Below are 224,494 nucleotides of genomic sequence, written 5' to 3' on the forward strand. Positions count from 1 at the left end.
CTCGCCGGCGCGCACAAACGTAACGCGACTTATTCGTCGCGTTGTGCGCCTCGCTGCGGCCTTGCCCGGGAAGGGGCGCGTCTTGGCGCCCCCGGGGCGGGCGGGTGAAATGGACGGCCTTTTTGAACATCCTGGGTATTCTTTCTGTTCATGTTGCACCGTGAAGCATTGTTGCTTCCGGTGTCACCCCGTGGTTTTTCAACATCCCGCCAAATCCGACCTTGACATTGCTCGCCGGCGGGGACGATGATCGACTAACGCCTCGGTGACGAGGCACGACAGCTTCAGGCTCAGGCTTTCGGGGGTTGGCGATGGACCATTCACCCAGAACCGGCGGCCTGCAGAAAAAGTTCTTTATCGCCCTCCTGATCGCCGGCATCGTCCCGGGGATCGTCGCTCTCGTTGCGACCTACCTGTTCAGCACGGACAGCCTCAAGCATACGATCGGCAGCAGCTTTCAGGAAATCGCCCGCTCGACCGCCATCCGCATTTCCTCGGCAGTCGACATGGAAATCGATCGCGCCGTCCAGTTGGCGGCCGCGCCCCTCCTCACCCGGCAGAACATCGAAGCCTCCAATCGGCGCTACGACGGCAAGTCCGATTCTGAGATCGAAGCCCTCGTCAACGCCGATCAGGGCCAGCGCGAGCGCAGCCGGGTCGACGCGGGAGGACTGTCGCAATCCGAGACCATCACCTACCTGCAGGAGTGGGCGAACAAGGAGCGCCATTACGTTCGCGTGATCGTCGCCGACAAACATGGCGTGCTCGTCGCCTCGAACGATCCGCAAGCCCCGGCCTACCATGCGCATGAAATCTGGTGGCAGGAAGCGATGGACAACCCGCTGGGAACGGCGTACGTGGGGAGTCTGCGCTTCGATCCGGCGTTGAACGACTATGTCTTTCCGCTCTCGGTCCCGGTACCCGGCCGCGACCGCGATGAACCGATCGGCGCCGTCGGGCTCCTCATCCGCCGCGATGTGTTGATGGACACGATCCTGCCCATTCGGGTCGGCCACACCGGGCATGGCATGCTGTTGGATACGGCGGGCACGCCGCTCGTCTGCCCGGTGTTGCCTCCGACCGAGCACTTGATCCAGCAAGTCTTGATCGACCAGCTCGCGCAAGATCGTCCGTCCTGGCTCGTGGTGGACGACGATGCACACGGCGGGCACGATTCGATCATCGGTGTCGCGCCCGTGAAGTTCTCGCACCGGCTGAGCCCGTTGAGCCTCGGCGGCGAGAAGTGGTTCGCGTTCGTCCGTCAACAGCCGGAAGAAACCTACGCGCCGCTCTACTCGCTGCTGCTCACGGTCGGTCTGGTCGGGTTCGGTCTTGTGGTCGTGCTCGCGTCGCTGGGATTCGTGATGGGGAGAAAGATCGTGAGCCCGATTCTTTCCCTCCAGCATCAGGCCGATCGCTTGCGCCGGGACATGATCGCGATGTCGTCCTCCGGCGCGCAGTCCGTCGAGCGGTTGGGAACGGCCGTCGACATTCGGACCGGCGATGAGATCGAGGACCTGGGCACGACGTTCAACGAGATGCGGAGGACGTTGGAGGACAGCCTCTACACGATTCGTCGGCAACACGACGAACTTGTGCGCAAGGAAAAGCTGGCGTCGGTCGGTCAACTCCTGGCGGCCCTGGCCCATGATTTGCGCAATCCACTCGCCGTCATCCGAAGCTCGGCGCAACTCGTCTTGGAGGAGGACCAGCCGGAGGAGATCAAACGCGAAGTGACGCGCTACATCATCGACGAAGTCGACAAGCTCACACATCGCATCAATGACTTCCTCCGGTACGCGCGCCAGAAGCCGCCGGAGCCGAAATCCATTGCGCCCGCCGCGCTGATCCACTCGGCGCTCTGGCAATGGAAGGCCCAGGGCGGGCACGAACGCATCACCGTCTCGGTCACGGTCGATCCCGATATGCCCGCCCTGTATCTGGATCCCGAGCAGGTGAAGGAAGCGCTCGTGAACCTGCTCGTCAATGCGCGCGAGGCGATGCCCGGAGGCGGCACGCTCACGGTGAGCGCGCGGCGGGCCGATGACGATCGGATTGCGATCAGCGTGGCCGACACCGGCTGTGGCATGTCGTCCGCACACCTGAAGCGAATCTTCGAGCCGTTTTTTACGACGAAAGATTACGGGACGGGCTTGGGGCTCACCAATGTCAAACGTCTCGTGGAGCACAACGGAGGGTCGATCGAGGTGGAAAGCGAGCAGGGCAAAGGCAGCCGCTTCACGATACGGTTTCCGGCGGCCGCTCACGGAGTCGGCGCGGGCCGCCCGCTTGAGTTGGATCAACAAGCACGGTAAGATGCCGCGTTTCGCCTTTCGCCTACACCATTTACAAGCGGGAGTAACACGTGTTTTGGGAATCACGGCAGAACAAGGACCGGCGTGATCGCCAGTGCTCCTTTTGCGGCAAGCGCGAAAACGTGGTGAAAAGCCTGATCGAGAGTCCTGCCCCCTACCATTGTCAGACCTGTCAAACCGGCTCCAATCTGCTGATCTGTAACGAGTGCGTCCGGCTCTGCACGACGTTCCTGTCCGAGGGATCGGGCGCGGCTGCCGCGACCGGGATGCCGACCAACATCCAACTCCCCAAGCCCACGGAGATGAAAAAGATCCTCGATCAGTACGTCGTGGGCCAGGAGCGGGCGAAAAAAGTCCTCTCGGTCGCCGTACACAACCATTACAAGCGGATCATGAGCCGGCAGCGACTGCGTGAAGTGGAGCTGCAGAAGGGCAATATTCTCATGATCGGCTCCACGGGCACCGGCAAGACGCTGCTTTCGCAAACGCTCGCCAAAATTCTGCACCTCCCGTTCGCGATCGCGGATGCGACCACGTTGACCGAAGCCGGCTACGTCGGCGAGGACGTCGAAAACGTCGTCCTCAAACTCCTGCAGGCGGCGGAGTTCGACGTGAAGCGGGCGGAGACGGGCATCATCTATATCGATGAGATCGACAAGATCAGCCGAAAGTCTGAAAGCGCGTCGATCACGCGTGACGTCAGCGGCGAAGGCGTCCAGCAGGCGTTGCTCAAGCTCGTCGAAGGCACCATTTGCAACGTGCCGCCGAAGGGCGGGCGCAAACATCCGGAGCAGGACTACATCCGAGTCGATACCACGAACATCCTGTTCATCTGCGGCGGCGCCTTCGTCGGCCTGGATCAGATCATCGGCCAACGCACGACGCAGCGGCGCATCGGGTTCGGCGCGGGCACCACCACGCGCGAGGCGACCAACGGCAACAATATCCTCGAAGCGGCCCAGCCGGAGGACTTGCTCAAGTACGGGCTCATTCCGGAATTCGTCGGACGCTTTCCGGTGATCACGACGCTGTCCGATCTCGATGAAGCGGCGTTGATCCGCGTCTTGACCGAACCGAAGAACGCGCTCCTGAAGCAGTACCAGGCCTTGTTCGAGTTGGAACACGTCAAGCTCGAGTTCACCTCCGACGCCGTGAAGGCGATCGCGCATCGCGCCGCCCCCATGAAGACCGGCGCGCGCGCCTTGCGCGCCATCTTGGAAGAAGTGATGCTCGACCTCATGTACGAAGTCCCGGCATTGCAAGACGTGAAATCGATCGTCATTACCGACGAAGTGATCAATGGAACCGGACAGCCGCAAATTGTGAACTAGTGCGTGTGAGCTCGCTTGGTTCGTCGCGTCCGGATCGAGGCGCGGCGCGATGAACGAAGAACGGACCGACCCTCTCCACCCTATGCCGCCCAAGATCCTCGTCGTTGACGACGAAGCGCACCTCCGGCGCGTGGTGTCTTTATATCTGCGCGGCCGCCACTACGAAGTCGAAACCGCCGAGAACGGGATCGAAGCGATCGACAAGGTCGCGCAGAACCGACCGGACGTGATCATCGCGGACATCGGCATGCCGGGGATGGACGGCTACGAGCTCTGCAGTCGCCTGCGCCGCGATCCGACGACCCGCACGATTCCTTTCATTTTCCTCACCGCCAAGGATCACGACACCGACCGGATCAAGGCCCGCAAGATCGGTTCGGACGACTATTTGACGAAACCCTGTCCGCTGGATCAGCTCGCCGAGCACGTCGATACGATGATCGATCGGATCGAGCAGGCGAAGCGGCTTCCGCTCGATCGCATCGGATTGAGCGGCCGTTTGGACGAGGTCGACGTCCTCGACCTCGTGCAGATGCTGGAGATGAGCCAAAAGACCGGCGCGCTCGTCTTGAGCCACGGCGAACGGACCGCGACACTGTATTTTAAGGAAGGCGCCATCGTCGATGCCGACATCCGGTCGCCCAAACGGGAGCAGCCGCTCTTTGTGCTGTTGGGTTGGAAGGCGGGTCGCTATCTGTTTCTTCCAGATGCCGTCCCCGAACGCATGCCGATTACAGCCAGTCTCGCGCATCTGCTGTTCGAAGACCTCAGGAAACTGGAGCAGCACGACGACAGCGAGCGACTCACCCCGGCGACCGTTCCGGCCGGTGCCGATCGCGTCGGTCAAGCATCGGCGAAGGTCGAGGCGATTGCCGCCAGGCTCCGGACGACCGGGCGAATCGGAGCCGACCACCTGACCCTTCGCTTGCTCGTCGTCGGGACGATGGGAGCGGGAAAGAGCGAGCTCATTCAGTGCCTGGTCCGCGATCTTTCGCCGTCACATTGGGCCGCAGTCGGTGTCGATGAACCGGAGCTTGAGCGGCGGACCGATTTCGGCCTCGTTCGACTCTCTGCCGAGACGCTGCTGCAACTCGTGTCGATCCGCGCCGAGAAGCGATTCCGGTCGATCTGGGAACAGGCGCTGCCGTCCGCGATCGGCGCCATCGTCCTCGTCAACCCGTCAGCGGAGAATGAGCTCTCGCACATTCACACGTTCCTGCGTGCCCGTCAGCATCTCGCCCCGTCCCTGCCGCTGCACATCATCGTGCTGAAACCCGGCCCGCTGTCCGCGTTTCCGGGTGTCGATCCGGCTGCGGTCTCGGTGGGATCATTTGAAGATCCACCGCTCCGCCTGTCCGTCCTCAATCGACTCCTCGACGACGTGATGACGCGTGGACGAGTTGAGCGCTGATCGTCATTGAGCGACGCGGTCCGACTATCGTTTCTCCCGGCCGGCCGACTCCTCGGGAGCGTAGAGACGCTTCCAAAGCCGTTGGAGATCAATCATGACCCGGAATCCATACGTCGGACCGGAATCGGTTCGTCCAAGCATGTCTTTCCACGTCTCCGCCACCCCGTAGGGAAATCGTATGGCGACCGTTCCGAAGCGGCGCTCGATGCCGTGACCCGACGGCGTGACGAAGAGCCCGGAGTCGATCATCGCGCCCAATTCCAGCTCCCATCGCGGCGGGCGTCTCGCGTCCCGATAGTCGGCGATGCTCACCGAGCCTTGCGCAATCCACGATTGATTCGCCAGCACCGACCCATCATACGCCGCTCCGCTCCAGACGCGTCCGTACCGGCCCATGGCCGAGAACCGTACATAGCGGGAGACCATGTCCACCGGCTCTGAGCGAAGACCGAACTGATCGCCCAGATCGGCCAGCGACAGCCGCCGCACGCCCACCCGCCCGTACAATTCCTGATACAAGGAGCCGACATCCAGCCCCAATCCACCGAAGACGGTCTCGCGATTCGAGAATGTGAACCATCGCGTCACCGTCCCGCCAATCATGAAATCCGCCACCCCAGTGCGACATTGATCGACGGGAACAGGATTGATGCCGAGCAGGCGATGCACGAAGTCGTTCTGCAAATTCTCAGACGGCTCGCGCCCGGTCGGGCCTGCGCCGACCGTGACATTGGCCATCCATCCCGGTCCTGCCCACGCCGGCACGCGCGTCACCGGAGTGGTCCACGTCACGGTCGCGAAATTGAACCCGGCGGACTGATTGATCGCGTTGAACCGGGCGCCGTTCCCGTTAAACTCGGTGAACCGGTTGACGGTGAACCCCGACATGAGGGTCGGATATTGATCCGGGTACGAGAGCGCACCCCAGTGGACGCTGGGGGCCGGCGTCTCGGCAGACGCGGGAGCCGTCACGGCGAGCGTGATGAGAAGAACCCGGACAGCGGTGCTGGCGATCGCCGGGGATGACAGGGCCATCGCCAGATGGAAACACGGCGCAGAAGCGCCCGGCCAGGCGCACGATGAGCAACGCCACGATCGCCGCGCCTGACCAACGATGTCAGAAGATGTGCCCCTTCGTTGTGCGAGGTCGATGCCGGTCGCAACTGTCGCATCAGACTGCGAGGGGATCGCGGAGATGTTGCCTCTTGGCCTCTCGCAACAATTTAATGAGATTCACGTCCCTCGCCCGGGTGGACTGTGCATACAGGCCTTCGGCGCGCATGCGTTCGATAATCTGCTCTTGGCGCACCCAATGGGCCGATGACATTTGCGCGATCGTCGCGGGAAAATCCTGCCACAACTCGCGATGCCGCAGCAGCCATTCCACCCGTCGCTGCCGTGCACTGGTCGTCTCCATGTGGTCTCCTCACGTTCCAAGGCTCAACCTGATGGCGGCTCTCCCTCCGTGAGCCTGGCAGACCCATCACAGATGGTCCCGCCCATCGAGAGCACCGGACACAACTGCCAATCGCTGAAAATCAGCGTGTCGAGGGAATCAGGCGACACCCACCGGAGGGGCACGGAAACGAGCCGCGTCGCTGACGGTCACAACCCCGGCGAAATGCCCGGGGACGCGACAAGGAGAGGAAGAGTCGAACGGTGCGCAATACGGACAGTCGGTGCTCGTGAGCGGAGAATGGCTGCTCTTGACGGGCTTCCGATGATCGGAGCCGCCAAGCGTCGAGAGATACAGTTCGCCCTTGTCGACGGTGGTCAGGCTCGTAACAACCGTGGCACGAACAGGGGGACGATGAGCCGGAGCCCGAAATTCGTTCGGGACATCCTTAGAGAAGACGGTATGCGGAATTTCGGTAAAGTGACTGGCGCCAAGATCTCTCTCGTCGGGAACTTGAGTGAGGTGAACATGAATGAGCGGAATGAGGCTGATCCACGCGACCAGCCATGCAACGATCACTGGGCGTCCCAGGTTGAAGACCCTCTCCATCGCCGGCAAGTAACAGGATTGATCGATGCCGCTGACGATTCGGCTGGGGGGAATATTCATACGCACTCGCATCCGCTCGATCTTACTCCGATCGCAGCCCCAGTCGTGTGCCGGAAGCGGTAAATCTCCCTCGGTCGGCCGGCAGCGCTGCTGTCTCCCTTAATCTTACGTATATCTCTTCCGCTGATGCGGCCTGAGCTCAGATTGCTATGGGGCCGCCGGGATCAATGATACGACGGAAAAGTTGACGGTGGCCTCCCGTTGGAAGAAGTCCTTCTCCTAACCTTCCTCGGCATCACCTGCAGGCTTGCGGCAGTGGCATTGCTTCTCGGGAGACTCTACGTAGGTTACGACAATGAACGAAGCTCTGACGCAGCTGCTCCGATGCCCGTTCTGCCATAGCTCGTTCCAGGCAAGCGGTGATGGTCCGACGATTCAGTTTGGCCTGTTGACGTGCCGCTGTCGGCGCTATCCGGTGGTCGGCGGCATTCCCATCATCCGGACCGGGACCCTCGGGAGTTGTGGGGAGTCCGTCGACGACGTGGTTCGGTGGATCGAGCGGCGCCGCTATCGGGAAGCCTTGCTTGCCGCTCTCATGCCGCCGCCACCTCAACCTCCCGCGCTTGCACCCCGTTGGCTGCGCAACGCCCCACCCTTCAAAGGCTGGTGGCGCATCACCCATTTCCTTCATGCACGGCGCGTTTCCGCGTGGCGCCGCGAAATGGCCGCGGCCCTTCTCCAGATCGATCCGGCCCACACCACGGCGCAATATTGTTTCGATCTGTACTTTCGCCGGTCCGGCAATCGCCAAGAAGGCTACAACTACTTCCTCTTTCGTCACGGCATGCCGCGGCATCTCGTCGCGCTCTCGATGATGACGCTCGTACCGCAACGGCGCGGCCCTGTGCTCGATCTGGCGTGCGGCTTCGGCCATCTCACGCGAAGCTTGGCGCAGCGTAATCCGGGTGGTGTCACCGTTGGTGTCGATCGGGTCTTCTTCTGTCTGTATGTCGCCGCCAGCCTCATCGGACGCAATGCGTGTTACGTCTGCGTCGATTTGGAGCAGCCGATGCCCTTCGCCCCGTCGTCCTTCTCCACGATTTTTTGCTCCGACGCGTTCCACTACGTTGAAGCCAAAGCGAGTCTCCTGCGGACGCTGACCCACTTGCTCGATCACACCGGTCTCCTGCTCATCGTCAGCATGCGTAACAGCCTCGTCCCGCAATACCATTCGTGCCTCTCGATGTCTCCGCGCGACTATGCCGCACTCGTTCCCTCTGTGCCGTACCGCCTTGTCTCAGATCAGGCAATTCTCGAGCGCTACCTGCAAGGGTTGGGGCCGCCGCTGGCACAAAACGAATCCTGGGAGACGCTGAACGGTCGCGACCTCGTCTCGCTCGTCATGACCCGCGATACGAAGGTATTTCGCGATCACGGTCCATTTGAGGCGTGGCCGCACGCGTCCGGCCGACTCCATCTCAACCCGCTCTATCAACCTGAGCGGGCGAACGGGAACATCCGCCTTCGCCGCATGTTTCCCTCCGAGCACTACGAGAAAGAAAACGATGAGTGCAAGACGTATCTCCCGGAATCGCTCACGGTGGCGCCGGCGCTTCTGGATGCGCTCCGCGCAGGGGTCCCGACCGACAGCATTGAGGAATTAGTCAAGTGCTGTGTGGCGCTCGACATGCCCGACGCGTATCTCACGGCCGATCACTGAGGATCATGTTCCGGACGCTCAAACGGTATTGCGAACGCAGCAAATGGTTTCTGCTCGCGAGCGATGTTCGCTGGTCCGTCCGGCGATGCCTCTTGGACTTTCAGCAATGCCGGGAAGCGCACGCCGTTGTCACGGTGGCACCGCCTGGTCCGGTCAAAGGTTCGGCATTGCTGTCGTACATGGTCCGTGGTTTTCTTTCTCCCGACGATCCCGTCTTGCGCAAGCACACGAACTATTGGCAATCCATCCAGATGGGGCGCACCCTCTTGACGCTCGGCTATCGGCTCGATGTGATCAGCTTCAAGAATCGATCGTTCTGGCCGGACCGTCCCTACGATATCGTGTTGGACGTTCGGCACAATCTTGGTCGTCTGGCCCCGTCCCTACCCGCCGATTGTCTGAAATGGTTTCATATCGACTCAGCGGACATCCTGTTTCACAACCTTGCCGAGGATCGCCGGCTCCTGGCGTTGCAGCAGCGCCGCGGCGTCACGTTGCCGCCACGTCGTTACGAGCGTCCGAACGACGGCATCCGGCACGCGGATGTGGTCACGACGTCCGGCAACGCCTTCACGATCGATACCTTTGGGTATGCCGGCAAGGTGATTCATCGCCTGCCGATCCCCGCGATCGTGTCCTACCCAGAGCCGCCGGAAAAAGACTGGGAACGATGCCGACGCCGGTTCCTGTGGTTCTCCAGTTGGGGCTTGGTGCACAAAGGGCTCGACTTGGCGCTGGAAGCGTTCGCGACGATGCCGCAGTATGAGCTCCTAGTGTGCGCGCCACTCGATCGCGAACCGGACTTCTGCGCGGCCTACCGAAAGGAATTGTTCGAAACGCCGAACATCCGGCCGATTGGCTGGGTCGATGTCGAAAGCCAGGCCTTCCACGGGGCGGCCGCGTCCTGCGCGGCCGTGCTGTCGCTCTCCTGTTCCGAAGGCGGCAACGCCGCGGTAATCAATTGTCTCAACGCCGGCCTTATTCCCATCGTCACCCGAGAGACCGGGGTGGACGTGCTCGATTTCGGCGTCGAGGTCGCCTCCGAACAGCTCTCGGCGATACAAACCGCAGTCACGAGGATTGGCGAGCTGTCGCCATCCGCCGTCCGCGAGCGAGCTCATAGAGCCTGGCAGTATGCGCGCCTGACACACACGCGTGAACGATTTACGGAAGCGTTTGATACCCTGATGCGCGACGCACTCTCCAGTCGCGCATCCAGACCGCGCGACGCGGTGCCATCCGAAGGACTGGCATCGGCCGCTTCACCACCTGAACGTCCCAGGCTCCGCCCGTCGTCCATCTAGCGTCGGAGCGGCATTGTCAGACACGCGCGGACGCCATGCACACGGCATCACGGACTAGGCTTGGCATGCCGGCTCGGCCAAGATATCTCTCTTGAACTCTTGAGCACTGGAGGATGCCATGAAACGAAACGGTTCGGCAGAATGGCGAGGCGACTTGAAGACGGGAAAAGGCACCGTCTCGACGGATAGTGGTGTCTTGTCCCAGACGCAATATTCCTTTGGCACCCGATTCGAAAACGGAAAGGGCACCAATCCCGAAGAACTCGTGGCCGCTGCGCACGCCGGCTGCTTTACCATGGCCCTCTCGGCCCAGCTCGGCAATGCGGGACTGGTGCCCGAGCAATTGAACACGACCGCCACGGTGACGTTTGAGAAACTCGAAGCAGGGTGGACGGTGACGCAGATTCATCTCGACGTGAAAGGGAAGGTACCGAAGGCCGATCAAAGCGCGTGGGAGAAGGCGACCGCGGCGGCGAAAACCGGCTGTCCGATCTCACGATTGCTGAACACGACGATCACGATGGACGCAAAGCTGGAAGCCTGAACACACTCGGCACTTATAACTCAGCACTCAGCACTGAATTAGGGCACGTCCGCCGCGCAGCGAAAGCCGACGCTCGGGCCCCAGTACGTCATCTCGTCCCAGGCGCGATAGCTCGCACGGAGCTCCAGCGGCCCCTGCGTCCAATCGCCGCCACGGAGTACGCGGAATGTCCCGCGCAGCGGGCCCTGCGGGTCTTGCGGCGGCATCATGCGGTAGTAGTCTTCGGCATACCAATCCCGCACCCACTCCCACACATTGCCGACAAGATCATACACGCCATAGGGAGACGCCGTATCCGGCACACTCCCGACCGGCATCGTCCCATTCGTGCCGACGGCACGTTCTTTCACCTTCGCCGTAATCGGCTCCTCGCTGTTGCCCCATGGATATCGGCGTGCATCGATGCCACGGGCGGCCTTCTCCCATTCCGCTTCAGTAGGAAGGCGTGCCTCACGCCACTGACAATAGGAATGCGCCTGTTTCCACGTGACGTTGGTCACCGGGTAGTCGAGGTGGGCCGGATCCTCATAGGCGCGCCGATCCTTGGGCGGCGTGCACACGCCCGCGGTGACGCAGCGCTGATACTGCCGGTTGGTGACTTCGTACCGATCGATCCAATAGGAACTGAGCGTGACGCGGTGCATCGGCCGGCTGTCGGGAAGCCCGCTGTCGGTTCCCATCCAAAATTCACCGGCAGGGATCAGCACCATGCCGTCGGGTGGCTGGGTGCCTTTTTCGGCCAACGCCTGCAGTTCCTGCTGTTGGGTCGCCGCGAGTTGGTCGCGCACCTTGATCAGCGCTTCCCCGTCATCCTTCCCGTTGCTTCCTGGATCGGACGACACAGACAGCGGCGGTTTGGGAGCCGGCCGGCCGGGGGCCGGTCTGGCAACACCGGGCGGACCATCAGACGATCCTGACGATGTGACCGGCGATTCTCCGCCACGGACCGCATCAATCCGCACGGTGGTCCGTGCGATCATTTGAACCGCGGTGGCCTCGCCTGTTCGTTTGCGCGTCTTGGATTTGGCCTCGATCCGCGCTTTCCCGATCGACGTGAAGTCGAAGTCCGGAATGTTGGCCAGCAGCGGGAGCGCATAACTGATCGGAACCGCGAAGCCCATGCCTTCCGGCACAATCCCGGACGGGTGGCTGAACTTCGTCGTGACCAGTGCCACCACTTCTCCCTCGCGGTTGAACACCGGTCCTCCGCTGTTGCCGGGATTGATCGCCGCGTCGATTTGAAAGACGCGTTTGACGCCCTTGCTTCGCACCGCCGACACCCGGCCGTGCGAGATCGAAATTTCCCGCAAGCCGAACGGGAATCCCGCCACGATCACTTCTTGATCCAACGACACGGCCCCCGCGTAGCCGATCGGCGCCGTCGATAAGCCCACCGTGTCGATCTTGAGCAGCGCCAAATCATGCTCCGGGTCTGACGCGATCAAGACGGCGGGCGCCTTGAAATCACCCGGCGTGACGACACTGAGGCGGCGCGCGTTCATCACGACGTGGTGCGCCGTCAACACGTACCCATCGCCATGGACGATCACGCCGGTGCCGGCCGGCTTCTCGAGCAAGCCCTGGCCGTGCGCCGGCATGGCGAGCCCCATGCCGCTCACCAGCATGACGACGAGCACGAAGGACGGCACCTTCATTTTGATAGCGGAATCACGACACTGATCGCCCCGGCGTTCTGGCCCAATTGTAACCCTTCCCGGGGGTGCCCCGTCTTGTCTGGTTCGCCTCTAGGTTCTCCATGGCAGGCCAGGCACTGACGGGTCGTGTACAGCGGGTACATCAACCGCAACGCACGGGTCTTGGTGGTCACCTCGGTGATCGCCTGCTCGCGCGGATGAGCCGGATCACCGAAGAGTTTGAGTGTCGCCCGTTCAAAGGGGTCGGGCGCATTGGAGGGGTTTCTGGGCGTAAGCGACGTCTGCTTGAGCCGTACGCCCGTGAGCTCAGTAAAGCGTCCGGCAACCCGTGAACCGAACACCGCGGGAATCAGGTCCGGCGTCGGTCTAGCCGGTCCTTTCGGACTCGGCTCATACTCGCTCATGATCTGCTTGCTGACGGTAACCATGACGGTGAGCCATCGCTTGGCCTTATCGGGGATTCGGCTTTCATGGAGCGCACGCAGATCGAGCCCGGTCCGCGTTCGGAACTCCTCGATGAGCAGACGCTCGAACAGCGCCGCGGTCATCGGGCGCTCGGCCGCTCCTTCCGCCGTATCCCGATGCTCATTGATCACCGCGCGCCCGGAATCGAGAAGCACGGCGAGTAGCTGAGCCGACGTTTCCAGCTCCAACAGTGTCTGGAAAGGAGGGCCGGTATCGGAAGCGACCTCGTGCGAGAGCGCTGGGTTGATGAGCAATACCATCATCGCGCCGAGCAGGAGGAGCACCGCGCACGATGACGTGAAAGGTAGGACCCATGGACCGCCCGTGTTTCTACGGCGGCGGTCGCCGTCTAGAGTGGTCCCGCTCCCAACTGACTCAAGGTCATGAATATCGCCCCGGCCCTCCATAATCATCGACGTGAGTCCGGTCCTCGATCCATCGCTCACCGCGAGCGATGAATGTCGATCATCATGTTGTCTTCATCCAACTCGAGGACGACGGACGCCCCTTCGCCGATCATCGACAGCTTGTTCCCGGCCAATGAATCGACATCGAAGCGCTCTTCCCCGTCAGGCGTCGCAAGCTTCACTTCACTCCAAAACGTATCCGCATAGGCCAACTGCCCGCTCACCAGCCGATGTCCATGGCCCGGCCGGCCCGCTTTGTGCGCATCAAGCAACACATTGCCGCTGTCCACGGCCAGCACCACTGTATCGCCAGGGTGCAGATCGAAGAGCCCGAGCCGGTCGGCCTTTGCGGGACCGATGGCTCGCGGACGCAACCCCGTCGTCGGCTCCACGAAAATGAAGCCCGAACTGATTTTGCTGACGGTCCCACTGATTTCATGATGCTTCCCGGTTATCCCCGCCGAGTCCTGCGCATCGCCGAATGCGGGCACGGCCAGACAGGACATCGCCAGGCCCACAATAATCGCTGATGCACGCACCATAGACTCCTCCCTTCCTGCTGATCCTTCACCGTGGACAACACAATGGGTGCTGACCGCCGGGTTACGCAGCGTCTCTCGTCTGCATACCATCCGAAAGGGACGTCCACAGGACTCGATCGTCATCAAAGCCGACATGACTGTGATGACGGAGCTGGGACTCGCTTTCGTTTGCCATTGAGGCGGCCAACACCCAATGCATCGCCACAACCGTTACGATTCCGATCAGCTCGACCATACCGCCCTCGCTTCCTCTTTGCTCTTTTCCCTCATACGCCCGGATCGATCGTCACGCCCCGCGACTGCTCCTGCTCCTCGGGCTCCGGAAGAGGAAAGAGGACCTCCAACAGGACGAAGAGCAGGATCAGAAAGGCCGCGACACTCGTCACAATCGTCCACTCATAGGCCGTCATGATGACCTCGCCCAGGCCGTGCGCCTATTACCTAACTCGGAGAATCCTCCTCCCTCCATGCCCTGACCGGTCGATTTGATCTCACCTGTTCGGGTGAGATGACCATCGCGCATCACCGGGCGGGCCCTTGGAGTTCCACCTCATCGCATCCGGCCTCGTGGCAACTCAGGCCCCGCTCGGACGGCGCGCGCTCGGGGACCGACAAGCCCATCAATCGGTCCGCTTCGGTCGGACGTTCGATCGAAGACGTCGCGAGATCCACGCCGAGGGGATGAGCGGCGACGGCCACACGATAGAGGTTTCGCGCCGCGGGATCGGGAATGCCGTACGCATGCGCGCGCAGCATCGTGAGCAGTTCCTCCATCGCGACCATGACGATCTGATCGTCGGCGCGGTCGACACCGTTCTTTGCCCGATCCAACACATCGACGTACGGCTGCCAATTTCCCTCGGGATAGATCGTTTGGTAGAAGACGAGGGAGTCAGCCACGTCGTAGATCCAGAGGTGTTCGGCGTTGGCCGCGATCGCCGCGGTCAGCCATAGAACGGTCGCGGCGCATACCGTCACGGTCCACCGTTGACGACCGATGCGCTGCATACATCCTCCTTACGTCTCACGGTCCACACGGGCGTACGTTACACCGTCGACGGGCATCAGGCGACTCCCCGCAGGATGGATTTCCACTCGCCCGATCGGGCGACCGTTGCACGTCGAGACACTGCTGCCGAGCATTCGCTCCTTTCCCTACTTCGCCGTCAGATACAGGAGCACCGCCTCGACGCGACCAGTCACACCGAGCTTGCGATAGATGTGGTGAAGATGGGTTTTCACGGTATCGGATGAGACACAGAGCTGATCGGCGATTTCCTTGTTGCCGCGGCCACCCGCGGCACAGGCGAGAATTTCCCGTTCACGATCGGTCAGGGCCGCGAGGCCGCCCGCCTGTTGGTCGCTGGCCTGCATGACGGATTGATAGGCGTTACGCGCGAGGCGGTCGGGCAGGTACGGCGACGTCACGACCTGGCCCTCGTAGGTACCGCGAATGATCCGGAGAAATTCGGCGTGATCGGCATCCTTCAAGATGTAGCCGCTCGCCCCAGCCTGTACCGCGGCCACGATCCGATTGTCGTCGTCGTGCACGGACAGCATCAACACCTTCACGTCGGGCTGGCAGCCTTGGATCAGCCGAGTCGCCGTCACCCCGTCGAGCTTCGGCATGTCGACGTCCATCAGCACCATGTGAGGTTTGAGCTCCATGACGAGGTTGAAGGCCTCGCGACCATCCGTCGCTTCCCCGACCACGACGAGATCCGGCTCACGCTCCAGCAAGCACCGGAGGCTTTGTCGAAAGAGGCGCTGGTCTTCCGCTATGACAAGTCTGATGGGCATGACGCGTCGCCGGACATCGGCAAGGCGACGGAAAACTGCGCGCCGCCGATCGACCGATTCGCGGCCCAGATTCGACCATGATGGGCCTCGACGACCAACCGGCAGAAATGGAGCCCGAGCCCGCGGCCGATCCGGAGGTCGTGTCCGTCCTTCTTGCGGAAAAACATCTCGAACAAATACGGCAGGTCCTCGGGTTGAATCCCCGGCCCCTCATCCTCGACCCGTAGGATCAGCACCGGATCGCCGGGGATCCCCATGCCGACCGGCAGCGCCCCTTCTCGGCCCTGTTTGATCGAAATCGTAATGACGCCATTCGGCGGCGAATACTTCAGCGCGTTATGGATCAAGTTGATCCCGACCCGCAGCAATCGCCGGCGATCGCCTCGGATCGGGATCGCTTCCTCCGGACAGTCGAGGTGAAAGCTCACGCCCTTGGCCTCCGCCTCGGGGCGGAAGAGATGAACGGCTTCCAGGAACAGGGCCCGCGCAGAAAACGTCGACACGATCAACGGCAGGCCGGCGTAGCTTTCCTGGTAGACGTCGAGCATGTCGTTGATCATGCCGAGGAGCAGATCGGTCGTGAGCTGCAGATCGGCAAACCAGCGCGACAGCGGCGCCGCCTGCAATTCCTGACGCCGGGACAGCAGTTCCAACGTCTTTTTGATGCCGGCCAAGGGATTGCGGATGTCATGCGCAAACATCGAGGCAAACTGGCTCAGGGACGCCAGCCGCTCGGACCGCACCAGTTGCTGCTCCAACTGGCGACGTTCAGTCATGTCGGTCAGTTGCAGCAGCACCTCGGTCATGCCTTTCGCGTCTTCGATCGGCACGATGTCGAGATCCACGGTCAGCACGACGCCGCTTTCCGTCGGCACGCGGAGGCCCGGCGCCGACAACTGCCGTCCGCTTCCCACCACCTGGGCGAGCAGCCTCTGGACGCGCGACCGATCATGCTCGAGAAACACCTTGATGGCGGGCAGACCGACCAGTTGGTCAGTGCGGCTTCCGAGCTTCGCCTCCGTCCGGCGGTTGACGTCCCGGATGACGCCGAACGCGTCGACGATCAACTCGGCATCAACGGCATGATTCCAGAGCGTGCGGTAGTATTCTTCGCACTTCTGCACCGCTCGCATCGCCTGGCCGTGTGCCGTCTCGCTCATCCGTGTCTCCAACCTCCACTGGTGGGCGTTGACCGGCCTGTCTCTTCGACATCCGGCCCTTGGACACACGCACCCGCCGTTCCGTGTTGAGCCGCCCTATCGCTCGACGCCGCGGCCGAGCGGCCCTTACGCCGCATGCCGCGAACGAGAGGTCGCGTCCGCCTCGCCACCGGTTGGCGGCGTCTGCTTCTCGACATCGGGTGGCGCTTCGACGCCGCCGTAGAAGAGATCGAGCGAAAAAAAGAACAACGTCACCAGGGTGAGCAGTCCGGTGACGATCCCCCAATATCCCCAAGACATATGCGCTCCTTGCAGAGCGAGGTTAAGGTCGAGGTGAAGGTGAACACCCTCAGCCTCAACCTTAACCTCAACCCGCTCTTGCGACTTAGGCCGTCTTCCTGTAGGTGAACCTGGCTTCCTCTTCGCTGACCACCGGCTCCGGCCGGCCCATCGGGATGAACAGGCCGACGACGAAGAGACCGATCAGCGCAAGCGAACCGATCGTCAGCCAACCCATCGGTGTCTCCGGCCACGTGCGCTCCCTCGCCGCCGACGCGCCCATTGCCCCCTCAGCCATCGCCAACGTGCCGAAGCGGTCCGCCACTTCCTCCCCGTGCAAGGACGCCAGCGCGACGAGGGCGAGCTGCGTTTGGGCCGTCCCCTTTGCCTCGATCGCCCGATCTTGCGCCGAGAGGACGTCGAGTGCGGCCATGGCGAGACGCGGCTGCATCCGCTCGACGGCTGCCACTGCCTCACGTGCCGTTTCCACGATCGTCCAGCCGATGCGCGACTCACGGCCGAAGATGTGGTCCTGCTCCATCCGGTTCCCCATCGACTCGGCGGTTTGAATCAGATGCCGGTTGTACGCGGTAGTCGTCCCATCGGCATCCACCAGTCCCGCTCGAACCCCGCGTGACGTGCCTTCGGTGATCGCGCGTCCGAGCACGTACTGCACCCGGGCCGCATGATCGGAATCCAGACGCGTCATGTTCGCGATCGCGTCATCGACCGCCGTCCGGCTGGCCTCTTCGGTGTACTCCGCGGTGATGAGGGTCCGGTTCAACGTCATCACCGCCTCGCGGAGCGCCGCGTTCTGGGAGCGCTCGATCAAGGCGTTATCGACGATGGCCTGGCCCAACGCCGGCTGCACCCATTGCATGGGGCCACTGCTCTCAACGAACGCAACTTGCTCCGTCCCGTTGGCGGGTGTCAGGCCTTCGATCGCGCCATCTGCAGACATGAACATGAAATAGCCGCCGATCACGGTGGCGAACACACCGATTGCGACCACGAGGTCGATTGGTTCAAGTGGGCGTCTCATTTGATCCTCCTTGATGGCTGGCAAATCCTAAACGTTCAGATTTTTCGCAAGGCCAGTGCCATGGGGTAAGTCCTTGATGTCGCGCGGATATGAGAAGCGGGAAGCAGCCGAAATCAGGGTGAATGGTGGTGGCTTTCAACCACCGATTGAGGAAAAGCACCAGCTTTGAGAGGAGAGCGTGATTGCGCTATTGCGCACATCGAGGAAGCAACGCGAAGCGGACGATCTTCTCACTGGGCCGTGACGAGCTTCAGCCTACCGGAGTTCGACGATCGTCACGCCGTCGCCACCCTCCGCGCGCTCGCCGGGCCGGAACGCCGCCACATAGGGAGAACCTTTGAGATAGTCGCGGAGAGAAGCTTTGAGCCGCCCGGTTCCATGGCCATGAATCAGCCGCACGATCGGTGTGCCGGCAAGCACCGCATGGTCGAGCGCCGCAATGGTCGCATCCAGCGCCTCATCGGCGGTCTTCCCGCGGAGGTCCAGCACCTCGGAGGTCGCCTCCAAGCCGTGACGTCTGCCGCCCGGTTTCAATGCCTGGCTCTGTTGGGCGGGGGGAGGCGGCTGGTCGGTGGACGGCTGAAGCGATCGGATGTCGACCGACATGTCCCGATCGCCGACTCGCACCCGCACCCGCTTCTTGCCCCTCGGCGACTCGAGGAGAGTGGCCGTGGTATGGAGCCCGACGATCTCAACGGCGCTCCCGGCCGTCAACTGCTCCGGCGACACCTGATCGGTGGGCACCATCATCCTCGCCATGCGCTCGTTTAATTCGGCCAGTCTCCGCTTGGCCTCACGTGCCCGCTCGATGCTCTGCTCCTTCTTGAGGTCCTCGAGAACGGCCTGAATTTGCGCGCGCGCCTCGGCGACGTCCTCGGCCCACTTCTTCTTCAGCCGCTTTCGCTCCTCCCGCTCGCCGGCCGCGAGCCGATCCGCGACCTCTTGAGCCTGCCGCGCGGATTGCTCCGTTTGCTTCCGCAACGCGACGACCTTCGCTTGATCCTCCTCGAGTCGGCGCTGCCTCTCTTGAAGATCACCGAGCATCTGCTCGATCGCGCGGTCCTCGCGCCGCAACAGTTGCAAGGCTTTATCCAAAATCGTCTCATCCATGCCGAGGCGCCCCGCGATGTCGATGGCCGCCGAGCCGCCCGGTACGCCCAGGATCAACCGGTACGTGGGCGAAAGGGTCGCGACATCAAAGCCGACGCTGGCATTCACAAAGCCGGGCGTCGTTTGAGCGAGCGCCTTGAGCGAGTTGTAATGCGTCGTCACCACCACTTTCATACCGAGGCCTGCCAGTCGCAGCAGCAGGGCTTCGGCCAATGCCGCCCCTTCGGCAGGGTCCGTCGACGTCACCGGCTCATCGAGCAGGACGAGCGCTTGGGTTCCCGCGTCACGCCCCACCGCGGAGGCGCGCTCGAGCAGTTCGATCATTTGTGTCATGTGGGCCGAGAAGCTCGAGAGACTCTTCGTCAGGTCCTGCGCGTCCCCGATGTTCGCAAAGACCTCCGGGAAAAACCCCATCTCGGAATCGGCACTGCACGATGGCTGGAGGCCTGCGCGAACCATCAGCGCGAACAGCCCGAGAATTTTGAGCGTGACCGTTTTGCCGCCGGTATTCGGCCCGGAGATAATCAGCACGCGCACGGATTCATCCATGACGATGTCGTTCGGCACCACGCGTTCTTTCGTCACGACCAAGAGCGGGTGACGCGCCTGCCACAGCGCGATGCGACCGTTCGGGGCGAGCGAGACGGTGTGTCCACCGATCCGTTCGCTGAGCGCCGCCTTCGCCGCCACACAATCCAGCTCACCGAGCGCCTCAACGGCTCGGCTCATCGTCTCGGCATGGTTCGCCACCTCTGAGGAGAGAACCTGAAGGATGCGCCGGACCTCGCGGTCCACTTCGAGTTCGGCGACCTTGATCGCATTGTTCAACTCCACCAGCTCGCGCGGCTCGAGGAAGACGGTGGCGCCGCTGGCGGACACATCATGCACGATGCCGGGGATCTTCCCCCGCATGTCGGCTTTGATCGGGAGGACATACCGACCCTCTCGTTGCGCAAAGTAGCGCTCTTGGAGCACGTCGGCATAGCGACTGGAAGCAAGGATCGTTTCCAACCGTCGCCTCATCGTCTGCTTCAGGTCGTGCGCCTCGCTGCTGAGCCGGCGCAACTCCGCGGTCGCCGATTCCTTGATATGGCCGTCCTCGTCGATGCAGCGATCGATCTGGCGCTTTATCCCTTCCAGCCGCTCGATGTCCGCAAGCGGGTCAGCGAGATCGGCAAGCGTCGGCGCCTGCACACGGTAACGCTTCATATATCGCTCTACTTCAAGCGCGACGCCGAGCAGGACCGAAAGATCGCGCAGCTCGTGCGGCTCGAGCACCGCCCCCTTCCCGACGCGACTCAGAACTTGGCGCACATCTGGGCAGGCGACCGAAGGAAACGGGTTGGAGGACTGCTGCAAGGCCACCATTTCGGCGGTCTCTCGTAGACGAGCCCGGGCACGCTCCAAGTCGGTCTCCGGCTGGAGCCGCCGGCAGCGCTCCACTCCGACAGTCGACCGGGCGGAGGCGGCGAGCAGCTCGAGCACACGATCCCATTCGAGCACGGAGGCCGTTTGTGTCGACAACGACGATTCCATACGAATGACTGTACCGAAATCCAAAAGGGACGGGCAACATCGTCACCCGGCGGCCCAATTGCAATCGCTTGGGGCTTCGCCTAGCATGGGCTATCGTGATGATTCATCCGCTGCCCTTTGCGAATGCGCTGGCTGCCACCACCGCCGTCCTGGCCGTCCTGCTGATCGCACTGCGTGTGGCGGCGCCCACGGCATTTCAATTCGTCTTCAACGCTCAGTTCTTCGGCGCCGACGTGGCAGCGCTACTGCCCGCCCAGATGGATCCCACGAAAATACTGGGCGAGATTGTCGCGTTCGTCGGCGGAGCCTGGGGCTTCGGGCTCCTCGGCGCTGTCATCTATAATCGGCTCATCGCCGGCCGACACCGTTGACGGCCATGCCGCTGTCCGCGCGCCTGCTCGAGGCTGTCATCAGAGAGATGACGCCGCCCATTACGGGCGGCTGGATTCAAAAAGTCTTTCAGCCGTCCCCGCGAACCCTGGTATTCGAGATCCGAACACCAGGCCGGACGCATCTCCTCTTGCTTTCGGCCGATCCTGACACCGCCCGCCTACACTTCGTTGACCATCGCCCCCCCAACCCGCCGAGCCCGCCGCCCTTCTGTCAGTACTTGCGCGCGCATGTTCAGGGTGCGCGGATCGACAGTGTCGAGCAGGTCAACGGCGACCGAATTGCCCGCCTGCGGCTCACCACCCGCCACGGCCCCTTGTCGCTGATCGCTGAATTGACGGGCCGGTCCTCGAACCTGCTGCTGCTCGACGCCGACGATAACATTCTCATTGCTTTGGATCGTGAGCGGGTGAAGGTCGGCGAACCGTACCAACCGCCGGCGAAGCCGCCGCACACGGCTCTCGGTAGCGAGAACGAGGCGATGCAGCTGAATTCCACCGCGCCGTTCCCATACTCGGCATGGCTGGAACGCACGTATCACGGCCGCGAGCAGGCGGCAGCCCGTGACCGATGGCTTCAACAGCACCGCGCTGCGATCGCGAAACAGATCAAGAAAACGACACGCCGAATTGAGGCGCTACGCGGCGATTGGGAGAAGGCCCAGCGCTACGAGTGCTACGCGCGCTATGGCGAACTCCTGAAAGGCCAGCTTCACGCGATTGCCAAAGGACAGGACCAGATCGTCGTCGTCGATTACTTCGATCCGCAATTGCCGGAGCTCGTCCTGCCACTCGATCCCGCCAAAAGCGCGCAAGGCAATTTGGATGACTACTTCAAGAAGCATCGCAAATACGTGACCGCCGCCCGCGAACTGACCCCACGGATCGCCGACACGGAAGCGCAGTTGGCCGCGTTGCGCGCCGAGCAGGCGGCGCTCAACCGCGGTGAGGTCCGTGAAACATCCGGGGCGGCTCCGGCCGCAGGAAGTCACATGACTCGGCGTTCGGCTTCTCACGAGACCGAGCAGCGCCGCGGCCCGTTCCGCCGGTTCGTCTCGACCGATGGTTGTCCCATCTACGTCGGCCGGAATGCAGGAGAGAACGAGAGGTTGACGTTTGGGGAGGCGAGACCCGACGATCTCTGGTTGCATGCGCGGGGCGTCCCCGGCTCGCACGTCGTCGTCCGGCTGGACAAGGGAGCCGATCCTCCGCCTGAGACGCTCAAGGAGGCGGCGATGCTCGCGGTGCTCTACAGCGATTTCAAGAAAAGCGGGAAGGGGGAAGTGATCTACACACGTCGCAAGTACGTGCGGAAGGCGAAAGGAAAGCCGCCGGGAACCGTGGTCGTCACACAGGAGAAATCAGTCTTCGCCGCGGTGGACCGGCGCCGCCTCGACGCGTTGAAAGCGCGGCAAGCGGCGCCGTAACGACTACTTGGAGGGGGCCGCCGCCTGCTTCTCAACCTTCAAGATGTTGACGTCGAACACCAAGGCCTTTCCTGCCAATGGATGATTGAGATCGACCACCACACTGTCGGGTTGCACGGCCACGACCGTTGCTTCCATGCCGTTCGACGCCCGTAGGCGCGTCCCGACCTTCGCCTCGGCCGGCACTTGGTTCTTCGCCACCGTGACTTTTTTCTTCTCGTCATACTGACCGAACGCCTCTTCCGCCGGCACGAGCACATGTTTCTTGTCGCCGGCCTTCAACCCGATCAGTGCTTTTTCGAGTCCCGGGAGAATTTCCTGATTCCCTTGCACATAGGAAATCGGCGTCTTGCCCACGTTGCTTTCGATCACCGTCTTGTCGGGAAACGCGAGCGTATATTCGAGCGTGACTTTCATGCCATCGGCGACGACTGGGCGACTCTCAGCGGCATAGCCGCTGGCGTAGACGACAAAACAAAGGAGTGCCGCGGTAATCAGTATGCTTGGGGAAGATCCCGTGTGTTTCATGACAACCTCCTTTCATTCATGTTCCGGATGCCGGCAGAAAGAACACGTCGATTTTTTAGTTGGTTCCGCGTATGCTCCCTCAGTCAACCCGGGAAACAAGGACGCGTTTTAGTATGTGGGCCGATGAGCCGATTGGATAGACAGGAGGCCAAGTATGCCGGACGTCAAGAACGCTCCGCCATCCCACACGGTCCTCGTGGTCGACGACGACCCTTCCATTGTACGGCTGTGCGTAGAGACGCTTCGCGCCCGAGGGTTTACGGTCCTTGAAGCATCGGGCAGCCCCGAGGCGCTGAAGCTGTGCTCGCAGCATCCCGCCCCGATCCATCTCCTCATTGCCGATCTCTTCTTGCCACCCCCCGCGCTTCAACTCGCGGGCGGCAAGAGCCAGTTTGCACGGGTCCATGGGCACGAGCTTGTCCATCACATCATTGCCGCGAAGCCGGAGACGCGTGTCCTGTTGATGTCCGCTTACTCCACCGACGAGCTCAAGGAACACGGGATTGTCGCCGACTCACTGCCATTCCTTCGCAAGCCTTTTACACCCGACGCGCTCGCTCAGGCGGTCGAACAGGCGCTGAACGGACCTCCCGTCAAAGTCGAGACAAAGGGGAAGTCCCAATCCGGAGAGGGAAAGGACGTGGAGTGGTTCGACTGAGGAAGGTGCAGCGGGCCGCGACGCAGCCCGCTGCCGAAATTTACTTACCAGCGATCGCGCTTGCCGCCACGGCCGCCAAAGCCGCCGCGGCCGCGCCCCGCGTCGCCGCCTGTGCGGGCTTCCTGCGGTCGCGCTTCATTCACGGTCAAGGTCCGGCCGCCGAATTGCGATCCGTTCAACGCGGAAATCGCCGCCGACGCCTCTTCGCCGGATGACATCTCGACGAAACCGAATCCCCGGGATTGGCCGGTGAACTTATCGGTGATCACGCGAGCCGATTCCACGGTGCCGTGTGATGCAAACAGATCGTTGAGTTCCTGGTCGGTCGCCGAATAGGGCAAGCCACCGACATAAATCTTTGAACCCATCTGGGTTCCTCCTTTCAAAAAAATGATATTGTCTTGGACTCGACGACGACGGGAAGGGACCGGCTGAAGACGCGAGGAACAAGCGGCTTAGCTGCGACTCCCGATGACAGTCTCGGGCAAAACAACATCGGTGAAGGGCCTCTTATCACGACTTCACCGCAAAGGCCCATGCGCTGAAGTGAGGCTATCGTACCACGGGGCGATACCGACAACAAGAAGATTCCCAAAAAATCTTTTTCCGCTGTCTCCAGCAATAGACACGCACGGACGACGCGATACTATTGATGGGGCCGGTGTCCGGATAGGATGCGTTCGTGATGAATAGCACAGTGGAGAGCAGTCGCTCGGGAGCGAGAGAGACCGCGCTGGCGTGGGCTCACGGCGTCACACGGTATCAATGGCTGGTCTTACTCGTCGCATGGATGGGCTGGGTCTTCGATTCGATGGATGCGACGATCTACGCCCTGGTGCTCCATCCCGCGCTGGACGAACTGCTACAACGGACGGCCGGCGGTCATGCCTCAACGGAACTCGTCGGCTGGTACGGCGGCATCATCTTTTCGATCTTCCTCATCGGGTGGGCGGTGGGCGGCGTCCTCTTCGGGCTCATTGCCGACTGCATCGGCCGCACGAAGACGCTGATTGTCACGATCCTCATTTACGCCACCTTCACCGGCCTCGCCGCGCTGTCTCAGGATTGGTGGCATCTAGCGGTGTATCGGTTTTTAACTGCGATCGGCATCGGGGGGGAGTGGGCGGCCGGCGCAGCTATCATTGCCGAGACGTGGCCGGAGGACAAGCGCGCAAAAGCGGCCGGCGTGCTCCAATCGGCGTGGGCGGTCGGCTTCTTCTTGGCGGCGGCCTTTAATCTGATGCTCCGCGGCTATGGCTGGCGGGCCCTATTCCTCGTCGGGATCGCGCCGGCACTCGTCGCCCTCCTCGTTCGACTATGGGTGAAGGAACCCGAGCGATGGGTCGAGGCGCACGAACAGGAACGCCGGTGCGGCGCACAGCGGCTCAAGAAATTACCCGCGCTGTTCCACGGCCGCTTGGCGCGCTCGACATGGGTCGGCTCGACACTCGCGTTCGTTGCGGTCTTCGGTCTCTGGGGCGCGACGAATTGGACGCCGGGCTTGATCCGGTCCTTGCCGGAGATGCGGGAGCTGGCCGGCCCGGCTGTCACCGCTTCGGTCAGCTACGCCATCATGCTGCTGAACGTTGGGGCCGTGATCGGCTACCTCAGCTTCGGCCCGCTGGCCGATCGCTTCGGTCGGCGCGCAGTCTTTGCCGTGATGTGCGCGGGCAGCTTCATCATGCTGCCCGTTATCTTTTACGCGCCGTCGAACTACTCTCACGTGCTGGCCCTGCTCCCCATTCTCGGCTTCTTCAACAACGGCATCTTCAGCGGCTTCCCGATTTACCTACCGGAACTGTATCCCACGGCGCTGCGCGCAACGGGCGCCGGCTTTTGCTTCAACGCGGGACGCATCCTCGCCTCCGTCGGACCATTCGTCACCGGCACGCTGGTCGCAACGCTCGGAAGTATCGGCGCCGCGGCGAGCGCGGTCGCCCTGATCTATCTCGTGGGGCTTGCCGTCCTCCCCTTTGCGCCGGAGACCAAAGGACGACCATTGCCGGATTAACCAACAAAGAGGTACACATGGAATCATCGCGTTTTCCCGTTTGGGCGGTTCTCTCAGCACTCAGCACTCGGCACTCAGCACTTCTTTATGCAGTCGCCCTGCTGTTGCTCACACCACCAACCGCGCTCTCACAAACATCGATCGCCAGCGTGAAAGACTACGGCGCGTCGTCCAACCTCCAAGGCGTCACGCTCGAAGGCATCGTCCATCTGAAGTCCCGCGGCCGCGATACCAAAGGCTGCGGCTCCTACGCGATGACGCTCGAAGACGACACCGGCACCATCGACATCAGCGTCCGCCGAGCCCGACGCCTCCCGCTGCTCGTCGAAGGCGAGCGCGTCCAAGTCTTCGCCCAAATCCAAGTTGTGAGACAAGGCCAAGGCTATCCGTCAAAAGTCTGCGTGCAGGCCAGGGAGATCAAGCGACTGGAAAACAGATGAGAGCCGGCGGCTTGACCTGATGCGGACGAAGGCAATGCACCATACCGGTTCCCTGAAGTTGAGGACAAGCCGTTAGCTTTAGGATTTAATGAAGCCGACCAACGCTTCGAACTCAGGTCCGATTCAGGAGCCGACACGTCAGAGAGCTAAAACGTAGGACTGCCTAGTCAACCGATGATGCCGTCTCCAAATTTACACGACGCATATTTGTCAGGCTTGATCGTAGACAAAGAGGGACGCGCAACTATTCTCTTTCGTGATATCAGCGGTCGAAAGCATGAGCTACACCTTAAGGGTGTAGAACACTTGTTGGCTAATGACTTTCGACAGGGAAACATCGTTTTAGATGTGGAGATCTTCGAAGAATGCGCTGTTGATAGAGCACTTCTCATCGAACTGTTCGGTCAAAGCCATTTGGATGCAAGGCCCGATTTTGAATCAGAGATAAGAAGCAGGATTAAGCGCGGTGACTTGAAGCTTGTCTCAGTTGACCCTTCATACGGCTGCTTTCTTGTTTGCCTTTGTAAGGAATACTCTTGGCGGCCTGAATCATAAAGGGATTTTCGCTGTTCTTACTCTCCATCACTTTTTTCTTCTCTCAGATCGCCTGGGCTGGACACGTTGGACGCCAAGGCTTCCACGATAGCGGGGCCTCCCCGCCGAGCAGCCAAAACATGGCCGACTGCGCCGGCATTGCAGTCATCCCGCAGCCATCGATCGTTACAGCGAGAACAACGCCGGCGAATATGCAATGCGTCGTCACAACTGCGCCGCTCCGTGCCTGCAAGCCAAATCCACCACATTATTTGAGCCCCTGCCGTAAAGCCAATACTCGCCTCTGCCAAAGCCTCAAAGACCAAAGCTTGAATAATTCAGTACCGATCAGGAAGCTCACCTTGGCCACGACGGCAATGTTGGTGGGTGCGGAAGGGAGCAGCCACGGGATGAAAAACAGTGACGGCACACCGAGAACCAGCCGAAACGGGAACTGGGCATACGCCAGCACTATTCCAGAGCGTTTTCTCCGGAGAAATAAAGCCGCAGAGAGGGGGATCGAAATGTATAAAATGGTGGCAAGGACTGCGACTGTTAAAGGCAAGAGACTACCCAGCGATGTTGTCGTTTCCCAAGCCCTGTTCAGGTCGGAGTTGATTGGGACACGGTGTGCCCAAAACCTTCCGATTACGTACCACCCAAAGAAAGCAAGATCCACTATTCCCCAAAAAACTGGAACCCTATCCAACACAAAGGACCTCGATCAAACTGAGCTGTTCTTTCGGTGTCTGCCTGCAGGTAAAGTATAGTTTCTGAAGTCGCTCGGTTTCATGGATCGCCAGAATTTCTCTCAAGGCCTTTAACAGAATTCAAGCTGTCGCTAAACTCTAGCGGACTATTTTTGGGGCCGGCTTTCATCGAGAGCCTGCTATCTTTCGATCCTTCCTTAACTGACACCACCTGTTTCTTTTCCCACCCCTATCGCCTCGGCTGGACGGGATGGACACGGAGGCTTTCGCGATAGCGGGGAACTACCTGACGAGTGTGGCAAAAGATTGCCGACGCGCCGGCATTGCGGCCTCGCGCCGCAGCTTCAAAGGCGCATCGGCGAAAAATGAAAGATCGTAGTGGCGGCCCCTCGCCGACGAATAATCGCGACACCGGAACCCGCACCCGTCGTCAGCCGAGGCCCGTACGGAACCTAATCGCGTTGATTTGTGGTTGGGCTCCAAAACGCCTGGCTAATCAGTGGCGAGGCGTTCAGTCGCTTCACAACCGCATCCAGTTCACCTCGATCCAGAGCCGTCGCGGCGAGGGTCGCTTCCATCTCTACTTCCTCCTCACCGAAAGCATGTATCTTCAGATCATGTGTCGGATAGTTGCTGCGCCGCAATTCGTCTTCAAGGAACCTCAGCGCCTGCTTCTGATTGTTTCTTTGAGCAATGACGTAGACGGTGTTCGTCACCTCAACGGACGCGGTATCCAACGGTTCCCGGTTAATCGCATGAACGACCGGCCGCAGCAGCGTGTTCGCAGCCAAGACGAAGGCTGTTCCCGATATGGCCTCCAAGATCAAATCCGCCCCGGCGCACGCGCCAACGGCGGCCGAAGCCCAAAGCGTGGCGGCCGTATTTAGTCCCCGCACATTGCCTTCCTCCCTCATGATCACACCCGCCCCAAGGAATCCAATACCGCTCACGACATATCCGATGACATGAACGGCGCCGTCATGACCCTGCAAGCGGTTCGCCATATCGACGAATACCGCGGCACCCACTGCGACGAGGACATTCGTCCGCAACCCGGCGGTGCGCTGCCTGTATTGGCGCTCAACACCTATGAGTCCCCCGAGCATGAAAGCCGTGACGAGGCTCAACAGCGTATCGATGAGCGATATGACGTTGACGTTCTGAATAGCTTGCATCGATCTGCTCGTTACCGCCACGCGTCGATGAGCACCCACGTACCAATGGCAACAAACCCGACGCCGGCGACGAGTTTCAGGGCGCGAGGTGGAATGTACGCCGAGAGTTGTGAGCCAACAAGTACCGCAATCAAGCTGGACAGCACGAGGGCACCTGCCGACGCTGCAAACACTCCTACCTTGCTCGCACGTTCATCCGCTGCAAAGAGAAGAGTCGCGAGTTGTGTCTTGTCGCCCAGTTCGGCGAAAAACACCGTGACAAAAATGGGCCACAGCTTCATCATTGATTTTCCCTTTCGCCAATCAGATGGTCTCCTCTTTTGTAGATGGTATCCTCTCGACTGTATATTACGTTTGCATGCTTCTGACAGCAGAATGCGGCTTCGCATACTATCGCTCGTTCTCCTGACAATTCAGTTACCCGAGTCCGCGAGTGAATTTCCGAAGACTTCCTTCGCGTGAGAGACCGGAGGGACGCTTAGGGAGGTGCGGAGCGATGATTGTGGCTGGACGGGATGGACGCGGAGGCTTCTACGATAGCGGGAACTGCCGAAGGAGTGACCAAGAGACGGCTGACTGCGCCGGCATTGCGGCCATGCCGCAGCCTTAAAGGCGCAGCAGCGAGAGCAGCAGGACATCACTGCCGTCGGTCGTCATCGCATGATCGCGAAGCCGGAGCTGTCCGCCCGTCGTCAGCCGAGGGCACCTTTATTCCCCTACTCGTACGAGCGACCCCTTCTCCTTACACACGTTGAACGTATGGTGAAACCACAACACCATTGCGGTGAGATAGAAGAGGTTCAAGCCGGCCGCCCAGCTCAGATGCATGCCGGACAACGTCCCGCTCGCGATCACCCCGCGCATGCCCTCGAAGACGTGAGCCGCCGGGTTCATCCAGGCGACGGGCTGCAGCCACTGGGGTAGGACATCCATCGGATAGAAGACGCAAGAGACCGGCTGAAACAGGAACACCATGCCCCAGGCGAGCACTTCCGCCTCCTGCCCGAACCGCATGATCAGCGAGGTCGTGAAGACGCCGATCGTCCACCCGGCCACGAGTAGGTTCAGGACGAAGGGGATGAGAGAGAGACCGATCTTGAAGATGTTGTAGTCATAGAAGAAGAACGCGGCCACCACCATGACGATGGAGACTGCCGTGACCTTGAACACGCTGATCGCCATCGTCGCCGTCAGAAACTCGCTCGGCTTGAGCGGACTGGCGAAGAGGTTCATCAGGTTGCGCGCCCAAATCTCTTCGAGAAACGAGATCGTGATGCCCTGCTGCGCTCGGAACAGCACGTCCCACAGAATCAAGGCGCCCAAGAAGAAGGTGACGACGCCGGGAATCTGCCCCTGGAACTTCATCAGATAGAGCGTGATGAAGCCCCACACGACGAGATCGAGAAACGGCCAGTAGAAGATTTCCATCAACCGCGGCAGACTGCGCCGGTAGAGATACAGATGGCGAGCGATCAATGCGCTGATACGGTGCAGCTTCATAGGAATGGTGGTATGGCGGTAGAGTGGTAAGGTAGTACGGCGGCTTTACTTACCCCTCTACCACTTTACCTCCCTACCACCTGTTTTACTCTTCCCGTGCCAGTTTCAAAAAGACTTCTTCCAGGTCCTGTTGCCCGAAGCGTGCGATGATCTCCTCCGCCGTGCCTTGGGCCACGATCTTCCCGCGCTGAAGAAAGATAATGCGATCGGACATCTCTTCCATCTCTCGCATGTTGTGGGAGGTGTAGAGGACGCTCAGCCCGGTCGATTGCCGGACCTCCTTGAGCAGCGAGCGAATCTTGTGTGCGATGTCCGGATCGAGGCTGGCCGTGGGCTCGTCGAGAAACAGAATCTTCGGCTCGGTCAAGATGGCCTTCGCGAGCGCCAAACGCGTCATCTGACCCGAGGAGAGCTTGCGCGTCACCTTCGTGCGGAACTCTTCCATCTCGAGAATCTTGATCACGTCGTTGATGCGCCGACCGATGTCGTTGATGCCGTACAGCTTCGCAATCACCCGCAGGTTCTCCTCGACGGTCAACGAATACGGCATCGAGATGTACGTCGAAGAGAAATTGACTTGGCTCAGGATCGTCTCGCGATGCCCGGCCAAGTCGAGCCCGAACATCCGGATCGAGCCGGCCGTCGGCGTGATCAGGCCGAGCATCATTTGAATGGTCGTCGTCTTCCCCGCGCCGTTCGGGCCGAGCAGCCCGAGAATTTCACCCTGCCGGATGTCGAAGGAAATCCCATCGACCGCAGTGAACGGGCCAAACCGCTTGGTCAGATTTTCGACTTGAACGATCGGTACAGGCATAACCATTCGGCGACCGTCGCCGTGGCGAGTGCGACAGCGGCGACGACGGCCGGCGGATGAACTCAGTTGAACAAGAAGTTTCCTATTTTATCAGGAAGGTGGCAGGTCTCACACTTGTTGCTGAGGACCTTGCCCTCGTATTGCGTCTTTCCGTCGTGACACCGAAAGCAATCGGCGAGCGCCGCTCGACGGAGCTTGCTCCCCTCGGGATGGGTGGGATAATGGGGCTCGCTGTCCTCGGACACGTGACCGCGGGGAATCACGATCGGATAGCCCTTGATCGGCGTGCCATGCACGACGCGCGAGTGGCACGTGGTGCAGCCTTCGCCCTGTCCCCGTTTCGTGAACGCGTCCATGTGTGTGCGGTGGCTCATCACCAGTCCGACGTCTTTCACCGGCGGAGGCAAGTCCCGAGGCGCGACTTCGGACACGCGCAGGATCGCTTGATGGCAACCGAGACAGACGGTCGAGTCCACCTTGGCCTCCAGATTATCGGCATCGGTCGGCGTCCCGAACAGATAGATGGCGAGGTCCTTCGTGCCGTTCCACGCCTTGTCCTGTAGCCAGTGCTCGAAGCCCGGCCGCACATGGCAGGCCACACACGTCACCTCTTTGTGCGTCGACACTTTCCACGTGTCGTAGGACGGCTTGATGTTATGGCAGCTCGCGCAAAAGTCGGGGTGATTCGTGAGCGGGACGCCGATGCCGCCTATGGCCAACGCGCCGACCACGAGGCCCATCATCACATAGGCGGTCTGCTTGCGGATCATTGTTTCGGAAAATGACGCACCAGCAGGTCGCAGAGGCCCTTGATGTCGTCGGGATGATAGGTCGGCACCGACACATCGACAGGGGTATTGGAGACAACGGCGAGGAGCCCTTCGGGTGAGACTTGAACTTCCCCCATGTGATCTCGGACGACCACGATCTTCGGAAAGCCCTCGCTCTTCCAGCCTTCTGCAATGATCAGATCGAGGTCCTTCTCGAGAAACCGTTCGCGCAGTTCTTCGACCCGCACCTCGCTGGAGACATCGGCGAACATCGCCAAGCTGCCTTTGGACACGACGATCACCGTGCTCGCGCCGGCCCGCTTATGCCGCCAGCTGTCCTTGCCTTCCGTGTCGAGATCGAACCCGTGGCCGGCGTGCTTGATGGTCGCCACACGATAGCCGGCGAGCACGAGCTCGGGAATGAGCCGCTCGATCAACGTCGTCTTTCCGCTATTCGAGCGGCCGACGAAACTCACGATTGGAACAGACATCCTTACACCTTCTTCAACAACAGCCTGACGCCTGCGTATGCACAGCAGGAGTATCGGCCCCGTCGGTCCAAATCTGCGGCGTCAGGACCTGTACGTCCACGACATCCCCGGGATTGACCCGCTCGACATGTTCGGGGACATCAATCAGGCAGTTGGCCTTCACCATCGAAGTCAGGATGCCGGAGCCTTGATCGCCGGTGGTGCGGACTTTCAGCACGCCGTCCTCCCGCGTCAGCACTCCGCGGAGGAAATGCCGGCGGTCGTTCCGCTTCGAAAATTTTTCCTGAAAGACCGCTTGGACCACAGGCCGTCCATACGTGCGGTGTCCCGACATCTTCAAGATCGCGGGACGGACCAGCTGCTCGAACGTGACCATTGAGGACACGGGATTGCCGGGCAGCCCGAACGCGAGCTTGCCCTGAATCTTCCCGAACGCCAGCGGCTGTCCCGGACGGATGGCGAGCTTCCAGAAATTCATCTCCGCGCCAAGCTCCTTGAACACCGCCTTCGTGAAGTCATAATCCCCCATCGACACGCCGCCCGACAGCACGAGGATATCCGCCGTCAACCCCTGCGCGATCTTTTCTTTCAACGCGACCGGATCGTCTTTCGCAATGCCCAGCAAAACCGGGATGGCCCCCGCTTCTTGAACGGCCGCGGCGATCCCGTAGCTGTTCGAATTGATGATCTTGTCCTCGTTGAACCGCTCGTCCAGATCGGCCAGTTCATCACCGGTGGACAGAATCGCCACCCGCGGCCGCTGATAGACGAGCACGAACGGCTTCGCGAGAATCGCCAGCATGCCGACTTCGGCCGACCGGATTTGCGTGCCTTTGGGAATGATGCACTCGCCCTTCCTCACATCTTCCCCTTGAGGACGAATATTCGCGCGCAGCTCGACCGGCTTGAAGATCCTGACCGAGTCGGCAGACGGCTCCGTATCTTCGACCTTCACCACCGCCGTCGCGCCCTTGGGGATCGGCGCCCCCGTCATGATGCGGATGGCCTGTCCGGGACCGACCACGTTTGTCGCCACTTTCCCCGCCGGCACTTCCTCGATCACTTTCAGAACCACGGGCTTGCCGATCGCGTGCTCCTGCTTCAAGTCCTCCCAGCGCACCGCGAAGCCGTCCATCGCCGAGTTATCCCACGGCGGGTTGTCGCGCGCGGCCACGATGTCTTCCGCGAGGACACGCCCGACGGCCTCGAGTAAAGAGATTTTCTCCATACCAAGGACGGGGGCCGCGGCAAGGGTAATCTTTTGCGCCTCGTGCAGAGGCGTCAGGTCAGATTGCTTCAGGTCCATGGCTTAGAAGTGCTGAGTAGCGAGTGCTGAGTGCTGAGTCGGAAGAAAGCCCGATTCTACTCAGAATTCAGCACTCATTACTCAGCACTATTTTTTCTCCCTTAGTGTTGGTGCGACGACTTGATGCGTAGCAGCGAGCCGCTTTTTTTACAAAACGCATCGACCTTGTTCGCGATATCGTGATACGCCTCGGCCGTCGGCGTATCGGAATAGAACATGGCGAACGGCTCGCCCGCATCGCATTGCGTGACGACCTCCGGGTCCAACGGGATGCGCCCAAGAAACGGCACGCCCATATCGAGCGCCGACGCCTCGCCACCGCCCCTTCGAAAGACCTCGATGTGCTTCCCGCAGTGCGGGCAATCGAGCCCGCTCATGTTTTCCACGATTCCGATGATCGGCACTTCGCTGTCTTTACAGAAGGTCACCGACTTGCGTGAGTCGAGCAGCGCGACCTCTTGCGGCGTCGTCACGATCACCGCGCCGCTGACGGTGCCGAGCAGATCGATCGTCGTCACCGACTCGTTGCCGGTGCCAGGCGGAAGGTCGATCAGCAGGAAATTCAGATCCTGCCATTCGACGCCGCCCAGCAACTGATTGATGAACTCGTACTTGTAGGCATCGCGCCAGATGATCGGGTCGTCGGAATTCTGGAGTAGGAAGGACATCGATGCGATCTTGAGGTTATAGGCCTGCCAGGGAATGATGCCGCCCGTGGTGCTGACCTTCAGCTTCTGGCCCTCGGCGCCGAGCATCTTGGGGATGTTCGGCCCGTGGATATCCATGTCGCAAATCCCAACCTCATGCCCCTTTAGCGCCAAGCTGACCGCGAGGTTCGTCGTGACGGTGCTCTTACCTACACCGCCCTTGTTGCTCATCACGAGCACCTTGTGCTCGATGCGTTCCATGCGCTTGGCGACGAGCCATCGGCTGTGCCCTTCCTTGTCCTTCTGGCACGTCTCGTTCTCATCGCAGATCGCGCACGCCCACATGTAGGTGCAGACGTCGCTGTTGCTTGGTCCCGACGGTTGGATGATCTTCAGTTCTTTTGGCATCGTGGCTCCTGGACTCTATCGTTCGGTCCGTGACTCGACCGTCACCTTCGTATCTTCTCCACCGTGTGCTCAAGGACCGGCAGCAACACGGCCAGATTTTCCTTCGCGCCTTTAGGGCTGCCCGGCAAATTCACAATGAGCGTCCGCTTTCGGATTCCCGCGATCCCCCGCGACAGCATCGCGGTCCGGACCTTCCGCAAGCTCTCCTGCCGCATGGCCTCCGCGACTCCGGGAATTTCTTTCTCGATGACATCACGCGTCGCTTCCGGCGCCCAGTCCGTCGGCCGCACTCCCGTGCCGCCGATCGTCAGGAGCGCATCCGGATCCAGGTCATCGCACAAGCGCACCAGCTCGTCGCGAATCCATTTGCGGTCATCCGGCACCGTGTCATACGCGATGATCGTTCCCGGAATCTCCCGCACCATCTGCTCCAAGGCATCACGCCCGCCGTCCGGCTGCTCGCCCGACACGATCTTGCTGCTGATCACCAGGACGGCGACGCGGACGACGCGCGGTTCAGCGGCGCCCGCTGGAATCGGGGACGGACACATAGTCGCCGGTGGTCGCCATGGCAGGTTTGGGGATCGGCCTCGCGGGCACGGTGGGCCCGGTCGGCTTCTCCGTCTCAGCCGTGGGCTTCTTCCCGAAAATGCCGGCGCTGATGATCCCGACCTCGTAGAACACGTACATCGGCACCGCCATCAAGCACTGATTGAACGGATCCGGGGTCGGGGTCAGGATCGCCGCGACGAGGAAGGCACCGAGGAAGGCCCACTTGCGATACCGCTTCAAGAACGGTGCATTCACCCAACCGAGTTTCGCCATCAGCGTGATGGCGAGCGGCACTTCGAAAATCAACCCGAACACCAACAGGAACCACAACGCGAATCCCACGTACTGCGCAATCGAGAGCTGTGGAATGAACCCCGCATTGACGCCGTAGGAGATCAAAAAATTCAGCGCAAACGGCAAGACAAAAAAGAACGAGAACACCAGCCCCGAATAGAAGGCCATCGTGCTGATCAGAACGAAGGGTCCGACGAAGCGCCGTTCATGACTGTGCAGGCCGGGGACGACGAACTGCCAAATCTCCCACAAGATGTAGGGCGTGGCCAAAACGATCGCGAACAGGCCGGCGACCTTGACGTTCTGCCAAAGGGCCTCGGCGGGGGCCAAGAAGACGAAGGGAATCGTCGGCAAATCCGTCGGCACCCATTCGAGGCTGCCGGGGACGAACATGTTTTGGAGCGGCACCCGCAGCCACTGGACGAGGCTGTCGGCAAAGAAGAAGGTCCCCACGAAGACGAGGCCGACGACGACGACCGTGCGCGTGAGCCGGACCTGGAGCTCCACCAGGTGCTCCATGACCGGCATCTTTTTATCTTCGAGGGGCGCGAAGACCGAGTCCTGCAGCCACTTCCCGAAACGCCTGAAATCCACCTCAGTCCTCGGCTCCCGCTGCCGCTACTTCGGATTCACGGCCACGAAGAGATTGTTCCCCTGCCGGCTCAAGAGGAGGACGGCCATTTCGTCCTTCTTGATCTTGGCCGCCGCCTTCTGATAGTCGTCGAGCGACTTGATCGGCTCGTGATTGATCTCCTGGATCACGTCGCCGCGCTGCAGCCCCGCCTGCTCAGCCTGGCTTCCCGACTCGACATTGTTGATCACCACGCCGGTCGTCTTGCTCGGCAGGTTGAGCTGACTCATCGTCGCCGCATCCAGCGTTTGCACGCGCAACGCCGCGAGCACGTTGTCCGGGGGCTTGACGGTCTCTTGCGGCGGCGCAGCCGGCTCCTTCCGCGCCAACATTTCATCGGAGGGCCGCTCACCCACCTTCACGGTGAGGATCTGCTCTTTTCCATCGCGCAGGATCTTGAGCTTGGCCTGCCGACCGACCAAGGTCCGCGCCACCATGTTCCGCAACTGACTGACGTTCTTGATCTCCTTGTCGTCGAAGCCGATGATGACGTCGCCGCGCTTCAACCCGGCGTTCGCCGACGGTCCATCTTCGTTGACATCACTGATCAGCACGCCGCTGCGGCGCTGCTCCGGCAGCTTGAACGACTTGGCCAACGCCGGAGTGATCTCCTGAATGGCGATGCCGAGCCAACCGCGCACGACCTTGCCGGTCTTCATTAACGATTCGGTGACATCCATCGCGATCGTGCTCGGGATGGCGAAGCCGATGCCTTCGGAGCCTCCGGTTCGTGAAAAAATGGCGGTGTTGATGCCGATCAACTCGCCGTTCATATTGACGAGCGCGCCGCCCGAATTCCCCGGGTTGATCGCCGCATCGGTTTGGATGAAGTCTTCGTAATCCGCGATGCCGACATTGCCACGCCCCAACGCACTGATGATCCCAAATGTCACCGACGAATTCAGACCGAACGGGCTGCCGATCGCGAGGACAAAATCACCCACCTGCAGCTTGTCATAGTCCGCCCACTTGAGATAGGGCAGATTGTCGGCCTCGATCTTGATGACCGCGAGATCGGTCTTCGGATCCGCGCCCACCACCTTGGCCTTGAACTCCCGGCTGTCGTGGAGCGTGACGGTGATCTCCGTCGCGTTATCCACCACGTGATTGTTGGTCAAGATATGACCACGTGGATCGATGATGACGCCCGACCCGGCGCTCTGCTCGGGTCGGCCATGCGGACCGGGCGGGAATGGCGGGGCCGGAGGCTCCATGCCGGGCGGCTCTTCCCCCGGAGGACCACCAGGAGGCCCACCGGGAGGGCCACCACCGGGAGGGCCGAACGGCCCGGGGGGCAGCGGCCGGCGTCCTTCCCGACGCCCTTCCCCTCCACCGACGACGGCGACATTCACGACGGCCGGCGTCACCTTCTTCACGATTTCAGCAAAGCTCTGCATCCCGCCCGGCGGAACAGCGCCGCTTGCCTCGGGCGTCGCGACCGGCGCGCCGCTCATCGTCCATGCGGCACTTACCGTGAGCACGGCGATCACGGCATACAATCGGATTCGCTGAATCATCGTACGGCCTGTTTTTTCGGAACACGTCGCAATCGTTTCCATATCCCTCGTCCCTTGGCGTCGTTGGCAGATGGTGGTGGAATATTGGATGAAACGCGTTGATTCTACACTAAGCGCGGGCGTTCGTTCAAAGACAAAAACCTACGCGGGTTGCGCGGTGGCAAGCAGGAAAGTCAGGCTTGCTCGCCGGATGGGCATCGTCAACCGGCCCGACGGTCTGCCGACAACTCTGTGTCTCGCTTCTCGATCCAGGCGTCCTGCAAATTGTGGATCATGCGCTCGGCGGCATCGTTCATCGAGACGACGCGCAGGGTATTCGGCGCGGCCGCGTACGACGGTGGCCAGACATGGCGAACAGGATCCTGGGGCCTCAGCCAGATCACCGGGTACCACTGATTGATCCCAGGGGCCGTCGGCCAATCGAGGGTTGCCCATCCTCGTCCTTCGGCTCGGACCACTGGCACGCCGGTGTTCAGATCGACCAGCGCCACTTCCAGCAATGACCAGTTGTCTCGGCGCCACCCTGGCTGCGCGTGCGTCACCCAGCCTAAAAACAGCGTCACCGGGTATTCTTGCTCGGTGCTCGATGCGACGACCAGCACGAGATAGTCGAGGCCGTATTGGCGCTTGAGATCGCGAAACTGACTGGGGTCCCGATTATGCTGAAGTGCCGAGGCCGGGAGAATCTTGTCGATCGAAATCAACGTCATCTCGGTGATCTGCTGCTGGAGCTGTTCGGCCAGTCGCATCAGCGCGCCTTCCGGCGGAGCGGGAGCAGCATCAGCCGCCGATGTGTCGGCGAGAACGAGAAGACCGGCGTGAATCGGCCGAGGCGGAAGCGACGCCTGTTGCGACTCCGCCATGGCAACCGGCCCGAAAAATGTATCGAGCCGGCTCGGCGGAACGCCCGACGCACAGCCCGGCATCGCGACGAGGACGAGAACGACTGCAAGCCACATGGGTGTTTATCCCATTATCCGCTACCCCTGAGCTTCTTCTATACGTTCACCCGTGGCCGGCGGCTCTGTCAAGGTGTGCTTGCAATTTTTGGGGATTCCGACTAGGCTCGGCGCTGGCTCATGGCTCAAGCGCCATCGGGCCGTGAGAAGGCTCCGATGCTCTCACTCATCCTCCCCGCTTATAACGAAGCTCATCGCATCCGCCCGTATTTGAGCGAAATCCAACAATACTGCCAACGGCACCCCCTGGCCTTCGAGGTGATCGTGGTCGACGATGGCAGTACCGATGGGACGGCGGCACAGGTGCAACATTACTCCGCCGACTTTCCCGCGCTACGACTGCTCCGGCTCACGCGGAATACGGGGAAGGGAGCTGCGGTCCGGGCGGGCATGCTCGCCGCCAAGGGGGATCTGCGGTTGATGGCCGACGCCGACGGCGCCACGCCGGTAAAGGAATGGGAGCGGCTCGAGAGAGCGGTCCGTCTCGGCGCTGACGTGGCGATTGGATCGCGGTTTCTTGGCTCACGTGATCCGCTCTATCGCGTGGAGGCACGATGGCATCGGACCGTATTGGGCAATCTGTTCAATGCGCTCGTTCGCCGTCTGGCCGTCTCCCACGTCCATGACACGCAATGCGGCTTCAAATTGTTCACGAAGGTCGCCGCGCTCGATCTGTTTTCCGTCAGCCGGATCGATGGCTATGGATTCGACCTGGAAGTACTGTTCGTCGCCGGCCGTCGGGGTTATCGCATTGCCGAAGTCCCGATCAACTGGTCCGACCAGCCCGGCTCCAAGGTCAGCGTCCTGCGTGACGGATTCCGGATGCTTCGTGAACTGCTGAGGATTCGGCGCAACGACGCGGAGGGCCTTTACGAGCGACGCCACGAACCCGCGGCTCCGCCGGCCTTCACCGAGGCCTTCCACTCCGTCATCCCCTGACAAATATGGCGGCCTTCTGATCTTGATAGACGCACCGCCACGCTGGCTCTCGGCGCAGCGCCGTATCCAAGACACCGTGACGCTCCGTCAGCACCCAGTCGACGGCATACTTGTCGAGGACCTGCAACATCGGCGGATCCCAATGCACCAACGCCAGATAGTCGTAGAAGATCCACCGGTCCCCGATTCGCCACGCCGGCATCCGGCCGTCGATAAAAATCTTCTCCCCGGGTAGCCACCACAAAAGAAAGCCGCCGAAGCCGTAGTCGTTATAGAGGCGCGTCCCGATCTCGGCCCGATGCGCCTTCACCCAGTCGATGGCCTCGATCGGATACTCCGTCTGCTTGAAGTACTCGCGTGGATTGGTGCCGCATAGGACGATCCGTTCGAGGTGATCACTCCCCAATCCAATGAGAAGCGCCGCGGCCGCACAGGAGAATCCGAAGGACCAGAGACGGAGATGGCTTCCCACGGCCGGTATGGACCGTGCCAGCGCCGCACCGGCCGCCGCAAGCATCTCAGCAGCCAACGGCACACTGACGATGAGAAACAGCGGGACATTCCGCCAGTGCCGAAGCGCCAAGACCAGCAGCGTCAGGACGACGATCCAGCGGACCGGCTCCACTCGTCGATAGAACATCGCTCCGGCCACGAGCAAACCGCCGACGTAGACGGCTACCGCGCGACCTGCTTGGTCCCGTATCGAGAGCGGCTGCCATTCGCGCAGTGTATCGACCATCAATCGATCGCTCAACGACTGCGCGATTTCGTCATACAGCCGCCATCCGTAAGGATTGATCAAGGTCACGAGCATGCAAAGCACGAACACGATCGCCACGAGCCCAAGGTCCGACCACGGAAGGACGGGTTCATCGAGCGACGTTGCGATTTGAGGATACCGATCGACGATCACGCGTACGATGCCTGAGACGATGAGGATCAGCACCAAGACGAACAGGCCCGCCGTGAATCCTCCATGGAGGTTCGCCCACAAGAGAAAGAGCGCAGGCATGAGCCACAGCACGCGGCGTTGGCCATCTGTAAACCGCTGCCAGAGGAGCAGCAGCACCGAGACCGCGAGCAGCGTGACCATCTGGATGCGGGCACCCAAAAATGGGAGCGCGATCCATCCGGCCAGCGCCATTGCCGCGAGCCGCGCGGTGCGTGGTGCTCGCGCCGTGGAGCCCGCGAACCAGAACGCCGCCGTGATCACCGCGCCGAACAGCAGAATCACCGCCAAGGGTCCGACCGTGCCGAAGGCGCTAAAGACGAGCGCGAGGAGCCCGTCACTCAGCCAGGCATGCTCGACCCATGGCCAATCCGGCATCGTATGCGAATATGGGTCCGTCACCGGCATCTGCCAGCCGTGCTGAAGAAGATCGAGCCCCGTGCGCAGGTGCCAGCCGAAGTCGGGCTCGACCAAGGGTTGCAGCGCGAGGTTCAGGAAGAAGAGAAACAGCAGCGCATCGAGCGCGAAATTTTCGTAAGACGCTCGGCGTTGCTCGGGCATCGGTCCGGCGGCGGGTAGAGAGTTTCGGCTGCCGATCAACCAGTCACGATTCACGGATCCCGAGCCACTGGTCGCGCGACGAACAGATTCCCGAGCACGAGCCACTCCACCTTGGTGCGCAGAAAGGCCGCCACGGCATCATCTGGGGTGCAGACGATCGGCTCCTGGACGTTGAACGAGGTGTTCAACAGGACGGGAATCCCGGTCGTTCGATCGAAGGCTTCAAGGAGCCGCCGGTAACGCGGATTGGAGGTTCGATCGACCGTGTGGACGCGCGCCGTGCCATCCACGTGTGTGACGGCTGGGATGAGGCCCTTTGCCGAGGGGCGAACGGCGGCGGTCAGCAGCATGAAGGGAGAGGGAGCGGACAGCTCGAACAACTCGGCCGCTCGCTCCTCCAGCACGGAGGGAGCAAACGGGCGAAACGGTTCGCGCAGCTTGACCTTCGCATTGATCAACTCCCGCATGTCCTCGCGTCGGGGATCGGCGAGGAGGCTGCGATTGCCGAGCGCCCGGGGCCCCCATTCCATCCGCCCTTGGAACCAGCAGACCAAGCGCCCGCTCGCAAGTTCCCCGGCCACGCGCGCGCACAACTCCTCCTCGGAAAGGCTCTCATACGAGAGCCCGGCGCGGTCGAGCGCTGCACGACAGGCCGCGTCACCGAACGAAGGGCCAAGATAGGCGTCCCGCAGCACGGGGCGGTCTTGCAAGTCCCGCCGACGCTCGGCCAGCCAGAGCGCAGCGCCAAGCGACGTCCCTGCATCTCCGGGAGCCGGCGGGATAAAGATCCGTTCAAAGCCGGCGTCGGTGAACAGCCGGCGGTTGGCGACACAATTGTGCGCGACCCCGCCCGCCAGACAGAGGTCGGTCGCGCGCGTCACGCGCTTGAGGTGACGGGCCATGTGCAGCAGGGTCTCTTCGAGCACGCGCTGTACGCTGGCGGCGATGTCTCGATGCCGCGCGGTGATCTCCTCGTCGGGCCTGCGTGCGGACCCGAGCAGCGTCAATAGGGTCCGACTGAAGATTCCGACTCGGGCGAGATGAAAATCGAGCACGGCCGTGTTCAATCGAAAGCCGCCGTCGCGATCGAGAGAGAGCACGTGCTCCCGAATCGCCGCCGCGAAACGAGGCTCGCCGTAGGCGGCCAAGCCCATCACGATGTATTCGTCACAGTCAGGCTGAAAGCCTAGGAAGGCCGTCATGGCCGCATAGAACTGTCCTAAGGAATGAGGCAGCGGCACGCGGCCGAGTACATGGATGTGATGCGCCTCACCCAAGGCATACAGTGCCGTGTGCGCCTCGGAGGCGCCATCGACGACGAGAATCGCCGCGCGATCGAAGGGTGAGACGAGGTAGGTGCTGGCGGCATGAGACACATGGTGATCAAGAAACGTCGGCGGAACGGCGAACGCGCCGACGTGCCGGGCCAACCGGCGACCCAGGAACGCGAGCTCCGCCCATTCGTGGCGAAGCCGCTCGGCGCTCCGCCGACCTTTCACGTTGAACAAAGCGGGTGAGCGGAACATCGCGGAAAGCGCCAGTCGCGCCCGCCGGCCAAGAACCCAATACTTCCACGGTACGGCGATGGCATCGATGTCCGCCGGAACGGCCCCCGCGTGTTGAAGACAAAACCCGATCGCGCGCACCGGCAAACCGGACACGTGCTTGATGCGCACGAACCGCTCCTCCTCCGCCGCGGCCACGATACGACCATCATGGATCAGCGCGGCGGACGCGTCGCGCATGTTGGAAAGTCCGAGGATCAGCATTCCGTTCTTTATCGGCCGGTAGCATAGAGAACCAAGCGGACGGTGACAATACCGTGACGGCCTCGTCCAAGTTGCATTCGCACGGCATTTTCGGTAGGGTGTCCCCGGTTCGCCGCTATGCGTCACCTCTACCTCGTCCTCGTGCTGGCCGCAGTCCTCTTCAGCGCCGGGTGTCAGCGGGTCGGCTCGGTCTTCCAGCGAACGCCGCTGCCTGACATGGGGCCTCCTCTACCCGCGTCCATTCGCGTCGACTTCGATCCGGCGCTGACGGAAGCGGTGGCCAGCTATGCCGACGCCTGCAATCATCCCAACGAGCTGCGGATCGGCGAGGAAGTTGAGTCCGTTCTCCTTGATGCCGCACATCAAACCTTCAAAGCCGTGCAGATTCCCGGGCAGCCGGCCTCCGCCCCGCCCGACGTGACGGCCCGTTTCACGCTTCAGCAATCGGGGCTCACGATCCAGACCGACAACGTCTATGATCGGCTCCCGGCCGAGCTCACGCTGGAATCGACGGTCGTGTTTCGTGACCGGAACGGCAACATGCTGGGCGAACGCACGTTGAAAGCAACGCGCCGCGACAAGATTATCTTGGAGCCGACACAGCGGCGATGTGCCTATGCGTCGATCGACGGATTCCTGCACGATGCCGCAGTGGTCCTCGCGTCACAATTTATGCGGGAAGCGCGAAGTCTGCTCGATCCCCTTCAAGCGCAAGGCTCTGTCCCACAGCCAGCCACACCGATCGAAACAACGAAGACAAAAGCATCGCTCCCTGAAGGTCCCAAGCCGACCCCCACCGTCGCGGCACCGCCGTCGTCGGTGCCGACCGCACCGGCCGTCGAATCCGTGGATCGGACGCCGGCGGTGTCGACCTTGTCCCAGCCGCACATTTTCGTGCTGGCCGTCGGCATCGGCACGCATCGCGATCCGCAGATGCCGGGGCGAAAGTACGCCACCTTGGATGCCGAGATGGTCGCCAAGTCCTTTCAAACAGCCGCGGGCGTCCCTCCCGCCAACATTCGGGTGCTGTTGGATATGAAGGCCTTGCGGCCCGATATCGAAGAGGCTGTGCTGGATTGGCTCCCGAACCATGTCACGGCTGACTCGATCGTCATCGTCTACTTCTCAGGGCAAGCGAAAGTATCCCCGTCGGGAGAAGTGTTCCTGGTCCCTTACGAGGGAGGACTGTCGACGAATCGCCTGTACCCACTGAAAGATCTGCAGCTCGGTCTAAGCCGGTTGAAAGCACGACAGGCCGTTGTCATCTTTGACGGGGCGGTCTCGCGGCTGACCGGCGATCAAAAAGGGCGTAGCAAAGACCCGCAATGGGATCTCGGCGGGAGCAACGTCGTAAGCCTCGTCGGGGTCACGGGCGTGAAGGAAGGCCTGGAGTCGGATAAGCTACACCACGGCCTCTTCACCTACTATCTGTTGAGAGGATTGAAAGGGGAAGCTGATGACAATCTCGATGGAGAGGTGACACTCGCGGAGTTGAGTGCGTTTCTGATGCGATCAGTCCCTGCCGGCGCAAAAAGCGCGTTCAATCAAGAGCAGCGCCCTTTGGTCCAGCCGATGCCCCAGACCAACAAAGCGGCATCGATCCGCCTCAGCAAGGTCGTCGACTCCTCTCATTAGGACCAACGGCTGCTGGCTCTTGTCATCGTTTTCTTCTGCCCCAAAAAAAAGCGGAGGGCCGAAGCCCTCCGCTCAATAGTCCCGCAGTCGTTTATTCGTGACCTTCTTTACAGAAGCTGCGCTCGTAGTTGATGATCGTCCAAGCTTCTTCTTCGGTGATCGCGGCCGGAATCAGCGGCACCATCCCGGTTCCCGGGCTCCCGTTCTTGATCACCCAGAACAACTCCCCGTCCTTCCGCTTCTTGTGGAACTTGCAGTTCGTGAAGTTCCGAGGACTCGGGTTCAGAATCTGCCCGGCCGGCCCATCGCCCTTGCCTTCCTTGCCATGGCAATTGAAACAGGTGCCCTTGCCTTCAAACAGCGCCTTCCCCTTGGCGATATTCTCCGGCGTCGCAGGAACAGGATTTTTCATGGCTTTCGCATCAGCGATTTGATCGGCCGGCACGCGGGGCTTCAAGGGATCCCGCTCCTCCGCCATGGCAGCGGTGGCCGCGACCAACATGAAGGCGGACAAAAGACCCACGGACTTGGCAAAGTACCCCATCACGGCTCCTCCTTTGTGTAATGCCTGATGTAAGGACGTTGATAAAAAGGGCTGGCAGACTCGCTCGCCAAAAGCGGCGGCACTATAGCAACGCCTCCTAATCGTTGTCAAGCAAATGGCGCCTCTCGTCTACGACCCGACGACCACCATCCCTGTGATTACGACCCAAAAACAAAGTCCATGCCATGGCGGTCCAAGTGAGAACCGGCCATGAAGGCGTGTTGACAGTGGTTTTATTTAGGGATGGCTTTGAGTCAGGAGAGCGGTCAATCGGAGGGATCAGCGATTCTGCCTCATCCTGCGCACATCCGCCTCAGTCCCGGCCTTAGCGCTTCAGCACAATGTCGCGGATGACTTTTCCGCTCGCGCCGAACGGACCTTGCTCTTTCCCGTTCAGCTCGACCCGGACGCCACCCGCGTTTCCAAGGGTCAGCGTGAAATGATCGTTGCCTTTCCACTCAACGCGCTCGCCCGGACGCAACAGCGCTTCCTCCGGACTGCCGCCATCGACCTGCACGACCACCCAGGTCAATTCGAGCGCTTCGACGCCCAGGATCAACGGGACGTCAGACGCCACACTTCCCAAAACATCGTCACGATGCACACTCGTCGTCAGCGTCTCCTCCTTGTGGGGAGGCGCCACCGGGGGAACGACGGCAAACGCGGCCGGCGGTGCCGGCTCCGACGTGGACACGGAGACAGGCTTGTCTCGCTCAGCCGGTCCCGACACATCGACAGTCGGCGAGGTCTGCGGGGGATGCGCCGGTTTCGTGCTGGATGCCTCCACCTCGGCCGGACGGGGCACCGGCGCGTTGAGGCTCCGCTCGCGCGACATCAGGAGCACGATCCCAAGCAAGGCCACGGCGAGCGCGGCGAGGACGACCTTGCGATTCGTCTTTTTCCGCCGCTCATCTTGGACCTGCTTGACCCTCAGCAACTCGCGTTCGGCTTGTTTCTCGTAAAAGGCGCCGGCGGAGCCCTCGAACCGGCGCATGGCATCTTCTTCATCCAGCCCGAGCGACCGCGCGTAGGACCGCACGAAGCCCTTCGCAAAGACTTGATCGGGCAGCTTCGTGAAATTTCCTTCTTCCAGCGCGATCAGGAAGTCGGGATGGATGCGGGTCTTCAACGCCACGTCGTCGAGGGTCAACCCCTTCGTCTCACGGACCTGTCGAAAAAATTCGCCGATCGATTCCATAGTGCTACGGTTTCAGCCGCTCCATGAGTTTTCCGGCCTCCGCCGCGTAGGGGCCTCCTTTATCCAAGGTCTTCACGCGCGCCAACATTTCTTTCGCCTTCGTGTCATACCCCAACTTCCCGTAAACTCGGGCGAGCTCGAGATTGATGGCGGCGGGCGGCACGGACGCGGGCGTAATCAACAGCGCATCTTCGAATGCTTGGGCGGCACCTTCGAGATCCCCTTCGTGGACGAGCGCACGACCCAAATTGAACCAGGCCAGATCCGGCGTGCCGTAGAGAGGATTGATCAAGGCGCGGCGGTATTCGCGGACGGCCTCGTCCCAGTGGTTTTGCCGCTCCAGGACCTGCCCAAGATAGTTGTGCGCCTCGGCATAGTCGGGGTCCACCTGCAACGCCGCGCGGAACTCTTCCTCGGCTTGGGGATACTTCCCCTGCAACGCATAGAGGTGGCCCAAGGAGTAATGGGATTCCTTGTGCTTGGGATTGACCTGGAGGGCTTTTTGAAATGAGACGAAGGCCTGCTGCCGGTCCGTGTCGATATTCGCCAACCCTTCCTGGTAGTAGCCCTTGGCCTTCTGGAGCTTCTCTTCGCTGGCACAGCCGGCGACCACTGGAAGCACGGTGGCCAGAAGCGCCGCGAGACAGCCGAACCCGCGTCGCCGTAAGCACGTCCAGGTCGCCATCATGCCAAGTCCTCAAAATGAGTCAAGCGCTTAAACTCCCGGAACCGCCCCTCGATTTCTTTGTAGTCGAGAACACGCAGGCGGTCAAGACTAAACGCTTCGACGGTAAAGGACGCCATGACGCTGCCGAAGATAATCGCCTGTCGGATCGCAGAGTCCGAGAAATTCCCGGTGGCGGACAGATAGCCCATGAACCCGCCCGCAAACGTATCGCCGGCGCCTGTGGGGTCCTTCACCTCTTCCAATGGAAACGCCGGAGCGCCGAAGACCTGTTGTTGGTTGAACAGCAGAACGCCATACTCGCCGCGTTTAATGATGAGATACTTCGGCCCCCGCGCCAAGACTTGCTTGGCGACCTTGACGAGGTTGGAGTCCTGCCCGAGCAACCGCGCCTCGCCATCGTTGATGATCAACACATCCACGTGCTCGAGCACCCGCCACAGCGCGTCCCGCTTGCCTTGAATCCAAAAGTTCATCGTGTCGCAAGCGACCAGCGACGGCCGTTGGACCTGCATCAACACGTCCAATTGGAGTTCCGGATCGATGTTCCCGAGAAACAGCATGCCGGGCGACCGATAGGCCGGCGGGATCTTCGGGCGAAACGTTTCGAAGACGTTCAGCCGCGTATCGAGCGTGTGGGCCTCGTTGAGCTGATAGGTATACTCACCTTTCCATCGGAAGGTTTGGCCTGACCGGCGTTCCAGCCCCGCCAGGTCGATCTTTCGGCTTTTGAGGAACGTGAGATGCTGTTCGGGGAAATCCTCGCCGATCACCGCAATCAATTCCACTTGCGTGAAGTAGCTCGCGGCGACGGAAAAATACGTGGCTGACCCGCCTAGCACTTCACTGGCCTCGCCGAACGGCGTGCGAACGGTATCGAGCGCGACCGAGCCGACGACCAGGAGCCGTCCCATCAGCGGCCTCCCTTTGCTTTGGCGAGATACGGACGAATGAAGAGATCGAGTTGCGCCTTGGTGGTCTTCGGGATCGCTCCCGGGGCGGTGATGATTGCATGCTCCAACGCCCGGCCGCAGCCGCACGTGCGTGGCTCGCGTAGCAGATCCACCGCGCCGCGGATCACCCGCTTGGCCAACTCGACGTTCTTATGGAGGATCGCCAGGATCATCTCCACAGTGACCGGCTCTTCGCAGTCGTGCCAGCAGTCGTAATCGGTCACTAGCGCCATCGTCGCGTAGCACAACTCCGCTTCGCGCGCGAGCTTGGCCTCCGGCATGTTCGTCATCCCGATCACGTCCACGTCCCATTGTCGGTAGACACGCGATTCGGCCTTGGTACTGAATTGCGGGCCTTCGATGCACACGTACGTCCCGCCCTCGTGCGCGGTCGCGCCGATTGACCGCGCCGAAGAGGCCAGTGCCCTCATGACGGACGCACAGACCGGATCGCTGAAGGCGACGTGGGCGACGATGCCGTGCATGAAAAACGAGCTGACCCGTTGCTTCGTCAGATCGATAAATTGGGTGGGGAACAGCAGATCCCCCGGCTTCACGGTCTCTTTCATGCTGCCGACGGCGCTCACTGAGATGACCCTCGTCACGCCGATCGATTTCAACGCATAGATGTTCGCGCGGTAGTTGATCTCGGTCGGAGAGAACCGGTGCCCGCGGCCGTGCCGCGCCAAGAAAGCCACGGAAACACCGTCGAGCGTCCCGAGCATCAACGCATCGGACGGCGCGCCGAAAGGCGTCTTCACGCGGACCTCATGGACGTCCTCTAAGCCTTCCATGCCATAGAGCCCGCTTCCGCCGATGATGCCGATGTCTGCGTGTTGCCTGCCGCGTCCGCTTGCCACTCTGCCTCCTACCAGGATGTTGAAAAAGGCCGCCAGCTTCGTTCTCGCATCAGTCGGAGGCTCAACGTACAGACAAGAGTACGCCTCGCCTCCTCCTTCGCTGCCGCCTTGGCCGGGAAGGGGCGCGTCTTGGCGCGCCCGGGGCGGGCGGGTGAAATGGACGGCCTTTTTGAACATCCTGCAGCGTTGTCTCTACTCATGTTGCACCTTGAAGTATTGTGGCCTCTGAAGTCCTGGAAATCGTTTTTCAACATCCTCCTACGCCGATGCAGGGAGCCGCATGTTATCCGCGGCTGGCGTTAAGGTCCCGAGAAACGTGTCGATGAGGCCGACGATTCGATTCGCCACCGAGTCGGTCGATTCGTCCTCGTCAATGTGCAGCCACACAAGGCCCGGCTCCTTTCGGAACCAGGTGAGTTGACGTTTTGCGAAATGGCGAGTATCCCGTTTCAACCGACGCACCGCTTCCTCACAGGAACATTCGCCGGCCAGATACGCGGAGAGCTGCCGGTAGCCCAATCCCTTCATCGAGGCCAACTGACGGCCATAGCCGTGCGCCAACAGACCTCGTGTTTCGTCCAGCAGGCCGCGGGCCAGTTGGTCCTCCACGCGCGCGTCGACCCGCTGGTACAACGCGTCTCGATCTCGGTTCAAGCCGATGATCAATGCCGAAAAGGACGGCTCCATCCCGGCATGTTCTCGATGAAGATCCGAGAGTCGACGGCCGGTCATGCGAAATGCTTCCAGCCCGCGAATGATCTTCACCTCGTCGTGGGGGTGAAGGGTTCGCGCTAAGGCCGGATCGATCTCCGCCAGGCGCCGATGCAACTCTCCCGGACCTCGCTCGCGGGCGATCTTAGTCAACTCCTCCCGGTACGTCCAATCGGCCGGCGGGCCGTCCCACAATCCCCTGATGACGGCGCGCACGTACAACCCCGTTCCACCCACCATCAGCGGAACGCGGCCCTCGGCATGCAAGCGCTCTATTTCCGTGATGGCCAGGCGGCGGTACTCCCCGACATTGAACCGCTGATCCGGCTCGACTAGATCGATCAGGCGATGCGGGATCCCGCCCCGGTCGTCGACCGTCGGTTTGTCCATGCCGATATCCATCCCGCGATAGACCTGACGTGAATCGGCTGTGAGAATCTCGGTACCGAGCGCCTGTGCGACGGAAATCGCAATCCGGCTCTTGCCGACGGCAGTTGGGCCGACCAGGGCAATCAGAGGCTTCGTGGTAACGAAGTGTCGAGTGCTGAGTGCTGAGTGCTGAGTAAAAGCCATAAGGAAGCCAAAGACTCACACTGACGAAATCATCGGTCACCGTCCGAACATCTTCTCCAATTCGTGGATCGGCAGCCGGAGCACCGTGCGTCGGCCGTGGGGACACGTCGTCGGCAAGCCTTCGTCTACCCAGTCTTCGATCAGCGTCTTGATCTCGGGCAAGCTCATGGGGCGTCCGGCACGGACAGCCGTGTGACAGGCGAGTGATGCAACAAGCGGGCGACGGCGTTCGTCGAAGGATGTTGCGGAGCCACATTCAATGATGTCCTCCAGCACATGACGCAGGAGCGGCATCACGTCCCCGCCGGCGATCAACGCCGGAACCGCCCTGACGACAAAGGCGTTCGGGCCGAAAGATTCGATGTCGAACCCGAGGCCCGCGAGCGCGGGTAGGACCTCCTCCATCACCACTGCCAAGTGCGGTGCCAACTCGAGCGACTGCGGGATCAACAGACATTGGGACGCCGGGCTCTGACGAGCGGCGGTTCGCCAGAACCGTTCGAAGAGCACCCGCTCGTGCGCCGTGTGTTGGTCCACGACCTGCAATTCGTCGCCAACCTGCGCAACGAGAAACGTCCCTCCAATCTGGCCGAACGGCGTGACCGGCGCCCGGTGGTGAACAAGATAAGCTGACGAACTCTCCCGAACTGCACTGCCGGGACCAACCATGGCGAGGCTCGACGACCCCACTTCGCGTTCGCCATCACGGAGGCTAAGGTGTTCGACGGGATCGAATCGTTGGACCAGGGATCGTTGTTCCGACGATGGGGTACTGAGTCCCCCCGACGATGACGGCATCGTTATGGCCCGAGAAGGAGGAACTCCGAGCGCCGATCTGACCGCACGCCGTACGGCTTGATGGACCCACTCTTGATCCGCAAACCGAACTTCCCGCTTGGTCGGATGGACATTCACATCCAGCCGCGCCGGATCGGCCTCGAGGAAGAGCACGAACAGCGGATGGTATCCCTTTGTAATCGCGCCGCCATACGCATCGTACACGGCATGGGAAACAGTGGCATTGCGCACCGAACGGCGGTTCACGAAGAGATCTTGTGGAGAACGACCGGCCCGCGCGTGCACCGCCTGTACCACGACGCCGTGCACCTGGATACCGGGATCTTCGCCGCCGACCGGCACCATCTTATCGAGCACAGCCACGCCATACACCTGTCGCAGCCGATCGTTCACGGATCCCGCACAGGGATAATTGAGAACGGCTTGCCCGTTGTGGCTCAACCGGAAATGGATCGCGGGCCACGAGACGGCGGCCTGCTGGACCGCGTGACAGATGTGTGAGAACTCGGTTCCGGTCGACTTCAAGAATTTTTTCCGAGCCGGGGTGTTGAAGAACAGGTCGGCGATTTCGATTTGTGTGCCCGCCGGCGAGGCGGTCTCCTCGAACCGCCTCCGCACGCCGCCGACGGATTCGAATCGCGTCCCCGTCATCTCGCCCCGACGTGTCGTCACCAGTGTCACATGCGAGACGGCCGCGATGCTGGCCAACGCTTCACCACGGAACCCCATCGTTCGTACACAGGCCAGGTCGGCTTCGCTCTGCAGTTTGCTGGTCGCATGCCGCTCGAAGGCCAACGGCACATCGATGGGACTCATGCCTTCGCCGTCGTCGATGACCTTGATCGATGTCCGGCCTCCGTCGACCACTTCAACGGTGATGGTCGTACTGCCGGCATCAATACTGTTCTCGATGAGCTCTTTGACGACGGCGGCCGGGCGCTCGATGATCTCCCCGGCGGCAATTCGGCAGACGACATCGGCGGGAAGAATCCGAATTGTTCCTGCTGTCGCGCCGGCAATCATCGTGGGGTGATCCGGGTTTCCGAGCAGGGGCAGACCGTAGAGGAGGTGAACTGTGCCGCAGAGCGGCCGCGCCCAATTCGCCGCGGGACCGCGCTGCCGGCGTTCATCGGAGCTCCGCTAACTTGTTCTTGGCCAGCTTGGCTTCGTCGGACGTCGAATACTCTTCGATCACACGCCGAAAATAGCCGCGGGCTTTCGGCAGGTCTCCCGCTTCGGCCGCCACGACGCCAAGCTTGAACAGCGCGGGCGGGACCTTTTCGTTCCGGGGATATTCGTTGACGACTTTTTGGAAGGCTTGCAGTGCGCGCGAATAGTCTTTCAGGCTGAAATAGGACTCGCCGATCCAATAGTACGCGTTCGGCGCCAACGAGGTCGAGGGAAAATCTTTGAGGAAGCGTTGGAACCCGCTGATCGCGAGTTCGTACCGACCGGTGAGATAATCATTATATGCGAGATTGAACGCAGAGGTCGGAGAGATGCTTGGCGTCCCTGGGAGGGGCGGCACCGTGGGGGTCGGCGGCTCCATCGCGTCAGCGGGCTTTGCGGCTTTAGGCGCCGGCTCCTCGGGCTTCACGCCCGTGGTTGCCTGATTGTCCTCCAGCCGATTCAGACGATTCTCGAGATCTTTCAACCGGACCGCCAGATCCTGAAGCCGCTGCTGCGAAACCTCCGGTGGTTTTCCGCCTTCGTCGGCCGGTCGTCCCGTCGTCTCCAGCGCTTGCAGCCGCCGCTGGATTGCTTCCTGCCGCTTCATGAGCTGATCTTGGCTCTTGCTCAAGTTTCCAACATCCTCACGCAACTCGAGATAGTCGGCGTGCTTGGCGCAGCCCGACAGCAAAAGGCCCACAACGAGGCCAACTCCGATGAGGGAACCACACTGCGGCGTCGCGACCCGGCTTGTTTTCTTTTCCGTCACGCTCATCTCCGCATGATCATCGAATTTGCTTCAACTGCGCAAGCTTTTCCATCGCCTTTCCGGCCTCGGGGCTATTTGGATAGCCGTCGACGACTTGGCGCCACACTGAGGAGGCGCGATTGCGGTCCTTCAGCGCGAGGTAGGCGAATCCTTTCTTCAAAAGCGCGGCCGGCACCTTTTCACTCGTCGGATAGGCGGTCTTCACACGGTCGAAGGCTTCGATCGCACGCGCGTAGTCCTTCTTGCCGTAATAACATTCACCCATCCAATATTGAGCGTTGGCTGCCAGTTCCGAATGCGGGTAATCCTGCAGAAACTGCGTGAAGCCCTGCAGCGCGGCGTCGAAATTCCCTTGTTTGAAGGTGGTAATGTACCGGTCGTACACCTCTCGCGCCTCGCGGGCCGACGTGTCGCGCGTCGCCGTTTCTCGCGCCGCTGCGGGGGGCGCCGGAGGCGCAGGAGCGGGCGCAGGCGGCGGCACCTCGTGCGGCGGTGCCGGCTGCGGGGATTCTTCGGCGGCACGCGGAGCCGACGTTTCTCGCACGGTCCGCAACTGCCCAACGGTCTGATTCAAGCTCGCGATTTGCGTATCCAACGCGTGGAGGTTCTTGACCAGCTCATCGAGCCGCCGATCCTGCTCCTCCACCCGACCGATCAGTTGTGCGCTCACGGTTTCCAGCGCCTTTGCGACGGTCGCGACGCTCTTGTTGACCTCGTTGAGATGCGCCGTCGTGGTTTTCGAGTCGTTTTCGACCTTGGTCGTCAGTGCGTCCGCTCGACCGGACACCTTCGTGCTCAGCTCAGCCGTCCGTTGCTCTTCCTGAACCAGCTTCTCTCCCAAGCCTGCCAGCGCCTTCTTATAGTCGGCGAGCGCTTTCCCATATTGGGCAGCTTGCTCGGTCAAGGTCCGGCTCTGGGCATCTACTTGTTGCAATCGCCCTTCGAGCGTCGCAAGTGTCTTCCCGTGCTCATCCACCCGCCCCGCCACCGGCTTCACGATCGATTCGACGGTTGCCGGGATCGATTCAAGCCGAGCGTTCACCGCATCCAATCGCCCGCTGATCTTGCCCAGCTCCTCGTGCAGACGCTCGCGCTCTGCCTTCGCGGCGGCTGCCTGGTCGGCCTGCGCCTTTTCGACGGCACCGAACCGGCGAGTGAGCTGATGCTCTACATCGTCCATCCGGCTCCGGAGCGTCGTCACCTGGTGGCCTTCTTTGTCCAGCCCCCCGCGCAATGCCGGGAGTTCCTCCTCGCGCAGCGCCGAGATTTCCTGGCTGAGCCGCGCACGCGTCTCGCTCACCAGCTTGTCGATATCGACCTTCGCCTGTTTGACGGTCTGCTGCAGCTCCTTGTCACGCTTGTCGAGCTGAGTGATCTGCTTACTCAAATCGCCTTTGACCTGATTCAGCTCGGCCTGTTGTGCAAGACAGCCCGAAAGCAAGACGAGCAGGACGCCGACGATCAGCGCGTGGGGACCGCCGCTCCGGCGGCCCAAGCCGTCGCCACAGGACCGCGACACGCTATTGCGCCCGAACGACAAGATGGCCGCGCCGGTTCTGCTGGTAGCAGGATTCGTCATGCTCGCTGCAAAAGGGCCGTTCCTTGCCATACGACACGACGTTCAATTGCTTGGGATTGACGCCCAGCTCGACGAGATACTTCTGCACGGCCTTCGCCCGCTTCTCGCCGAGCACGAGATTGTACGCCAAGGTACCACGCTCGTCGCAGTGCCCTTCGATGGTGACGCTCTTCGTCGGGTTGGCCTTCAACCACTCCGCGTCCAAGAGCAACGTCTGCTTGCCTTCATTCGTAATCTGCCAGCTATCGAAGGCGAAAAAGACGTCCTCCAAGCCTGACGCGGCCGTCGCAATCTGTTCACGCTGCATTTCCTCTACACGGCGTCGGCTCGCCTCGGCCGGCTCGACTTTCGCGACGACGATCTCATTCGGGACCCGCGCTTCCTCCGATCGTCTGGAGGCCAACGGCTGAGTCGACGGCGCCGGCTCGGTATTCGAGAGCGACGGCACGGACGTTGGAGCCGAATCGAGACCACTGGGCTCGAGCGGCATCGGTTCCGAGGGGGACTGACGCGCGAACTCGGATGGCCGGCTCGTGACCGCCGAACTGCTCGGCGTCGTTGTGCCCGTCTTTGGCGCGGTAGCTTCTCGCTTGGCGCCCGGCTCAAACGACTTGGAGCCCGAGTTGGCTTGGATGGATTTGGTGCACGCCGAGGCCGTCAAAAGAAGGAACCCCGCCACTCCGGCAACCAACAGACGATCACATGTGCGCATACGCTGCTCCTTATAGGGTGGACCGACTACTCGCCTCGCTCCCAAGGCGAACCTCTTACAGCGGCGACCAGGCAGGACTTGTATGAGAAGTTCCTCCAGATGTCAATCGTTCCGGCTCGGTGCCGTCACTATTAATCATGTAAATGTGACTCTTTCCCTCCGCGGTCGAGCTGAAGACGAGGTGCCGGCCATCCGGCGACCACGAGGGTGAGTCGTCCACCCCGCCCCCGGCGGTGATGCGTACGCGCTTCTGCCCGTCCGGGGTGATCACACACAACTTGTACTGGTGCTGTTCGGTTCGACAGACGTAGGCGATCCATGTCCCCCGAGGCGACCATGCCGGCGCGGCGTTGTAATCACCCTCGAAGGTCAAGCGCCGCACGTTGGAGCCATCGGCGCTCATGATGTAGAGTTGCGGCCCACCCCCCCGATCACTCGCAAAGACCAGCTCTCGGCCGTTCGGCGACCAGGAAGGAGACAGATCGCCGGCGGCGTGGAAGGTCAGTCGCTGGAGGCTTTTCGTATTCGTATCCATCTTATAGATCTCGGAATTCCCGTCCTGGCTCGTCGCAAAGGCAAGCGAGTTGCCGTCGGGCGAAAGGGCCGGCGTGATGTTCAATCCCGGCAAGGCGACCAAGGTCCAGCGGCGGCCCGTCGCCAATTCCACCATGTCGATGTACTGCTTCGTACGCTCACGATATGACGTAAAGATCAAATAGCGGCGGTCCAGCGACCAACGGGGCATCAAATTCAGGAACCCGTCAGCCGTGACCTGTCGCGGGCCATAGCCGTCGTAATCCATGACGTAGAGTTCCCGGCTTCCGTTGTGTTCCGATACAAACGCGATCTTGGTCCGAGCGATGCCCTGCTCGCCGGTGTACCGGAAGACCAATTCGTCGGCGAGCCGGTGTGTCATCTGCCGCCAGACGGCCGGCGAGCCGATATACCGACGATCGGCGACGACATCGCTGCTGCCCGCATCGAAGACGAATCCGTCGAGCAGCAGATCGGCTTCCCGCGTGGCGACCTTTCCCCACACCAGGACCGAAATGCCTTGTTCGGCCGCTTGTCGGAAAATTTTCTTGTCGACGGCATCCTTGCCGCCGTCCTTGCCATTCCCATTTAACTTAATGCCGAGCTTCGCCAGATCGGCGACCGAGAACACCAGGGAGCGCTTTAAGTCCGCGCGGAGCACATCGGCGGCGCGCTCGCCCGTCGTGTCTTGCTCTCCGCCATCATGAAAACCCAGCACGCCGATGGGAATTTTTTGAAAATCCGGGCGCGTCGCCTCCATGTAGACATCCTCGGCGCCCGATTCCAAAATCCCGATCAGCGCGCTGGCACACGCGAAGTACAACACAACCCACAAGGTACGCATGGTCAACTCACCGGCTCTCCAACAGAAAAACTAAAATGCGCGTCCAAATAAGGCAGCGTGAGATCTTGCGGAAAAGGGGGAAGCGGGTTCGCGGCCACCACGGCACGCTTCGCCGCCAAGTCGTAGTACTCGTTGCCCGATGACTGTTCGATGGCAATCCCGCTCACGTTCCCGGTCCTATCCAATCGGAATTTGATGATCACCTGAAGCGGCGTCCCGCTCACGTCGACCGGCGGCGCGATCCATTGACTGCTGATCCGCTTTTGGATTGCCGCCAAATAGGGGTTCCCCTGACTCAAACCCGGCAGCTGCAGGGTCGTCACGGGCGTCTTCATGGCCGGAGGTTTCGCAGCGACGACCGGCTCCGTCCGCTGCGTGGGCCGAGGTTGCGGAGGCGGCGGAGGGGGAATCGCCGCCTGTTGCTTGAGCTTCTGAAGTTGCGACGTCAACTCGTCACTCACGGCCGGGGCAGCCGGCTGCTTCGGTGGATCAACGGCTCGGGGCCGTTCAACGGACGGCTCGGGCACCTGAAGATTCTTCAACAGCTTTTGGACTTCTTCCTCCGTCTGCCGCGTGGTCTCCTTGGCAGGCGCTGCTGGCGGCGGTTTCACCTCCGCGAGTTTTGGAACCTCGGGCAGACTGAATCCCTTGAGCACCTCCCGGTTCAGCGACGGGCGAGGAGGCGGCGCGGGAGGAGGCGGCGTTGGAGGAGCAGTGGGCGCGGGCGCGTCCATGCGGGGTTTGGGAGATGAAACAGCACGAGCCGGTTGCTCCAACTTGGATGGTGCGGGCGGCGTGAGGGGTCGCGGAGTCGGCCGAGCCTGGGGCGGCGGCGGAAGATGGACGGGCTCGACCTTTTCGTGTTTCACCGGTGACGTTGGCTTCTGCGGCGGCGTTTCAACCGGCTTGGTCTCCATCGGCTCTGCGGGTTTCGTTGATGTCGCCGACGCCTCCGGCTGCGGAGTCGGTAGGGTCACCAACGACACCTCGTACGAGGCGAGCGGCCGCTCAACCTTCGAAATCCGCAAGCCGGCCAAGAGCATGACCAGGCCGACGTGCAGCAACAACGAGAGCCCGAGCATCCAACGGATTCGGGCCTTCGCGCTCTCGACGTCCCCGAACAAATCGGCCGCCAGCCCTGGATACACCCCGGCGCTCACGGCAGTCCTCGCCTTTCTGAACGATCTTCCACGCGTTCGCGCTCCGGTGGATCGGTCACCATGCCAAGCTTCTCGATCCCCGCCCGCTTGACGCCGTCCATCACTTGCACCACCACGCCGTACGGCACGTCGCGATCCGCACGGAGGTACACCGACACCTCCGCATTGCGCGCCTTCGCCGACTTGAGTCTTGGCTCAAGCTGGGCCAACGGCACGGCGTCCTTGTCGACGTAGACCTTCTGATCGCGCTCGACGGTGACCACGATGCGCTCTTCCGGCTTGATCGTATTCGTCGACGAGCTGGGGAGATTGATATCCATGCCGCGGTACAACATCGGCGCCGTGACCATGAAAATGATCAGCAGCACCAGCACGATATCGACGAGCGGGATGACGTTGATCTCGGCGAGAAAGCGGCGACGCCGGCTTTCGATGATCATCCGCGAACCCCGACCTGCTTCAACCGGGTCTGCACGTAGTTGAGCAGCTCGATAGTAAACGCTTCGACCCGGAACGCGGATTTCCGGATACGGGCTAGATAGTAATTATAGGCAATGACGGCCGGAATTGCCGTAAAGAGTCCGGCGGCTGTGGCGATCAATGCTTCGGCGACACCAGGGGCAACCGCCGCGATGCTCGCTGTGCCTTGTTTTCCAATCTCACGGAATGAATCGATGATACCAAGCACCGTGCCCAGCAAGCCGATGAACGGCGTGATGTTACCCGTCGTCGCGAGAAACGGCAGGTACGCCTCTTCGCGCGAGATCTGGTCCTGCATGACATGCGAGACGACCCGTTCGAGATATTGGCGATCGGGCGGGTCAGCCTCGAGCGCCGAAAACGTCTCGGCTCCGTCCCGCTCGGGCGCCACGCGATCCATCACCGAGAGAAAGACCGCGGCGCTGGGACTGTTCGGACACTGCCGGGCTTGGCGTCGAAGTTCGTCCTTCTCTTGCGCTTTGGCATAGGCTTGCAAGAAGCGGCGATCGTCCTTATCGACGGCGCGGAAGATGCGCCACTTGTAGAGGATGATCGCCCAGGAGACGACGGAAAAAAGAAACAGCGCGAGAAGAACGATTTTCGACACGGCTCCAAGTGAACCGACCAGTGCCATCGGACCGGCTTGGAACGTCATATGCGGCTAGTGCAACTCCTCCTGTCGGATGTGGCCGTGACTGCAACTGCGTGCGGAATGGAAAGGAAAGTGGCGGGGCCGACGGGATTTGAACCCGCGACCTCCAGATTGACAATCTGGCGTCCTAACCAAGCTGAACGACGGCCCCCCGCTGCAATTGGCAAGGAATGTTCCGAGTGGAGCGTTCGGTGTTCGTCCCGGCCGCTACAAGACCCCGCGGCTGGTAGGCGGAACAGGGATCGAACCTGTGACCTCTGCCTTGTAAGGGCAGCGCTCTCCCAACTGAGCTATCCGCCTAAAAAATCTCACGATTGCTCAGTAGGTTGCGGATAGTATCAAGTCCGCCCCCCCTTGTCAACGTCCGTTGAGATTTGTTGGGGACGAAGCGATTTGGTCGAGGTCCGGTGATGTCCGCGCTCCTTCCGGGGGAAGAATTGCGTGTGCAATTGCTTTAACCGGGTGCGCTCGACCTGTGTGTAAATTTGTGTCGTCGAAAGTTTGCTGTGCCCCAACATCGCTTGCACGACTCGCAAATCGGCCCCGTGCTCGAGCAGATGTGTCGCAAAGGAATGGCGTAGCATATGCGGCGTGATCGCTTTCGCGATGCCACATTCCCGCGCTCGCGCGCGCATCGTGAGCCAAAACGCTTGGCGTGTCATTTTGCGTCCCCGCCGCGTCACAAACAGATGCGGCGAGGACCGTTGCTTGATCAGTGTGCGGCGGGCTGTTTCCAAATAGGATTCAAGTTTGGCCTTCGCCACATCGCCGATCGGCACGACCCGTTGCTTCCCGCCCTTTCCGTTTGAGAGGAGGTAGCCGACGGGCAAATTGACTTGCGTGATTTCAAGATTTACGAGTTCAGAGACCCGCAGGCCGGTGGCATACAACAATTCGAGCATCGCCGCGTCGCGAATCCGTTCGGGCTTGGCGCCGGCCGGGTGATCGAGGAGCTTGGTCACTTCCTGCTCGCTCAACGTTTTCGGCAACCGCAACCATCGACGCGGCGTGTCGATCGCTACCATGGGGTCTTCCGCCAACATGCCCTCTCTCAGAAGAAAGCGGCAGAACCGGCGGAGCGCCGCTAGCCCGCGCGCCAGAGAGGCCGGCGCGAGACCCGCCCGCTTCATGTCCTCCAAAACGGCTCTGATGGTTTGCCGCGTGAGCGCATCCGGACCGGCCAAGCTCCGCGTGAGGAGATAGGTTTGTAGCTTAAGGAGGTCGCGTCGGTAGGCCTCCAGCGTATTGGCCGCCAGGCCGCCCTCGATGCGCAATTCCGACAGGAACCGCTCGACAAGATCGTCCAGCGGAAGCCGCAGATCCTGAGTCGGTGGCGGGAGGCGCGTCGCAACCATCTACAAATCCCAGCCGCGCGGTGTGCTGCGGACTATAGCACGATGGACGACGAGTAGCGCACCGGGCGTCCTTGACACTCTAAAGACCCGTCTCCTATAGTGATTCATTCATGCTGTTTCGCCACCCGCCTCGGTCCGCACAGCGACGCGACAGTAGCCCCATCGATTCTTTCCAGCGACCTTCACGCCCACGATTTAGACTGAAGAGCCTGATCGCGCTGCTCGGCATGGCGTTCGTGCTCGTGTCTTCCCTCGCGTCCGTGGCTGGCACATCCTCTGCCCCGCCCTCGAAATCACCGCCGGCCCCGATACGGCCGACACTCGAGCAGGCGAAGATGCTGATCGAGACCCGTCAGGAGGGTGCGGCGATTGCCACGCTGAAAAAGTTCCTCGCCTCCTCGCCGCGTGCCGACGACATGGATGACGCCTATCTCCTGATGGCTGCCGCGTACGTCAGTAAGAAGGAGCACGAGGAGGCGATCGGTTACTTGAACCAACTGCTTGCGGAATTTCCGTCGTCCGAACTCGCGGGGCGCGCTCGGCTGATGCTTGGCGCCGCATTACTCGCATCCGGAAAATCTGATGCCGCCTTGTCTGCCCTCGTCGAGGCAAAGACGACGGTCGATGAGCCGGAGGTCAAGCGGCAGGCCTCACGGATGATCGCCGAGCTGTACGCGCAGAAGTCCGACTGGCAGCGCGCCATTCAGGCCTGGGTCGATGAACTGAACGCCTCGCCGCCGGAGCAACGCAACGAAACGCGGAATCGCGTGAAAGACGTGATCTTCGAGAAACTCGACAAGAAAGCCTTGGTGCGGCTCCGCGATATGTATCCCACGGAGTTCCCCGGCGATCTTGCGCTCATCCGTCTGATCGAGATGCAGAGCGCCCAGGGAGCCGATGCGCTCGCCGAACGGAACATTCGCGTGTTTCTCGGTCGCTTCCCGAATCATGAGTACGCGCCGATCGCCATCGACATGCTCAAGTCGTTTCAAGCCAAGCTCAAGGGCAGTCAGTACCGCCTGGCAGCGGTCCTCCCGCTCTCCGGGCGCTTGCAGGCGTTCGGGCTCGAAGCCCTCAATGGAATCGAGATCGCCATTGAAAAGGGGCGCGACCACCTTGGGATGAATGCGGTCGGCCTGCAAGTGCTCGACAGCGAAACGGACAAAGCCGCGTTGAAATTGGAGTTGACCGACCTCTTGCAAGAGGATCGGCCGCTGGCCGTCATCGGGCCGTTGCTGTCGCGCGATCTCCCGCTGGTCGCGCCGCTCGCCGAACTCTACGTGACGCCCTTCGTCACGCCCTCGGCCAACGTCGCGGACGTTCGTCACCTCGGAGCTTTTCTGTTCAGCACCGCGCTGACGCAACCGTTGCTCGCGCAACGGCTCGCCGAGCATGCCGTGGTCACGTTGGGGTACAAACGATTCTGCATGCTGTATCCCGACACGCCGCACGGTCATGAATTGGCCGCGCTGTTCGCCACTGAGGTCAAAAAGCGCGGGGGAGAGCTGATTGCCGCCGAGTCGTACAAGGAGAACGAGACGGACTTCGGGCAGCCGATCAAGCGCCTGAAGGAAGCCGATCTCAAGAAATATGGACAGGCGACCACGGCCAAGGCGGTCAAAAACGGCAAGAACATCACGCGCACGATTTACACGCCGGGATTCGACGCGTTGTTCGTGCCGGCCGATGTCACGCACGTCCCTCTCGTCGCCTCGCAGCTTGCCTTTTATGACGTCAAGGTGCCGTTGCTCGGGACGAATGACTGGAACGTCCCGACGCTCCCCAAGCTGGGCGAGCGTTATGTCGAAGGGAGTACCTTTGTCGACGGATTCTTCCTCGACAGCCCCGATCAAGCCGTGCGAGAATTCGTCGATCGGTACCGCCGAAAATATCAAACGGACCCGTCGCCGTTCGCCGCGCAAGCGTATGATGCCGCGCGCATTGTGATCGAGGCCATTCGACGTGGGGCGACGAGCAGCAAAGGGGTCTACGAGCAGCTGGTCGAGACCCAGGATTTTTTGACGCTCACTGGTCCGGCCGCCTTTGCCTCGAACGGCGTCTTGAACCGGCGCTTGTATATCATTCACGTGAAAAACGGCCGCTTGGTTCAATTGAACTAGCAGCAGTCCACGATGGAATCCCTCTCCCAGATTCTCTACACGGTGTCGTATTTGGCCTTGCCGCTCATGCTCGCGATGGTCTTGCACGAGTATGCGCACGGCTGGGTGGCGAACCGCCTCGGCGATCCGACCGCCCGACTGCAAGGGCGACTGACCATGAACCCCAAGGCCCACATCGATCCGTTCGGGACGATCATCTTCCCGCTGCTGTGCTTGATCCTCCCCGGCGGCTTCTTTCTCGGATGGGCGAAGCCGGTACCGATCGATCCGAGCAAACTTCGTGATCCCCGCCGCGGCATGGCCTTGGTCGCCGCCGCCGGGCCGGCCATGAACCTGATCTTGGCGATCGGAAGCGCGCTCTTTTACGCCGCCCTGCTTTCCCTCGATCCAAGCTTGCCGGCGTACTGGCCGCCTCAACCCGACGTGAATCCCCGGCGCGACCTCCTCGGGATGCTGCTGGTCCCGCTCGCGGCTATGGCCTTGTATTCGGTCCTGATCAATACCGTGCTCATGGTCTTTAATTTAATTCCCATTCCGCCGCTCGACGGTGGGCGGATCTTGACGAGCCTCTTGCCGGTCCGTTCCGCCATCGCGCTCAGCAGGCTGGAGCCGTATGGCATGTTGATCATCGTCGGGCTGATCATGCTGGATCCGCAGATCCACGTCATCCATACGATCACCGGCACGTTGGTCGATGCGATGGCGGGCACGATTTTGTCCAGCGTCTTGGAGTAGCGTCCGACCATGGCGAAGAAACGAGTCTTGAGCGGGATGCAGCCGAGCGGCCGGCTCCACCTCGGTAACCTTCTCGGCGCATTGGAGAACTGGAAAACGCTGCAAGAGCAGTATGAGTGTTTTTTCTTCGTGGCCGATTGGCATGCCCTCTCCACGAATTATGCCGATACCAGCCACGTGCGCGAGTACATTCGTGAGATGGTGATCGATTGGCTTGCCGCCGGCATCGATCCCAACCGATCGACGATTTTCATCCAGTCGTCCAACCCCGATCATGCGGTGCTGCATCTGCTCTTGTCGATGATCACGCCCATTCCCTGGCTCGAACGCAACCCGACGTACAAGGAGAAGCAGGAACAGATCACAGAGCGAGACCTCTCGACCTACGGATTCCTGGGCTACCCGGTGCTGCAGGCCGCCGACATCCTTGTGTACAAAGCGGAGTACGTCCCGGTAGGCAAGGACCAACTCCCGCACCTTGAACTCACCCGTGAGATCGCCCGGCGTTTCAACAGCCTCTATAAGGCCGTCTTCCCGGAGCCACAGGAACAACTCACGAACTATCCCAAGGTCCTTGGCACGGACGGCCGGAAAATGAGCAAGAGCTACGGCAATACCATCAATCTCTCCGACCCCGAGCCGGTCGTTCGGCAAAAGCTGAAGACCATGGTGACGGACCCGGCACGCGTCCGGCGTACCGACCCCGGCAATCCGGAGATCTGTCCCGTCTACGACTTTCACAAGATCTACTCCTCACCGGCCGTCATCGAGCGGGTGAACCGCGAATGCCGCACCGCGGAGATCGGCTGCATCGACTGTAAGAAGCTCGTGGCCGACGCGATGGTGGCGAAGATGTCGCCGATCTGGGAGGCCCGCCAACAATACAGCAGCAACCTCAAGCGCGTGGAGGACATCGTCGCGTCCGGCGCCGAACGCGCGAAGACGGTCTCCCACCAGACGCTGGAAGAAGTTAAAGACGCCATGAAGATTTGAAGAGGGGCGGGTAGAGTCTTCCGCTCCTTAACGCCTCCCGGAAGGGCTTGGCGAACCCTTCCTTCCGGCGAATTCCGCTCCCGGCCCTACCCGCCCCTCTTCCATGGAATAGAAAGTACGGGTGTGGCGGCCCGCCCTTGCAGCCTTCTGCAAGGGCAAAGTCGATACTGTTTCAGCGAAGCGAGTTTATCGGCTTGGCCACCACGACTTCCCACAACGGGGGCGGGACGAGGTGCCCGTAACTGCGCCCATCCAACGAGCACATTTTGATCGTGCGCGTTGTGCGAACAACTAGGGCACCTCGTCCCGCCCCGCCAACGCCCCTTCCTTTTTATCGTCTTGACATCCCTCCCCTCGCTCGCTACGATCCGTCCGGTTGCCGGTCGCATGTCTCGGCCGGCTTTTTTATTTCTAGCCAAGCACACTTCGACACGCAGTTCGGGGAGGACTAAGAAGGGGAATCCGGGCAATGGCTATTCGAATTGGCATCAACGGGTTCGGGCGAATTGGACGCAATGTCTTGCGCGCGTCGCTTGGCGATCCCGAACTGGAATTCGTCGCGGTCAACGATCTGACCGATGCAAAGACACTCGCGCACCTACTGAAGTACGACTCCATCCATGGCACGCTCAGTGTCCCGGTTGAAGCCCGAGAGGATGAGATTCTCATCAACGGGAAGTCGATCAAGGTCTTGGCCAAGAAGGATCCCAAGGAACTCCCCTGGAAGGATCTCGGTGTCGATCTCGTCATCGAATCGACGGGCCGGTTCACCGACCGGGAAGGAGCCAGCAAACACCTGTCAGCGGGCGCCAAGCGGGTCATCATTTCGGCACCCGCCAAGGATCCGGACGTGACGATCGTGCTGGGTGTCAACGATGACATGTACGATTCGAAATCGCATCACGTAATTTCGAACGCATCCTGCACGACCAACTGTCTCGCTCCGGTGGCCAAGGTGCTCATGGAGACCGTCGGAATCCGGCACGGCATCATGACGACGATCCACTCGTATACCAACGATCAGAACCTGCTCGACTTGCCGCACAAAGATCTGCGGCGGGCCCGTGCGGCCGCCCTATCCATGGTGCCGACCTCCACGGGAGCCGCGAAGGCGATCCATCTGGTCCTCCCGCTGTTGAAAGGCAAACTCGATGGAAGCGCGATCCGCGTGCCGACCCCCAATGTCTCGCTGGTCGATCTGACCATCGAAGCCGAAAAGGACTGCGACGTTCCATCCGTGAATGCCGCTTTTCGCCGAGCCGCTGAAGGACGGTTGAAGGGCATTCTGAAATATTGCGAGGAGCCGATCGTCTCGTCCGATGAAAACGGCGATTCACATTCGGCGGTGCTCGACTCGCTCCTGACCACCGTGCTGGATAAACGCATGGTGAAAGTCATGGCCTGGTACGACAACGAATGGGGATATTCCTGCCGTGTCCGGGACCTGGCAAAATTCATCGCCGCCAAGTCGTAAGCTCGTTCTCCCGCGCCGATCGTCCGCCGTCCATTCGGACACGCGCCGGGTTCCTGAGAGGGATCAGATGAACCTGAACAAGATGACGATCGACGCGCTCGACCTGCGCAACAAACGCGTCATCATCCGGGTGGACTTCAACGTGCCGCTCGACGACGCGCATCAAATCACCGACGACACCCGCATTCGCTCCGCGCTCCCCACGATCAATCACGCCGTCGACGAAGGCGCTAAAGTCATCCTCTGCTCACACCTCGGCCGGCCGAAGGGCAAGCCCGATCCGCGGTACAGCCTCGCTCCCGTCGCGAAACGCTTACAGCGCTTGCTCGGCAAGGAAGTCACCTTCGCGCCCGACTGTATCGGGCGAGAGGTCGAAGCCCTGGTGGACAAGATGAAGCCGGGGGATGTCCTGCTGCTCGAAAACCTCCGCTTCCATCCGGGCGAGGAAAAGAACGACGAAGCGTTCTCAAAAGCGCTCGCGTCACTGGCCGACGTCTACATCAACGACGCGTTCGGCACGGCGCACCGCTCGCATGCCTCCACTGTCGGCATCCCGAAATTCGTCCCCCTGTCCGCCGCCGGCTACTTGATGAAAAAGGAAATCGAGTACATGGAGGGCGCGGTCGCCAATCCCATGCGACCGTTCGTCGCGATCCTGGGCGGCGGTAAGGTATCGGGGAAGATCGGCGTGATCGAAAATCTCGGCAAGAAAGTGGACAAGGTCATTATCGGCGGCGGCATGGCGTTCACGTTCATCAAAGCGCTGGGCCTGGAGATCGGTAATTCACTCGTCGAGGACGAGATGCTGGACTTTGCGAAGGGGGTGCAGGAGCATGCGTTTTCCCGAGGCGTGAAATTTTATCTTCCCGTGGATTGCGTGGTGGCCGCGAGCCCAGAACCTGGGTCGGAAACGAAAATCGTGCCCGTGCAGGAAATTCCCAAAGGTTGGTATGGGATGGATATCGGTCCGGCCTCGGTGAAGTTGTTCAGCGAGGCGATCCAAAACGCCAAGACCATCTTGTGGAACGGCCCGATGGGGGTCTTTGAAAACGATGCCTATTCGCGCGGGACCATGTCGATCGCCCATGCCGTATCCAACGCGTATGCCCTCACCATCGTCGGTGGCGGCGATACCGCGCTCGCCGTGCACCGCGCCGGGGAGTCCGAAAACATGTCATTTATCTCGACCGGCGGCGGTGCGACCTTGCAGTTGCTCGAAGGCAAAGAATTGCCGGGCCTCGCTACCCTCCCCAACCGTCCTCAGTAACCCCTCTGGCCTCCGATCCGCGATCGACCGCCATGCGTCGTCCTCTGATCGTCGCAAATTGGAAGATGAACAAGACGACGGGCGAGGCGGCCGCGTACATGCGGCGGCTGGGCGAACTGCTCCATGCCCCCTCCGTCGAAATCGTGGTGGCACCACCGTTCACGGCGCTTCATGCGGCGCGGTTGGCATGTGAGAACCGGGCGATCAACCTCGCCGCTCAAGATGTCTTTTGGGAAGACAAAGGCGCATTCACCGGTGAAGTCGCTCCGCCGATGCTGGCGGATCTCGGGTGCCGGTTCGTCATCATCGGCCACTCCGAGCGGCGTCAATGGTTCGGCGAAACTGACCTGACCGTCAACAAGAAGGTCCGAGCGGCGCTCCATCATGGGGTGCAGCCCATCGTGTGCGTCGGGGAGAGCCTCGCCGAACGTGAGGGCGGCACCATGCAGGCTGTCGTCTCACGGCAGCTCGAGCAAGGATTGGTCGGATGCTCCCAGGACCAGGTCGGACGAATCGCCCTTGCGTATGAGCCGGTCTGGGCCATCGGCACCGGCCGAGCCGCAACACCGGCGCAAGCTGAGGAGGTTCACGCTCTCCTTCGCCGGCTGGTCTCAGGGACATGGGGAGCGCCGGCAGGAGCATCGATTCGTATCCTGTATGGAGGCAGTGTGACGACGGCGAATGCCGAACAATTCTTGTCATCACCTGAGGTCGATGGCGTGCTCGTTGGAGGGGCTTGTCTCGATCCGGATGCCTTTGCTACAATCGCACGCTCAGCCGAACGAGTCCTCGCCAGAGAAGGATAAGTCCATGTACACGCTCGCGGTCGTCATCCACGTCATCGTCTGTTTCCTCATGATTGCCTCAATCCTGCTGCAGGCGGGCAAAGGGGCGGAAATGGGCGCGGCGTTCGGCGGGTCCAGTCAAACGGTGTTCGGCAGCCGGGGGCCGGGCACGTTTCTGAGCAAGGTGACGATTGCGGCGGCCGTCATTTTCATGCTCACGTCGCTTGGGCTGGCGATCCTGTCGAAGGAGCGGACTTTTTCGTCTACCGTCATCGACCTGAACAAAAAAGAGACCGCGCCGGCCCCTGCGGCGCAGCCCGAGAGCTCAAAAGAAGCGCCTTCTGCGCCGACATCTCCAAATCAACCTGCTCCCGCGACGCCGTAACGACCGCTTCCGCGCTTCGCGTCTTTATTTTCTTGTCAGTGGAGTCAGCTTATACCGGCGTGAGCCACGCCGCGTGCCGCTGATCCTCACCTTTCACGACGGCGAAAAACGCTTCTTGGAGTTGTTTCGTGATGGGACCTGCGGTCCCTGATCCGATGCGCCGATTGTCGATCTCGCGAACCGGCGTCAACTCCGCCGCCGTCCCGGTCAGAAACACCTCGTCGGCGACATACAAATCATCCCGGGTGAAGCGTTCCTCAACCACCGGAATCTGACGCTCTTTGGCGAGTTGCATGACCGAGTCCCGCGTGATCCCTTCGAGGATCGAGGTCAACGGTGTGGTCTTCAATTGACCACGGCGCACCAGGAAAACGTTTTCCCCGGTCCCCTCCGCAACATACCCATCCGGGTCGAGGAGGATCGCTTCGTCGTAGCCCAACGCCTTCACGTCCCGCTTCGCCAAGATCGAGTTGACGTATTGCCCGGCAATCTTCGCCCGCGTCATTGAGATATTGACATGATGGCGCGTGAAGGAGGAGATGCGGGCCCGGATGCCCTTGCTCAGCGCGTCTTCTCCCAGATACGTTCCCCATTTCCACGCCGCAATGGCGACCCGAATCGGGTTGTCCCCGGGATACAGCCCCATCATGCCGTAGCCAATGTAGACGAGCGGCCGAATGTAGCAGGCCTCGAGCCGGTTCACCCGCACGGTCTCGACGATCGCCTCGATGACCTGCTTCTTGTCATACGGGATCGCCAGCAGGCCGATATGGGCAGATTCGAACAAGCGGTCGACGTGCTCGGCCAACCGAAAAATCGCCGATCCGGTCCGCCCCTTGTAGCAGCGAATTCCCTCAAAGGCCGCCAATCCATAATGCAGCGAATGCGTCAACACATGAACGGTCGCGTCATTCCAATCCACGAACCGTCCGTCCATCCAAATTTTTTGGCTCGGCTCAAGCATACGGCGTGTTCCTTACTCCTTTAGCGATGAGCGGACTATAGCAGCGGCCGAAAAGGAGCGTCAAGCAACGCGGGATGAGCGCTTCATGTCCTCTCGCGTCAGTCGCGTGCATGGTCCTGCGTCGGAAAAACTCGCATGACGACAAAGTTGACGCGCGCGCATGGCGATCTCCTCGGGATTTGCGAATGAGAGCGGCTCAGGCCCTAGTATTTGACGCCCTTTCAGTGTCCGGGCGCACTGAAGGAAGTCGATGGCGAGCGCCTGCTTTCTTGACAGTCTAATGACTTCCCTCAGGAACGTATACCTGGAGATGCTTGCTGATCAAGGCGTTCGCCCTCGGCGGCGCGGTGGCACACGATCTGCTTTTTTAACGGCCATCACCTAGGAAGGTTGCATCGAACGCCTTAAGCAAGGAGCTGTCAATGTCCGACGCACGCCGCTCGTCACTGGGTTGCTTTCGAATGACACACTGGACTGGACGCAGAGGCTTGATCCGATTCATCGGATTTACCGGCTTCATCGTTGTGTTGAGCTGCGGAACCATAGCCAGGGCCGCGTGGGACTTTTCCATATCGGGGTTTGGCGGCTACTCTGTCCCGTTTAAGACCGATATTCAGCAAACCGGACCGGGTACAAACTTCACTGGGAAAGACGGCAAGCTGGAAAACTCTGCTTCATACGGAGGCAAAATCACCGCGTGGACGACCGCGCCCCGTCGACGGTTCGGCCTGGACTTCGGTACGGAAATCGACGTCACGCACTTTAACCCCAATGTGAAATCGCAGACGCTGACGACAACTGGAACGCTCCTTGGGATTCCTTTCGGCAGCCCCGTGCTCCCGTCAAATGCCAAATACGGGCCTATCGACGTTAGCGCCACGACCATAGCCGTCAACTTTTTGGTTCGCAAGCCATTCGGCGTCACAAAGGACTTACCGATGGGACGATGGTATCCCTACGTCGGGATCGGGGGAGGAGCTCAAATCGCGCATGCAAGCGGGAACGGGCTCGACACCACTGATACGTCTGGTGCGATTCAGGTCCCTGCGGGCTTCAGTGTCTTCATTACGCGCCACATTGCGTTCTTCGGCGAATACAAATACATCCATGCTTCCCACACCTTTAAGTCCAATTCGTTCTCCAATGAACTGACCATTGCGAACAACAACTTCCTTGCCGGCCTGGCGGTCCACTTCTAGATCGGCGCTATGCCGCGCTCCTTGCCTTGACAGGCCTCGAATGGCCGTGTTAGAAGGGTTGGCTCTGTCGAGGAGACGGCGATGTACGCGATTGTCGAGACTGGGGGAAAGCAGTATCGGGTGGAGCCGGGAGCGGTGCTTCGCGTGGAGCGTCTAGCCGGTGAGGTCGGCGCCACCGTGGAGCTCTCGCAGATCCATGTCGTTCAAGATTCGGGAAACACCGTCCAGATCGGCCGTCCGTGGGTCGGTCAGGCACGTGTCACCGCCGAAATCGTCCGCCAGGGCCGCACTCGATCCATCCGCGTCTTTAAAAAGAAGCGGCGAAAGAATTATCGCCGGACGAAGGGGCATCGCCAAGCCTTCACTGAACTTCGCATCACCGATATCCTGACAGCATAGGGATTGAGCTCAGAAGGCAGAAGGATTGATCCATGGCAACGAATAAAGGCGGCGGATCTTCTCGAAACGGTCGCGACAGTAATCCACAGTATCGCGGCATCAAGGCGTACGGCGGCGAGCAGGTTCGGGCGGGCAGCATCATTGTCCGTCAGCGCGGCACACAGTTCCATCCGGGGTTCAACGTCGGACAGGGCCGCGACTACACGCTGTTCGCGCTGATCAACGGCGTCGTCAAATTCGAAGGCACCCGCGCGCGGCGAAAGGTCAGCGTCTACCCGACCGCCTGACCGTCACCATCCCAATCTCTCACGTCCCACCCGATCGCGGCTGAATCATCCTCGTTCCGACCCGGAGCGGCGGCATGTTCGTTGATCAAGTTCGAATCTTTGTGAAAGCCGGGCGCGGCGGCGACGGCGTCTGCAGCTTCCGACGGGAGAAATACGTTCCGCACGGCGGTCCGGACGGAGGCGACGGCGGCCACGGCGGCAACGTCGTCCTCGTGGCGTCCAAGCAGCTCAGCACCCTGCTCGATCTTCGCTACCAACAACAGTACATGGCGAAACCAGGCGGACCGGGCGAAGGCTCGAATCGCCATGGCAAGACCGCTCCGGATGTCGTGATCCGAGTGCCCGTCGGCACAATCGTGTATGACGACGACACGGAGGACATCCTCGCCGACCTGACGGAGGACGGCCAAACATTTATCGCGGCGCGTGGCGGCCGCGGCGGGCGCGGCAATTCGCACTTTGCAAGTTCAACGAACCGCGTCCCGACTCATTGTGAACACGGGACAGCCGGAGAGGAACGGTGGCTCCGACTCGAGTTGAAGTTGATCGCCGATGTCGGCCTCGTCGGGTTCCCCAACGCCGGCAAATCGACGTTGATCGCCGCCATTTCAGCCGCACATCCCAAGATCGCCGGCTACCCGTTCACCACTCTGACCCCCAACTTGGGGGTGGTCTCATGGAGCGAGGATCAGAGTTTCGTGGTCGCCGATATCCCGGGCTTGATCGAAGGGGCCCACGAGGGCAAGGGACTGGGATTTCAGTTTTTGCGCCACGTCGAGCGCACGCTCTTCCTTCTGCATTTAGTCGATATCTCGGAATGGGCGCCCGATGATCCCATCACCAGCTTCGAAGTGATGCGGCAAGAACTGGCCGCCTATAACGATGCTCTGGTGGCAAAGCCGTTTGCTGTCGTAGCCACAAAACTCGACATTCAAGGCAACGGGGAGCGACTGACGCAATTGCACGGCTACTGCCGCGCCCAGGGCTTTCGGTTCTTCGCCGTTTCCGCTGCGACGCGAGAGGGGCTGACACCGTTGCTCCAATTCGTCGGGCGGGAAGTGGTCGGATTGAAGAAGTCATGCGCGACCAAATCCTGACGTCCGCCCGGCGACTCGTCATCAAAGTCGGCAGCAGCCTCATCGCGTCGCATGACGCAGGGCTCAAACCCGAGCGGATCGACGCGCTGGCCGAGGATATTGCAACATTGCGCCGCTCGGAGCGGGAGGTGGTCCTCGTCTCATCCGGCGCCATCGTCTCCGGCATTCCCACCCTCGGACTCACGACCTATCCGAAAAGCCTGCCCCTCAAGCAGGCGGCGGCCGCCGTGGGCCAGAGCCGGCTGATGTGGGCGTACCAGAAAGCGTTTGAGCGGTTGGCCTTCAATGTCGCGCAAGTTTTGCTGACGCATCAGGACCTCGCCGACCGGCGGAGATTTTTGAATGCCCGCCATACACTCACGGCCTTACTGAGCTTCGGCGTGATCCCGATCGTCAACGAGAACGATACCGTCTCCGTCGACGAGATTCGCTTCGGCGACAACGATACGCTTGCCGCCGAAGTCGCGCACCTCGTCGATGCCGATCTGCTCGTGATCCTCTCCGACGTCGACGGTGTGTTCACCGCCGATCCTCGACGCGATCCGTCCGCCACGCTGATTCCTCTGATCACCGAAGTCACCCGGGACATCGAACGGACGGCGGGGGGCGCGAGCACCCTCGAAGGCACAGGCGGCATGGCGACCAAGATTCAAGCCGCGAAAAAGGTCTCCGCCTTCGGCGTGCCGACCCTCATTATGAAAGGCGGAACGCCAGGCCTGCTACCTGAGGTATTAAAGGGAAGAGAAGCCGGAACGCTGATTCTCCCCGGCGACCGGCGGCTTCCGAGCCGCAAGCATTGGATCGCTCACACCTTGCGACCCAAGGGACACCTGTCGCTCGACGACGGTGCGGTTGAGGCGCTGGTCCGGCGCGGCAAGAGCTTGTTGCCGTCCGGGATCGTGACCGTCAGCGGCGAATTCAACGTCGGCGATGCCGTGGTGTGCATGGATCCGCACGGGAAGGAATTCGCGAAGGGACTGGTCAATTATTCCTCTGTGGTCCTCGACCGAATCAAAGGCATGAAGACCGCCGACATCAAACGGCTCGTGGGCGAACACGAATACGAAGAAGCCATTCATCGCGACAATCTCGTCTTGCTGTAAAACGACTGGTTATGCGGCGCCTGTCTTATTTTTCGATCGACTTTTCGCAACTCGCGACTCAGCACTCAGCACTCAGCACTCTCAATGCACCATGAGAGTCGGGCTCTTTGGCGGGACGTTCAATCCGGTCCATCGGTGTCATCTGGAAGCCGCCGAGTACACCCGATCCCGGCTTCGGCTGGATCGGATCCTTTTTATCCCGGCCGGTGACCCGCCCCATAAGCCGACCGCGAGCCTCGCGCCTGCAGCACATCGCCTCCACATGGTCCAACTCGCGATCGATAAGATGCCGGGCCTTGGCCTCACGGATATCGAAGTCCGCAGGACGGCGAAATCCTACAGCATCGATACAATTCATGAACTCCAGAAATCGTACGGGCCGGAAGCGGAACTGTTCTCCCTGATCGGCCTCGATGCCTTTCTCGAATTGCCGACGTGGAAGCAAGCGCATGAGCTGTTGCGCATCTGTCATTTCGTCGTGCTCTCCCGTCCGGGGGCCACATTCACCTCCTTGATGAAGATGCCGTTGCTCCCCGCCATCGATCGCGCGCCATTGGCCGCGCTCGATACCAATCGGGCGCTTCAAGTCGACGTGTCGTTGCCCGGCGGCCGGCGCCTGATTCTGCTTGCCATCCCGCCTTGTCTGGTGTCCGCGTCCGACATTCGTCGGCGGGTCAAAGCCGGATTGAGCGTGGCGGAGCTGTTGCCCAAGGCCGTTGAATCTTATATAATCGACCACAATTTATATCGCTAGGAGGAGGCCGATCGTTTCGGAATCCAAAGCGAAAGCCCTCGCCATCGCTCAGGCATCCCTCGCGAAAAAGGCCACCGACGTTCTCGTTCTCTACGTCGCGCCGCTCACCTCGATCGCCGATTACCTCGTCATCTGCTCGGCCGACTCCGACCGGCAAGTGCGGGCCATCACCGATCATATCGACGAGTCGATGGCCGAATGGAAGATGAAGCCGCTTAGCATCGAAGGCCTCTCCAGCTCCCAATGGGTGGTCATCGACGTGGCCGATGTCGTGGTGCATATTTTCCGGCGTGACGTGCGTGAGCATTATGCGCTGGAAAAGTTGTGGGGGGATGCCAAGCGGCTGACGATCCCGGAACAGCCGGTCACACTCCTCCCCGCTCCGTCACAGCCCAAGAAAAGGGTCATCCGCCGTGCGAGCAAGGGGCGCTAGATGCTGCGGTTGCTGCTCACGCTCTTCCTCATCGTTGTCGCGACCCTTATCTACGGATATTTCCGTGAGCTGAACCCTGGTACGATCACCATACGCCTGAGTCCCACCGCCGTCTTCGATCTCAGCCCCGTTTCGCTGATGCTGATTTCGATGGCGATCGGGGCGCTGATCGTGATCCTCCTCGTCGGCGTTCGCGAGACCCGGCACGCGATTCTGACCTGGCGATCCGCCCGACAGAGCCGCCGCAAGGAAAAGGTGGACGCGCTCCATCGGGAGGCGGTGCAAGCGGTCATGTCGAAGCGGACCGGGGAAGCGCTCGCCCTGTTCCAACGCGCGTTGGCACTGGACCCCAATCACATCGACTCGCTCTTGTGGCTCGGCAACGTCTATCGGTCGGAACAAAACTACGCCGAAGCCATCCGACTGCACCGCAAGGCGCGCAGTGTCGATGAAAACCATCTGGAAGTCCTGTTCGCCCTTGCGAAGGACTTGGAAGGTGCCAAGCGGTTCGAGGAAGCGTTACAGGTCCTCAAGGACATCCTGCGCATTGATCCGTCGAATCTCACCGCCTTGATGCGGAAACGAGAACTGTACATTCGCCTGGAGCAGTGGCCCGAGGCGCTCGAAATCCAACACCGGCTCCTCAAATCCCATCTGCCCGAGCAGGACCTGCGAGCGGAGACGACCGTCCTTGTCGGCTTGATGTACGAAGTGGGCCGCCAACTGTTGGAACGCGGGCACCCCGAGAAAGCGCGACGGTACTTCCGAGGGGCGATCAAACGCGACAAGCAGTTCTTGCCGGCCTATATCGGTCTCGGCGAAATCCTGATCCACGAAGGCAAGACGAAGAACGCGGCCGAGATTCTGGAAAAGGTCTACGCCAAAACCGGCAACATCATCCTGCTGCATCGCCTTGAAGAGTTGTACCTCGAACTTGGTGAGCCGTCCGAAATCATCCGTGTCTACCAAGAAGCCGCCCAGCGCCACCCCGAGGACCAGGCGATCAAGTTTTATTTGGGAAAACTGTACTACCGGCTCGAAATGGTCGACGAAGCATTCGACATGCTCTCCACGCTGGAACCCCCGCCGGACCAAACGTCGGACTTCCACAAGATCATGGCCAACCTCCACCTTCGTAAGCACCACATGGAGGAGGCCGTGGACGAATTGAAGAAGGCGTTAGGCTTCCGCAAGCGGGTCGTCGTTCCGTACGTCTGCACTCATTGTCGGCATGAAACGACTGAATGGTCGGGCCGTTGTGCCGGGTGCGGGCTGTGGAATACGGCGGTCGCACGCCCCTGGGTGGATGCCAGCGAATCGCGAGAGACGGCCCGGTTGGCGCAAGAGCGCGCGATTCCCTATCAGGGCATCGCGTCCCCGTTCGAAACCGTCTAACCCGACAGCCGACTCACGAGGCATAAAGATGCATGAGAGCTTGCCGATGATCGATTTTCAGGAGATCGCCGAGAAGGCGCTACGCGATGAAGTGTTGACGAGGCCGGAGTGTCATGCCGTTCTGACGACCCCGGATGCCCGCGTTCTTGACTTGCTGCAGGCCGCCTTTCGCGTCCGGGAACGCTATTTTGGCCGCACGGTTCGTCTGCAGATGCTCTTGAACGCGAAAAGCGGCGCCTGTCAGGAAGACTGCCACTACTGCTCCCAGTCCGCCGTCTCTGACGCCGAGATCGAGCAGTACGGGTTGCTCCCGAAACAGCAACTGATCGACGGCGCCCGACGAGCGGCGGCCGCCAAGGCGCAGCGGTACTGCATCGTGATCAGCGGCCGCAGTCCGCTCGAGCGCGAGGTCGAGCAGATTTCTCAAGCCGTCCAGGCGATTAAACAAGAAGTGCCGATTCAGGTCTGCTGCTCCCTCGGCCTCTTAACCGAGGCACAAGCCCGTCGTTTGAAGGCCGCGGGCGTCGACCGCATCAACCATAACCTGAACACCGGGAAGGACTATCACAGCGAGATCTGTACGACGCACACGTATCACGACCGCCTGCACACGATCATGAACGCGCGTGCGGCCGGCTTGGAGATTTGCTCGGGAGGCATTATCGGGATGGGTGAGCGTGACGATGATCTCATTGACCTGGCTCTCGCGTTGCGCGACGTCAAACCTCACTCGATTCCTGTGAACATGCTCCATCCCGTGCCCGGCACGCCGTTAGAAGACTGCCGGAGCCTGACCCCGCAACGCTGCCTCAAGGCCTTGTGCCTGTTTCGTTTTCTTCACCCGAGGACGGAGATCCGCGTGGCCGGCGGCCGTGAGTTCAATTTACGAAGCTTGCAGCCGCTCGCGCTCTACGCCGCCGACTCATTGTTCGTCGACGGCTATCTCACCACGCCTGGCCAACCAGCGCGCGACGCCTGGAAGATGATCGAAGACCTGGGCTTTGAGATCGAAGTCGATGACCAGGTGAGCGATCAACAAGCGGCCGTATCCTCGTCTCCCATTAAGATGCTGGATCCATAGTTTGGTAGCGATTCGCCCTCATGCGGCAATGAAATTTCTTTTTCTTTTTTCCCCTCAAAGGGGGCTGCGGAGGTGGAGGCCCAACTGCGCGCATCGAGCGAGCACCTTCTTATCGTGCGCGCTCTGCGCGCACGGGGCCTCTGCCCCCGCAGCCCCCGCCTCTTCTATTCATAGCGCAAGCCGTCGGCAATCGGCTGGTGGGCCGCCCAGCGGGCGGGGAAGTAACCGGCCAGCATGGCGGCGGCTATGCCGATGATCACCGACTGCATCAGGATCGCGGGCTGCATCGAAAACTGAATCGTCCAACCGAAGGACTGCTTGTTGATGACGTGAATCAACAGCAACGACAACAATAAGCCGCCGACCACACCAAAGACAGCGCCGAGGCCGGCGAGATACGCGGACTCCCACAGCATCAACCGCCGGACATGCGCGGAGGTCGTCCCCATCGAGCGAAGCAGCGCGAACTCTCGCCGCCGCTGGAGGACCGAGGTCACGAGCGTGTTGATGATCCCCAAGACGGCAATGATGATCGCGATCACTTCGATCGCATACGTCACCGTAAAGGTGCGGTCGAAAATCGCCATCACCTCACGCTTGACTTCATGATTCGCGATGACGACCGGCGGAATGGAATCATCATCCGTCCTTGCGAGCCCACTGAGGTGCTGCTCGATCGCGTGACGCACGGACCCGGCGTCGGCACGGTGCTTTAGATACACCGCGACAACGGTCACCCCATCGTCCCGCCAGAGCCGTCGGTACAACGTCCGATCCATCACAATCTTGCCGCCGTCGGTCGCGTAATCATAGAAGATTCCCACCAGAGGAAATGAGTGAAGGCCCGTGGGCGTCGCTAACGAGACCGAGTCGCCGACGCGAAGATGAAAGGTGCGGGCAAGGACCTCGGACACGATCACACCGTGGTCCCGGACGGTGTTCTTCAACAGCTCGGAGGAATCGCCGCTCGTGAACAGGTAGCGGCTACGTTCGGCATGCAATCGGAGATCGCGGGATACGAGCGCGACCCGCCGACCTTGTAGCTCGATGTTCACATCGCGATAGGTATCGACCGCCGCGACTCCGGGCACACCGGCAAGTTCGTCAGCAACCAGCGGGGACAGGCCCTTGTCACCTTGACCGACCTCACGACCCTGCAGCCAATTTGTCGGAGCGACAACGAAATCAGCCATAATCGTCTGGTCGATCCACACCTGAACGGTATCGCGGAAGCTGCCGACCATCGTCCCAACTCCCACCATAATGGCCATGCCGACCATCATGGCCGAAATCGTCACGGCATTGCGACCTGGCGCGCGGCCGATCTGCTCGGCGGCAAGCCGCGCCCACAGCGGGATCCACCGGGTACGTGTGCGGCGGCTCGTGCCCTCCGCATGCAGAATCCCGAGACTGAACATCTTCAAGGCCAGCGGCACAACGCAGGAGAGACCAAGGAGCAAGCAGAGCGCCGACGCATAGCCGAAGATCGGAAGGCCATAGACGGGACCGGGGAGGGCGAACGCGGCCGCCGTCAGTAAGCAGACGATGCCAATGGCGGCGGCCACGCCCGCTCGCCCGCTTTGAACCACTTCGTAGTCACCGGGAGCCAGCACCTGCGCGGCGGGCGTTCTCGCTGCATCGCCGCTGGGCACAAGGGCGCCAAGGACCGAAATGGCCATGCCGAGTACAATGCCTTCGGTCCACCATTCAACAGGCGCCTGCAGGAGGAACTGAAGGAGCCCCGGTGTCGGCGCGAGCGATTCCACAGGTACGTACAACTCACTGATCGTGCGGGCCAGGCGATGAACGAGGCTCCTCGCCAAGAGCAGCCCGCCCGCGGTACCCAAAATGCCACCCGCAATACCGACGACCGCGGCCTCCGTGATGAACGCCGCGGCCACGCCACGCCGTGACAATCCCATCGCCGACAAAATTCCGATTTCGCGCCGTCGCTGAACCACGGCAAACGAGGCGGCGTTGTAGACGAGGAACAGCCCGACCAGCAGACTGACACTGCTCAGAACACTCAGGTTCAATTGGAAGGCGCGCACCATGCGTTCGACCTGCTGACCTCGGCTGGCGGGTCGTCCGACCCGGACGTCGGCCGGTAGCCGTGCCTGTAGCGCGTCCCGAATCTCTTCGACTGGCGCGTTGGGGGCCGTCGTAATATCGATGTGATCGAGCCGGCCGACCAGCCCAAACAGCCACTGGGCGGCCGCAATGTCCATCACTCCGACGCCATCCCAGCTCGCCCCGGTTGCCTCCTCGGGTTCCGTATATCCCGCCACCGTGAGTCGATAGCGCCGTCCATTGACGACGACCTCCAGGGGCGAACCGATGTCGACCCCGCACTCAGCCGCGAGTCGATGGCTCAGGAACACCGCGTTGGGTTTGAGGATCGTCTCAACCGTTTCCCGCGTGGATTCGGTCCGCAAGCGCATCCGTTTGGTTTCGATCTCGAAGAGATCCAGCGCGATGAGCGTCAATGGACGGCGATGGCCGGACGCGGTCACGACATAGCCGGCTCGCTCGAGCATTGGGGTAGCCGAGACGACAGCCGGATGAGCGCGAATTGTAGCAATCAGGGTCTCATCGAACCCCGCCTCATCGGCACTGACTTGAAGCGTGGCTGAGCCGGCGACGGCCAACACGCTTTCTTCAAACGAGCGCAGGACATCGGCATTCGCCGCGTGGATCGCGATCGCGACGGCGACCCCAAGGGCGATGCCGATTACCGTCAACGCCGTCCGGCTCGGCCGCGCGAGCAAATGACGCGGGATCAGGTGATACAGCAGCGTCATCGACTGGCATACCCCCTAACCCTGACCGCCGCGGCACAGACAGGTCGACGCACTGCACTGTGACGGTCAGGGGTGGGAGGAATCAGTGTTGGAGGGTTTACACGGACAAGTGGGTTTGTTAGACTGGGGCCTGTATCGTGCACGAGAACGATGCCGAAACCGACGACCGCCAATAAAATCGAGAAGAGTGGTCTCTCGTCACCGAGGGCGAACTCAACGCATGCGTTGACGCCGCGCCAAAAAGAGATCTTGCGGCTCGTCGCTCAGGGCCTCACGAATCGGGAGATTGCGGGACATCTGGATATCAGCGTGCGGACCGTTGAAGTGCACCGCTTCAATTTGATGCGCCGGTTGCGCGTTCGCAATGTCGCGCAATTGCTCCGACAGGCGCTGCTCATGCGCCTCCTGCCCAAGAACTTCTCCAAGTAATCACAGCTCCTTCAATTTCCCCCGGCACGCTTCGATCGACCGATACCCTTTACTCTCCAGCACCGCGACCAGTTCCTGCTCCAACCGATCGAAGGCGGGCAATCCTTCCTCCATCAACACCGTGCCGACCTGGACGGCAGAGGCACCACAGAGGAGATGCTCGAACACATCCGTGCCCGCGACGATGCCGCCGACACCGATGATCGGGATACGACCGGAGAACAGCTTCCAGAACGCCCGCACATTGGCGAGCGCGACCGGCTTGATCAACGCCCCTCCCAGCCCGCCGAACCCGCCTTTCGGCTTGATGACGACCGTTTCCGAACCGGGGTCAACGACCAATCCGTTGCCGACGGAATTGATCAAGGATAAGAACTGCACCTCGGCCCGTTCAATGACGCGGGCCATCGCCTCATGGTGCGCCGGATCGAGATACGGCGGGAGTTTGATTCCCATCGGAACGGACACGACATCGCGCACCTTTTGCAACAGGCGAGCCGATGCCTCGGTGTCATACCCGATTTGTGGCTTCCCTGGAATATTTGGACACGAGAGGTTGACTTCAATGAGGTCCGGCCGGCTGTCGTTGATCCGCTTGGCAATGGTGATGAAATCCGCTTCGCACAAGCCGGCCACGCTGGCAATCACCGGCTTGCCAAACTGGCGAAGCCGGGGGATGAGCTCGGCATAGGCTTCATACCCGAGATTCGGCAGCCCCATCGAATTGATGGAGCCGATCGGAAAGCCGTAGTATCGCGGTTCCGGGTTCCCCGTCCGCGCCTCGAGCGTCATGCTTTTTGTGACGATCGCGCCGGCGCGCGACCGGCCCAAGGCCCGCAGCTCCTGTTCGGTGACACATCGGGCCCCGGCCGCATTCATTAGGCAAGTGGGAAAGCGGACACCGGCAATCGTGGTCGAGAGGTCAACGCCCATGCGTCACCTATATCATACCGATCAATGCGTCACAACACGACGGCGAGGCTTGACAGCTTTTTCACGCCTCTCGTACAACTGATCCCGGCTGCTCCATGATGCTGCCCATGCGCGACCTACTACGACGAATCAGCTACGCGCTCCTGCCGTGTGCCTGTGCAGCCTGCGGCGAGGCACTGGATGACGACCCTGTGCCTTTCTTCTGTCGTCGATGCTGGTCGGAAATTCAACCACTGCGCGGTCCCGGCTGTCCGCGCTGCGGTCGCACGTTCGCCTCCCCTCACGCGCTGGCGTTCAGTCCACAGCACCGGTGCACCGCGTGCCGGCGCCGGCCGCCCGCCTTTACCCGTGCCTGGTCCCTCTATCGATATGAGGGACCGCTGGAGGCAGCGATCAAACTCTTTAAGTATCGGAAGAAGGTCGAACTGGATCGTACCTTGGGCCACTTGTTCACTGAAGAATGCCGTCGTCAGCTTCCTGCCGTCGACCTCGTCATGCCCGTGCCCTTGCACGTCAATCGATTGAGGGAGCGCGAGTACAATCAATCGCTGCTGCTGGCGCGACGTCTCGCTCGTACGCTCGGCCTACCGCTGTCCTATGATCAGCTCGTGCGCATCCGCGAAACCCTGCCGCAGACCGGCTTGGCCCGCCGCGCTCGGCTTCAGAACCTGCGCCGCGCCTTTGCCGTGTCCCGACCCGCCGATCTCGCGGGTAAACGCATTCTTTTGGTCGATGACGTCTTCACAACCGGCACGACGGTCAACGAATGTGCGAAGACACTTCGCAAGGCCGGCACGTCCGATGTCTTCGTCGCCACACTGGCGAGAACCTGTTGAGACGAGAACTTGTTGAGAAAGGTGGAGCCTATGCCGATCTTTGAATATCGCTGTGAGGAGTGTCGAAAACGGTCGAGCATCCTCATCTTGAGTGCGACGCAATCCGCGCCGGTGTGCACGCACTGCGGCAGTTTCCGCCTTGAGCGGTTGATGTCGCGCTTTGCCGCGCCGAAATCAGAAGAAGCGCGACTCGAGGCGCTGGCCGATCCCAGCAATCTTGGCGGTCTCGATGAGAACGATCCGGAGAGCATGAAGCGTTTCATGAAAAAGATGGGCCGAGAGCTGGGTGAGGACCTGGGCGACGACTTCGATGAAGCGCTCGAGGGCGCCGAGGACGATCTCGCGGGGTCCGACGTCGGTGAGACGGAGTGAATCAGCCGACACTAGTGCTTGACATTTCTTTGCCTTTTGATACGATGCGGCCTTGTGGGCGTTTTCCCTAGGCAGACAGTCGCTTCTAATAGCTACAAACGAGACCCACAGGGACGTACTGCAGGATGTTCAAAAAGGTCGTCCAGCAAGGCCGCAGCGAATGAGGAGGCGACGCGTACTCTTGGCTGTACGTTGAGCCTCCGAGTGATGCGAGAACGAGGCGGGCGGGCTTTTTCAACATCCTGATAGGAGCACTGACCATGTTTGCAGGTGAGTATCTCTGCAAGGTGGATGAAAAAGGTCGGTTCATTGTTCCTTCCCCGATCCGCGAGCGGTTGGAGCAGGAGGGCAACAACGTCGTCTTTCTCAAGGGCGCGGAGCAGTCGCTCTGGATGTACTCGTCGGCCGAGTGGGAAAAGGTCCTCGAACGGACGCAGAGCAAGCTCGACGAGGATCAGAGCCGCTTGTTCATGCATTTCGTCGTCTCAGAAGCTGGAACGTCCGATGTCGACAAGACCGGCCGCGTGCTCATTCCCGGACGCCTACGAAAGCACGTGCCCATGGATGAGGACCAAGAGATCATCCTGGTCGGCCTGTATCATCGTCTGGAAGTCTGGAATCCGGCCGAGTGGCGCCGCTACATCAGCCGGACGGAAGACAAGTACGAACAGAACCTCAATAAGATTCTCAACCTCCTGTAACCGAGTGTCCCAAGCGCCCCGTAAGCCGCCACATCCTGTTCCGCTTCGCCTCATCTCCTATCGTTCCTCAGATCACGGGGCCCCATCCATCAGGTCGGCCGAGACGATCGACGCCATCCCGACAAGGCGCCCGCGACGACGCCGCAGTTCGGCGATGCTCCTCGTTCCGTCAGCCTCGCTGCCCGCCCTGATCACTGACAGTAGCCTCACCATGCACCTTCCCATTCCGCCGAGCATCAACCATCAATATGCAACTGTGAACGGCCGTCGTATTCTCTCGGCGGCCGGACGCCGGTACAAGACGGGGGTCGCCCGACAACTCTTGATCATGCTGTCCCAATCGCCCTCTCGGGGGAAGCTCATGAAGCTGCTCCAGACGAAATTCCTGTCGATCACGCTGCGCTGCCACTTCGGCTCGCCGCTCCGGCGCGACGTGGACGGGGGATTGAAGATTACTCAGGACGCAATCTGTGAAGCCCTGGGCGTCAATGACAATCGGGTCTTCGAGGTCCATCTCTACAAGGACTTCAGTGGCACAGTGCCCTCGTTGGAACTGACGCTCGAGCCCGCCGCTATTTCCGATCCGCCGCGCTAATAGCTCCTTCAATCCCTTCAAGCCCGGTCGGCATCGTCCGATACCCAATCGCTGGCGTGCGCGGCGGACAGCAAACCTCTACGACGCTCAAGACAATCTCTCTGGACTCACTTCGCGTGGGATGCATGTCGCCGCGCTCGACATTCCACGGTATCGATCACCGTTCCTTCGTTATCGGTTTGTCGTCCGCGTGCCGCGTCAGATCAAGAAACTTCGCCGGTGTCGACTGAGTGCAGTCACGATCGACACTCGAAAGGGGACATGTTCGGTGGAACGGCGATCGGCGACCCGCCCTCACCTCGATAAGCAGGAACGGGAGTTGTTTGCCTGGGCTGGCGAGGACTTGCTTGGATCGCTGCCACATGCGGCAGCCGAAGCGTACCCGGCGGCGAACAGTCGGTAACGTCACCTTGGTTACGTGCTATTCGTGCCGAAGCGCTTCGATGGGATTGAGGTGGGCAGCTTTATTCGCCGGATAGAGTCCGAAAAACAGGCCGACGGCGAGCGAGAACAGAAAGGCCACGACGACGGAATTCGGGGTGATGATGGTGGGCCAGCCCGCGAGTACCGTCGTGGCCCGCGCACTGGCGACCCCGAACAGAATCCCGATCATGCCACCGATGAGACCCAGCGTCATGGCTTCGATCAGGAACTGCAAAAGAATATGGCGCCGCTTGGCGCCTACGGCCATGCGCACCCCGATCTCACGCGTTCGCTCGGTGACCGAGACGAGCAAAATGTTCATGATCCCGATACCGCCGACGAGCAGCGAAATCGATGCGATCGCGAACATCATGAACGTGAGCGTTTCACTCGCGCCTTCCTGCACCTTTCCGATATCGACCTGAGTCCGAACGGTAAAGTCGTCCAACTGATCCGCTTGAAGGCGATGTCGCGCTCGCAAGACTTCCCGAATCTGCTCGACCGCTTCCTGGAGCTGATCGGCTCGGGCCGTCGAGCCGAAAATCGCGCCCACCATGCCGAGAAATTGTGTCCCGAGCACCTTCCGCTCGGCGGTCGTAAAGGGGATGAAGACGACGTCGTCCTGATCCGAGCCTTGCGCCGATTGCCCCTTCGGACTCAGCACGCCAATGACGCGGAACGGGACATTCTTGATTCGAATCGTCGAGCCGACCGGCTCTTCCCCCGGCTCGAAGAGGTTGTCGACGATCGTCTGCCCGATCACCGCCACACGGGCCGCGGAGTCCATATCCGCCTGGGTGATCGGACCGCCGCTCGTAAAGCTCCAGTCGCGGATCGTCAAGTAGCTTGGTGAGATTCCGTTGATGGGTCCGTTCCAGTTTCGATTCCCGTTGATGATTTGAATGACGTCCCGCTTCGCCCACCCCACGTCGATCAGCAACGGGACGCGTTTCTTCAGCTCGAGCGCGTCGTTCACCGTCAACGTCACCGCCCCGCCGGCCGCGCCGCGCACCCCGCCGACCGTCGTGGCGCCGGGAAAGATCACGATGACGTTCGTGCCCATGCTGGCCACTTGCGCACGAACCGCTTCCCTCGCGCCTTGTCCGATTGCCACCATGGCAATCACCGCGCCGACGCCGATCACGATCCCGAGCATCGTCAGGCCTGCCCGCATGCGGTTCCGGCTGAGGACGCGGAATGCCGTCATCATGGTCATCGAAATGAACGGAATCATCGCCGTGAGTCGGACAGCGCCCGAGCGAGCGGGCGCCGACGGTCGAGGACCAGTTGGCCATCCTTGACGACCAACTCGCGACAGGCATAGGCCGCGATATCGGGCTCATGGGTGACCACGAGCAACGTCAAACCTTCCTTCTCGTTCAAGCCGGTCAGGATCTCCATGATCTCCCGGCTCGATTCGGTGTCGAGGTTGCCGGTCGGCTCATCGGCCAAGAGGATGGAGGGCGAGGACACGAGCGCCCGGGCAATCGCCACGCGCTGCTGCTGCCCCCCAGACAGCTGTGAGGGATAGTGGTCTTCGCGCCCGCTCAAGCCCACTCGCCGCAAGGCTTCGGCGGCGAGCGCGCGCTGCTCCCTCAGCGGCACGCCTCGATAGAGCAGCGGGAGCTGCACGTTCTCAAGCGCGCTGGTCCTCGGAATCAAATTGAAGTTTTGGAAGACGAAGCCGATTTGACGATTTCGAATCTCCGCCAATTCATCGGCCGACGCGGTCGCCAATTCACGGCCCTCGAGCCAGTAGTGTCCCTTCGTCGGCGTATCGAGACAGCCGATAATGTTCATCAGGGTCGACTTCCCCGAGCCGGAGGCGCCCATAATCGCGACGAACTCTCCTCCGTCGACACTCACCGTCACGCCACGGAGCGCCTGCACCTCCACATCACCGACCCGGTAAATTTTCCAGAGGTCCTGACAGAGGATCACAGGACGGTTGGCAACAGCGTTCGAAGTTCGAGGTTCGAGGTTCGAGGGTTGGAGTTCAGAAGCGTGCTGCATCAGAAAACTTCAACGAACAACTTCGAACCTCGAACCTCGACCGTCGAACATGTCTTACATTCCCCGGTCCCGTGAGCTGCGCCGTTGGCCCGAGCCAAAGCCCGGAGGCAGGTTGTCGGGTCGTCGTGCGCCTCGAACCGTTTCAATGCCGATGATGACTTGGTCGCCATCCGTCAGGTCCTCACCGATCACCTCGGTAAAGCTGCCGTCCGAAATGCCGACCTGCACGGGAACCGGCTCCGGCTCTCCGGACGCTGCAAGCTTCCAGACGCGCTTCGCACCGTTCGCGTCGGCTGCCCGCGTCTGGGCCGCCGGCATGGCTTGCACCGGCGCGACGTCCACGCGCTCGGAGCGCGGGGAAAAGCGCAGCGCGGCGTTCGGCACCTTCACGGCATTCTCCCGCTGCGCGACGATGATCGAGACGTTGGCCGTCATCCCTGGCTTCAGGTGTAAATCTTTGTTCTCCACGCCGATGACCACATCGTACGTGACGACGTTCTGCACGCTCACCGGGGCGTTGCGGACCTGCCGCACGTGCCCGTGGAACTCGATTCCTGGATAGGCATCGACCGTAAAGATCGCGTCCTTGCCGACCGTCATTCCGCCAATGTCTGATTCACTGACATTCGTATCGACCTGCATCTGCGTCAGGTCCTCGGCGATCAAGAACAACGTCGGGATCGAAAAGTTTGCGGAGAGCCGCTGGCCGACTTCGACCTGACGCGAGATCACCGTACCGTCGACGGGAGAACGAATCACCGTGTAGGTCAGATCAAGCTCGGCCGCCTCCAACTGCGCTTGCGCCTGTTTCACCGCCGCTTCCGCCACCGCCAGCTGGGCTATCGCCCCTTCGTGGGCGGTGAGTGCAGTGTCGACGTCGGCTTGCGAGACGAATTGCTGCTTGAGCAGTACCTGCACGCGATCCAACTCGCGCTTGCGTTGCGCCAGATCGACCTTCGCTTTGATCAGAGCCGCCTTGGCATTCGCCAGATTGGCCGCGGCTTGATCACGCCGTGCCCGATAGGGGAATGGATCGATCCGGGCCACCACCTGTCCCTTTTTCACCTGTGAGTTGAAGTCGGCATGGAGGCTCTCGATCATGCCCGATACTTGACTGCCCACCTGCACGGTAGTGACCGGATTGATCGTGCCCGTCGCCGTCACAGTCGAGACGATCAACCCGCGCTCGACTTGGGCGGTTCGATACCGAATCGGAGGCTTGCGCTCACCGCTAAAGATGACGTACCCGCCGATCGCGACCGCGACGGCCAGGACGCTGATAATCCAAATGGCCTTGCGCATGGTCATCATTCTACGTGGTTTGCGACTGACCGAGCAAGCAAGGACCAGGAATGGGAAGTGACGAATCCGACGCACGACGATGGAGAGACGAGCGGCTCGTGCGAACGCCGGAGGGTACTGGAACAGCTGGACGTGTGGTGGAGGTTATTGCGTGACGCTGATGCGGTCCTTGAGTAGGTCGAACGTGGCCTTGGGCATCACGTTCCTGGCCACCAGCTCGCCCTTTACTTTATAGGGTCGGTTGGCGATCACGCGATCGGCCATGTCTTTGGTCAGACCGAGGAAGAGCACCATGTCGCTGGCCGAAGCGGTATTGATGTTCACCGCCGACATGCCCGGCGGCGAAGGCGGTTGCGGGACGGCTTGGCTGGGACCGGGAGCCGGCGCGGCGGCTTCCGGAGCAGGCATCGGCTGCTGAGGCGGGGCCGGCGATTTCGGCAAGGTCGGCGGCGTCGGCAACGCAATCGCCCGTTCACGCTCCTTCAATTCCTTTTGATAGCGCGCGACCGTGGCCTTGAGCGTTTCGTTGTGCTTCTTCACGTCTTCATACTCTTGCCGGATCATCCGGTACTGGGCCGTCAAATCCTTGACCTTCTGTTCCAGCTCCTTGGTCCGCGTGTCGATGCTCGACCGCTCCTTGTCCCGGCTCTCTTTGATGCGCTGGAGCTCGGCCGACGTAAACTCCGCATCCGCCGTCAACTTCGAGTTGGCGTCCTTCAGGCTCTTGACCTGCTGCTCGAGCGCGCTCTTCTGCGCGCGGACCTTTTCGAGATCGGCTTTGACGGCGTCGGACTCAGCAATCGCGCCCATGTACTTGTCCTTGCTCACGCACCCGATCGGTGCCGCGATCATCAGTGCGATGCCGAACGCCAGAACCCGATTCATGTCGCCTCCCGCCTGATCATGATCAACATAATAGCGAAATCGCAAAATAGCGAAATCGATTGATGTGTAGTTCATGATTGGTGTTTTGTCAATAGCGCCTCGCTCAGCTCCGTGCTGCGCGATCCTTGACTGGCTCAGCCAACTCTGTGATCATGCCGCCGCTCATCCAGGGACTCTACATGGCGGATCGTGACGGGACGTGGGGACTGGAACTCGCGGCGATTCTCGGCGTCATCGAGGGATTGACCGAGTTCCTCCCCGTCTCTTCCACGGGCCATCTCATCATCGCCGGTCATCTCTTGGGCTTTACGGGCGCGGTCGCCGACAGCTTCGAAGTCGCCATCCAGCTCGGCTCCATTCTCGCCATTGTCGTGTACGAGTGGCAGAAGATCGCCATGCTGCTCTCGCAGGCGATCAAGGATCAGGCATCACTGTTCGAATTGGTGCGCGGGCATCGGAGGAGCCGCAACCGGAATTGGGCAGAACTTGTGGACTATTCGATGCGGCAACACCGGAGCTTGTGGTTCTTGGTCGGTCTTGGCGTGGCCTTTCTCCCCGCGGCGCTCGTGGGGTTCGTCGCTCACGATTGGATTGAAGCGTCCTTGTTCAACCCGGCCACCGTCGCCCTCGCCTTGATTGTCGGGGGAATCATCATCCTCTGGGTGGAAATGAGGCCGCGATCGCCCGAGGTCACCGACGTCACACAGACAAACTTGCGGAAAGCCCTCTCGGTTGGCGTCGCGCAATGCTGCTCGTTGTTTCCCGGCGTGTCGCGATCCGGCGCGACGATCATCGGCGGTCTGTTGGTGGGCATGGACCGACGGACGGCAACCGAGTATTCGTTCTTTCTCGCGCTCCCCACCATGATCGTCGCGACCGTCTACAAGCTGCTCAAGTCGCTCGCCCTCTTCGGCGATCAGGATATGATGGCGCTGGCCGTGGGCTTGGTCGTTTCGTTTCTCGTCGCCTGGGCGGTGATCGCCGCCTTTCTCACGTTCGTCAAGCGACACACACTCCGCGGCTTCGCCTACTATCGAATTGCCTTGGGCGCGCTCGTGCTCTTTATGGTTCGTTGAGTTCGCAGGATCAATCGCGAAGAGGACAGCATGACCGATACCGTGAAAGTCTTCGACACCTGGGTCACCGGCACGCAAGGCACGCTGCACTTCGATGTGATGACGACCGATGAGGAGACTGCACTCCGGCTCGCGAAGGAGTATTTGAAGAGCATCGGGGAAGACGCTGCCGTGGTGACGGCCAAGGAATGCCAATTCTGCCACAGCGAGCCGCTGGTCTTCTTCTCGGCCGAGCAGCAGCGGCAGTTCAAGGAGCAGGGCGGGTTTATCGTGAAGCTGCCGGCGTGAACGCGTGGCCGTCAATTGCAATCGTACTCGGATTAACGATTGACGTCTTGCTGCAACACCGGCTCGGCGCGGGACTCTTTCTTCTCGAGAGCAAAGCGGAGGATGAGGAAGAAGACGCCGACACTGATGGCGGCATCGGCGACGTTGAATGCCGGCCAGTGGTAGCCGCCGATGTAGAAGTCCAGGAAGTCGATCACTTCGCCGAACCGCAGCCGGTCCAACAAGTTCCCGATCGCGCCGCCGAGGATCCCGGCGATGCTCAATTGCCCCACCCAGTCGTCCTCGCGCAGCCGAAAGAAAATCATGCCGAGCAGGCCGAGCGCGAACACGGAGGTCAGCCCGAAGAAGATCAGTCGAAATGCCTGACCGCTCGACGCCAGCAGGCCGAAGGCCGCTCCGGGATTTCGAATGTAGGTCAAGCTAAAGAAGTCCGGGATGATCGGAATGGACTCGTGCAGGCGCATCGCCGTCATCACCTGCACTTTGCTGAGTTGATCGATTACGACCGTTGAGACCGTGACGAGTGCGAGGATGAGATAACGACTCTTTCCATTCCTCATCGAATCGCCTCGAGGCACCGATCACACAAGGTGAGATGGTCCGTGTCGATCCCGACCGATTCGCGGTAATTCCAGCATCGTTCGCATTTCCGGCCTTGTGCGGGAGTCACCTCGACGCTCAGGCCTCCCTCTCCACCGCTGTCCAGTTCCACCTGTGAGACGATGAACACCCCCGGCAAGTCGGTCCGATACGATTGTAGCAGCCGATGGGTCTGTTCGTCTGCCCGCAGCCGAACCCGTGCTTCCAAGCTCGACCCGATCGTCTTGTCACGCCGCTTCGCCTCGAGCGCATTCTGCACGGCTTCTCTGACCGCGAGCAACTGTTGCCACCGTTGGTCGAGCGTGGGGTCGCGCCACTGCGGCTGCGACTGAGGCCACGAGGCGAGGTGGACGCTGGCCTTCCCCGACTTTGCCTGCTCCGGCAGCATCCGCCAAATCTCTTCAGCAGTAAAGCTCAAGATCGGTGCCATGAGTCTCGTGAGTGCGACAAGAATCTCGAGCAGCACTGTTTGCGAGCCGCGGCGGAGCGGCGAGTCCCGGCGGAACGTATACAGCCGATCCTTGAGGATATCCAGGTACACCGCGCTCATGTCGACCGCGCAAAAATTATTGAGCGCGTGGAAGATCGTGTGAAACTCGAACGCCTCGTAGGCTTTGGTCACGCGTGGGATCAACTCGCCAAGCCGCAGGAGCGCCCAGCGATCCAATTCAGGCAATCGCTCGTACGGCACCGTATGCAACGCCGGATCGAAGTCATAGAGGTTGCTCAAGAGGAACCGGCAGGTATTGCGAATCTTGCGATATGCTTCGATCAGGTGATTCAGGATCTCTTGTGAGATCCGCAAGTCTTCGCGATAGTCCTGCGCCGCAACCCACAGTCGAAGGATCTCCGCGCCCGATTGCTTGATCACGTCCTGCGGCGCAACGACGTTGCCCGCCGACTTTGACATCTTCTTGCCCTGGCCATCGACGACGAAGCCGTGGGTCAAGACAGCGTCGTACGGCGCGCGGCCGTCGGTCACCACCCCGGCGAGCAAGGCGCTGTGAAACCACCCGCGATGCTGATCCGACCCTTCGAGGTACAAACTCGCCGGCCACCACCCGCGCGGCTTCAAGACCGCCGCGAAGCTCACGCCGGATTCGAACCACACGTCGAGAATGTCGCGCTCTTTTTCAAAGGTGGAAGCCCCGCATTGACACGTCGTACCGGCCGGCAAGAGATCCGCCGCCGAACGTTGGAACCATACATCCGCCCCGGACGCTTCGACGAGATCCGCCACATGGCGGATCACCGCCGGATCGGCGAGCACCGATCGGCATGCCGTGCAGGTGAATCCGGGGATCGGCACCCCCCAGACCCGTTGTCGCGAGAGGCACCAGTCGGGCCGATTGGCGATCATGCCCCCGATCCGGTCTTTCCCCCAGCTCGGGATCCAACGTACTTTGTGCTCGATCTGATCGAGCGCACGGCGTCGGAGATCGTTCGTCTCCATCGCGACGAACCATTGCTCGGTCGCGCGGAAGATCACGGGATTTTTGCAGCGCCAGCAGTGCGGGTAGGAGTGCGCGAGGCTGAGATTGTCTTTGTTGACCAGCAGGCCCTTTTCCCTGAGCCGCTCGATGATCTTGGGATTCGCCTTGAAGACATGCTGCCCGGCGAACTCGGGCACCTCGGTCGTGAACCTCCCCTGATCGTCCACGGGCGCGAGAATCTTGAGGCGCTCCGCTTCCGGCAGCGACGGGTTGTTGGCCATCGCGAGGAGATAGTCCTCCTGCCCGTGGCCGGGCGCGATGTGCACGCACCCGGTCCCTTGCTCGAGTGTCACGAAGTCACCCAGCAGAATCGGGGAAAGGCCGTCAGACAGCGGGCGCCGGCAGAGCAGCTTCGTGTCGGAGCGAGAGAGGGCCGCGCCCTTGAGCTTGCCCTGACCGACAAGGCTGTATTGAAATCCGCACTCTTTCGCGACGGTCGGCAAGAGCAGCTCGGCGATGATGAACACTTCATTCCCCACCTGCGCCAACGCGTAGTCGTAGTCCGGATGGACAGCAATCGCTTGATTCGCAGGCAACGTCCACGGCGTGGTCGTCCAAATGACGATCGACACCCGTTCGATCCCTTGGTCCGTCGGCAATCCGATCCCGTATCGCTCAAATTCCGGCAACGATGCCTGCACCGGGAACTTCACATAGATCGAGGGCGAGGTATGGTCGTCGTACTCGACCTCGGCTTCGGCCAGTGCGGTCTGATCGTAGGTACACCACAGCACCGGCTTGAGGCCCTTGTAGACATCGCCTGCCTCGACGAATTTGCCGAACTCGCGGACGATGGTAGCCTCATACTGGCGATCCATCGTGAGATAGGGATGCGCCCAGTCACCCAACACGCCCAGTCGTCGGAACTCGTCGCGCTGGATCTGCATGTACTTCTCGGCATACTGCGCGCACAGTTTCCGAATCGCGATCGTATCAAGCTGGGCCTTCTTCTCGCCCAGCTCCTTCATCACCTGATGCTCGATCGGCAGACCATGGCAGTCCCAACCGGGCACGTACGGCGCATGATAGCCCGCCATGGTCTTCGACTTGACGATGATGTCCTTCAGGATCTTGTTCAGCGCGTGGCCGATGTGGATGCGGCCGTTGGCGTACGGCGGGCCGTCGTGCAGCACGTAGCGGGGCCGGGATTCTTTCTGCCCTAGCTCTTGAATGCGCTCATAGAGGCGCTGCTCCTCCCACCAGTCCAGCATCTCCGGCTCCCGTTGCGGCAGATTGGCCTTCATCGGGAAGTCGGTGCGCGGCAGATTGAGCGTCGATTTGTAATCCATCATTCAGAAGTGCTGAGTGCTGAGTCGTGAGCATAATAATGGAAGTGGGAGAGCGATTGAATCGTCCCCAACTCAGCACTCAGCATTGAAAAGTGACAGTTAGCTGATCGCCATCATGCGGTCAAGGGCAATCTTCGCCCAGGCCTTCTCATCGTCCGGCACCGTGATGTGGTTGACCACGTGCCCTTCGGCCAGGTTCTCCATTGCCCAGCAGAGGTGGGGAGCGTCGATGCGGAACATCGTCGCGCACTGGCAGACCATTGAAGAGAGGAAGAACACCTTCTTGTCCGGCTGGTCGCGCTTCAACCGGTTGACGAGGTTCAGCTCCGTCCCGACCGCCCAGATCGAGCCGGCCGGCGCCTGGCTCACCGTGCGGATGATGAACTCGGTCGAGCCTACGAGATCGGCCTTGTTCACGACGTTCTCATGGCACTCCGGATGGACGATGACCTTGCCCTCCGGGTACTGCTTTCGAAAGTGATCGACGTGGGTCGGCTGGAACATTTGGTGGACGCTGCAGTGGCCTTTCCACAGAATCAGCCGCGCGCGCTTGATCGCGTCCTTTGTATTTCCGCCGTTCGGCATGTACGGATCCCAGACGATCATCTCCTCGCGCGGGATGCCCATTTTGTTCGCCGTATTGCGGCCCAAATGTTCGTCCGGGAAGAACAAAATCTTCTCGCGCCGCCCCCAACACCACTCCATCACGGCGCGGGCGTTGGAAGACGTGCAGGTAATGCCGCCATGCTCGCCGCAAAAGGCCTTGAGGACCGCTGCCGAGTTCACATAGACCGCCGGCATCACCGTCTCTTCAACCGGCAGCACACGGCCGAGCTGCTCCCAGCATTGCTCGACCTGCTCGATCGCGGCCATGTCAGCCATCGAGCAGCCCGCGGCCAAATCGGGCAGAATGACGGTTTGGTTCGACCGGCTGAGGATGTCGGCCGTCTCGGCCATAAAGTGCACACCGCAGAAGACGATGTACGGGCGATCAGCGTGCTGGGCGGCCAACTTCGCCAGCATCAGGGAGTCGCCACGGAACTCCGCATGCTCGATCACTTCATCGCGCTGGTAATTGTGACCCAGGATGAGCACGCGGTCGCCGAGTGAGCGTTTTGCGGCGACAATGCGGGCAAACAGCTCGTGCGCCGACAAGTGCTGATAGTCGGTAATTGGTAGTTGAAGCGGTGCGACTGTACTCACGGTCACCATACGTAGTTGTCGCAGTGAAACATAGATGCCACATTGTACGTCACAGGGATCGGACAATCAATCAACCGAACGGCTCATTCCCCATTGGACCCAGCACTCAGAGGGCCGGAATGGCAATTGACTTTGGAAAAAACAGAAGTGTACGATCCGTCTAGCTAGGGGAGCGTTGTCGTTGGCCGTGCACCGTTATTCGAAGAACGAATAACGAGAGACGATTAACGGCAAGATGCTGAGAGTCCTTGAGGACAACCCTCAGAACCTGACCTGGGTAATGCCAGCGTAGGGAAGCGGACAGCGAGTGGATCACGACTCAAGCCGCGCCCGCCCCAGGTGCGGCTTTTTTGTTTGCAGATTCGGAGGATACCATGAGCGATTCGGAACCCAGAGACAACGGCCACAGTCATGATGGGGCCAACGGCACCGTTCACGACCACTCGCGTGCCGCATCCGTCACCACCACCCCGTTCCCCGCTTCGCGCAAGATCTATGTCGAGGGCCGTTTGCCGGGGGTCCGCGTCGCCATGCGAGAAATCGCGCTCTCGCCAACCCGTCATGCCAACGGTGGACCGCCGTCACTCAACGACCCGATCATCATCTACGACACGTCCGGTCCATACACCGACCCGGATGCACATATCGACCTTCGTGCCGGGCTTCCGCCGTTTCGTGCCCGGTGGATCATCAGCCGCGCCGATTCGGAAGAGCTCGCCCAAGTCAGCAGCGAGTATGGCCGGATGCGTGCGGCCGATCCCCAGCTTGCGTCCCTTCGGTTCCAGCACATCCGCAAACCACTGCGCGCGAAACCCGGTCGCAACGTCACCCAGATGCACTACGCGCGCAAGGGCATCATCACGCCCGAGATGGAATACATCGCAATTCGTGAAAACCAACGCCGCGAGGTCGCCCGCGACTTGATGCAGTCCGGCAACGGTCACGGTGGCGGGGTTCGGGAGCATCCGGGGCAGGCGTGGGGCGCGAGTATCCCGGCGGTCATTACCCCGGAGTTCGTGCGGGATGAGGTGGCGCGCGGCCGGGCGATCATCCCGGCAAACATCAATCATCCCGAGTCCGAGCCGATGATCATCGGCCGAAACTTCCTCGTCAAGATCAATGCGAACATCGGCAATTCCGCCATCGCGTCCTCGATCGAAGAGGAAGTCGAGAAGATGATCTGGGCGATCCGCTGGGGCGCCGATACGGTGATGGATCTCTCCACCGGCAAGAACATTCACGAGACGCGCGAGTGGATCATCCGCAACGCCCCCGTGCCGATCGGCACCGTACCCATCTACCAAGCGTTGGAAAAAATCGGCGGGAAGGCCGAAGAGCTGACGTGGGAAATTTATCGGGATACGCTGATCGAGCAGGCCGAGCAGGGGGTGGATTACTTTACAATTCACGCCGGCGTGCGGCTCCAATACATCCCGCTCACGGCCAATCGCATGACCGGCATCGTTTCTCGCGGCGGCTCGATTCACGCGAAATGGTGTCTGGCGCATCACCAGGAGAATTTCGCCTACACCCACTTCGAAGAGATTTGCGAGATCATGAAAGCCTACGACGTCTCATTCAGCCTCGGGGACGGCCTGCGGCCCGGCTCGATTGCCGATGCGAACGATGCCGCGCAGTTCGCCGAGCTCGAGACGTTGGGCGAGCTGACACGAATTGCTTGGAAGCACGACGTCCAAGTGATGATCGAGGGGCCTGGGCACGTGCCGATGCACCTCATCCAGGTCAACATGGAGAAGCAACTCAAGGAGTGTCACGAGGCGCCCTTCTACACGCTCGGGCCGCTCACGACCGACATCGCGCCCGGCTACGATCACATCACGTCCGGGATCGGCGCGGCGATGATCGGCTGGTACGGGTGCGCGATGCTCTGCTACGTCACGCCGAAAGAACACCTCGGGCTCCCCAACAAGGAAGATGTCAAGGCGGGGGTGATCGCCTATAAGATTGCCGCGCATGCGGCCGACTTGGCGAAGGGCCACCCGGGCGCGCAGGCGCGGGATAATGCGATGTCGAAAGCACGCTTCGAATTTCGCTGGGAGGATCAATTCAATCTCTCGCTCGACCCCGACACCGCCCGGGCCTACCACGACGCGACGCTGCCCGACAACGCCGCGAAGGTCGCGCATTTCTGCTCAATGTGCGGCCCGCATTTCTGCTCGATGAAGATCACCCAGGACGTACGCGACTACGCGACCCAAAAGCACCTCGACGAGCAGCGGGCGCTCGAAGTCGGCATGAAAGAGAAGTCGGAAGAGTTCAAAAAGGCCGGCGCTGAAATCTATCTCTGAGGTCGACCATGGCGAAGCCCCAACCTGCTCCCTTGCGAGAACGTGACATTACACGCCAGATCGCGCGCGAGTACTACAAGGAGTTCGATCAGCTCATCGAGAGCGATGTGATCATCGTGGGGGCGGGTCCATCGGGGCTGATCTGCGCCCGCGACCTTGCCTCAATGGGCTTTCGCACGCTGGTCGTGGAGCAATCGCTGGCCTTGGGCGGCGGCTTCTGGTCGGGCGGCTATTTGATGAACAAGGCGACGATTTGCGCGCCGGCGAACGAGATTCTCGAAGAGCTGGGCGTGCCGTGCAAGCAGGTCAAAGACTGCGACGGCATGTACATCGTCGATCCGCCGCACGCGACCGGCGCCTTGATCGCAGGCGCCTATCAAGCCGGGGCCAAAGTCATGAACCTGACCAAGGTCGTGGACCTTGTGCTTCGGCAAGATGGCGTGCTCGAGGGCGTCGTCGTGAATAATTCAACCGCCGAGACGGCGGGCCATGACGTCATCCATGTCGATCCGATCGCGCTGGAGAGCAAGATCGTCGTGGATGCGACCGGCCATGACGCCGTGATCGTCGACCTGCTGCACCGGCGCAATCTGTATAAGGCGGTGCCGGGCAATGGCGCCATGTGGGTCTCGCGCTCGGAAGAAAACATCATGGACTACACCGGCGAGGTGTATCCGAACTGTTTCGTCATCGGCCTCGCTGTCGCGGCGGTGTACGGCACACCGCGGATGGGTCCGGCATTCGGCTCCATGTTGCTCTCCGGCCGCTACGGCGCCGAACTCATCAAGAAGAAGCTGAAGCAGGAATGATCGCGGGTCCCGTCGCCGAGCAGCCCAGAGGTGCTCACTCCCCGGCCGCCTCACCATCTCGGCGGCGCGCACAAGCATGGCGCTCTTTATTCATCGCGCCGTGCGCCCCATCTCCAGTGGGGCCCTTTCGTTGCGCTAACCGGAAAAGGAGGGGCGTCCAACGGGAAAGAGTTGGTCTTGGCCAGCTCCGGGTTGGGCGGGTGAGATAGACGCCTGGGGCGGGTGGGTGAGAATGACAGCCTGCTCGACGCCAACGGCGATCGTGAGATAAATGAGATAAAAAAAGGCAGAATGGATCTTCAAGATTTCTTGCTCCAGGGCGAAGGTAGTGAGGAGGCCAAGCGGGAGGCCTGGAACTACTTCCAGAAAGCCTATGAAGTGCAAATGAAGGGCGATCTGGAAGAAGCGGTGGAGTTGTACAAGCGTTCCATCGAGGCACATCCCACCGCGGAAGCGCACACGTTCCTCGGGTGGACGTATAGCTTCATGGGGAAATTGGATGACGCGATCGACGAATGCCATCGCGCGATCGCGATCGATCCGGAGTTCGGCAATCCGTACAATGATATCGGTGCGTATCTGATCGAGAAGGGCGAGTTCGACGACGCGATCCTGTGGTTCGAGAAAGCGATGCAAGCCAGGCGCTATGAGAGTCCGGCGTTCCCGCACTTGAACTTGGGACGGGTCTATGAGCGCAAAGGACGCTGGGATGATGCGCTGGAGTGCTACAAGCGGGCGCTCACGCTCAATCCCCACTATGCGCTCGCGAAGAAAGCCCTCGCGCGGCTCATCAGCATGCTCAATTAAGAGGATGGGTGAGCGAGAGGAAAAGGAGTTCGCTGGTGAAGGGATCAGAAGAACCGATAACGATTCTCGCTGCGGTCAACGATGTCTTTTTCTACACGAAGATTCGTGATGCGTTCCGAGATCGGTATGCGGTCGAGCGAGCGAAGAGCCAATCGGACATGAGCGAGAAAGTGAGCGGGCTCGTCCCCGCTGCAGTGATCCTCAATATGAACGATGATAAGATCGATGCCTTTCAGGCCCTTGCTGACTTGAAACGCGTGGCGGACGGGCGCATCCCTGTCCTTGCATTCGCGAATCACGAGGAAGTCGAGACGTGGCGGCGGGCGAAGGAGCTGGGCGTGACCAAGATCGTCTCGCGGAACGAGTTCTCGGTCAGGATGCGCGCCTTGGTCGATGACGTCCTTGCCAACGGCTCCGCCGCTCACCATCTCGATGCCACCATGAGGAAACCCTCGGTCAACGAACCATGACACAACTTCGTCTGCATCATCAGCACGTCAAGCAAGGCGCGATCTTTCACGGCGTCGCCGGCTGGCAGGTGCCGGCGCATTACGGTGATCCGATCGCCGAGCACCAGGCCGTCCGAGAGACGGTGGGAATTGCGGACCTCTCTCATCGGGGCAAGGCACGGGTGACCGGCGATGACCGCGTGAAGTGGCTCCAAAGCGTCATCAGTAACGATATTCTGCCGCTCACGCCGGGCAAAGGCGTCTGCTCGAGCTTTCTCAGTCACAAAGGGAAGATCCTCTCCCACTTTCGCGTCTATTTACTCTCCGACGCGCTCATGCTCGAGGATGCCGGAGAGGTCGGCGATGTAACCTATCAGGCGCTCCGCAAGTTCCTGCTCTACGGCACGAAAGCGAAATTGGAGAACTGCACCGAGTCGTGGGGGCTCTTGCTCGTGAGCGGGCCCCGCGCGTCCGACCTGATCAAGGCAGCCTTCGACGTCGATGCGACCACGCTGTCCCACTTGTCCTTCACGATCCACCGCATCGGCCATCATGACGCGCTCCTGATTCGGACTGAGGAGACCGGTGAAATGGACATCGAAGTCCTGCTGCCCGCGGACGGCATCACGGCGGCATGGGAGAGGCTCTGGTCCGTCGGTGCGCCGATGGGATTAAAGGCCGTTGGGGCGGAAGCGCGTGAGATGCTGCGGCTCGAAGCGGGACTCCCACGACTGGGGGCCGAACTGACGGAGGAGATTGTCCCACCTGAAGCCAACCTGGAGGGAAATTCGTTCAGCCTGACCAAAGGCTGCTACCCGGGACAGGAAGTCGTCGCACGGATGGACACCTATGGCAGCGTCCGTCGCCGCCTGGTTGCGCTCGTCCTGCATGATCCCGTCGTCCCGTCTAAGGGCGCCAAATTGTTCAGCGGCGAGCGAGAGATCGGGTGGGTCAGCAGCGCCGCCCACTCCCCCTCGTTCGGCTGCACGATCGCGCTCGGCTTTCCGCTCCGCGACTTTACCAGCCCCGGCACGAACATCTCCGTGGAGGTCGACGGCCAACGCCACGAGGCCACCGTTCGCCCACTCCCGCTCTATAGCCGCAGCTAGCATTGCTCATCCCACACTTATCGTTCGGGATTGCGTGCCGACGTGACCGCTTTCGCAAACGCGAGCACACTCCTTCGCTCCTCCTCGTCGAGAGCCAGCAAAAGATGGGCCTCCTCGCCGTGCATCAGTCGTAGGCTCAAGAATGGCTCCTCGCGGCGCTTCTCGCGGTTCTCCCACACGCCGTCGATCACCTGCACTTTGTCGAGGTGACCGACGGACACGATGTCGTAGCGAAAATAGGCATCGCCGATGACCATATCGAAGAGCACGTTTCCGACCGTGAGGACGAGCACGTTGAACCGACCTTGATCCTCGTACCCTTCCGGTAAGTAGCGGTTGGCATGCAGATAGGCGATCTTGCGGTCGCCAACGGCCGCGTGGATCTTCTCGCGCAACGCGGGGTAATCGATTTGCAGCGGCCGCTCGTCAGGACCCGTCGCGGCAGCCGCCGCCGCTTCGATTCGCGAAAAGAGATCCCCTGCCGTCATCAATCCAGCCATAATCACTCCTTCTCGTTCGCTCGATTGCTATAAGTTCTTCAGCTCAGCGCCCGCCGGCCGGGGCGCCGGTCATTTTCATGCGGACGGCCCGGATGATGCCCACGGCGGCGAGAGCCATCCACGTGAATTCCAACAACACGAACCCGATCTGGCGCTCGAGAATCGCGACCACCCCGAGCAGTAACGAGCCGATGATGTTCAGGGCGAGGTACCCGGCGTCCAATTCTCGCCAGAACCCGATCTGGATCATCGCATACGCACCAAGCACCATGAGTGCGCCAAGAACGGAAATGGATTGAACGATCATTGCGCGGTTCTCAGAACCCACGGGATGTTCAAACGGCCGCCCTTTGTACCACCCGGCCCACGCCAAGACGGGCCTCCTTCGGGAGGCCGAATGCGAGCACGAAGCGGGCGGTTTTTATCAGCATCCCTTCAAAACGGCCCCTGAACGTACGGCATGGCGCGGGCCGAATGCAAGGGCTTACTGAGCGGGCGATGCATGCATCGTGTGGGTGAAGCGGGCGGCGCCGGTCTCATCGCGAAGCGTCACGGTCAACGAGCCGTCGTCGACGCTGACCACGCCGAAATTCGAAAAGCCGCCATCCGAATAGAGCGTCGTCGGATTCAAATCGGGATTCGGCGGCAGGGGACGACCGGGAGCGGCCGACAGTGGTCCACAAATCAACTCATAAAAGTCGGTGGTCCCGTCACGATCCGCATCGTAGCGGTTGACCTGCGCATAGTGGACGTCGCCCGCGAGCCACACCACATTGCGAATACGGTGGCTGATGATGTGCTGAACGATCGTCTGCAGCTCGGTCAAGAAGCCGGTCCCATCCGTTGCCCTCGCCCAACTGTCGTTGCCCGGTACCGTCATCGTCCCGCCTTTGGGATTGGAGAGCGGCACGCTTGTCGCAAGTACTTTCCACGTGGCCGTCGATCGAGTCAGCCCATCAAGGAGCCATTGACGTTGTGCGCTGCCCAGCATCGTCTTCTGCGGCCCATCCTTCTCGCTGTTGGCACTCCGGTATTGGCGCGTATCCAGTAGGAAGAGTTCGAGATCCTTCCCCCATCGCACCGAACGGTAGAGGCGCGTCGGGTCATCGGACGCCGTGGTGATCGGCCAGTATTCGAGCAGCGCTTGCCGGCCCGCCGGCATCCACGGGTCTTGCGGGCCGGCGAAATTATTCCGAACTTCGTGGTCATCCCACATCACGAAGACCGGCACGACCCGGAGAAACCGCTGCAGCGCGGCCGCCTCGCGCTGATAGCGATGCTTGGCGCGATACTGATCCAACGTCGACGCGGTGAAGTCACTGCCGGGCTCATTGGGCGGCGAAGGGCAGCGATCGTCGGCATAGATGCTGTCCCCAAGCAGGATGGCAAATACCGGCGCGGCTTTGAGGATTTCAGTAAAAATGGGATAACCGTCTCCTCCCCGTCGACAACGTTGTTGGCCACCGAGATCACCACTCCACGCGAACGTCACGGGACGGCTCTGATCCGGCGACTCCGCCGTTCGAAACGACCCGCCCGCATCACCGGATGCCCGGAGCTCGTCCTCGCGGCCTTCCGGCTTCCCGGTCAAGACCGCGTATCGATACATCTGTCCCGCTTTGAGGCCCGTGAGGAGAACCTTCGCCGTATAGTCCTGCTCGAACGTCGTGTCGACCAACGAGGAGCGGCCCGTCGCTCCGTCGTCCGCCCTCCATTCCACGACAGCCTTAGCCGGGCCATTGGTCCTAAACCACACGAGCGCGGAGTGAGCCGAGACGTCACCGACGGCAACACCTTGAGGAACAGGTCCGGTTCCGGGTTGGGGATGTTCGGCAAAGGGACTGCCGGGCGGTAGTCCCGGAATCGCATCCGCTCCACAGCCCGCCGTAACACAGAGGAGACCGGCTGCAAGCAACGGCCACAGAAAGCATCTTCGATTCTCTTTCACTCTATTTCCCTCGGATTTTAGTGCGTCGATCGATCGTGGACCACGGAGAAGCGAGACGAGAACAAGCGGGCGAGAGCTGCCCCTTGCGGTCCTCGTCGTGCCTCCGGCATACTGACAGGGCGATTCAACGAGAGGTTATGAGGCATGAATGAGGAACGTTGCATGATTCAAGGATGTTCTGCCCGCGTCTATGCACCCGGCGGCACCAGCTCCTTGTGCAAAGAGCACTTCGTCAATTTCGTCAACTGGCGCCGGCGCCGTGGTCCGGCGATGTTCACGAAGTACGCCGCCATGACGATGGAAGAACGTGATGCGGTGGTCGCCGAATGGAGCAAGACGGTGAAGGCCATTGAATGAGACGCAAAAACGTTCGAGGCTCGAAGTTCGACGTTCCAGGTTGAAGAAGGGCCGGTTACCCCGCTAATCCCAGTTCCAGCCTTGCTCCTATTTCTGAATCTCGACTCCGACTCCGCTTACGGCTCCTGTTCGGTTAGCCTCGAACTTGCAACGTCGAAGGCTTTTTCGAATTACATCACCGGCGACCCGTGGTGATGGATCATCAACCACTGGTCGCCGACTCGCTCATAGAGATTGGTCGCCAATACCTGACTCTCCTGCACGCTCTCGCCTTGCCGGCTGGTGATCTGCTCGGTGCAAATGACCCACCCCAGGTCGCCGGCCACTTGGACCAAAATCTCCGTCAAGTCGAACTTCATCGAAAACGTATTATTGAAAATCAAGACCCAGGAATCCCGAACTTCCGGCCACCCGACTCGCTGCGTCCAACCCGGGTGAATACATGTCACGTAGTCCTGCTTAGCCCACACCACATCCATTCGCGCGATATCGAGACTCTCGAACGCCTCGTAGAACGCGCGATTGGCGTGACTCAATTCTTCGATGCGTTGCTGAATCATCTCAGCCTCGGCAGTGGAGGCGTATCATAGCGGAATCAGCCTCGTCCTTTCATCGCCTTTTTAAGGACTTGGTCCACGGCATTGCCTCAAGGCCGTCTCTGCGTGGTATAACGACCGACATGACCGACGCTCATCCGCGCCACCCGTTCCATCCACATCCGCTGCTCACACACCCCGACTTGATGACGCTGATTCCGCGATACTGGCCGCGGCGGCATTTGCTCCGCGACGTCCCGAGCGAGTCTCGTTTCTTCACCGTCCAGCCCGGCAGTCGGATCCTGGGCTTCTGCCATTGGCATGCCGAGCGGCTGCGCCACCCCACACTGATCCTGATTCATGGTCTCGAAGGATGCAGCGAGTCCCACTATATGCGCGCCATCGCCACCAAGGCATGGCGTGCCGGATTCAACGTCATCCGTTTGAATCAACGAAACTGCGGCGGGACGGAACATGAGACGCCGACGCTCTATCACAATGGCTTGAGTGGAGATCTACTGGCCGTCGCGACCGAGCTGACCGAACGGGACCGACTCCCGGCCCTCTGGCTCGCCGGCTACTCCATGGGCGGCAATCTCGTCCTTCGGATGGCAGGCGAGGTCGGCGGCGGGTTTCCGCCGCTGAAAGGAGTGGCGACCGTCTGCCCGAACATTGATCCCGCCGCATGCATCGAGGCATTGGAGCAACGTCGCAACTGGTTCTACCATCGGTTCTTCCTGCGGAGCTTGCAGGCACGGCTTCGGCGAAAGGCGCAACTCTTCCCCGGGAGATTCGACCTCACCGGTCTCCAAGCAGTGTGCAGCATGCGCGAGTTCGATGATCGCTACACGGCCCGCGATGGCGGATTTCGCGATGTGGACGATTACTACGACCGCAGCGGCGCCCGGCACGTCTTGGCAAACATCGCCGTCCCAACCTTGATTCTGACCTCCGAAGATGACCCGTTCATTCCGCCACAGATGTTCCGCATCCCGGCCATTACCGGCAACCGTGCGATCCGGCTGATCATGCCGCGCCATGGCGGGCACTGCGGGTTTTTTCAGCGTCCGCGCCCGGATGAGGACTGTTATTGGGGGGAAAACCGGCTGATCGACTTTATTTCAGCGGGGGCCGAAACGTGGAAGGAGTTCGGGCGGCCTCTGGTTACAGATACGGAAAGGGATCACCCGCACGCCGACGGCCATGCGGGTAGGAGGCCAGCAGTTTCTTTCGCTGGTCGGGCTTCAGGATCGCTTCGGCGGCCCGCAAGGTTTTGAACCCTTCCAACCGTACGGCGGTTTGCGCCTGGTCCGACTTCCGCAAGGCCGCTTCGATCTCCTCGAACGAAGACTTGTCGTCCTGGACCAAGGTTTGGACATGCAGTTCAGCGACCATGAACTCCGCCTCGGCGGCGAGTCTTGCTTCCTCGTAGCTGACGATCAACGATTCGAATTGTGCGGCTTGGTCGCGTGAGAGTTGATACTCTTTTTTCTGCGCGACGAGGGCTTGCAACATCTTGAGCACAAAGTCGTCGTTGTCACCGGCGGCCGGGACGTGGGCCGCATCGAGTACCTCGCGGATTTTGGGGAGTAATGTTTCCGGACTCAGCGGCTTTTGAAGGAAGGAGGCACTCTCTTCGAGAATGTTCTCACGGAACAGCATATCTTTCGGGTAGCCCGAGATGTAGAGCGTCTTCGTGTCCGGCCGGAGTGCCTCCAACCGCCTCGCCAATTCCCTCCCATTGATCCCGGGCATCATCACATCCGCGACCATCAGATGGATGGGGCCACGATGCCGCGCCGAAACCATCAAAGCGCCGCTGTTGAACTGCGCGTCGAGAACCGAGTAGCCCTTCATTTTGAGCGTTTCGCGAATGAGTGCCCGGACCGTGTTGTCGTCGTCCACGACCAGCACTGTCTCTTTTCCGCCAGGAAGTTGATCAAATGAGATACTCACGCGTCGCCTTCCGTCCTATGGATAAGTCCCGTATGAGTATAAACGATCTTTCGTGTTTCGCTACAAAAATCTGCTAGTTGAGTTCCTCTATGCCTCGGCCGTTCTTCCGGTTTCACCGAAGGTTTGAGTCTCGCACGATATTTGCTGATCACCGTTAGGACACCTAAATGGTCGTTACGCCGTTCACTGCTTGGCCGCGAAGGATCCCAGATGACCCAGCAGAAGCCCGACGCCACGACTCGATTGGAAACCATCCTGCTCGTTGACGATCACGTCTCCGTCCGCAAGCTCGTCGGGACAGTCCTCAGCGGCCGGGGGTATCGGGTTCTCGACGCTTCGGATGGCGATGAGGCAATCCGCATTGGAACCGAGTACGAGGGGCCGATTCACTTGCTCCTGACTGACGTGGTGATGCCGAGGATCAGTGGACCCGACGTGGCGGAGCGCCTCCTCGCCCTTCGTCCCGCAGTCCGCATTGTCTACATGTCGGGCTATATGGGAGAAACGCTGTTGAAACGGCTGAACGTCACGCACTGCGATGGATTCGTGCAAAAGCCGTTCGGGCTTGATGAATTGCTGAGAAGCGTTCGCGCCGCGCTCGATCACGCCGAGTTCTCATCCTAATCAGCGGAGCGAGGGGACACCACGATTTCGACACGGCGATTTTTCTGCCGTCCCACGTCGGTACCGTTGCTCGCGACCGGCCGTGTTTCAGCATAGCCCACCGCGGACAGCCGGTCGGCCGAGACGCCCCCGGCCTCCAACGCACGCAACGCGTTCGCGGCCCGCGCGCGTGAGAGTTCGAGATTGGTGCGATATTGCCGGGCCAGCTTGCCGCCGATAGGGATATTGTCGGTATGCCCGCCGATTTTGATCAGCCGGTCTGGAACGGATTTCAGCACATCCCCGACGAGTTTGAGGACTTCAATCCCCGCAGGCTTCAGCCTCGCCTCACCGGACTCGAATAGCAGATCGTCTGCTAGATTGATGACCCACTGCTCCCCCTTGCGGTGAACGGTCATCGTGCCCTTGGCGATTTCCGGCTGCAGCACTGTGGCCAATTCTTCGTACGTCTGGATGATGCGTCCCTCTTCTTCGGCCGCTCCTCTTCCACGGGCCCGCTCCTCCGCGAGCTGCCCTTCTAGGTCGCGCACCCGCTTTTCCAGCGCAGCCAGCCGCGCCTCCTCCGCCGCCCGCTGCTCCGCGCCGACCGACTCCTGGCGGCTGTCATCCCCGATCTTCTGAAGCATCTGGCATCCGATCAGAACGACCGGAGCAATGGCCAGCAGTGTCGCGAACAGGAGGCGCATCAGGCAATGAGAATGAGATTGGAGTGGCAATCGATTCCCGCGTCTCTCCGGTAAGTATAGACGGATTTCGGGAATACGCCGGCCGATCGTGTGCAGGAGGCATCAGCCGGCCCCGAACGAAAGAAGATGGCCGTTAGGCAGCTTTGACATCGGCCGTGCAGGCCCGACAGCGGGTCGCTTTGAGCGGGATATCGGACAGGCAGTAGGGACATGGTTTGGTCGTCGGGACCTCGGACGCCGGCTCCGGCTTTCGTGTCCAGCGATTAACTTGCCGCACGAGCATGAAAATCACGAAGGCCACGATCAGGAAGTCCAGCGTCGACTGGAGAAACACGCCATAATTGATCGTCGGCGCCCCGGCCTCTTTAGCCTTTGCAAGCGATTCAAACGGCTGTGATGCAAGATTGACAAACAGGTTGGAGAAATCCACGCGCCCGACGATCATGCCCATCGGCGGCATGAGAATGTCATTGACCAAGGAGGTCACGATCTTGCTAAAGGCTGCTCCGATAATGATGCCCACCGCCATATCAAGAACATTGCCGCGCATGGCAAAGTCTTTGAACTCTTTGAGCATGGTCGCCTCCTTGCCTAGGTGGAACGACAGTCTGCTCTCTGCTCCTATCAAATGCGTAGCCCGTTGTCCATATGGAAGAGGCGCCGTGCGCAGAAGAGTCACCCGTCACCGATGCTCGATCTGGATCATTTCTACTGAGATTGGCGGTCAAAATACGTGACGCAGGTCAAGCGTCGGGGGAAGGGGTGAGCAGCAGACCGAGGTCGGTCAACCGCCGGTAGAAGGTCGCCCGGCTCATCCCGAGCAGCCGAGCGGCCAGCGTGCGGTTGCCATGGGCCCGTTCAAGCGCTTCGCGAATTCGATCGGCTTCGTCCTTGGGATCCGCCGATCTTTTGACGTGCGGACTTGGCGTGAGCAATTCGCCCCGGACGATTTCGGGCGGTAGGTCATCGGCCTGAATGACGTCGCTTCGACAAGTGAGGACGGCCGCTTCAATGGCGCTCTTAAGCTCTCGAACGTTCCCGGGCCATGGATAACACGTCAAAATCTTCATCGCTGCCACACTGACCTCACGGACCGCCTTCCCCATCGCGGCGGCGCACTGCACGAGAAACGAGGTGACGAGGAGCGGGATGTCTTCGGGACGTTCCCTCAAGGCGGGTAAATGAATGCGGGCGACACGAATTCGATAGAGCAAGTCGGCGCGAAACGAGCCCTGACTCACGTCCTCAGCGAGGCGATGGTGGGTGGCAGCCAGAATCCGGACATCCACGGTCCGCGGTTTCGATTCCCCCACCCGCGTGATCGTCTTGTCCTGCAGCACGCGGAGCAGGCTTTTCTGCACCGCCGGCGACACATCCCCGATTTCGTCAAGGAACAGCGTGCCGCCGTTGGCCGCTTCGAAGAACCCCTGTTGGTGATCGAGCGCCCCGGTGAACGCTCCTTTCTTATGTCCAAAGAGCTGACTGGCGAGCAAACTTTCGCTGAGCGCCGCACAATTCACCGCAACGAAGGGGCCGTCCTTCCTGGTGCTCAACACGTGGATCGCGCGGGCCACCATCTCCTTGCCGGTCCCGGTCTCGCCTTCGATCAGCACCGTCGTCTCGGCCGGTGCAAAGGCCTGCACCTGTTCATACACATGCCGCATCGCTGGGCTCGTGCCGATGAGGTCGTGAAAACGGCTTTTTTCTTCCAATTGGCGGGCAAGCCGCTGAACCGTTGCTTCAGCCTGATGCCGTTGCTCGATGTTTCGGGCCCATTGCTCCGCGACCCGGAGACGAACATGGAGAAGATCGAGCCCCACGGGCTTCGCCATATAGTCGTTGGCGCCAGCCTCCAGGACTTCATTCAGATCCCCCACCTGGTCGCACGCGGTGATCATGACGATGATGCTCCGGTCACCGGTTGGATGCGACCGGATCAGACGACACAGCTCGAGCCCGTCCATGCCGGGGAGCCGCCAATCGAGCACGACAAGCGGATAGCGCTCGCGTTGATACGCCGTCCAGGCATGTTCGGCATCCCCGCATGCCTCGACGTGATGGCCTCGACTTACGAGCACCTTTTCGATGAGCCGACGCATGTCCTCGTCGTCCTCGACGACGAGGACGTTCAGGCCGCTCGTGCTCCGGCGGTGGGCCGGGGCCCGCGGAGGCGCGACACCGCCATCATTCATAGACCACCTCGAGCCGGTCCAAATACCGGGTCAGCTCCTCAACGGCGGTGGTGACATCTTCGATATTCCGGTCGGTGGCCGCTCGTTCGATGGCATGGCCGATCGATGAGATGCCGTCGAAGCCGTACCCCCCGCCGTCCCCTCTCATGCGATGGCCCAATGTCCGCATCGTCTCAAAATCGAGGCTGGCCAATGCTCCGTGCAGGCGCCGCACGTCGTTCCGGCGATTCTCCAAGAAGCCGGGGATCAGCTCTTTCAGGTCCGAGTCAATCGCCACGCGGATCGGTTCCTTCATCACCATGTACTCCTCCATCAGATCGTCTTTCGGCCATACTCGTTGATCGCCGACAGCAGCGTCGCTTTTCGAATCGGCTTGGTCAGATGGGCGGTGCAGCCCGCCGCAAAGCTCTTTTGCTCTTCTTCCTTCATGCCAAACGCCGTCAGCGCCAGGATCGGAACGGGCGGCCGGCTGTGCTCTTGCTCCCAGCGGCGAATCATCGTGGTGGCCGTGTAGCCGTCCATGATCGGCATATGCATGTCCATCAGCACGAGGTCATACCGCCCGGCTTGAAAGAGCTCGACCGCCATCTTGCCGTTCTCGGCGTAATCGATCGTGCAGTTGGCCTGCTTGAAATACGACTGGATCAGCATGCGATTGTCTGGTGAGTCCTCCACCAAGAGGATATGGAGCGGATGATCCGTCTGCGACGGCGGCACGGTGACCACGGCGGGTGCCGTCCCGAGACCATTCGGACGGTTCAGCGCGATGGTGATCGCCCGTCTGAGATCCGATCGACGGATCGGCTTCACCAGATAGCCGCCGAGTCCCAATCGATACGAGTGCGCGATATCGTCGCTGCGATTCCCGGAGGTCAGCACCATGAACGTGGTCCCCGGCACGGTGCCCCGCGCGAGGAACTGCTGCACGACCTCGAAGCCCGACAAGCCCGGCATCCGACAATCGAGGAGGACGAGGCGATAGGGAGTCTCGTGTCTAGCGGCTTCCAACGCCGCGAGAGCCGCCGATCCGTCGGCCGTTTCATGCACGAGCGCGCCCCACGAGCCCAGCGCTTCCCGAAGGATCAACCGATTGGTGGCGTTGTCGTCCGCGATCAGCACCCGGACGCCGGCGAGGTCGAGTTCCGCGGCCGGCGCCGAATCGGTTCGCGACTGAAGCTGGAAGCAGACGGTAAAGGAAAAGGTGCTGCCTTTCCCCTCCTCACTTTCCACCCACATGCGTCCGTTCATTAACTCGACCAGCCGCTTGGAAATGGTCAGTCCGAGGCCCGTTCCGCCGTGCCTGCGCGTCGTCGAGGAATCGGCCTGGGTGAACCGCTCGAAGATCATGCCGAGCTTGTCGCGGGGGATTCCGATGCCGGTATCACGAATGGTGAAACGGATGACGGAGGGATCGGCACTCCCCGGCTCCCGCTCGACTCGAAGCGTCACCTCCCCGGCCTCGGTAAATTTAATGGCGTTGCCGATCAAATTGAGCAGCACTTGTCGCAAGCGGTTGGGATCGCCGACGAGGCCCACGGGCACATCGGGCGCCACGGAACACGCGAGTTCGAGATTCTTCTCGCTCGCGCGCAATCCCATCATCTCCGCCGTCTTGTCGACGATTTCGCGCAAATCGAAATCGATCCGCTCCAGATCCAGATAGCCCGCCTCTACTTTGGAGAGGTCTAGAATGTCATTGAGGAGGTTCAGTAAACTGATGCTCGCACGCCGGAAGATCCCGACGTATTCCTGTTGCTCGGGACTCAATGTCGTTTCCCACAGTAAGTCCGCCATGCCAATGATGGCGTTCATCGGCGTCCTGATCTCATGGCTCATGCTCGCCAAAAATTCACTCTTCGCTTGGTTGGCCGATTCGGCCGCCTCCTTGGCCTTCTTCAGTTCCTCTAGGGCGCGTTTCTGCTCGCTAATATCGCGCAGCACCCCCATTACGCCAACGATCCACCCATCGGCCTGACGAAGGACCGAGGCCGAGAACAGTCCGTGAAACAAGGTGCCGTCCTTTCGGCGACTCACCACTTCCCGCACATGCCGCCCCTGCTGCATGGTGACGGCGGTGATGTCCTCGCCGATCCTCGGTTCGTTGAACAAGAGGTCCACCGGCCGCCCAAGCACATCGTGCGCCGAATAGCCGAAGCATTCTTGAGCCGCCGGATTGAATTCGATGAGGCGGCGCTCCGGATCGACCACCATGATCATGTCCAATGAACTCGCCACGATGTTGTTGGCAAACGTGCGAGAGGCGATCAGTTCGGCTTCCGCCCGCTTTCGGTCGCCGATGTCCCGGCACGTGCACAACATCATGGTCGGCACATCATCGCCTCCGTCGAGGCGACGGAGTGAAACCTCCACTTGCACGGCCTCCTGTGTCTTCTTTCGAGCCACCAACTCCCCATGCCACTGCCCATCCCGCTCGAGCAGCGGCAGCACCGCCCGCTGAATGTCTGCCAGCTGAAGGGGGCTGTGAAGTACCGTCCACGACCGGCCGATCAACTCCGCGATGTCGTAGCCGTAAATCTCGGCATGCGCCTGGTTCATGTAGGTGAACCGGCCATCAGCATCGAGCAACGCCACGCCTTCCATCCCGTGATCGATCGCATATTGCAGCACCACGCGAGCCTGCTCGGTGCGTTTGCGGTCGGTGATGTCTTCCGAGATGCCCAATAAATACTGCGGCTGACCATCCTCCCCGACGATCGGCACTTTTTTCGTCCTGAGCACGCGTTCCCCGTGCTTGGTCTGAATCGTCTCCTCCGGGATCTCGAGCAGACGGCCGCTCTGCAACACTTCGCGGTCCTTGTCGGTAAAGAAATCGGCTTCCGCCCTGGGGAAAAAGTCGTAATCGCTCTTTCCGAGCAGCATGTCGCGGGAGTAGCCGAGCAGTTCCTCACCGGCCCGGTTGAAGCGCACGAACGTGAGGTCCTTGGCATCCTTCACAAAAATCATCGCCGGGATGTGCTCCACGATACCGTTCAGGAGAGAATGGGCCCGCTGCATCTCTTCCAGCACCCGCTTTCGGTCCAGTTGCTCGTAGAGCAAAGTCACCAGATTCGACAGCGCCACCGCGAACATCTGCTCGTCGCGAAACCACCGGCGGGGCGGCCCCACGTGCTCGCAGGAGAGCATGCCGAGACGATCTCCATACAAGTAGACCGGCACGACGATCACCGACGAACAATTCGCGCCCCAATCTGATCCGCGCGAGGCGCGTCGATCGCTCAGATCGTCCACCGTGACGGGGCCATTCACATGGAGGGCCTCGAACAACACCGGATTTTGAGCGCATGTGAGCACGTCGCCAGGCCGATGGTGGCCGGACTCGACATCGTAGATATCGACCGACTGAGCCGCTGATCGGTCGGCCTCGCACAACCACACCGACACCCGGTGGACGTGGAGCGCCTGCGCCGCCGTCTCGGTCAATTGCCGGAGGGCCGCCTCGACACCGCGGCGCTCTAACAGCGTTTCACGGGTGAGCCCGATCAGTGCCGCCTGTTGCGTGGCCACTCGCTCAGACTCGCTTCGTAACGTGTCTTCGACTCGCCGCCGGCCGGCGATGCGCCGTCCCAGGCCGACACCAACGAGCGTGAGCGCGATCGCGACTGTGCCGCTGAGCCAGAGGGCCCCCCAGTCACCTATACTCACGCGGCGCCTCCGTGTTCGAGCAAACCCGGAAAGTGGTTCTTCGCACAGTCCTGGCAAACCCCATGCGTAAACTCCGCTTCGGAATGATCTCGGATATACAACTCGATCTGCTGCCAATTTCCTTCGTCGTTTTGAATCTTCTTACAGAACGAGCAAATCCTGATCAGTCCCCGCAGCACCTGAATCTCCCGCATGGCCTGCTGCAGCTGGACGTTCTTGGCCATCAAATCCTCTTCCCGCGACTTTCTGGCATCGATTTCCCGCTTCAATGACAGCGCCGATCGCACCCGAGCGAGCAGCTCGATTTTGCGGACCGGCTTGGTCATGTAGTCGACCGCTCCCGCCTCGAATGCCTGGGACAGCAGGTGGGGCCGGTCGTCCGCCGTCACCATGATCACCGGCGTATCGGCGAGCCAGGGATCGGCTCGCAGACGCCGGCACACCTCAATCCCGTCGATCGCGCCGAGATTGATATCGAGCAACACGAGATCGATGTCCCGCTGTCGCGTCGCCCCAGAATCGGCGAGCATGGAAAAGACCTCGGCAGCGGAGGCGGCCTCGATCACCTCGGTATAGCCGGCCGAGGACAATAACGCAGCCAGCAACTGCCGCGACTCGCCGCAGTCGTCGACCAGCAGAATCCGCATCGGATCGGGGTTCGTCGTCCCCTCCTTCTTACTTACCGGGACTGCCATGACGCCACGCGGGTCATCTCACCCCAGGTGGCCTTCGTGCCCGACAGCCAGCGAATCAGTCCGATGAGCCGCCACACGGCATTCAACTGGCGGTATCCGAAATTCTCGATCACCGCGACGGAAAAGAGTGTCAGCACCTGAACTGGTCGCGGATACATGTGAAACGAGAGTTCCTCGAGCAGCAGCGCGGTGACGGACAGCAGCATGCCAAGACCGACTTCGACGACGAGAAACGCCAGGGCCGCCTGAGCCGACACGACACCGGCCATCCAGCACCAGGCAGTCAGCACGTAGCCCGCCACGACAACGAGGGGGCTGAAAAATTCGAACAAGAGGATGAAGGGGAAGGCCATCCATCCGACCGTTCCCCCCTTCGGATGCGCGCACAGCTCGCGATTCAACGAGAGGCTCTCGCACAACCCGCGCTGCCATCGGATGCGCTGATTGCGGAGCGTCCGTAGATCCTCCGGCGCCTCCGTCCAACAGATCGGATCAGGCACGAAGGTAATACGATACGGGATGCCCGACAGACGGCAGTGCCGGTGCAACCGAACCACCAGCTCCATATCCTCGCCGATCGTCTGCGTCCGGTATCCCCCCACGGCGATGACCATCCTCTTATCGAACACGCCGAACGCGCCGGAGATGATCAGCATGCCATTCAGTGGCGACCATCCCAAGCGGCCGAATAGGAATGCGCGGATGTACTCCACGATCTGGAACAAGGCCAACAGATTCCTCGGCAGCCCGATCTTCATCAGGAACCCGCCGCTGACCTCGCAGCCGTTCGCGATCCGTACCGTGCCGCCCGCCGCGATGGTGCGCGGCTCCTCGAGAAACGGCTGGATGATCCGCTGCAGGCTGTCGCGCTGGAGAATCGAATCCGCGTCCAAGCTGCAGAAAAACGAATACCGGGACACATTGACCCCGGCATTCAAGGCATCGGCCTTGCCGCCGTTGTCCTTGTCGATCACACGGAGATTGGGATAGCTCTTCGACCGATAAATCCGGCGAACCGGCTTCGTGCTGATTTTCGTCTGATACACTTCCGGGAACGGCATGAGGGCAAATTCGTCGATCAAGACATCGAGCGTTCGGTCTTTGGAGCCGTCGTTGATGACGATGATTTCGTATTCGGCATACGTTAGCTGGAGAAGAGAGCGGACCGAGCTCACGATCGTCGCCTCTTCGTTGTATGCCGGTGCCAAGATGCTAATTGGCGGCTCGAATCCAGTATAGCTTTCGGGCAGACGATCAAGAGCATGTTCGGGCATGTATCGGCTGAGGGTGATCAACGAAATGGCATCGAGAAGCAAATACCCCACGGCCATTCCAATGAAATACAGCAGGAAGAGCCACTGGCCGAATTCTATTGCACGATCGATGGGGGACACGTTTCCCCTTACTAGACCACCGCGTATTTGAAACAGTGTACGTGAAATCAGTTATTTGGGCCATTCGCCCAGCCGCGCGAGAGACCAATCAGGGCAGTCCCTCGCGATCGCGAGCAGCCGTGCCGGCGGTTGTGTACGTCGTGTCCATGCTTCTCCTCCGCGTCGCCACGTCTGTCGCGGCTGAAGAAATTCCTCTCCACGCGCCCATCCCCGACGACGTGCAAGAGATTGAAATCACGTACAGTGAGGCCAATCGGCCTGTCGTCGCCTTCAATTCGAATCCACAGCGATCGTCTCGCCCACGCCTCCGTCCGCCACACGCCTCCTTCGATCTTCTTTCCGTACTCGCCGACCCCGTCGCCGGCTCGGCATGTCGCCGGGAGGCATCCACCGGACCCGGCCTAACGGTCAACGTGCCGCCATCGACAGGGCCGGCGGCCTGCGTAATCCCTTTCAAACAACACGCACTGCTTGATCTTTTGTCGTATGACACGCTCCTCATCGAGGGTCGCGCGTCGGGTTCGGTCACCCTGACCTTCAGTGGCGAGGGCCCTGACCCGAGCCGCCCGTTGACCGAGCTGGTTCCCCTGAGCGGGACCTTTGATCTTGAGCAGCCCTTAAGGCGGGTCTTCAGCGGTTTGGACCCGCGACACATTGGCCACCTCGTCCTGCTCAGTGACGGTCAGCCCGCTCAAGTCCAGATTGCGACCCTCACGGTCGACCAACGATCAAGTCGGAAGCCGCATCGGAGTTCCCGTGGCATATGGGTCTGGGAATACCGCGACGTGCTCGCGAATCCGGAGCGGATCCTCCTCGACTGCCGCCGATTCGCTGTATCCCGCGTCCTCCTTCAGCTTCCCGATCTGAGAGACGGGGAGGACGTCTGGGAAGCGTATGGACGTTTTGTCGCTCACGCCGCCGCGGCAGGCCTCGAGGCAATCGCCCTCGACGGCGATCCTCGGGCCATTTATGATCCCGGGCCCCTGATCGAAAAGGTGCAGCGCCTTGTCTCGCTGCTCCCACCAGAGCGACCGGTGTCGATCCAACTCGACATTGAGCCCTATCTGTTGCCTGAGTTCTCACCGCCCACGGATTACCGGCGATACATCGAGGCGTTGGATCGCGTGAAGCAGGCGCTCAACGACCGCGGTCGTCTCTCGGTCGTCATGCCGTTCTGGTTGACCGAGAAATTTCTCGACGGGCGTCCCGTGGCGTTTACGGTGATGGACCGGGTCGATGAGGTCGCAGTGATGAGCTATCGGACCGATATGGATGAGGTTCGGGCGATCGCCGACGATTGGTTACGTTACGGCGACCTCGCGGCAAAGCCGGTGTGGCTCGCGTTGGAGACCCGGCCGCTGCCTGTTGAACGGCGGCTGACGCTGATCCGAGAGCAACGGGAGAAATTCGTGGAAGCCTATCTCGACCGACCCGGGCATCGCCTCATTCTGAACCCAGCCGATGCACGCGAGCCGAGACCGGGGTGGGAAGGATTTCGGGTGGCGCACCGCATCACCGTCCGTCCGGAGCGCTTGACGTTCGCGGGGCGGCAGCGGCGAGAGGTTGAGGCGGCGCTCGCCGTCCTCGATCGACTTCCCTTTGCAAGTTCAGCCGGCATCCTCATCCACGATTACACCGGCTGGCTTTCGCTTGCTCCATGACGATGCGTGTCCCATTGATCGTCATCACCGTGCGGATGCAGATCTTGATGCTCGTTGCCGCTTGGGCCTTGCTTCTTCCCGGTCTCTCACCGGCAGCCGATGCGCCACCCGACATCACGCTGGTCGAATCACCCCGGCAATGGCTCGCGCAAGCGCATGAACAGGAGGAGAAGAAGGACTTCGAAGCGGCGGCCGCGCTCTATCGTCGTTACTTGGACCTCAAGCCCGAGGACGACGAAGTGAGAGCGTTCCTGGCGCGCGTGCTGTCGTGGCGGGGTCAGTACGCTGAAGCCGAGGCGCTGTATCGAGACATCTTGACGCGGCACCCCATCGACCTCGACGTCCGGCTCGCGCTGGCCCGGGTCATATCCTGGCAGCGACGCCTGGAGGAGGCCCGGGCGCTCTACGAAGCAGTGTTGGAGGACGATCCCGACAACCTTGAAGCCGTCCGGGGTCTGGCCGACGTGCTGTTGTGGAGTGGGCAACGCACTGAGGCGCTGCGGCGGTATCAAGCGCTCTACGCCCGGATTCAGGACCCCGAGGTCGCTCGGCGGATCGATTCACTGAAAGCAGAGCTTGACTCCTTGACGCCCAACCAGGCCCAACGCGCGCCAGTCGGCGTCGCGCAGCGCACACCGGTGATCCCGTTCCGCGATTATTATAAGCTCGGCTACAGCCACTTCACGTATACGAACAAGGTGCCCCAGGAGCATGACGGTCGCATCGAAGTGGGAAAGGCGATCGGTGCTCAGACTATTGTGGGCCGCCTCGATCAGATGAACCGCTTTGGGTTCAACGACACGCAGCTGTCGACAGAGGTGTACAGTCCATTATGGCGGATGGCGTGGGGCTACGTGGCGGGCTCGACCGCATTCAATCCGGATTTCCTACCCACCTGGAGCGCGGGCGGGGAGCTGTTCCAGGGGCTCGGAGCGATCCATCGCGCCATCAGTATGTTCGAGCCTTCGATTGGGGTTCGGCACATGGCCTTTCGCACGGCCAAGGTCGATATCCTAACCCCGGGCTTGACCGTGTATTTGCCCTATGACCTTTGGATCACGGAAAAACTGTTCTACGTCCCCGACACCGGCTCGATCACGCTGGCATCCCAATTGACCTGGCAACCGAGCGAACGTGTCCAGGTCTTCGGATCATATGGGTTCGGAACAGCCGGCGAGCGGATTACGGCGACGGTCGACTTTACCCGGGTCTCAAGCAAGATCGTCCAAGGGGGTGTGACGTTTCCGCTCGCGCGATTCCTTTCAGCCGAAACGTCGGTCTACTATGAAGACCGCAGCATCCTCTACGTCCGGCGCGGCGGCACCTTTAACTTGATCTTTCACTGGTAAATCCCCCAGGCTTTCCTTCTTCCGGCCTCCGCTCAAGGAACGGCGCCAACATCTCTCGCGCAAGGGGCGGGCAGCGTTCGTGAATCCGTACGAGGTCTTCGGCTGAGAGAGAGGGAAGGCGGGCCAGTGCGTCCGCAGCACGGTGGCGCACCTCCCAGTCGGAATCGCCGAGCAGGGCGACGAGAGACGCCTCGTCTCCCTCCGCACCCATTTTGCCCAATCCGCTCGCCGCCGAAGCGCGCACAATCGGCGATGCATCACGGCACGCCTGTCGCAGCAACTCGAGGTCCTGTGGATCTTCACATTGCGCGATAAAAGCCACGCAGGCGGCCTTCACCGCCGGCGCGTCGCTCTGTCTCGCCAGGCAGCGAATGATCGGGAGTCCCGGCAATCCTTTGATCGCGCAGAGGTACTGAATGAGACGAACCGCGGCGTCTGGCGGCGAAGAGGCCGCGGCCTGCGCCAACCGGCCGGCACTCGCGAGGGGGCCGGCTTCACTGAGGAGACCGGCGACTTTCGCGGGGGACCAGTCCGTCCGGGAGGCGATCATCGGAAGGAGGACATTGAGCGCGCGCTCCGCATGGATCTGCACCAGGGCCCGTGCCGCTGCTAACGAGACGGCCGGATCCTTAGATTTTGCGAGCCGCACGAACTCGTCCCACATCGACTGATCGCGCAAATGGCCGAGCGTCGTAATCGCGAGCAGCCGCTTGCGGATGTTGCGATGCTTCAGCAATTGTTTTGCGGCCGTATCCATGCCGGCTCTTCTCGCCAGGTCATTGAGGCCCGCCATCTTGTCTTCACCAAGCAAGGACTGATGGAAGTAGTTCCAGAAGTACAGAAAGGCCGGCACCTCCCGGCGAGCGACCGGTGGAACCTCCTGAGGGCCTTCAACGAGACTTTGCACCATCAGAGGTCGCCAGCGGTCGTGAAATTGTTGACGAAGGCGAAGCTGCCGGACCTTTGAGAGATGCAGGCCGAGCACCGCGAGAAAAATCACGCCCACGAGCACGATCTCCGCGACCCCGACTCTCAGCACCAACGCCGCCAGCGTTTCATTCGATGCGGTCATGCTCGCCAGGTTACCGAGGGTGTTTGAGAAACCGCCGCAATCGCGCCATCAATTCTTTCGGGTTGAACGGCTTCACGACGTAGTCGTTTGCGCCGGCATCGAGCGCCCGGACGATGTCGCGTTCGGCGGAGTCGGCCGTCAGCATCACGATGGGAACCTCCTGCCACGCCTGCTTCGACCGAATCAGCGTGACCAGCTCGAACCCGCTTTGGAAGGGCAGCATGATATCGAGCAGAACCAACCGCGGAGCGGCCATCGTGTCGATGAGTGTGTGAGCGGCACGGCCATCCGGCGCAAGAATCGCCTGATACCCTTCGCGTTCAACGAGGAATCGGAGGAGGGTGAGCATGTCTTGGTCGTCATCGACGATGAGAATGGTCGGCTTCGCGCCGGCGGTCTCCGGTCCCGTCACGTCGTCGCCTCCTCAAGTGTGACGCGACTCTGCCGATGCACGAGCCAGACGCCGGCGAAGATCAAGGCAATGCCCAGCACCTCTCGGAGACCGATTTCATCGTGAAGGATCACCGCCGACAACAACAGCGCCGAGACCGGGATCAGATTCACAAAGATTCCGGCCCGCGAAGGCCCCACACCCCGCACGCCATACAGCCACGCTTGTTGGCCCACCGCCGTGGCGAAGACGATGAGATAGAGTAGTGCCGCCCACGCAGCGCCCGAGACGTCGGCCAGACCGCGCGCCAAGACGTGTTGATCCATCGCCAACAGCGGAATCTGGAGCACGATCGAGATCAGGAGCGTCGTCCAATTAACGGTCAGCGGCGACAAGCGCTCCATGATCTGTCGGCTTCCAATCGTGTAGACGGCCCAACTGACCAGACCCAACACGACTAGTGTACCGCCAATCACGGGCCGGTCTCCGGTGACGGTCGCCCCGCGCCCGATCCCTGAGACTAGGGCGACCCCGACAAACGACACCATGCAGCCCAGCCATACCGCCCGAAACGGCACGTCTCGGGTCAGGAGCGACGACAAGAACGCGGTGATCGTAGGACTCGCACCGATGATGACGCCGGCGGCCGCGGCGCCGATATACCGAAGACCGAAAAGGGTCAGGAGGTGATTGCCGAGGACGGCCAGCCCGAGCGCCGTCAGGGTGAGCACATCACCTGGCGACCATCGCGCCTGCCCACGCTCCTGCCACCACCACAACGGGACCAACAGGCACAGCGCACCGACGCCGCGGAAGACGGACACTTCGACGGCAGAAAACGACCCGAGCGAGATTTTTTGGCCGACGATGGATCCGCCCCAGACAAGGGCCGCGGTCGTGAGTGCCGCGTAGGACATGAGCACGGATGGCGACATCGACATCACATAAAAAAAGGTCCTTCAGATCCAGACGATCGGAAGGACCTCTCACCAGTACGTCGATGTGGAGACGAGCGAGCGTCTCGCATTTCGGCGGCTTATAGCAGTGCCGCGCCGAGCAGTCAAGGAGGTTTATCCGGTTTCAGAACCGCTACGAGGTCGACACGGTCGCCTTGCGAACCATCAGGATGCCGTCTCGAACGGTCAGCAAGACGGCCTGCACGCGCGGATCGGCGGCAATGCGCCGATTCAACGCCTGAATCACCTCCGTCGATTCGTCCGGCGGCGGGGAGGAAAGGACGTCGCCGGACCATAGGACGTTGTCGATGAGAATGAGGCCGCGAGGCGCGAGGAGATCGAGCGCGCGTTCGTAGTAGCGCCCGTAGTTGATCTTATCGGCATCAATGAAAATGAGATCGAACGGACCGGAGAGTCGCGCCATCGTGTCGAGGGCGGGCCCAAGCTTGACCTCGATCTTGCCTCCATGCGGGCTTCGGGCAAAGTAGCGCTTCGCCACCGCTACCGACTCCTCGTCGAGATCACAGGTGACGACGCGCCCATCCGAGGGAAGCGCCTCGGCGAAACACAGCGCGCTATAGCCGGTAAACGTGCCGATCTCCAGCACACGGCGCGCTCCGATCACTGTCGTCATCATTTTCAAGAAGGCGCCTTCGAGCGGCCCCACCAGCATCTGCGGCGACTCCATCATGCGGTGCGTCTCTTCCCGGAGCGCGCGGCAGAGGGGCGATTCCGGCCAGGAATGCGCCGCAGCGTAGATTTCGATATCGGGCAGCACCAACGGCTTCATGGCTTCTCTCCGACAGCTGTGCGGTACGATTCACCCCGGCTAGGCGGGAATCGACAATCGTGCCGCTATTCCGTACACTGCATCTTCATTCAACGATCGGGTATTTGGCAAGGAGGATGGATGAGGACGCTCGCCACGCTTGCCGCGCTCACGGCACATCTCACGGAAATCCAACACCTCACGAGTGCCGCGTCGGTGTTGTCGTGGGATCAGGAAACCTACATGCCGGCTGGAGGGGGTGAAGCGCGCGCCCAGCAGATTGCGACACTTCAGACGTTGGCGCACGATCGCTTGGTGGCGCCGGAGATCGAGCGGCTGCTGAGCCAATGGGTCGACCCAACCACCGGCCACGCGATTGAGACTCCACCCGATGCCTGGGATGAGGCTTCGCGCTCGCTGCTCCGCGAGGTGTGGCGCGACTTCAGCCGGGCGAAGAAACTCCCGTCCGATTTCGTCAATCGGCTGGCGAAGGAAGCATCGATCGCCCAGCAAGTATGGACACAGGCGAGAAAAAAGAACGACTTTCCGATGTTCCTCCCACACCTCACGACTCTCGTCGCGCTCAAGCGCGAAGAAGCCGAGTACTTGGGCTATGCCGAGGCGCCGTATGACGCCTTGCTCGATACGTATGAGCCCCGAATGACCGTCGCCCGCCTGACCCCGATCTTTGCCGAATTGAAACCGCGCCTCGTTGCGCTGCTCAAGCGGGTGATGCACGCGTCCGTGAAGATCGACGACTCGATTCTGTACCAGGCGTACGATACGGCGAAACAGCTTGAATTCGGCCGTCTGGTACTCACCGCGATGGGATATGACTTCGAGCGGGGTCGCCTGGATCTCTCCGCCCACCCGTTCACCACCTCATTTCATCCGACGGATGTACGGGTCACCACACGGGTCTACGAAAAAGAGCTGCCGGCCTGTCTCTTCAGTTGCATTCATGAAGGCGGGCACGGTCTGTACGATCAAGGGCTCGACCCCGCGCGGTACGGCACCCCGCTTGGAGAACCGTTGTCGCTCGGCATTCATGAAAGCCAGTCGCGGCTGTGGGAAAACTGCGTCAGTCGCAGTCGTGCCTTCTGGCGCTGCTTCTATCCGCTGCTCCAGCAGACGTTTCCCGAGCCGCTCGCGCGCGTGTCGCTCGATCAGTTCTATGCCGCCATCAATCGGGTCAAGCCGTCGTTGATCCGCGTCGAAGCCGATGAGCTGACGTACAACCTTCATATCATGCTGCGGTTCGAGATCGAGCAAGCCGTGCTGGCCGATCAGGTGCGCCTTGACGAGCTGCCCGAGCTCTGGAACGCCAAGATGCAGGAGTATCTCGGCATCACTCCGCCCAGCGATACCGACGGCGTGCTGCAGGACGTGCATTGGTCGTTCGGCGCCTTCGGTTATTTTCCGACCTACACGCTTGGGAATCTGTACGCCGCGCAGTTCTACAATCAGGCGCGCCGCGAGATTGCAAACCTCGAACACGAAATCGCCGCCGGCCGCCTGACGGTCCTGACCAAGTGGCTCAACCAAAAGATCCACCGGTGGGGACGGATGTTCACCGCCGAGCATCTCCTCGAGCGCGTCACGGGTCAGTCACTGACTCCGCAGCCGTTTATCGAGTACCTGGAACTGAAATATGGCGAGCTGTACGCGCTGTCCTGACAGGCGGCGTGTGTTCGGCCGCCGAGCCCCGCCGAACGCCACAAGGATGAGCTGTGGGCGCTGAGAGACGGCAAGCCTTCCGCCTCACCATTACAATGCCGGTGGGCATTGCCTTCGCCGCATCAGCGGAGGAGTTGGTGATCAGCGCGCAAACCGTCAACATCAGTGCGGGCGGCATCGGATTTGTGACAAGCGCGGCGTACGATGTGGGCGATCTGCTGGCCCTCATCCTCGACCTCGGCGAAGACCCACGATTGCGCCTACAGGCTCGCGTGCTCCATGTGGACCCGCTTCCCCGTCAGCGAGATCGCCGTCGCATCGGCGCCCGCTTCACCGAACTGGCGCGTCATGATGAAGACCGGCTGGTGCGTTGGATTCTTCGCCGCCAAGCCGAGCGTCTGAAAGATCACTACAGCGTGTAAGGGGTGGTGCGGCGGCAAAGATGCACGCGGCTGCGACAGCCGGTTTCTTTGCCGATCAACAAAGGAGGTTGCTGGATGAATATGCTAGTAACGTCGGTGCTCGGCGCCATCGCGGTCGTCGTGGCACTGGCAAGCCCTGCGAAGGCTGAAGGGTTGCCTGATGTGCTCGGCATTCAGCTCGGCATGCCGGCGCGCGAGGCCCATGCCAAGCTGCAGGCCGCCTTGCCCAAGTACAAGATCCAGGTGGGATCGATCAATCTGCCGACGATCGACAAACCGGTGATCCTCTCGTTTTCGTCAGGGACACACAATGTGCCGGAAGGAATGGAAGGCGACGAAGTCATCGTCGATGTGACGCTGCCGCCGAACAAGCAGGTCGTTTGGCGGGTCTATCGGGTGCATTTTTTCCCGGACAAGGGCATTCTCAAGACGACATTGCTGGCATCGTTGCGTGAGAAGTACGGGAAAGAAACGCGTGCCGAGAACCAACAGGGCAAACCCACGACGGATGACACCCACATCACACGGATGCTCTGGCTCATGGACGAACAGGGCCGCCCGACTCCGCCCCCTCCGCTGAACGGGATGGTCGATCCGATTTCGTCGTGCCCCGCGCGAGTCGCGAATAGCCAAATCGTCGAAACGCCGGCGCCCAATTACGGCAACAAAGATCTCGCCTGGTGCATGTCGTCCTATACCGCGGTGAATGTCGAATTCACGCCGAGTCCGGCCGTCCCTGAGCTGTACACCCGGCTGTACGTGACCGCCGTGAGCCTGCCCATGGGCGCACGCGCAGGAGAGACCACGAAAAAGTGGAAGGACGAGATCGCCCAAGGTCAGCACAGACAGGACATCGAGAAGGCGAAGCAGCAGGAGAAACCGAAGTTGTAAAAGCCTGGCGTTTCATCACACTTTGGGAAAAGGATCCCGCCTACGCGCCGGAGCCAGCTGCTTCTTATCTACCCATCGTTCATCGTTGAAGGTCGGACAGCCTTCGCCAATGTGGGGCAACTTTTCCGATGCCCACCGAACGATCGGCCCTCCTTCCGCGTCGTGGGTCGGAAATAGAGGGAGCTAAGACCGTCGCCCCGCCCCCGGATTCAGAGAACTAACACGCGCGTCACCGTACCAATGCCTGGAGACGAACGGCACAACCTCCCTCTACGCCCTACTATTTCAGGCGAGATTGTTCGCTCGGTCGCGGCTCGGGGACGAGTCCCGGCTCTGAGGGACAAGGCGCCCGCACGATGCTCGGAAAATTTGCCAACATCTTTCTCTGTTGTTGCTCGAGTTTGTCATAGTATGCCTGAGCATCCGCTAATGACTTAAACGACGGATCGCCTGTCGATGCGGGTGGCGTCGTCGCACACGAGCACAGCATGAGCAGAGCAGCCCCTGTCCACGTGTAGTACCGCATAGTCTCCTCCTGCTTTATATTAAGTCGACCTTTCCTACCTTCTTCATCGTAGGCAACACGGCAAAGTGGACGCCGTCAGTCGCTTAGGAAGTTCCATCTCTAGGCTGGAGGAACGATACGTAGGTAGGCTTGGTCTGTTCTACGTGATAAGGAGGACGTCGCGTTAATAGCCAAGACTCGCATTCACGCGCGCCAGCACGGCGGGAGGGAGCGTCAGTTCGTTCTTGACCTCGATCCGGCTGGGGACGAGCAGCGTGGTGTGAAAGGAGACGTCCCGGATCGCGATTTTGAATTCGGGTTGCGCCGGCGTGCTGATTTCCACCGCTTCTACGGCCTTCATCACGGCATCGGTCTCCTGCGGACCGTAATGCTCGATGACGGCGCGGAGAATCTCGATCACCTGCTTGTTCGCCTCGGCCTGCTCCTCTTTGTCGGCCTTCTCAATGGAGTCCAGAAATAAGGCGAGCGCCGGGTCCGCCGCCTCCGCCACGCTGAAATTCTCGACCCGCTCCTTTCTGCGCAACGACATGAGGTCGTTGTCGAGATCCTTGCTGAATACGCCATACGCGTACCGAAAGAACTCGAAATGAAACCCCTTGACGCCCTTGTTGAACATTTGCAGCTCGGAGAGGAACGCGAGTTGTTGCAGCTTGACGTCGTTCAATAATCCGAACGGCTCCGCGAGCTTGAGCAGGTACAGCAGCAGGATGCGATCGACGGTGATCTGATTCGGCTTACGCATGCAAAAGCAGGCCGAGGGTTAAGGTAACGTTAAAATCAGAAGACGAGCGTTCCCCATGAGGTCACAATTCTTGCCCTGAACCTCAGCCTCAACCTTCTCATTTAATCTCCGCGGTCAGGCCCTGCGCCATGACGATCTTCGTATCGAGGTTGTACGTGATCGCTTTCGGATGGGTGAGCACGGGCAGCAGGCCGGCGGCGGACGGAATGAGATTGCCCGATTGCTTCACGCCCCCGAACGGCATCCGGACGCCCGCGCCGATACAGGGCAAGTTCCAATAGAAGATGCCGCAGCGAAGATGCTCTTCCGCGTATTTCGCCTTGCGATAATCCTCGGTGATGATGGCGGCCGAGAGGCCGAATTTCGTATCGTTGTACACGTCGACGGCCTCTTCGATTCCGCGGACCGGCACGATGGCGACATGCGGGCTAAAGGCCTCTTCGGTCAAGCACACGCTGTCGGAGCGCCACGGGCCTCGGTAGACGAACGGTTTGAGCCAATAGCCGTTCGGCGTCGGCGGCGGCTCCGAGTTGCGGTCCAGCAAGACCTCGAAGCCCTCCTTGCGCGCGGTCTCGTTGAACCGCCGACCTTTCTCGACACCCTGCTGGTTGATCATCGTGCCGTAGAACACGTCCTCATCGAGCGGATTGCCGACCGTTACGCGCTTGGCGGCGCCGACGAAGCGCTCGCTGAACTGGTCCGCGATCCGCTCATCCACCAGTAACCGTCCGGCCGTCACGCAGCGTTGCCCCGCCGTCTTGAATGCTGACAGCACGCCGGCGGACACCGCCATGTCGACGTTCGCGTCGTCCATGACCAGCACCGCGTTCTTGCCGCCGGTCTCGATCGTGCAGACCTTGTCCGCGTGCTTGGCGACTTCCTGCTTGATCCAGCGTCCGACGTCGTAACTGCCGGTAAACAGCACCACCTGCGTCTGCGGATGCGAGACGAGCGGGGCGCCCACCGCTTCCCCTGTGCCGTGCAGAACTTGGAACACCCCGGGTGGCACACCGGCCTTCTCGAAGTAGCCGGCGATCTTCGCCCCGCACATCGGCGTGTACTCGCTCGGCTTGAGGATCACGCAATTGCCGACCACGAGCGAGAGGCCGGTCAACCAAAACGGGAGCGCGATGGGAAAATTCCACGGCGTGATGGCGACGACCACGCCGCGCGGCTCCAAGACATCGAAGCAGCGCTTGCTCGGCACTTCATCCGCCAAAACCTTCCCGTATTGCCCGATATGGCCGTACGAGAAGGCATACTGCGCCGTATGAATCGCTTCGACGACGTCGGCGCGCGCTTCATTGATTTGTTTGCCTGCCTCTCGGGCTACGGTGTGCGCGAGCGCTTCACGGTCCGCGTCCATCACCTCGGCGACACGCAACAGGTATTCGGCCCGCTTCACCATACCCAGCTCGCGCCAGGCTTTGAACGCGCGTTCCGCCGCCGAGACCGCCATCTCGATGTCGTCGCCGCTCGATTCGGGAAAGGTGCCGATCACCTCGTCCCGATTCGCCGGGTTCCGGCTCTCGAACCACTGATCGCCGGGCGCGCTCATCCACCGTCCATCGATGAAGTTGTGCATCTTGGTGGCCGTCATCGAGCACCTCGCGTGTCAACGTCCTGACGAAACTATACGGCCCGGTGGGGGAGGGGGTCAACGCGGGTGTTCAGCGGATTGAATGCCGGCATGGCACCGAATCCATGGCGGATCTGGTAGCGAATGAGAAATTGCGGGAGCGGTTTATTGTTGATGGCTGGACCCAGGCCGGCCTCGCCACCCGGGTGGCACTGATAGCAGTTCCGCATGAACACGACTTGCCCGTGCCGCGCCGTTTCGGTCGTCAACACGATCGGGCCTGCGATCGGCTCACCGCGCCTGGCGGAGCCACACGCCGCCATCGTCGTGCAGAGTAAGACGAAGAAGATGGCGAGGCCGCGTGTCATCGGGTCTCTCGTGCAATCCGCCACAGCACCCCCGTCCCTCGGCGAGGTTCCGTGGGTTCATACGATTCGGTGTACGGGCCCCGAAGCTTCTTACCCTGCCCGACCGTCATCACGCCGAAGTCGACCACATACAGGATGCTCCCGCTCCGGTCGAATCGGGCCGCAATGGGCCGCTCCAAGCCCCCGCCGCCGATCCGCGACGCGGGTCCATTCTTACGGCCCTTGTTGACCGCAAATTCTTCGATGCGGCCGGTCTCGACATCGACGCGTACGACCTTGAACCCGACCGGGTTCACGACCTTGCCCGACGTCGGTGACTGATCGCCGAAGAGCGCAATGAACGCCTCGCCGGGGTAGCCGAACGCGGCGTTACGCGAGAAGTCAAAGCCGGTGGCCGACGCATGAACGTCGAGAATGGCGGCCGGGGGCGGCGGAAGATTCGGTGGCTCGAGCAATAGACGCGGGGGACGACGCTTGCCGGGTGGAACGAAGTGGTCGCCGAGATCAAGCGGGCGCTGCCCGTGAAAGTCCGGCCAGCCATGCCAAGTATCCGGTTTGACCCGCCACAGCAGGTCGCCGGTCCCGTGCACGGGCCGACTGCCGTGTTTGCGATTGTCATAGCTGTTGTCGGTGACAAAGAGCGAGCCATCCGGCGAGAACGCGAGCCCGAACGGATTGCGAAAGCCCCACGCGACCAACTCCAGCTTCCGTGAGTCAGGCGCGAGGCGAAAGACGGCGCCATTGCAGGGAAGGCGTCCCTCGATGACTTGGCCCTTCACCGTGGATGTCCCAAACGGCACAAAGGCACCGGTCGTCGCCGTGTCGTTGTCCTCCGGAGTCAGCGGATTCCCGGACGTAAAGTTTTCCCCCGTCAGCCGGATCGTGCGGCAGGGCGTGTCGTGGGCGTGCGGAAATCTCCGCAGCCAGCCGAACTGCGCTTCATCTTCGCCGATCACACCGGCGTTCGACAGCGTCCCGACGCTAAAGTAGATCGCGCCGTCTCGTCCGATCACCGGGCCGTTCGTATGATGGGCGCCCACACTCGGCAAACCGGAGATCACGCGCTCGATGCCCCCGTCCGGACTGATCTGCAAGATCCCGCCACCCCGCAGCACGCCGCCTTCGGCGACATAAAACTTGCCCCGATGGTACGCCACGCCCGTCCACGGCCCATTGTTGTCACCGGACGCGATCACGACCGGCCGGCCGTCCGCCTCGATTCGCAGTAGTCTCGGCGTGTCCCATGCTTCGCCGTACGAGTAGCCGGCTTCCACGACGTACACCCGGCCCTCGTCGTCGAAGTCCACCCCGGTGGGAAATGTGAGGCCGGTCGCCACCACCTCGAGCCGATAGCCCGATGGCAAGGCGACGTCGGCGGGATTGACGGAACGGGGAGGCGTAAACGTGGCCTGGCTGCCACCCGACGGACTGCGCCACTCGTAGCACTGAGCGAGCAGGAAAGCGCAGATCAGCACGCCGGTGATACTCAGTGCAATGCGGTGTAAGTATCCCTGCTTCATGCGCCTCTCACTGTATCTCCGTCTTTCGTCACCCACTGTCGGCAGAGGGAGCCTTTTTCTGTCACGCCGTCTGTGCCCCCATCCCTGCCGCACTGAAGAGCCACCGGCGCTCTTCGAACTGACAGACGTTTACCGACAGAGTAGCGTGACGCGTGCTGCTTCTCGATTTTCGTCTCTCGGCGTACCTATGACCGGCGAGTCATGAGAACTGCACTGAAGATCCATCGCTCCTCTCCCTCTTCGACGTTCTTCGTCTTCAAGACCGTTCTCGAAGAACGATTAACGATCGACGGCGCACGATGGTTGGACGAATCATCTACCGCCCTGAACGATAACCACGATGCGGAGCACTTCTGCCGACTGTTCTCGTTGGCCGCACGACAGGTCGGGAGAAGCGAGATCGTGCTGAACCCCGGTGAGTGGGCACGCCTCGAGGCCGTCGGCCTTTCCTGGGAACTGTCGTCCCGCGTGGATGAATGGACGCGCGTGCTGCTCCTCCTGATCGGCTACGAATCCGGAGTGTACGAGATGCCGCAGATCGTCGAGAGCCTGTTCTTGAACGGTGATCTTCACGAGCGGCGCGCGGTGCTGCGGAGCCTCCCGCTGCTCCCCGATCGAGAAGCGTTCGTCCCGCTCGCCCAAGAAGCGTGCCGCACCAACATCGAACCGCTGTTCACGGCGATCAGTTGCGAGAATCCCTACCCCGCGGCGTATTTTCACGATGCCGCCTTCCACCAGATGGTCTTGAAGGCGCTGTATCTCGGCATCCCGGTGAAACGTATCATCGGGCTCGAGGAACGCCGTTCGCCCGAGTTGCGGCGCATGGCGCTCGACCTCGTCAGTGAACGGCGGGCGGCGGGCCGCAGCATCCCCGGAGATCTTTGCGACGTGCTCGACGCCGGTGTGCACCGAGACGGGACATGACGTGAAATTCTTCGATCCGCATATCCACATGAGCGCCCGGACGACCGATGATTATCAGGCGATGGCGTCGGCTGGGATCGCGGCCGTCATCGAGCCGGCGTTTTGGGTCGGCGAGCCGAGGACGCACGTCGGGACATTCGAAGATTATTTTCGGTCCTTGTTAGGGTGGGAGCCGTTTCGGGCCAGCCAGTTCGGCATCACGCATTATTGCACCTTGTCGCTCAATCCCAAGGAAGCGAACAACCCGAAAGTCGCCTCCGGCGTGATCGACCTGCTACGGCGCTATCTCGTCAAGGATCGGGTCGTCGCAGTCGGCGAGGTCGGCTTTGACGAGATGACGGCGGACGAGGAGACCTATTTCGCGCTTCAGCTCGAGCTGGCCAAGGAGTTCGACTTGCCAGTCCTCGTCCATACGCCGCATCGCGACAAGAAGCGCGGCACGGAGCGGAGTCTTGCGCTGATTCGCGAACTCAGCTTTCCGGAAGAGCGCGTGCTGATCGACCACAACACCGAAGAGACGCTCCCGCTCGTGCTTCAGACCGGCTGCTGGGCCGGCCACTCGATCTATCCGAAGACCAAGATGGACGAGCCGAGGATGGTCGCACTCGTGAAGCGCTACGGCGCCGATCGCATCCTCATCAACAGCGCGGCCGATTGGGGCATCAGCGATCCCTTGAAGGTGCCGAAGACCGCTCGCCTGATGCTGAAGAGCGGGATCGCCGAAGACGAGGTCGAGCAGATCGTTTGGCACAACCCCGTTCGGTTCTTCAGCCAGAGCGGCAAACTCAACGACGGCCTTTTGAACGGCACCGTCATCGATCAGACCCAACTCTGGGAAGGCAACAGCGTTCTGCGCGGTCAGGCGGCGCGTCACGCCTAGGTTTTGGCGCGACAGAGACCACCGGGTGAACAACCTTCCGGCCGTGGCGCGCCAGAGTTTCCGACAGGCAGTGGCGACGAGCACCGAAAAGGGTGTCGCTGCGCGATCACGATCTCAGGCCGTGGCGCGACAGAGACCACGGGATGAACCACCCGCCGGCCGTGGCGCGCCAGAGACCAACCGGTCGTGGCATCTGAGCGCTGGAAATGGTGTCGCTGCGCGGCTCACGTCTTGGCGCGAAGAGGCCCGGGATGAATTACCGGCCGGTCGCGGCGCGCCAGAGTTTCTAGCCGGCAGCGCCGACGAACACCGTCATGAGGTGGCATGTATCGGACGCTCGTGCTTGACGTCGTGGGGCTCACGCCATCCTTGCTCGGTCCTTCCACTCCCCATCTCTCTCGGCTGGCTCGCGACGGTGCCATGCGGCCGCTCACGACGATCCTGCCGGCCGTCACCTGCTCCGTTCAATCGACGTTCACCACCGGCCTGCTGCCGTCGGATCACGGCTGTGTCGCGAACGGCTGGTACGATCGTGAGCTGGCGGAGGTGCTCTTTTGGCGGCAGTCGAACCACCTCGTCCAAGGTGAGAAGGTCTGGGAGGCGGCGGCCCGGCTCGACTCCAGCTTCACCTGTGCGAAGCTGTTCTGGTGGTACAACATGTACAGCACGGCGACCTATTCCGTCACGCCTCGCCCCGTCTATCCGGCGGACGGCCGCAAGATTCCCGACCTCTACACGCAGCCGGCCGCGCTGCGCGAAGAACTCGCTGATCACCTGGGGCCCTTTCCCCTCTTTCATTTCTGGGGGCCGGCGGCCGGTCGCCGATCGAGCGAATGGATCGCCCGGTGCGCCGCGTATGTGGACGAGACGCGGCGACCGACACTGACGCTCGTCTACCTGCCGCATCTCGATTACAACCTCCAACGCCTCGGCCCGCAGGACGTGCGTATGGCGACAGATCTCGAGGCGATCGATGAGCTGTGCGGCGTGCTGATCGATCGCGCGCGCCGGCAAGGCATGCGAACCGTCGTGCTGTCCGAATATGGCGTGACGGCGGTCGCTGGACCGGTGCACGTGAATCGCGCGCTGCGGGAAGCGGGCTGGCTCGCGGTGAGAGTCGAGCAGGGAGAGGAAAAGTTGGATGCCGGGGCATCGGACGCATTTGCCGTCGCCGATCATCAAGTCGCGCACATCTACATCCGACGCGCTGACCTCGTGCCGGCCGTCAGGTCGCTCATCGAAAACCTCCCTGGCGTCGAGCGAGTGCTCGATGAGGAGGGCAAGCGCGAGGCGGGGCTGAACCATCGACGGTCGGGGGATTTGGTGGCGGTGGCTCGGCCCGATTGCTGGTTCACGTATTATTTTTGGCTCGATGATGATCGTGCGCCCGACTACGCCCGCACCGTGGACATTCATCGAAAGCCAGGGTACGACCCGGTCGAGCTGTTTCTCGATCCGGCCCTTCGGATGCCGTCGGTCAAGGTCGGGTGGACCTTATTGAAACGATCCCTCGGCTTCCGAACGCTCATGGACGTGATTCCTCTCGACGCCTCGCTCGTCAAAGGCTCCCATGGTCGCCCGACGGACAAGCCCGAGGACGGCCCGCTCGTGATCTCCAGCGAACCCGACCTCCTTCCTGAAGGACCGCTCCATGCTGCGGACGTCAAGTCGTTCATCCTCGCGCACGTCTTCAAATCGACGTGATCAGATCTAGCAGGATGTTCAAAAAGGTCTTCCAGCAAGGCCGCAGCGAATGAGGAGGCGAGGCGTACTCTCAGCTGTACGTTGAACCTCCGAGTGATGCGAGGTGTGCGAGGCGAGGAATAACTCGCCTCACGTTTGCGCACGGGCGCGAGTTGGTGAGCGCCCAGTGTCTTCGAAGCTGGAGGCCTTTTTCAACATCCTGCTCACGTCCCACGGATCCAGCGCTGAGAGAGCACGGTCAATGGAAATCCCAGGGCAGTGAGGGCCGCCATCGCCGGATGTCCTTGCGAAAGGACCAGCAGCGCATCCAGAAGCGCAATGCCGGCGATGAGGGTCGCGACGACACGATGAGAGCCGGGCGAGCGCTTGGCTACAAATGACAAGGCCGCGACATAGACTGTGATCAGGAGCGCCCCGACCAGGAGCGGGCTGCGAACGCCGTTCACAACAGTCAGTGCGACCGTCAGGTACACGAGGCCGCGACAAGCGCCCATGATGAAGGGGGCCAAAGCATGGCGGTGCGATGCGTCGTACAGGACGATCGCGACGAACAGGGCGAGTGCGGCCTGAGCGCCATGCAGATGCTCCGTACCGCCACGGAGCGTGACGATGGCCCAGCCCAGGAAGAGCAACAGGAACCCGACGGCGAATACTTCACGAGGGCTGATGAGCCCGGCGGGAATCGGTCGATCCGGCCGAGCCCGCAGGTCGAACTCGCGATCGAAGGCATCGTTTAAGAACATGCCGCCGATGTAGAAGCATGAGATTGCGAGCAGCAGGGGCAGGACCGATGAGGCGTCGAGGCGCTCACCCGAGAGGACGATCGCCGCGATCACGTTCGTCCACACCGTGGGAAGATTGGACACTCGTCCCAATCGAAGATAGACGCTCGCCTTCGACGAGGGGACGGCAAGCTCATACATAGGATGAGGTCGCATTCCCAATTGAAGCGCCGGCAGACGGGACGTGCGTGAGGCGGTCGCGGACCCACATCAGCTCGCGCGCAATCGACTCCTCGACCTGCTCGGTCCGATACGCCTCGGGCAGCATCTCCCACGTGTACGTTTCCACCTCGAGATGCTGCGCCACCGGCTGAGCCGACAGCACGTCGAACAGGCCGTGCAGAAACGGCTGGGTGTTGAAGAACGCGCCGAGCCGTTCGAGAACAATCGGCACGTGGAAGTGAATCCGGCATTCCTGCCAGTCGGCCTGCGCCGTTGGAAGCGTCTGGAGCAGCTCGGGCAGATCCATGTATCGTGCGATCGTACCGTCCTGGCTTCTGACCACCGCCTGGTGCAAGTAGACGGCATCCGCAAATTGACCGAGCGGCCGGAGGAGATCGTGATTCGAGCCATCGCGCACGACACGCAATCCCGTGCTGACTTGCACCTTGTGGATCGGGATACCCGCGGCGCTCAATTGCCGGACAGCATCGGCGGGCTCGATGAATTGCAGGGCCAGGTGACACGCATCGAAACAGATGCCGAGATGGCGGCGAAGGGCGCTCTCGCTGTCGGTGAGCGAAAGGCCGGTGAGGTGCGCCAGTTGCCGAACCGCCGATCGACTGAACACCATCTGATCAAAGAAGCGCACCGCATCGACCGCGCTCTCGAGCACACAGCCCGGCTCGGGCTCCAACGCGAGCGCGATCGTCTTGCCGGTGCGTTCTCTGATCGCGATCAGCCGAGCCACATGCGAGAGGAGGCGCTCCACGCAGCGCGCTATGCCTTCCGTCCCCACGCCCGGTGCATAGGCTAACGGGACGGTACTGATCGTTCCAATTTGATCTGAGCCGTCTGACGGGAGAAGGTCGGCCAGCAGTTCGGCAAGGAGATTCGTGTAGTGGAGTCGTGCGTCTTCCCGCCAATCCGGTCGGTAGACGTCGGCTTTCACCGGCTGGCCGTGGAAGGGCCCGTAGGGAAAGCCGTTGATCGTTAAGATGTAGAGGCCGACTGATCGCAGGAAGTCCTTGAAGCGTGCCAGCTCGTCCCGGCGTGCCAGTTCCTCAGCCGCGCGTGCCGACAGCCTGAGGCCCACGCCGAACCGCGCATTCGGCACAACGCGTGCCTTCACGGCGACGACATGGCGAGCGATCGTCGCCCGAACCTCTGGCCAGCTTTCGCCCCGGTGGATGTTGGTGCAATAGGTGAGGTGCGGAGAGCCCGGGAGATCGAGAGTCATCGCTCTAGTCCGACCGTCTCTGGCCGCATTCGCGCGCTCCGGGTGTCACTGAACCTTCGCAGGTCATCGAGCGCCGCCCTCATCAGGTCTCGTTCGATCTGATGGCTTTCGAAGCCACGACCGATCCCAGCCAGCAAGGTGATCGAGAGGTCGCCGCCCAAATGCTCCTGAAACTCCTGCAAGCCGTCGAGCACCGCGTCATCGGCCAATACGTCGTGCCGGAGCGGAAGCCCGAGGCGGTGGAGGAGCATGAGGATCGCATCGGCGGCTCTCTGATCCAAGAAGCCGGCACGCGATGAATAAAGGCTGTCCAACGCGACGCCGAGCGCCACGGCCTCGCCATGGCGCACCGCGTAGCCGCTCAGCGTTTCAATCTTATGAGCGGCCCAGTGGCCGAAGTCGAGGGGTCGCGCACTTCCCTGCTCGAACGGATCACCCGATCGGGCGATGTGATCGAGATGCAGCCTCGCTGAGCGGCGAATCAGGACGGCAAGCTGGTCCATCTGCCCCTCGCGCAAGGCATCGACGTGGCGCTCGATCCAGCCGTACAGTCCCGCATCCCGAATCAACGCCGCCTTGACGGCCTCCGACAGACCCGCGATTCGCTCTCGCTCTGGGAGCGACGCAAGAAACCCAACGTCATTGATCACCGCAAACGGCGACGCAAAGGTCCCGAAATAGTTTTTCCGGCCGTACCCATTGATCCCGTTTTTCACACTCACACCCGAATCGTCCTGGCTCAACACGGTCGTCGGCAGCCGGACGACCCGTAGTCCGCGGTGCGCGATCGCCGCCGCATAGCCTGCCATGTCGAGCACGGCGCCTCCACCGACGATCATCACGACCGAGTGCCGGTCCAATGCGAGCGCCGCGAGGTGGTCCTGGACCATCTGCAACGCGAGCGGATCGTTCTTGGCCGCCTCGCCACCGGGCACGACGAGGGGCGGTCCGGCCATGACGAGGTGATCCGAATGCGCCACGAAGTAGCCATTGACCGCCTGGGTCACCGCCGGTGCCGCGTGCACAACGCCGCGATCGAGGACGAGGCAGATGCGATGTCTTCGACCACCTTCTCGTCGTCGAATTGCCGACTCGAGACACGCGTTCTTCGGATTAAACACGTCGGTGGTGAAATAAACCGGATAACGAAACTCCACCGTCAGGCTTTGCTCATGCCGGTCGCCGGCCTTCGTGCCGTTTATCGTTTTTGAATGCTGTTCGCCCATGCGTTGCTAGACACGCCAGCCCGGCGTGGAGATGTGACTGCCCTCTGGGACTCCACCCTTCCCGCTTTTAGCGGCGTTATAGTGCGTGGCGTATCAGGAGAAGGATGATTGCGGTGTAGTCAGCTTTGGAGGCAGCGTGCATGCGAGCCTTCGCTGTTTTGCAGATCGAGTTCGGCCGTCACGGCCGAGGCGACGCCTCAGCCGCGATTTCGAATCCGGCCTATTATGAGAAGAGGAGCGACATGGGTGAGGCGGTCTTGATCCGCGTTTTTAACCACGCCCGCTGCCGGTCGTTCTGCCATACCGAGATCACGCCCGATTCGTCAATGGCCGCGACCGCAGCCCATACCCAAATCACTAGCTCGCCGCGATGCAGCACATTGGAGTCGGCAAGCACGGTAAAGCCGGCGTAACGAATGAGCACTGTGGCCGTGCCGATAAACACGACCGATCCGCGCGAAAGGTCATATCTCAAAATCATCTACATCGGGAGAGAGCAGTCGGAGCGGGGGCAGTGGCTCCGCGTGAAGACAGGGCGGCCTGGACTGCTTGGACGCTCGGCGACGGCTGGGGGCGCCTGAACTTGGTGCGTCCGTGCTGTGCTGAACGCACCTTCGGACAGCAGGCGCCACCAGGACGCCGTCGCCTCGCTGAGCGGGTCGCCGCGCCGCTCTGATGGCGCTCCGCCGCTGCCCCCGTTCCGACTGCGGGAAAGGTGATTTTGAGTAGGTTCTAGTCTGCTGGATCGCCTCCGCGACGATATGGAATGGATGCCAACCGTGATTGTCGCGTCCATTGCCGGACGCGACTTTTCCTCACCGGCATCGCACCGTCCCAACGGAAGCTCTTTCCGTCCATGCTCTCTTGTGGCTTTTCCCCGCTTGACCGTCCCCCGCTGTTCCTTGTTTAATACTGCCCCGGTGGTGCAAGTCGTGCGGAAGCATACAAAGGAAATTTCGGCACTCAAGGACCATCTCGCCAAGCATCAACTCAAGCTCACGCGACAACGCGAGCAAATCCTCGACGTGTTTTTGAAGAATGAGCACATCACCGCGGAACAGATGTACCGCCAATTGGCGAAGAAGGATCCGCACATCGGCCTCGCCACGATCTACCGCACCTTGAACCTCTTCTGCGAAGCAGGGCTCGCGCAAGCGCGACACTTCGGCACCCAGACCCAATACGACAATGTGACGCACAAAGGCCATCACGATCATCTCATCTGCACCTCATGCGGGAAGATCGTCGAGTTCGAGAATTGCGACATCGAGCGCCTCCAGGAAGAAGTCGCCCGCCGCAACGGCTTCACCATCACCACCCACAAGCTCGAACTCTACGGTCTCTGCGCGGGGTGCCGCCATTGAGGTTCCGGCTTTTTTTTGATATCCTTATTGAGACCATGAATCAATTTCATCTCTGTCACCTGACCATGCGGGCCCGTCGCCCTCCTCTTCGCTGATGCTCCTCCGACGTTGCCAGATTGTTCTCATCGCCCTGTTGATCGGCTTCGCATCTGCCCCCTCTCCGCCGATCGCAACGGCAGCCGACCATCTAGTTGTCTACTCGGGGCGGGCCGAACGGCTGATCAAGCCCGTGCTCGATGCGTTTCAGGCCAAGTCCGGAATTCACATCGACCTGCTGTCCTCCGGCACGACGGAACTCGTCAATCGCCTGGAAGCGGAGGGGCCGCGTACGGCGGCCGACGTGTTCATCACGAATGATGTGGGTAGTCTCGAGCGGGCGCGGGAGCTGAAGCTGCTGTTGCCATTGGGCAGCCAGGCGTATGACGGGAAGATTCCGGCCGAGTATCGTGCGCCGGACAATAGCTGGATCGGCATCTCGGGACGCTTTTGGATCGTCGTGTACAACACCACGATGGTGAAGCCCGGTGACCTCACCTCGATCCTCGATTTGGCCGAGCCTCGCTGGAAGGGCAAGATCGCGATTCCCAACGCCGGCAGCGAATATTTGCAGGCCGGCGTCTCGGTCATCAAAGCGGTGTACGGGGATCAGCGAACCGAGCAGTTCTTACAGGGACTGAAAGCGAATGCCGGGACGCAGGTGTATGGGAAAAGCTCCCAGATCGTCGAGGCGGTGGCGAAGGGGCAGGCGGCCGTCGGTATCGTCAACCACTACTACATTTATCGACATCTCGAGACGCAACCGAACGCACCGATCGCACCGCTGATGCCCGATCAGCAACCTGGCGGCATGGGCGCGATCGTCAATGCGGCGGGTGCCGGCATCGTCGCATCCAGCCGGCATACCGATCTCGCAAAGCGCCTGATCGATTTTCTGATCTCACCCGAAGGCCAAAAGATGTTTGCGGACTTGAACAAGGAATATCCTCTCAACCCGGAGATTCAGCCGGACCCGGCGCTTCCTGCCCGCCAGAACTTCCGGGCGGCGGCTGTGCCGTTGACACGTCTCGGCGATCTGCGAGAGCCGGCCATGGCGTTGATCGAGAAGGCCGGACTTCGCTGATCGGCACCTAGGATGACGGCCTCACTCCGCCACGTGTTTCCCACCTCATTGTCGTTTCTCGGAATCTCCGTGGCGGTGTTCGTGTTTCTCCCGTTGGTGTACGTGACGGGACTGGCGCTCACGGCACAGCCGTCCCTGTGGGCCCGTTTGTGGCACACCCGCATCCCCGAGCTCCTGGCCAACACGGCGTGGCTTGCGCTCGGCGTCTCCATCGGCACGTTGGTGCTCGGTGTCTCGTTGGCCTGGCTGATCGTCCGCTACGATTTTTGGGGCCGGCGTGTCTGGGAGTGGGGTCTGGTGCTCCCGCTCACGATGCCGACGTACGTGCTCGCATACATCTACACGTACCTCCTCGGGATGGGCGGCCCTGTTGAGCAGATCTGGCAACTGGTGGCGGGGCCGGGGGCCCGGATCTTTCCGCCTCAGAGCCTTGCCGGCGCGGTCCTCGTGATGACGCTGGACACGTTTCCGTTCGTCTACCTGCTCACTCGCGCCGCATTGCTTACCTTCAACGTGTCGTTCGAGGAGGTCGCGCGCGCGTGCGGGGTGGACCGGCTTGGCATTCTCCGGCGCGTCACATTGCCGCTGCTCCGGCCGGCCATCGTCGCCGGCCTGTCGCTGGTGATTTTGTATGTCGTCTCGGACTTCGGCGCCGTCTCATTGCTGCGCTATCAAACCTTCACGTACGCGGTCTACCAGCAGATGACCGGCCGATACGACCATGCGGCGGCGGCCGTGCTGAGCGTGCTGCTTGTCGCTTTTGCCTTGCTGTTCCTGGTGGCCGAACGCTGGTTCCGTCAACAAAGCCGCTTTTACCAAACGACCGGCCGGTATCGGATTGCGCCTCGCACCCAGCTCGGTCTGTTGGGCAATATTTTGGCAGCGGGTTACTGTGCATTCGTCCTCGGGGCGTCCTTTCTGGTTCCCGCCGGGTTGTTGATCCAGTGGACGTTCCTCAGCACGACGGAGGGCACCGTCGACGCGCGGTTCTTGGGTTTCATCTGGAACAGCGCGCTGCTCTCCGGCATCGCGGCAACCGCGACGATCCTCCTCGGCACGCCGTTGGCCTATCTGGCGACACGACGCTCGTCCCGTTTCCATCTGTGGTGCTTACAGGCCGCGTATGCCGGCTATGTGCTTCCCGGCCCCGTCGGCGCCTTGGCCGTCCTGATGCTGTTTTCGCATCTCGCGCCGTTCTGGTATGGCTCGATTCTCGTCCTCATCGTGGCTTACGTCGTGCACTTTCTCCCGGCCGGTTTGCAAACGATGGAGCCGGCGCTGCAGCAGGTGACGCCGAACCTGGAAGAGGCGGCCAGGAGTCTCGGGTCGACGCCGTTCGATTCGCTGCGCCGCGTGACGTTGCCTTTGGTGCGCGGAGGATTCATCGTCGCCTGGGTCCTCGTCTTTCTGCAGTGCATGAAGGAGCTCCCCGCGACCTTGCTCCTTCGACCGGTAGGGTTCGATACGCTGGCGGTGCGAGTGTGGCTTGAAGCCAGTGAAGAATATTTTCGATTGGCCGCCCCGGCCGCCTTGTTGATCGTGCTCATGACCCTGCCCGCGTTGGTGTTGCTCGTCAAGAGAGACTGGCGAGCTGCGTAAGGAGGCTCGTGTCCGCGCTGACTCGGGATATCGGAACGCAGAGGAAGCCCGGCCTCCAGGTAAACGGCACAGCTCGGCCGACCGTGCTGGAACTGCGCAAGGTGACCTGTGCCTATCAAGTAGGCCGGCCGGCGATCGCCGATATGTCGCTCACGGCACAAGAAGGGGACATCGTCTGCTTGCTGGGACCCTCGGGCTGCGGGAAGACGACGACGCTCCGGGCGATCGCCGGGTTCGAGCCGGTGGTCTCCGGCGAGATCCTTCTGCAAGGCCGACTGGTCTCTGCGCCGCACGTGGCGATCCCGACCGAGGAACGGCGTGTGGGAATGGTGTTTCAGGAATACGCCTTGTTCCCTCACTTGCGGGTCGCCGACAATGTCGCGTTCGGCTTGCGCCATCTGACCGCCGAAGAACGCGCGGCTCAGGTCGAGACGATGCTCGCCATGGTTGGCTTGACGGGCATGGAACGCCGGTACCCGCATCAACTCTCGGGGGGCCAGCAACAGCGCGTTGCGTTGGCGCGGGCGCTCGCGCCGAAGCCGGTCGTCCTGCTCCTGGATGAACCCTTCAGTAACCTCGATCCGGACATGACGGGCAAGATGCGCGAAGACCTCCTGCAGCTCTTGCGTCAAACGAGAACGACCGCCGTCCTCGTCACGCACGACCACGAGGAAGCGTTCGCCATGGCGGATCAGATCGCCGTGCTGAACAACGGACGGCTCGAGCAGCTCGACACGCCCGAAGCCATTTATCATATGCCTGCGTCTCCCTTCGTTGCCGATTTTGTCGGTCAAGCCGATTTCATTCCCGGCAAGGTCGAGGACGACAAGGTCATCACCGAGCTGGGCGATTTTCCAAACGAGCGCCTGTTCCCTACCGGCACCTCCGTCGTCGTGATGATCCGGCCGGACGACGTGCACATTACACCCTCGGATGACGCCAAGGCCCGCATCCTCTCCCGTCAGTTTCGTGGTTCGGAAAATTTGTATACGATCGCCTTGCCATCGGGTCACCTCGTCCACAGCACCGAATCGTCCACGTACGTCTATCCCACCGGCACAGCGGTGGAACTCCAAATCATTGCCACTCACACCGTCCTCTTTGCCGCCCCAACAGCCGGCCCGTCGACGACTCCCTGTTGACCAGCCGCTCTCCGGTTGACACGATCCGGCTGTTCTGGCATCGTCGTATGTTTATGTTCCCCGTAAGCGAGGTCAATCATGGATGCCCTCAAGAACGTCGTGGATTACGGTGTGATCGGCCTACTCATCGCGCTCAGCATCTGGGCCGTCGCCGTCGCAATCGAACGTTGGTTGTTCTACCGCCGCGTGGACATTGCTCAATTCCCCACACACCAGCTCTGTGAAATTGCGTTGACCCGCCGCCTGGTCGTCATCGGGACCATCGCCGCGAACGCCCCGTACATCGGCTTGCTGGGCACGGTTCTCGGCATCATGCTGACGTTTCAGACGATGGGGACGGCCGGAACGATGGCGGTCAGTACGATCATGATCGGCCTCAGCTTGGCCTTGAAGGCCACCGCAATGGGGTTGCTCGTGGCGATCCCCTGTGTCGTCATGAACAACGTCCTTCGCCGCCGCGTGACCGAGTTGGTCATGCTGTACAAGAGCCAACATGGATCGTGAACTCGATCAGATCAACGTCATTCCGCTCGTCGATGTCATGCTGGTGCTCTTGGTGATCGTCCTGACGACGGCGACGTTCATTTCCACCGGCCAAATTCCCGTCGACCTGGCGAAAGCGAAAGAGGCCGGGGACCGCCATGACACTCCACTCGTGATCACATTGATTGCCGACGGCAGCCTCTTCCTCAATGATCAGCCGGTGTCGGAAGACGGCTTGAAGACCGCGTTGCTGACCCATCCCCGCGAATCGCTCGTCGTCGTCCGCGCCGATCGCGTCACATTGCTGGAGCGGTTCGTCAAACTCGTCGATGACGTCCGGGGCCTGGGATTCCAGCAGGTCAGCCTGGAGGTCGTGCGCTCATGACGGCGACCGCGCCCCGCTATGCCGCCGGCTGGCTGTTATCCGTCGTCATGCACGTCTCACTGATCGCGGCCGCGATGATAGCCCTGTCGGACCTCCACCTCGCCCCTCAGCCGGAGCCGTTCCGTTGGGACGTCGCGCTGCTCGGCGCTGCCCCTTCCACATCGACCGATCATGCCTCCGGCGTTCAAGGTACCGCTCCTTCGGACACCGTGGCTGCCGATGTATCGCCTTCCGCTGCGTCCCCTCCTCCCGCCGTGCCGGCGCGCGCCGAGCCGGTCGAGGCCGGATTAACGCATGCAAGGGCCGACGCTCGCCGCGCTCCAGCGCCCCGGCGGGAACGGTCAACGTCGCAGTCTTCTTCGGGCGATCAGACACCACAGGCCTTCCCACCCACCCCCGCTCAGCACTCGCCGAAACCCGAACCGACCGCCGTAGCGAATGCCACCACGGCGCGCGCCCCTGAGGCTGGTATCACTGCTCATGAGCGGGTGGCGAAGAGGGAACAATCAGAAACACCATCAGATTCGGAGAGAACGCCACAGGCCACTCAGCTGTCGACACCCGCTCAGCGTGACGCGGCCGTGACTCAACCGGCAAGCGAGACGCGGGAGGACGTGAGGCACGAGCCGGTGCAGCAGTCGGCTGCTCCTCCATCAATTAGACGCCCCGAACCGGCGAGCAGTCACCCTGGAACATCTGCTGAACAACCGGCGACGGCTCAGCACGACATGGTGGAAGCCAAAGCCCATCTGGCCTCACAAGGAAAGCCGGACTACGGTTGGCTGGGGCAGATGCTGGCCAGCCAATTCCAGGCCGCGTTCAAATACCCGCCCGATGCGCGGCTGTTACGGTTAGAGGGTCGGGTCGTTCTTCGAGTGACGGTGAAGGAGACAGGCGAATTGATCGTGGAGGTCCAGGAAAGCTCGGGGCATCAGACACTCGATCAAGCAGCCATCGAAGCGTATCGTCGACTCTCGCCGATCAAGCTCGATCATCCTCTCGGCCGATCACACGTCCGTCTCCTCCAACGCGCCAAGCTTACGGTGGATGACCAGGCGACCACCGGCCGGTAAGCCCGGACGACACCCGCACGCCGCCTGCATCGTCGACGATCACCGCCTCGACATTCGGCAGCCGCTCGACCAATTGCATCCCGCGCTCCGGTCCCAGCACGAAGATCGCCGTGTCCAGCCCGTCAGCCATCACACCGTCCTTCGCGACGACCGTGACACTTTGGCAACCGCGGGCGGGCTTGAGCGTCACCGGATCGAGAATGTGGTGATAGCGCACGCCGTCTCGTTCAAAGAACCGCTCATAGTCGCCGGCCGTTGAAATCGCTTCATCCTGTAAGGTGACCGTACCCAGCAGCGCGTGCTCCTCACGGGGGTGCTGAACGCCAAACCGTGATCCGACACTCGTCGGCACAGAGCCAAACGTCTTGATGTCCCCGGAGAGTGCCACGATGCCGGCCGTCGCCCCCGCCCGCTTCATTACTGCGGCAGCGTAGTCGGCCGCGAGCCCTTTGCCGATGCCGCCGATGTCGAGCTGCATGCCGGCCTTCCTCAAAAAGACCGTCCGCGCTCGCTCGTCCACCTGAACAGCGGTCAAGTCCACGAGCGGCCGGAGCCGCGCGAGCTCTTCATCCGTCGGAATCCGCTGCTGCTCGTTCACGTCCCAGGCAGAGACGGCGGGCCCGATTGCGATGTTGAACGCGCCGTCGGTGAGCCGACCGATCTCTTGCGACTGCGTGATGAGGTCGATCGTCTCGGCGCTGACCGACACCGGTTGGCGTCCGGCGGCCGCATTGATCCGTGAGAGATCGCTCGTGGGAATCCACGTGCTCCAGAGGCCTTCGAGGCGCTTGATTTCCGCTAACGCGGCCGCGGCGGCGGCCGCCGCCGCGGGCTCATCCGGCGCGACCGCGGTGACGAAGACCAGCGTCCCCATCAGCAGTTGACTGCGCTTCTCGATTGCGGTGGAGCCGGCAGGCTGAGGCGAGCGGCAACTGATCAGGACGAGCACAAGGGGAAGCAAGAGCGTGAGCACTCGGACTACGGGGAAGGTCACGCCGGCACCGTTACCACCAGTGCCGCCGAAAATAACGGGGGTTACGGGGGTAGGGCGCGACCTCATACAGTCGCGTCTCCAGGACCGCTGGTTCCGGCAAGCTGCTCGTCACCGTTTGTCCCTCCCAATCGGGATGCTCCTCCAGAAACTTTTGCACGGATTCCCGCGCGCTCTCCGGATCTTCGATGATCGAGACGACGACCTTTCGTCCATACTGCGGCGTCTCGATCCCGAACCGCCACGTGCCGACCGAGACGAGTCCGGTATCGGCCACGGTGAACACGGCCTGCAGATCAGCCATCGACATGAACGGACCTTCACTGATTTGCACCCGGCTTAACTCATAGGGTCCGGGCGGGACTTCAATCGCAAACCGGCGGTCCTCCGCTTCCAGCAACACCTGATAGCGCTCATGGGTGTCGCGGTTGACGAGCTCGACAAAGCGAACGGCAGGCAGATACCAGCGCGTCGTGGGCCCGAGTAACACCGAGACGGCGCGGCCCAACACCACCGGCTTGTTGGGGGGCAGGTCTTCTGCTACCGCGGGCAGCCGAGTGGTGCAGCCGGGAGAGGTTGCGATCAGGATCATGCCGATGGTCAAGCCGACGCTCGCTCTTCGGTAAACGGGAACACGGTGGATCATCTGACAGCCCAGAAGGCGGAATGCCACGGCGCATTATATCGGAATTCCTCGCCCAACCGCCTCGCAATCAACGCCTGCGAGCCCAATCGGCTTTGCGCCTTCACAGAGGGCCGATCGCCAATACAGTTTTCCCTTGACAGCGTTCGGCGCCATGAGATATTAAGAATCGTTCTCAATTTCAACTAGGCGTCATGCCAATGACATCTTCATCGGACAGCGCCCGCGCCAAGACCCGTCCTCGCGACAGCGAAGCACGGTGCGAGTGCGGGCAATTGATGGCGAAGCTGCTCGGCCACGGCATCGAACTGAAGTGCAAGCGTTGCCGCCGCCTCGTCATTATCCCATTCAGCGGCATCGAAGGATGGCCGCAGGCGCCGCCATGAGTCACCGAAAGGACTGACACAGCCGATTCGATCTCAGAAGGTCAGAGACCGTCGAGTCCCGAGCCAAGCCCAACGACAGCCTAGAGGAGGAATGCCATGGGCAGGTGGTTCAGACTCACGGTCATCATCGTGTGTGCTGCGGTCGCTTCACCGGCGATCGCCCAAGACCGGACGCTGGAAGAACGACTCCAACGTTTGGAAAAAGGTTTTCAGGAACTCGAAGAGAAAGAAAAGCGGGAACGAGAAGGGACGAGGCCAGACGTGGTGAGGCCGGAAATTCTGCGACCGACGGAAGAGCCCGCCGAACCGGGCATTGGCTCGCTACCGGACGTCGCAAAGGATCTTCGCCGCGAGCAGCAGGCGCCATTGTCGTTCGGGTCCACCGGCTCCGGTCGTCTCGTCTATGCCAAGCCGTTCGTCGCGGCGCCCAAGGCGATTCTCGGCGGCTATATGGACATCTTCTACCAGAACAGTCGCAAGCCGAGCATCGACAACGGCACGAGCGGCATTACGGGGCAAGGCGTGAGCAGCAGCTTCGATCAGCAGCGGTTCGTCCCGTTCATCTATGCGGACATTACCGAGCACGTGAAAATGGCCGCGGAACTCGAGATCGAGCATGGTATTCGTGAGACATCCGAGAACGAATTGGAGTTCGGCCTCGAGTTCGCGACGATCGACTATCTGGTCCGCGAACAAGTGAACCTGCGCGCCGGCATCATTCTCTTGCCGGTCGGCAAATTCAACCTGCTGCATGACTCGCCGTTGAACGATCTGCCCGCGCGGCCGCTGGTGGATCAATTCATCATCCCCACGACGATGTCGGAAACGGGGGCCGGGTTTTATGGCACGTTTTACCCGTCGCGCCTGTCGAAACTGGATTATGAGTTCTACGTGACGACCGGCCCATGCGGCACGACATCGAACGGCACGCCGTCCGCGAACGAAATCAACGGGACACGCGGCACGCGCCAACGGAAGTGCTTCACGTCAGATGGGCTCGACATCAACAACGGAAAAGCCATTGTCGGCCGTCTCGCATTCAGTCCATTTCTCGGCGTCGAAGTGGCCGGCTCGGGCTACCACGGGTCATATGATCCGTGGAGCAAGCGCCCGATGAGCATTTGGGCTGTTGATTGGACGCTGCAACGCGGACCCTGGGAGCTCATCGGCGAAGCGGCGTGGGTCTACATCCAAGATAATTCTCGGGCGATTCCCGGCAATTCGATCAACGGCGGTGTGCAGCCGGGTTCTCTGCTGACCGGGATCGGCGGCAACAGCGGGCTCGGCATCCCCCCGCAGCGAATGAGCGGCTACTACATTCAAGGCAACTACCACTTCATGCCGGAATTCCTCGCGCGCTGGGCGCCAAAGCGATTCGGCGAGGGCTCGACGTTCACGGCCGTCGTCCGTTGGGATCAGGTCAACACCAACCAGGATAATCCCGGAGGATTCGGCGACCTGCAGCGGTTGACGCTGGGGCTGAACTTTCGGCCCGTCGAGGACACGGTGTTCAAGTTCGGCTACTTTTTCGACATGAAGGCGACGAATCAAGCAAACGACCAACGGATTCACGACAACGGCGTCATGTTGATGGCGGCGACGTACTTCTAACGGAGAGCGTGGATGGGCCATGCCCATCCACGCCGCATCGAGGGCCCCTGTGAATCGCATCGTCTTCTTTAGCGTGGTCATCGCGGTCCTGAATGGGTGCGCCAGCCTGGAACAGCAGCGAACCTTCACGTGCACGTATGACACGGTGTGGGACGCGACGCTCGATGCGATGAAAGGGTTTCCTGTTACCAATCGGGACAAGGCCGCCGGCGTCATTGAAACCGGATGGGTTGAAATGGCGGCCAAAGAGCGAGGCTTCGGCGCCTTTCAACGGGATGCGTTCGACAACAAAGAGCGGGCCCGAATGACCGTGACGGTGGATCGAACACGAGATGGCTCGGCATCGGTCACCGTGAGCGAGCAACGCCAGCGGTGGCATCTCCGTGGCGGCGTGACGCAACTGGCGACGAAATGGACTCCGGTGGACCCATCGGAAGAAGCCATGAACGGCGTGCTCAACCAAGTCAACAACAAATTGAAGGATCGAGGATGTTCGTCCACATGACACCGTGGTTCATCTTGTTCGCGCTCCTGTTCGTGACGCCGGGCCACGTTCGCGCCGAGCGGATCTGGGACGACGAGCTCAAGCGCTATTTGACCGAGCAGGAAATGAGTCATGCCGAGGTCTTCATGACCGAGGAAGACGCGGTCAACATGATTTTTGCCAAGTCGGATAGCGTGCGAAAAGAACGGCTCGACCTCTCGCCTGAACAAAAAGCGCGCGTCGAATCGCGCATCGGGTGGAGGTTCCCGGAAACGAGTTTCGAAATCTACGTCGGTGAGAAGGGCGGCAAAGTCGACGGCTATGCGATGGTGCAGAACACGATCGGCAAGCACAAGCCGATGACGTACATGGTGGGCGTCGATGCCCGCGGCCGCGTGTCCTGTGTCGAGTTGCTCGTATTTCGAGAAGCACGGGGCAGCGAGGTCGGCAAGAAGCGCTTCAGCTATCAGTACGAAGGCAAGACGGTCTTGGATCCGGTGCGGATCAATCGGGACATCATCAACATCAGCGGCGCCACCATGTCGGTCCGTTCGATGAGCGCGGGGGTCAAACGCGTGCTCGTCCTCGTCGATGAGTTCTATCTGAAACCGATCGGCCTCGGCAGTGACACGGCGGAAGGGCGCCGGGCACAAAAGGGATTTTTCGGCATGCTGTTCGGGAACTGACATGACCGTCGATGCGTAATTTCAACGCCCGGTTTCGCCTTCGCGACAGCGATCGGCACATTCGGCTCGTCTACACACTGTTTCTCTTGTTGATGCTCGCCGGATTCGCCTTTAGTTTTTTTTGGGCGCACAGCATGACGGGCTTGAGTCCACAGGGGATTGCCGACCACTACCGAGGATCGGACGCGACATTCGGCGAGCCGATGTCGTTCCGCGAGCTCGCGGAGATCACCCATTTTCACTTGTTCACAATGCCGGTCGTGTTCATGATCTTGGTACACGTGCTGTATCTCACAACCGCAAGCCCGGGCATCAAACTCTCGATGACGTGGCTTGCGTTCGGCGGCGTGATCATTGATCTCGTGTCGCCATGGCTCATCAGCTATGTGTCACCGATCTTTGTGTTGACCATGCTCACGGGCGACATGGCGATGCTCGTCAGTTTCTTGGTGATGTTTGCCATCCCGCTCCATGAGATGTGGGTAAAGAAACGCCCGCTGATGGCGCACGCGAAGGAATAATTCCGGTCGACATAGCGCAGGCCCGCGACGTCAGTCCAGAGCCCAAGCCCGTTGTACGGACTTGGGCTCTGTTTTTTAGGTGGAGGCTTCATCATGAATCAGGGCGGTTCCAGCACCATCACGAGAACGCGGGACAGCGCTTCAATCGTGTTACCGACACTGCTCATGCTGCTCAAGCAAATGTGGGCGGCGAGCCCGTCTCTCGTGGAACATGGGATACGAACGGCACACTATGCCGGCTCGCTCGGTCGACGGCTCAGCCTGCCGGCCGCCTCACTGCTCGATCTTGTGCATGCGGCGCTCCTGCACGATATCGGAAAAGTGACGTTGCCAAAAGAATTGCTGGAAAAAGAAGGGCCATTGTCGACGGAAGAATACGTCCTGATGCAGTCGCATCCACGCGCCGGCGCCCGGTTGCTCCTGCCCTACCCGTCTCTCCACCGCGCGGCCGTCCTGATCGCTCACCATCATGAGCGGTGGGACGGATCCGGCTATCCGTATGGAATCCGTGGCGAGTGGATTCCGCTGGGCTCACGCATTCTCGCCGTCGCCGATACGTTTGATGCCGTCTTCTCCGACACTGGCAGATGTAGACGAGATGCGGTGCCCTTCGCCATCGGTCTCCTTCGCCTCGTGGCCGGCTCTCAACTCGACCCCGCGTTGATGGAACCGTTCGCTGCCTGCGTCCTGAACGGCGACGAGGCGATAACGAGTCGTGATTGCTCAGGGCAGGATGTGCCACCTGCCCTCCATGGCGAAGGCCTCGGTTCCTCCGGGCCTTCGCCCTTCCTCTATTCGGCGCGATTCGAGCCCAATGACTCGGGTGGTGTTCACGAACGGCGGGAGTCGCGGAATGCGCGTCGGTTCAATTCGGCAGATCGGGAGAATCAGCCATGACCGTGCTCGATTGTCCCCGCTGCCGGCAGCGCTCGCTCTGTTCAACCGGAGCCTTCTGGCAATGCCACCGCTGTACGTACGCGATCACACTGGCGGCACTTCAAGCCGAAGGCCGCGCTCATCGGAAGCGACACGGTACGCTTTCGAGCCGGCAGTCATTCGAACCGGCTTCGTGGATACAAAAGGAGTGCCGAGAACGAGAACGGAGCGGCTGAAGAGGATTATGGGCTGGAGTGGGGCAGCGCTGATGAAATTACTGGCTCGCCGAGCGACGTCGCTCACCCATCCTTGATCTACTCATCCTTAATCTGTTCGGCGAGGTAGTTCTCCAAGCCAACCTGTTTGATCGTTCGGAGCTGGCGCTCGAGCCAGTCGATGTGCTCCTCCGACTCACTGACCATCTCTTCCAGCTTGTGCCGTGACGTGTAGTCGCCGACTTGCGCACAATGGGTGATCGCTTCACGCAGGAGCGTCACATCTTCCTCTTCGAGCCGAAGGTCGGCGGTGAGGAGGTCCGGGACCGATTGACCGCCGGTCACTGTCCCAAGACGCTGTAAATCAGGCGCTCCTTCTAGATACACAATATGGTGAATGAGTCCGCCGACGTGATCCACTTCTTCCTTTGCCCGCCCGCTCAACTCGTGATGCAACCGTTCGTAGCCCCAGTTGTCACAGAGCTCCGCATGGAGAAGATATTGATGGATGGCCGTCAATTCGGCCGTCAAGACCTTGTTCAATCGATCGAGAACCCCGTCTTTGGCTTTCATCGATGGCTCCTATGGGAAATAGAGAGGTGAGGCTCGGCGCATCGTTTCACGGGCAGGATCGCTTGGCAAGCGGGAAATACGATGCGGGCTGTCAGCGCAATGGCAACGCGTACAATCGGTCTACGCGCTCTCTTTGTACCCGCACTCTTCGTTCCGGCACTGCACGCTCGTGCCGGCCTGCTTACTGTACTTCTCGATCAGAAACGGCGCCTGGCAGTTCGGGCACGGTTTGTTGACCGGCCGATCCCACATCGCAAACTCGCATTTCGGATAGTTGCTGCACGCATAAAACGTGCGCCCCTTCTTGGTCCGCTTTTGCGTGAGATCGCCGCCGTCCTGTGGACATTTGACGCCCAGCGGAATCGGCTTCGTGGTTTTACAGGCCGGGTAGGCCGAGCAGGCGATAAACTTGCCAAAGCGTCCCGTCTTGATGACCATTGGCGAGCCGCACTTCTCACACTTCTCGTCAGTCGTCTGCTCCTGCTTGGCCACGATCTTGATCGTGCCATCGGGTAGCCGCTCGAAGTTCTGCGTGTTCTTACACGGCGGATCTTCTTTGTAGCCGGGGCATGCGAGGAATTTCCCGTTCCGGCCCCACTTGATCTCCATCATCCGGCCGCATTTTTCACAGGGAATGTTCGTCGGCGGCTCAACGATCTCCTTCGGCCCCAAGATCTTCTCGGCCTTGGCCATATCTTTGGTAAACGGTTCGTAGAACTCGCGAACCGCGTGCACCCAGGGCTTCTCGCCCTCCTCGACCTCGTCCAATTCTTTTTCCATTTGCGATGTGAACTCGACGTCGAGAATATCCGGGAAGCCCTTCACGATGAAGTCGTTGACCGTTCGGCCGGTCTCGGTCGGGACGAACCGTCCTTCCACTTTCTCCACGTACTTGCGTTCCTGGATGGTGGAGATGATCGTCGCGTAGGTGGACGGGCGGCCGATCCCCTTTTCTTCCAACTCCCGGATGAGCAGGGCTTCGTTGTACCGCGGAGGCGGTTGCGTGAAGTGCTGCTTCGGCAGCAAACCGGGCACGGGCTGCCCGTCCTGCGCCACCAACCGCAAGCGCTCGCCTTCGGTCAGCATCGGGAGCTGGCGCTCGCTCTCCTCGTCCGCCTCTTGCGCGCCATTCGCCGTCGTCGTGCCGCCTTCCGTATCCGTCCCCTCACGGTACACGATCGTATGACCGGGAAACTTGACGATCGTCCCGGTCGCGCGGAAGACATATGTCTCGGGCGTGCCCTGCGGCACACAGTCCACTCGGGTGACGTCGAGGACCGCCGGCGTCATTTGGGACGCCACGAATCGGTTCCAGATCAATTTGTAGAGTTGGTAATGGTCCCGGTCGAGATACTGCTTGATCGACTCGGGGTCGCGGCTCACGGAGGTCGGCCGGATGGCTTCGTGGGCTTCTTGCGCGGCCTTCTGCGTCTTGTACACGTTGGGACTCGTCGGCAAATAGTCGCGACCGAAGCGCGCGTCAATCAACTGCCGGACCTCGTCCATCGCCTCACTGGAAATGCGTGTCGAGTCGGTGCGCATGTACGTGATCAAGCCGACCGGGCCTTCGGCGCCGATCTCCATACCCTCGTACAGTTGCTGGGCGAGCGTCATCGTTTTCTTCGGCGTGAACCGCAGCTTTCTGGCCGCCTCTTGCTGGAGACGGCTGGTAATGAACGGCGCGACGGGGTTCCGCTTCTTCTCTTTCCGTTCGATCGATTGAACGACGAACTCTCGGCCCTGCACCGCTGCAACGATCCGGTCGGCCACTTCGGCGTTCGGAATACGGGCATCCTGCCCGTTGATGCTGTGCAATTTTGCGGCGAACGGCGGAGGGTTCTTGCCGGCCAGTGTCGCGGTAATCGACCAGTACTCTTCAGGTCGGAACGCTTCGCGCTCACGCTCGCGATCGCAGATCAGCTTGACCGCCACCGACTGGACACGGCCCATGCTCAGTCCGCGACGGACCTTCTTCCACAATAACTGACTCCCCTGATACCCGACGATCCGATCAAGCACCCGTCGCGCCTGTTGCGCATTCACCAAGCGCATATCGATTTGGCCCGGCGATTGGAGCGCGCGCTTGATGGCGGACTCCGTAATCTCGTTGAAGCGCACCCGAAAGATCCTGCTGTCCTTGCTTTTCCCCTTGCCGTTGATCTCTTCGGCAATATGCCAGGCAATGGCCTCCCCTTCACGATCCGGGTCCGGCGCAAGATACACCTTGTCGACTTCCTTCGCCTTCTTCTTGATATCCGAGAGGACCTGCGACTTCCCCTTGATCGTGACGTAGTGCGGGGTGAAATCGTTCTCCAAATCGACGCCGAGCTTGCTGGTCGGCAGATCCTTCACATGACCGACCGAGGCCATGACGGTGTAGCCGCGCCCCAGATACTTCGTGATGGTCCGCGCTTTCGCGGGCGACTCTACGATGATCAGTGACTTCGCCATTGCAACTCCATGTCCGACTCGCTGTTCAAGTGTTCTGCTCGCTGTGACGAACCGTTTCTACCCTACCATTATAGCCGAACGTAAGAATGTCCCGGTAACTGTCGAAGTAAGCCTTTCAATTCCAGGGAAAGCAATAGGCTGGATACATCAGCCGGCGCGAGTCCCGACCGTTCGATCAGTTCATCAATGTGAACGGCATCCCATGTGAGCAGGTCGTAGACGCGCGCCTCTCGATCGTCGGGCTTTGCGGGAGCGGCGGGTGACGACGGCTGAGTGCGGAGGCTGATCCGCGCTTGCAGCTCAGGGTCGAATTGCGGGAGCAGGGCTTCGATCACATCCTCGACCCGTTCGATCAGCGCCGCGCCTTGCTTGATGAGCGAGTTTGGTCCTCGACTGGTCTCGGCCTTCACGAATCCCGGCACGGCAAAAACTTCGCGTCCTTGGTCGGCAGCCAAGCGAGCGGTAATCAACGATCCGCTCTCCAGCGTCGCTTCCGTCACGATCACGCCAAGGCTCATCCCGCTGATGATGCGGTTGCGCCGGGGGAAATGATACCCATGGGGCTGAGCCCCGAGCGGCAGCTCGCTGACGACCGCACCATGCTCTTCCACCTCAGCACGCAGCGCCTGATGATCGGGCGGATAGGTGCGATCGATGCCACAGCCGAGCACGGCCACCGTACGGCCCCCGGCGGACACCGCCCCTCGATGGGCTGCCGCGTCGATGCCACGCGCCAAGCCGCTGACCACCGTCAGGCCGAGCTCGGCCAGCTCCCGACTGAGTTGCTCGGTGAAGATGCGCCCCGCCGGCGTCGCTTTTCGCGAGCCGACAATCGCAACCGAGTGGCGATCCTCCGGTTTCAATCGACCAGTGACATAGAGGATCGGAGGCGGATCCGGTATCGTTCGGAGCCGGGCAGGATAATCGGCATCGGTGAATACGACGACGGCCGCCTTGATGCGATCAAGGGCCCGAAGTTCGTCCTCGACGGTCTTGCCTGCCGACTCCGACACGCCGCTGTGCAGCGCCTCGATCGTAGCACGCCCCGCACCCGCCGCCCTCAGTTTTTCTGATGAAGCGGCGAAGACGCGCTCAGGCGCGCCGAAGGCCTGAACCAGCCGGCAATAGGTCGCATCGCCCAGGCCCGGGATGGCACGCAAGAGCAGCCACGACTGGAGGGAGCCAGGAGACGGCACGGGGTGATCAGGACACCGGAGATGATTGCCGGGGGAGTAGCCGCAGGCGCGGTGATCGGTGGTGTGTCATAGCAGGACCAAATCGTACTGTTCGAGGTGCAGCATCGGATCGGCCTTTACGACGACCTTGGTTTTCCATTCCCGCTCAAGCTCTTCCACGCCCTCATGCTCCTCGTCGAGGAGCAGACCGGCGACGGCCGGATGCGCGCCTACCACGATTTTTCGATCGAGTGCTTCTTGGCCGATCCGTCGAATATCACGAAACACCTCATACGCGATGGAGGTGGGCGATTTCGTGTACCCGCGCCCGTCGCAGTAGTGGCAGGGTTCCGACAACGTCCGCAAAATGTCTTCGCGTACCCGCTCGCGCGACAGCTCGATGAGGCCCAGGTCTGAGATGCGCGAGATGCGAATCCTCGCCTTGTCGCTCGCCATGGCGTCGACGAACGCCTGGTAGACTTTTTCGCGATTCTTCTCGCGTTCCATGTCGATGAAGTCGATAATGATGATCCCGCCGATCCCGCGCAGGCGTATCTGATACGCGATTTCCTTCGCCGCTTCGAGATTGTTCTTGAGGATCGTTTCTTCTTGATCGCGCTTCCCGACAAAGCGACCGGTGTTGACGTCGATGACCGTCATCGCCTCGGTATGGTCGATGACGATGTATCCGCCCGATTTCAACCACACCTTCCGGTTCAGCGCGCGGGAGATCTCCATTTCGATGCCGAGATGGTCGAACAGGCTTTCGTCCTTGTCCCAGTAATGCACTCGGGAGGCCTGCTCGGGCAGGAAGCGGCGCACGAAGTCCTTGATCGCCTCATATTCTTCGCGGGAATCCACCCACAGCCGTTCGACCTTCGTGGTAAAGAGGTCGCGGACCACGCGAAAGGCCAAGCTGAGATCGGTATGGAGCAAGCTCGGGGCCGGCAGATGGTCGCGCTTCTTCAAGATTTCCTGCCAGAGCACGCTGAGGAATTCGACATCGGAGCGAAGGTCCTCTTCCTTGACGCCCTCGCTCACCGTACGCACGATGTACCCATGCCCCGGTTGGCGGAGCCGCTTCATGATCTCTTTCAGCCGCGCGCGCTCCTCATCTTTGGGGATGCGGCGGGAGACGCCGATGTGCTCGACGTTCGGCATGAAGACGAGGTAGCGGCCCGGCAGCGAGACGTAGGTTGTCACACGCGGGCCTTTCGTCCCGATGGGTCCCTTGGAGATCTGGACCATCAGCTCCTGGCCCTCATGCAGGAGCTCCTCGATGGGCTTGCTCGTCTGGCGTCGCGGGCGCGGCATCTCCGCGCTCTTGTCGTCGTCCTCGGTCTCGAGCAGTGTGTCCCCCGGCTCGCTGTCGATGGCCAGATCGGACACATGCATGAACGCCGCTTTCTCCAGCCCGATGTCGATGAACGTGGCCTGCATTCCAGGCAGGACCTTGATCACCTTCCCTTTGTAGACGTTCCCGACGAAATCCTTGTGCTTCGCCCGATCAACATAGAGCTCACTGACCTGATTGTTGTCCAACACGGCCACCCGCGTTTCCTCGCGGGTGGCGTTGATCGCTATATCTCTCCCCATAACTGTCCTCCGCAATTCGCCGGAGCCGGACTCGCGTCGTGACGCGGGACCAGCCGTAATGGAGCACCGAAGCCCGGCCTCCGGGCGAATTGCTCATAACATGACCATTCATCACAAGTCGAAGTCAAATCTTTTCAACGGCGGCACTCGGGGTTCGTCAATAAAACAGCGTGAGACGGCGCCGTTTCACGTTCAAGAGAAGCCCCAACGCCGCGAGTGTCATCACGGTGGCGCTTCCCCCGTAACTCATCAAGGGCAGCGGGATACCGACGATAGGGACGATTCCCGCCGTCATGCCGATATTCACGACCGCACAGAACCCGATCATCGCGGTAATGCCTGCCGCCAACAGGGCCCCGAGGACATCCTTCGCCTTCAACGCGATCTCCAGCGCCATGACGATCAAACAAATGAACAGCACGAGCAGCACCACGACACCCAAGAATCCCCACTCTTCGGCGTAGACGGCAAAGACGAAGTCGGTGTGCCCCTCCGGCAAGAACTTTAATTGGCTTTGCGTCCCACCGTACAGACCCTTGCCCGTCAATTCACCCGCGCCGATCGCGATCCTCGACTGCAGCGCGTGATAGCCCCTTCCACCCGTATCGTAATCGGGATTGACGAAGGTCATGATCCGTTCCCGTTGGTAATTATGGAGCGATCCCCACACCATTTCCCACGCGAACGGGAACAGCATCAGCGAAAACAGAAACAGGATACCGACGGCTTTCGATCGAATGCCGACGACCAGCAACATCGCCGCGTACACGGCCATGAAACTCAGCCCACTGCCCAAATCCGGCTGCTTCACGATGAGCAGGAGACCTGGCATCATCAGGAGGCCGGGCAGGACGACCCGCTGAAGCCACCCTTCGCGGGCCGTCTTCGAGTAGTAGTAGGCGAGCACGAGGATGAGCACCAATTTGGCGAACTCGGACGGTTGAAAGGCAAACGGCCCGATTGGAATCCACCGCTGAGCGCCGCGGCTGGACTTCCCCAAGACTAACACGACGGCCAAGAGCACGAGCACGACGCCGTAGAGGGGGTACGCGAGGCGTGCCAACGTATGGTAATCGATCGCCAGCATCACGACGAACGCCGCGGCACCGACGGCGATCCAGACGAGCTGTTTGCCCCACAGTGGAAGCCCCATGGTGGGTTGATTGTACGTCGCGCTGTAAATCGACACGACACCGAGCGCCAGAATCGCGACGATGACCGCCAAGAAACGCCACTCGAAGTGGTCGGGCCTGCGGCTATCGATGACGCGGTCGATCATTAGGCGCCTTGACGGTCGACGGGTGACGGGCGAGCGCCGGGGAACGGAATGGTCTCGGCGGGTGCCGGAGCAAGCGGCTGCAGCTTCACGAACTCCTCGATCAACTGTTTGGCCAGCGGCGCGGCCGCCGACCCGCCATGTCCCATATGTTCGACCAACACCGCAACAGCGATGCGCGGCGCGTCGGCGGGGGCATAGGAGACAAACCAGGCGTGGTCCCGAAACTTCTTGGGAATCTCCGACTCGGGTCCAGTGCGTAGCGCCGCCGTCTGGGCGGTCCCGGTCTTCCCTGCGATCGTGATGAGCGTCGATTTCGCCCGTGTGGCCGTCCCTTCCGTAACCACTCCGGCGAGGCCGTCTTTGATGACTGCCAAGGTCCCACGGTCCACGGTCAACTGTCCTTCGAAAATGGGGGTGCTCTCTTCGAGGTCCCCGCTGGTCCGATGCATCACCGCTCGTACCAAGCGCGGCCGAAACAATCGGCCGTCGTTCCCGACCGTGCCGACAAGATGAGCCATCTGAAGGGGCGTCACCGTCACATACCCCTGACCAATCGCCGCTGAAATCGTCTCACCGGGGAACCACGGTTCGTGACGCACCTTCTCCTTCCAGGAGGTCGACGGGACGATCCCGGCTCGCTCGGACGGCAATTCCACACCGGTTTCCTTCCCCAAGCCGAACTGATTGGCGTACGACGCGATCGTGTCGATGCCCATGCGTTGTCCGACGGTGTAGAAGTACACGTCACAGGAGTGGATGATCGCTTGCTTCAGATCCATCGGCCCATGCCCGCCGGTCTTCCAATCGCGGAATATCCGCTTACCGAATTGATAGCCCCCGGCACACCGGATCTTCGTGGAGGGCTGGACCGTGTCGGTCTCGAGTGCAGCGGCGGCCATGACGATTTTGAACGTCGAGCCGGGCGGATATTGGCCCTGCGTCGCGCGATTCGTCAGCGGCCGGCGCTCGTCCTGAACGATTTCCTCCCACTGTTTCCCCGTCAACTCCCGCGACAGCACGTTGGGGTCGAATCCCGGCCGGCTGGCCATGGCGAGGATTTCTCCGGTCGTCGGATCCAGCGCTACGATTGCGCCGGCCTCTTCACCCAACAGGTCCTCGGCCAGCTTTTGCAACCGCAAATCGATGGTCATGTAGAGATCGTCACCGGCTTGCGGCCTTTGAATCGTGACGATGCGTTTTTCATGTCCGGTCGCATCAACTTCCATGACCTTCTGACCGGGACGTCCACGGAGAAAGCGGTCGAAGGTTTTTTCGAGACCGTATTGCCCCACGATGCTGCCTTGATGCAAATCGGGCGAATCCTCCCGCTCCAACTGTTCCGCCGACACCTCACCCACGTAGCCCGTAATGTGGCCGGCGGTGAGCCCGGCCGGATAGTTGCGTTGCAGCTCGGCCTGAATCATCACACCCGGTAAATCCAGCCGGTGCGATTCGATCAATGCGGCTTCCCGCAGCGTCAGACCGTCTTTGATCTTTCGCGGCAGCAACTTGCTGCCGCGCGTATTGAGCTTCTTGCGAACCACCTCCTCATCGAGACCGATCAAGGTGGAGAGGCCTTGGATCACCTGTTCCCGATCCTTCACGTCTTCCAGCGAGACGTAGAGCGTGAAGCTCGGGACGTTGTTGGCCAACAACTCGCCGTGCCGGTCGTAAATCAAGCCACGGGCCGGCTCGACCAGGACCGAGCGTGTGCGGTTGTTATCGGAGAGGTTTCGGTAATAGGCGCCTTCGTAAATCTGAAGATGCCAGAGACGGGCACCGAGGAGAAAGAGAAACAGCAGAATCAGTACACGGAGGATCGAGAGCCGACGCTGAACCTCGCGCAACTCACTGTACGGCTCAAAGTCGGCCATCGAGGCTATCTCCCGAAGATCCGGATTTCCTCACTGAACGCGTCCTCGCGTTGTCGACGGCCGGGCAGGCACCAATAGAGGAGGCTGCCGAGCGCCGCATTGAAGATGGCCTCCGGCACCGTCTTTGATTGAATGACCTGCCAGGTGTCGTTCATGCTCTCCTCGCCTGCGAGGGAAAAAGCAAACACCGCTCCTGCGACGATCGAGAGTACAAACATCATGCTGAAGACGGAGACTGTCGTGGCATTCGCCAGATGCCGGCCCAGCATACCGGCCAGCAATCCCAAGAGGCCTTTGGTGATCACATTGAGCCAGAGAGGGCCCGCGGAAAACAAATCCTGAACGAAGCCGATCGCGAGGCCCATCAACAGCCCTTCAAGCTCGCCGGTAAAGAACCCGACGAGAAAGGCGGCAATCAAACAGACATCGGGCCGAACCCCCATGACGCCGATCGCCTGCATCGCGGTGGCCTGAAGAGGCACCAAGGCCAGCATCAACGCGAGAAACAGCCCGGGCCTCATCGACCGCCCCGATTCGATTCGGACGCGATAGGCTTGACTTCGCTTCTTGGATCAGCGGAGCCATCGAGCGGTCGCGGCACGGTAATCACGAGCACTTCCTCCACCTTCGTCATGTCGACTTCCGGCTGGATCACGGCTGCCTGAAACAGTTCGCCTTCCTCCTTCTCGAGGCTTTGAATGGTTCCAATCACGATCCCACGTGGAAACCCGCCCGTCAATCCCGACGTGACGACGACGTCTCCCACACGGACGCTGGCGAGCAACGGCAAATATTTGATTCGCGCGTGCCCTTGCAACGTCCCCTCCACGATCCCTTCATCACGACTACGCTGAATGATGCCGGTGATGGCATTGTTGCGATCCGTCACGAGCAGGACGACCGACGAGGAAGGCCCGGTCTTGACGACGCGCCCCACAACCCCGGCCGGCGCTATCACGCCCATTTCCGGCCGGATGCCATCGCGCTCGCCTTTGTTGACAATGATCGCGCGATACCAATTACTGGCGTCCCGTCCGATCACTTGGGCCGCCACCGTTTGGGGTGTGAATCGTTGCTTGAACTCCAACAGCGCGGCCAACCGATAGCTTGAGCCGGCCAGCTCTCGAAGCTCCATGTTTTGGCGCTGCAGCGCTTCCAGCTCATGGCGCAACTGCCGATTTTCCTCTCGAACACGGCGGAGCGCGACGTAGTCCTGCCAGACCTCGGCGGTCCTCCGGTGGACGGACGCCAGAGTTTCCAGGGGGTAGGAGATGATGTAGGACGCCGGACGGCCCAGCGCCTGGAGGACATCTCTCGTCTGTTTGGGCAAGAGGAAAATGACGGACAGCAGGAGGGCCAGAAGGAGAAGAATCAGCCGCGTTGTGCTCGTAAGCGCGCGAAGCATGCCCTATCAGTCACCGCGGGGGAACGCGTTACCGAGACGTACCGCATTGCGACATCACGGAGACTTTGCGCAGGAGATCCAACTCGTCGAGGATCTTTCCGACGCCCAGCACGACCGAGGTCAGCGGGTCATCCACTGTGATGATCGGGAGATTCGTCTCTTCTCTGAATCGCGTGTCCATCCCCTTGAGCAGCGACCCGCCTCCCGTCAGCACGATGCCGCGGTCGATGATATCGCCTGCCAATTCGGGGGGCGTATTCTCCAACGCGACCTTGATCGCATTGACGATCGTGCCGATCGGCTCCTGCAGAGCCTCACGAATTTCGGCGTCGTCAATGACCAAGGTCCGGGGAATACCGGAAATCAGGTCCCGCCCTTTGATCATCATCGTCTTTTTCTCTTCAAACGGATAGGCCGACCCGATTTCGACCTTGATCCGTTCGGCCATGTGCTCGCCGATGAGCAGATTGTATTTCTTCTTGACGTAGTTCATGATCGCATCGTCCATGCGGTCGCCTGCGACCTTCACGGACTCGCTGTAGACGATCCCGCCGAGCGAGATGACGGCGATGTCCGTTGTGCCGCCTCCCACGTCGACGACCATGTTGCCCGAGGGTTCGGTGATCGGCAGTCCGGCCCCGATGGCAGCCGCCACCGGCTCCTCGATCAGGTACACTTCGCGCGCTCCCGCCAATTCCGCGGAGTCCCTCACCGCGCGCTGCTCGACCTGGGTAATTCGGGACGGCACGCCGATGATGATCCGCGGCCGAACAAAGGTGCTCCGGTTATGGGCCTTGTTGATGAAGTACTTGAGCATCTTCTCGGCCATCTCGAAATCGGCGATGACGCCTTCTTTCATCGGTCGGACTGCCGTGATGTTCCCGGGGGTGCGGCCCAGCATTTTCTTTGCCTCGGCGCCGACCGCCAAGACCTTTTCGGTCTTCTTCTCCACGGCGACGACGGACGGCTCGTTCAAGACGATGCCTTTGCCGTGTACGTAGACCAAGGTCGTCGCCGTTCCCAAATCGATCGCGAGATCGTTCGAGAACCATCCTAATACGTCGCTGGCGAATCCCACGCTGTCCCCCTTCCTGAGGCCCGCCTCTGCCTGTCGTTAATCACGTAAATCCAACTGGCCGCCGTTCAACACCTGCGTCTGCGCCAGCTCATCCCCGAGACGAAGACCTTGCTCGTTGCCGATCACCAGGAGTCCTTCGAGCGTCACGACCGCGGCCGCAAGAAGCCAGCCGATGTAGGGTATCGAAAACAGCAGGTACGCGGCGGCGATCGGCAAGTTCCGAATGATGGATTCCTTGAAACCGGAAACGTGCTGGGTCTGAAGGTTGATCGTCTGGAGACCCGTCAACCGTTTGCCGATGCTGCGGCCGCCGGAGAAGCCGTCCGCGATCAGCACATACGCCAGCCCGGCCAACCAGCCGACAGGGGGGAGGAGCTTCCCGGCTGCAATCACGAGAATACTATCGACAAACTTGGCGACAAATCGATTGAGAATGTCGGCTTTCGGATAGATTCCTCGCGTGAGGCGGCTAGAACCTACGACCTCCTCTTCCAACATCAACACCCATAATTGGTGAAGGAGTATAACAAAAAGAACCAAAGAGCACAAACGCCCCCGCGTTTTCTCCGGATCCCTGGCGTACAGCTCCGTCGCTTGCCTTTGCCTCCGACGCTGAGTAGAATCGAGCACTCGTTGGGAGGCGACGCGGATGATCAAAATCATGCGGGAAGCGGCCCACCGCTACCCCTGGATCCTCAAGTCCGTCATGGGGGTCTTGGCGATCGCCTTCATCGTCGGCATGGGATGGTGGGGGTTCAGCGGCGCCCAAACGAATGCCATCGCCTCTGTCGGCGATCAGACGATTACCCGTGATGAATACCTCCGGGCATACCAAAACACGTACCGGTTTTATAAAGACAACGTTCAGGGCGATTTCAAAGAGGACATGCTCAAGCAATTCGTGCTGGATGGTTTGATCGAGAGCAAGCTGTGGACGATTGCGGCGCACGAAATGGGCGTGCAACTTTCTCCCGATGAATTGCGGGAGGAGATCCTGCATCGCCCGGACTTTCAACGGAACGGCAAGTTCGACCCCGATCTGTATCGACGGATTCTCGCCGCCAATCGCTTGACGCCGTCATTGTTCGAATCGCTGCACTCAGTGGAGTTGTTGCGCGAGAAAGCCCGTACGATCGTCCGGGACTCGGTCGCGCTGACGCCGAGTGAAATCGAGGAGGCGAAAAGCCTCATGGCGCGCCAAAGCCAGGTGGAAGGCTCAAATCAATCGCCGCAGGCGACCAACGAGCGTCTCCTTCAGGACATCCTGTTTCAAAAACAACAGCGCGCCTTGCTCGCGTACACGCAAGCCCTCAGAGCAAGGGTGCCGATTCACGTCCACAAAGAAAATCTCTAATCTCAGTCCTTCCGCACCTTCACTACACGATCAACATCGCATCGCCATAACTGTAGAATCGATACCGCTCTTTGATCGCCTCTTCATACGCATCCTTCAGGCATTCAAGGCCGACGAATGCCGACACCAGCATGAGGAGTGTGGTGCGGGGTAGATGAAAGTTCGTCATGAGAGCGTCGATAACCTTGAAGCGATAGCCCGGCGTGATGAAGAGTTGGCTTTCTCCGGCATACGGCCGCACGCGGCCGTCGGTCGAGGCTACCGTTTCCAACGCCCGCACGACCGTCGTGCCCACGGCCACCACCTTTCGCCCGGCCGCCTTCGTTGAAGCAATGGCGTTGGCGGTCTCCTCCGGCACGTGAATCCACTCCGCCTCCATGTCATGCTCTTCAATCGCATTCGTCCGAACCGGCCGAAAGGTGCCCACCCCCACGTGCAGCGTGAGTGCCGCCACGTGAATGCCGCGATCTTGGAGCGCGGTAAGCACGCGGTCGGTGAAATGAAGCCCGGCGGTCGGCGCGGCAATCGCTCCTTCATGACGCGCGAACACGGTTTGATACCACTCGTGGTCGGCCGACTCAGGAGACCGCTTGATGTAGGGCGGCAGGGGAATCTGCCCGATTTCCGCAAGGACCTCGCGCAGCGGCGTGGAGCCTAGGAACTCAACGATGATCTGCGTCTCATTCGATTCTACGACCCGACACGACGCACCGGCGAGAAAGTCAATGACTTGGCCCGGCCGCCCGCCACCCTTAATCAGCGCTTGCCAACAATTGTCCCGAATTTCCTTCACCAGGACGACTTCCACCTTGCCGCCACCCGGCCGCTTTCGGCCCGACAACCGTACCGGCATCACCTTCGTATCGTTGACAACCAGAAGGTCCCCGGGTTCGAGCAGGTCGGGAAGATCGAAGACGCGACGATGGGTCCGCGAGCCGGTCCGGCGGTCGAGCGCAAGAAGCCTTGCGCGATCGCGCGGCTCTACCGGGAACTCGGCGATGAGCGACGGGTCGAAGGGAAAATCAAACTCGGCGAGATGCATTACCGCGCCGCCGTAATCGGCGGAATCGAACGAAGGGATTTCAGCTCCGTTCCCGGGAAGTAATAATGGAGAATCGTCTCGAAGGGGTAGCCTTGCTCGGCAAGTTCCTTCGCTCCCCACTGGCACAGCCCGACGGCGTGGCCGGATCCGCGGCCTGAAATCACCGCGTCGCTCCCCAATGTCTCCACGTCGAATTGCGTGCTTGGAATCAAGCTGTAGCCGATCGCCTTCCGAAAATCTTGACCGCGGAGGATCAGCTCACCATCCGAATGCAAGATTCTGATCTTGTCCACCCGGCCAGCCGGGCTGTACAGATACGGGGTCAACGTCGCGATCGTACCGACCGGAATGCCTTGCTTGCGCAGCGACTGCTCCACATGCTGCACCGGCACCTGCACCCGCCACTGGTAGTACGGTGACTTCATATCGAAGGGGCAGTCGACGCCCTTGAGGTACGGCAAGTCCTTGGCCCACACATACATCGCATCTTCGGTCGGCCCCGCCGCCGTGGAGGAGAAGGCGGCAAGAATGGGGGCGTCTTGATAGGTCATAATCAGGCCGCGCGTCTTGTCCACCGCCTCTTCGACACGTTGATCAACACCGTTCCGCCCGCGATAGACCTGGTCCTGTGTGCCGGCAATCACATCGTAGTCGCGTCCCGCGTTCAGCATTTTTTGATACAGCACGTAGGTCCGCGTAGCGACCGCTTGCACCTTCAGCGCTTCGAGATGCCACGCCGCGTTCATCTCCGCCGGGACAACACCTTTGACGTACTCCTCCAATCCCACGTCATTGATGAGCAAGAGACCACTTGCGCTCTGAATGACGTCCAAGACGCCGCTGACGTTGATCTGGCGAATCGGTTGCGGCTCAGGGACTGTCGTTGTGGTCGGCAGAGGCTGCGAGTCGCGTTGGTGACCGGTGCGGCCCACTGTGATACTGAGGTCGCCCTTTCGGCTCCGGACGGTGACCGCTTTCGTCGATAGGCGGGCGCCGTTCGCGACAAGACCTGTGGAAGTTGCCGAAAGAATCACCGGACCCGCAATGATCCTCTCATGCCCCTTTCCATCGCGAACGATGACACCCCGGTCTCCTTGAGCCGTCACCGTCTTCACGTCCTGACCGAGCAGCACACGAATCGACGGTTCCGCCGCTGCGCAGGGCAATGCAAGCGCGAGCCAGACACCGGTGATGAGGATTCGACTCGTCATCCTAGCGCCGTAGGAACGTGGCAATGACATAGAACAAGAGACTCAAGACGACACTCACGACCAGGCTGGTCACGAGGGGGAAATAGAAGGTGAAGTGCTCCCGCTTGATGAAAATATCGCCGGGAAGCCTGCCGAGCCAGCCGAGGCCACCGGCATTCGGAAGTTTTCCGATCGCCATGAAGAGCACGCCGAGGAGAAGCAAAAGCACCCCGAGGAAGGCGAGCACCTTACCCACGTGGGTCCATTCCGGCATGGATCACCTCGTCAGGAGTTCTGCAATCTGCACCGCGTTGGTCGCCGCTCCTTTTCTTAAGTTATCCGCAACGACCCACAGGTTCAAGCCGTTCGGAATCGATTCGTCTTCTCGAACCCGCCCCACGTATACGTCGTCCTTGCCCGCTACGTCGATCGGCGTGGGATACAGCTTGTGCGTCGGATCGTCATACACCACGATGCCGGGCGCCTCCGAGAGAATCGCGCGTGCTTCATTCGCCGTCAATTTCCGCTCGGTTTCGATGTTTACCGCCTCCGAATGCCCGATATAGACCGGCACGCGAACCGTGGTGGCTGTCACTTGGATCGACGCATCGCCCATGATCTTTCTCGTCTCGTTCACGAGCTTCATCTCTTCCTTGGTGTAGCCTGACGGCAGAAAGTCATCAATGTGCGGCAGACAATTGAATGCGATCTGATGCGGGTAGACCTTCGGCTCCGGCGTGCGGAAGCTCAAGAGGTCGCGCGTTTCATCCATCAACTCATTCATCGCGTCTTTCCCGGTGCCCGAGACCGACTGGAACGTCGTGACGACGATTCGCTTGATTCGGACGCGGTCGTGGAGCGGCTTGAGGGCGACGACCATCTGGATGGTCGAGCAATTCGGATTCGCGATGATGTTGTGATGCTTTTCGACGTCGTGCGGATTGACCTCGGGAACGACGAGCGGCACGTCCTTGTCCATTCGCCAGGCCGAACTATTGTCAATCACGACGGCCCCGACTTTGGCGGCAATCGGCGCATATTCCCGGCTGACGTCGGCGCCGGCTGAAAACAGTGCGATGTCGACGCCCGCGAATGAATCTCTTGTCAGTTGCTGAACGACGACATCCTGGCCGCGGAACGACACACTGCCTCCCGCTGAGCGGGCCGACGCGAGCGGCACCAATTCCAAAGTGGGAAATTTACGTTCTTCGAGCACTTCGATCATTTCTGCACCCACCGCACCGGTGGCGCCGACGACGGCCACTCGATAAGCCGGCTTCTTCTGAAACGTTCCCACGTGCACCCCGTGTTCTTACGCGGTGATGACCCGAATTCGGTGGTTGAACGTGTCCGCCACGTACACTCGGCCTACTCCGTCCACCGCCACGTCAAAAGGATAATTCAAGCTCGCGTGCAAGGACAAGTTTCCGTCGCCCCCGTATGCTGCCACACCGTTGCCGGCGATTCGGACGATGATGCGCCGCTCACGGTCCCACCGTCTAATCAGATGATTGTCAGAATCCGTGATCAGAAGATCGCCGCCACCGTTCACTGCGATTCCGTACGGTCTCGACACACTCATCGAGAGATCGTCCCGGCCTCCCTGGTACTGATATGTGCCCCCGTCACCAGTGACCGTGCTGATAATTCCCGTCTTCAGATCGACCCGTCTGATACGGCCGTTGAAGGTATCGGCAATGTAGAGGGCGCCGTCCTTGCCTATCGCCAACCCGCTGGGACCGGACAAGGACGACTCGACGGCCGGCATCCCGTCACCTGAGTAGCCCGCCTCACCGGTTCCCGCAATCGTGACGATCACTCCGGTGTGGTAATCGACTTTGCGGATCCGGTGATTGCTCTGATCCGCAATGTAGAGATGGCCTTCCCGGTCGCACGCCAGTGCCGCGGGCTCGTTCAGCGCGGCCGCGGTCGCCGGCCCGCCGTCCCCGGAAAACCGACGCTGCCCCGTCCCCGCCGCGGTCGTAATGACGCCGCTCTCGACCGCCACTTTCCGGATTCGGTGATTGAGCGTATCGGCAATATAGAGATTGCCGAAGCGATCCACCGCCACGGCGGTGGGAAAATTAAGCTTCGCTTGAACCGCCGGTCCGCCATCACCGCTAAAGCGTGACGCCGAGAGTGCGGTCCCGACCACAAAGCGTACTGTCCCACTCACGTCTCGGGTCTGACTATAGCGGTCCGTCACTTCGGCCGGTCCCTCAAATGGATCGTCTTGCGAGTCGTCGCTGGACGCACCGAGGCCCGGGATGGTTGGCCCGTCCCCAGAGGGGCTGCCCGCAACGGTCACGATGACCCCCGTCCGTGCATCAACGCGGCGGATCACGTGGTTTTCGGAATCGGCGATGTAGAGATTCGCCGCGTCGTCGAGGGTGATCCCCTTCGGCTCATTGAGCGAGGCAAGCACCGCCTCGCCGCCATCACCGCTGTAACCTGGCTCGCCATTTCCCGCAACCGTCGTGATCGTGCGATCGGTGACCACCATAGCGAGCCTAGCGAAAGTTCTTGATGATCGCTTCACCCATCTCAACGGTGCCGACGAGGTGGCAGCCCGGACTTTGAATATCTTTTGTGCGGTAGCCCTGCTCCAACGTCTTGATGATGGCCTGCTCGATGGCCTCCGCTTCCTTGTCCAGCTGAAAGCTGTAGGCCAACATCATCCCGACCGAGGCGATGGTGGCGATGGGATTCGCGAGATTCTTCCCGGCGATATCCGGCGCGCTCCCGTGAATCGGCTCGTAGAGACCGACTCGAGCGCCAATGCTGGCGGACGGCAACATACCGATCGAGCCTGTCAGCATCGCCGCTTCATCGCTCAGGATGTCGCCGAACATGTTGGTCGTGACGATGACGTCGAACTGTTTGGGGTTGCGGATCAGCTGCATGGCGCAATTATCGACATACATGTGCGTCAGTTCGACGTCGGGATAGCCTTTCTGGACCTCGGTCACCACGCGGCGCCACAACTCTGATGATTCGAGCACGTTCGCCTTGTCGACCGACGTCACGCGCCGGCGCCGCTTTCGTGCCGCCTCGAACGCCACCTTGGCGATCCGCCGAATCTCCTCAGTCGTATAGACTTCGGTATTCACACCGCGCTCTCCCGTCGGCGTCTTCTCAATCCCCTTGGGCTTCCCGAAATAGATGCCACCGATCAGCTCGCGCACGACGAGGATATCGATGCCTTCGATCACCTCGCGCTTCAAGGTCGAGGCGTCGGCGAGCATCGGGTACAGCTTCGCCGGGCGAAGGTTTGCAAAGAGACCCAGCTGTTCACGAAGCCCGAGCAGGGCGCGCTCCGGGCGCAGGCTATAATCCAGCCCCTCCCATTTCGGGCCGCCGACCGCGCCGAGCAGCACCGCGTCGCTTTCCTTCGCCAGCGTCAGCGTCGCTTGGGGCAGCGGCACACCGACTTTGTCGATCGCATGGCCCCCGACGTCACCGGGGATGCACTCAACGGTATGAGAGAATCGCTCGGCCACCGCCTTGAGAACCTTCACGGCCTCCGGCACGATTTCGCGGCCCACCCCGTCTCCGGCCAATACGGCAATTCTTGCTTTCACCGTCCTCTCCTTCATACCAGCCCAGCCGCATCCCACCTCGACGGGCTGTCAGCGCTCCTCCAAGACCTCTTCGTCCTCTCGCTTCCACGCCGGATCAACGAGACACAGGAACTCGAGGGGCTCGCGTTCCGAATTCTCAACCCATTGCACGACGCTCGGGGGGACATAGACCGTGGTCCCGCGTTCCACTACAGTTCTCTCCTCATTCGTATGAAACGTTCCTCGGCCGCCGAGAAAGTAATAGACTTCCGAGGAGGCAAGCCGATGCCGCTTGGAAGATCGGCCCGGTTCTAGCCGCCCGTACGCCAGACTGTATCCGAGCCGAAGCGGCGCGCGCGAGGGATGCAGCAATTCGCGAAGGGTGGTGTGATCGCCGGCAAGGAATTCATCACACTCGCTCAGCCGCCGGACAATCACATCCGCCTCCAAAAGAGGCAGCACTCTACAGCCTGCCCGCCCGCTAAATCAAGCCGACTTTCTTCGACGGATCCTGATTCTTGGCCGCCCAATACGCCAGTTTGTTGAGCGCATTCAGATACGCCTGAGCCGACGCGACGATGATGTCGGTATCCGCGCCATGGCCCGTGACCGTCTTCCCACCCTCTTCCAACCGAACGGACACCTCGCCCTGCGCGTCCGTTCCGCCGGTGATTGCCTTGACGGAGTACGTGAGGAGCCGGCTCTTGGTTTGCGTCATTGCCGCAATCGTCCGATACACGGCATCGACCGGGCCGTCACCGGTTCCCGATTGTCGGACGGCCTGCCCATTCGTCGTCAACTCGACAACCGCGGTCGGCACCTTGCCCGTGCCGCTTTCAACCGACAAAGAGGCCAGCCGATAGCGTTCGTCGATCTTGGCGATCTCCTCAGACACGATCACTTCAAGATCTTCTTCGTAGATTTCCTTCTTCTGATCCGCCAGCCGCTTGAACCGCTCGAAGGCATGATTCACCTCTTCGTCGGTCAATTTGTAGCCAAGTTCCTCCAGCCGCTGTCGAAAGGCATGGCGGCCCGAGAGTTTCCCCATGACCATCTTGCTCTGAACGAGCCCGATCGCCTCAGGGCGCATGATCTCGTACGTGCTCTTCTCCTTCAGCAGGCCATCTTGATGGATACCTGACGTGTGCGCAAAGGCATTCGCGCCGACAATGGCCTTGTTCGGCTGCACAACCATGCCGGTAATCTTGCTCACCAGACGGCTCGCCTTGGAGATTTCCTCCGTCTTGATTTGCGTGTCGGCTTGGTAAAAATCCTTGCGCGTCCGCAAACCCATGACGATTTCTTCGAGCGAGGCGTTGCCCGCGCGCTCGCCGATGCCATTGATCGTACACTCGACCTGCCCGGCGCCTTCCACAATGGCGGCTAATGCATTCGCCACGGCGACCCCGAGATCGTTGTGGCAGTGTACCGAGATGATCGCGCGATCGATATTTTTCACGCGCTCGCGGATCGTTCGGATCAGTCGGCCGAATTCGTGCGGCGTGGCATAGCCCACGGTGTCAGGAATATTGACTGTCCCAGCTCCCGCCGCGATGACGGCTTCCAGGACTTCGCACAAATAGGTCGGGTCGGACCGGCTCGCGTCCATCGGGGAGAACTCCACGTCCTCGGCGTAGCTACGTGCCTTCTGGACCATCTCGACCGCCCGTTTGAGCGCCTCTTCACGTGTCATCCGGAACTGGTACTTGAGATGGATGTCCGAGGTCGACAAGAACGTATGGATCCGCGCCTTCGGCGCGCCTTTCAGAGCCTCGGCCGCACGCTCGATGTCCTCGGGACGCGCTCGCGCCAGACTGCAGATGGTTGGACCTTCGACTTCCTGAGCAATGCGCCGCACCGCCTCGAAGTCGCCGGGAGAGCTGTATGCAAACCCCGCTTCGATGATATCGACATTCAGGCGGGCGAGCTGCTTGGCGATCATCACCTTCTCCTCGACATTCATGCTCGCCCCCGGCGACTGCTCGCCGTCCCGCAGCGTCGTATCAAAAATCCGAATCATCCGCGTCATGGCTCAACCTCCTCCCACTCGTTACTGCACCACAGGTCGGTCAAAATGTTCTCCAGCAAGGCCGCAGGGAGTGCGGTGACTGAGGCGTACGTTTTTGGTACGCCGCAGGGAAACGCACGACTGAGAACGCCGCTGGAGGACATTTTTACCGACCTGAAAATAACAAAGCCTTCGCCCCATAGCCACAGGGACGAAGGCTTTCGCGCTCCGTGGTACCACCCTGATTCGGTGGTCGGCTCCCCGTCGACCACCCTTCATCCGATCCGTCACGTGGATCAGTCGGGACCCATTACTGTTTCAGTTCACGGGTCCGGCTCAGAGGCGAGTTCGGAAGACAACGGGCTGGCTTGCACCGTGTCCATTTCTGATGGACCGCCAGCTCTCTCAAAACCGTCGCGGCTTCCTACTACTCCTCGTCATCGCCTTTCACCAATCCGGTTAGTCTCGTGTTTCGAGTGCCGGCTGTTCACCGGCCCCTCGCTTACTGCCCGCTTTCGTCAAGAGGACGACTAGTTTCTCCACAATACCAGAGACAGCGTAAGAAGCAAAGACTACAAAGAGCATGACCTGCGGCCACGCGATGACGAGCATCAAGAGCAGCACGGCCCAGACGAGATAGTTGAAGTGATGCCCGTCCTTGAACTTGAGATCCTTGAAGCTTCGATACTTGATCGTGCTCACCATCAAGAAGGCAAGCCCCAGCGTCATGCTGAGAATCAGCAGCGGCTTGACCTCCGTGCCCATACGAACGATGTGATGGTCGAAGATCACGAGGGTTGCGACGACGCTGGCCGCGGCCGGGATCGGCAAGCCGGTGAAGTATTTGCTCTCGCCGGAACTCGACATGACGTTGTAGCGGGCAAGCCGCAAGGCGCCGCACGCGACGAAGGCGAACATGACGGCCGAGCCCATCATGCCGTGCGTGCTGAGCGCCCAGGAGTAGATCAAGAGACCGGGTGCCACGCCAAAGGAGACGAGGTCGGCCAATGAGTCATATTCGACGCCAAACTGGCTGGTGCTATTGGTCCAGCGCGCCGATTTCCCGTCCAGCATGTCGAAGACGACGGCAACAAGAATCGCAATCGCGGCGGCCATGTAATTTGCGTTGAACACGGCGAGAATCGAGAACAAGCCGCTAAACAGGTTCCCCGTGGTCAATAGATTTGGGATGAGATAGACGCCGCGTCGACGCTTCCCGTCCTTCATAAAGGCCCTCGTCCGTTTTACGAGCGATCCGCGCATGCCACCTCCGCCGCCGGCAGCGTCGCCAGCATATCCTGCCCGCCCTTGACGCGATCTCCCACTCCGACGCAAATTGTGCTCCCCTTCGGTAGAAAGACATCCATCCGCGATCCGAAACGGATCAAGCCATACCGCTCGCCACACATCACACGATCGCCGGGTGCGACCCAACACACGATGCGCCGCGCGATGAGCCCGGCAACCTGCACGCACAAGACCTTTGCGCCGTTGACCGCACGTATCATCAAGGCATTTTGCTCATTACTCAGTGTCGCTTCCGGCCGGTTCGCCGCCACGAACCGGCCCGGCTGATACAGAACATCCTCGATGATCCCTTCACACGGAATCCGGTTCACATGAACGTCGAAGACGTTGAGAAAGATGCTGATCCGTGTCGCGCGCTCTTTCAGAAACCGGGGTTCGTAGTCGTCCTCAACGGCGATGATCTTCCCGTCGCCCGGGGCAACGACGCCACCCGCCACGCAGGGAGTCACCCGACGCGGGTTTCGAAAAAACCAGCTCGTGAAGAGCGCGAGGCCGCCCAGGAGAGCAGCGGGGCCGGTCCATCCGAGGAGACCGGCGGCGAGAGCAGACCCACCGAACCCAGCGACGAAGGGAACACCCTCACGGACGATCGGTATGCCGACTGCGCGGTCTGCCATGCATCAATACAGGATGTTCAAAAAAGGCTGAGCACGGCCGCAGGAAGCCCGCCGACTGAGACGTACTCCGTCTGGTACGCCGCAGGGAGACACGCAACCGAGAACGAAGCTGGAAGCCTTTTTCAACATCCTGTCAATTTTTACTCCGGTCGACGAGCTTCTCTTTCTTCAACCACGGCATCATGGCGCGCAGGCGGGCGCCGACCTCCTCGATCGGGTGCCGCTCACCCTTTGCCAATAAAGCATTATACACCGGACGGTTGGCTTGGTTTTCCAAGACCCACTCTTTGGCGAACCGCCCGCTTTGAATCTCATCGAGGATCTTGCGCATCTCCTGCTTCGTCTGTTCGGTCACGATGCGCGGCCCGCGGGTCACATCCCCGTATTTCGCGGTCGTGCTGATCGAGTAGCGCATATTGGCAATCCCGCCCTCGTAAATCAGGTCGACGATCAGTTTGACCTCGTGCAGACACTCAAAGTACGCCATCTCCGGCGAGTAGCCCGCCTCGATCAATGTCTCGAAACCGGCTTGGATCAACGACGTGAGCCCGCCACACAGGACGACCTGCTCGCCGAACAGGTCGGTTTCCGTCTCCTCTCGGAACGTCGTTTCGATGATGCCGGCACGGCCGCCGCCAATGGCACTCGCATAGGCCAGTCCGACCTGCCGGGTATTCCCGCTGGGATCTTGATGAATGGCGAGCAGCACGGGGACGCCGCTGCCCTTCGTGAACTCCGAGCGCACGAGATGGCCCGGGCCTTTCGGCGCGACCATGAAGACGTTGGTGCCGGCCGGCGGCACGATCTGACCGAAATGAATGTTGAACCCGTGGCCGAAGGCGAGATAGGCACCGGACTTCAAATTCGGCGCGATGTCCTGGCGGTAGATGGCCGCTTGTGCCTCATCCGGTGCGAGAAGCATCACGACGTCGGCGCGCTTGACGGCATCAGCGGTCGGCATCACCTTCAAGCCGCTCTGCTCGGCCTTTCGCCATGATGCGCCTTCTCGGAGTCCCACCACCACTGTGGCCCCGCTGTCCTTGAGGTTCAGGGCATGAGCGTGGCCTTGGCTCCCGTAGCCGATGATCGCGACCGTCCGACTCGTAATCTCCGTCAAGTTCGCATCCTTGTCGTAGTAAATCTTCATGGCGGCTCCTGATGGGGCGTGAAGAAAATTGAACGGGCGTCGCGGTTACTCTTTTGCGACCCGCTTGGGCTGCGCTGCGGCCGGCCGAATGGGTTCTCGGGCGATCGCCACCCGGCCGGTCCTGATCAGCTCTTTGATGCCGAGCGGCTGGAGCAGATTGATCATCGCCTCGACTTTCTTCACGTCCCCGGTGACCTCGACCGTGTACGTGGTCGGCGTCGAGTCGATAATGTTGGCACGAAAGATATCGGTAATGCGGAGCGCCTCCGCCCGATCCTCGGGCCGCGTGTGGACCTTGATCAGCGCGGTCTCGCGTTCGACGAATTCCGTTTCGTTGAGATCCACGACCTTGATGACATCGATGAGCTTATTCAGTTGCTTGACGATCTGCTCGATGATTCGATCATCCCCGGAGGTGACAATCGTCATCATGGACATCGAGGGGTCGAGCGTCGGGGCGACGGACAAACTTTCGATGTTGAATCCGCGACCGCTGAACAAGCCGGCGACGCGCGACAGGACGCCGAACTTGTTCTCAACCGTGACCGAAATGATGTGTTCCATCGTGAGTGCTGAGTGCTGAGTGCTGAGTGCTGAGCAGAACTCAGGACTCAACACTCAAGACTCATGACTAGGCTATGCCGTGACCACCGTGTCTTTGTCTTCCGGCGGCACTTTTGCGCCGGTTGCTTGCTTCTTCTTCAACTCGGGCGGGTCGGCGAGAATCATCTCATGATTGCACCCGCCGGCCGGGATCATCGGATAGCAATTCTCATATTGATCCACCGGCACATCGAGAATGACCGGACCATCGGTCGCGATGGCTTGTTTGATCACATCGTCCAGCTCAGCGACCGTGTTGGCTCGCAGCCCAATGGCGCCGTATGCTTGGGCGAGTTTGACGAAATCGGGCGTCGTATCGAGATAGCTCGAGGCGTACCGGCCTTCGTAGAACAGGTCCTGCCACTGCCGCACCATGCCGTGGAACCGATTGTTCACGATGACGACCTTGACCGGCAGCTTGTGCACGACGGCCGTCGCCATCTCTTGCATATTCATCTGCACGCTGCCGTCGCCCGCGATGCAGAGCACAAGCCGATCGCGATACGCCGCCTGAGCGCCCATCGCAGCGGGGAACCCGAAGCCCATGGTTCCGAGGCCGCCCGACGTCAGCCATCGGCGAGGCTTGGCCAGCTTGAAGTATTGCGCGGACCACATCTGGTGCTGCCCGACATCGGTCGCCACGATCGGGTCGCGGTCCTTCGTCAACTCATACAGCCGCTTGATCACGTGTTGCGGCTTGATCGCTCCCTTGGGATCTTGATCGTACGTCAGTGGATGGGCGCGCTTCCATTCATTGATCTGATCCCACCACGGCTTGCGCAGGTCCTTCTGATCGCCGTTGACGCTGATCTTGAGAGCCTGGATCAACTCGCGCAGCACGCGCTTACAATCCCCGACGATCGGAATATCGACGTGGATATTTTTTTTGATCGACGTGGGATCGATGTCGATGTGGATGATCTTGGCGTGCGGACAAAATTCCGACACCTTGCCGGTCACCCGGTCATCGAAGCGCGCGCCCACGGCAATCACGAGGTCGGAGTAATGCACGGCCATGTTCGCCCAATAGGTGCCGTGCATGCCCATCATGCCCATGGACAAGGGGTGCTCGCCTGGAAAGGCTCCCAGCGCCATCAGCGTCATGTCCACCGGGATTTGGCACATCTCCGCGAGTTCCAGCAGCTCTTGCGAGGCGCCCGAGAAGACGACGCCGCCGCCGACATAGAGAACCGGCTTCTTGGCTTTCGCGATGGCATCGGCCGCTTGCTTGATCTGCCATTTGTTGCCGTCGTACGTCGGGTTGTAGCCCCTGATCGAGACCGAGGCCGGATACTTGAATTCCGCCCGATTCATCGACACGTCTTTCGGAATATCGACCAGGACGGGGCCCGGCCGACCGGTGGTCGCAATGTAGAAGGCCTCTTTGATGGTGACGGCAAGATCGTTGACGTCTTTGACCAAAAAGTTGTACTTGGTGCAGGGACGGCTGAGGCCGATGTTGTCCGCCTCCTGAAACGCGTCGTTGCCGATCATGCTCGTCGAGACTTGTCCCGAAAAGCAGACGAGCGGGACCGAATCCATGTAAGCATCAACCAGCGCGGTGACGACATTGCTCATGCCGGGCCCCGACGTGACAAGGGCGACCCCCGGCTTGCCGGTTGCCTTGGCATAGCCTTCCGCCATATGCCCCGCGCCCTGTTCGTGCCGCGTCAAAATGACTTCGAGATCTTTCTCCTGATGGAGGACATCGAAGATCTTGAGTACGACCCCGCCCGGCAGCGCAAAGATCGTCTTCACACCTTCCCGCTTGAGGCACTCGACGAAAATTTCCGCGCCTGTGAGCTTCATCGTCACCCTCTTGCGAACAGACTGAAAAACAAAAGAAATTTTGTCGATGTTATCATCGGTCCTTATTGGAAGTCAATGAGAAACGCGACAGTGTGAACGGAGCCCGCACTTTTGCCGATGCCATGGCGACGGTCACGATCTTCTCCAGGCCGGAGTGTCATCTCTGCCACGTCGTCCATCGAATGGCGATACGACTCCAAGCTGAAATGCCGTTCAACGTGCGCCTCATCGATATCAGTCGAGATCCGGCAGACGAACAACGATACGGAACCCGCATCCCGGTCGTCCACATCGATGATCGAGAATACTTTTCAGGCAAGGTGACGGAGCGGGAACTGCGTCGGGCGATCAAAAGAGCGCGTTGGAGAGGGCCTATAAGCCGGATTCTGTCCCGCCTCGGTTGGCGGCGGGGATGATCATTTCTCTGGAACTCGGGTTACCCCAAGCTTCGTGCGGCCTACCCGAGGGCGACGGCCGGGCCGACCGCTGAGAAGCGGCACCGGTGCCCGCTCCTCATGCCCTCCTATTTGGCCTTGCTCCGGGTGACGCTTGCCGGCCGGTCGTGTCACCACCACCGCGGTGGGCTCTTACCCCGCCATTTCACCCTTGCCTGAGCCGCCTGCGACTGCCGGCGGCCATCGGCGGTATGCTTTCTGTTGCGCCGGTGTCGGATCGCTCCGCCTGGGTGTTACCCAGCACCCCGCCCTTGGAGTCCGGACTTTCCTCTCGACGGCTAGGCCGCCGAGCGATCATCCGGCCCTCTCCAAACACGCTCTGGTACTATAACCATCGCCTCCCTGCGATGCAAGGCGCGTTGACCGTGCTCTACGCCTTTGTTACAGTACGCGCCCTTTTACGGTAACCATGAACGAGGAGTCCAACCAGGCACGCATCGGCATCGACGAATCTGGTAAAGGCGATTACTTCGGCCCGTTGGTGATCGCGGCGACCCTCGTCACATCGGCCCTCGAACCCCTGCTGCGCGGACTCGAAGTCAGAGACAGCAAGCGCATCTCCGATGGACGGATCCTGGACATCGCGCGCGAAATCCGGTCGATGTGCCGGCACAGCGTCGTTGCGATCGGCCCCCAGCGCTACAACGAGCTGTACGGGAAGATCAAAAATCTCAATCGACTGCTCGCATGGGGCCACGCGCGGGCGCTAGAGAATATCCTGGAACAGGAGCCATGCAGCTTGGCGATTTCCGACCAGTTTGGAGACGAGCGATACATCGTGAACGCCTTGCTGGAGAAAGGCAAAACGATCCGTCTGGTGCAGCGGCCGAAAGCCGAAGAAGACCTGGCGGTCGCCGCCGCCTCGATTTTGGCCCGAGCGGAATTTCTTCTTCGCCTCAAGCGGCTCTCGGAAGAGATCGGCGTGTCACTGCCGAAAGGGGCATCTTCGGCGGTGGAGTTCGCGGGGAGGATGGTGGTGCGGAAGCACGGACAAGTAGCGCTGGCGCGGGTCGCCAAGCTTCACTTCAAAACAACTCACGCGGTGTTGGGAGGAGCGCGGAACTAATCGGCCGGCTGGTCTTTTCCGTCTGCCTCGCCCGCCGCGACGGTCACCGGCTCTCCTTCCCAATACAGGAGACGGTGGCAGTACGAGCATGATTGCAACACGTCGGAGCGTTTGACTTCGGCGACGAGCTGGGGCGGCAATTGCAAACGACAGCCGCTGCAGATCCCGTTCTTCACCGGGGCGACCGCCACATCCTTCCGCGCGCCTTTCAGCTTGTTGTATCGGATCAGCAATGTCCCATCGATGCCGGCAGCAACCTGTTGCCGTCTCTCTTCCAATTCGGACAATTCCCGACGGTATCCCGCGGTCGTCGACTCGATTCTCGATTTTTCTTCACTGAACGAACGCTGCGCTTCGGCTAACGCCGCCTTGGCCTCCTTCTCCCGTTGCTGAATGCCTTCGATCCGCTCCATCAGGAGCAGGATCTGCTCTTCCATCGCGCTCTTTTTCTTGTTCGCCATTTCAATTTCGAACAGGTGCGCCTGATACTCCTTGTTCGTTTTCAACTCCGTCAACCGGTTTCGCAACTTGGCGACCTGCCCCTCGTGGATCTCCAGATCGCGTTCGCGATCACGGCGATCCTTGGTGAGCGTCTCCAGTTCGCTTGAGAGCGCGTGCACCTGCTGCGTGGCCTCTATGACGGGAGCTTCGGCGGCTTGAAGGAGAGCGGGGAGTTTGCGTTCTTGTTCCGTGATCTCGAGAATACGGAGATCGATCGTCTGCAGCTCAATCAGTGTAGGCAACTGGGGATGCAATGGTTCCTCGTCGGTGCGACATCGGCTGTCTCGAAAATGGTGGGCCCACCAGGCCTCGAACCTGGGACCAACGGATTATGAGTCCGCTGCTCTGACCAACTGAGCTATGGGCCCATGACACGCGGTCAGGCCAATTCCGGCTTACTTCTCTCTGCTCGCTTGCCGAAGCCGGCTTCGGCCTGTCTGTATTCTCGTCCATTGGTCGGCGCGATTCTAAATCCCGGAGAACGAGAGTGTCAATCTGACTACAGACTCTCCACGAAACTCTTTAGCTTGCGGCTGCGACTGGGGTGGCGCAATTTGCGCAAGGCTTTCGCTTCGATCTGCCGGATGCGCTCGCGCGTCACCTCGAAGTCCTGTCCGACCTCTTCCAGCGTGTGATCGGTCGCCTCGCCGATGCCGAAGCGCTTGCGCAAGACCTTCTCCTCCCGCGGAGTGAGCGTCTGGAGCGCGTTGTTGATCTGCCGCTGTAGATCGTACCGGATCGCGGCTTCGAGCGGGGAAACCGCCTTCTTATCCTCGATGAAGTCTCCCAAATGACTGTCCTCTTCCTCTCCGATGGGGGTTTCGAGCGAAATCGGCTCACGCGCGATCTTGAGGATCTTGCGGACCTTGTCCAGCGGCAGATCCATGCGCTCGGCAATCTCCTCGGGGTTCGGCTCGCGGCCGAGCTTCTGCACCAGATGCCGTGACGTGCGGATCAATTTATTGATCGTCTCGATCATATGGACGGGGATGCGGATCGTTCTGGCCTGATCGGCAATCGCGCGCGTGATGGCCTGGCGGATCCACCATGTCGCATATGTGCTGAATTTGTAGCCGCGCTTGTACTCGAACTTGTCCACGGCCTTCATCAAGCCGATGTTGCCTTCCTGAATCAAATCGAGGAACTGGAGGCCCCGGTTCGTATACTTCTTGGCGATGCTGACGACCAGGCGCAAATTCGCCTCGACCAGTTCGGCCTTGCCGCGCTTGACCTTCTCTTCAGCGATGTCGAGCTGCCGCACGGCCTCCTTGATTTCATCGGCCGACACCAGCGCCTCTTCCGTTTCCAATTGCCGGATCCTCGCGCGTGCCGCTTGGTAGCCCTTCTTGATCTCATTGAGTGTCTCTTCGGAAATCCCCGTCTTCCGGTGAACCGCGAGAAAGTCGCGGCGCTCTCGGCACAACCGTTTGAGCAGATCGGCCCCTGCCTCGCCGGGTACGCCCAGACGACGCTGGCAGTGGGCGATCTCCCGTTCGGCGGCCCTGATCTCCTGCGCCACTTCACGCACGCGCTGCACCAACCGCTCCTTCAGCACGACGTGCAGGTTGATCGACTCCATCTTCTCGACCAACTGCGGTCGAACCTCTTTGATCTGGTTCTTGATGCGGCGTTGCTTCGCGGGATCATTGCCGGCGTGGCGGTTTTTCTCGTACAGCGCGATCAGGGTCTTGGAGATATTTCGGACTTTATTGAGAGCCTCTAACGTTTTTTCGCGCAGCTCCGCATCGTCCCGCTCGACTTCCTCCTCGCTGTTCTCTTCAAAATCTTCTTCCTGAACGGGCACGATCTCGCGGACGCTGATCTTGTCGTTCTTCAATTGATCGCGCAACGAGAGCACGAACTGGATGGTCATCGGCATGCCGAAGACCACCGAGGCGATCTCTTTCTTGCCTTCCTCGATCCGTTTGGCGATCTCGATCTCGCCCTCGCGGCTCAGCAGCGCGACGCTGCCCATTTCCTTGAGATAGAGACGCACCGGATCATCGGTCCGGCTGAGGACCCCGGGCGTGAGATCGATCTCCTTTTCCTCCTCCTCGAGCTCCTCTTTCCCTTCGACCTCCTCGACCTCCTCAACCTGCTCGTCGGCCTCCACCAGCTTTTCCCGCTCGCCGTCGGCCGAATCGACGATCTCGATATCCATCTCCCCGAACATGCTCATCAGCGTGCTGATCTGTTCGGAGGAGACCATGTCGGCCGGCAGGGTGCTGTTCAGTTCATCGTAAGTCAGGAAGCCCTTCTCCTTCCCGATCGAAATCAGCTTCTTGACTTCTCCGAGCAATTCTTCTTTCGCCATGATGACTCCTCAGAACAGTTTAAGAGGTCCGAACGGGGACAGCGGCTTTCGTCTGCCGAAGCGCATTGACCTCGGCATTCAACAGGCGCGCCTCTTCATGAAGGCCGGCTTGTTCCGCGGCACGCAGTTTGACGATCAAGGCTTCCAGGGCGCGTTCGCGTCGTTTGCGCTGAAGGGCATCGAGACACCCTTCGAGGTGCGCTGGAATGTCGTCGAAATGCCGATCCGCCGCCGACATCTCGGTCGCCGCCGCGCAGCACGCTGGGTCGGCAAGCGCCTCATCAAGCAATGGGCGGATCAGCACGCGGCCGCCAGCATCGATGTGCCGACACGCGATCTCGACCAGGCGACGACAGGCAGGGTCGGCGAATGCGTCGACCGACAGGGACTGAACCTGCAAGCCGGGGACATGTCCGTGCACAAGCAAGTACACGAGGTCCCATTCTTCGGCGTATCGCTTTCGGTTCACCGGCTGAGAAACGGCCAGTCGGCGATCCGGTCTACCTTCGGACTTCTTCACCAATGCCGGGTACCGTTCGATCAGACGGGCTTGGCTGATGTCCAGCCGTTCGGCCACGCGGCGCATGCATTCTTCTTGCTCGATCCGGTTCGACGTTTTCTGGAGAATCCTCAGAATATCATCGACGCTCCGAAGACGATCGTCCATCGAGCCGGATGCCGCCTGTCGCAAGCTGTGCTCGACGGCAAAATCGAGCAGACTCGGCGCTTCCTCCTGTAACCGCCGAAATGCCTCCGGGCCCTGGTTTCGAACGAAGGTGTCGGGATCCTCGCCCGTCGGCAGCGTCACGACCGTCACCCCGATTCCACTATCGACAAAGAGATCGAGGGTTCGGAGCGCCGCCCGAACCCCGGCCGGGTCGGGATCGAAGAGGAGGACAAGCTTCTTGGCAAAGCGCCGGATGATCGTCAAGTGGTCGGGCGTCAGCGCCGTGCCGAGCGTCGCGACGACATTGGTAATCCCTGCCTGATGGAGCGCAATCGCATCGAAGTAACCCTCAACAATGACGAGTCGTCCCTCTCGGCCGGCTGTCTCCCGCGCACGATCAAACCCGTACAGATTTCGTCCCTTACTGAACAGCGCGGTTTCCGGCGAATTGAGGTATTTCGGTTCCCCCTCACCGAGGATGCGCCCACCAAAGGCGATGACCCGGCGACGAAGGTCTGTAATGGGGAACATCAGCCGACTTCTAAAACGGTCATAATAGGCGGTCGGGTCAGTGGCACGCCGCCCAGACTGATCCTTGGCCACGGACAGTCCGGCGGCCGCAATATCGGTTAAGCCGTGCCCTTCCCTGAGCAAGACGCCCAGCAAGCCATCCCACCCCGGCGGAGCATAGCCCAACCCGAAGGCTCGGATCGTATCCTCACTGATCCCTCGACCCCGAACATAGTCGAGTGCCGTTCGGCCGATGCTCGTATCCCAGAGGTTTCGTTCGAACCAGCCGGCGGCAGCCTGGTGGATCCGTTCCAGCCGATCCCGGACTTGAGACTCTCCGGAATGGCCGACATGGCTGACGCTCGGCACGTCGATCCCCAGCCGCTTTCCCAAGTCCCGAACGGTATCAGGAAAGCTCCCGCCCTCCAGCTTCATGAGAAAGGTGAAGACGTTTCCTCCGGCCCCGCACCCGAAGCAGTGAAAAATTTGGCGAGACGGACTGACGGTAAAAGAAGGAGTTTTTTCGTTGTGAAAGGGACACAGGCCTTTAAGGTTTTGGCCTGACCGGGTCAAGGCGACGTACCCGGAGACGATGTCGACAATATCCGCACGCTCCCGAATTTGGGCGATGACGTCTTCGGGGATCAGGTTTGATGCCATGGACGTTGCTTTTTAATCCCTCGATCGCTGAAGACGGCAGGTCAAACGGACCGGTCACACTATCAAACGGACGGCGTGCCTGTAAAGATGGACGAGCGTAGGGCTACCCGGGCGGCCAGGACATGGTACGACCGCCCAGAACATGAAAATGCAAATGGAAGACCGTTTGTCCAGCATCCGGGCCCGTGTTCGTCACAACGCGGTAGCCTGAGGACGCAATTCCCTTGGCTGTGGCGACCTTTCCTGCAACGAAGATGAGATGCCCGAAGAGCCGCTCATCGCCCCCGATACCCTCTCCGATTGACGGCACATGGCGTTTAGGGATGACCAGCGTATGAACGGGAGCTTGTGGGCGGATGTCGTCAAAGGCCAGCGCCTGTTCATCTTCGTACACGATTTTGGCGGGTATTTCACGTTTGATGATCCGGCAGAACAAACAGTCACTCATGACCGGGCCCTCCCGACTTGGCCCGAAGTCCGGGCGTGCCAACCCGCCGCGCCAGCTCCTGATAGATCTCTTGCAGCGTCACGCCGTGATAGCCAAGGACGACGAGCGTGTGGAAGAAGAGATCGGCCACCTCGTAAATGACCTCGTCGCGCTTGTCATTTTTTGACGCAAGAAGGACCTCACCAGCCTCCTCAGCGACTTTCTTCAAGATCCGGTCCTGGCCCTGCTGAAATAAGGTTGAGACGTACGAGCCTTCTTTCGGCTGAAGCTTGCGATCGAGGATCGTCCGATAGACATGCTCGAGCACACCACCCAGCGCATCGTCAGATGGTTTTGAGGCGTCAGTGACGTCTCCACTGTCCCATCGGGTGAAAAAACAGCTTGCCTGACCGGTATGACACGTCGGCCCGACGGGCTCCGCCTTGATCAGCACGGTATCTCGATCACAATCGAGGAAGAGATCCTTCACAACCAAATAATGTCCCGACGTCTCTCCCTTTTCCCAGAGTTTCTGACGAGAGCGACTCCAAAAATGCACGTGCTTCGTGGTCACGGTTCGGTCCAGCGCGTCACGATTCATGAAGCCGAGCATGAGCACACTCCCGTCGCGCCAATCCTGGACGACCGCCGGCACCAACCCGTGGTCATCCGGTTTCAGTTGCTCCCAGCGTGTCACGATGCCACCACTTTCCAATTACTGGAGACGTGACGTACCGCGACACCGCGCTCGGCGAGGTACGCTTTTGCCTGCTGAATGGTATACGTCCGATAGTGAAAGATCGAGGCCGCCAAGACCGCATCGGCTTTGCCGCGCACGAACGCGTCATACAGATGCTCGAGGCAGCCCGCACCTCCCGACGCGATCACGGGGATCGGCACCGCGGCCGATACGGCAGCCGTCAGAGCGAGGTCGTAGCCGTCCTTCGTCCCATCACGATCCATGCTGGTTAAGAGAATTTCACCGGCGCCTGCCGCGCTCATGTCTCGTGCCCACTGAACGGCATCGACCCCGGTCGCGCGACGACCGCCGTGGGTGAAGACTTCCCACGCCCCGTTGTTCGACTGTTTCGCGTCGATCGCCACAACGATGCATTGCGCGCCAAACCGGGCGGCGGCGGCCTTCACGAAGTCAGGATTTTCGACGGCTGCGGTATTGATACTCACCTTGTCGGCGCCCGCATTCAAGAGCGCGCGGATGTCGTCCAGCGTCCGGACACCGCCGCCGACCGTCAGTGGCATGAATACATGCTCCGCCGTGCGCGCCACCACGTCGAGGAGAATCTGCCGGCGTTCGTGCGAAGCCGTAATGTCGAGGAAACACAGTTCATCCGCCACTTCCCGATCGTAGACGGCCGCGACCTCCACCGGATCCCCCGCGTCGCGAAGATTGACGAACTCGACACCTTTCACCACTCGACCATCTTTCACGTCGAGGCATGGAATGATCCGTTTCGTCAACATGTCGCCATAGCTTCGAGCGCCTGCTCTAAATCGAGCGTGCCCTCGTAGAGCGCCTTGCCGACGATCGCTCCCATGACGCGTGGGCCGAGCGCGCTGATCGCGCGCAGATCGTCGATCCGTGTGATGCCACCTGAAGCGATGACCGGTACTGGCGACCGATCCACGATCTCACGAAGCGCGGTGAGGTTTGGTCCCGACAGCATGCCGTCTCTCCCGATATCGGTATAGATAATCCCGGCCAGCCGATACCCCTTCAGCTCGGCGACGAGGTCGATCGCGCGGGTTTGAGACACGTTCGTCCATCCTTTGACCGCGACGTATCCATCCCGTGCGTCGAGCCCGACCAGGATCCGGTCCGGGTACTCGTCGCAGGCCTGCTTCAACAGCGCGATCTGTTGAAGGACGGCAGTGCCGAGCACAAGACGGTGGGCGCCATGATTGAAGTACAAGCGTACGGTTTCCATGGTCCGAATCCCACCGCCGACTTGGACCGGGATGGTCACGGCCTTCAGAATCGCCAGAATCTGGGGCAAGTTTCGCGGCTGTCCTTCCACCGCACCGTTCAAATCGACCACGTGCAACGACTTGGCCCCAAGCTTTTCCCACCGCCGGGCCATCGCGGCCGGGTCTTCCGAATAGACGGTGTCTTGATGAAGGTCACCTTGACGAAGACGGACGCAGCGGCCGTCCTTTATGTCTATCGCGGGGATCACAAGCATCATCGGCTCTCGCTGATCACGATTGTCCGAAAGGGAACCGCTTGACGAGTTGAGACGCGCCATACTCCGCGAGATCCTCGGCGGTCACAAATCCCCAGCCCCGCTGCCAGAAGCCGAGGAAGTCTTCGTTCAGTGGTCGTTGCCGTTCGTAGTAGTTGCCAGTCCACAGTGTCACACCATCGGGAGCCACCAGCTTCACTTCAAAGCCGACGATCGCCGGTTTTGCACCCCACCGGCTGCCTTCTCGCTCACGATACACCAACACTCTACCGATCAGCGCCCCATCGACTCGGAGTTGACGGGCCGCCTCTTTGGCCGCCTGTTCCGGAGCCCCGACCATTGCAGCTGGGACCGCTTGCACGGCATCGGCCGGCGACAGAACGCGCACTCCGCCCTTCCGCAGCAGCGTGCGGTACATGATGTCGGCAATTTTGTCTGCGGCGAAGGGTGGTACGCTCGTCGTTTCCCGATCGAAACGATCGACCGCGGGCGGCGCGACGCTCATTTGAATGTCCGATCGCTTCGCCCCGCGTGGAACGGAAAATTCGGCATCGGCGGAATCCAGAATCTGCGGCGTGGCGAGGCGAGCGAACGGCATCACCACCACTGACTGAACTTGGTATTGATCGAGTGCGGGAGAGACATTCGTCGTGACCTTGGCTGGCGCACAGGCCGCAAGAACTCCACTGATAACGGCGAGCGCAGCATACATGGCTCGCGACCACATCATCATATACGCCACTCGGCAAAGTTCTTGATGATCCAAAGACCCGCCGACTGGCTTTTCTCCGGATGAAATTGACACGCGAACACGTTGTCCCGCCAGATACTGGAGACAAACGGTCGTCCATACTCCGTCGTCGTGGCAATGATGTCGGGATCGGCGGGATCCACATAATAGGAATGAACGAAGTAGAAATCCACGCCGGTCGGAAGACCACGAAGCGGCGGGGCCTCCCGCTGAATCGTGACGGCGTTCCAGCCCATGTGGGGCACCTTTAACGACTCCGCATGCCGCCTTCCGTTCGTCTCTGCTGAGGTAAACCGCCGAACACGACCCGGAAGGATATCCAAGCCCTTGTGCACGCCGAACTCTTCGCTCTCGGTAAACAGGAGTTGCAGCCCCAGGCAAATGCCAAGGAACGGCTTGCCGAGCCGAATCGCCTGGCGCACCGATTCGATCAAGTCGAAGCGCTCCAGGTTCGCCATGCAGTCGGGAAACGCGCCGACGCCGGGCAGCACGACACGATCCGCGCCAGCAATCACGCCGCGCTCACGCGTCACCACCGCCTCATGGCCGACCACCGCAAAGGCCTTCTGCACGCTGCGGAGGTTCCCCATGCCGTAATCGATGATGGCAATCATGGGTGGCAATCGGCGTTCAGAGCGCCTGGACCACTACAGTTTTCCCTTGGTCGAGAGGACGCCCGACACCCGCTCGTCTAAGGATGTGGCTTGATCGAGCGCCTTAGCCAGGGCTTTGAACACCGCCTCCATAATGTGATGCGGATTGCGACCGTAGAGGACGTTGATATGGAGGTTGAGGGCGCCGTGCGTGACGAACGCCTGAAAGAAGTCCTCGAACAGGCCCAGATCGAAGGTCTTGATCCGCCGTTGTGGCAACCGAACGTTGTAGACCAGGTAGGGCCGGCCGCTGAGGTCGACGGTCACTTGCGCAAGCGTCTCATCGAGTGGAACCGAGGCCCAGCCGAAGCGTCGAATGCCCTCCTTCCCGCCCAGCGCCTGCTTGAGCGCTTCCCCCAAGACGATGCCGATATCTTCGACCGTATGGTGATCGTCGATCTCAGTATCGCCTTTGGCTTGCACGGTGAGATCGAAAAATCCGTGTTTGCTCAACAACTGAAGCATATGGTCGAGGAACGGAATCGTCGTCTGCACGTGCCCGCGACCGCTCCCTTCCAACGCGACTTCGATGGTGACGTTCGTCTCGGTCGTCTGGCGCTCGACCCTGGCCTTCCGCGAACCGGCTGTAACCTTCATGGGCGTCGGCTCTCCAACGATTTGGCGTGCGCGTCCAATCCTTCCATCTGCGCAATGCGGTAGAGATGATCCTTGACCTTCGTCAGCTCTTCTTTGGTGTAGTAGATGATGTTGCTCTTCTTGAGATAGTCGTCCACCGACAGGGGAGAAAAGAACCGTGCCGTACCACCTGTGGGGAGGACGTGGTTCGGACCTGCCACGTAATCGGCGATGGCCGGCGGCGTATAGCGGCCAAGGAACAAGGCCCCCGCATGGCGGATCTTCTCCAAATAGTCAAACGGGCGTTCGACGGAAAGGGTCAAGTGCTCCGGCGCAATCGCGTTCGCCAAGTCAATCGCCTCTTCCATTGTATCGACGACCAAGGCGACGGCATGGCGAGCAATCGCTTTCGCCACGATCTTTTCCCGCGAAAGCTTGGCCATCTGCTCCTTCACATGTCGGACAGCCGCGTCGGCCAGCTTCCGCGACGTCGTCACGAGATACACTTTCGCTTCTTCATCATGCTCGGCTTCACACAACAAATCCGCCGCGACGTGTGCAGGATCCGCGGCCTCGTCTGCGACGACGAGAAGCTCGCTGGGGCCTGCGACCATATCAATGGCCACGGTTCCATACATAAGGCGCTTCGCGGTCGCGACATAGATGTTGCCAGGACCCACGATCTTATCGACACGAGGAATCGTCTGCGTGCCATAGGCCATGGCTGCGATCGCTTGGACTCCGCCGATCTGGTACACCTCATCGACTCCTGCGATGTCGGCGGCGACGAGCAGGTACGGGCTGATGCCGGCTTTGGTCGTCGGGGTGCAGAGCACCACGCGCTTCACTCCCGCCACTTTCGCCGGGATCGCGCACATCAGCAGTGACGATGGATAAACGGCCTTCCCGCCCGGCACGTACACGCCGACGGCATCCAGCGGCAGAATCATCTGACCGAGCGTCGCCCCGTTCTCCTGATACATCCACGTCTTGAGTCGTTGTCGCTCGTGAAACGCCGTGATCCGTTGCGCGGCATAGCGAAGCGCATCGCCTTCGTCCTTTCGGATCTGGTAGTAGGCTTCCTTGATGCGGTCCACGCTGACGCGGAACTGATCGGGCTTGAGAGTCACGCGATCGAATGTCTTGGCATACCTGACCACTGCTCGATCACCGCCTCGCTCGACGCCACGAAGAATCGATCGCACGGCGGTTTCGACGGTGCCGGCGTTGAAATTCGAGCGGCCGGTCATGCGCTGAACGGCGGTCTTGAATGCCCGATCTGTACTGGCAATAACCTTCATGGCTGCGTCCCCACTATCCTGTCCGCTGCTTCGCACCGCGCGGTTCCGCCAGCCGCGCCCGCTCCATCTTGAGCCGTGCGATAAGATCCGTCACCCGCTCGTGCTTCATCTTTAGGCTGGCTCGATTCACAATGAGCCGAGCCGTGGAGTGCGCAATCACCTCCACTTCGACCAGATCATGCGCCTTCAACGTCTGGCCGCTCGAGACCAAATCGACGATGCGATCGGCGAGCCCCACTAACGGTGCAAGTTCGATCGACCCGTAGAGCTTGATGATCTCGACCGGGATTCCCTTTTGATTGAAATAGCGCTCGGTGATGTTGGGGTACTTGGTGGCCACCCGAATTTTCGATGAGAGCCGGTCGCGCAACTCTTGGCCACGGAGCGCCGCAACGGCGATCCGACAGCCGCCGAATTGCAAGTCCAACGGCTCATACACGTCACGATCCTGCTCCAGCAACATATCCTTGCCCACGACGCCGACATCCGCCGCCCCGTACTCGACGTAGGTCGGCACATCGCTCGGGCGTACGATCATGAGCGTGAGGTCATGTTTTTCTGAGGGAAAGACGAGCCGGCGGCTGTCCGGGGACAGGTCTCCGTTGCTGAAGCCCGCGCGTCGGAATAGCTCGATGGCCGGTTCCAACAGCTTGCCCTTGGATAGGGCGATCGTAATCATGGTTGAACCGGTCGTCCGTTCACGCCGTTCCCTTCACTCGCTCGATGGCGGCGCCCAAGGCTCGGAGCTTTTCTTCAATCCGCTCGTAGCCGCGGTCCAAATGGTAGACCCGTGAGATTTCAGTCTGACCGTCGGCGACGAGGCCGGCGAGGATCAGACCAGCGCTGGCCCGCAGATCGGACGCCATGACCGGGGCACCGGTCAGCGCGGCCGTGCCGGTGACGACGGCCACGTTGCCGTCCACCTTGATGTCTGCTCCCATTCGGCACAACTCGGGCACGTGAATAAACCGGCTTTCGAAAATTGTTTCTGTGATCACGCTCGTCCCGTTGGCCGTGCACGCCAGCGCCATGATTTGCGCCTGCATGTCAGTCGGGAAACCCGGATACGCGAACGTCTTGACGTTCACGGCGTTCAGGCGACCCGTCGCCGTCACGCGGATGGACTCCTTCCCTTCGCGCAGCTCCGCGCCCGTTTCGCGGAGCTTCAACGTCACCGCCTCCAACTGCTGAGGCGCGCAATTCTCCACGGTCACGTTTCCACCCGTCATGGCGCCGGCCACAAGGTAGGTCCCCGCCTCGACGCGATCTGGAATGACTTCATGATCCATTCCCCGTAACTCTGTGACGCCCTCGATCGTGATCATGTCAGTGCCTGCCCCGGCGATTCTTGCGCCGCGCTTGATCAACGACGCGGCGAGATCCGTAATCTCGGGCTCCTTCGCGGCGTTTTCAATGACCGTCGTACCCTCTGCCAGACACGCCGCCATCAGCAAATTTTCCGTTCCCGTGACGGTCGGCATATCGAGGCAAATACGAGCGCCCTTGAGACGTGTCGCCGTCGCATAGATGTACCCATGCTCGACGGAGATTTCGGCACCCAGTTTGGCGAGCCCCGACAGGTGCTGATCGACCGGGCGGGTGCCGATCGCACAGCCACCCGGGAGCGAGACCACTGCCTCACCCCATCGGGCCAGGAGGGGTCCTAGGCACAAGATCGACGCCCGCATCTTGCGGACGAGATCATACGGCGCTTCCGTCGAATTGATACGGTCGACATGCACGAATACACGCGACCCCTCGACCGCCACCACGCCGCCCAACATGCTGAGCAACGTACACATCGTCGAGACATCTACGACGCGGGGCACATTCGTGATCACGCATTCGCCACCGAGCAAGGTCGACGCGAGGATGGGGAGTGCGGCGTTTTTCGCACCGCTCACCATTACGCTCCCTTCCAGCCGTGACGGTCCTTTCAGGATGATGCGGTCCATGAGTCAACGATTGTGATGGTTCATCGCCCTATCGGGTCTTCCAAGCCAAGACCACGCGTTCAATGCCCTGCTCGTCCTTCACGGTCTCGATATTGTAGTAATTTCCCGTGGCTTCCGCTAGACGACAGACCGCCGCTGCTTGCCCTTGTCCCACCTCAAAAGCCACACACCCCTGCGGCTCGAGGAGCGAGAGGGCCTCGGGAAGCAATCGTCGGTAGAAGGTCAGGCCGTCCGGGCCGCCGGACAGGGCGATCCGAGGTTCTCTCTGAACTTCTTCTTGTAACAGCGAAATTTCCCCAGCAGGAATGTATGGTGGATTCGAAACGACCGCGCTGAGCCGGCCATGCAGCTCAGCAGCAAACAACGGCCGGCAGAGTTCCCCTTCGTAGAAAACAATACGAGAGGCCACGCGATGTCGCTCCGCATTGTGCCGTGCTACTTCTAAGGCTTGACGCGACACATCAACAGCATGGACGAGAGCGCCTGGCAGGCGCGTGGCAATGGAGACCGCAATGCAGCCGGAGCCAGTCCCCACATCGGCCACGACCGGTGCCCGGTGTGCAGCCAATTCCCGGCAGACCGCGTCGATCAAGACTTCAGTATCTGCGCGAGGGATCAACACAGCCGGCGTCACGGTCAACTCCAGGCCTGCTATCTCTTGAGAGCCGAGGAGGTATTGGAGGGGTTCGTGAGCAGCACGGCGGCGGATCAAGTCCAGCGTCCGGTCAACGTCCCGAGAGCCCACCCGTGTGTCGTGGGAAACACGAAGCTCGAGTTCCTTCACCCCAAGTGCATGTTGCACCAACCACACAGCCTCACGCTCGGCAGAGGGAATCTTCGCAGCGCGAAGCTCGACGATGGCCCACCTGAGGAGTTCGCCTCGTGTCACGACCGCAGGATCAATCTGGGAGAACGTGCAAGACAGTTGAGACGCGGGGCCGATCATGACGGCTCCGCGGCTGAATTCGCCGCAGTCCGATTCGCGCGCATGGCCTCGACGAATTCATCGAGGTCGCCGTTGAGCACGGCTTCGAGCTTGTGGAGGGTTAAGCCGATCCGGTGGTCGGTGACGCGGTTTTGGGGATAATTGTACGTACGGATCTTTTCGCTTCGGTCCCCGGTCCCCACCTGCGTCCGCCGGGCTTGGGCAATCTCGGCTTCCTGCTTTTCGCGTTCCGCCTCGACGATGCGCGCTCGCAGGGTTCGCATCGCCTTGATCCGGTTTTTCAACTGCGACCGCTCGTCTTGGCACGTCACGACGACTCCGGTCGGGATATGCGTGATCCGGACGGCGGAATAGGTCGTGTTCACGCTCTGTCCACCGGCACCCGAGGAGCAGAACGTATCGATCCGCAGATCTTTGGGATCGATCTGGACTTCAACTTCATCGACTTCCGGCATGACGGCGACCGTCGCGGTGCTGGTGTGAATGCGGCCGCTCGCCTCGGTCGCCGGCACTCGTTGCACGCGGTGGACGCCGCTCTCATAGCGAAAGAGCCCATACGCGCCCTTGCCTTCGACGAGCATCACCACGTCCTTGTACCCGCCGATGCCGGTCTCGTGGGCATCCATCACCTCCACACGTAAGCGCTTCTTCTCGGCGTACTTGGCATACATCCGGAACAGATCGCCTGCAAAGAGCGCCGCTTCTTCCCCGCCGGTCCCGGCACGGATCTCAACGAAGGTGTTTTTCTCATCACGCGGGTCTTTCGGCTCCAGCAGATCAATCGCCCGGCGCTCCATCTCAAGACGGCGCTCGTGCAGTTGCCGGGCCTCTTCAGCGGCCAGTCCTTGAAGATCGGGCGTGATGCCCGGGTCTTGCCGCATCTGCTCGGCCTCGCTTTCTTGTTTGCGAATTTCATGGTACGCATCGAAGAGCTGAGCCAGCTCTTCGATTTCCATGCGCTCCTTATTCAGCTTGTGAAGGAGTGCCGGCTGACTCAGGACGGACTCGTCCATGAGCTGGCGATTCAGCTCATGATAGCGGTTCGCCGCTTCCTCCCATTTGGCAAGGAAGGGCGTGTCCTTCGTGTCCGTGGTCGATGCCTGGGCCATGTTCCCGTCGGCCGAATTCTCGCCGAGGCGTTATTTTTTCTTCGCGTACTTCTTTTTGAACCGCTCCACGCGTCCTTCAGTGTCGACGATCTTCTGCGTGCCGGTAAAAAACGGATGGCAATTGGAACAGATGTCGACGTTGATATTGCCGACCGTCGAGCGCGTCTTGAATGTCGCACCGCATGCGCAGTGCACGGTCGCGACACGGTATTCCGGATGAATGCCTTTCTTCATGATCGCCCCTTTCTCACTATCGGACTGACGTACCTCTTCAGTATTTCGCAGTCCGCAGCGAACCCTCCCCTATCGGTTCATCGATTGGAGGAACTCCTGGTTGGTCTTGGTGCCCTGGATCTTGTCCATCAGGAACTCCATCGCCTCCATCGTCCCAAGCGGGCTCAACACCTTGCGCAGGATCCACATCTTGTTGAGCCGGTCGCGGTCCACGAGCAACTCCTCCTTGCGCGTACCCGACTGACTGATGTCGATGGCCGGGAAGATCCGCTTGTCAGCCAATCGACGATCGAGATGGACCTCCATGTTGCCAGTCCCTTTGAATTCTTCGAAGATCACGTCATCCATCCGGCTCCCGGTATCGACGAGCGCGGTCGCCATGATAGTCAGACTCCCCCCGTTTTCGATATTCCGTGCGGCGCCGAAGAAACGTTTCGGGCGCTGAAGCGCATTCGAGTCGAGACCACCGGAGAGCACCTTGCCGCTCGGGGGCGCGATCGTATTATAGGCCCGCGCCAGTCGCGTGATGCTATCAAGGAGAATGACCACATCGCGCTTGTGCTCGACGAGCCGCTTCGCCTTCTCCAGCACCATCTCGGCGACCTGCGCATGACGCTGCGCGGGCTCATCGAACGTCGAGCTGATGACTTCGGCGGCCTTCACTTGGCGCTGCCAGTCGGTCACCTCTTCCGGCCGCTCGTCAATCAACAGGACGATCAACATCACTTCCTTGTGATTCTTGAGGATGGCCCGGGCAATGGCCTGGAGCAACATCGTTTTACCGGTCCTCGGAGCCGCGACAATCAAACCCCGTTGGCCTTTCCCGATGGGGGTGATCAAATCCATCACCCGCGTGCAGTATTCTTCGGGGTCGAATTCGAGGTTGATCCGCTCCTGTGGATAGAGCGGCGTCAGGTTGTCGAACAGAATCTTGTCCCGTGCAACCTCCGGGTCCTCATAGTTGACCTTTTCGACCTTCAAGAGTGCGAAGTATCGCTCACTCTCCTTCGGTGGGCGGATCTGACCCGATACGATATCGCCGGTCCTCAAGTTGAAGCGGCGGATCTGTGAGGGGGAGATATAGATGTCATCCGGACCCGGCAGGTAATTGGAGTCGGGCGCGCGGAGAAAACCGAACCCATCTGGGAGGGTTTCCAACACGCCTTCTCCCATGATCGCGCCATTCTTCTCTGTTTGGGCTTGAAGGATGGCGAAGATCAACTCCTGCTTCCTGAGATTGGCTGCCCCCTCGATCTTGAGGTCCTTGGCTACCTCATTCAGGTCCGCGATGGATTTCTGCTTCAGTTCAGCAAGGTGCATGATCTTCTCCCTTTAACAATTGGCTGTACGACTCCAACGCCTATGGACGGCGACGAAGTCGAAAGAAGCCGGCAGAACGTAACGATGGACCATTGACGATTGTTGGACGAAGGCAATCGGGTACTAGCCTGACGAGGTTGGTCGACGAAGGAACGAGTCTCTCGCTCAAAACCTCCCTATAATTCAGCCTTCACTTTCTCGGCTACCGGTGCGCTATGGAGCGGGACCACGCAGTCAGAATGGTTGAGTCTCGACTATCGACGATTTGATTCGAGATTTTCCCCGGGAAGCTGCACAGGAGTGGAAGTACTGTTGGATCGTCTGGAAGCTGTCCACATGATAACGATCACCCACTTGCTTGTCAATAGGGGTTGGCCCGTCCAAAGAGCGGGGTGCTCGGCACGAGTAACATCGGCACCAGTAACAAAGGGCGAGGAGTTCTCTTCCGTGCACGATCCCGCCATCCGGGTCTTTCTTGCATTGCAGCCGGAAAACCGTTTGTGCTAAACACGGCGTCATGGGGAATTTGGAAGAAGGACAGAACCTCGAACGTATTTTCACCTTGTCGGAAGCCAACCGGCTGATTCCGGAGCTTGAACGGCATCTCGCTGCGATCCGCCGAGGCAAACAAATCTTGGTGCGAGTCAAAGGAGAAATCACGAAGGCGAGCGCCAAGGCCCAATTCGGCGGAGGTAGTTTCGCAGGTCCCATTTATATCTGCGCGCTCGAGCAGATCAGCGAGCACTTGCAGGCCATCCACGAACTGGGCGTCTTGGTGAAAGACTTGGATATGGGGCTTTGCGACTTCCCCTATCAAATGGATGGGAAGATTGTCTTTCTTTGTTGGAAGCATGGGGAGAGCGAAATTCAGTGGTGGCACGATATTGACAGCGGATTCGCGGACCGGCAACCCCTCTGACCAACTCAAATCAGCGCCGCCGAAACCGGCGGCTGATATTGACATGTTGTTCGTGATCCTTGGGTTCGACGGTCCGGACGGCGCCAAGAAACGGCAGACCTTCCGCCCGGCTCACCTTTCCAAGCTTGAGGCGCTCGACGCGCAGCGTCGGCTGGTGCTCGCCGGCCCTCTCAGCGACGGCGCCGGCAGTTTAATGGTCATCGCCGCTAAGACGCTTGCAGAAGCGGAAGCGCTCGCGCGTGAGGATCCCTATACCATCAACGGCGTCTTTGAACGGGTCGAGGTCCATCCGTTTACACAAGTATTTCCCAAAGCGACTCCCTAACAATCCGCCTACTCACGCTCTCCAACGAATCGATACCCTGTCCAGACGTCGGGCACCGATCCCAATTGTTCATTGACAACAGAATCCGCTGATCGCTATACTCAGACACTTCAACTTGGCAGGACTATTGGCAAAAACCACGGGTAGGCCGTGGGACCAAAGGCCTACAGCCGAACCTTCATGATGGCCCATAATCCCCTGCCTGTGGGCCTTCTGCCGGCTTGCACACGATGATCGCAAGCGCTTACAGTAAGCGTCAGAGTTCCAACGGCTTAACTCGCAAACGCTTAATTAGATGGAGCGGTGAGCACTCATGCCTACGAAGACCGAGGAGTCGATTCGAATGAGCCAGTATCGCGTATTGCCGGGGCCCGAGCATTTTCTTCCGCCCGCTGCCGCGTCAATGGGTATTCGGCTCCCAAACCCCGGCGAAGCGCATATCAATGGCGTGATCGTTTCGGAGGAGCAAGCCATGGAGGAAGCGGCTCGCCAATTCCTGATGGCGAAAGTCCCCACGATCTTTCCGGGCCCTCTCGTTTTGTGGGCATGGAATGAGAAAGCCGCAAAGAAAGCGACCGCGATCCGGCACCTCTATGAAACGATCAAAGAATGCGTCACGCCCGAGCAGAGAGCCATGCTGATTCCGATGCCGGATTACCGCCCGAAATACCCGAAGATCAATCCCGAAATCGAGATCAACCCGAATCACCCGAATCTGACGATTTGGCACAACAAGATCGACTGCTGCATGTTCGTGGGCGTCCACTGTCATCAAGCAAACCTGTCATTGAAAATTATTCGAGGCGGCACATCGTGCTACACGGTTGCCATGTGCGCACAGGCCGGGCACGAAGATGCGATGTTGTCCTTTCGTGATGCCACCGCGGAGAAGATTGCTCGATTGGCCGAGTACGTTAAGAAACTGAAAGGGAGCGTGAAGTTCGACCCGGCCAGGGCCGGCGCCGCACGTTCCTGATCCATCGAAGCCGTCACGTCAGCCGCACTTGTCGAGCGGCTCGTTAAAAGGAGGCCGGGGTCATGGCAGAAACCAAATCCGTTATCGGCACGCAGAACAAGAAAGGGCAGACCTATACCGACCCATGGTACATGCTCAATGAGGCCCCGCGCACCCCATCGTTCTTCACCGGCAGCGAGGTCATCAAAGAGGCGATCCGACGAGCGAGCTGCGACGTCATGATTGCTTATCCCATCACACCCCAGAGCGAAGCAGCAGCGCTCATCGGTGAACTGTTTGCCGAAGGCTATATCGGCGACTACTTCCGCGGGGAAAGCGAGTTTGCGGTCATGTCACAATGTGCCGGTGCCGCCTTCGGCGGCGCGCGCGTCTTTACGACCACGGCCGGCCCTGGCACGATGCGCGCGATGGAAAATTTCCCGATGTGGGCCGGCGCCCGGCTCCCGATCCAGATGATCGTCACCTGTCGCGGCATCAACTCCCCGCTGTCGATTCAGCCCGATACGTTGGAGATTTCTTACCTACTGAACACCGGCATGCTCGTCTGGCACGCCGAAACGGCGCAGGATTTCTACGATTGGATTCTCAAAGGCTACATGGTGTCCGAAGAGCCCGATGTGCACCTGCCGCTGGCACTGTGCTGCGACGGCTTTTTCGTCACCCATACCAAGGACGTGGTCCAACTCACGCCGGTTGATATGTGCCTGCCGCCCTACGATCCTTATCGCTCGCCAGTCCCCTGCATGGACATGGAATGTCCGCCGGTCCGAATGATGCGCGACCCGTTCGTCATGAAGAGCAACTACATCAGCTACGCGACGCACGCCAGCTGGCAACAGGAAGTGTGGGCGGCCGTCGAACGATCGCGCAAGCATACCGACCGCTGGCTGGGCGGACTGATCGACACCGAAAACACCGATGCCGATATTCTGATCGTCTCTTCCGGAACTGCCGTCTCACAAGGACGGGAGGCCATTCGGTTGCTGGAAGATGAGGGCGTGCGCTGTGGTTTGGTGAAGATCAAGACGCTCCGGCCCTGGCCGGGAGAAGAAATTCGGGAGGCGACGAAGCACGCGAAGTACATTTTTGTGCCGGAGTTCAACGTGACGGGCTGGCTGGCCAAGGAAATTCGGGCCAGCATTGCCAACAGCGACCGCGTCATCGCCGCACCGCACGTCGCGGGCGGCATGACGATGCCGCCAGAGATCATCGTTTCTGAAATCAAAACAACACTCGGTATGCGGACAGTCTCCCTCGCCGGTCGTGGGAGCTGAGGACCGTTCGATCCAGATGACTACAGCTTGAGGAGGCGTCCATGAGCAAAGAGCGAATCAAGATTGCGCCGGAGTTCTTCGATATCATGCCGCCCGAATACCAGGACCTGGTGAATCGGGCGACGTATGGGAAAGATGATCGCGGCTGGAAAGATATCGGCACCTCGAAAGAATTGATCGAGGAGCATTCGCTCTGTGCCGGCTGCCCCGAATCAATGGCGTTCCGGTACATTCTCGCCTCCCTCCCGAACCCTGAAGATACGGTCATGGTGGGATCCACGGGCTGCACGAGTTTGGTGTTTCCGCACGTCGCGGTGCACAACATCCATTCCCTCTTCGGCAACCAAAATGCGATTGCATCGGGGTTGAAGCGTGCCCTGACCGTCCGCTTCCCTGGACGGGTCAAGGACGTGGTCGTTTTGGCCGGGGACGGCGCGACCGTCGACATTGGTCTCGACATGACGCTCCAAGCCTGGTTCCGCCAGGAAAAATTCACGACGATCTGCTTTGACAACGAGTTGTACGCGAATACCGGCGGCCAAGAGAGCGGGCTCATGCAAAAGGGGTTCGTCGCCAAGATGGCCCCCGTCGGAAAGACGTTTGAAAAAGTCCGGCTCCCTGAGATCGCGCGCGAGTCCGGTTGTCACTACGTGGTGAACTGCACCGTCAGCAAGCCGTCGCTCGTTGAAAAAGTCATTCGCAACGCCGTGCTGATCGCGCGGGAAATCGGGCCGACCTACCTGCAGCTCTACACGCCGTGCATTTTGGAAATCGGGAAGAACAGCATGGAAGGCTTGCAGGAAATGCGTGACTCGGAGAAGCCGACCGAGCGGTTCGCGTACAAGGAGTACGTGAGCGAGCCGGCCAAGCAGTTCTTGGCCGAAGTGGCGGCCAAGGAGAAGGAAAAGAAGGCGGCCGCAAAGCAGTTGGCGGCGCAAGGCGCGTAACGGCGAGACGAATCCGGAGGACATCATGATCAAGAAGCGACTGAACATCCGCATGTCCGGATTAGGAGGTCAAGGCGCCGTCACGGCTGCCCATGTGATGGCGATGGCCGCCTCGAAGGATGGAAAATTTGCGATCTCCAACCCGTTTTTCGGTGCCGAAAAACGCATGGCTCCTGCCGAAAGTTACTGCCGCATCGGGTTGGAGCGCATTTACGATCGCGGCGAGCTCGTGTTCCCCGATGTGATCGAAGTCTTCCATCCACAGGTCATCACGATGGGGAAGAGCTATACGATGCCGTTCTATTCAGGGATCAAAGAAGGCGGGCTTGTGATCATCAATTCAGATCTTCCGCTCCTTTCAGAGGAGGACGTCCAGCGGTTGAAGGACCTGAACGTCGCGACCTTTTACATTCCCGGCACGCAAATCGCGCTGGAAATCGCCGGCACTGAGCTATCCACGAACATGACGATGATCGGATCCGTCGCGGGTATCACGAAGTGCGTGTCGATGGAAGCGCTTGATCAAGCCTTGCAAGAACGGTTCGGCAAGAAGTTCGTCGCGTCGGGCGGTACGGCAACGTTGGACGAAGCGATCAAGAAGAAGTTTGCGAAGAAAGAGATGCTGCTGCAGAAGAATCTTGCGACGGTCAAGCGAGCCTACGAGATGGGCGCCGAATGGGCGGAGAAGAACAACGTGGAACTCCGCGTCGGCACCCCCGCAGCAGCGTAACCGGAAGGAACCATTGACGCATGTATAACATAGCGCAGGTTTTGGAAGACAAATGCGTAGCCAAGAAGGGCTGCCGCCTTTGCATCATGTATTGTCCCGAGGCGAACTGTCTCGATCTGAATGTGACGAAGATGGTCGCGGAAGTGAACATCAGTCGCTGCAAGGGCTGTGAGTTGTGCGTCGTCGTCTGCAATGCGGCCAAGCACAATGCAATCGAAATGCAGGCGGTCAGCGCTATGGGTAAGCTGCTATCTCATAAGGGTGAGGCGGCAGGGCTCGGCCAAGCCTATCAAGGCTGACCTCGCGCTCTCGAGACAAGAACCCCATAGCGCCTGCGCTATGGGGTTTTTTGTTGGACGAACCAACTGTCGGGTGCTGTCATGGAAAGCGAAGATAACGTCGTCGGGTCGTTGATTGTCGAAATTTCCGCACTCCTCAAGGAATTCCCGGAAGCGCTGGAGCGCCGGGCTGCGGTCATCCAAGCGACCGGCAAGGATCCAGACCTCGTCGGCAAATTGATGAAGGGCGCAGACGCCATGCGGGATAGCGGCCATATTTATCTTACTTGGGCCCGCCATTACGCGGCACTTTCAGAAGGCACCTCGGACGTGGCTGATGAAGAGGATGAGGCGGACTTCGGGATGTGAGTCCAATCGTGCTATTGCTTGAATCAGCTTCTCCCATCCGTTAGAATGCACCCCCGTTGTTCTCTCCATGCCGATAGTTCCCCGGTAGCTCAGTTGGTAGAGCGATCGGCTGTTAACCGATTGGTCGCAGGTTCGAGTCCTGCCCGGGGAGCCAACACAAAACGGTTTTCGTGACGGATTGATTCCAGATGCCGGGGAGAAGAGTTTAGTATCCCTCGGCCGCCCCTCGCGATTCCCTATTCCCTCACCGCTTCCGTCAAGAGATAGGACTTCGGTCCTATTGCGCGGGTGCTTTGGCAATCGCTACTGTCGCTTGTCGGTCGCTACACGATCAATCAAAGAAGTGGGACCGCGGACTCTCAAGCTAGACCACACCCATACCGATGAGAAATCATATGACGACTATCGTGTTCGGCCTCGTGCTGGTGTGGTCGCTATACGGCTGGGCCGACGCCGCACATGCTGGATCTGCGACATCATCGTTCCGGGTTACAGCCACCCTCGATCCCACGTGTACGATTCAAACGACCCCGGTGACCTTTGGTCACTACAATCCGCTCACCACCCATGCCTCTGCTCCTCTTGACGTCAATGGCACGGTCACGATCACCTGCAGCAAAGGCATGGCCACCACAATCGCCTTGGACCGTGGCCGGTTTGGCGACCGAGCCGTGGGAACGACACGCGCGATGAAATCGACGACCGGTGAAGAGTACCTGAACTACGAGTTGTATCAAGATGTGGTACGAACGACGCTCTGGGGAAGCGCCGGTGAAAATCTTGTCGTCCTGCCGGTGGCGCCGGACACACGTCCCCGAACATTCTTTATCTTCGGTCGAGTTCCCCCGGCCCAGAATGTGGCCCCCGGCGAATACACCGATACCATTACTGCCATTGTCAATTTCTAACTGAAGTTTGACCCTTCGGCTGCTCTCTTAGATTCCCTCCACAACCTTTCGCATTCCCTTCCCAGGAATACTCCAAACTCCGTTAAGCGGCGATGGCTGACAAAAAACGGTCTATTTTGGAGATTCACCATGATCGACAGCCGTTATCGAACAATAAGTTACAGCAACGATTCAGATTGGTACGCAGAATGCTATCGGGCGTCGCTGTAGTACGAGGCCTCTATAAAGGGTAGGTCCAAAAGCCATCATTGAGCCCTCCGGTTCTACCGGGCCGAAAGGAGAAGCATGAAGAAGCTATCCCTCCTCGCCATTGCCGTCGTTGTAATCGGGCTTGCCGGACCGGCATATGCGGGGTCCGCAACGTCAAGCTTCGCGGTGACCGCCTCGGTCGTGGCGAGCTGCTCAATCTCCACGACCACCCTTGCCTTCGGCAATTACGATCCGATCGTAACCAACGCGAGCACACCGCTGGACGTTAACGGGTCGGTCACGATCACATGCACGAAGGGCGCTTCAACGACGATCGGCTTGGATGCCGGGCTGAATGCCGCTTCCGCCGTCGGCACGACGCGTGCGATGCAGACGGCCGGTCCCGACTATTTGAGCTATGAACTGTATCAAGATGCCGGACGGTCGACGGTGTGGGGCAATAGCGGGGCAGCTCTGTTCAGTCCCGCCGTCGCGCCGAACAAGAACCCGCGAACCTTTAATATTTACGGCCGGGTTCCTGCCGGACAGGGCAGCACGATCGGTAACTATACCGACACCGTCGTCGCCACCGTGAACTTCTAGGCGCGCGGAGGTGTTCGCGCGTCTGTCGTTCAGTGGATCCCTTCTCCTCCTTCTGTCCCTCGGCTGGACCGCCGGGGGACAGGCGAGCAGCTTCAATGTCTCCCCGCTCCAGATCGTTCTCGCCGGCAAGACGACCAGCGCCTTACTCGAAATCAAGAATCAGTCGATCGAACCATTACGGCTGCAACTGTCGGCCTCAACCTGGGATCAATCGCCATCGGGCGAGATGATTCTTGGCGAAACCGACGACCTGATCCTGTTCCCGTCTCTCATCACATTGGAAGCCGGAGAGACGAGGAAAGTCCGCTTGGGTACCACGCTCGCTCCGGGGATGACGGAGACGAGCTATCGGGTGTTCATCGAGGAACTCCCCTCCCGTGAAGTCGACTCTGGGGCGGGCGGGCATATCCGCGTCGTCACGCGCCTCAGTATTCTGGTTTTTCTGCCGCCGCGAAAACCCGTCTCAAGTGGCCTGATTCATGGCCTCACCATTCAGAAGGGAATTGGATCATTCGAAATCCACAATACCGGCAACATCCATTTCTTAGCGCGCGACATTCAAGTCCTCGGCAAAGGTGCAACGGGCGACATGGTTACGAGGGCCGAGCTTGACGGCTGGTACGTCCTCCCGGCCGGACTCCGCCGGTATGAACTCCGCTTTTCGCCGACGAATGCCGGAAACTGCGTTCGATTTCGGTCGAGGTTCAGACGGACATCGGGATTCTCAAGGGGCAGAGTGACGTACGGCCGGATGCATGTGAGCACTGAAAGGACAGCCGGCTGCGGTATGAGCCGATCTGGCGGTGTCTGGCATGGGACCTCACGCGGTGCATCGGCCGGCGATCCGACACGCTGGTCGGTCCCTCTGCCTCACAGCCCTCATGCTTCTCGTGATCGGCCGAGTCGCAGCCGCCGATCCCCCAAGAAATGGTGATCGGGCCATCCTGCAACTCGTCGTCAATGAGATCGACAAAGGTGAAATCGTGGCGCTGCTGCGCCCCGGCGACCTCCTCGTCCGCGTCGCCGACTTGGAGTCGGCCGGCATACGACGGATCGAAGGCATCCGGGAACTCATCGGAAAAGACGCCTACGTTTCCCTCTCCTCACTGGCCCCCGACCTCACATACGTGTTCGATGAAAAAGCGCTCGCCGTTAGAATCGAGATTCATCGGGCGACCGACGGGTCCACGAAACTCGATCTCACACCGACGGCCCCGCCGGGCACCGTCTACAGCCGCGATACCAGTTTCTTCCTGAATTATGCGGCGGAGACGAAGGGCTTTAGCCGCTATGACGCGTTTGGCGAGGCGGGATTGAATGTCTACGGTCACCTGTTGGGTAGTACCGTCAGCCGAACCGAAGAGGGCCATGTCGTGCGCGGCCTGTCGAGCCTAACCGTCAACGATCGCGACCATCTGACCCGCTGGATCATCGGCGATAGTTTCGCCACCTCGGGCGCACTCGGCGGAAGCGTCTTTCTTGGCGGCCTCAATGTGTCGCGGAACTTCACGCTCGATCCGTACTTCTATTTTTTCCCGAGACCTGGGCTAGCCGGCACGGCGCTCACGCCTTCGACGATCAATGTCTATTCGGACGGTGGGTTGTTGCGCCAGGAGGCCGTGCCGGCCGGTCAGTTTGAACTCCAGAATCTTCCGGTCGCGAACGGATACCGATTGAACCGCGTCGTCGTGCGCGACATTTTTGGGCGCGAAACCGAGCTCGTCTCTCCCTTTTACCTGTCGACGCGCGTGTTGCAGGCCGGACTCAGTGAATACAGTGTGAATGCTGGCGCCCGCCGGAACAATATCGGCTCGGCGAGTTGGGACTATGATTCGCCGGTCTTTCTGGCCCGCTACCGGATCGGGATCACGGACAGCGTCACACCGGGCATCAACGTCGAAGGCGACCCCCATCTGACGAACGGCGGCCTTCGTCTCACGACACGAACCCTGCTTGGCGAGATGGATATCGTCGTTGCCGGCAGTCGAACGACAAGCAGCCACGCGCAGAGCGTGACCGGCTCGGCCGCTTCGTTTACCTATAGCTTCTTGCGGCGCTGGTTTAGCGTCGGCGGAAGCGTTAGAGCGATGACGGCGGAGTATGCCACGGTCAGTTTACCGACGTCCGCCGATCGCCCGAAGATGGAGGGGACGGCGTTTCTCGGAGTCCCGGTCGGATCTCGGGTCAACGTCAATCTAGAAGGAACGTATTCGCACTTTCGCGACGCCGGCATCGTGAAACACGCCGGTGTATCCAGGAACGTCCGCATCACGGCGAACATGAGTCTCTTCTCGTCGAATAGTTGGTCCCAGCAATCGAGCGGCGGAACCGCCTACGATTTCTTTGTCGGGTTGAGCTACTTTTTCGGCAACTATACGACCGGCAATGCGTACGTCGAACGCCAGAAGGGCCAAGGCTTCACGCGGACCTTCGAAGGCCTTCGCATTCAAAAGTCGCTACCCGTCGGACCGGGACTGGGATATCGACTGGAAGGGACACGAGGCGATGATTCGCACGGACTCGGGCAACTTCAATATCAAGGCCAATACGGACGATATGAAGCCGTCTACGACTCATCAGTGAGGAAACCCGCCTTTACCGTCAGTGGTGCGGTCGTCGTGCTCGGCGGTTCTGTGCATGCTACACGCGTCGTGGACGACAGCTTTGCGCTGATCCGGACACCGGGCGTGGCCGGGGTGCGCGGCTATGTCAACAACCAGGAAATCGGCCGCACCGATTCGCGTGGAGAACTGATCGTGCCGAACAATCTGCTCGCTTATTACGGCAACCGAATCGGCATCAACGATCAGGACGTCCTACTCGATTACCGTGTCGACGCCACGGAAAAGACGATCGCGCCGCCGTTCCGGGGTGGCGCGGTCGTGGTCTTCCCGGTTACGCGCCTGCAAATCATCACCGGGGTGCTACGGATCGACGTGGGCAGCCGCGTTCAGATCCCCGCGTACGGCCATTTGACGGTCACGGTCGAGGATCAGACGGCGGAATCGCCGATCGGCAAAAATGGAGAATTCTATCTGGAGAATGTGCCGCCCGGACTTCACCGCGCGACGATCGAGCATCTAGGCGAAACGTGCAAGTTCACACTCGACGTCCCGGATTCGACCGAGCCGTTCCTGAAGCTGGGCGAGATTCACTGCATCTCCCCTGCGGAGAACCGATGATGACGGCGAGGCGACCGGGATTCATGCTGTTGCTCATCGGTGTATTCCTCCTGGCGCCCGCCATTGCATTGGCGGCTGTGAACTGTTCGATCAGCACCGTCGGCATCGCATTTGGCAATTACAACGTCTTTGCTCCAACCGCCTTGACCTCTACCGGCAGCGTGACATTTCGGTGCACCGGCGTCGGTGGGGGAGGCGCACCGATTGCGGTCTGGCTCAGCAAGGGCAACGCTCCAAGCTTCTCGCCTCGACAGATGCTCCGAGGGCTTGAAGCGCTGAACTACAATCTGTACCGCGACGCCGCTGCAACACAGATTTGGGGCGACGGGACGGGCGGGACGCAGGCGTTTACGTCGGTCGTCTCCAATAACCAAAATGTGAGCGTCACCATCTTCGGTCAGATCCCCGCTGGGCAGGACGTGACGGTTGGCAACTACACCGACACGATCATTGCCACCATCAATTTCTAACCTTCCGAAGATGACCAGGAATTGGATTGGCGAGACCCGCAACGCCCGCTAGTCGCCGATGATCTGGACGACTAACTCGCGCGAACGTGGGCGGGTATCGAAATCAATGACGACGATTTCTTGCCAGCGCCCGAGCAAGAGGGCTCGATCGGCGAAGGGAATGATCAGCGACGGACCCTGAAGTTGTCCGCGAAGATGGCTATGGCCGTTATCTTCGCCGGCATTGCGCGTGTTGTGCTGCCACTTGGGGTCGGCTGGGATCGTACGATCCCAAAACGCCTTCGTATCCTCGCGGATGCCATGCTCATCCTCAATGATCATGACAGATGCGGTCGTATGCTTGATGAACACCGTGACTATCCCATTTCGCAGGTCGCTGCTCTCGACCGCCTTTCGCACCTGAGTCGTAATGTTTTCGATATGCCCTTCGCCCTTCATCTCAAGGCGAAGGGGTACCGTCGTTACCGGCATACCATCATCCCACGTGGCGCGTCCGCAGGTAGGAAAGTTCTTTTCGAGAAAGCGGGGCCCGGCGCGCCTCCACCAAGATGGAATCGAACACCCCTTCGGACGCTAGATTGCTCAACGTCTTGACCACCGAGTCGCTCAGGATCCCTTCCGTTCGTAGCTTGTCGAGGTAGGCGAACGCTTCTTCGAGACTCTCGCGCTTCCGCGTGTAGTAGTCCCCGCCGCGCGTTCGATTGCTGTACGCCTCGAACTGCTCGCACGCGACCAGGACTTCTCCCAGCCGGCGGACCCATGGCTCTGCGCCGTCGAGTTTTTCGGGATAATAGTAATAAAGCACGACCAAGGTCATCCATGGCCGCCACCGGAGGCCAAGCGTGCGGAGGAGAGGTGCAACGGCACGCAAGCGGCGGGAGAACCGGCGCGCGTACCCGAGACGCATCTCGACTTGCTCGCGTGCCCATCGATCGACGGCCACGCCCTCTCGCTTTAATGCTTCTGTGTATCGTGCGAGGAAAGCTTCTGTTTCCCGTCCATACGGCGTGTCAGGATGAATTGCCCGCCATTCACGCGGACGGGTCGGAATGCCACGACGCCGAGCCCACGACCAGATCGCGCCAAAGACTCTCCGGTCCAACCCGGCACGCCCCAGATCATGGAGCAAACAGGCGAGTTGATATTCCCGAAGACGTTCCGTGGGATAACCCAGGCGCTCGGCCACCGCTACACACATTTTGGCTGTCCTGACCGCATGCGCGCGATCGTATCCACGGATCAGCCGTCCCGGCAGCCGGGGATGCGGATAGTCATACAAAGCCATCAAACGCGAAACGAGTGATCGCGGAAGCACCAGCCGGGCAGACGTACCGGGACGGGTTTTGGCTCGAGGCGTAACCAGCGCAGAATGCATAACCAGCGGAGAATAGGGATTGGCTGTCAGGGTGTCAAGCGACCTATCGCGAGAGCTTCCGCATGAAGTCGCGTAACGCAACGGCCTGATTGTGCTCGGGGTCCGCTGCACCGTAGCACAAGGTAATGGTGCTCCGTTTCGCCAAGCGTGCGAGGTCCCGCAGATCGTCAAGCCGTCCGGTGTCGCTGAGTTCGCGATGATAGCGAGCGCAGAACGCATCCCATTTCGCCGGATCGTGCTTGAACCATTTTCGTAACGCATCACTGGGCGCCAAATCCTTTCGCCACTCATCGATGCGGGCCTGCTCCTTTTTCAACCCCCTCGGCCACAGCCGATCGACGAGAATTCGGCGACCGTCCTCCTCGGCCGGCCGCTCATACACCCGCTTGAGCCGAATCATTGCGGAGTGCCTTCAGGATCCCGCGCACACCAGGCCCGCCGTGTCTGTGACTTTTGGTCTGTGACCGCTTCACCTGAGAAAAAGCTCACATGCCAGGCGACAATGTCATCTGACTCCGAAGGAGTAGCCGTCCAGAAGATGGAGGACTTCACGTTCTCGAAAGGATGACCGATGGGAAGCGCCGGGTCTTTCTGTGTTCGGTCGAGTAAGCTGCTGAGCTCTTTGACATCCGGCAATCGCCAGCCTCCCTGACCGCCGATCCTCTTCTGCCGACAATGCTCGATCGCCTCAGTCCAGGTCCCGTAAAAGGAGTCGAGCGCGCGCTCCCACACGAGGCCCGATCGCTGATCTTTGACCGCTTCGTCGTTCAATATCAGCTCAAAACGCTTGGATGCTTCACTGGCCGTATCGGCCCCCATCGCGGCTTCCGCCCATGGAAGTACCACGACGATCAGGATCAACGACATCGCGACACGCGCTAAAACGATCTGCCGTGCAGCGCCAATTGGTGGCGTCATACCGTCCAGTCCCCGGAACGCAAGTAGTCTACTCCGCCTCGCCGACTTAGTGCCAGATCACTTAGTGCCAGATCAATGGGAAGAGGCCGACACTAAGCTTCGCACCGTGGATGGCATTACAGCGCGCTTCGCATTCAGTCGGAAGGACCAATGTCTTAGATCGAACGATCAATAGTTTTGGGCACCGCGGACGGCTACTGTGCGATGACACCTTTCACTCACCACGGTGACTCATGAGTAAAGAAGCCGAAATTCTTCGCCTCCTCACTGACATTCGGGATCTGCTTCAGGTGCTCGTCGCGCATCAGGTTGCTCCACATCTCGTGGAATCGAGTCGAGCAACACGGAACAGCGGAACCTGGGCTCGGTGGGGTCATCGAACCCACACGCGGGTTGATGTCGAACCCAATGCTCATCCCCGCAACACCGACGAGTAGATTTGCGACGGGCTCTCCACCGCCTCTGCCTTCAGGAACGATGAGAAGTACTCGTGGTGCGCTTGAGTCGAAAGGACCAAACAGCCAACAAACTGTCTTTTCTTCAATGACTTATATAATATTTGGCTGGTGATGTTTGGAAGGGACCTACTATGGTAGACTAAAAACCTCCGGATCTTGTGGCCGAGATCCGGGCTGCCTCTTCTCGCTGGGTGGACTCACTCGGTGGAGAAGAATGAGGCGGGGTCCTAAGCCCCGCCTCTTTCATTTGGAGCTGGTATTCCTACCCGCTCTTACTTTTTCTTCTTGGCGGTCTTCTTGGCAGGTTTCTTCGCTGGCATCCGGTACACCCCCTTCCTGAGGAACAGTTTGAGTTGATATAGCAGAAGACCGTGCAATAGTAAAATAGTTCGTCCATTTTTAGCGCTTCCTGCCCCTTCTTTTCACACACGGTGCAGCGCCACCTTCGCGAACCTGCTTCAACGTCCATGCTCTCGCAAAGTGATTGCGTCGCGCGCTCATTTGCCACGATTCGGCAGCGACAAAAGTCGTACGACCAATTGAGCATTGCTTCATGAACCGGAGAAGGGCATCCTCCGCGCTGCGGCCTGTTGTGGGAGGAAATGATGCAAACACGGCTTTACGTGGACGGCTTACCGGAATGGATGACGTCGGCGAGACTCAAGGACGTGTGCAGCACATACGGAAGGGTGATTTCGGCATATGTCGTGAAGGATATGACGGGGCGTTCCCTGGCTTTTGGCTTCGTTGAAATGGCGACGCCCGCCGAGGCGGATCACGTGTTGCGTGCTCTGGATGGTTCCGACCGCTTCGGCTCAATGCTGCACGCCACTCGGACGATGAGCCGCGTCTTCGACTGCGCTCGATAGCCCTGGAGCTAGGGAGGAGACTGAGCCGGTCTTCCAGACACCCCCGCTCTGCCCACCCGCGTTCGTGCCGATTCAAGTTGTCCTGCCAAGGCCGCCAGCCACGCCGTTTCAGCTGCGAACGCCTGCTCCTGCTGGAGTTGCAACTTCTCCACGGCACGTTTGATTCGTGCAATTTGCTCTTCCAGATTCGGCGTCTCGGTTCCGCCGTTCGTCGCCGCGTCGGACGTCATTTCACGCCGAAACTGTTGGAAGCTTTCGGTCAACGCTTCGATCCTTTGCGTTAAATGCACAAGGTCCTCACTGCGAAAGTGCGCGATTTCGGCCACAATGCGGGACTGTCGGCTTCGCACTTCCTGGTCCAGCGCGTCGAGCTTGATCCGAAACGTCTCCATCTGCTGTGGAAGCAATTGGTGCTCCAAGGCCATGGTCTCGAACCGCTGCTCAATTGCCGCAAGGCGCGCCGCCCGGTCAGAGGTACACGCTGTCGTTAGGAGCGCTAGTGTTCCTACGAGAATGGACAGCGCAGGGGCGCAGACGGACATTATCATCTCAATCCTCCTCGGTGATCAGTCAACGGTGGGAGGGCCCCTTTGAGGTAGGGCGGCGACCCAGCGGCCGCCCCTCGACGGCGCGACAGTCAGTCAGCGACAAAGTGCGCGCGCCGGTTCTGTTGCCAGCATTGTTCGGTATGGTCTTGGCATTGTGGTCGCTCTTTCCCATAGCTCGTGATGGTCATTGGTGTGCGAACGCCCAGGTCCTCCAGATAACGTTGAACGGCTCTGGCCCGTCTCTCGCCTAAGACAAGGTTGTAATCAAGCGTACCGCGCTCATCGCAGTGTCCTTCAATGACGAGCGACTTCGCATGCCGATGGGCAAGGACCCGCGCATCCTGCTCAAGCACCATTCTCGCATCACCTCGAATTGTCGCCTTGTCGTAGTCGAAGTAGAGGTCTTGAAGCTCGCCTAGGATCGCCGGCTGTGCGGACGCTGGTGGCGGCACGGCCTCAGCGCCTCGCCTTGGGACGGGAACATCGGCCACCACCGGTGGCGGGACCGGTGCCGCGACCGGCGGGGCGACCGGCGGCTCACTGATTTGCTCCTCCGGTGGCACGGTCGGAGGCATGGACTCAGGCTCATGGACCGGCAGCGACGGTCGCTGTGTGATCACAGGGGATGCGGGTTCATCCTTCGGCCTCGCGGCCGGCATCGAGCTTGCGTCTCCAGCCGGCTCCGGAATACGAGCCGGTGCTGTTTCCACGGCAAGCGGCGGCGTCTGCCGTATCTGCATCGATTGATCCTCCACTGAGCTGGAGACCCGCTTTCCACTGCATCCCGCTACTGTGCCGAACGCGACCAGTGGAAGAACGACGAAGAGTTTGAATCTCAGTTTTTTCATCACGACCTCACTTTCCGATGTGGATAGAGCTGGCCGTCAACCCCTTGTCATGCTTGACATACACCAGCGTCACCCGATCCCCGGGCTTGATGGCGTTGAGCGGCACACGTGTCCCTCCACGGAGGATCGGCGTGTCGTTGCCGACGTCCGCGCCAACGATCATTTCACGATTTCCACTGACCGTCAGTTTCACGACGATCGTCTGTGGAGGATGGCTGACGTTGACAGCCACGACTTCCCCGCGCACGGTTCGTTCGGTGCCTGCACTCGCGAATAGGGCCGGAAGAGAAATCGCCTCTCCGGCGATGACCATCAAGAGAGCAACAATAGGCCGCCAATACTGCATGGCTTTCCTCCTTTTCTCACAGCTCCTCCTTAACGATCCGGGACAAGTTCGGCGTGTAACGCCCGGAATACGGTTTCGGCTGCTGATACCTCCTCCCGAGTCACCTTCGACAAGGCTCGGCGCACGGCTGCCTCTACCGTCCCGGAGCGGAGGCGGTTGAGGGCTATGCCTTTCGCGGTGAGGCGAAATCGTGCCCGTCTCGCGTCGCGATGATCTCGTCGACGCCTGAGGATGCCGCGTCGCTCGAGTCGCTGCAAAATCCCCGTCAGGGTGCTGGGATGCACACAGAGCAGGCCGGCCAGGCGGCCGGCAGAGATGTCGGGAAACTGGCCAACGAGGCGAATCGCGAGGCGCTGCGGTCCCGTGACGCCCAGAGTCGTTGCCATGCGCTTGGATGTGGCCTGCAGCCGATGATCCACCCCCCACAGGAGCCGCATGAGGTCCAGCACTTCACCCAACTGCCCCCGCTGCTCCTGATGGTTGTCCACCGGCACGGCGTTCGCGTGACTCGCTACTCGCTTCACCTTAGGTCAAAACCAATTTGAGGTCAAACGGTTTTTTGGGTTGAGGAACGGTACTGCCACGCGCAGAGGGTCGTCGACGGATGGGTGAGATCGCGGCCGCTCAGCCGGTGAGTCGCGACCAGTCGGATTCCTACTGCATGGCAGCGGTGTCCGACATGTCATCGCGTTGGTCAGTGAGGAGATCGGTGAGTCCCACTTCTGCTTGGCGGGCGTAGTAGTCTCGGTCACCGTCGGTGGCCGTCGGAGAAAGAAGGGAGCGATAGAGACGGGTTGCGACCTCGGTCCAACCCGCGTCTGCGGCCGCATTCGCCGCCCTCAGCGTACACGCGGAGGCCATTGCTTTTGGGTCAACCGACAGGCGCACGACAGGGGGTGAGATGAGGCCGCGTGCCGGCCGCAAGAGACGGGGCAACTTCTGCTCAGGTCGCTCGGCATAGCTATTCAGCACCGCAGCATCCCGAAGAACGCTTTGAACGTCACTTGCCGTCTGGCAATGCGAATAAATTTTCCACAAGTCCATGACCGGGGTGGGGGCCGGCCGCTCAGGGAGTACCGACCATCCCTGACAGCCCGCGGTCGCGAGGGTGAAAAATACGACGAGACCGAGCTTGCGCAGAATCATCCCGGCCGATCGATTCAACATGTCATTGAACCCACTCGCGGTCTGGCTGTCGGCACGGGAAGCCGAGGCTCATCCGGCCGGCGGTTCTCAAAACGCTGGACTTCATCTGGAGTTTTATCACACCATCGCCCCACCCATCACTTCATCTGACTCGCATGGAGTGATCGAGCTACCGATCAGAACCGTCCCTCCTCGTAAACTCGTGGGACGTCCCCGTTGCATCCTCATCCGGCCACTGAGTATGGTCTTGGAAACGAAACCCCTGACCGACCCAGACCGCGGTGGTCGTCGTGCTCGCGACAGACAACTGCGGAAGCGGCGAGGCTGTTCGGTAGTCGGTCCTCGCCCGGACGAATGATGTCACAATGCCGTCCGGATCAAAGAAGACGGCCAGCATCGTATCTCGATCGGGCATGCCGACTCCGCTGACGAAAAGGCCCACGAGCACCACATACTCGAGGGGGTTCACGACGGATGATCGATAGCGATAGAGCCACCACTCTCGCTGATGCCCGGAGACGCGAAGGGCGCGCCGGTCAGCGGGATCGCCGAGTACGGCGCGCACCTGATCCTTGTCGCTCTGACCAACAAGGACCTGCTCGACCGCCGTGTCGTCGACGATTCCTTTGTTGCCGAAGGCGACGCACCCGGATAGGAACAAGATGGAAAACCAGAGCCAATTCATCGCTTGCACCCTATCACAACGCGTAGAGTGCCTGTGTCGGACAACAAGGATCGTGATGCAAGAGTCGCGGCACGCCGATCGCGACGAGCCGGCGGGTCGTGAACCGAGACTACGCTAAATGCTGTAGGGCTGAAACTTTCTCATGCTCCCGCTCTCCCTCCGATAGGCGGTCTACCCCTTGCACTCTAGACTCTTTTCCGTGCTCGCCATCCAGCGGCTACAGGAGAGGCCACGTGAGTTCCACGAAGGCCGTCAAAGGACAGGCACGCTCATCGCAGTCCTGTTGGTCTGCTCGCTGATCACTGGATGCGGGGCCCTGTCACGGGAATCGTCCAAAACGCCTCGGACCGCGATCGAGCAACTCCTTCTCTCGCAGGCGGCGGCTCGCAGTATCGGGCAGCTCACGATTCCGCTTCCGCCGGAATCCAGCCTTGCGATCGACTCCGCCGGGCTCACCCCCGATCAGGAATTCGTGCGGCACGTGATGGCGGAGCAGCTCAGCCGGCTCGGCTATCGAGTCCGGAAGCCGGATGAGAAGCCGACCTACCTCATCCGCATCACGTTGCAAGGCTATGGGACCGAACAGGGGACGAGCTTCCTCGGCATGCCGCCTGTTCAAAGCGTCCTCATCCCGTTTTCATTGCCTGAAATCAGCATCTACAAAAAGGTCCATCAGCGGGGCCTGATTCGGCTGGCCGTCTCCGTGTATCGCCAAGAAACCGGCGACATGATCAGCACCAGTCCGTGGTACGAAGCCTCGACCCATTACCATCAGTACGTCATCCTCCTCGTCTTTTCATGGATCAGTACCGATTTGGCACTCCCGCATGAACGGTTTCTCGACCAATAGGCAGTGGCGGACGCCGGCGGTGATGCGCGCCGCCGCCTCGCTTACTGTTCTCCTGCTGTGTCTTGCCGTCACTGGATGCGCCGAGAGGGAGGCGCTCTACGTCGACATCCGAACCGTCATTCCGGTCCCCGACATCGCGCCCCGGAGAATCCAGGCGCTTCACGTGGCCGTGACCCCGTTCGAGGACCGACGAGACTCGCGCCGCACCGGCACGCTCTACGGCGTGTTTGGACAAGAATTGCCGGTTGCCGTCAGCGGCGGCAATCTCGCTGAGCAGATTACGCTGACCTTGATCGACTATTACCAGCGACGCGAAGGATGGATCACCTGGATCGACAAGCCGGCGATCGCGACCCCCGCGCCGACACCGGACATCAAGCTCGGCGGCGAGGTCCTCACCTGGCTCATTGAGGTGCACGACTATCTCGTGACGACGAAAGTCGCGCTGACGACCCGCGTCAATCTCGAATTGGTCCGCACAGCGGATGGTCAAAAGTTCGCCGTCGATATCCAAGAGCGGACGAAGCATTGGTTGGTCGGCTTCGATGAAGAAGAAATCGATGTCCTCCTCTCCAAGCATCTTCACGGGACGGCGGAGAAGTTTCTCAAGAAAGCGAGGCAGGAAGGATGGCCGGTTCAGCCAGCGAAGTAGATGCTGCCGGTCGCCAAGACGTCACACGGATTCCGATTCGTCCTCGGGCTCGTCCTCATCGAGATCGGCGGTCAGGCGATTCCCCGCAATGCGGTACTCTTCGCCCGCCCATTTCCCAAGGTCGATGAGCTGGCAACGCTCCGAGCAAAACGGCCGCCACGGGTTCTCATCCCACAAGGCCGGGCGCCGGCAGAGCGGACAGGCCACCGTGCGAACCATGGGTAACTGTAACGTCATCGAGAAACAGGAGGCAAGCTGCTCACCGGTCGCCGGGATCGTCTCGCTTGGGTCAACCGCGACAGGCGACGGTGGAGTCTGCGGGGCCCAGCCAGCGTTCGACGAGGGTCCGGAGGGACACGTTCGCAAAGGGTTTCACGAGGTAATCGTCGGCGCCTTGCCGAACCGCCTGCAGCGCGAGACATTCATAGCCCGTCATGACGAGAATGGGTGCGCCGCACGCATCGGCCTTGAGCTGGCGAATGACTTCGAAGCCGTCCAGATCAGCAAGGATCACGTCGAGCAGGATGCCGTCAAACATCTGATGCCGCATGAGATCGAGCGCCGCCGCTCCGCTATCGACCGACTCGACATGGTACCCATACCGTTGCAGCACCCAGCTCACCATGAGCCGACTGTGTGGCTCATCTTCGACGACCAACAGTCGCTTCGCGGCATGGCCAACCTCCGGCTGCACCACCTGGCCGTTTTCTTCCCGTGCTATCGGCCGCATGTGATCTTCATCGATTCAATGTCGTTCCCCATATTGAGCTTGGCCAGGTCCTGGATGCGCTGGTTCGGCACCAACGCCAATTCCGTCCCATCAAAGTCGGGCTTGGAATATGCTTTGACGGTCGCGTTCGGTCCGACGATCACGCTTTCGATGTCATTGTTCCAATCACGGCCTTTCAAGTTCTTGAGTGTGCCGATCTCCTGCGGCCCTTGCAGCCGCACGTGTGGATCGTCCGCATCGAATTTATCGTCTTCATAAATCTCGATCCAGCAGTCCTTATCCACCGTCTGGACTTCCAGGTTCGCGGCGCCCGCCACGCTGGCAATGAACAGCACAGCCGTCATCATCCTGATCACCATCGCGTCCTCCCTTTCCTTCACTCTAAGAAATGACCGGGTCGTTACAGTATCGGCCTTACGGCGGGCGGGTGTAGGTCCGGCATGGACTTCGCGCTCACGTCATGCGGAGGCGAACGGATCCGGAGACGGTGGACGGCTCAGGCGCAACGCACGATCAAGGCGGCTATCGAATGCCGGTAGGCACGAGCGGAGCTATCACGAGGGAGAAACGGCGTTCAGGCGAACAGACGTCTCGCGGTTTAGAACAAGGTATAGATGAACGGCGCGACCGCCGAGCCCTGCGTGAGGATGATCAAACCACCCAGCAGGACCAGAATGATCACAACCGGCGCCATCCAATACACCTTACGCTCGCGCATGAAGTCCCAGAGATCACGTAGTAGTTCGGTCATTAGAACGGTTTCTCCATGTTAGAGGCACGGGAGGCCGGGACGGTCCAGTAGCTGTCCGCTGCCTTATCGATACCATCGGTGATGCGTCCGACCTTTCGCTCCTTGATCACTTGCAGCAGCCGGCCAAGAGGGACGACGACGAGCACGAACACAATGCCCAAGATGATCCTGGTATTGATCCATCCCAAGACACCGCCGAGTTTCATCCATGGCCGATAGATGAGACGCAGGGACCTCGGCGCGGCCGTGGCCCAGACGGCCAGCACGGCGGCGATGATCCACGGCCATAGCGGGAACGCGGAGCCCTTCAAGAGGGGCAACACGGCGCCAAAGAGCCCGGCGATGATAGCGGCCATTGTGAAGCCGAACTTGCGGAGGCCGGGCGCATCGAGGTCTGGAATCTCAAACATGGCGAGCTTTCCGTGTCACGGTGTCCTCCATGCGAACCATACGAGGCATCCTAGCGAAACAGAAGAAGGTCGGCAAGCCACAAGTGCGTCTCAAAGGCCGCCGCAACCAAACCTCCTGCCGTTGCGCAACGAGTCCTACAGATCTTTTCGGCCAGCCGTCCTCCCTGCCGTGGTTTCCTTGCCTGACAGCTTGCCGTAGTTTCCCTCGTTAGAATGAAGGCGGAGAATCGATATGACCAAGAAGCTTGTGGAGCGATGTCCCAGCTGCGGCTCTCCGTATTTTCGGCCGCTCGATTGTGACCACGTCTGTCATTACGCGCACTGTTGTGAGTGCGGGACCGCCTGGGACGCCTTGACCGGGGAGCCGGTTCCCAAAGACGTGCAAGCGTGTGCGCAAATCTACCGACAGCGGGCGCCATTTTCTGAGGACGAACGACTGGAATTCGCAAAGGCGTTTGAAAGATTTTTTGTCCGTCTCGGCATGGACGTCCATCAACCCGGCACCATGGACACCCCGCTGCGATTCGTGGATGCGATGATCGACGCCACCGGTGGCTATGATGGCGATCCGAAAATCCGAGTCCTCTTCGACAACGAATGCCCCAGCGAGTGGGGACAAGACCAGATCGTGGAAAGCCCGATCACCTTCTTCTCCATCTGCGAACATCACGTGCTGCCCATCAAGGGGCTGGCCTATATCGGCTACATCCCGAACAGGATGGTGATGGGGCTGTCGAAGCTGACGCGGATCGTTCGAGTGATGGCCAAACGCTTCACGTCACAAGAACGTATGGGCTACCAGATCGTCGAGGTCCTGGAGAAGATCGCAGCGCCAAAAGGCGTCGGCCTGATGCTCGTAGCCGAGCACTTCTGCACGCAGATGCGGGGCGTTCACGAAGTCGGGGCGACGACCACGACCCTCGTATGGAAAGGCGCCTATGAGAGGGACGAGGAGTTACGCCGCAGCTTGCTGCATCTCGTACGAGGTGCGTAAGCGCAATGTGACCGCATGCAGATCGTGACGATGTTCGACCAGACGGCGGGACGCGGGCATCGTCGACTGCCTGACGATCTGGGGTCCCTGTATGACGGCGACCTCACCTTTCCCGATCGCTCCGTCCGCCGCCCGCTCGTGATCGGCAACTTCGTGCAGTCGCTGGATGGCATCGTCTCGCTCAAAATCCCCGGAAAGTCTGGCGGCGGCGAGATCAGCGGCCGGAACGAAGAGGACACGTTCATCATGGGCCTGCTCCGCGCCTCTGCGGATGCCGTCCTCATCGGCGAGGAGACGTTCCGGGCGGGAGCCGGGCATCTCTGGACCGCATCGTTTATTTACCCAAAACTGGAGCGGCAGTTCCTGGACCTCCGACAACACTTGCGCAAACGTTCCGATCATCCGTTGAACGTCATTGTGAGCGGGCTGGGCACCGTCGATCTGTCCGAGCCGTTGTTTCGACGGGGCGACATCCAGGGTCTCGTGCTCACGACCAAGGTCGGCGAACGGACGTTGAAGCAGCGATATGGGGAGGACCTGCCCGCTCGCGTTCACGTGCTCCCCGGCGAATCCTTCATCGAGCCATGGGACATCGTGACCTTCCTCCACCGTGACTATCGCGTAGACCTTCTGCTTCACGAGGGGGGACCGACCTTGTTCTCGGCATTCCTCAAACAACGCGCGCTCGATGAACTGTTTCTGACCGTCGCCCCTCAGATCGTCGGGCGGGGGCTTGCGGCCGAACGCCCGAATTTCTCCGGCCCCCTCGCCTTCGGTCCTGAAGAAGCGTTGTGGGGCAATCTCGTGTCCATCAAACGCGCCGCCGCGGCCGGACATCTCTTCCTTCGCTACCGCTTTCCTACAGCTCGATGATGGCGGGTACAGGGTGGCCATCTCGCTCCATTGAGGCCTGAGCGAAACGAGCGGCACCGGCTCGTGATCTCGCGATAAGCATCCATCCTACAATACGGCCACTCCGTCGCCGCTTGCCGATCATGCGACATCGGAGCAGCTTCCTCCGCATACCCTGAACGAGGCACCCATGAAACGCTTCTTGCTGGTCGTGGTTCTGGCCGCCACTCCTCTCGTTCATGCCGTCTCAAACGCAGCGCCGATGACGCTCTTTGCCGATCTCACGGGAAGTGCGGAAGTCCCGCCGACCGGCTCACCGGGAACGGGCCATACGACGGTTATCGTCGATCCGGTGGCGAATACCTTGCACGTCGATGTGACATTCAGCGGCCTCGAGGCAGGTACGACGGCTTCGCACATCCATTGCTGCCTTCCTTCACCGGGCGCGACGGGCCTCAACGTCGGCATTGCGACCGCTGTTCCGACCTTCCCCGGCTTTCCCTTGGGCGTGACGAGCGGCACCTATTCCCATGATTTCAGCCTCCTGGACTCCGCCACCTATAATCCGGCCTTCATCACGGCACAGGGTGGAACGGTGGGTGGAGCTGAGGCCGCATTGGTCACCGGACTGGTGAACAGAGAGGCCTACTTGAACGTACACTCTTCATTGTTTCCGGCTGGTGAGATCCGCGGCATCTTGGCAACGCCTGAGCCTGCGAGCGTCCTTCTCGTCACTTCCGGATTCGCGGGGCTTGTGATGGGTCGATGGGCTCGACAGCGCTCACTGTTGACTGGCGGGAATCTTAGACGCTGAGGGTCGTTTTTTAGATTTCCCGGAGACCCGTTCGGGGCTGCCGCCAGCGGGGTCGGTCGCATTGGATTGGCGATCCCCGGGAATAGACTGCTGCGCGGCAGCCGGCTTCGTCAAATCATTATTGACCCAGTTATTGTCGGCATTGACGTCGATCCCTGCCGCGGGGGGCGGCTTCTTCAGATTGGTGTATTGCAAGGTGCCGAAGGGCTGGATCTGGTCGTCGCCCGGCAATTGCTTACGATCCCAGCCTCCGCCCAGTGCGCGAATGAGCCCGACCGTCGATCTCAGGAGCTCGGCCTTGATCTGTACCCCCTCGATGCGTGCCTGCAGCGTCGCGACCTGGGCATAAATCAGCTCAAGGCTGGACGCCAACCCGCCCTGATACAGCTCCGTGGTCAGATTTTGCGCCTTGAAATTGGCGCCGACGGCGGCGTCCTGCCGGTCGGCCGCGACGGTGAGCCGGTTCGTGAGGCTCAATCCGTTCTCAACCTCCCGAAACGCGTTCAGCACGGTTGAGCGGTAGAGGTCTTCGGTCTCGCGATAGGCCGACCAGGTTCTCTGCAGTTGCGCGCGGCGATACCCGCCCTCGAAGGCCGGCAGCGACACCAACGAACCATAGGACCAGAACCCGGTGACGAACTTCGCCATTTCGACGGCGCTAAAACCGACGTCGAGGATACCTCCATCGGCTCTGAACCGCACATCGGGGAAGAAGGCGGCGCGGGCGATGCCGATGGCGCGATTGGCCTCCGCCATCCGTCGCTCCATCGAAGCGATGTCGGGCCGGCGCTCGAGCAACCTGGACGGAATGATCGGCGGAACCATGAACCTTGCCATACGAAGCTCGTCCACCGGCTCGATTCTGAAGCTGGCCGGCGCCTGATTGACGAGGACGGCGATCGCTTGCTCCGTCACCTGGCGCTGACCTTGAATCTGCGCGTACTTGGTCTCCGTACTGAAGAGCAGCGATTCCGCGCGCGCGACATCGAGGGCCGAGGCGATCGCACCGGCGAACTGAGCTTTGATCAGGTCGAGCGAACTTCTGTAGAGGTCGATCGATTGCTTGTAGATGGCCGCCTGGGCATCGTAGCCACGGAGCGTAAAGTAGTTCGCGGCAATTTCGGCCTGCAGGCTCAGGCGGGCGAGGCCCCAGTCGGCGGCCCGCTCTTCCGCGCGATAGATCTCGACGCGTGTCGCGTTGCGGATCGCCGACCAGAAGTCCGGCTCCCAGGAGGCAATCCCGCCACCGGCCCCCACCGATCCGGTCAAGGGAGTATCAGGGTCGTAGACCTCGGGATTGACGTGGAGGTGACTATCCGTGACTTTCCCGCCGACGCCGACGTGCGGGATTCGCTGCGAGCGAACCTGCATCATCACATCACGGGCCTGGACGAAGCGTTCCGCCGCCGCTTGTAAATCCGGATTCGCCGCCATCGCCTGCTCGACGAGTTTGTTCAGCACCGGATCGTTGTACAGGGTCCACCAGTCCGGGCGCAGTTCGCCATCCGATGGTTTCGCCTCCACGAAGGGACTCGCCCCTTGCCACGACGCGGGAACGACGTACTCAGGCGGTTGATACGTCGGAGCCAGATCGACGTGCGGCAACCAGTCGGTGCTGCATGCCGACAACGTGATCGCGAGCAGCACAGCGCCGTGGAGCGCGAGGCTGCGCCTCCCTAGGCACCGAGGTCCAATCGGAACACGCTCTGCCATCATGGACGGGTTGGCGAGGACGGGTGCGGCGGCTGTGCCTGCGGGGGCGGAGCCTGTGGTCGCGGTGGCTCCGGCGCCTGTTGCGGCGGCGACGGTTTTGGCTGAGACGTCTGCGAAGGCAGTGGCTCCGCCGGTTCAGGCGCACGCGGCGGCTGAGAGACCTGTGACGGGTGAGGAGCCGGCGGTCGCGGGGGTTCGTTGACGAGATCGTACCCGGGTGCCGGCGTGACGACGCGCACCTTGTCGCCTTCGAGCAGCGCGGCGCTCGGGTTGTTGATGACGCGATCGCTCGTGGAGATGCCCTCTGCCACTTCGACGGCGTTGTCCATCAGTTTGCTCACGGTGATGACTTTGAGATGCACGCGGTCGTCCTCCGTCACCGTGGCCACCTGTGTGCCGTGCTCCTGGAACACCAACGCCGTGGATGGAATCATGAACGCTTCTCGATCGACCGGTGCCGTGAGGTGGACCTGAGCATAGGAGCCGGGCCAGAGCGCGCGGTCTTCATTGTCGATCGTGAAGACCGTGACCGCCGTCCGCGTGCTGACGTCGAATCCTTTCGCCACGGTCAGAAATTTGGCCTTGAAATGACGATGGGGTAACTGCGGCACGGTCACGTCGGCCGAGAGGCCCGGTTGGAGAAACGGCCCGAATGTCTCCGGCACGTTGACGAAGAGCCGCAAGGTATCGACGACGGCAACCGTGAACAGGTTGGTGACGGCGTTCGGCGTGCTGAGCGTGCCCTCCTTGCTGACCAAGTCGCCGACGTTGATGTTGCGTTGGATGACGACCCCGTCAAAGGGCGCGACGATCGTTTTGAACTGAATGAACGCTTCGATGTTCCGAACCTTTTGCTCCGCGGCCTTGACCATCGCCGCCTGGGCTTTGAGGTTTTGTTCCTGCACGGTGATCGACTGCTCCGAGACGGCATGATTGGGCCGTAGCGCGATCCAACGCTTGGCGGTGACTTCGGCAAGCCGATACTTGGCGCGCTCCGTTTCAAGATCGGCCTTGGCCTGCGCGTATTCCGCGTCGAGGTCGGGCGCGTTGATTTCGGCGAGGACGTCCCCTTTCTTCACCTCGTCGCCGTAGTCCTTGTACCACATCTTCACATAGCCGGTGGTGCGGGCGTAGATCGGCGCCTCGTACCAGCCCACGATATTCCCGGGGAGCGTGATGCTTTCGGTCGCGGGCACCGGCTTGGGAGTAACGACCGCCACGGTCGGAACGGCGTTTTCGACCGTCTCCTCCTGGAGCGCTGCGGCGTGACTTCGGCTCTCGTAGATGCGATAGCCGATGTACAAACCGAACAACAGGATCGCGACGATGATGAGGGTTCTTTGACGGAGCGCGTTCATGCTGGACTCTGCTCAGGTTGGCGTGCGGCACGCCGGCTATAGAGGATGGCATACACGCACGGCACGAAAAACAGCGTGAAAATCGTGGCGACGAGCAACCCGCCGATGACCGCCCGGCCGAGCGGCGCGTTTTGTGAGTACCCGGTCGCCATGGGCACCATGCCGATGATCATGGCCGAAGCGGTCATGAGCACCGGACGGAAACGGGTCGTCCCGGCTTCGACGGCCGCCCGCAGCGCATCGCCGTGTTCTTGGAGCCGTTCGCGGGCATAGGCCACGACCAGGATCGAATTGGCGGTCGCGGTCCCCATCGTCATGATCGCCCCCGTCAGCGCAGGCTCCGACAGCCGCGTCTGCGTCAGGAACAACGACCAGGCGATGCCCGCCAGCGCGCCGGGCAAGGCCGTGATGATGATGAAGGGATCGAGCCACGACTGGAAGTTGATCACGATCAGCAGGTAGATCAGGACGATCGCCCCGATCAGTCCGAAGATCAGCTCGAAATAGGCGTCGCGCATGAGGGAGGCCTGTCCGTGGATTTCGAGCGCCGCACTGCGCGGCATCTGGTCCCTCATGCCGTCGGCCACCTTCTCGACGTCCTTCAACACTGAGCCGAGGTCCCGCCCCTCGGCGGAGATATAGATGTCGAACAAGGGCATGATGTTGCCATGGGTAATCACCCCCGGCGTTCCCTCCACGGACATGTTCGTCAGATTGCCGAGCAGCTGTACATCGTTGTCTTTCGAAGAATTGTTCGAGGCATCGACCGGGAGGGTCATGAGACTATTGATGCTGTTGATGTGCGGCTGAGGCGTATAGACGTTGATCAAGTACGACATGCCGGTCGAGGGATCCAGCCAATAGATCTGATCGACCTGCTGGCTCCCGGCAGTCGTCATCAGGAGATTGTCCGCCATGTCCTTCAAGGTCCTGTTCACACTGAGCCCGAACGTCCGGTTGCCCTCGACGGTGAGGGTCGGCGTGCGCATCGTCTGCTGGATCACCACGTCGACGGCACCCGGGATATCCCGAAACTTGGCCATCAATTTCCGCGCGAACTCATAGTTGGGATAGATCTCCGGGCCATTGACCTGCACGTCAATCGGAGCCGGTGCACCGAAGTTGAGAATTTTGGCGGTCAGATCGGACGGCTGAAACGTGAACTCGGTCCCCGGATACCGTTCCTTCAAACCCTTCCGCAGAATGCGCCGATACTCCCACACCGGCGACTTTTCATCATTTAAGAGGATTGTCAAGTCACAATCCTGTGAACCGATCGTCGGTGTCGGGATGAACGCGAGGTTGTGCGGCCCGACCGGCAGCCCGCAATTGCTCACGATGTTCTCCACGTGCCCGGGCAGCAACTCCTCGATGCTCTGAGAGACCAGCGTGGCGATGCGTCCGCTCACCTCGATGCGCGTCCCCAGCGGCGCCCGCATGTGCATCTGAATGACTCCCGATCTGATTTCCGGGAAGTAATCCCGCCCGAGAAAGAAAAAGAGGGAGAAGGAGCCGAGCGCGATCGCCAGCGAGACCTTGACGAAGGTGCTGCGACGGGCGATCACGCGTTCGAGCAGTCGACCGTAGCGCTCGCGGAATTGATTGAAGCGGCGCTCGAACCCGTGCTGAAAGCGCGCGAACACGTTCCGCGAGCGGCCTTCCGCGGCCGGCTGTCCATGTGGCTCACGACCCTGCGGCATGTGGGGATCCTGCGTCATGGTGACTCTTCATCATATATTTGGCCATGGTCGGCACCAATGTGCGCGACAGGATGAAGGAAGCGAGCATGGCGATCATGACCGCTTCCGCCATGGGTTTGAACAGATAGCCCGACGCGCCCGTGAGTCCGAAGAGCGGGAACCAGGCGATGGCGATGCACAGGGTGGCGACGAGCGTCGGGACGACGATCTGATTCGCCGCGTCGATGATCGCGGTCTCCAGCGGCTTGCCCATTTCGATATGGCGATCGATATTCTCGATCATCACCGTCGCGTCGTCGACCAGAATCCCCACGGCCAGCGCCAGCCCTCCCAGCGTCATGACATTGATCGTCTCCCCGAGCCAATGCAGGCTGATGATCGCGGTCAGGATCGACAGCGGGATCGAGGTCCAGACAATGACGGTGGCCCTCCAGGAGCCGAGCAGCAGCAGAACGATCACGCCGACCAGCGCGCCGGCGGTCAGCATTTCATGGAGCACGTCCGAGATGGCGTCTTTCACGAACGTCGACGCGTCGTCGAGGAGCCGGATGCGCACGCCCTTCGGCACGATTTGCTCGGCCCGTGGGATCATCTTCTTGATGCCGTCGACCACGTCCAACGTCGACGCCTCCGTGCTCTTCATCACGACGATGATCACGGTCTGCTTCCCTTTCACGAGGACCGCGTTCTGCTGCACCCGACCCATGAGCTGTACCGTGGCGACATCCCGGAGATAAATGAACGCATTGCCTTCCCGCTTGATCGGGATATTCATAAAATCGTCGATCTTCAACGGCGAGGCATTGGTCTGAACGATCCAGTCGGTCGGCTTGATCTTGATGTCCCCGGTCGGCAGCACCCGGTACTGCTCCATAAGGACATCGTGAATCTCCGACGGCGTGAGGTGGCGGGCAAGCATTTTCTGCGGATCGAGGTTGACCATGACCTGCATGTCTTGGCCGCCGTAGGGATGCGGCAGGATCGCCCCGTTGACGGTCACGAGCAGCGGGCGGATCCGCATGTAGGCGAGGTTATAAAGCTCTGCGGGCGTGAGCTCATCGGAGCTCACTTCGAGCATGGCCACCGGGATCGACGACGGCGCGAGCCGCATGATCATGGGAGGCGAAATATCCGGGGGCAGCGCCTTGACGACCGTCTGCGCAATCGCCGTGATATCGGCTTCGGCACGACCGACGTCCACCTCGTCCTGCAGATAGATGTTCGTGATGCTGCTCCCGTAATAGGAGTGACTGTGCATGTACTTGATGCCTTCCACCGTCGAGGTGACGAAACGCTCGAAGAGGTACGTGATGCGTCCTTCCACCTGCTGCGGCAGCAGACCGGAGTAGACCCAGACCACCGAGGTGACCGGAATCGTGATGTTCGGGAACACGTCGGTTGGCATGTGGAGGATCGTGAGGCTCCCAAACAGCACGATCAAGATCGACATGACGACGAACGTGTATGGCCTGCGGAGGGCAATGAGAACGATTTGATTCATAGGGTCAGTATGCCAGAAGCAGTGTGCGTGTCGGCCATATGGTGAACTAGCACGTCAACAGAACTCAGCACAAGCTGATCATCCCTCAGCAAAGCGCTTGCCAGTCGTCGATCGACATTTCCCCGCGCGGGTTGTGCAGCTTTGCACAATAACAATGCGGTTTTCTTCTCTGCCTGACAGCACACCTGCCCGGCGCACGGCTGAAGTGTGCATCTACGAAGTGAACGGAGTGTGCGAAATTTCACAGTTTCGCCGATCGCTCCACCGTCCCATTCGACAGATGTCGCACAAGCTGCAGATTCAACCCGTTTTTTCCGCGATGGTCAGATTAGTCTCATTTGGTATTGATCTTGCCAATCAGATCACAACGAGTTCAATGATTGGTTTTTCAGCCGGTAGCAAGTCAGACTGAACAAACGTAAGGAATACATGGAGCAATAATGAAGGGAATTCAGACATTCAGCATGGCGATGGTCTTCTTCGGTGGGCTGACAGGCCTTGCGAGCGCGGAGCCTGTTCCGGCTGAGACGTTGACGGTTGCGGCCGGCCACAGCCTCAAGGCGGCATTTCAGGAAATTCTCCCGATGTTCGAGAAAGAATACGGGGCTACCGTGGAGGTCGTCTACGGTCCGTCCCAAACGCTTCGTCGGGAGATCGAAAAGGGAGCGCCGATCGATGTGTTTCTGCCTGAGGCGGTTGACGAGGTCGAAAAACTTCACAAGAAGGGACTGACGGTCGACGGAGGTCCTCGCATCTACGCGCAGACGTCTCTCGTGCTTGTCACATCGGTGGCCTCCCAGGCCATCGCGATCTCCTTTCACGAGGTCTCGAATCGACCAACACGGCTTGCCGTCGGCGACCCCAAGACGACCGCGTTAGGGGGCATCAGCGCGCGGGCGCTCGCCAAGCTGGATCCGGCCTATAAGCACATGTCCTCGGTCGTCTATGCCGAGCATAGTGAAGACCTGATCAATGTGGTCCGGACGGGACAGGCCGATGTCGGTCTCGTCTATCGCGCCGACGCAATCGCCAATGGCCAGGTACGTATCATCGATGAAGCACCGAGCGGTGAATTTACCCCTGTGCAGTTTGGGGAAGCGGTGGTGTGGACCTGTCGCAAGGAGATGCGTCATCTCGCCGATGAGTTTGTCGATTTCATGATGAGCCCCCGCATACAGAAACTCCTGCTCAAATATGGATTCGATCCCGCACCGCTGAGTAGATCGTGACCGGGGCCACACAGTTTTTGGGCGGAGCCCGACCGTCATGATGTGCCGGCGACAGCCGATGACGGCTGTCGCCGGCACCGCCCCCATCATATCCAGCTTCATCCATTCATCCACCCATTCATCCACCTTCACCGACCGCTTGCAGTCCCTGGCCTGCATTGATTAGTCCGCCAGAGTCGTGCCGCAATGCGCGCTCAGGACGACGGTCACAGCCGAAGGCCCGCTCACAGCATTGAGACCTCTGGGGAGCCGGTGTCCTTGATGCCCTGTTTGAGCCGAGCACGGGCCAACTGCGCCAGTCGCTCGTAGTGCGTCCGCAACTGCTCGATTTCTTCCAACGTCAACTCTTCGGCCGCCAACACCGCATTATGGGCGCCCTCTTGGGCTCGGATCAGCTCATCCAACTTCAGTTGGATCGCGGCACTCGCCCGATTCGTCGTGTGCTGAATCAAGAACACCATGAGAAATGTCACGATCGTCGTCGCCGTGTTAATCACGAGCTGCCACGCATTGCTGAACCCGAACAACGGCCCGCTGCCCGCCCACAGCACAACGGCGAGAAGGGCCGCACCGAACGCGATCGGATGGCCCACCCACGATTCCATTCTCTTGGCGAACCGATCGAACATCGCCGTCTCGCGCGCAGAGTCAAAATCATTGGTCGTTACAATCATGTCACGCTCCATGGGACCGATTTCCTTGTTACCCGTACTGTCCAGTATCGAGATGACGAGACACGTAAAACTGCCGGGTAAGGCGAAGCCGTTGGTCAGAAAAATAAGAAGAGCCTCGATCGGTCGACAGACGGCCGCTACGTACAAGTTGTAACGTTCGGCGCTCACACTCCACTCCCCGATCCTCTGACAATACCCGTTGGGCCATCT

The 224,494-nt window shown here is 60.7% G+C and carries 226 protein-coding genes, 4 tRNA genes, 1 other RNA gene, 2 pseudogenes and 1 riboswitch; of the genes and pseudogenes, 90 read left to right on the forward strand and 143 right to left on the reverse strand.

The features are described from left to right. The first annotated feature begins 311 nt into the window (after positions 1 to 311). Genes AC1U7K_RS05025 through AC1U7K_RS05035 form a run of 3 tightly spaced genes read left to right on the forward strand, consistent with a single transcriptional unit; the run spans position 312 to position 5,057 of the window. The gene (locus AC1U7K_RS05025; protein WP_480249752.1) at positions 312 to 2,315 is read left to right on the forward strand and encodes an ATP-binding protein; all 2,004 of its coding nucleotides are present in this window, start codon (positions 312 to 314) and stop codon (positions 2,313 to 2,315) included. Between the two features lie 50 nt (positions 2,316 to 2,365). Beyond that, entirely contained in the window at positions 2,366 to 3,646 is a 1,281-nt protein-coding gene (clpX, locus tag AC1U7K_RS05030; RefSeq protein ID WP_480249753.1) for an ATP-dependent Clp protease ATP-binding subunit ClpX, read from the forward strand. 49 nt (positions 3,647 to 3,695) lie between these two features. Next, positions 3,696 to 5,057, forward strand: coding sequence for a response regulator (locus tag AC1U7K_RS05035; protein WP_480249754.1), 1,362 nt, complete (start codon positions 3,696 to 3,698; stop codon positions 5,055 to 5,057). 24 nt (positions 5,058 to 5,081) lie between these two features. Here AC1U7K_RS05035 and AC1U7K_RS05040 read toward each other — a convergent pair whose 3' ends face one another. The 3 genes from AC1U7K_RS05040 to AC1U7K_RS05050 all read right to left on the reverse strand — a co-directional run bounded on the left by AC1U7K_RS05040 (position 5,082) and on the right by AC1U7K_RS05050 (position 7,134). Further along, positions 5,082 to 6,092: a hypothetical protein gene (locus tag AC1U7K_RS05040; protein ID WP_480249755.1), complete on the reverse strand. Its 1,011-nt coding sequence runs from the start codon at positions 6,090 to 6,092 to the stop codon at positions 5,082 to 5,084. 136 nt (positions 6,093 to 6,228) lie between these two features. After that, positions 6,229 to 6,474: a hypothetical protein gene (locus AC1U7K_RS05045; protein ID WP_480249756.1), complete on the reverse strand. Its 246-nt coding sequence runs from the start codon at positions 6,472 to 6,474 to the stop codon at positions 6,229 to 6,231. A gap of 138 nt (positions 6,475 to 6,612) precedes the next feature. Beyond that, the gene (locus AC1U7K_RS05050) at positions 6,613 to 7,134 is read right to left on the reverse strand and encodes a hypothetical protein (protein ID WP_480249757.1); all 522 of its coding nucleotides are present in this window, start codon (positions 7,132 to 7,134) and stop codon (positions 6,613 to 6,615) included. A gap of 283 nt (positions 7,135 to 7,417) precedes the next feature. Here AC1U7K_RS05050 and AC1U7K_RS05055 point away from each other — a divergent pair, with 283 nt between their 5' ends. The 3 genes from AC1U7K_RS05055 (at position 7,418) to AC1U7K_RS05065 (ending at position 10,630) form a co-directional block, all read left to right on the forward strand. Next, positions 7,418 to 8,782, forward strand: coding sequence for a methyltransferase domain-containing protein (locus AC1U7K_RS05055; RefSeq protein WP_480249758.1), 1,365 nt, complete (start codon positions 7,418 to 7,420; stop codon positions 8,780 to 8,782). Between the two features lie 5 nt (positions 8,783 to 8,787). Continuing rightward, positions 8,788 to 10,086 (forward strand): glycosyltransferase, encoded by a 1,299-nt coding sequence (locus AC1U7K_RS05060; protein ID WP_480249759.1) that lies wholly within the window; start codon positions 8,788 to 8,790, stop codon positions 10,084 to 10,086. Between the two features lie 118 nt (positions 10,087 to 10,204). Continuing rightward, positions 10,205 to 10,630 carry an OsmC family protein gene (locus AC1U7K_RS05065; protein WP_480249761.1) on the forward strand — a complete coding sequence of 142 codons (426 nt, stop codon included), beginning with the start codon at positions 10,205 to 10,207 and terminating at the stop codon, positions 10,628 to 10,630. 38 nt (positions 10,631 to 10,668) lie between these two features. Here the strand turns inward: AC1U7K_RS05065 and AC1U7K_RS05070 are convergent, their stop codons facing one another. The 10 genes from AC1U7K_RS05070 to AC1U7K_RS05115 all read right to left on the reverse strand — a co-directional run bounded on the left by AC1U7K_RS05070 (position 10,669) and on the right by AC1U7K_RS05115 (position 20,614). Further along, positions 10,669 to 12,285 (reverse strand): SUMF1/EgtB/PvdO family nonheme iron enzyme, encoded by a 1,617-nt coding sequence (locus AC1U7K_RS05070; RefSeq protein WP_480249763.1) that lies wholly within the window; start codon positions 12,283 to 12,285, stop codon positions 10,669 to 10,671. Continuing rightward, the gene (locus AC1U7K_RS05075) at positions 12,282 to 13,034 is read right to left on the reverse strand and encodes a Tll0287-like domain-containing protein (RefSeq protein ID WP_480249764.1); all 753 of its coding nucleotides are present in this window, start codon (positions 13,032 to 13,034) and stop codon (positions 12,282 to 12,284) included. Before AC1U7K_RS05075 ends, AC1U7K_RS05070 begins: the two co-directional genes overlap by 4 nt. 158 nt (positions 13,035 to 13,192) lie before the next feature. Continuing rightward, entirely contained in the window at positions 13,193 to 13,699 is a 507-nt protein-coding gene (locus AC1U7K_RS05080; RefSeq protein WP_480249765.1) for a hypothetical protein, read from the reverse strand. Positions 13,700 to 13,965: 266 nt separating this feature from the next. Beyond that, positions 13,966 to 14,109 carry a hypothetical protein gene (locus tag AC1U7K_RS05085; protein WP_480249767.1) on the reverse strand — a complete coding sequence of 48 codons (144 nt, stop codon included), beginning with the start codon at positions 14,107 to 14,109 and terminating at the stop codon, positions 13,966 to 13,968. A gap of 112 nt (positions 14,110 to 14,221) precedes the next feature. After that, the gene (locus AC1U7K_RS05090) at positions 14,222 to 14,707 is read right to left on the reverse strand and encodes a hypothetical protein (protein ID WP_480249769.1); all 486 of its coding nucleotides are present in this window, start codon (positions 14,705 to 14,707) and stop codon (positions 14,222 to 14,224) included. A 147-nt stretch (positions 14,708 to 14,854) separates the two neighbouring features. Next, positions 14,855 to 15,499, reverse strand: coding sequence for a response regulator (locus tag AC1U7K_RS05095; RefSeq protein WP_480249770.1), 645 nt, complete (start codon positions 15,497 to 15,499; stop codon positions 14,855 to 14,857). Further along, complete coding sequence (locus AC1U7K_RS05100) at positions 15,478 to 16,659, reverse strand: two-component system sensor histidine kinase NtrB (RefSeq protein ID WP_480249772.1); 1,182 nt, start codon at positions 16,657 to 16,659, stop codon at positions 15,478 to 15,480. The genes AC1U7K_RS05095 and AC1U7K_RS05100 overlap by 22 nt, the downstream gene beginning before the upstream one ends. 126 nt (positions 16,660 to 16,785) lie before the next feature. After that, entirely contained in the window at positions 16,786 to 16,959 is a 174-nt protein-coding gene (locus AC1U7K_RS05105) for a hypothetical protein (RefSeq protein ID WP_480249773.1), read from the reverse strand. An 85-nt stretch (positions 16,960 to 17,044) separates the two neighbouring features. Next, positions 17,045 to 17,980 (reverse strand): hypothetical protein, encoded by a 936-nt coding sequence (locus AC1U7K_RS05110; RefSeq protein ID WP_480249776.1) that lies wholly within the window; start codon positions 17,978 to 17,980, stop codon positions 17,045 to 17,047. 255 nt (positions 17,981 to 18,235) lie between these two features. Further along, positions 18,236 to 20,614 (reverse strand): endonuclease MutS2, encoded by a 2,379-nt coding sequence (locus tag AC1U7K_RS05115; protein WP_480249777.1) that lies wholly within the window; start codon positions 20,612 to 20,614, stop codon positions 18,236 to 18,238. Positions 20,615 to 20,724: 110 nt separating this feature from the next. Here AC1U7K_RS05115 and AC1U7K_RS05120 point away from each other — a divergent pair, with 110 nt between their 5' ends. Both AC1U7K_RS05120 and AC1U7K_RS05125 read left to right on the forward strand, forming a co-directional pair. Then, positions 20,725 to 20,997 carry a DUF5676 family membrane protein gene (locus AC1U7K_RS05120; RefSeq protein ID WP_480249779.1) on the forward strand — a complete coding sequence of 91 codons (273 nt, stop codon included), beginning with the start codon at positions 20,725 to 20,727 and terminating at the stop codon, positions 20,995 to 20,997. A gap of 5 nt (positions 20,998 to 21,002) precedes the next feature. Further along, a complete protein-coding gene (locus tag AC1U7K_RS05125) occupies positions 21,003 to 22,442 on the forward strand; it encodes an Rqc2 family fibronectin-binding protein (RefSeq protein WP_480249781.1) in 1,440 nt (479 codons plus the stop codon). Between the two features lie 3 nt (positions 22,443 to 22,445). On the opposite strand, the gene AC1U7K_RS05130 is transcribed toward AC1U7K_RS05125, so the two are convergent. Continuing rightward, positions 22,446 to 22,970, reverse strand: coding sequence for an FKBP-type peptidyl-prolyl cis-trans isomerase (locus AC1U7K_RS05130; protein WP_480249783.1), 525 nt, complete (start codon positions 22,968 to 22,970; stop codon positions 22,446 to 22,448). Positions 22,971 to 23,124: 154 nt separating this feature from the next. Here AC1U7K_RS05130 and AC1U7K_RS05135 point away from each other — a divergent pair, with 154 nt between their 5' ends. Further along, positions 23,125 to 23,628 (forward strand): response regulator, encoded by a 504-nt coding sequence (locus AC1U7K_RS05135; RefSeq protein ID WP_480249785.1) that lies wholly within the window; start codon positions 23,125 to 23,127, stop codon positions 23,626 to 23,628. Between the two features lie 44 nt (positions 23,629 to 23,672). Here AC1U7K_RS05135 and AC1U7K_RS05140 read toward each other — a convergent pair whose 3' ends face one another. Next, positions 23,673 to 23,996: an RNA recognition motif domain-containing protein gene (locus AC1U7K_RS05140; protein ID WP_480249786.1), complete on the reverse strand. Its 324-nt coding sequence runs from the start codon at positions 23,994 to 23,996 to the stop codon at positions 23,673 to 23,675. Positions 23,997 to 24,313: 317 nt separating this feature from the next. Here AC1U7K_RS05140 and AC1U7K_RS05145 point away from each other — a divergent pair, with 317 nt between their 5' ends. Together AC1U7K_RS05145 and AC1U7K_RS05150 are read left to right on the forward strand one after the other, a co-directional pair. Continuing rightward, positions 24,314 to 25,639, forward strand: a complete 1,326-nt coding sequence (locus tag AC1U7K_RS05145; protein ID WP_480250237.1) for an MFS transporter — start codon at positions 24,314 to 24,316, stop codon at positions 25,637 to 25,639. A gap of 17 nt (positions 25,640 to 25,656) precedes the next feature. After that, positions 25,657 to 26,079, forward strand: coding sequence for an OB-fold nucleic acid binding domain-containing protein (locus AC1U7K_RS05150; protein ID WP_480249787.1), 423 nt, complete (start codon positions 25,657 to 25,659; stop codon positions 26,077 to 26,079). 1,696 nt (positions 26,080 to 27,775) lie between these two features. Here the strand turns inward: AC1U7K_RS05150 and AC1U7K_RS05155 are convergent. The 12 genes from AC1U7K_RS05155 to AC1U7K_RS05210 all read right to left on the reverse strand — a co-directional run bounded on the left by AC1U7K_RS05155 (position 27,776) and on the right by AC1U7K_RS05210 (position 38,387). Then, entirely contained in the window at positions 27,776 to 28,498 is a 723-nt protein-coding gene (locus AC1U7K_RS05155; RefSeq protein WP_480249789.1) for an MgtC/SapB family protein, read from the reverse strand. Between the two features lie 11 nt (positions 28,499 to 28,509). Beyond that, positions 28,510 to 28,782, reverse strand: coding sequence for a TMEM165/GDT1 family protein (locus tag AC1U7K_RS05160; RefSeq protein WP_480249790.1), 273 nt, complete (start codon positions 28,780 to 28,782; stop codon positions 28,510 to 28,512). A gap of 424 nt (positions 28,783 to 29,206) precedes the next feature. Beyond that, a complete protein-coding gene (locus AC1U7K_RS05165) occupies positions 29,207 to 29,998 on the reverse strand; it encodes an ABC transporter permease (RefSeq protein WP_480249792.1) in 792 nt (263 codons plus the stop codon). 85 nt (positions 29,999 to 30,083) lie between these two features. Then, positions 30,084 to 30,812: an ABC transporter ATP-binding protein gene (locus AC1U7K_RS05170; protein WP_480249793.1), complete on the reverse strand. Its 729-nt coding sequence runs from the start codon at positions 30,810 to 30,812 to the stop codon at positions 30,084 to 30,086. A 62-nt stretch (positions 30,813 to 30,874) separates the two neighbouring features. Then, positions 30,875 to 31,582 carry a cytochrome c3 family protein gene (locus tag AC1U7K_RS05175; protein ID WP_480249795.1) on the reverse strand — a complete coding sequence of 236 codons (708 nt, stop codon included), beginning with the start codon at positions 31,580 to 31,582 and terminating at the stop codon, positions 30,875 to 30,877. Continuing rightward, positions 31,579 to 32,073 carry a molybdopterin-guanine dinucleotide biosynthesis protein B gene (mobB, locus tag AC1U7K_RS05180; RefSeq protein WP_480249797.1) on the reverse strand — a complete coding sequence of 165 codons (495 nt, stop codon included), beginning with the start codon at positions 32,071 to 32,073 and terminating at the stop codon, positions 31,579 to 31,581. The genes AC1U7K_RS05175 and mobB overlap by 4 nt, the downstream gene beginning before the upstream one ends. A 13-nt stretch (positions 32,074 to 32,086) precedes the next feature. Beyond that, complete coding sequence (locus AC1U7K_RS05185; RefSeq protein ID WP_480249799.1) at positions 32,087 to 33,379, reverse strand: molybdopterin molybdotransferase MoeA; 1,293 nt, start codon at positions 33,377 to 33,379, stop codon at positions 32,087 to 32,089. Positions 33,380 to 33,480: 101 nt separating this feature from the next. After that, positions 33,481 to 34,434: an Mrp/NBP35 family ATP-binding protein gene (locus tag AC1U7K_RS05190; RefSeq protein WP_480249801.1), complete on the reverse strand. Its 954-nt coding sequence runs from the start codon at positions 34,432 to 34,434 to the stop codon at positions 33,481 to 33,483. A 41-nt stretch (positions 34,435 to 34,475) separates the two neighbouring features. Further along, positions 34,476 to 34,985, reverse strand: a complete 510-nt coding sequence (locus AC1U7K_RS05195; RefSeq protein ID WP_480249802.1) for a MogA/MoaB family molybdenum cofactor biosynthesis protein — start codon at positions 34,983 to 34,985, stop codon at positions 34,476 to 34,478. Then, on the reverse strand, positions 34,951 to 35,874 hold the full coding sequence (gene tatC / locus AC1U7K_RS05200) for a twin-arginine translocase subunit TatC (protein WP_480249804.1): 924 nt from the start codon (positions 35,872 to 35,874) through the stop codon (positions 34,951 to 34,953). The genes AC1U7K_RS05195 and tatC overlap by 35 nt, the downstream gene beginning before the upstream one ends. Positions 35,875 to 35,898: 24 nt before the next feature. Beyond that, positions 35,899 to 37,428 (reverse strand): DegQ family serine endoprotease, encoded by a 1,530-nt coding sequence (locus AC1U7K_RS05205; protein ID WP_480249805.1) that lies wholly within the window; start codon positions 37,426 to 37,428, stop codon positions 35,899 to 35,901. A 200-nt stretch (positions 37,429 to 37,628) separates the two neighbouring features. After that, a complete protein-coding gene (locus tag AC1U7K_RS05210) occupies positions 37,629 to 38,387 on the reverse strand; it encodes a hypothetical protein (RefSeq protein ID WP_480249807.1) in 759 nt (252 codons plus the stop codon). Between the two features lie 156 nt (positions 38,388 to 38,543). On the opposite strand from AC1U7K_RS05210, the gene AC1U7K_RS05215 reads away from it, so the two are divergent. After that, positions 38,544 to 39,326, forward strand: coding sequence for a dolichyl-phosphate beta-glucosyltransferase (locus tag AC1U7K_RS05215; RefSeq protein ID WP_480249808.1), 783 nt, complete (start codon positions 38,544 to 38,546; stop codon positions 39,324 to 39,326). Here the strand turns inward: AC1U7K_RS05215 and AC1U7K_RS05220 are convergent. Both AC1U7K_RS05220 and AC1U7K_RS05225 read right to left on the reverse strand, forming a co-directional pair. Next, positions 39,316 to 40,890 carry a hypothetical protein gene (locus AC1U7K_RS05220; RefSeq protein ID WP_480249810.1) on the reverse strand — a complete coding sequence of 525 codons (1,575 nt, stop codon included), beginning with the start codon at positions 40,888 to 40,890 and terminating at the stop codon, positions 39,316 to 39,318. The genes AC1U7K_RS05215 and AC1U7K_RS05220 overlap by 11 nt on opposite strands. Then, positions 40,887 to 42,605 (reverse strand): carbamoyltransferase family protein, encoded by a 1,719-nt coding sequence (locus AC1U7K_RS05225; protein ID WP_480249811.1) that lies wholly within the window; start codon positions 42,603 to 42,605, stop codon positions 40,887 to 40,889. The genes AC1U7K_RS05220 and AC1U7K_RS05225 overlap by 4 nt, the downstream gene beginning before the upstream one ends. Before the next feature lie 117 nt (positions 42,606 to 42,722). On the opposite strand from AC1U7K_RS05225, the gene AC1U7K_RS05230 reads away from it, so the two are divergent. After that, positions 42,723 to 44,240 (forward strand): caspase family protein, encoded by a 1,518-nt coding sequence (locus AC1U7K_RS05230; protein ID WP_480249813.1) that lies wholly within the window; start codon positions 42,723 to 42,725, stop codon positions 44,238 to 44,240. Positions 44,241 to 44,331: 91 nt separating this feature from the next. On the opposite strand, the gene AC1U7K_RS05235 is transcribed toward AC1U7K_RS05230, so the two are convergent. The 17 genes from AC1U7K_RS05235 to xerD all read right to left on the reverse strand — a co-directional run bounded on the left by AC1U7K_RS05235 (position 44,332) and on the right by xerD (position 59,817). Then, positions 44,332 to 44,784, reverse strand: coding sequence for a c-type cytochrome (locus AC1U7K_RS05235; RefSeq protein ID WP_480249814.1), 453 nt, complete (start codon positions 44,782 to 44,784; stop codon positions 44,332 to 44,334). Between the two features lie 325 nt (positions 44,785 to 45,109). Beyond that, positions 45,110 to 45,982, reverse strand: coding sequence for a helix-turn-helix domain-containing protein (locus tag AC1U7K_RS05240; protein WP_480249815.1), 873 nt, complete (start codon positions 45,980 to 45,982; stop codon positions 45,110 to 45,112). 4 nt (positions 45,983 to 45,986) lie between these two features. Further along, a complete protein-coding gene (locus tag AC1U7K_RS05245; protein ID WP_480249817.1) occupies positions 45,987 to 46,670 on the reverse strand; it encodes a tetratricopeptide repeat protein in 684 nt (227 codons plus the stop codon). Beyond that, positions 46,667 to 47,581: a PfkB family carbohydrate kinase gene (locus tag AC1U7K_RS05250; protein ID WP_480249819.1), complete on the reverse strand. Its 915-nt coding sequence runs from the start codon at positions 47,579 to 47,581 to the stop codon at positions 46,667 to 46,669. Before AC1U7K_RS05250 ends, AC1U7K_RS05245 begins: the two co-directional genes overlap by 4 nt. Then, positions 47,581 to 48,480 (reverse strand): S-methyl-5'-thioadenosine phosphorylase, encoded by a 900-nt coding sequence (gene mtnP, locus AC1U7K_RS05255; RefSeq protein ID WP_480249822.1) that lies wholly within the window; start codon positions 48,478 to 48,480, stop codon positions 47,581 to 47,583. The genes AC1U7K_RS05250 and mtnP overlap by 1 nt, the downstream gene beginning before the upstream one ends. A 258-nt stretch (positions 48,481 to 48,738) precedes the next feature. Further along, entirely contained in the window at positions 48,739 to 49,764 is a 1,026-nt protein-coding gene (gene miaA, locus AC1U7K_RS05260; protein WP_480249823.1) for a tRNA (adenosine(37)-N6)-dimethylallyltransferase MiaA, read from the reverse strand. A gap of 36 nt (positions 49,765 to 49,800) precedes the next feature. Then, complete coding sequence (gene mutL / locus AC1U7K_RS05265) at positions 49,801 to 51,585, reverse strand: DNA mismatch repair endonuclease MutL (RefSeq protein ID WP_480249825.1); 1,785 nt, start codon at positions 51,583 to 51,585, stop codon at positions 49,801 to 49,803. 103 nt (positions 51,586 to 51,688) lie between these two features. Further along, on the reverse strand, positions 51,689 to 52,507 hold the full coding sequence (gene ybgF, locus AC1U7K_RS05270; protein ID WP_480249826.1) for a tol-pal system protein YbgF: 819 nt from the start codon (positions 52,505 to 52,507) through the stop codon (positions 51,689 to 51,691). Between the two features lie 10 nt (positions 52,508 to 52,517). Continuing rightward, complete coding sequence (gene ybgF, locus AC1U7K_RS05275; RefSeq protein ID WP_480249827.1) at positions 52,518 to 54,080, reverse strand: tol-pal system protein YbgF; 1,563 nt, start codon at positions 54,078 to 54,080, stop codon at positions 52,518 to 52,520. Beyond that, positions 54,022 to 54,792 (reverse strand): peptidoglycan-associated lipoprotein Pal, encoded by a 771-nt coding sequence (gene pal / locus AC1U7K_RS05280; protein ID WP_480249828.1) that lies wholly within the window; start codon positions 54,790 to 54,792, stop codon positions 54,022 to 54,024. The genes ybgF (AC1U7K_RS05275) and pal overlap by 59 nt, the downstream gene beginning before the upstream one ends. A gap of 55 nt (positions 54,793 to 54,847) precedes the next feature. Continuing rightward, on the reverse strand, positions 54,848 to 56,170 hold the full coding sequence (gene tolB / locus AC1U7K_RS05285) for a Tol-Pal system beta propeller repeat protein TolB (RefSeq protein ID WP_480249830.1): 1,323 nt from the start codon (positions 56,168 to 56,170) through the stop codon (positions 54,848 to 54,850). Positions 56,171 to 56,172: 2 nt separating this feature from the next. Then, positions 56,173 to 57,330, reverse strand: a complete 1,158-nt coding sequence (locus tag AC1U7K_RS05290; protein WP_480249832.1) for an energy transducer TonB — start codon at positions 57,328 to 57,330, stop codon at positions 56,173 to 56,175. After that, on the reverse strand, positions 57,327 to 57,770 hold the full coding sequence (locus tag AC1U7K_RS05295) for an ExbD/TolR family protein (protein ID WP_480249834.1): 444 nt from the start codon (positions 57,768 to 57,770) through the stop codon (positions 57,327 to 57,329). The genes AC1U7K_RS05290 and AC1U7K_RS05295 overlap by 4 nt, the downstream gene beginning before the upstream one ends. Then, on the reverse strand, positions 57,767 to 58,444 hold the full coding sequence (locus AC1U7K_RS05300; protein WP_480249837.1) for a MotA/TolQ/ExbB proton channel family protein: 678 nt from the start codon (positions 58,442 to 58,444) through the stop codon (positions 57,767 to 57,769). Before AC1U7K_RS05300 ends, AC1U7K_RS05295 begins: the two co-directional genes overlap by 4 nt. Positions 58,445 to 58,535: 91 nt before the next feature. After that, positions 58,536 to 58,613 (reverse strand) — tRNA-Asp (locus AC1U7K_RS05305). A gap of 73 nt (positions 58,614 to 58,686) precedes the next feature. Next, positions 58,687 to 58,762, reverse strand: a tRNA-Val gene (locus AC1U7K_RS05310). A 38-nt stretch (positions 58,763 to 58,800) separates the two neighbouring features. Continuing rightward, positions 58,801 to 59,817, reverse strand: a complete 1,017-nt coding sequence (gene xerD, locus AC1U7K_RS05315; protein WP_480249840.1) for a site-specific tyrosine recombinase XerD — start codon at positions 59,815 to 59,817, stop codon at positions 58,801 to 58,803. A gap of 335 nt (positions 59,818 to 60,152) precedes the next feature. Between xerD and AC1U7K_RS05320 the strand changes: the two genes are divergently transcribed. The 7 genes from AC1U7K_RS05320 (at position 60,153) to secG (ending at position 67,576) form a co-directional block, all read left to right on the forward strand. Then, positions 60,153 to 61,937, forward strand: a complete 1,785-nt coding sequence (locus AC1U7K_RS05320; RefSeq protein WP_480249841.1) for a penicillin-binding protein activator — start codon at positions 60,153 to 60,155, stop codon at positions 61,935 to 61,937. A gap of 12 nt (positions 61,938 to 61,949) precedes the next feature. Further along, entirely contained in the window at positions 61,950 to 62,672 is a 723-nt protein-coding gene (locus tag AC1U7K_RS05325; protein ID WP_480249842.1) for a site-2 protease family protein, read from the forward strand. A 9-nt stretch (positions 62,673 to 62,681) separates the two neighbouring features. After that, entirely contained in the window at positions 62,682 to 63,665 is a 984-nt protein-coding gene (gene trpS / locus AC1U7K_RS05330; RefSeq protein WP_480249843.1) for a tryptophan--tRNA ligase, read from the forward strand. 469 nt (positions 63,666 to 64,134) lie between these two features. Beyond that, complete coding sequence (gene gap / locus AC1U7K_RS05335; RefSeq protein WP_480249844.1) at positions 64,135 to 65,139, forward strand: type I glyceraldehyde-3-phosphate dehydrogenase; 1,005 nt, start codon at positions 64,135 to 64,137, stop codon at positions 65,137 to 65,139. Positions 65,140 to 65,206: 67 nt separating this feature from the next. After that, positions 65,207 to 66,406 (forward strand): phosphoglycerate kinase, encoded by a 1,200-nt coding sequence (locus AC1U7K_RS05340; RefSeq protein WP_480249846.1) that lies wholly within the window; start codon positions 65,207 to 65,209, stop codon positions 66,404 to 66,406. 32 nt (positions 66,407 to 66,438) lie between these two features. Continuing rightward, positions 66,439 to 67,212, forward strand: coding sequence for a triose-phosphate isomerase (tpiA, locus tag AC1U7K_RS05345; protein ID WP_480249848.1), 774 nt, complete (start codon positions 66,439 to 66,441; stop codon positions 67,210 to 67,212). 4 nt (positions 67,213 to 67,216) lie between these two features. Next, on the forward strand, positions 67,217 to 67,576 hold the full coding sequence (gene secG, locus AC1U7K_RS05350) for a preprotein translocase subunit SecG (protein ID WP_480249849.1): 360 nt from the start codon (positions 67,217 to 67,219) through the stop codon (positions 67,574 to 67,576). Between the two features lie 49 nt (positions 67,577 to 67,625). Here secG and AC1U7K_RS05355 read toward each other — a convergent pair whose 3' ends face one another. Next, positions 67,626 to 68,540 carry a branched-chain amino acid transaminase gene (locus tag AC1U7K_RS05355; protein WP_480249850.1) on the reverse strand — a complete coding sequence of 305 codons (915 nt, stop codon included), beginning with the start codon at positions 68,538 to 68,540 and terminating at the stop codon, positions 67,626 to 67,628. Positions 68,541 to 68,962: 422 nt separating this feature from the next. On the opposite strand from AC1U7K_RS05355, the gene AC1U7K_RS05360 reads away from it, so the two are divergent. The 9 genes from AC1U7K_RS05360 (at position 68,963) to bioB (ending at position 76,288) form a co-directional block, all read left to right on the forward strand. Next, entirely contained in the window at positions 68,963 to 69,739 is a 777-nt protein-coding gene (locus tag AC1U7K_RS05360; RefSeq protein WP_480249851.1) for an outer membrane protein, read from the forward strand. An 81-nt stretch (positions 69,740 to 69,820) separates the two neighbouring features. After that, complete coding sequence (rplU, locus tag AC1U7K_RS05365) at positions 69,821 to 70,138, forward strand: 50S ribosomal protein L21 (protein ID WP_480249852.1); 318 nt, start codon at positions 69,821 to 69,823, stop codon at positions 70,136 to 70,138. 32 nt (positions 70,139 to 70,170) lie between these two features. Then, complete coding sequence (gene rpmA, locus AC1U7K_RS05370; protein ID WP_480249853.1) at positions 70,171 to 70,425, forward strand: 50S ribosomal protein L27; 255 nt, start codon at positions 70,171 to 70,173, stop codon at positions 70,423 to 70,425. Between the two features lie 74 nt (positions 70,426 to 70,499). After that, complete coding sequence (gene obgE, locus AC1U7K_RS05375; RefSeq protein ID WP_480249854.1) at positions 70,500 to 71,522, forward strand: GTPase ObgE; 1,023 nt, start codon at positions 70,500 to 70,502, stop codon at positions 71,520 to 71,522. Then, entirely contained in the window at positions 71,504 to 72,625 is a 1,122-nt protein-coding gene (gene proB / locus AC1U7K_RS05380) for a glutamate 5-kinase (protein WP_480249855.1), read from the forward strand. Before obgE ends, proB begins: the two co-directional genes overlap by 19 nt. A 91-nt stretch (positions 72,626 to 72,716) precedes the next feature. After that, positions 72,717 to 73,379, forward strand: coding sequence for a nicotinate-nucleotide adenylyltransferase (nadD, locus tag AC1U7K_RS05385; RefSeq protein WP_480249856.1), 663 nt, complete (start codon positions 72,717 to 72,719; stop codon positions 73,377 to 73,379). Between the two features lie 43 nt (positions 73,380 to 73,422). After that, positions 73,423 to 73,812 (forward strand): ribosome silencing factor, encoded by a 390-nt coding sequence (gene rsfS / locus AC1U7K_RS05390; protein WP_480250238.1) that lies wholly within the window; start codon positions 73,423 to 73,425, stop codon positions 73,810 to 73,812. Continuing rightward, complete coding sequence (locus AC1U7K_RS05395; protein ID WP_480249858.1) at positions 73,813 to 75,207, forward strand: tetratricopeptide repeat protein; 1,395 nt, start codon at positions 73,813 to 73,815, stop codon at positions 75,205 to 75,207. A gap of 28 nt (positions 75,208 to 75,235) precedes the next feature. After that, positions 75,236 to 76,288, forward strand: coding sequence for a biotin synthase BioB (bioB, locus tag AC1U7K_RS05400; protein ID WP_480249859.1), 1,053 nt, complete (start codon positions 75,236 to 75,238; stop codon positions 76,286 to 76,288). A 164-nt stretch (positions 76,289 to 76,452) separates the two neighbouring features. Here bioB and AC1U7K_RS05405 read toward each other — a convergent pair whose 3' ends face one another. After that, complete coding sequence (locus AC1U7K_RS05405) at positions 76,453 to 79,089, reverse strand: FtsX-like permease family protein (protein WP_480249860.1); 2,637 nt, start codon at positions 79,087 to 79,089, stop codon at positions 76,453 to 76,455. A 150-nt stretch (positions 79,090 to 79,239) separates the two neighbouring features. Here AC1U7K_RS05405 and AC1U7K_RS05410 point away from each other — a divergent pair, with 150 nt between their 5' ends. Continuing rightward, positions 79,240 to 79,518, forward strand: coding sequence for a response regulator transcription factor (locus tag AC1U7K_RS05410; protein ID WP_480249861.1), 279 nt, complete (start codon positions 79,240 to 79,242; stop codon positions 79,516 to 79,518). Here the strand turns inward: AC1U7K_RS05410 and AC1U7K_RS05415 are convergent, their stop codons facing one another. Beyond that, positions 79,519 to 80,451 (reverse strand): dihydroorotate oxidase, encoded by a 933-nt coding sequence (locus AC1U7K_RS05415; protein ID WP_480249862.1) that lies wholly within the window; start codon positions 80,449 to 80,451, stop codon positions 79,519 to 79,521. It lies immediately after the preceding gene. Positions 80,452 to 80,558: 107 nt separating this feature from the next. Here AC1U7K_RS05415 and AC1U7K_RS05420 point away from each other — a divergent pair, with 107 nt between their 5' ends. The 5 genes from AC1U7K_RS05420 to AC1U7K_RS05440 all read left to right on the forward strand — a co-directional run bounded on the left by AC1U7K_RS05420 (position 80,559) and on the right by AC1U7K_RS05440 (position 83,358). Next, on the forward strand, positions 80,559 to 81,287 hold the full coding sequence (locus tag AC1U7K_RS05420) for a phosphoribosyltransferase family protein (protein WP_480249863.1): 729 nt from the start codon (positions 80,559 to 80,561) through the stop codon (positions 81,285 to 81,287). A gap of 30 nt (positions 81,288 to 81,317) precedes the next feature. After that, positions 81,318 to 81,659 (forward strand): FmdB family zinc ribbon protein, encoded by a 342-nt coding sequence (locus AC1U7K_RS05425; RefSeq protein ID WP_480249864.1) that lies wholly within the window; start codon positions 81,318 to 81,320, stop codon positions 81,657 to 81,659. A gap of 260 nt (positions 81,660 to 81,919) precedes the next feature. Then, positions 81,920 to 82,360, forward strand: coding sequence for a division/cell wall cluster transcriptional repressor MraZ (locus tag AC1U7K_RS05430; protein ID WP_480249865.1), 441 nt, complete (start codon positions 81,920 to 81,922; stop codon positions 82,358 to 82,360). 211 nt (positions 82,361 to 82,571) lie between these two features. Continuing rightward, on the forward strand, positions 82,572 to 82,955 hold the full coding sequence (locus tag AC1U7K_RS05435) for a RusA family crossover junction endodeoxyribonuclease (RefSeq protein ID WP_480249866.1): 384 nt from the start codon (positions 82,572 to 82,574) through the stop codon (positions 82,953 to 82,955). Positions 82,956 to 83,076: 121 nt separating this feature from the next. Next, on the forward strand, positions 83,077 to 83,358 hold the full coding sequence (locus AC1U7K_RS05440) for a DUF3391 domain-containing protein (RefSeq protein ID WP_480249867.1): 282 nt from the start codon (positions 83,077 to 83,079) through the stop codon (positions 83,356 to 83,358). Between the two features lie 18 nt (positions 83,359 to 83,376). Here the strand turns inward: AC1U7K_RS05440 and AC1U7K_RS05445 are convergent, their stop codons facing one another. From AC1U7K_RS05445 to AC1U7K_RS05460, 4 genes are all read right to left on the reverse strand, one after another. Then, entirely contained in the window at positions 83,377 to 84,588 is a 1,212-nt protein-coding gene (locus AC1U7K_RS05445; protein WP_480249868.1) for an ABC transporter permease, read from the reverse strand. 20 nt (positions 84,589 to 84,608) lie between these two features. Continuing rightward, on the reverse strand, positions 84,609 to 85,319 hold the full coding sequence (locus AC1U7K_RS05450; protein ID WP_480249869.1) for an ABC transporter ATP-binding protein: 711 nt from the start codon (positions 85,317 to 85,319) through the stop codon (positions 84,609 to 84,611). A gap of 126 nt (positions 85,320 to 85,445) precedes the next feature. After that, a complete protein-coding gene (locus tag AC1U7K_RS05455; RefSeq protein ID WP_480249870.1) occupies positions 85,446 to 86,693 on the reverse strand; it encodes an efflux RND transporter periplasmic adaptor subunit in 1,248 nt (415 codons plus the stop codon). A gap of 144 nt (positions 86,694 to 86,837) precedes the next feature. After that, positions 86,838 to 87,578, reverse strand: coding sequence for a helix-hairpin-helix domain-containing protein (locus AC1U7K_RS05460; RefSeq protein WP_480249871.1), 741 nt, complete (start codon positions 87,576 to 87,578; stop codon positions 86,838 to 86,840). 179 nt (positions 87,579 to 87,757) lie between these two features. Here AC1U7K_RS05460 and AC1U7K_RS05465 point away from each other — a divergent pair, with 179 nt between their 5' ends. After that, positions 87,758 to 88,654 carry an undecaprenyl-diphosphate phosphatase gene (locus AC1U7K_RS05465; RefSeq protein WP_480249872.1) on the forward strand — a complete coding sequence of 299 codons (897 nt, stop codon included), beginning with the start codon at positions 87,758 to 87,760 and terminating at the stop codon, positions 88,652 to 88,654. A 30-nt stretch (positions 88,655 to 88,684) separates the two neighbouring features. Continuing rightward, complete coding sequence (locus tag AC1U7K_RS05470; RefSeq protein WP_480249873.1) at positions 88,685 to 88,942, forward strand: DUF2024 family protein; 258 nt, start codon at positions 88,685 to 88,687, stop codon at positions 88,940 to 88,942. A 32-nt stretch (positions 88,943 to 88,974) separates the two neighbouring features. Here the strand turns inward: AC1U7K_RS05470 and lspA are convergent, their stop codons facing one another. From lspA to nadA, 3 genes are all read right to left on the reverse strand, one after another. Continuing rightward, on the reverse strand, positions 88,975 to 89,502 hold the full coding sequence (lspA, locus tag AC1U7K_RS05475) for a signal peptidase II (RefSeq protein ID WP_480249874.1): 528 nt from the start codon (positions 89,500 to 89,502) through the stop codon (positions 88,975 to 88,977). Further along, entirely contained in the window at positions 89,499 to 92,324 is a 2,826-nt protein-coding gene (ileS, locus tag AC1U7K_RS05480; RefSeq protein WP_480250240.1) for an isoleucine--tRNA ligase, read from the reverse strand. The genes lspA and ileS overlap by 4 nt, the downstream gene beginning before the upstream one ends. 99 nt (positions 92,325 to 92,423) lie before the next feature. Continuing rightward, the gene (nadA, locus tag AC1U7K_RS05485) at positions 92,424 to 93,527 is read right to left on the reverse strand and encodes a quinolinate synthase NadA (protein ID WP_480249875.1); all 1,104 of its coding nucleotides are present in this window, start codon (positions 93,525 to 93,527) and stop codon (positions 92,424 to 92,426) included. A gap of 156 nt (positions 93,528 to 93,683) precedes the next feature. Next, a riboswitch (TPP riboswitch) is annotated at positions 93,684 to 93,839 on the forward strand. A 62-nt stretch (positions 93,840 to 93,901) separates the two neighbouring features. Between nadA and thiC the strand changes: the two genes are divergently transcribed. The 5 genes from thiC to ygfZ all read left to right on the forward strand — a co-directional run bounded on the left by thiC (position 93,902) and on the right by ygfZ (position 99,010). Further along, positions 93,902 to 95,836, forward strand: coding sequence for a phosphomethylpyrimidine synthase ThiC (gene thiC, locus AC1U7K_RS05490; RefSeq protein WP_480249876.1), 1,935 nt, complete (start codon positions 93,902 to 93,904; stop codon positions 95,834 to 95,836). An 8-nt stretch (positions 95,837 to 95,844) separates the two neighbouring features. Further along, complete coding sequence (locus tag AC1U7K_RS05495; protein WP_480249877.1) at positions 95,845 to 96,645, forward strand: sulfide-dependent adenosine diphosphate thiazole synthase; 801 nt, start codon at positions 95,845 to 95,847, stop codon at positions 96,643 to 96,645. A 291-nt stretch (positions 96,646 to 96,936) separates the two neighbouring features. Further along, entirely contained in the window at positions 96,937 to 97,452 is a 516-nt protein-coding gene (locus AC1U7K_RS05500) for a tetratricopeptide repeat protein (RefSeq protein WP_480249879.1), read from the forward strand. A 35-nt stretch (positions 97,453 to 97,487) separates the two neighbouring features. Further along, entirely contained in the window at positions 97,488 to 97,922 is a 435-nt protein-coding gene (locus AC1U7K_RS05505; RefSeq protein WP_480249881.1) for a response regulator, read from the forward strand. Next, on the forward strand, positions 97,919 to 99,010 hold the full coding sequence (ygfZ, locus tag AC1U7K_RS05510) for a CAF17-like 4Fe-4S cluster assembly/insertion protein YgfZ (protein ID WP_480249882.1): 1,092 nt from the start codon (positions 97,919 to 97,921) through the stop codon (positions 99,008 to 99,010). The genes AC1U7K_RS05505 and ygfZ overlap by 4 nt, the downstream gene beginning before the upstream one ends. 17 nt (positions 99,011 to 99,027) lie before the next feature. On the opposite strand, the gene AC1U7K_RS05515 is transcribed toward ygfZ, so the two are convergent. The 3 genes from AC1U7K_RS05515 to AC1U7K_RS05525 form a co-directional block, all read right to left on the reverse strand. Further along, the gene (locus tag AC1U7K_RS05515; protein ID WP_480249883.1) at positions 99,028 to 99,510 is read right to left on the reverse strand and encodes a hypothetical protein; all 483 of its coding nucleotides are present in this window, start codon (positions 99,508 to 99,510) and stop codon (positions 99,028 to 99,030) included. 43 nt (positions 99,511 to 99,553) lie between these two features. After that, on the reverse strand, positions 99,554 to 99,883 hold the full coding sequence (locus AC1U7K_RS05520) for a CBU_0592 family membrane protein (protein ID WP_480249884.1): 330 nt from the start codon (positions 99,881 to 99,883) through the stop codon (positions 99,554 to 99,556). A gap of 111 nt (positions 99,884 to 99,994) precedes the next feature. Continuing rightward, positions 99,995 to 101,458 carry an alkaline phosphatase D family protein gene (locus AC1U7K_RS05525; RefSeq protein ID WP_480249885.1) on the reverse strand — a complete coding sequence of 488 codons (1,464 nt, stop codon included), beginning with the start codon at positions 101,456 to 101,458 and terminating at the stop codon, positions 99,995 to 99,997. A gap of 162 nt (positions 101,459 to 101,620) precedes the next feature. Between AC1U7K_RS05525 and AC1U7K_RS05530 the strand changes: the two genes are divergently transcribed. After that, positions 101,621 to 101,815, forward strand: a complete 195-nt coding sequence (locus tag AC1U7K_RS05530; protein WP_480249886.1) for a hypothetical protein — start codon at positions 101,621 to 101,623, stop codon at positions 101,813 to 101,815. Positions 101,816 to 101,985: 170 nt separating this feature from the next. Here the strand turns inward: AC1U7K_RS05530 and AC1U7K_RS05535 are convergent, their stop codons facing one another. Continuing rightward, positions 101,986 to 102,375: a nuclear transport factor 2 family protein gene (locus tag AC1U7K_RS05535; protein ID WP_480249887.1), complete on the reverse strand. Its 390-nt coding sequence runs from the start codon at positions 102,373 to 102,375 to the stop codon at positions 101,986 to 101,988. Positions 102,376 to 102,494: 119 nt separating this feature from the next. Between AC1U7K_RS05535 and AC1U7K_RS05540 the strand changes: the two genes are divergently transcribed. Beyond that, entirely contained in the window at positions 102,495 to 103,628 is a 1,134-nt protein-coding gene (locus AC1U7K_RS05540; protein ID WP_480249889.1) for a YheT family hydrolase, read from the forward strand. Here AC1U7K_RS05540 and AC1U7K_RS05545 read toward each other — a convergent pair. After that, positions 103,516 to 104,307: a response regulator gene (locus AC1U7K_RS05545; RefSeq protein ID WP_480249890.1), complete on the reverse strand. Its 792-nt coding sequence runs from the start codon at positions 104,305 to 104,307 to the stop codon at positions 103,516 to 103,518. The two genes, AC1U7K_RS05540 and AC1U7K_RS05545, sit on opposite strands and share 113 nt — an antisense overlap. A 210-nt stretch (positions 104,308 to 104,517) precedes the next feature. Here AC1U7K_RS05545 and AC1U7K_RS05550 point away from each other — a divergent pair, with 210 nt between their 5' ends. Beyond that, on the forward strand, positions 104,518 to 104,931 hold the full coding sequence (locus AC1U7K_RS05550) for a response regulator (RefSeq protein WP_480249891.1): 414 nt from the start codon (positions 104,518 to 104,520) through the stop codon (positions 104,929 to 104,931). Here AC1U7K_RS05550 and AC1U7K_RS05555 read toward each other — a convergent pair. The 7 genes from AC1U7K_RS05555 to AC1U7K_RS05585 form a co-directional block, all read right to left on the reverse strand. Next, positions 104,928 to 105,617 (reverse strand): OmpA/MotB family protein, encoded by a 690-nt coding sequence (locus tag AC1U7K_RS05555; RefSeq protein WP_480249892.1) that lies wholly within the window; start codon positions 105,615 to 105,617, stop codon positions 104,928 to 104,930. The two genes, AC1U7K_RS05550 and AC1U7K_RS05555, sit on opposite strands and share 4 nt — an antisense overlap. Before the next feature lie 133 nt (positions 105,618 to 105,750). Beyond that, entirely contained in the window at positions 105,751 to 106,194 is a 444-nt protein-coding gene (gene mscL, locus AC1U7K_RS05560) for a large conductance mechanosensitive channel protein MscL (protein ID WP_480249893.1), read from the reverse strand. A 166-nt stretch (positions 106,195 to 106,360) separates the two neighbouring features. Continuing rightward, on the reverse strand, positions 106,361 to 107,809 hold the full coding sequence (locus AC1U7K_RS05565; protein WP_480249894.1) for a sigma-54-dependent transcriptional regulator: 1,449 nt from the start codon (positions 107,807 to 107,809) through the stop codon (positions 106,361 to 106,363). Then, the gene (locus tag AC1U7K_RS05570; RefSeq protein ID WP_480249895.1) at positions 107,802 to 108,110 is read right to left on the reverse strand and encodes an Hpt domain-containing protein; all 309 of its coding nucleotides are present in this window, start codon (positions 108,108 to 108,110) and stop codon (positions 107,802 to 107,804) included. The genes AC1U7K_RS05565 and AC1U7K_RS05570 overlap by 8 nt, the downstream gene beginning before the upstream one ends. Positions 108,111 to 108,121: 11 nt before the next feature. Further along, a complete protein-coding gene (locus AC1U7K_RS05575; RefSeq protein ID WP_480249896.1) occupies positions 108,122 to 111,472 on the reverse strand; it encodes a PAS domain S-box protein in 3,351 nt (1,116 codons plus the stop codon). Beyond that, positions 111,469 to 112,167, reverse strand: coding sequence for a response regulator (locus AC1U7K_RS05580; RefSeq protein WP_480249898.1), 699 nt, complete (start codon positions 112,165 to 112,167; stop codon positions 111,469 to 111,471). Before AC1U7K_RS05580 ends, AC1U7K_RS05575 begins: the two co-directional genes overlap by 4 nt. After that, positions 112,152 to 113,498, reverse strand: coding sequence for a glycosyltransferase family 2 protein (locus AC1U7K_RS05585; RefSeq protein WP_480250241.1), 1,347 nt, complete (start codon positions 113,496 to 113,498; stop codon positions 112,152 to 112,154). The genes AC1U7K_RS05580 and AC1U7K_RS05585 overlap by 16 nt, the downstream gene beginning before the upstream one ends. A 104-nt stretch (positions 113,499 to 113,602) precedes the next feature. On the opposite strand from AC1U7K_RS05585, the gene AC1U7K_RS05590 reads away from it, so the two are divergent. Together AC1U7K_RS05590 and AC1U7K_RS05595 are read left to right on the forward strand one after the other, a co-directional pair. Continuing rightward, positions 113,603 to 115,222 (forward strand): hypothetical protein, encoded by a 1,620-nt coding sequence (locus tag AC1U7K_RS05590; protein ID WP_480249899.1) that lies wholly within the window; start codon positions 113,603 to 113,605, stop codon positions 115,220 to 115,222. Next, the gene (locus AC1U7K_RS05595) at positions 115,219 to 116,571 is read left to right on the forward strand and encodes a YaiO family outer membrane beta-barrel protein (protein ID WP_480249901.1); all 1,353 of its coding nucleotides are present in this window, start codon (positions 115,219 to 115,221) and stop codon (positions 116,569 to 116,571) included. The genes AC1U7K_RS05590 and AC1U7K_RS05595 overlap by 4 nt, the downstream gene beginning before the upstream one ends. Here AC1U7K_RS05595 and AC1U7K_RS05600 read toward each other — a convergent pair. The 4 genes from AC1U7K_RS05600 to AC1U7K_RS05615 form a co-directional block, all read right to left on the reverse strand. Next, positions 116,549 to 117,643 (reverse strand): HEAT repeat domain-containing protein, encoded by a 1,095-nt coding sequence (locus AC1U7K_RS05600; RefSeq protein WP_480249902.1) that lies wholly within the window; start codon positions 117,641 to 117,643, stop codon positions 116,549 to 116,551. The two genes, AC1U7K_RS05595 and AC1U7K_RS05600, sit on opposite strands and share 23 nt — an antisense overlap. Before the next feature lie 10 nt (positions 117,644 to 117,653). Then, positions 117,654 to 118,055 carry a response regulator transcription factor gene (locus tag AC1U7K_RS05605; protein ID WP_480249903.1) on the reverse strand — a complete coding sequence of 134 codons (402 nt, stop codon included), beginning with the start codon at positions 118,053 to 118,055 and terminating at the stop codon, positions 117,654 to 117,656. After that, positions 118,052 to 118,969: a DMT family transporter gene (locus AC1U7K_RS05610; RefSeq protein WP_480249905.1), complete on the reverse strand. Its 918-nt coding sequence runs from the start codon at positions 118,967 to 118,969 to the stop codon at positions 118,052 to 118,054. Before AC1U7K_RS05610 ends, AC1U7K_RS05605 begins: the two co-directional genes overlap by 4 nt. Before the next feature lie 154 nt (positions 118,970 to 119,123). Further along, positions 119,124 to 119,780 carry an O-methyltransferase gene (locus tag AC1U7K_RS05615; RefSeq protein ID WP_480249906.1) on the reverse strand — a complete coding sequence of 219 codons (657 nt, stop codon included), beginning with the start codon at positions 119,778 to 119,780 and terminating at the stop codon, positions 119,124 to 119,126. Between the two features lie 120 nt (positions 119,781 to 119,900). Here AC1U7K_RS05615 and AC1U7K_RS05620 point away from each other — a divergent pair, with 120 nt between their 5' ends. From AC1U7K_RS05620 to AC1U7K_RS05630, 3 genes are all read left to right on the forward strand, one after another. Continuing rightward, complete coding sequence (locus tag AC1U7K_RS05620; protein WP_480249907.1) at positions 119,901 to 121,436, forward strand: carboxypeptidase M32; 1,536 nt, start codon at positions 119,901 to 119,903, stop codon at positions 121,434 to 121,436. 53 nt (positions 121,437 to 121,489) lie between these two features. Beyond that, a complete protein-coding gene (locus AC1U7K_RS05625) occupies positions 121,490 to 121,858 on the forward strand; it encodes a flagellar brake protein (RefSeq protein ID WP_480249909.1) in 369 nt (122 codons plus the stop codon). A gap of 75 nt (positions 121,859 to 121,933) precedes the next feature. Further along, positions 121,934 to 122,749: a hypothetical protein gene (locus AC1U7K_RS05630; protein WP_480249910.1), complete on the forward strand. Its 816-nt coding sequence runs from the start codon at positions 121,934 to 121,936 to the stop codon at positions 122,747 to 122,749. 689 nt (positions 122,750 to 123,438) lie between these two features. Here the strand turns inward: AC1U7K_RS05630 and AC1U7K_RS05635 are convergent. The 4 genes from AC1U7K_RS05635 to AC1U7K_RS05650 form a co-directional block, all read right to left on the reverse strand. Next, positions 123,439 to 124,017, reverse strand: a complete 579-nt coding sequence (locus AC1U7K_RS05635; RefSeq protein WP_480249911.1) for a hypothetical protein — start codon at positions 124,015 to 124,017, stop codon at positions 123,439 to 123,441. Between the two features lie 97 nt (positions 124,018 to 124,114). After that, positions 124,115 to 125,617, reverse strand: coding sequence for an aldehyde dehydrogenase family protein (locus AC1U7K_RS05640; protein ID WP_480249913.1), 1,503 nt, complete (start codon positions 125,615 to 125,617; stop codon positions 124,115 to 124,117). Positions 125,618 to 125,649: 32 nt separating this feature from the next. Then, the gene (locus AC1U7K_RS05645) at positions 125,650 to 125,964 is read right to left on the reverse strand and encodes a c-type cytochrome (RefSeq protein ID WP_480249914.1); all 315 of its coding nucleotides are present in this window, start codon (positions 125,962 to 125,964) and stop codon (positions 125,650 to 125,652) included. Then, complete coding sequence (locus tag AC1U7K_RS05650; RefSeq protein WP_480249916.1) at positions 125,961 to 127,484, reverse strand: PQQ-dependent sugar dehydrogenase; 1,524 nt, start codon at positions 127,482 to 127,484, stop codon at positions 125,961 to 125,963. Before AC1U7K_RS05650 ends, AC1U7K_RS05645 begins: the two co-directional genes overlap by 4 nt. A gap of 201 nt (positions 127,485 to 127,685) precedes the next feature. Between AC1U7K_RS05650 and AC1U7K_RS05655 the strand changes: the two genes are divergently transcribed. The 3 genes from AC1U7K_RS05655 (at position 127,686) to AC1U7K_RS05665 (ending at position 130,992) form a co-directional block, all read left to right on the forward strand. Then, a complete protein-coding gene (locus AC1U7K_RS05655; RefSeq protein WP_480249918.1) occupies positions 127,686 to 128,408 on the forward strand; it encodes an EboA domain-containing protein in 723 nt (240 codons plus the stop codon). Position 128,409: 1 nt separating this feature from the next. After that, entirely contained in the window at positions 128,410 to 129,288 is an 879-nt protein-coding gene (locus tag AC1U7K_RS05660; protein WP_480249919.1) for a TatD family hydrolase, read from the forward strand. Positions 129,289 to 129,612: 324 nt separating this feature from the next. Next, entirely contained in the window at positions 129,613 to 130,992 is a 1,380-nt protein-coding gene (locus tag AC1U7K_RS05665) for an alkaline phosphatase family protein (protein ID WP_480249922.1), read from the forward strand. Positions 130,993 to 131,195: 203 nt separating this feature from the next. Here AC1U7K_RS05665 and AC1U7K_RS05670 read toward each other — a convergent pair whose 3' ends face one another. The 4 genes from AC1U7K_RS05670 to AC1U7K_RS05685 form a co-directional block, all read right to left on the reverse strand. Beyond that, positions 131,196 to 131,915, reverse strand: coding sequence for a UbiA family prenyltransferase (locus tag AC1U7K_RS05670; RefSeq protein WP_480249923.1), 720 nt, complete (start codon positions 131,913 to 131,915; stop codon positions 131,196 to 131,198). Continuing rightward, entirely contained in the window at positions 131,908 to 133,173 is a 1,266-nt protein-coding gene (eboE, locus tag AC1U7K_RS05675) for a metabolite traffic protein EboE (RefSeq protein WP_480249924.1), read from the reverse strand. The genes AC1U7K_RS05670 and eboE overlap by 8 nt, the downstream gene beginning before the upstream one ends. Then, positions 133,170 to 134,399: a 3-dehydroquinate synthase gene (locus AC1U7K_RS05680; RefSeq protein WP_480249926.1), complete on the reverse strand. Its 1,230-nt coding sequence runs from the start codon at positions 134,397 to 134,399 to the stop codon at positions 133,170 to 133,172. Before AC1U7K_RS05680 ends, eboE begins: the two co-directional genes overlap by 4 nt. Positions 134,400 to 134,622: 223 nt before the next feature. Beyond that, the gene (locus tag AC1U7K_RS05685; RefSeq protein ID WP_480249927.1) at positions 134,623 to 134,844 is read right to left on the reverse strand and encodes a hypothetical protein; all 222 of its coding nucleotides are present in this window, start codon (positions 134,842 to 134,844) and stop codon (positions 134,623 to 134,625) included. Between the two features lie 487 nt (positions 134,845 to 135,331). Here AC1U7K_RS05685 and AC1U7K_RS05690 point away from each other — a divergent pair, with 487 nt between their 5' ends. The 7 genes from AC1U7K_RS05690 (at position 135,332) to AC1U7K_RS05720 (ending at position 141,565) form a co-directional block, all read left to right on the forward strand. Next, positions 135,332 to 135,763 carry a Fur family transcriptional regulator gene (locus AC1U7K_RS05690; RefSeq protein ID WP_480249928.1) on the forward strand — a complete coding sequence of 144 codons (432 nt, stop codon included), beginning with the start codon at positions 135,332 to 135,334 and terminating at the stop codon, positions 135,761 to 135,763. A gap of 94 nt (positions 135,764 to 135,857) precedes the next feature. After that, positions 135,858 to 136,883 (forward strand): extracellular solute-binding protein, encoded by a 1,026-nt coding sequence (locus AC1U7K_RS05695; RefSeq protein ID WP_480249930.1) that lies wholly within the window; start codon positions 135,858 to 135,860, stop codon positions 136,881 to 136,883. A 12-nt stretch (positions 136,884 to 136,895) separates the two neighbouring features. Beyond that, a complete protein-coding gene (locus AC1U7K_RS05700) occupies positions 136,896 to 138,482 on the forward strand; it encodes an ABC transporter permease (RefSeq protein WP_480249933.1) in 1,587 nt (528 codons plus the stop codon). A gap of 8 nt (positions 138,483 to 138,490) precedes the next feature. Further along, positions 138,491 to 139,624 carry an ABC transporter ATP-binding protein gene (locus tag AC1U7K_RS05705; protein WP_480249934.1) on the forward strand — a complete coding sequence of 378 codons (1,134 nt, stop codon included), beginning with the start codon at positions 138,491 to 138,493 and terminating at the stop codon, positions 139,622 to 139,624. Between the two features lie 78 nt (positions 139,625 to 139,702). Beyond that, a complete protein-coding gene (exbB, locus tag AC1U7K_RS05710) occupies positions 139,703 to 140,128 on the forward strand; it encodes a TonB-system energizer ExbB (RefSeq protein WP_480249935.1) in 426 nt (141 codons plus the stop codon). Then, positions 140,118 to 140,492 carry a biopolymer transporter ExbD gene (locus tag AC1U7K_RS05715; protein ID WP_480249936.1) on the forward strand — a complete coding sequence of 125 codons (375 nt, stop codon included), beginning with the start codon at positions 140,118 to 140,120 and terminating at the stop codon, positions 140,490 to 140,492. The genes exbB and AC1U7K_RS05715 overlap by 11 nt, the downstream gene beginning before the upstream one ends. Beyond that, the gene (locus AC1U7K_RS05720; RefSeq protein WP_480249937.1) at positions 140,489 to 141,565 is read left to right on the forward strand and encodes a TonB family protein; all 1,077 of its coding nucleotides are present in this window, start codon (positions 140,489 to 140,491) and stop codon (positions 141,563 to 141,565) included. The genes AC1U7K_RS05715 and AC1U7K_RS05720 overlap by 4 nt, the downstream gene beginning before the upstream one ends. Here the strand turns inward: AC1U7K_RS05720 and AC1U7K_RS05725 are convergent. Beyond that, on the reverse strand, positions 141,531 to 142,559 hold the full coding sequence (locus tag AC1U7K_RS05725) for an FAD:protein FMN transferase (protein ID WP_480249939.1): 1,029 nt from the start codon (positions 142,557 to 142,559) through the stop codon (positions 141,531 to 141,533). The genes AC1U7K_RS05720 and AC1U7K_RS05725 overlap by 35 nt on opposite strands. Positions 142,560 to 142,569: 10 nt before the next feature. After that, positions 142,570 to 143,148: a hypothetical protein gene (locus AC1U7K_RS05730; protein ID WP_480249940.1), complete on the reverse strand. Its 579-nt coding sequence runs from the start codon at positions 143,146 to 143,148 to the stop codon at positions 142,570 to 142,572. A gap of 245 nt (positions 143,149 to 143,393) precedes the next feature. Here AC1U7K_RS05730 and AC1U7K_RS05735 point away from each other — a divergent pair, with 245 nt between their 5' ends. From AC1U7K_RS05735 to AC1U7K_RS05760, 6 genes are all read left to right on the forward strand, one after another. Next, complete coding sequence (locus AC1U7K_RS05735) at positions 143,394 to 143,585, forward strand: hypothetical protein (protein ID WP_480249941.1); 192 nt, start codon at positions 143,394 to 143,396, stop codon at positions 143,583 to 143,585. Between the two features lie 96 nt (positions 143,586 to 143,681). Continuing rightward, the gene (locus AC1U7K_RS05740) at positions 143,682 to 145,196 is read left to right on the forward strand and encodes a hypothetical protein (RefSeq protein WP_480249943.1); all 1,515 of its coding nucleotides are present in this window, start codon (positions 143,682 to 143,684) and stop codon (positions 145,194 to 145,196) included. 49 nt (positions 145,197 to 145,245) lie between these two features. Further along, a complete protein-coding gene (locus tag AC1U7K_RS05745; RefSeq protein ID WP_480249946.1) occupies positions 145,246 to 145,701 on the forward strand; it encodes a DUF3576 domain-containing protein in 456 nt (151 codons plus the stop codon). Beyond that, positions 145,686 to 146,366 (forward strand): FMN-binding protein, encoded by a 681-nt coding sequence (locus tag AC1U7K_RS05750; protein ID WP_480249949.1) that lies wholly within the window; start codon positions 145,686 to 145,688, stop codon positions 146,364 to 146,366. Before AC1U7K_RS05745 ends, AC1U7K_RS05750 begins: the two co-directional genes overlap by 16 nt. Positions 146,367 to 146,377: 11 nt before the next feature. Then, a complete protein-coding gene (locus tag AC1U7K_RS05755) occupies positions 146,378 to 146,887 on the forward strand; it encodes a hypothetical protein (protein ID WP_480249952.1) in 510 nt (169 codons plus the stop codon). Positions 146,888 to 146,980: 93 nt separating this feature from the next. Further along, a complete protein-coding gene (locus AC1U7K_RS05760; RefSeq protein WP_480249954.1) occupies positions 146,981 to 147,784 on the forward strand; it encodes an HD-GYP domain-containing protein in 804 nt (267 codons plus the stop codon). A 293-nt stretch (positions 147,785 to 148,077) separates the two neighbouring features. On the opposite strand, the gene bfr is transcribed toward AC1U7K_RS05760, so the two are convergent. The 10 genes from bfr to AC1U7K_RS05810 all read right to left on the reverse strand — a co-directional run bounded on the left by bfr (position 148,078) and on the right by AC1U7K_RS05810 (position 159,907). After that, positions 148,078 to 148,551, reverse strand: a complete 474-nt coding sequence (gene bfr / locus AC1U7K_RS05765) for a bacterioferritin (protein ID WP_480249956.1) — start codon at positions 148,549 to 148,551, stop codon at positions 148,078 to 148,080. Between the two features lie 120 nt (positions 148,552 to 148,671). Beyond that, positions 148,672 to 151,002 (reverse strand): type I DNA topoisomerase, encoded by a 2,331-nt coding sequence (topA, locus tag AC1U7K_RS05770; protein WP_480249957.1) that lies wholly within the window; start codon positions 151,000 to 151,002, stop codon positions 148,672 to 148,674. 68 nt (positions 151,003 to 151,070) lie between these two features. Next, positions 151,071 to 152,198, reverse strand: coding sequence for a DNA-processing protein DprA (gene dprA, locus AC1U7K_RS05775; protein WP_480249958.1), 1,128 nt, complete (start codon positions 152,196 to 152,198; stop codon positions 151,071 to 151,073). Between the two features lie 66 nt (positions 152,199 to 152,264). Then, entirely contained in the window at positions 152,265 to 153,773 is a 1,509-nt protein-coding gene (locus tag AC1U7K_RS05780; protein ID WP_480249959.1) for an Rne/Rng family ribonuclease, read from the reverse strand. A gap of 157 nt (positions 153,774 to 153,930) precedes the next feature. Next, positions 153,931 to 155,052, reverse strand: a complete 1,122-nt coding sequence (gene rodA, locus AC1U7K_RS05785) for a rod shape-determining protein RodA (protein WP_480249964.1) — start codon at positions 155,050 to 155,052, stop codon at positions 153,931 to 153,933. Next, positions 155,052 to 156,926: a penicillin-binding protein 2 gene (gene mrdA / locus AC1U7K_RS05790; RefSeq protein ID WP_480249966.1), complete on the reverse strand. Its 1,875-nt coding sequence runs from the start codon at positions 156,924 to 156,926 to the stop codon at positions 155,052 to 155,054. Before mrdA ends, rodA begins: the two co-directional genes overlap by 1 nt. A gap of 5 nt (positions 156,927 to 156,931) precedes the next feature. Next, positions 156,932 to 157,447: a rod shape-determining protein MreD gene (gene mreD, locus AC1U7K_RS05795; RefSeq protein WP_480249967.1), complete on the reverse strand. Its 516-nt coding sequence runs from the start codon at positions 157,445 to 157,447 to the stop codon at positions 156,932 to 156,934. Then, positions 157,444 to 158,331: a rod shape-determining protein MreC gene (mreC, locus tag AC1U7K_RS05800; RefSeq protein WP_480249969.1), complete on the reverse strand. Its 888-nt coding sequence runs from the start codon at positions 158,329 to 158,331 to the stop codon at positions 157,444 to 157,446. Before mreC ends, mreD begins: the two co-directional genes overlap by 4 nt. A 28-nt stretch (positions 158,332 to 158,359) precedes the next feature. Further along, entirely contained in the window at positions 158,360 to 159,409 is a 1,050-nt protein-coding gene (locus AC1U7K_RS05805) for a rod shape-determining protein (protein WP_480249970.1), read from the reverse strand. Between the two features lie 36 nt (positions 159,410 to 159,445). Further along, positions 159,446 to 159,907, reverse strand: a complete 462-nt coding sequence (locus AC1U7K_RS05810) for an RDD family protein (protein WP_480249971.1) — start codon at positions 159,905 to 159,907, stop codon at positions 159,446 to 159,448. A gap of 151 nt (positions 159,908 to 160,058) precedes the next feature. On the opposite strand from AC1U7K_RS05810, the gene AC1U7K_RS05815 reads away from it, so the two are divergent. Further along, positions 160,059 to 160,763 (forward strand): SurA N-terminal domain-containing protein, encoded by a 705-nt coding sequence (locus AC1U7K_RS05815; protein ID WP_480249972.1) that lies wholly within the window; start codon positions 160,059 to 160,061, stop codon positions 160,761 to 160,763. Positions 160,764 to 160,785: 22 nt separating this feature from the next. Here AC1U7K_RS05815 and queA read toward each other — a convergent pair whose 3' ends face one another. The 13 genes from queA to ilvB all read right to left on the reverse strand — a co-directional run bounded on the left by queA (position 160,786) and on the right by ilvB (position 174,047). Then, positions 160,786 to 161,805, reverse strand: coding sequence for a tRNA preQ1(34) S-adenosylmethionine ribosyltransferase-isomerase QueA (queA, locus tag AC1U7K_RS05820; RefSeq protein ID WP_480249973.1), 1,020 nt, complete (start codon positions 161,803 to 161,805; stop codon positions 160,786 to 160,788). After that, complete coding sequence (locus AC1U7K_RS05825) at positions 161,805 to 163,016, reverse strand: SpoIID/LytB domain-containing protein (protein WP_480249974.1); 1,212 nt, start codon at positions 163,014 to 163,016, stop codon at positions 161,805 to 161,807. The genes queA and AC1U7K_RS05825 overlap by 1 nt, the downstream gene beginning before the upstream one ends. 1 nt (position 163,017) lies before the next feature. Then, positions 163,018 to 163,269 (reverse strand): DUF2905 domain-containing protein, encoded by a 252-nt coding sequence (locus tag AC1U7K_RS05830; RefSeq protein ID WP_480249975.1) that lies wholly within the window; start codon positions 163,267 to 163,269, stop codon positions 163,018 to 163,020. Positions 163,270 to 163,272: 3 nt separating this feature from the next. Then, complete coding sequence (locus AC1U7K_RS05835) at positions 163,273 to 164,292, reverse strand: aspartate-semialdehyde dehydrogenase (protein WP_480249976.1); 1,020 nt, start codon at positions 164,290 to 164,292, stop codon at positions 163,273 to 163,275. Positions 164,293 to 164,307: 15 nt separating this feature from the next. Next, positions 164,308 to 165,498, reverse strand: a complete 1,191-nt coding sequence (locus tag AC1U7K_RS05840) for an NHL repeat-containing protein (protein WP_480249977.1) — start codon at positions 165,496 to 165,498, stop codon at positions 164,308 to 164,310. Between the two features lie 7 nt (positions 165,499 to 165,505). Continuing rightward, positions 165,506 to 166,576 carry a 3-isopropylmalate dehydrogenase gene (leuB, locus tag AC1U7K_RS05845; RefSeq protein ID WP_480249979.1) on the reverse strand — a complete coding sequence of 357 codons (1,071 nt, stop codon included), beginning with the start codon at positions 166,574 to 166,576 and terminating at the stop codon, positions 165,506 to 165,508. Positions 166,577 to 166,624: 48 nt separating this feature from the next. Then, positions 166,625 to 166,993 (reverse strand): cupin domain-containing protein, encoded by a 369-nt coding sequence (locus AC1U7K_RS05850; protein ID WP_480250242.1) that lies wholly within the window; start codon positions 166,991 to 166,993, stop codon positions 166,625 to 166,627. 43 nt (positions 166,994 to 167,036) lie between these two features. Next, entirely contained in the window at positions 167,037 to 168,584 is a 1,548-nt protein-coding gene (locus AC1U7K_RS05855; protein WP_480249981.1) for a 2-isopropylmalate synthase, read from the reverse strand. Between the two features lie 438 nt (positions 168,585 to 169,022). Beyond that, a complete protein-coding gene (pssA, locus tag AC1U7K_RS05860; RefSeq protein WP_480249982.1) occupies positions 169,023 to 169,790 on the reverse strand; it encodes a CDP-diacylglycerol--serine O-phosphatidyltransferase in 768 nt (255 codons plus the stop codon). A 17-nt stretch (positions 169,791 to 169,807) separates the two neighbouring features. Beyond that, complete coding sequence (locus AC1U7K_RS05865; protein WP_480249983.1) at positions 169,808 to 170,488, reverse strand: phosphatidylserine decarboxylase family protein; 681 nt, start codon at positions 170,486 to 170,488, stop codon at positions 169,808 to 169,810. 133 nt (positions 170,489 to 170,621) lie between these two features. Beyond that, entirely contained in the window at positions 170,622 to 171,635 is a 1,014-nt protein-coding gene (gene ilvC / locus AC1U7K_RS05870) for a ketol-acid reductoisomerase (protein ID WP_480249984.1), read from the reverse strand. A 45-nt stretch (positions 171,636 to 171,680) separates the two neighbouring features. Next, a complete protein-coding gene (gene ilvN, locus AC1U7K_RS05875; protein ID WP_480249985.1) occupies positions 171,681 to 172,199 on the reverse strand; it encodes an acetolactate synthase small subunit in 519 nt (172 codons plus the stop codon). 72 nt (positions 172,200 to 172,271) lie between these two features. Next, the gene (gene ilvB / locus AC1U7K_RS05880; RefSeq protein ID WP_480249988.1) at positions 172,272 to 174,047 is read right to left on the reverse strand and encodes a biosynthetic-type acetolactate synthase large subunit; all 1,776 of its coding nucleotides are present in this window, start codon (positions 174,045 to 174,047) and stop codon (positions 172,272 to 172,274) included. A 122-nt stretch (positions 174,048 to 174,169) separates the two neighbouring features. Here ilvB and AC1U7K_RS05885 point away from each other — a divergent pair. Beyond that, positions 174,170 to 174,388, forward strand: a pseudogene (locus tag AC1U7K_RS05885) (glutaredoxin family protein); the annotation flags it as partial. 18 nt (positions 174,389 to 174,406) lie between these two features. On the opposite strand, the gene rnpB reads toward AC1U7K_RS05885, so the two are convergent. Then, an RNA gene (rnpB, locus tag AC1U7K_RS05890) (RNase P RNA component class A) lies at positions 174,407 to 174,812 on the reverse strand. A 99-nt stretch (positions 174,813 to 174,911) separates the two neighbouring features. Between rnpB and rnhC the strand changes: the two genes are divergently transcribed. Then, positions 174,912 to 175,568 (forward strand): ribonuclease HIII, encoded by a 657-nt coding sequence (gene rnhC / locus AC1U7K_RS05895; protein WP_480249989.1) that lies wholly within the window; start codon positions 174,912 to 174,914, stop codon positions 175,566 to 175,568. Here the strand turns inward: rnhC and AC1U7K_RS05900 are convergent. The 18 genes from AC1U7K_RS05900 to rho all read right to left on the reverse strand — a co-directional run bounded on the left by AC1U7K_RS05900 (position 175,565) and on the right by rho (position 191,693). Beyond that, positions 175,565 to 176,311: a zinc ribbon domain-containing protein gene (locus AC1U7K_RS05900; RefSeq protein WP_480249991.1), complete on the reverse strand. Its 747-nt coding sequence runs from the start codon at positions 176,309 to 176,311 to the stop codon at positions 175,565 to 175,567. The genes rnhC and AC1U7K_RS05900 overlap by 4 nt on opposite strands. 49 nt (positions 176,312 to 176,360) lie before the next feature. Further along, positions 176,361 to 176,437: transfer RNA gene (locus AC1U7K_RS05905), tRNA-Ile, on the reverse strand. Between the two features lie 131 nt (positions 176,438 to 176,568). Beyond that, positions 176,569 to 178,383: an RNA polymerase sigma factor RpoD gene (gene rpoD / locus AC1U7K_RS05910; protein ID WP_480249992.1), complete on the reverse strand. Its 1,815-nt coding sequence runs from the start codon at positions 178,381 to 178,383 to the stop codon at positions 176,569 to 176,571. Positions 178,384 to 178,402: 19 nt separating this feature from the next. Beyond that, the gene (gene dnaG / locus AC1U7K_RS05915) at positions 178,403 to 180,220 is read right to left on the reverse strand and encodes a DNA primase (RefSeq protein ID WP_480249994.1); all 1,818 of its coding nucleotides are present in this window, start codon (positions 180,218 to 180,220) and stop codon (positions 178,403 to 178,405) included. Between the two features lie 103 nt (positions 180,221 to 180,323). Beyond that, entirely contained in the window at positions 180,324 to 180,668 is a 345-nt protein-coding gene (locus tag AC1U7K_RS05920; protein WP_480249995.1) for a histidine triad nucleotide-binding protein, read from the reverse strand. Continuing rightward, on the reverse strand, positions 180,661 to 181,344 hold the full coding sequence (hisIE, locus tag AC1U7K_RS05925; RefSeq protein WP_480249996.1) for a bifunctional phosphoribosyl-AMP cyclohydrolase/phosphoribosyl-ATP diphosphatase HisIE: 684 nt from the start codon (positions 181,342 to 181,344) through the stop codon (positions 180,661 to 180,663). The genes AC1U7K_RS05920 and hisIE overlap by 8 nt, the downstream gene beginning before the upstream one ends. After that, positions 181,341 to 182,129 (reverse strand): imidazole glycerol phosphate synthase subunit HisF, encoded by a 789-nt coding sequence (gene hisF, locus AC1U7K_RS05930; protein WP_480249998.1) that lies wholly within the window; start codon positions 182,127 to 182,129, stop codon positions 181,341 to 181,343. Before hisF ends, hisIE begins: the two co-directional genes overlap by 4 nt. After that, a complete protein-coding gene (hisA, locus tag AC1U7K_RS05935; protein ID WP_480250243.1) occupies positions 182,123 to 182,848 on the reverse strand; it encodes a 1-(5-phosphoribosyl)-5-[(5-phosphoribosylamino)methylideneamino]imidazole-4-carboxamide isomerase in 726 nt (241 codons plus the stop codon). Before hisA ends, hisF begins: the two co-directional genes overlap by 7 nt. Before the next feature lie 16 nt (positions 182,849 to 182,864). Beyond that, positions 182,865 to 183,581 carry a hypothetical protein gene (locus AC1U7K_RS05940; protein WP_480250000.1) on the reverse strand — a complete coding sequence of 239 codons (717 nt, stop codon included), beginning with the start codon at positions 183,579 to 183,581 and terminating at the stop codon, positions 182,865 to 182,867. Beyond that, positions 183,578 to 184,213 carry an imidazole glycerol phosphate synthase subunit HisH gene (gene hisH, locus AC1U7K_RS05945; RefSeq protein WP_480250002.1) on the reverse strand — a complete coding sequence of 212 codons (636 nt, stop codon included), beginning with the start codon at positions 184,211 to 184,213 and terminating at the stop codon, positions 183,578 to 183,580. Before hisH ends, AC1U7K_RS05940 begins: the two co-directional genes overlap by 4 nt. Positions 184,214 to 184,246: 33 nt before the next feature. Beyond that, complete coding sequence (gene hisB / locus AC1U7K_RS05950; protein ID WP_480250003.1) at positions 184,247 to 184,849, reverse strand: imidazoleglycerol-phosphate dehydratase HisB; 603 nt, start codon at positions 184,847 to 184,849, stop codon at positions 184,247 to 184,249. Further along, positions 184,846 to 186,129: a histidinol dehydrogenase gene (gene hisD, locus AC1U7K_RS05955; RefSeq protein WP_480250005.1), complete on the reverse strand. Its 1,284-nt coding sequence runs from the start codon at positions 186,127 to 186,129 to the stop codon at positions 184,846 to 184,848. The genes hisB and hisD overlap by 4 nt, the downstream gene beginning before the upstream one ends. Before the next feature lie 13 nt (positions 186,130 to 186,142). Continuing rightward, entirely contained in the window at positions 186,143 to 186,808 is a 666-nt protein-coding gene (gene hisG / locus AC1U7K_RS05960) for an ATP phosphoribosyltransferase (RefSeq protein ID WP_480250006.1), read from the reverse strand. Between the two features lie 19 nt (positions 186,809 to 186,827). Next, positions 186,828 to 188,084, reverse strand: coding sequence for a UDP-N-acetylglucosamine 1-carboxyvinyltransferase (gene murA / locus AC1U7K_RS05965; protein ID WP_480250009.1), 1,257 nt, complete (start codon positions 188,082 to 188,084; stop codon positions 186,828 to 186,830). Between the two features lie 28 nt (positions 188,085 to 188,112). Beyond that, positions 188,113 to 189,030, reverse strand: coding sequence for a peptide chain release factor N(5)-glutamine methyltransferase (gene prmC, locus AC1U7K_RS05970; RefSeq protein WP_480250012.1), 918 nt, complete (start codon positions 189,028 to 189,030; stop codon positions 188,113 to 188,115). Next, positions 189,027 to 190,139, reverse strand: a complete 1,113-nt coding sequence (gene prfA, locus AC1U7K_RS05975) for a peptide chain release factor 1 (RefSeq protein ID WP_480250014.1) — start codon at positions 190,137 to 190,139, stop codon at positions 189,027 to 189,029. The genes prmC and prfA overlap by 4 nt, the downstream gene beginning before the upstream one ends. Positions 190,140 to 190,169: 30 nt before the next feature. Beyond that, positions 190,170 to 190,373, reverse strand: coding sequence for a 50S ribosomal protein L31 (gene rpmE, locus AC1U7K_RS05980; RefSeq protein WP_480250015.1), 204 nt, complete (start codon positions 190,371 to 190,373; stop codon positions 190,170 to 190,172). Between the two features lie 69 nt (positions 190,374 to 190,442). Continuing rightward, positions 190,443 to 191,693 (reverse strand): transcription termination factor Rho, encoded by a 1,251-nt coding sequence (gene rho / locus AC1U7K_RS05985; protein ID WP_480250017.1) that lies wholly within the window; start codon positions 191,691 to 191,693, stop codon positions 190,443 to 190,445. A gap of 517 nt (positions 191,694 to 192,210) precedes the next feature. On the opposite strand from rho, the gene AC1U7K_RS05990 reads away from it, so the two are divergent. From AC1U7K_RS05990 to AC1U7K_RS06055, 14 genes are all read left to right on the forward strand, one after another. After that, a complete protein-coding gene (locus AC1U7K_RS05990) occupies positions 192,211 to 192,612 on the forward strand; it encodes a DUF2203 domain-containing protein (protein ID WP_480250018.1) in 402 nt (133 codons plus the stop codon). A 43-nt stretch (positions 192,613 to 192,655) separates the two neighbouring features. After that, positions 192,656 to 192,937, forward strand: coding sequence for a YciI family protein (locus tag AC1U7K_RS05995; RefSeq protein ID WP_480250021.1), 282 nt, complete (start codon positions 192,656 to 192,658; stop codon positions 192,935 to 192,937). A 343-nt stretch (positions 192,938 to 193,280) separates the two neighbouring features. Then, positions 193,281 to 193,913 carry a carbon monoxide dehydrogenase beta subunit family protein gene (locus AC1U7K_RS06000; protein ID WP_480250244.1) on the forward strand — a complete coding sequence of 211 codons (633 nt, stop codon included), beginning with the start codon at positions 193,281 to 193,283 and terminating at the stop codon, positions 193,911 to 193,913. 62 nt (positions 193,914 to 193,975) lie between these two features. Continuing rightward, positions 193,976 to 195,187: a transketolase C-terminal domain-containing protein gene (locus AC1U7K_RS06005; RefSeq protein ID WP_480250023.1), complete on the forward strand. Its 1,212-nt coding sequence runs from the start codon at positions 193,976 to 193,978 to the stop codon at positions 195,185 to 195,187. Positions 195,188 to 195,228: 41 nt separating this feature from the next. Further along, positions 195,229 to 196,134, forward strand: coding sequence for a thiamine pyrophosphate-dependent enzyme (locus AC1U7K_RS06010; RefSeq protein WP_480250024.1), 906 nt, complete (start codon positions 195,229 to 195,231; stop codon positions 196,132 to 196,134). A 25-nt stretch (positions 196,135 to 196,159) separates the two neighbouring features. Then, positions 196,160 to 196,864: a 2-oxoacid:acceptor oxidoreductase family protein gene (locus AC1U7K_RS06015; protein WP_480250028.1), complete on the forward strand. Its 705-nt coding sequence runs from the start codon at positions 196,160 to 196,162 to the stop codon at positions 196,862 to 196,864. A gap of 20 nt (positions 196,865 to 196,884) precedes the next feature. After that, positions 196,885 to 197,163: a pyruvate ferredoxin oxidoreductase gene (locus AC1U7K_RS06020; RefSeq protein ID WP_480250031.1), complete on the forward strand. Its 279-nt coding sequence runs from the start codon at positions 196,885 to 196,887 to the stop codon at positions 197,161 to 197,163. Positions 197,164 to 197,244: 81 nt separating this feature from the next. After that, complete coding sequence (locus tag AC1U7K_RS06025) at positions 197,245 to 197,511, forward strand: hypothetical protein (protein WP_480250033.1); 267 nt, start codon at positions 197,245 to 197,247, stop codon at positions 197,509 to 197,511. A gap of 78 nt (positions 197,512 to 197,589) precedes the next feature. Beyond that, positions 197,590 to 197,665, forward strand: a tRNA-Asn gene (locus AC1U7K_RS06030). A 241-nt stretch (positions 197,666 to 197,906) separates the two neighbouring features. Then, a complete protein-coding gene (locus AC1U7K_RS06035) occupies positions 197,907 to 198,419 on the forward strand; it encodes a Csu type fimbrial protein (RefSeq protein WP_480250034.1) in 513 nt (170 codons plus the stop codon). A gap of 285 nt (positions 198,420 to 198,704) precedes the next feature. Beyond that, positions 198,705 to 199,211 carry a Csu type fimbrial protein gene (locus tag AC1U7K_RS06040; RefSeq protein ID WP_480250035.1) on the forward strand — a complete coding sequence of 169 codons (507 nt, stop codon included), beginning with the start codon at positions 198,705 to 198,707 and terminating at the stop codon, positions 199,209 to 199,211. A gap of 10 nt (positions 199,212 to 199,221) precedes the next feature. After that, a complete protein-coding gene (locus AC1U7K_RS06045) occupies positions 199,222 to 200,145 on the forward strand; it encodes a fimbrial biogenesis chaperone (protein ID WP_480250036.1) in 924 nt (307 codons plus the stop codon). Next, on the forward strand, positions 200,093 to 202,393 hold the full coding sequence (locus AC1U7K_RS06050; protein ID WP_480250038.1) for a fimbria/pilus outer membrane usher protein: 2,301 nt from the start codon (positions 200,093 to 200,095) through the stop codon (positions 202,391 to 202,393). Before AC1U7K_RS06045 ends, AC1U7K_RS06050 begins: the two co-directional genes overlap by 53 nt. After that, on the forward strand, positions 202,390 to 202,863 hold the full coding sequence (locus AC1U7K_RS06055; RefSeq protein ID WP_480250040.1) for a Csu type fimbrial protein: 474 nt from the start codon (positions 202,390 to 202,392) through the stop codon (positions 202,861 to 202,863). The genes AC1U7K_RS06050 and AC1U7K_RS06055 overlap by 4 nt, the downstream gene beginning before the upstream one ends. A 48-nt stretch (positions 202,864 to 202,911) precedes the next feature. Here the strand turns inward: AC1U7K_RS06055 and AC1U7K_RS06060 are convergent, their stop codons facing one another. From AC1U7K_RS06060 to AC1U7K_RS06075, 4 genes are all read right to left on the reverse strand, one after another. Next, on the reverse strand, positions 202,912 to 203,334 hold the full coding sequence (locus AC1U7K_RS06060; RefSeq protein ID WP_480250041.1) for a secondary thiamine-phosphate synthase enzyme YjbQ: 423 nt from the start codon (positions 203,332 to 203,334) through the stop codon (positions 202,912 to 202,914). Between the two features lie 4 nt (positions 203,335 to 203,338). After that, a complete protein-coding gene (locus tag AC1U7K_RS06065; protein WP_480250043.1) occupies positions 203,339 to 204,148 on the reverse strand; it encodes a hypothetical protein in 810 nt (269 codons plus the stop codon). A gap of 133 nt (positions 204,149 to 204,281) precedes the next feature. Beyond that, on the reverse strand, positions 204,282 to 204,638 hold the full coding sequence (locus AC1U7K_RS06070) for a DUF488 domain-containing protein (protein ID WP_480250044.1): 357 nt from the start codon (positions 204,636 to 204,638) through the stop codon (positions 204,282 to 204,284). Then, the gene (locus AC1U7K_RS06075; protein WP_480250045.1) at positions 204,635 to 205,156 is read right to left on the reverse strand and encodes an Lcl C-terminal domain-containing protein; all 522 of its coding nucleotides are present in this window, start codon (positions 205,154 to 205,156) and stop codon (positions 204,635 to 204,637) included. The genes AC1U7K_RS06070 and AC1U7K_RS06075 overlap by 4 nt, the downstream gene beginning before the upstream one ends. A 1,063-nt stretch (positions 205,157 to 206,219) precedes the next feature. Here AC1U7K_RS06075 and AC1U7K_RS06080 point away from each other — a divergent pair. Next, on the forward strand, positions 206,220 to 206,483 hold the full coding sequence (locus AC1U7K_RS06080) for an RNA recognition motif domain-containing protein (RefSeq protein WP_480250245.1): 264 nt from the start codon (positions 206,220 to 206,222) through the stop codon (positions 206,481 to 206,483). An 8-nt stretch (positions 206,484 to 206,491) separates the two neighbouring features. On the opposite strand, the gene AC1U7K_RS06085 is transcribed toward AC1U7K_RS06080, so the two are convergent. From AC1U7K_RS06085 to AC1U7K_RS06110, 6 genes are all read right to left on the reverse strand, one after another. Further along, positions 206,492 to 206,908 (reverse strand): hypothetical protein, encoded by a 417-nt coding sequence (locus AC1U7K_RS06085; RefSeq protein ID WP_480250046.1) that lies wholly within the window; start codon positions 206,906 to 206,908, stop codon positions 206,492 to 206,494. A gap of 212 nt (positions 206,909 to 207,120) precedes the next feature. Continuing rightward, entirely contained in the window at positions 207,121 to 207,879 is a 759-nt protein-coding gene (locus AC1U7K_RS06090) for an OmpA family protein (RefSeq protein ID WP_480250047.1), read from the reverse strand. A 7-nt stretch (positions 207,880 to 207,886) separates the two neighbouring features. After that, positions 207,887 to 208,225, reverse strand: a complete 339-nt coding sequence (locus AC1U7K_RS06095) for a hypothetical protein (protein WP_480250048.1) — start codon at positions 208,223 to 208,225, stop codon at positions 207,887 to 207,889. A gap of 29 nt (positions 208,226 to 208,254) precedes the next feature. Next, entirely contained in the window at positions 208,255 to 208,749 is a 495-nt protein-coding gene (locus tag AC1U7K_RS06100; RefSeq protein WP_480250049.1) for a MarR family transcriptional regulator, read from the reverse strand. Positions 208,750 to 208,879: 130 nt separating this feature from the next. Then, on the reverse strand, positions 208,880 to 209,392 hold the full coding sequence (locus AC1U7K_RS06105; protein WP_480250051.1) for a hypothetical protein: 513 nt from the start codon (positions 209,390 to 209,392) through the stop codon (positions 208,880 to 208,882). A gap of 148 nt (positions 209,393 to 209,540) precedes the next feature. Next, a complete protein-coding gene (locus AC1U7K_RS06110; protein ID WP_480250052.1) occupies positions 209,541 to 210,056 on the reverse strand; it encodes a hypothetical protein in 516 nt (171 codons plus the stop codon). A 178-nt stretch (positions 210,057 to 210,234) separates the two neighbouring features. On the opposite strand from AC1U7K_RS06110, the gene AC1U7K_RS06115 reads away from it, so the two are divergent. Together AC1U7K_RS06115 and AC1U7K_RS06120 are read left to right on the forward strand one after the other, a co-directional pair. Beyond that, a complete protein-coding gene (locus tag AC1U7K_RS06115; protein WP_480250053.1) occupies positions 210,235 to 210,906 on the forward strand; it encodes a hypothetical protein in 672 nt (223 codons plus the stop codon). Further along, a complete protein-coding gene (locus tag AC1U7K_RS06120; protein ID WP_480250054.1) occupies positions 210,884 to 211,558 on the forward strand; it encodes a hypothetical protein in 675 nt (224 codons plus the stop codon). Before AC1U7K_RS06115 ends, AC1U7K_RS06120 begins: the two co-directional genes overlap by 23 nt. Positions 211,559 to 211,579: 21 nt before the next feature. Here AC1U7K_RS06120 and AC1U7K_RS06125 read toward each other — a convergent pair whose 3' ends face one another. From AC1U7K_RS06125 to AC1U7K_RS06145, 5 genes are all read right to left on the reverse strand, one after another. Next, positions 211,580 to 211,777 carry a DNA gyrase inhibitor YacG gene (locus tag AC1U7K_RS06125; protein ID WP_480250056.1) on the reverse strand — a complete coding sequence of 66 codons (198 nt, stop codon included), beginning with the start codon at positions 211,775 to 211,777 and terminating at the stop codon, positions 211,580 to 211,582. 70 nt (positions 211,778 to 211,847) lie between these two features. Beyond that, on the reverse strand, positions 211,848 to 212,288 hold the full coding sequence (locus AC1U7K_RS06130) for a response regulator transcription factor (RefSeq protein ID WP_480250057.1): 441 nt from the start codon (positions 212,286 to 212,288) through the stop codon (positions 211,848 to 211,850). Then, positions 212,276 to 212,647 carry a hypothetical protein gene (locus tag AC1U7K_RS06135; protein WP_480250058.1) on the reverse strand — a complete coding sequence of 124 codons (372 nt, stop codon included), beginning with the start codon at positions 212,645 to 212,647 and terminating at the stop codon, positions 212,276 to 212,278. Before AC1U7K_RS06135 ends, AC1U7K_RS06130 begins: the two co-directional genes overlap by 13 nt. A gap of 239 nt (positions 212,648 to 212,886) precedes the next feature. Then, entirely contained in the window at positions 212,887 to 213,039 is a 153-nt protein-coding gene (locus AC1U7K_RS06140) for a DUF5989 family protein (protein ID WP_480250059.1), read from the reverse strand. Beyond that, positions 213,039 to 213,449, reverse strand: coding sequence for an SxtJ family membrane protein (locus AC1U7K_RS06145; protein ID WP_480250060.1), 411 nt, complete (start codon positions 213,447 to 213,449; stop codon positions 213,039 to 213,041). Before AC1U7K_RS06145 ends, AC1U7K_RS06140 begins: the two co-directional genes overlap by 1 nt. Positions 213,450 to 213,681: 232 nt before the next feature. Here AC1U7K_RS06145 and folE point away from each other — a divergent pair, with 232 nt between their 5' ends. From folE to AC1U7K_RS06160, 3 genes are all read left to right on the forward strand, one after another. Continuing rightward, positions 213,682 to 214,443 (forward strand): GTP cyclohydrolase I, encoded by a 762-nt coding sequence (gene folE, locus AC1U7K_RS06150; RefSeq protein ID WP_480250061.1) that lies wholly within the window; start codon positions 213,682 to 213,684, stop codon positions 214,441 to 214,443. 15 nt (positions 214,444 to 214,458) lie between these two features. Further along, positions 214,459 to 215,316, forward strand: a complete 858-nt coding sequence (locus AC1U7K_RS06155) for a dihydrofolate reductase family protein (RefSeq protein ID WP_480250063.1) — start codon at positions 214,459 to 214,461, stop codon at positions 215,314 to 215,316. Between the two features lie 169 nt (positions 215,317 to 215,485). Then, a complete protein-coding gene (locus tag AC1U7K_RS06160; protein ID WP_480250065.1) occupies positions 215,486 to 216,109 on the forward strand; it encodes a CHRD domain-containing protein in 624 nt (207 codons plus the stop codon). Here AC1U7K_RS06160 and AC1U7K_RS06165 read toward each other — a convergent pair. From AC1U7K_RS06165 to AC1U7K_RS06175, 3 genes and pseudogenes are all read right to left on the reverse strand, one after another. Next, positions 216,077 to 217,822 carry an efflux transporter outer membrane subunit gene (locus AC1U7K_RS06165; protein ID WP_480250246.1) on the reverse strand — a complete coding sequence of 582 codons (1,746 nt, stop codon included), beginning with the start codon at positions 217,820 to 217,822 and terminating at the stop codon, positions 216,077 to 216,079. The two genes, AC1U7K_RS06160 and AC1U7K_RS06165, sit on opposite strands and share 33 nt — an antisense overlap. Continuing rightward, entirely contained in the window at positions 217,822 to 219,180 is a 1,359-nt protein-coding gene (locus tag AC1U7K_RS06170) for an efflux RND transporter periplasmic adaptor subunit (protein WP_480250066.1), read from the reverse strand. The genes AC1U7K_RS06165 and AC1U7K_RS06170 overlap by 1 nt, the downstream gene beginning before the upstream one ends. After that, positions 219,177 to 222,381: pseudogene (locus AC1U7K_RS06175) on the reverse strand (efflux RND transporter permease subunit). Before AC1U7K_RS06175 ends, AC1U7K_RS06170 begins: the two are co-directional and overlap by 4 nt. Before the next feature lie 440 nt (positions 222,382 to 222,821). Between AC1U7K_RS06175 and modA the strand changes: the two are divergent. Continuing rightward, positions 222,822 to 223,610: a molybdate ABC transporter substrate-binding protein gene (modA, locus tag AC1U7K_RS06180; RefSeq protein WP_480250067.1), complete on the forward strand. Its 789-nt coding sequence runs from the start codon at positions 222,822 to 222,824 to the stop codon at positions 223,608 to 223,610. A 224-nt stretch (positions 223,611 to 223,834) separates the two neighbouring features. Here modA and AC1U7K_RS06185 read toward each other — a convergent pair whose 3' ends face one another. Continuing rightward, positions 223,835 to 224,452 carry a low affinity iron permease family protein gene (locus AC1U7K_RS06185; RefSeq protein WP_480250069.1) on the reverse strand — a complete coding sequence of 206 codons (618 nt, stop codon included), beginning with the start codon at positions 224,450 to 224,452 and terminating at the stop codon, positions 223,835 to 223,837. Positions 224,453 to 224,494: the final 42 nt, after the last annotated feature.

The organism is Nitrospira sp. Vd2 (genome assembly GCF_979581665.1).

Coding starts and splice junctions, on each gene's coding strand:
- tolB (WP_480249830.1), bottom strand. CDS start 56,170: ATGCGTACCTTGTGGGTTGTGTTGTACTTCGCGTGTGCCAGCGCGCTG.
- AC1U7K_RS06130 (WP_480250057.1), bottom strand. CDS start 212,288: ATGCGGCCGATAGCACGGGAAGAAAACGGCCAGGTGGTGCAGCCGGAG.
- AC1U7K_RS05065 (WP_480249761.1), top strand. CDS start 10,205: ATGAAACGAAACGGTTCGGCAGAATGGCGAGGCGACTTGAAGACGGGA.
- AC1U7K_RS05990 (WP_480250018.1), top strand. CDS start 192,211: ATGGGGAATTTGGAAGAAGGACAGAACCTCGAACGTATTTTCACCTTG.
- AC1U7K_RS05825 (WP_480249974.1), bottom strand. CDS start 163,016: ATGACGAGTCGAATCCTCATCACCGGTGTCTGGCTCGCGCTTGCATTG.
- AC1U7K_RS05160 (WP_480249790.1), bottom strand. CDS start 28,782: ATGATGAAGCTGTGGCCCATTTTTGTCACGGTGTTTTTCGCCGAACTG.
- AC1U7K_RS06055 (WP_480250040.1), top strand. CDS start 202,390: ATGATGACGGCGAGGCGACCGGGATTCATGCTGTTGCTCATCGGTGTA.
- AC1U7K_RS05435 (WP_480249866.1), top strand. CDS start 82,572: ATGCACCTTCCCATTCCGCCGAGCATCAACCATCAATATGCAACTGTG.
- AC1U7K_RS05430 (WP_480249865.1), top strand. CDS start 81,920: ATGTTTGCAGGTGAGTATCTCTGCAAGGTGGATGAAAAAGGTCGGTTC.
- exbB (WP_480249935.1), top strand. CDS start 139,703: ATGGATGCCCTCAAGAACGTCGTGGATTACGGTGTGATCGGCCTACTC.
- AC1U7K_RS05250 (WP_480249819.1), bottom strand. CDS start 47,581: ATGGGACGGCTCCTGGTCGTCGGCTCGGTCGCGCTCGATACCGTTCGC.
- AC1U7K_RS06105 (WP_480250051.1), bottom strand. CDS start 209,392: ATGTTGAATCGATCGGCCGGGATGATTCTGCGCAAGCTCGGTCTCGTC.
- AC1U7K_RS05230 (WP_480249813.1), top strand. CDS start 42,723: ATGCGTCACCTCTACCTCGTCCTCGTGCTGGCCGCAGTCCTCTTCAGC.
- ilvC (WP_480249984.1), bottom strand. CDS start 171,635: ATGAAGATTTACTACGACAAGGATGCGAACTTGACGGAGATTACGAGT.
- AC1U7K_RS05205 (WP_480249805.1), bottom strand. CDS start 37,428: ATGATTCAGCGAATCCGATTGTATGCCGTGATCGCCGTGCTCACGGTA.
- AC1U7K_RS05920 (WP_480249995.1), bottom strand. CDS start 180,668: ATGAGTGACTGTTTGTTCTGCCGGATCATCAAACGTGAAATACCCGCC.
- AC1U7K_RS05500 (WP_480249879.1), top strand. CDS start 96,937: ATGGATCTTCAAGATTTCTTGCTCCAGGGCGAAGGTAGTGAGGAGGCC.
- rpmA (WP_480249853.1), top strand. CDS start 70,171: ATGGCAACGAATAAAGGCGGCGGATCTTCTCGAAACGGTCGCGACAGT.
- AC1U7K_RS05325 (WP_480249842.1), top strand. CDS start 61,950: ATGGAATCCCTCTCCCAGATTCTCTACACGGTGTCGTATTTGGCCTTG.
- mrdA (WP_480249966.1), bottom strand. CDS start 156,926: ATGGCCGACTTTGAGCCGTACAGTGAGTTGCGCGAGGTTCAGCGTCGG.
- AC1U7K_RS06160 (WP_480250065.1), top strand. CDS start 215,486: ATGAAACGCTTCTTGCTGGTCGTGGTTCTGGCCGCCACTCCTCTCGTT.
- proB (WP_480249855.1), top strand. CDS start 71,504: ATGCGCGACCAAATCCTGACGTCCGCCCGGCGACTCGTCATCAAAGTC.
- AC1U7K_RS05445 (WP_480249868.1), bottom strand. CDS start 84,588: ATGATGACGGCATTCCGCGTCCTCAGCCGGAACCGCATGCGGGCAGGC.
- AC1U7K_RS06020 (WP_480250031.1), top strand. CDS start 196,885: ATGTATAACATAGCGCAGGTTTTGGAAGACAAATGCGTAGCCAAGAAG.
- AC1U7K_RS05100 (WP_480249772.1), bottom strand. CDS start 16,659: ATGAGCGAGACGGCACACGGCCAGGCGATGCGAGCGGTGCAGAAGTGC.
- mreD (WP_480249967.1), bottom strand. CDS start 157,447: ATGAGGCCCGGGCTGTTTCTCGCGTTGATGCTGGCCTTGGTGCCTCTT.
- AC1U7K_RS05630 (WP_480249910.1), top strand. CDS start 121,934: ATGAATATGCTAGTAACGTCGGTGCTCGGCGCCATCGCGGTCGTCGTG.
- trpS (WP_480249843.1), top strand. CDS start 62,682: ATGGCGAAGAAACGAGTCTTGAGCGGGATGCAGCCGAGCGGCCGGCTC.
- AC1U7K_RS06145 (WP_480250060.1), bottom strand. CDS start 213,449: ATGTTTGAGATTCCAGACCTCGATGCGCCCGGCCTCCGCAAGTTCGGC.
- AC1U7K_RS05085 (WP_480249767.1), bottom strand. CDS start 14,109: ATGACGGCCTATGAGTGGACGATTGTGACGAGTGTCGCGGCCTTTCTG.
- AC1U7K_RS05245 (WP_480249817.1), bottom strand. CDS start 46,670: ATGATGGCGACCTGGACGTGCTTACGGCGACGCGGGTTCGGCTGTCTC.
- mreC (WP_480249969.1), bottom strand. CDS start 158,331: ATGCTTCGCGCGCTTACGAGCACAACGCGGCTGATTCTTCTCCTTCTG.
- mutL (WP_480249825.1), bottom strand. CDS start 51,585: ATGATTGCCGGCGCGACAGCAGGAACAATTCGGATTCTTCCCGCCGAT.
- AC1U7K_RS05615 (WP_480249906.1), bottom strand. CDS start 119,780: ATGAAGCCGTTGGTGCTGCCCGATATCGAAATCTACGCTGCGGCGCAT.
- AC1U7K_RS05295 (WP_480249834.1), bottom strand. CDS start 57,770: ATGATCATCGAAAGCCGGCGTCGCCGCTTTCTCGCCGAGATCAACGTC.
- bioB (WP_480249859.1), top strand. CDS start 75,236: ATGCATGAGAGCTTGCCGATGATCGATTTTCAGGAGATCGCCGAGAAG.
- AC1U7K_RS05440 (WP_480249867.1), top strand. CDS start 83,077: ATGCATGTCGCCGCGCTCGACATTCCACGGTATCGATCACCGTTCCTT.
- AC1U7K_RS05815 (WP_480249972.1), top strand. CDS start 160,059: ATGATCAAAATCATGCGGGAAGCGGCCCACCGCTACCCCTGGATCCTC.
- AC1U7K_RS06080 (WP_480250245.1), top strand. CDS start 206,220: ATGCAAACACGGCTTTACGTGGACGGCTTACCGGAATGGATGACGTCG.
- AC1U7K_RS06095 (WP_480250048.1), bottom strand. CDS start 208,225: ATGCAGTATTGGCGGCCTATTGTTGCTCTCTTGATGGTCATCGCCGGA.
- pssA (WP_480249982.1), bottom strand. CDS start 169,790: ATGAAGGACGGGAAGCGTCGACGCGGCGTCTATCTCATCCCAAATCTA.
- AC1U7K_RS06155 (WP_480250063.1), top strand. CDS start 214,459: ATGCAGATCGTGACGATGTTCGACCAGACGGCGGGACGCGGGCATCGT.
- AC1U7K_RS05070 (WP_480249763.1), bottom strand. CDS start 12,285: ATGAAGGTGCCGTCCTTCGTGCTCGTCGTCATGCTGGTGAGCGGCATG.
- AC1U7K_RS05530 (WP_480249886.1), top strand. CDS start 101,621: ATGATTCAAGGATGTTCTGCCCGCGTCTATGCACCCGGCGGCACCAGC.
- AC1U7K_RS05750 (WP_480249949.1), top strand. CDS start 145,686: ATGTTCGTCCACATGACACCGTGGTTCATCTTGTTCGCGCTCCTGTTC.
- nadD (WP_480249856.1), top strand. CDS start 72,717: ATGAGAGTCGGGCTCTTTGGCGGGACGTTCAATCCGGTCCATCGGTGT.
- mscL (WP_480249893.1), bottom strand. CDS start 106,194: ATGCTCAAAGAGTTCAAAGACTTTGCCATGCGCGGCAATGTTCTTGAT.
- AC1U7K_RS05840 (WP_480249977.1), bottom strand. CDS start 165,498: ATGGTGGTCACCGATCGCACGATCACGACGGTTGCGGGAAATGGCGAG.
- AC1U7K_RS05670 (WP_480249923.1), bottom strand. CDS start 131,915: ATGTATGAGCTTGCCGTCCCCTCGTCGAAGGCGAGCGTCTATCTTCGA.
- AC1U7K_RS05360 (WP_480249851.1), top strand. CDS start 68,963: ATGTCCGACGCACGCCGCTCGTCACTGGGTTGCTTTCGAATGACACAC.
- AC1U7K_RS05170 (WP_480249793.1), bottom strand. CDS start 30,812: ATGCCTGTACCGATCGTTCAAGTCGAAAATCTGACCAAGCGGTTTGGC.
- rplU (WP_480249852.1), top strand. CDS start 69,821: ATGTACGCGATTGTCGAGACTGGGGGAAAGCAGTATCGGGTGGAGCCG.
- dnaG (WP_480249994.1), bottom strand. CDS start 180,220: ATGGCATCAAACCTGATCCCCGAAGACGTCATCGCCCAAATTCGGGAG.
- AC1U7K_RS05240 (WP_480249815.1), bottom strand. CDS start 45,982: ATGGAATCGATCGGCGAATTTTTTCGACAGGTCCGTGAGACGAAGGGG.
- AC1U7K_RS05565 (WP_480249894.1), bottom strand. CDS start 107,809: ATGAATGATGGCGGTGTCGCGCCTCCGCGGGCCCCGGCCCACCGCCGG.
- hisH (WP_480250002.1), bottom strand. CDS start 184,213: ATGATTGCCATCATCGATTACGGCATGGGGAACCTCCGCAGCGTGCAG.
- ileS (WP_480250240.1), bottom strand. CDS start 92,324: ATGGATTACAAATCGACGCTCAATCTGCCGCGCACCGACTTCCCGATG.
- AC1U7K_RS05655 (WP_480249918.1), top strand. CDS start 127,686: ATGAGAACTGCACTGAAGATCCATCGCTCCTCTCCCTCTTCGACGTTC.
- AC1U7K_RS05130 (WP_480249783.1), bottom strand. CDS start 22,970: ATGAAACACACGGGATCTTCCCCAAGCATACTGATTACCGCGGCACTC.
- ybgF (WP_480249826.1), bottom strand. CDS start 52,507: ATGAGCGTGACGGAAAAGAAAACAAGCCGGGTCGCGACGCCGCAGTGT.
- AC1U7K_RS06075 (WP_480250045.1), bottom strand. CDS start 205,156: ATGACGCCACCAATTGGCGCTGCACGGCAGATCGTTTTAGCGCGTGTC.
- AC1U7K_RS05045 (WP_480249756.1), bottom strand. CDS start 6,474: ATGGAGACGACCAGTGCACGGCAGCGACGGGTGGAATGGCTGCTGCGG.
- AC1U7K_RS05090 (WP_480249769.1), bottom strand. CDS start 14,707: ATGCAGCGCATCGGTCGTCAACGGTGGACCGTGACGGTATGCGCCGCG.
- AC1U7K_RS06015 (WP_480250028.1), top strand. CDS start 196,160: ATGATCAAGAAGCGACTGAACATCCGCATGTCCGGATTAGGAGGTCAA.
- obgE (WP_480249854.1), top strand. CDS start 70,500: ATGTTCGTTGATCAAGTTCGAATCTTTGTGAAAGCCGGGCGCGGCGGC.
- AC1U7K_RS05135 (WP_480249785.1), top strand. CDS start 23,125: ATGCCGGACGTCAAGAACGCTCCGCCATCCCACACGGTCCTCGTGGTC.
- hisG (WP_480250006.1), bottom strand. CDS start 186,808: ATGATTACGATCGCCCTATCCAAGGGCAAGCTGTTGGAACCGGCCATC.
- lspA (WP_480249874.1), bottom strand. CDS start 89,502: ATGAGGAATGGAAAGAGTCGTTATCTCATCCTCGCACTCGTCACGGTC.
- prmC (WP_480250012.1), bottom strand. CDS start 189,030: ATGATCGGCCCCGCGTCTCAACTGTCTTGCACGTTCTCCCAGATTGAT.
- AC1U7K_RS05050 (WP_480249757.1), bottom strand. CDS start 7,134: ATGCGAGTGCGTATGAATATTCCCCCCAGCCGAATCGTCAGCGGCATC.
- rpoD (WP_480249992.1), bottom strand. CDS start 178,383: ATGGCGAAAGAAGAATTGCTCGGAGAAGTCAAGAAGCTGATTTCGATC.
- AC1U7K_RS05740 (WP_480249943.1), top strand. CDS start 143,682: ATGGGCAGGTGGTTCAGACTCACGGTCATCATCGTGTGTGCTGCGGTC.
- AC1U7K_RS06050 (WP_480250038.1), top strand. CDS start 200,093: ATGCTTCTCGTGATCGGCCGAGTCGCAGCCGCCGATCCCCCAAGAAAT.
- AC1U7K_RS05680 (WP_480249926.1), bottom strand. CDS start 134,399: ATGGGCGAACAGCATTCAAAAACGATAAACGGCACGAAGGCCGGCGAC.
- AC1U7K_RS05425 (WP_480249864.1), top strand. CDS start 81,318: ATGCCGATCTTTGAATATCGCTGTGAGGAGTGTCGAAAACGGTCGAGC.
- tpiA (WP_480249848.1), top strand. CDS start 66,439: ATGCGTCGTCCTCTGATCGTCGCAAATTGGAAGATGAACAAGACGACG.
- AC1U7K_RS05040 (WP_480249755.1), bottom strand. CDS start 6,092: ATGGCCCTGTCATCCCCGGCGATCGCCAGCACCGCTGTCCGGGTTCTT.
- ygfZ (WP_480249882.1), top strand. CDS start 97,919: ATGACACAACTTCGTCTGCATCATCAGCACGTCAAGCAAGGCGCGATC.
- AC1U7K_RS05535 (WP_480249887.1), bottom strand. CDS start 102,375: ATGATTCAGCAACGCATCGAAGAATTGAGTCACGCCAATCGCGCGTTC.
- AC1U7K_RS06125 (WP_480250056.1), bottom strand. CDS start 211,777: ATGGTTCGCACGGTGGCCTGTCCGCTCTGCCGGCGCCCGGCCTTGTGG.
- AC1U7K_RS05455 (WP_480249870.1), bottom strand. CDS start 86,693: ATGCGCAAGGCCATTTGGATTATCAGCGTCCTGGCCGTCGCGGTCGCG.
- AC1U7K_RS05585 (WP_480250241.1), bottom strand. CDS start 113,498: ATGGCCGTGGGGTATTTGCTTCTCGATGCCATTTCGTTGATCACCCTC.
- AC1U7K_RS05405 (WP_480249860.1), bottom strand. CDS start 79,089: ATGACGCTGCTGTATCACCTGATCCCGCGTCATTTGCTCGCGCGGCCG.
- hisD (WP_480250005.1), bottom strand. CDS start 186,129: ATGAAGGTTATTGCCAGTACAGATCGGGCATTCAAGACCGCCGTTCAG.
- AC1U7K_RS05415 (WP_480249862.1), bottom strand. CDS start 80,451: ATGGGCGTTGACCTCTCGACCACGATTGCCGGTGTCCGCTTTCCCACT.
- AC1U7K_RS05105 (WP_480249773.1), bottom strand. CDS start 16,959: ATGTCTTGGGGATATTGGGGGATCGTCACCGGACTGCTCACCCTGGTG.
- hisA (WP_480250243.1), bottom strand. CDS start 182,848: ATGCTTGTGATCCCCGCGATAGACATAAAGGACGGCCGCTGCGTCCGT.
- AC1U7K_RS05150 (WP_480249787.1), top strand. CDS start 25,657: ATGGAATCATCGCGTTTTCCCGTTTGGGCGGTTCTCTCAGCACTCAGC.
- AC1U7K_RS05995 (WP_480250021.1), top strand. CDS start 192,656: ATGTTGTTCGTGATCCTTGGGTTCGACGGTCCGGACGGCGCCAAGAAA.
- AC1U7K_RS06000 (WP_480250244.1), top strand. CDS start 193,281: ATGAGCCAGTATCGCGTATTGCCGGGGCCCGAGCATTTTCTTCCGCCC.
- AC1U7K_RS05140 (WP_480249786.1), bottom strand. CDS start 23,996: ATGGGTTCAAAGATTTATGTCGGTGGCTTGCCCTATTCGGCGACCGAC.
- folE (WP_480250061.1), top strand. CDS start 213,682: ATGACCAAGAAGCTTGTGGAGCGATGTCCCAGCTGCGGCTCTCCGTAT.
- AC1U7K_RS05515 (WP_480249883.1), bottom strand. CDS start 99,510: ATGGCTGGATTGATGACGGCAGGGGATCTCTTTTCGCGAATCGAAGCG.
- AC1U7K_RS05650 (WP_480249916.1), bottom strand. CDS start 127,484: ATGAAGCAGGGATACTTACACCGCATTGCACTGAGTATCACCGGCGTG.
- AC1U7K_RS05235 (WP_480249814.1), bottom strand. CDS start 44,784: ATGGGGTACTTTGCCAAGTCCGTGGGTCTTTTGTCCGCCTTCATGTTG.
- AC1U7K_RS05760 (WP_480249954.1), top strand. CDS start 146,981: ATGAATCAGGGCGGTTCCAGCACCATCACGAGAACGCGGGACAGCGCT.
- AC1U7K_RS05460 (WP_480249871.1), bottom strand. CDS start 87,578: ATGAATCGGGTTCTGGCGTTCGGCATCGCACTGATGATCGCGGCACCG.
- AC1U7K_RS05190 (WP_480249801.1), bottom strand. CDS start 34,434: ATGCCAAAAGAACTGAAGATCATCCAACCGTCGGGACCAAGCAACAGC.
- rho (WP_480250017.1), bottom strand. CDS start 191,693: ATGCACCTTGCTGAACTGAAGCAGAAATCCATCGCGGACCTGAATGAG.
- AC1U7K_RS05320 (WP_480249841.1), top strand. CDS start 60,153: ATGCTGATCGAGACCCGTCAGGAGGGTGCGGCGATTGCCACGCTGAAA.
- AC1U7K_RS05700 (WP_480249933.1), top strand. CDS start 136,896: ATGACGGCCTCACTCCGCCACGTGTTTCCCACCTCATTGTCGTTTCTC.
- ilvN (WP_480249985.1), bottom strand. CDS start 172,199: ATGGAACACATCATTTCGGTCACGGTTGAGAACAAGTTCGGCGTCCTG.
- AC1U7K_RS05210 (WP_480249807.1), bottom strand. CDS start 38,387: ATGTGGCTTGCAGTCGTTCTCGTCCTCGTCGCGATGCCGGGCTGTGCG.
- AC1U7K_RS06170 (WP_480250066.1), bottom strand. CDS start 219,180: ATGAACGCGCTCCGTCAAAGAACCCTCATCATCGTCGCGATCCTGTTG.
- AC1U7K_RS05730 (WP_480249940.1), bottom strand. CDS start 143,148: ATGATCCTGATCGCAACCTCTCCCGGCTGCACCACTCGGCTGCCCGCG.
- AC1U7K_RS05470 (WP_480249873.1), top strand. CDS start 88,685: ATGACCGATACCGTGAAAGTCTTCGACACCTGGGTCACCGGCACGCAA.
- AC1U7K_RS05420 (WP_480249863.1), top strand. CDS start 80,559: ATGCGCGACCTACTACGACGAATCAGCTACGCGCTCCTGCCGTGTGCC.
- AC1U7K_RS06110 (WP_480250052.1), bottom strand. CDS start 210,056: ATGAATTGGCTCTGGTTTTCCATCTTGTTCCTATCCGGGTGCGTCGCC.
- AC1U7K_RS05060 (WP_480249759.1), top strand. CDS start 8,788: ATGTTCCGGACGCTCAAACGGTATTGCGAACGCAGCAAATGGTTTCTG.
- AC1U7K_RS05855 (WP_480249981.1), bottom strand. CDS start 168,584: ATGACGCGGATGATTCGGATTTTTGATACGACGCTGCGGGACGGCGAG.
- AC1U7K_RS05110 (WP_480249776.1), bottom strand. CDS start 17,980: ATGAGACGCCCACTTGAACCAATCGACCTCGTGGTCGCAATCGGTGTG.
- secG (WP_480249849.1), top strand. CDS start 67,217: ATGTACACGCTCGCGGTCGTCATCCACGTCATCGTCTGTTTCCTCATG.
- AC1U7K_RS05640 (WP_480249913.1), bottom strand. CDS start 125,617: ATGACGGCCACCAAGATGCACAACTTCATCGATGGACGGTGGATGAGC.
- AC1U7K_RS06005 (WP_480250023.1), top strand. CDS start 193,976: ATGGCAGAAACCAAATCCGTTATCGGCACGCAGAACAAGAAAGGGCAG.
- AC1U7K_RS05865 (WP_480249983.1), bottom strand. CDS start 170,488: ATGGCAGACCGCGCAGTCGGCATACCGATCGTCCGTGAGGGTGTTCCC.
- AC1U7K_RS05215 (WP_480249808.1), top strand. CDS start 38,544: ATGCTCTCACTCATCCTCCCCGCTTATAACGAAGCTCATCGCATCCGC.
- modA (WP_480250067.1), top strand. CDS start 222,822: ATGAAGGGAATTCAGACATTCAGCATGGCGATGGTCTTCTTCGGTGGG.
- AC1U7K_RS05395 (WP_480249858.1), top strand. CDS start 73,813: ATGCTGCGGTTGCTGCTCACGCTCTTCCTCATCGTTGTCGCGACCCTT.
- xerD (WP_480249840.1), bottom strand. CDS start 59,817: ATGGTTGCGACGCGCCTCCCGCCACCGACTCAGGATCTGCGGCTTCCG.
- AC1U7K_RS05025 (WP_480249752.1), top strand. CDS start 312: ATGGACCATTCACCCAGAACCGGCGGCCTGCAGAAAAAGTTCTTTATC.
- topA (WP_480249957.1), bottom strand. CDS start 151,002: ATGGCGAAGTCACTGATCATCGTAGAGTCGCCCGCGAAAGCGCGGACC.
- AC1U7K_RS05555 (WP_480249892.1), bottom strand. CDS start 105,617: ATGCGCCTCCTGTTCGCGACACTGCTGGCCATTGCTCCGGTCGTTCTG.
- AC1U7K_RS05580 (WP_480249898.1), bottom strand. CDS start 112,167: ATGGCAGTCCCGGTAAGTAAGAAGGAGGGGACGACGAACCCCGATCCG.
- AC1U7K_RS05175 (WP_480249795.1), bottom strand. CDS start 31,582: ATGATCCGCAAGCAGACCGCCTATGTGATGATGGGCCTCGTGGTCGGC.
- AC1U7K_RS05635 (WP_480249911.1), bottom strand. CDS start 124,017: ATGCGTAAGCCGAATCAGATCACCGTCGATCGCATCCTGCTGCTGTAC.
- AC1U7K_RS05465 (WP_480249872.1), top strand. CDS start 87,758: ATGGCGGATCGTGACGGGACGTGGGGACTGGAACTCGCGGCGATTCTC.
- AC1U7K_RS05125 (WP_480249781.1), top strand. CDS start 21,003: ATGCCGCTGTCCGCGCGCCTGCTCGAGGCTGTCATCAGAGAGATGACG.
- AC1U7K_RS05645 (WP_480249914.1), bottom strand. CDS start 125,964: ATGACACGCGGCCTCGCCATCTTCTTCGTCTTACTCTGCACGACGATG.
- AC1U7K_RS06025 (WP_480250033.1), top strand. CDS start 197,245: ATGGAAAGCGAAGATAACGTCGTCGGGTCGTTGATTGTCGAAATTTCC.
- AC1U7K_RS05410 (WP_480249861.1), top strand. CDS start 79,240: ATGCCGAAACCGACGACCGCCAATAAAATCGAGAAGAGTGGTCTCTCG.
- AC1U7K_RS06090 (WP_480250047.1), bottom strand. CDS start 207,879: ATGAAAAAACTGAGATTCAAACTCTTCGTCGTTCTTCCACTGGTCGCG.
- AC1U7K_RS05695 (WP_480249930.1), top strand. CDS start 135,858: ATGCTCCTCCGACGTTGCCAGATTGTTCTCATCGCCCTGTTGATCGGC.
- AC1U7K_RS05195 (WP_480249802.1), bottom strand. CDS start 34,985: ATGTGTCCGTCCCCGATTCCAGCGGGCGCCGCTGAACCGCGCGTCGTC.
- gap (WP_480249844.1), top strand. CDS start 64,135: ATGGCTATTCGAATTGGCATCAACGGGTTCGGGCGAATTGGACGCAAT.
- queA (WP_480249973.1), bottom strand. CDS start 161,805: ATGCATCTCGCCGAGTTTGATTTTCCCTTCGACCCGTCGCTCATCGCC.
- AC1U7K_RS05570 (WP_480249895.1), bottom strand. CDS start 108,110: ATGGTGATGAAGGAACCGATCCGCGTGGCGATTGACTCGGACCTGAAA.
- AC1U7K_RS05165 (WP_480249792.1), bottom strand. CDS start 29,998: ATGAAGCTGCACCGTATCAGCGCATTGATCGCTCGCCATCTGTATCTC.
- AC1U7K_RS05610 (WP_480249905.1), bottom strand. CDS start 118,969: ATGTCGCCATCCGTGCTCATGTCCTACGCGGCACTCACGACCGCGGCC.
- AC1U7K_RS05940 (WP_480250000.1), bottom strand. CDS start 183,581: ATGATGATGTGGTCGCGAGCCATGTATGCTGCGCTCGCCGTTATCAGT.
- AC1U7K_RS06060 (WP_480250041.1), bottom strand. CDS start 203,334: ATGCCGGTAACGACGGTACCCCTTCGCCTTGAGATGAAGGGCGAAGGG.
- AC1U7K_RS05595 (WP_480249901.1), top strand. CDS start 115,219: ATGACGATGCGTGTCCCATTGATCGTCATCACCGTGCGGATGCAGATC.
- AC1U7K_RS05600 (WP_480249902.1), bottom strand. CDS start 117,643: ATGACCGCATCGAATGAAACGCTGGCGGCGTTGGTGCTGAGAGTCGGG.
- AC1U7K_RS05080 (WP_480249765.1), bottom strand. CDS start 13,699: ATGGTGCGTGCATCAGCGATTATTGTGGGCCTGGCGATGTCCTGTCTG.
- miaA (WP_480249823.1), bottom strand. CDS start 49,764: ATGGCTTTTACTCAGCACTCAGCACTCAGCACTCGACACTTCGTTACC.
- eboE (WP_480249924.1), bottom strand. CDS start 133,173: ATGACTCTCGATCTCCCGGGCTCTCCGCACCTCACCTATTGCACCAAC.
- AC1U7K_RS05720 (WP_480249937.1), top strand. CDS start 140,489: ATGACGGCGACCGCGCCCCGCTATGCCGCCGGCTGGCTGTTATCCGTC.
- prfA (WP_480250014.1), bottom strand. CDS start 190,139: ATGGCCCAGGCATCGACCACGGACACGAAGGACACGCCCTTCCTTGCC.
- AC1U7K_RS05495 (WP_480249877.1), top strand. CDS start 95,845: ATGGCGAAGCCCCAACCTGCTCCCTTGCGAGAACGTGACATTACACGC.
- AC1U7K_RS06010 (WP_480250024.1), top strand. CDS start 195,229: ATGAGCAAAGAGCGAATCAAGATTGCGCCGGAGTTCTTCGATATCATG.
- AC1U7K_RS05620 (WP_480249907.1), top strand. CDS start 119,901: ATGAGGACGCTCGCCACGCTTGCCGCGCTCACGGCACATCTCACGGAA.
- AC1U7K_RS05155 (WP_480249789.1), bottom strand. CDS start 28,498: ATGCAAGCTATTCAGAACGTCAACGTCATATCGCTCATCGATACGCTG.
- AC1U7K_RS05735 (WP_480249941.1), top strand. CDS start 143,394: ATGCCAATGACATCTTCATCGGACAGCGCCCGCGCCAAGACCCGTCCT.
- murA (WP_480250009.1), bottom strand. CDS start 188,084: ATGGACCGCATCATCCTGAAAGGACCGTCACGGCTGGAAGGGAGCGTA.
- bfr (WP_480249956.1), bottom strand. CDS start 148,551: ATGAAAGCCAAAGACGGGGTTCTCGATCGATTGAACAAGGTCTTGACG.
- AC1U7K_RS06135 (WP_480250058.1), bottom strand. CDS start 212,647: ATGGTGATCAGGATGATGACGGCTGTGCTGTTCATTGCCAGCGTGGCG.
- AC1U7K_RS06085 (WP_480250046.1), bottom strand. CDS start 206,908: ATGGCCTTGGAGCACCAATTGCTTCCACAGCAGATGGAGACGTTTCGG.
- AC1U7K_RS05185 (WP_480249799.1), bottom strand. CDS start 33,379: ATGGACCTGAAGCAATCTGACCTGACGCCTCTGCACGAGGCGCAAAAG.
- rodA (WP_480249964.1), bottom strand. CDS start 155,052: ATGATCGACCGCGTCATCGATAGCCGCAGGCCCGACCACTTCGAGTGG.
- AC1U7K_RS06035 (WP_480250034.1), top strand. CDS start 197,907: ATGACGACTATCGTGTTCGGCCTCGTGCTGGTGTGGTCGCTATACGGC.
- AC1U7K_RS05145 (WP_480250237.1), top strand. CDS start 24,314: ATGAATAGCACAGTGGAGAGCAGTCGCTCGGGAGCGAGAGAGACCGCG.
- AC1U7K_RS05540 (WP_480249889.1), top strand. CDS start 102,495: ATGACCGACGCTCATCCGCGCCACCCGTTCCATCCACATCCGCTGCTC.
- AC1U7K_RS05355 (WP_480249850.1), bottom strand. CDS start 68,540: ATGCTTGAGCCGAGCCAAAAAATTTGGATGGACGGACGGTTCGTGGAT.
- AC1U7K_RS06065 (WP_480250043.1), bottom strand. CDS start 204,148: ATGGCTTTGTATGACTATCCGCATCCCCGGCTGCCGGGACGGCTGATC.
- AC1U7K_RS06140 (WP_480250059.1), bottom strand. CDS start 213,039: ATGACCGAACTACTACGTGATCTCTGGGACTTCATGCGCGAGCGTAAG.
- AC1U7K_RS05300 (WP_480249837.1), bottom strand. CDS start 58,444: ATGGCACTGGTCGGTTCACTTGGAGCCGTGTCGAAAATCGTTCTTCTC.
- AC1U7K_RS05550 (WP_480249891.1), top strand. CDS start 104,518: ATGACCCAGCAGAAGCCCGACGCCACGACTCGATTGGAAACCATCCTG.
- AC1U7K_RS05225 (WP_480249811.1), bottom strand. CDS start 42,605: ATGCTGATCCTCGGACTTTCCAACATGCGCGACGCGTCCGCCGCGCTG.
- hisF (WP_480249998.1), bottom strand. CDS start 182,129: ATGTTGACGAAACGGATCATTCCATGCCTCGACGTGAAAGATGGTCGA.
- AC1U7K_RS06120 (WP_480250054.1), top strand. CDS start 210,884: ATGAACGGTTTCTCGACCAATAGGCAGTGGCGGACGCCGGCGGTGATG.
- rpmE (WP_480250015.1), bottom strand. CDS start 190,373: ATGAAGAAAGGCATTCATCCGGAATACCGTGTCGCGACCGTGCACTGC.
- AC1U7K_RS06070 (WP_480250044.1), bottom strand. CDS start 204,638: ATGATTCGGCTCAAGCGGGTGTATGAGCGGCCGGCCGAGGAGGACGGT.
- AC1U7K_RS06040 (WP_480250035.1), top strand. CDS start 198,705: ATGAAGAAGCTATCCCTCCTCGCCATTGCCGTCGTTGTAATCGGGCTT.
- AC1U7K_RS05780 (WP_480249959.1), bottom strand. CDS start 153,773: ATGGGGAGAGATATAGCGATCAACGCCACCCGCGAGGAAACGCGGGTG.
- AC1U7K_RS05035 (WP_480249754.1), top strand. CDS start 3,696: ATGAACGAAGAACGGACCGACCCTCTCCACCCTATGCCGCCCAAGATC.
- ybgF (WP_480249827.1), bottom strand. CDS start 54,080: ATGACGAATCCTGCTACCAGCAGAACCGGCGCGGCCATCTTGTCGTTC.
- pal (WP_480249828.1), bottom strand. CDS start 54,792: ATGCGCACATGTGATCGTCTGTTGGTTGCCGGAGTGGCGGGGTTCCTT.
- AC1U7K_RS05055 (WP_480249758.1), top strand. CDS start 7,418: ATGAACGAAGCTCTGACGCAGCTGCTCCGATGCCCGTTCTGCCATAGC.
- AC1U7K_RS06165 (WP_480250246.1), bottom strand. CDS start 217,822: ATGGCAGAGCGTGTTCCGATTGGACCTCGGTGCCTAGGGAGGCGCAGC.
- AC1U7K_RS05715 (WP_480249936.1), top strand. CDS start 140,118: ATGGATCGTGAACTCGATCAGATCAACGTCATTCCGCTCGTCGATGTC.
- rnhC (WP_480249989.1), top strand. CDS start 174,912: ATGAACGAGGAGTCCAACCAGGCACGCATCGGCATCGACGAATCTGGT.
- AC1U7K_RS05830 (WP_480249975.1), bottom strand. CDS start 163,269: ATGCCGGAATGGACCCACGTGGGTAAGGTGCTCGCCTTCCTCGGGGTG.
- AC1U7K_RS05810 (WP_480249971.1), bottom strand. CDS start 159,907: ATGTTGGAAGAGGAGGTCGTAGGTTCTAGCCGCCTCACGCGAGGAATC.
- AC1U7K_RS05095 (WP_480249770.1), bottom strand. CDS start 15,499: ATGCCCATCAGACTTGTCATAGCGGAAGACCAGCGCCTCTTTCGACAA.
- ilvB (WP_480249988.1), bottom strand. CDS start 174,047: ATGAAGCTCACAGGCGCGGAAATTTTCGTCGAGTGCCTCAAGCGGGAA.
- AC1U7K_RS05755 (WP_480249952.1), top strand. CDS start 146,378: ATGCGTAATTTCAACGCCCGGTTTCGCCTTCGCGACAGCGATCGGCAC.
- mobB (WP_480249797.1), bottom strand. CDS start 32,073: ATGTCTGTTCCAATCGTGAGTTTCGTCGGCCGCTCGAATAGCGGAAAG.
- AC1U7K_RS05340 (WP_480249846.1), top strand. CDS start 65,207: ATGAACCTGAACAAGATGACGATCGACGCGCTCGACCTGCGCAACAAA.
- hisB (WP_480250003.1), bottom strand. CDS start 184,849: ATGAAGGTTACAGCCGGTTCGCGGAAGGCCAGGGTCGAGCGCCAGACG.
- AC1U7K_RS05665 (WP_480249922.1), top strand. CDS start 129,613: ATGTATCGGACGCTCGTGCTTGACGTCGTGGGGCTCACGCCATCCTTG.
- thiC (WP_480249876.1), top strand. CDS start 93,902: ATGAGCGATTCGGAACCCAGAGACAACGGCCACAGTCATGATGGGGCC.
- AC1U7K_RS05120 (WP_480249779.1), top strand. CDS start 20,725: ATGATTCATCCGCTGCCCTTTGCGAATGCGCTGGCTGCCACCACCGCC.